The sequence below is a fragment of the Chthonobacter albigriseus genome, assembly GCF_013839445.1.
Classification (GTDB): Bacteria; Pseudomonadota; Alphaproteobacteria; order Rhizobiales; family Pleomorphomonadaceae; genus Chthonobacter; species Chthonobacter albigriseus.
Map to the genome: position 1 here is coordinate 110,237 of NZ_JACDIT010000004.1, position 227,941 is coordinate 338,177.

Here is a 227,941-nt window from a genome sequence, read left to right on the forward strand (position 1 = left end):
ACCGCCCGCCCGTGCGCCGCGACCTTCGCCGGATCGCCGGCGTAGGCGCGATCTCCGACGACTTCACTCTGGCCGGGAAACCCGAGGTCGAGGTTGGGCATGCAGTCGACTGTGATGCCCGCCGCGCGCAGGTCCTCCGCCATCAGCCGGGCGGTGTCGCGCATCAGGGCGAGGTCGCCGGATGCGGCTTCGGCCAGGCGGCGGGCGGACGGATACTTGCGCCAGTTGGGAGCAGTCAGCCGCTGGACGCGGCCGCCTTCCTGATCGACGAGAACTGGCGCCTCCCAACCAACGATCGAGCGGAATTCGGCGGTGAGCGCGCGCAGCTGGTCGGGCGATTCCACGTTCCGGCGGAACAGGATCATCCCCCACGGCCGCGCATCGGCGAGGAAACGGCGTTCGTCGTCCGTGAGGACCGTGCCGGCGACGCCGGTGACGAAGGCGAGAGTCATGTCACGTCACCCCGGATCGTGGCCGATGGGGAACGGCGCTCGCGGGAGCGCCGTCCGAGGGGACCAGATCGGCGGCCGCCGGTCAGTTCTTGACGACGATGCAATCGCCACCGGCGGCGCGAAGCTGCTCGCAGAGCCCAACGGCCTCCGCGCGGGTGCCCTTGCCGACGCGGGCGCGGTAGTAGATGCCCTTGGCGCCGAGATCGGCACGCTGGACGTCCGCCGCGTAGCCGCCGAGGATGCCGGGGAACTTCTTCTGCAGCGCCTGGAAGGCCGATACGGCCGCCCCTTCTGACCGCTGCGAGGACAGCTGCACGAAGGCGGCGGAGCCCGCGGTCGGCGTTGCGGCAGGAGCGGACTCCTGCGCGGGGACGGCGACCGGGTCGACGGAAGCCACCTGCACGGGTTCGGCGGGCGCCACGGGAGCGGGTGCGACGGCCTGGGCCGGCTGAGCGGGACGCTGCTTGGGAAGCGGAGCGTTCACGGCCGGGGCCGACACGGTTTCGGCTGGAGCCTGCACCGGCGCCGCCTCAGGCGCTTCGCCGGAGGGCGGAAGCCGCAGGCCAACAGCCGGCGGCTCGAGGGGCGCGACCGTTTCTGTCGATCCGGGCAGCGCGACAGGCTCGACCGCCGACGTCGTGGAGGTCTCGACCGGAAGGTCGGGCGCCGCGGCAAGCTGGCCGATCGGGTCGGCGATATCCTCGGTGGCGCCCGGAAGCGCGGCCGTGGCGGCCGGAGCCGGATTGGCGACCGGTTCGAGCGGCGGAAGGGCATCCGCTGTCGACGGCAGGTTCGGCTCGGCGCCGGATTCGATCATGGTGCCGTCCGGGCGGACGTTGACCGTGCGGACGCGCCGGGGGCCGAGGTCGAGCGGCTGCTCGCCCGACGGCGTGATCTCCTGGCCGTTCGGCAAGATGACGCGGGAGACCTGCGGCTGCACGCCGGGAAGATCGGGAACCGTCTCCTCGCGGGTGACCAGACGCTCGTCGCCCTTGGCCGCGGCGCCGTTGAAGACGACGTTGTTCTCGGCAGGCTCCTCGATGGTGTCGCCCTTGTCCGGTACGATCTTGTAGGGGCCGGTGGGCGCCTGGACGATCTCCGGCTCGCCGAAGACACCGCCGCTCGACCCGTAGTACCACCACGCGCCACCGGCGATGATCGCCACCACGAGCAGGCTGGAGACGGCCATAAGCGTGCCGCGGCGGCTGCCCGAGGTCGGCTCCGGCGCCATGTCGCCCGCCGCATGGGACGGCAGGACACCCGCCGGGAAGCCGTCCGGCTCCGATTCGTCGAGCGCCGCCAGCTCCTCTGCGAACTGCTCGATGGCGTCGTCGTCCCAGGGATCGGCGTAGCCGGGCTGGTAGTCCGCCTGCGGGGCGCGGGCCCTGCCCTGCGCCTGGCCCTGACCGCCGGTGAGATCGACGGGATCGAGCGACCCGAGGTTGGACTGAAACTCCGCTGCGAGCGCATCCGTCATGTCGCCGGGCGATCCGCCGCGCCGGCCGACGCTCTGGATGTCGTCATCCAGCAGGCGAGCCAGTTCCTCCATCGGGTCGCGGCTGTCGCCGCCAAAATAGGCGTCGTCGGCTACGGCCTGGCGTTGATCCCGGTAGGACGGGGCTCGGCGGATATTGATCATGGAACCACTTCTCTTCTGGCGCCTGTCCAAATCCCGCGATCATCTTACCGTCCGCGCCTGCTCAGGGCTACGGTGGAAGGATCAACGCATCTCGTCCGGCGCACTTACTCCAAGAATACTTAAACCAGAAGTGAGCGCAATTTTGACGGCCCGGACGAGGGCGAGACGGGCTCTCGTCGATCCTGGGTCATCAGGGTTAACAAAGCGCAAATGCGGAAATTCTTTACCTCTGTTCCAGTGAGTATGCAGTTCGCTCGCCAGATCATGCAAGTAGAATGCGACGCGATGGGGCTCGTGCGCATCCGCCGCGCTTTCGACGATCCGCGGAAACTCCGCCAGCCGCTTGATCAGCGCGAGTTCGCCCGGATCAGTGAGCGGTGACAGGTCCGTTTCCTCGATCGGCGCGCCGAAGACGCCGGGTGCCTGCTCCTCGGCCTGCCGGAACACGGACTGGCAGCGCGCATGGGCGTACTGCACGTAGAACACCGGGTTGTCCTTGGACTGCTCCTTGACCTTGACGAAGTCGAAGTCGAGCGGCGCGTCGTTCTTGCGCATCAGCATCATGAAGCGCACGGCGTCACGACCCACCTCCTCGACGACCTCGCGCAGGGTGACGAAGTCGCCCGACCGCTTGGACATCTTGAAGGGCTCGCCGGCCCTGAACAGCTTCACCAGCTGACAGAGCCGCACCACCACCTTGGCCTTGCCGCCGGAGATCGCATCGCCCACCGCCTGCAGCCGCTTGACGTAGCCGCCGTGGTCGGCGCCGAGGATGAAGATCATCTCGTCGAACCCGCGCTGCCACTTGGAGAGCATGTAGGCGACGTCGGCCGCAAAATAGGTGTAGCTGCCATCGGACTTCTGCAAGGGCCGGTCGACGTCGTCGCCATAGTTCGACGCGCGGAACAGCGTCTGCTCCCGGTCCTCCCAATCCTCGGGAAGCTGCCCCTTCGGCGGCGGCAGGCTGCCCTGGTAGACGAGGCCGCGCGCGCGAAGCTCGTCGAGCATCGCGTCGATCTCGCTGCGGTTCGATGCCCCCCGGTCGTGCAGGGTGCGTTCGGAGAAGAACACCTCGTGCCGGACGCCCAGCACCTCCAGGTCGCCGCGGATCATGTCCATCATCATTGCGATGGCCAGATCCTTGACGATCGGCATCCACTCCGACTCGGGCATCGAGAGCAGCGTATCGCCGTGGTTGGCCTTCAACACCTCGCCGACCGGGACTAGGTAGTCGCCGGGATAGAGCCCTTCGGGGATCTCAATGGTCTCGCCGAGCGCCTCGCGGTAGCGCAGGAACGCGGACCGAGCGAGCACCTCGATCTGTCCGCCGGCGTCGTTGATGTAGTACTCCTTGGTGACATCGAAGCCGGCGAAGGCGAGCAGCCCGGCCAGCGCGTCGCCGACAACGGCGCCGCGGCAGTGACCGACGTGCATCGGACCGGTCGGATTGGCCGAGACGTACTCCACGTTGACCTTGTGCCCAGCGCCCATGGTGGAGCGCCCAAACGCCTCCGGCTGTTTCAGCACGCTGCTGGCAAAGGCCGTCCAGAAGGCCGGCGCGATCCGCAGGTTGATGAAGCCGGGACCGGCAACCTCCACCGCGTCCACATCCGCGTCGTCCCGCAGGGCTTCCGCGATCCGCTCGGCGAGGTCGCGCGGCTTCAGGCCGAGCGGCTTGGCAAGCACCATCGCCGCGTTGGTGGCGATGTCGCCGTGGGCCGGATCGCGCGGCGGCTCGACAGTGACGCGGGCGAGATCGGCATCTGTCAGCGGGAGCGATAGCTTGCCGATCGCCGTCCGGACCCGATCGCCGAACACCTGGAACACGTTCATCTCGAACCTCTTGAGCGCGTCGCGGCCACGCGGGGAAAAGCCGCCCGCCAAACCGTCGAAACCGGGCGGGGCCTAGCGCAAATCCGGTGTGTCGTCAAACCAGCGCCGGTGCTCCTGGATGGCGAAGCGGTCGGTCATGCCGGCAATGTAGTCGCCGACCCGGCGGGCCAGCACGAACGGGGTGCAGTCGCCCGCCCCTTCCGACCACTCCTCCGGCATCGTCTCGGGCCGTTCCGTGTAGTGGGCGTAGAGGTCGCGCACCACCCGGTCCGCATTGCGGCGGACGCGTACGACATCCGGGTGACGGTAGAGATGGGGAAACAGGAAGGCCTTGATCGACCGGTCCACCGCAGCCATCCGCGGCGAGAAGCAGACGACCGCCCGACCGGCGTGCCGGATGTCGTCGGCCGACTCCGGAGCGATCTCGGCGACGGTGCCGAGCGCGACGCCGATCACATCCTCCACCATCGCCGTGATCAAGCGGCGGGTCAGCTCGTGGATGGTGCGGTGACGGTCGAGGCCGGGATAGCGCGCCGCGATGGCGGCGAGGAAGTCGCCGATCAGCGGCAGGTCCGCCATGTCGGCGAGGTCGAACATCGCCGCGCGCAAACCGTCGTCGATGTCGTGCGCGTCATAGGCGATGTCGTCGGCGATCGCGGCGCACTGTGCCTCGGCGCTCGGCCAGGTGTGAAGGTCGAGCGTCCGCCAAGCCGGATAGGAGGTGAGTGCCAGCGGCAGGCCGGTGTCGGCATAGCGTCCGATCGGCACGCCGACAGCGTCCGTCATCGGCCCATTGTGCTTGACGAGACCCTCCAGCGTCTCCCAGGAGAGGTTGAGGCCGTCGAAGTCGGCGTAGCGCCGCTCCAGCAGGGTGACGATCCGCAGCGACTGGGCGTTATGGTCGAAGCCGCCATGCTCCCGGAGGCAGGCGTCGAGCGCGTCCTCCCCGGTGTGGCCGAACGGCGTGTGGCCGAGGTCGTGGGCGAGCGCCAGCGCCTCGGCCAGATCCTCGTCCAGTCGGAGTGCCCGGGCGAGCGCGCGGGCGATCTGCGCCACCTCGATGGTGTGGGTGAGCCTCGTCCTGTAGTGGTCGCCCTCGTGGTAGACGAACACCTGCGTCTTGTGCTTCAGCCGGCGGAAGGCCGCGGAGTGGATGATGCGGTCGCGATCGCGCTGGTAGGGCGTGCGCGTCGGGCTTTCCGGCTCGGCCACGAGGCGGCCGCGCGTGGCGGACGGATTCACAGCGTAGGCAGCCCTCGGTTCGACCCCGAAACCCAGCCTCTGCGACACGGCAAGCCCCTTTCTCGCAGCCCCGGTCGCCGAAGCGTGATGCCGCTCCGATTGACCATACTCCACAACGTACTTACCTATTGGGACGGAATGCTGACAAGGCGCGCCCTGCGGGCGCCCGGCAAGCGGGCTGATGCTCTCATGACCACTGACGTCATCGATACCGTGACACTGACCGAACGTGCCGCCCGGCGGATCGCCAGGATCGTCGCCAAGGAGCCAGCGGCGAAAGCCCTGCGCGTTTCGGTGGAAGGCGGTGGCTGCTCGGGCTTCTCCTACAAGTTCGACCTGACCGACGCCGCGGGCGACGACGACGTTGTGATCGAGCGCGACGGTGCGACCGTCTACGTCGACGCGGTCTCACTGCCGTTCATGGCCGGTTCGGAGATCGACTTCGTGGACGACCTGATGGGCCAGTCCTTCCAGATCCGCAACCCGAACGCCACCGCCAGCTGCGGCTGCGGCACCAGCTTCGCGGTTTGACGTTACCGGTCCGAGCGGGTTCAGGCCGCGTCGGCGACAACGCGGTTGCGGCCTTCGCGCTTGGCCTGGTAGAGCGCCAGGTCGGCGCGCTTCAGCATGCTGTCCGGTGTATCGTCCGGCGCCGAGAGCGAGGCGATGCCGATCGATATGGTGACGCTGAGCGTGGTCGTGCCGTTGCTGGCGACGAACGGCTCGCCGGCCACGCGCTGGCGCAGCCGCTCGGCCACCAGGCAAGCCATCTCGCGATCCGTCTCCGGCATCACGATGACAAACTCCTCCCCGCCCATCCGGCAGGCGATGTCGATGCCGCGCACGTTGCGGCGGATGCGGCGCGCGAACTCGCGCAGCACGTCATCGCCCACATCGTGACCGTAGGTGTCGTTGACCGATTTGAAGAAGTCGATGTCGACCACGAGCACGGCGAGCTCCCGGTCGCGCGCGATCGACTGGTCGACCAGTGTGGCGAGGTGGCTGTCGAGGTAGCGGCGGTTGTGCAGCCCGGTCAGCGAGTCCATCAGCGCCATTTCCATGGTCAGCTGGACGTTGTCGCGGAGCTTGTCGGTGTAGCGCTTGCGGCGGACCTGGGTGCGAACGCGCGCCATCAGTTCCTGCTTGTCGATCGGTCGGACGAGATAGTCGTTGACGCCGAGTTCGATGCCGCGCAGCAGCCGCGCGTTGTCCTCAGGCTCGGCGACCAGCAGGATCGGCAGCGTGCGCGTGCGCTCCAGGGACCGGAGCTGCGAGCATAGGCGCAGCGCGTCGTATTGGCCGAGCGAGATGTTGACCAGGATCAGGTCGTAGTTGCCCTCCGCCGCCTTGAACAGCGCTTCCTGCGGCACCGTCTCGATGTCGACCGCGTTTTCCGCGACCAGCGTCTGCGAGATCCGTTCGAAGGACGAGCGGCGGTCGTCGACGATCAGCACGCGCCCTGGCGCGCCCTTGGTCAGGTCCGCGAGCGTGATGCGCTCCTCCCCGCCGGCATGCCCCTGCGTGGCGCGCAGGTGCAGTTCGTCGGTGAGCATCTTCAGCCGGACGAGGCTTTTGACCCGGGTGATCAGCGCCATATCGCTGACCGGCTTGGTGAGGAAGTCGTCGGCGCCGGATTCCAGCCCGCGCACACGGTCGGCAGCCTGGTCGAGCGCGGTGACCATGATGACCGGGATGTGCGTCGTCTTCGGGTTCGCCTTGATGCGCCGGCAGGTCTCGAAACCGTCCATTCCCGGCATCATGACGTCGAGCAGAACGATGTCGCACGAGGACCGCTCGAGGATGTCGAGAGCCTCCTGCCCGGTCGTCGCGGTCTGAACGTCGAAATACTCGGCCATGAGCCGAGCTTCCATCAGTTTGACGTTCGCCGATATGTCATCGACGACAAGGATCCTGGCGGTCATGCGCGATCGGCCCTCAACCCTCGCCGAGATATGCCCGGACCGTTTCCAGAAATTTGGAAACGGAGATGGGCTTGGAGATGTAGGCCTCGCAGCCGCCCTGCCGGATCCGCTCCTCGTCGCCCTTCATGGCGAAGGCGGTGACCGCAATGACCGGGATGGCCCGTAGATCGTCATCCTCTTTGATCCACTTGGTCACTTCAAGGCCCGAAACTTCAGGCAGCTGAATGTCCATCAGGATCAGATCCGGTTTGTGCGCGCGCGCCAAGTCCAGCGCTTCGATTCCATTCCGGGTCTGGATGGTATTGTACCCATGCGCTTCCAGAAGATCATGGAAGAGCTTCATGTTCAGTTCGTTGTCTTCGACGATGAGTACCGTTTTCGCCATGCGTATGTCTTCCCGGCCTGACGACCCGGCCCGCAAGGAGGAAACGAATGTTTCCGCCGCTCGTGGGCCGAAGCTGCGGCTGGCGACTTGCCAACGCCGGCAACCCCGGTTCCATTGGGAACCGCAACCGTATCCCGTCGTGTTCACATCCGGATTGATGGTCAATCCATCGTCGACACCAACGTGCTATGTCTCGGATAATAGTCTGGATTTCTTACGTAAACGCAAACGGTGGTGGTCCTTGGCCGGCAGCAATAGACTTACACGCGAAAAAGCGGAAGAGATCGCAATTCTGGGGTTGCAGTTCCTGGTGGGAGATCCTGAACAGCTCGGACGTTTTCTCGCGCTGACCGGAATCGGCCCCCTGGAAATCCGCTCGGCCGCAGCCGAACCGGGATTCCTTGCCGGGGTTCTGGAATTCTTCATGGCGGACGAGTCGCTGCTGCTTTCCTTCGCGGCCTCCCGCAACCTGAGGCCGATGATGATCGCCGCTGCCCGCCACGTGCTGGCCGGCGAAGCGGGTTTCTGAGCGTTTCTTGACGAATGGAATCTGGCGAGCGGTTCCGGATCGCCCTAAAATGGGTGAAAACGAGGAACGCCCCATGATTCAGGCTGCGCTCAACGGCGGCCGGCCGCGTCGGTTCCACCCGCGGCTGCCCTGCACGCCGACCGAACTGGCCCGCGAAGCGTTCGGCGCGGTAGGCGCCGGCGCCGCCTGCCTGCACATCCACCCGCGCGCCGCGGACGATACGGAGTCGCTCGCGGCCCCGGTGATCGCCCAGGCGCTGGAGGCGGTCCGCGCGGCGGTGCCCGGCACCCCGGTGGGCGTTTCCACCGGCCGTTGGATCGCCCCGGGGGGCGCGGCGCGACACGACTGCATCCGCGCCTGGACCGTGCTGCCCGACTACGTGTCGGTGAACATCATCGAGGAGGACTCCGCCGACGTGATCTCGCTGGCCCTCGCCCGCGGCATCGGCGTGGAAGCCGGCGTGTGGTCGCCGGCCGATGTGGAGCGCTTCTCCGAGCACCCGGACGCCGGTCGCTGCCTGCGGATCCTGGTCGAGATCAACGAACAGTCAGTGTCGGAGGCGCTCCGGGTACTGGACCTGACGCTGATGCGGATCGACACGCTCGGCCTTAAGCTGCCGCTGCTGGTGCACGGCCTCGACAAGGCGTTCTGGCCGGTGCACCGGGCGGCGACGTCGGCGGGTTTCGACACCCGCGCCGGACTGGAGGACGGAGCGCTGCTCCCGACCGGCGCGGTCGCACCGGACAACGCGGCGCTCATTGCGGCCGCGCGGACCTTCGTGCAGGATCGGGCTGCCTGACCTCCACCCTAGGCTTGTCCCGTGACGTCCGCCGCCGGCTTCTGCCGAGACTGCCTCACGCCTGCCGCCGACGGGACGCGCCGCTGCGTGTCCTGCGGCTCGCCGCGGCTCGTCCGTCATCCCGCCCTCGCCGCCCTCACCATCGCCCACGTCGACTGCGACGCCTTCTACGCCTCGATCGAGAAGCGCGACGATCCGAGCCTGCGCGACAAGCCGGTGATCGTGGGCGGCGGCAAGCGCGGCGTCGTCTCCACCTGCTGCTACATCGCGCGGATCCGCGGCGTCCGCTCGGCGATGCCGATGTTCAAGGCGTTGTCGGCCTGCCCCGACGCGGTGGTGATCAAGCCGAACATGGAGAAGTACGCCAAGGTCGGCCGCGAGGTTCGCCAGATGATGCTGGACCTGACCCCGCTGGTGGAACCGCTGTCGATCGACGAGGCCTTCCTGGACCTTTCCGGCACAGAACGGCTGCACCATGCGATCCCCGCGGTGACCCTCGCCCGCTTCGCCCGGAAAGTGGAGAGCGAAATCGGCATCACTGTTTCAGTCGGGCTCGCCGCCAACAAGTTCCTGGCCAAGATCGCCTCCGACCTGGACAAGCCCCGCGGCTTCTCCGTCATCGGCGGAGCGGAGGCGGAAGACTTTCTGGCGCCGCGGCCCGTGACGACGATCTGGGGCGTGGGAAAAGCCTTCGCCGAAAAACTGGCCAACGATGGCATCCGCACGGTCGGTGACATCCAGGCAATGGACCAGGTGACGCTCGCCCGCCGCTACGGCGCCATGGGGCTGCGGCTCGCCAAGCTGTCGCACGGCATCGATGACCGCGTCGTCGATCCGACGTCCAAGCGCAAGAGCGTCGGCGCCGAGACCACCTTCGACGACGACCTGTCGGACCTCGCAACGCTCCGGCCGATCCTGCGCAAGCTGTCCGAGAAGGTCGCCAGGCGGCTGAAGGCGCTCGACATCGCCGGCCGCAACGTGACGCTGAAGCTGAAATCGGCCGACTTCAAGACCGCCACGCGCTCGCGCACGCTCGCTGATCCGACGCAGCTCGCCGACCGCATCTTCGCCGCTGCCGACGACCTGCTCGCCCGTGAGCCCCGCGGCGGGAGGTACCGGCTCATCGGCGTGGCGGTGGCCGACCTGGACGAGGCGCGGCTCGCCGACCCGAACGACCTCGTCGACGTGACCGCCACCCGCAAGGCGGCGGCCGAGCGAGCGATGGACAAGGTGCGGGCGAAGTTCGGCTTGAAGGCGATGGAGGTCGGCCTCGTCTACGACGACCGGATCCGCAGGGGTCGCTAGCCTACTTGCAGGCCGGCGCCGCGAGCGGCTCGTAGCGCGACAGCGTGCCGGCGAGCGCGAAGTCGCCGAAGTTCATCACCATGTCGGAGGAGACGCCGTTCTCCCAGATTTGCGCGGAGAAGGTGTATTCCGGCGTGCGATCGCCGGTGGCGTTAGCGTCGAAATAGGACGTAGTCACCGGCCAGCGGCGGGAGTCGCCGATCTTGGCCGCAGTGCCGACCGCGGGGCCCTTGATCTCCGGCCCGATGACCGAGGTGGTCTCGTAGACCTTGTTGCCATCCTCCGACCCGTCGAACAGATCGGCCGTCATCACCGGCTTGCCGCCGCGCGCGGCCTCGATCAGGCGGTTCAGGTAGGCGGTCGGGAACAGCACCGTGCGGTCGATCTTCAGCTTGGCCACCTGCGGCGAAACCAGCTTGATCTCCAGGGAGCCGTTGGTGGTGGCCGAGCCCTTCACGTCGTTGACGAGCACCTGGTTGGTGTAGCTCTGCGCCAGGAAGTCCATGCTGTCGCCGGAAGCGCTTTCGAAACTGGACGTGCGCAGGTCGATCAGCGTGGTGCGCCCCTCCGCGTCGGTCTGCTCGACAACGAAGCGGGAGTTGACCGTGTAGCCTTCGCAAGCCCCGCCGGTGATCTCGAACACCATGCGCCCGTTGACGTCGGAGATGTCGCTGACGCCCCCGGCGGACATCGGGGCGAGCTTCAGGTCGTAGACGGCGCGATGGGCGACGAGGTCGATCGGGGCGCCGAAGGCGGCGCTGGCGGACACCCCGGCCAGTGCGAACGCGACGGCGATCTGCAGCGACGACCTCATGAACGATCCCTTGGCTCGCGGGCCGGCAAAGCACCGGTCCGCGTGGAAGATCCCTGGACGCGCAATGCGGCATCGGTGGGACGGCGCGGACACTAGCGGAAACATGACAAAGGCGCGAGCCCCGCGGAAACGGTTTGTTGACGCTTTGCGAGGGGGAACGAACCGGCCGGCGACGCCTTTCCACGCCGTGACGTCGCGCCAGACCGTTGCGCCTCGCGCCGGGCGACGCCATAAAGCTCGCCTCTCTTCGTGAACAAGGAAATCGCCATGGCCGGTGTCGTCGAATCCCTCCTCGCCGAACTCGGGTTCTCGCTGCCCGCGGCGCCGCTGCCCGCGGCCAACTACGTTCCGGTGGTGCGCACCGGCAACCTGCTCTTCGTCTCCGGACAGATCTCCAAGAGCCCGCTCGGCGACGAGGTCATGGGCAAGCTCGGTGTCGACCTGTCCATCGAGGACGGCCAGAAGGCGGCGCGGATCTGCGCGATCAACATCCTGTCGCAGGTGAAGGCGGCCGTGGGCGACCTCGACAACGTGGTCCGCGTGGTCCGCATCAACGGCTTCGTCAACTCCGCGCCGGACTTCGTCGACCATCCCAAGGTGATCAACGGCGCCTCCGACCTGCTCGGGCAGGTCCTGGGCGAGAAGGGCAAGCACTCCCGCTGCGCCCTTGGCGTCGCCGCCCTGCCCTTCGGCGTGGCGGTTGAGATCGACGCGGTGATCGAAGTCGCCTGATCGGACGGTGGATGGTCGGAGCCGGTTCGCGCCGGCCCCGATGTCCGTTTCAAGGATATTCGACTGATGCCCGCCCTCGACTGGCTAACCGCCCGCCCAATCGCCCATCGCGGCTACCACGATGCGGCCGCCGGCCGCGTGGAGAACACGCTGGGCGCGGTCCGCGCAGCCGTGGCGCGCGGCTTCGCGGTGGAGATCGACGTCCACCTCTCCGCCGACGGCATCGTCTACGTGTTCCACGACGACACACTTGACCGGCTGACCGAGCGCACCGGCTCGGTCACGGGCATGACCTTCGCCGAGCTCCAGGCCGTACCGTTCAAGGCCACGGCCGACCGCATCCCCTCGCTTGCCGAGGTGCTGGAGGTGATGGCGGGGCGGACCACACTGGTCGTGGAGGTGAAGAGCCACTTCGACGGCGACCACAAGGCCCTCGTCCGCGGCGTCGCGGACGTCCTGAAGGACTACGCCGGCCCGGTGGCGGTGATGTCCTTCGACCCGCGCATCGTGGCGGACTTCAGGGCCGAAGCGCCCGACCTCGTCCGAGGAATCGTCGCCGACAATGCAGCCGGTCCGAAGGACTATCCCGGCCTGTCCGAGGAGGATCGGCGGATGCTCGCTGACCTCGGCCATGTCGAGTGGACCGCGCCGCACTTCGTCTCCTACTGGGTCAAGCTGCTGCCCAACGAAGTGGCCCGCCGGGTGCGCGAGGACTGGAAGCTGCCGATGATCACCTGGACGGTCCGCACGCCGGAGGACCGGGCGCTGACCGAGCGCTACGCCGACCAGATGACCTTCGAGGGCTTCGACCCCGAAGCCTGAGGCCGCTTCCGCTGGAAATCGCCGGCCGGCTCGCTAAGTTAGATCGGGCGATGACAGCCGACTTCACCCTCCGCACGATCAGGTCCCTCGCCGACGTCGACCGCGAGGCCTGGGACGCCGTGGCCAATCCCGGCTGGACGATCGAGGGCGGCCGACTGCGCCAGATCGCGGAGGGCGCCGCGCCCTACAATCCGTTCGTGGCGCACGACTTCCTCTACACGCTGGAGGAATCGGGCTGCGCGACGGATCGTTCGGGTTGGCTCGGCTCGCATCTTCTCGTCGAGGATGACGACGATCGGATCGTCGGCATCGTGCCGGCCTATCTGAAGTCGCATTCGATGGGCGAATACGTCTTCGACCACGGCTGGGCCGACGCCTACGAGCGGGCCGGTGGGCGCTACTATCCCAAGCTCCAGGTCAGCGTGCCCTTCACGCCGGCAACCGGGCCACGGCTGCTCGTGCCGCCCGACCAGGCCGCGACCGTCCGCCCGCTGCTCGCCGGGGCATTGGCGGAGGTGACGCGGCAGCTGAAGGTGTCGTCCACCCACGTGACCTTTGCGACGGAAGCCGACTTCGACGCGTTGACCGGCACCGGTTTCCTGCCGCGCTATGACCAGCAGTTCCACTTCGAGAACCGCGGCTACGGCAGCTACGACGATTTCCTGGAGGAGCTCGCCTCCCGCAAGCGTAAGGCGCTGAAGAAGGAGCGCCGTGAAGCGCTCGGCGACGGCATCACCGTGGAATGGGTGTCCGGCAAGGACCTGACGGAGGCGCACTGGGATGCGTTCTATGCGTTCTACGTGGACACCGGCGAGCGCAAGTGGGGCACGCCGTACCTCAACCGCCGCTTCTTCTCGCTGATCTCGGAGCGCATGGCAGACCGGATCCTGCTGGTGATGGCCCGGCGGGCCGGCCGCTACATCGCGGGCGCGCTGAACTTCATCGGCTCCGACGCGCTCTATGGCCGGAACTGGGGCTGCATCGAGGATCACCCCTACCTGCATTTCGAGGTCTGCTACCACCAGGCCATCGACTATGCGATTGCCCACGGCCTGCCGCGCGTCGAGGCCGGCGCCCAGGGCGCCCACAAGCTGGCCCGCGGCTACATGCCGGTGACCACGCGCTCGGCGCATTACATCAGCGACCCGGGCTTCCGCCGCGCCGTGGAGGACTACCTGCGGCGCGAGCGCGCGGCGGTGCTGCGCGAGGGCAAGGCGCTGGCCGAGCATGGACCGTTCCGCAGGGTCGAGGTGGTGGAGCAGGACTGATGACGCCTTGACCGCCACCGGCGGCATGGCGACAACTGCGCCGAACGCGTTCCCGGGAGGCCACGATGACCGCTGCCTATGATCCCAACAACATTTTCGCCAAGATCCTGCGCGGCGAGATCCCCTGCCACAAGGTCTACGAGGACGAGGACACCCTCGCCTTCATGGACGTGATGCCCCAGGGCGACGGCCATACGCTGGTGATCCCGAAGACACCTGCGCGCAACATCCTCGACGCGAATCCGGCTCAGCTGAACGCGGTGATGGCGACGGTCCAGCGAATCGCCAAGGCGGTGAAGGTCGCCTTCCAATCCGACGGCGTGTTCGTGATGCAGTTCAACGAAGCCGGCGCCGGGCAGACCGTGTTCCACCTCCACGTCCACGTGGTCCCGCGCTGGGAGGGCATCGCACTGAAGCCGCATACGGGCGCGATGGCCGACGGGGCGCTGCTCGCGGATCACGCCGCGAAGATCCGGTCCGCACTCGGCCAGTAGACGCTCAGCCCGCCTGCTTCCAGCCCCAGATCCAGTCCATCCGCTTCAGGAGGCGGTCCGGACCGAGCATCTGCATGACGAGGTTGCGCGCCTTCGCCGGCAGACCGGAGAGGTGGTATGTGGAGGCGTTGTCGCGCGCGCTGGAGGCGACCCGCATCGCCCGCGGCCGGCGCTCCGCCTCCCAACCCTTGAGGCGTTGCTCCACGCTGCGATCGGTGCGCGCCAGAGCCGTGGCGAGCACCGCGGCATCCTCGATCGCCATCGCCCCGCCCTGCGCCACGAACGGCAGCATGGCATGCGCCGCATCCCCGATCAGCGCGACGCGTCCCTTCGTCCAGCGCGGCTCCGACACGGCGCAGAGCGCCCACTTGCGCCAGGCCTGCGGAAGCGCGAGTAGGTCGCGGACAGCGGCGGGCCATGCCGTGAAGGCGCGGACGAGATCAGCGGGATCGCCCAGGACGTCCCAGCGCTGGTCGATCCAGTCGTCGTCGACGGCGGCGATGATGTTGAGGTCCCGTCCGGCCCGTACGGGATAATGAACGAGATGGGCCGATGGTCCGAGCCAGAGGCCGGTTGTGCTGGTGAGCCGATCGATCGCCACCGAGCCCGCTTGCGCAGCCGGGATCGTGGCGCGCCACGCGGTGCGCCCGGAATAGCGGGCTGGCTTGCCACCGAGCAGCTTGACGCGGGTCTGCGACCAAACCCCGTCCGCCCCGATTAGCGCGTCGCCGACGATATGCCGGCGTTGTGACCCGATCCAGGCGTCCACCGTCACGCCGTCGTCCGTCGGCACCATGCCCTCGATGCAGCAGCCGAGAGCAAGGTCGATACGGCCGTCGCGCCGGACGGCGTCGAGCAGGGCGCCCTGGAGGTCGCCGCGATGCACCACCCAGTAGGGTGCGCCATACGCAGTTTCGATACCCTGGCCGAGCGGAAGTTCCGCGAGGATCCGGTCGGCGGCCGCATCGCGGATGACGAGTTCCCGCGGCGCGACGGCCAGTGGCTCGAGCGCGGGCCTGAGGCCGAGGTCGATCAGGATCCGGGTCGCGTTGGGAGACAACTGGATCCCAGCGCCGACCTCGCTGAGGTGATCGGCGCGCTCCAGGACGACCGAGCGCCGCCCGCCGCGTGCGAGCGCCAGGGCGGCGGTGAGACCGGCGATACCGGCCCCCACGATGACGACGGGAGGCGTCTCGGCCATCACCGCACCTTGGCAATTCGAGGGATCAGGCGGCCTTGGGGATATAGGCGCACTCGGCCGGGACCGACTCGGTCGCCTTCAGGCTCGGATCGTAGCGGTACAGGGTGGAGCAATACGGACAGATCTTCTCCTCCTCGTCGCCCATGTCGAGAAACGAGTGGGGATGATCGAACGGCGGCCGCGCGCCGATGCACATGAACTCGTGGGCCCCGACGCGGACGACGTCGGCGCCGACGTCGTTGGTGAAATGCGGAACGACGGCGTCAGCCATGAGAAACCTCGGGAAGCACGAAACGGTGTGTTCGGGCCGGACCATAGCGTCTCGCGCCTGCGAAGAACAGAGGGCGGAAAGGCCCGGAAACCGCGTATGCAATACGAGATCCATCCGGACGCGCGGTGGGCCGGACAGAGCCAGGATGGCCTCCACCCTTCCCTTCACCCTCGTCCCTGCCGTATGGTCCGGCGCCTGTCGCGTTGCTGAAGGCGGTTTCTGATGCCCCACTTTTTCTCCGAAGGCCACGAGATCGCCTACCACGACGAAGGGTCCGGCGAGCCTATCCTCCTGATCCACGGCTTCGCCTCCAACCGGATGATCAACTGGGTCTATCCCGGCTGGGTGGACACCCTGGTGAACGCCGGGCGTCGCGTGATCACCATGGACCTGCGCGGCCACGGCGAGAGCGCCAAGCCCTACGACCCGGAATGCTACCGCCTGTCGCTGATGGCCGAGGACGCGCGGCGGCTGCTCGACCACCTCGCCGTCGAACGCACCGACGTGATGGGCTACTCGCTGGGCGCGCGAATCGGCACCCTGTTGGCCCTCGCTCACCCTGAGCGCGTCCGCTCGCTGGTGCTCGGCGGCATGGGCTACGGCCTTGTCACCGGCATCGCCTCGCCGGAACCGATCATCGCTGCGCTGGAGGCCGACACCATCGCGGAGGTCTCCGACCCCAACGGCCGCGCCTTCCGCCAGTTCGCCGAGCAGACCAAGAGCGACCGCAAGGCGCTCGCCGCCTGCATGCGCGTGTCGCGCCGCCCGATCCCGGCGGAGGATGTCTCCCGGCTTGTCCAGCCCGTGCTGATCGCGGTCGGCACGCGCGACAAGATCGCCGGATCGCCGCAGGAGCTCGCGGCGCTGATCCCGTCGGCGGAGGTGCTGGAGATCCCAAACCGCGATCACATGCTGGCAGTCGGCGACCCCGTGTTCAAGCAGGGCGTCGTCGCCTTCCTGACCCGCAAGGACTGATCACTCCGGCTCGCCCTCGGGCGTCGATTTCAGGCGCACCACCGTGACGCTGCAGGGCGCTTCGGCCACGACGGCGGACGAAACGCTGCCGAGGTGTCGGCGCAGGGCCGACGAGGCGCGCGCGCCCATCACGATGTGATCGACGCGGTTGTGGTTGGCATAGTCGAGGATCGCCGCGCCGGGATCGAGCGCCTCCAGCACGTGGTAGCTGACCCGCTCCTCCGGCACCTGCAGCGCGCGGGCCCAGTCCTTCAGCACCACCAGCCGCCCCACATAGGCTGAGCGGCCTTCCGAATCGGGCCCGTCGTCCGAGCCTACCAGCCGTGTCTTCAGCACGGTGACACAGGCGAGCCGCGCGCCCTCCTCCGCCTCCAGGACGCGTGCCACGTGCAGGCGTACCTCGTCGGCGAGCGGGTCGACGCCCGCGGTGAGATCCACCGCCGCGACCACGATCGGAGCGTCCGAGATCCGCCGGGCGATCGAGACCTTGCGCTGTGGCGGCATCTTCTCGGCCTTGCGCCCGCCGAACCAGCTGCGCACCCGGTCGAGTGCCGAGGCAGGTCCCGCCCGGTCCGCCCGGTCGGTGAGGCGCACCTGGTCCGGATGGCGAAGGTCGAACAGCACCTGGCCGGCGCTGCCGTAGCGCTTGGCGAGATCCACCTCCAGGCAGCGCAGGATCACCTCCTGCAGCCAGCGCGGCGTCTTGGCATTGTACTGGCGCGGCGGCTTCGGTGCATGGAACAGCCGGCGCTTCTGCCCGGCCAGCGACACCGGCTCGCCGAACGGCGGCTCGCCGCAGACCATCTCGTAGAGGATGCAGCCGAGGGCGAAGATGTCGCTCGCCGGCTGGGTGCGGTCGCCGAGGATCTGCTCGGGCGAGATCGTCGCCGGCGAGCCCATCGGAAGGTCGCTCTCCTCGGCGAAGAGGTCCGGCAGTTCGTCATGCCGGGCGAGGCCGAAGTCGATGATCACCGCGCCGCGCTCGGAGAGGATGATGTTGCCGGTCTTCAGGTCGAGGTGCACCACCTTCTGGCGGTGCAGGTCCTCGATCGCCGCCGCGATCCGCGCGCCGACGCGGGCCGCCTCCTCCGGCGCCATCGGCTCGCGCTCCAACCGCTTGTCCAGCGGCTGGCCCTCGACGAACTCCATGACGATGTAGGGCAGCTTGCGCAGGTCGCCGGCCGCGATGAAGGCCGGCACGTGCCGGCCCGACAGGCGGCGTAGCACCATCTCCTCCACCTCGTAGCCGATGATGGTGGAGACGTCCGCTCCCGCGCCCAGGAACGGCGTCTTCATGACGAGGGGACGCGAATGATCGGGATGCGAGACGCGCCAGATCGCGCCCATGCCGCCCACGGCGATCCGCTCCTGGAGGACGAAGCCGTCCACCACGGCACCCGGCTGCAATTCCCCTGCCCGCATACGTCCCCCTTGCCTTGTCATCGCCCCGTGAAAAGGCGGGCCGCCAGCCGTTCAGGCAGGCCCGAATGCTCGATCTTCCGCGCCGCCGCCTCCACGTCATAGGGCACGCGGCGCCATGTGATCTCGTTGCCGTCGAGGTCGTAGAGGCCCCAGCAGGCCCGCGAATCGCCATCCCGCGGCTGACCGACCGCACCGATCACCGCGTGGTAGCGTCGGATCGGCGACAGCGGCACGGCCTTGTCGGCCACCGGCCGGAAACTCAGCATCTTGCCCGTGGAGAGCGCCCCGGCGATCGTGTGGAACAGCGCCGGCACGTGGGTGTGGCCGCTGACGATCACCCGCGCGTCGGTGGAGGCGAAGCTCGCCGCCGCGTCGGAGGCCTCCATCACATAAGGCCAGCTCTCCGGATGATGGGCGCTGGCGTGGACGAACAGCGCGTCGCCCTCGTGGTGGGCGAGCGGCAGCGATTTCAGGAAGCGGATGTGATCGTCGCCGAGCTTGGGGATGGTCCAGCGGATCGCCGTGGCGGCCGTCTCCGACATGCCCTTGGGGCCGAGGAACGCCGCCTGGTCGTGGTTGCCGAGCAGCGCGACGGCGCCCTTGTCGACGAGGTCGGCGACCGCCTCGACGCAAGGCCCCGGGTCGGCGCCATAGCCGACGATATCTCCGAGCACGACGATGCGGTCGACGCCCTCCGCCTCGACGTCGTCGAGCACTGCGGAAAGCGCCTCCAGGTTGGCATGGATGTCCGTGACGAGCGCAAGGCGCATCGTCTCCTCCCGATTGTCTTGTTATCTTCCAAGTATCGGGATTGCGCGCGGCCCGGGATAGTTGGACGTAATGCTGATAAGGGTTGCCGCCGCGGCGCAATACGAAGCCGTCGTCCGGCGCGGTCTTGCTTTTCCCGCCCCCCTCCTGTATGCACCCGCGATCGTTTCCGAACGATGCCCGGCTGGGGGCTGAACGGAAGGTCGTGACATCTATCCCGAAAGGGGCGCGTCGCGGCAGGACAGGTAAAATCGTCCGTCTTCCGGTGTCTCCGCTCTCGATCTCGTATCTGTCGAGCCTTTCCAGTGGGTTCGCAGAGGCTTGGCGCCGGGTCTGAATGTGAAACATGAGAAAGGCTGATCAGCACATGGCGCTCTACGAGCACGTGTTCCTGGCCCGGCAGGACGTGTCGAGCCAGCAGGTCGACGCTCTCGTCGACCAGTACAAGACCGTCATCGAGGGACTCGGTGGCCAGGTCAAGAAGGTGGAGAACTGGGGTCTCAAGGCCCTGGCTTACCGCGTCAAGAAGAACCGCAAGGCGCACTACGTGCTCCTCAACCTGGATGCCCCGCACGCGGCCGTCGCCGAGCTGGAGCGCCAGGAAGGGATCTCCGAGGACATCCTGCGCTTCACGACCATCCGCGTCGACGAGCTGGAGGAAGGCCCCTCGGCCATGCTCCAGAAGCGTGACCGCGACGACCGCGAAGGCGGCCGCGAGGGTCGTGACGGCCGTGGCGACCGTGGTCCCCGTGGCGACCGCGGCCCCCGCCGTGGCGGCTTCGAGCGTGGTCCCCGTCGTGACGCCGAGTTCGGAGGTTCCGAGGAATGATCGACATCAACCAGCTCCCGACGCGCCGGCCCTTCTTCCGTCGCCGCAAGACCTGCCCGTTCTCCGGCGCCAACGCCCCGAAGATCGACTACAAGGACGTCCGTCTCCTGCAGCGCTACATCTCCGAGCGCGGCAAGATCGTCCCCAGCCGCATCACCGCGGTTTCGGCCAAGAAGCAGCGCGAGCTCGCCACGGCGATCAAGCGCGCCCGCATCCTCGGCCTGCTGCCCTTCGTCATCAAGTGATGACCGGGCCCGCTCGCCGGGCCTCACGTTCTCCGGCGTCGCGCCGTTCTGGTGCGACGCCGTTTCCCTTGCAAGCTGGGACGCGGCCGCCAAGCGGCTCGGCTTCCCTAACCGCCGCGGCGCGGGACAGCGAACGATGACCATGACGACCAGACAGGCACTGATGGGCTTTGCCGGCGGCTTCGCATCCGCCCTGCTGCTCCTTGCCGTCACGTCCGGCGGCCCGCTGGCCTTCCCGCTCGCCACGCTCTTTCCGCTTCCGATCGCCATCGCCGGTCTCGGCTGGGGTTCGCTCTCCGGCCTGCTCGCCGCCGCGTCCGCCGCCGGCTTCATCGCCCTGCTGACCGCCTGGCCGATGGGTCTCGCCTTCTTCCTCATCTCCGGCGCACCGGTCGCCTGGTACGCCCACCAGATCGGCCTCGCCCGTCCGAAGGACGACGCCGATCCCGCCGCAGGGCTGGAGTGGTTCCCGATCGCTCGGGTGTTCGTGACCATCGTGGCGCTGACCACGATCACGCTCGCCGGGTCCATGTGGTACGGCGGCATCCTGCGCGAGGAGACGGCCGGCGTCTTCGCCGACCTGTTCGTCTCCATGGCCGAGGAGGGTGGCCCGTTGACCGCCGAGCAGAAGGCCGACGTGCCCGGCCTTGCAGCGGCCTACCTCCGTATCCTGCCGGTTTTCGCCGGCATCTCGTGGGTCTGCATCATGGTGCTGAATCTCTGGCTCGCCGCCCGCATCGTCAAGGCGTCCGGGCAGCTCCAGCGTCCGTGGGATTCGCTCCCCGATGTGACAGTCCTGCCTCAGCTGTCGGTGCCGGTGTTCCTAGGCGCGATGCTGCTCGCCTTCTCCGGCGGGATCGCCGCGCTCATCGGTGGGATCGCCACCGGCGCGCTCGGCATGGCCTTCGCGCTGATCGGCTTGGCCGTTGTCCATGTCCGCACCCGCGGCAATCCCGCCCGCGGACTGCTTCTCGGCCTGCTCTACTCCCTCGCCATTCTCTTCGTGCCCGTCCTGGCGCTGCTGGTCCTAGTCGGCCTGACCGACACCGTTCACAGCCTTAGAAACAAACGGGCCACGCCACCGGGGCCGATCGTCTGACGGCCCCCTGTCCTTGACCACCAAAAACCCGAAAACGGAGCCTACCGAAATGCAAGTCATCCTTCTGGAACGCGTCGCCAAGCTCGGCGCCATGGGTGAGACCGTCCGCGTCCGCGACGGTTTCGCCCGCAACTTCCTGCTCCCGCAGGGCAAGGCCCTCCGCGCCACCAAGGAGAACCAGGCCAAGTTCGAGAAGGAGCGCGCGAACCTCGAGGTCCGCAACGCCGAGCGCCGCAAGGACGCCGATACGGTCAAGGTCAGCCTCGACCAGCGCTCCTTCGTCGTCGTCCGTCAGGCTGCCGAGACCGGCCAGCTCTACGGTTCGGTGTCGAGCCGCGACATCGCCGATCTCCTGACCGAAGCCGGCTACACCGTCGGCCGCAGCCAGGTCGCGTTGAACACCCCGATCAAGGAAATCGGCCTGCACAGCGTCGAGATCGTTCTCCACCCCGAAGTTTCGGCGACCATCACGATGAACATCGCCCGCTCCGAGGATGAGGCGAAGCGCCAGGCGACCGGCGAGGACCTCACCGCGAGCGCCCGCGAGGAGACCTTCGTCCGCGAAGTCGGCTCGGTCATGGACGAGGAAGGCAACGATCGCGAGGAGCTCTGAGCTTCTTCCGCAGAGTGCCGGATATCGGAGAGGCGCCCTTTCGGGGGCGCCTTTTTCGTTGCCGGAGAGAACAACTTCAACCTTCAGCGGGCAAACCGTGTCAATTCGATACGGTCGCGGACGCCGAACTTTTCACGCCTGTTGCCCCGCTGCTGACACCTCCCTGTGGATATGACTCGTAGACTGCATCCGTCGCGATCAGCGTCGAGAATCACGCGACGCAGCGGTATAGAACGAGGTTCCCTTCCGCACGCCCCACGAGGATGACGTCAGGACCATGGTCGCTCCGGCCCGCAAGATTGAAGAAGCCACTGCGCTCGCCCGCCTCGCACCCCACAACGTGGAGGCCGAACGGCAGCTGCTGGGCGCGATGCTGATGAACAACGAGACGTTCTTTCGCGTCTCCGACTTCCTGGAAGCCGCGCACTTCTTCATCGAGCAGCACCGCGGGATCTACGAGAAGATCGGCCAGCTGATCCGGGCCGGCAAGGTCGCCTCCCCGATCACGCTGAAGACCTTCTATCCCGCCGACTACCAGATCGCCGAGATGCCGATCACGCAGTACCTGCTGCGGCTGGCCTCCGAAGCGACCACGATCATCAACGCCGAGGACTACGGCCGCATCATCCACGACCTCGCCGTCCGCCGGAACCTGATCCGGATCGGCGAGGACATGGTCAACATCGCCTTCGACGCGCCGATCGACATGCCGCCGCGCGCGCAGATCGAGGACGCCGAGCGCCGGCTGTTCGAGCTGGCCGAGACCGGCCGCTACGAGGGCGGCTTCCACACCTTCTCCGACGCCCTGCGCGACGCCATCGACATGGCCGCCGCCGCCTACCAGCGTGACGGCAACCTGTCGGGCATCTCGACCGGCCTCTCCGACCTAGACCGCCAGATGGGCGGCCTGCAACGCTCGGACCTGGTGATCCTCGCCGCCCGCCCCGCAATGGGCAAGACGTCGCTCGTTACCAACATCGCCTACAACGTGGCCGCCGCCTACGAGGCGGTGGAGCAGCCGGACGGCACGATGAAGACCGTCAACGGCGGCATCGTCGGCTTCTTCAGCCTGGAAATGTCGTCCGAGCAGCTGGCGACGCGTATTCTCGCCGAGCAGGCGGAGATCTCCTCGTCCGACATCCGCCGCGGCTCGATCGACGAGAACCAGTTCGCCAAGCTCGCCGCCGTCGCCCAGCAGATGCAGACGCTGCCGCTCTACATCGACCACACCGGCGGCATCTCGATCGCCCAACTCGCCGCCCGCGCCCGCCGGCTGAAGCGCCAGCGCGGCCTGGACGTGCTGATCGTCGACTACCTCCAGCTTCTCTCCGGCTCGTCGAAATCGGCCTCCAACGGCCGCGTCCAGGAGATCACCGAGATCACCACCGGCCTGAAGGCCTTGGCCAAGGAGCTGAACGTTCCGATCGTGGCGCTCTCCCAGCTTTCACGCCAGGTGGAGAACCGCGACGACAAGCGCCCGCAACTCGCCGACCTTCGTGAATCCGGCTCCATCGAGCAGGACGCCGACGTGGTGATGTTCATCTACCGCGACGAGTACTACATGCAGGCCAAGAAGCCGAAGGAAGGCACCGAGGAGTTCTTCAAGTGGCAGGCCGAGATGGAGGCCGTCGCCGGCGTTGCCGAGGTGATCATCGGCAAGCAGCGCCACGGCCCGACGGGCACGGTCCAGCTGGCCTTCGAGGCCCAGTTCACGCGGTTCGGCAACCTCGCGCGCGAAGACTATCTGCCGGCCCGGATGGAATAGGCCGGACGGCGGCCGGAACACCGCTCGTCCCGGCCCACCTTCGCTGCGCGATCTCACACCCTTTCAACAGGTTATCCACAGACCTTCCACAGCTTCCCCCTACTCGGCGGGAAGCTGGTTGGCTGCGTCGCCCTGCATGACGGCGGCGGTCGGGACCACGAAGACAGGACGCGGCGTCGGTTCGGTCGTGATCACCGGCACCGGCTCACCGAGCGCCTTGCAGAGCTCGACTTCCAGTTCGTCCGTGTACCACTGCACGAGATCCTTCACGCCCATCTCGATCTGCGCCGAATAGGGCCCGGGCTCGTATTTGGACGTGTTGATGCCGAGCTGGTTCCACTCGGACAGCTCCTTGTCTTCCTGGTTGGTCGCCTTCCAGACGGCGGTGAGGTGCTCCACGTCGTAGTCGACACCTTCCACCGCGTCCTTGTGGACCAGCCACTTGGTAACGAGCTCGGTCTCCTGCGGGCCCTTGGGCAGCACCCGGAAGGCCATGGAGTGGTCGGCGAGGAGATGGTTCCAGTTGTTCGGCAGCGACAGCATGCGGACCGAGCCGAGGTCGGAGTCCGGCAGGTTGCCCATCAGCCGCGTGGTGACCAGCTTGCCGTCCATGGTCATCGACTTGTGCCCGTCGATGAACGGCAGCCGCACGGCGCGGTAGCGGATGTGCGGATCCGTCGGGCCGACGGGAATGCCCTGGCTCTCCCACTCGGCGTTCTTCTGGCGCATCAGCGCGACATACTTCGGATCGACGCGCGGATCGTCGGGGTTGTCGAACTCGGCCAGCGTGCGCAGGAGCTCCGGATGATTGGCCGCGCAGTGATAGCACTCGCGGTTGTTCTCCATGACGAGCTTCCAGTTGGCCTTGTCGTTCAGCACCTGGGTGTAGGCGACCTTGGAGTTCTCCACGTCCTGCGGCGCGATGAAGGGCTCCAGCGCCGCACGCATGTCGGCGAAGGGCGGCGCCTCCTCGGCGAGCGAGATGAAGATCCAGCCCGCGACGTTCTCCACATGGACCGGCTTCAGGCCGAACTCGCGCCGGTCGAAGTCACCCTCCATGTAGCGGGTGCGGATCAGCTCGCCGTTGAGGGCGTAGGACCACTGGTGATAGGGGCAGACCAGCCGCTTCGACGAGCCGTGGCTTTCCAGGCAGATGCGTGCGCCGCGGTGGCGGCAGGAGTTGGCGAAGGCGCGGATCTGGCGGTCGTTGTCGCGAAGGATGATGACGCTGTCGGCGCCGATCTCGACGGTGGTCCAGTCGCCTGGGTTCGGGATCTCGCAGGACAGCGAGACGAAGATCCAGTTGCGCTGCCAGATATGCTTCAGGTCGAGCTCGTGGAACGCCTGCTCGGTGTAGAAGGGCTGCGGCAGCGACCAGTGCTTGCGGCGGCTGCGCAGGAGATCCAGGGCGTAGGCCTCGACGGCTTTCATCTCGACAGGAAGCATGGCGTCCTCGGCAGGGCGACAGCCGGGCGCGGCCCGGCGGGGTTGAAACCGGAATGTGGGGAATCGATGCCGGCCAGCAAAAGGGGCCCGGCGGTGCGAATGTCGTCACGCGGCGAGAACATGGGTGCCCTCCCCTGCCACGATCCGCGAAACCTCCTCCGCGGGCCGCTCCCCGAGCACGCCGGCCGCGACGATGTCGGCGATCAGCGGTGCGAACTTGAAGCCGTGGCCGGAGCAGGCCGAGAGCACCCAGCCCCGGGTCCCGATCGGACGGGCGAGGAAGGCCTCTTCGGGGCGGACGGTGTAGTAGCAGATCTTCCGTTCCAGGACGGTATAGCCATCGAAACCGACGAAGGATGCGTCGATCGCATCCAGGAGGCGGGCGACGTCGTCGGCTCGGGCGGTCCGGTCATCGTCGGCGTCGCCGGTCATCGTGAACACGTGGTCGCCGACCTTCAGGCGCGTGCCCTCCCGCGGCGGGATCGTGTAGATGCCCTGGTCGCCGGCGAAATCGACCACCACGGGCGCCTTCGACCAGCGCTCCGCAAAGCCCACCGGCGGCGCAAGGTAGACGACCGCCTGGCGCGACGGCACGGCTGTCTCGGCGAGCGACGGCAGCAGCTTCGGCATCCAGGCACCGGCCGCCACCACGACCGCATCGGCGCCGATCTCGCCGCGGCTGGTGGAAACGACGCCGCGCTCCGCATCCACCGCCGTGACCGCGGTGAACGGGTGGAACGTCACGCCCATCCGGGAAAGGTGGACGGTGAGGTCGCCAAGGATGCGCGTGTTGAACAGCATGCCGTCGGCCGGCGTCTCGAAGGCGGACTTCACCCCGGCTGGGTTGATCATCGGCAGGCGATCGGCGAGTGCGTCGAGCGGGATCTCGCGCATGGTCGCGCCAGTCTCGCGCATCACGGCCGCGGACCGGGCGGCATAGTCCTCGTTGCCGCGCAGGACGAAGATCGACCCGGTCTGCGCGAAATGGCGGGTGCCGAGGTCGGCGAACAGCCGGTCCCAGGCCGCGAAGGCGGACGGCATCATGCGGCCGTAGCCCTCGAAGGCACCATAGGCGTGCCGGATGACGCGGTGCTCGTCGTGCGAGGAGGAGACGGGGTTGGGCACCGGCCCCTGCTCCACGACATCGACCTTCGCGCCACGCCCGGCGAGCGCCCGGGCGAGGGTCAGCCCGCCGATCCCGGCCCCGACGACGCAGATCCTCGTCATTCCGCCGCCCCCTCGACCGTCGGGGCATGCTGCCCGGGAGCCGCGGCCACCAGCTCGCGCGTATAGGGATGCTCCGGCGCTTTCAGCACCTTGCGCGCCGGCCCGTACTCCACCACCTCCCCCCGCCGCATGACGGCGATGAAGTCGGCGATCTGGGCGGCGACGCGCAGGTCGTGGGTGATGAAGAGCATGGTCATGCCCGTCTTCTTCTGGAGGTCGTCCAGAAGGTCCAAGACCTGCGCCTGCACCGACACGTCGAGCGCCGAGACGCTCTCGTCGGCGATGACGATCTCCGGGTTCATCGCGAGCGCGCGGGCGATCGATATGCGCTGGCGCTGGCCGCCGGAGAAGTTCTCCGGCCGCCGGTCGAAGGCCTCCCGCGGCAGGCGGACCAGATCGAGCAGTTCGAGCGCGCGCGCCTTCGCGCCCTGCAGGCTCGACCCGCCGAGAACGCCGGCGCGGGTCAGCACGTCGCCGACGGTTCGGCGCGGATTGAGCGAGCCGAACGGGTTCTGGAAGATCATCTGGATCAGCCGGCGGCGTTTCTGCAGCTCGCCGCCCGAGAGCTGCGTATAGTCCACGCCGCCGACTCGGATGGAGCCGCCGCCCGGCTCGTGAAGCCGGATCAGCGTGCGGGCAAGCGTCGACTTGCCCGACCCGGACTCACCCACGACCGCCAGCGTGGACCCCTGCGGGATCGCCAGCGACACCTCCTTCAGCGCCTTCACCGGGCCATAGAAGGCGACCAGATCGGTGCAGGTGACCGCCGGCGGCTTCGACAGGTCGGTGGTCCGCGGCGGCGGGTTCAGCGACGGCACGGCTGCGATCAGCGAGCGCGTGTAATCAGCCTTCGGCCGGTCGAGCACGTCGGCGGCAGGCCCGATCTCCACCAGCTTGCCGTGCCGCATCACCGCCACCCGGTCCGCCACCTCGCGCACCACGCCGAAGTCGTGGGTGATGAACAGGATGCCGTGGTGGTGGCCGGATCGGAGTTCGTTGAACAGCTTGAGGATCTGGGCCTGGGTGGTGACGTCGAGCGCCGTGGTCGGCTCGTCGGCGATCAGAAGCTTGGGCTCCAGCGCCAGCGCCATCGCGATCACCACGCGCTGGCACTGCCCGCCGGAGATCTCGTGCGGATAGGACTTGTAGATCCGGGCGGGTTCCGGCAGGTGCGTCGCCTCCATCAGCGCCATGGCACGGGCGCGGCGCTCCTCGGCCGGGATCTTGGTGTGGATCTCGAACACCTCCTCGACCTGCTTGCCGACGTGGATCGCAGGATTGAGGGCCGCCATCGGGTCCTGGAACACCATCGCGATCTCGTTGCCACGGATGGCGCGGAGCTCGGCGCCTTTCAGCTTGGCAAGGTCACGCCCGCCGAAGCGGACCGACCCGCCCGCAAGTTTCAGCCCGCGCGGCAGGGCGCCCATGACCGCCGCCGAAAGGATCGACTTGCCCGAGCCGGACTCGCCGACGACGCAGAGGATCTCGCCCTTGCGCACCTCCAGCGAGACGTCCTCGACGGCGTAGGGCCGATCCGCCCCGCGCGGCAGCGCAACGGTGAGCCGGTCGACAGTGACGACGGAGGCTTCGCTCATCGGGCCGCTCCTTGGTTGGTGGTGGGGATCGTGGAGCGGTTCATGGTCACGCTTCCTTTCCGCCGCTGCGGACCGGCGACAGGCCGACCTCGCGGATGCCGTCGGCCAGCAGGCTGAGTCCGAGCGTCATCATGGAGATGGCGATGCAGGGGAAGATCACCATGTGCGGGAAAGCGATCGCCATCGGCCGCCCGTCGTTGACCATGCCGCCCCAGTCCGGCGTCGGCGGCGGCAGTCCGAGCCCCAGGAACCCGAGCACGCCGATGGTGATGGTGGTGTAGCCGAGCCTGAGGCAGGCATCGACGATCAGCGGGCCGGCGGCGTTCGGCAGGATTTCCGCGGCCATGATCCGGAGCGGGCTCTCTCCCTGCACGATCGCTGCCGCGACGTAGTCCTGTGCTGCGATGTCGATGGTGAGGGCCCGCACGATGCGGAAGATGCCCGGCGCCGAGGCGAAGGTGACCGCCAGCACGATGTTGATGCCGGACGCGCCGAAGGTCACGATCACCAGGATGTAGAGGACGAGCACCGGGAAGGAGAGGATCACGTTGGCGACGAACGACAGCACCCGATCCACCCAGCCGCGGTAGAAGCCAGCGGCCAGCCCCATCGCCAGGCCCACGACGAAGGCCGTGGCGGTGGCGAGCCCCGCCCAGAGCACCACGGTCCGCGCGCCGTAAACGAGGCGGGAGAAGATGTCGCGACCGAGCAGGTCGGTGCCGAGGAAGTAGAACGATCCGTCCGGCCCGGTGGAAAGCGGCAGTTGCAGCGGCGCCTTGTTCTGCAGGGGGTCGTAGGGCGCGATCCAGGGCGCGAACAGCGCGCAGACCACCCAGATGCCGACCATCAGGCCACCGACGACGACGGTGGGGCTCTTCAGCCCGGCGACGAGACGTGCCGTGTTCATGTGGTGGCTCCCGCCGGTTCGTCGCCGAAGCGGATGCGTGGGTTGAGCAGGCGGTAGAGCACGTCGGAGATCAGTTGGGTGGCGACCACGACCACGACGCTGACCATGGCGCAGGCCTCGATCAGATAGACGTCGGTGTTCAGCGCCGCCTCGTAGAGCAGCGTGCCGAAGCCCTTGTAGGCGAAGAACACCTCCACGACGATCACCCCGGAAAGAAGCCACGGGATCTGCAGCATCACCACCGTCACCGGCGCGATCAGCGCGTTGCGCAGCGCGTGGCGAAGCACGATCCGCGAGGTCGAGGCGCCCTTCATCAGCGCCGTGCGAACATAGGGACTGCGCATCGCCTCGACCATCGAGGCGCGGGTGATGCGGGCGAGATAGCCGGCCGAGTAGAGGGTCAGCACCGAGACCGGGAGGATCATTTCCGTCACGGAGAAGCCCGAGAGCATGGTGGACGCGCCCGGCAGCAGGCGCAGCCAGAACACGAAGATGGCGGAGAGGAACACTGCCGTCGCGAATTCCGGGATAGAGGTGGTGAGCACCGAGAAGAACGACACGCCCCGGTCCACCGCCGAGCCCTCGCGCATGCCAGCGAGCACGCCGAGGATCAACGCGACCGGCACCATGATGGCGAGCGTGATCCCGGCAAGGATCCCCGTCGCCGCCAGACGCTGCGGCAGGATCTCCAGGATCGGCACCCGGTAGTGGGTGGACGAGCCCCAGTCGAGCGTCACGAAGTTCCACAGCCAGCGCAGGTAGCGCAGCACGAAGGGGTCGAAGTAGCCGTTCTCCTGCAGCCACGCCTGCCGCTGGTCCGGCGCCGAATAGGCGCCGAGCACCTTCACCGCCACATCCTCCACGTTCGCCTCCAGCACCAGGAAGACGATGAAGGACACCGTGAGCATGGCGCCGAGCACTTCGGCGAGTTTGACGAGGAGATAGCGGGACATCGGACCTCGTAGGGTATGCGGATTTCAAAGGTACTTCGGATGGGGCGGGCGACGTGAGATGCCGATGAGTAAAATGCGTGGGTGGTCCGCCTTCGCGGACCATGACGGCGGATAGGGGGAGGCAGCCCTGCACCGTCGAACAGACCCGGATACCCGCTGCCCCAACTCGTCTTGGTCCGCGAAGGCGGACCACCCACGCATCTATCCGTTCTCGGGCTTGTGCAGACCTGCCCTCCGGGCACGGGCCGACTGCCCACTCGGGGCGGTCGGCCGCACTCGTTCGCGTCAGGCCGAGAGCCAGACCTTGTCCATCTTGAAGTAGTCCGACGGATGCAGCTTGAAGTTCTGCACCTTGTCGGAGTGGGCGGTGAACTTGCCGGCCCAGTAGGGCTGCACCATCACGGCGGCGTCCTGGAGGATCTGCTCGACCTCCACCATCGCCTTGGCGCGTTCCTTGGGATCGACGATGCCCATCGCCTTGTCGAGGGCGGCGTCGAACTTCGGATCGGAGTACTTCGCCTCGTTCCAGACGGCGCCGGTGCGGTAGGCCAAATTCAGCGTCATCACGCCGAGCGGCCGGTGCGACCAGAAGGTCAGCGAGAACGGAGCCTTGTCCCAGATGTTCCAGTACTCGGTCGCCGGCAGCACGTTGAGCTTGATGCGGATACCCGCTTCGGCCACCTGCTGCTGCAGCACCTGGGCGGTGTCCTGCTCCCACTTGCCCTGGGTGTTGCCGACCGTCATCTCCACGTCGACGCCGTCCGGATAGCCGGCTTCGGCCAGGAGTTTCTTGGCGCCCTCGACGTCGCGCTTCAGCGGCGGCAGCGGCGCGTACTCCGGATGGAAGGGGGCCACGTGATGGTTCTCGCCGACGGTGCCCTTGCCGCGGTAGGCCAGTTCCATGATCTGCGCGTTGTCGGCGGCCATCACCATCGCCTTGCGGACGCGAATGTCGTCGAACGGCTTCTGCGGCTGCATGCGGATGCAGAGCGTCTGCGCCGCGTCGCCGGTGAGGAGCTTCACGCCCGGCAGCTTGTCGACGATGTCGAGCTCGGCGATCGTGATGCGGTAGAGGAGGTCCACCTGCCCCGCGGCGAGCGCGGCGACATGCGTCGCGACGTCGGCGCCGAGGTCGAGGTACTGGATCTCGTCGAGCAGCGCCTTGTCGCCCCAGTAGGCGTCGTTGCGCTTGAACACGGCCTTCTGGCCGACCGCGTACTCGGTCATCAGGAACGGGCCGGTGCCGACCGGGTCCTTCGACCAGTCGCCCTTGAAGTTGCGGTTCACGATCGCGCAGGTGAAGGCGTAGAGCATCTCCGGCAGCGCGAGGTTCGGCTGGCTGAGCGTCAGCACGATCTCGTGGTCGCTCTTCTTCTCGATGTTCGAGATGATCTCGAAGGAGGTGCGGTTCGGCGACTGGCTGTCCTTGTCGGTCCAGCGCTTCAGGTTGAAGATCACGTCGTCGGCGTTGAAGTCGTCACCGTTGGTCCACTTGACGCCCTGGCGCAGCTTGAACGTCCAGGTCTTCAGGTCTTCCGAGGGATCCCAGCTTTCCGCCAAGTAGGGATGGGTGATGTTGTTCTCGTCGACTTCGGTGAGGAACTCGCATGAGTTGCGGATCAAATCGGACGCCTCGACCCAGTTCACCATCATCGGATCGGTGACTTCCTGGATCTGGCAGGCGAAGCGCAGCGTGCCGCCCGCCTTGGGTGCATCCTGCGCAGCCGCGCTGCCGACGAGCGGAAGCCCGATCTCGCCGAGGAAGGCGTTCGCCGAAACCGCCGAAACGCCGAGCAGGCACACCGTCCGCAGGAAGGCGCGGCGGTCGATGTCGCCGCTGGCGACCTGTTCGCAGAGATCGGTGACCTTGGAATGCGTCGGTCGTCCGCTGTTTGTCCAGAGCTTGAAAGCCATTGATGTTCTCCCTTGTTGTCATCGGCGGAGGAAGGGGTCGGGCAGTCCCCTGTTTGTTGATGATCCCCGAATCCGGCCAGACCGCCGACCGTCCCCTGTTTGCGTGTAAGGCTTATGAAATCAGTGTGCTTTTCAGCCTCTCCTCATCGAGTTCGTAGCCCATGCCGGGCGTGTCGGAGAGGCGGATCCAGCCGTCGGCGTCGACGCTGAACGGCACCGTCATCATGAAGTCGCGACGCGCGAGGCTCCACTCCGGCGGATCGTACGGGAACTCCAGGAATTTGGCATCGGAAAGTGCAGCCGTAAGGTGCGCGTTCGCGACCACGCCCATTCCGTTCGTCCAGGTATGCGGGGTGAAGGCGACGTTCGCCTCCTGCGCCATCAGCGCCACGCGGCGCAGGCCCGTGATGCCGCCGACCAGCGCCGCGTCTGGCTGCAGCACATCCAGGCAGCCGTCGCGGACGAGGTCGCGGAAGACGGACAGCTCGCGGGTCATTTCCCCGCCGGCGATCCGCACGTCGACCATCTGGCGGAGCTGGCGCATGCCATCCCGGTCGGCCCGGTGCAGCGGCTCCTCCATCCAGTAGACGCCAAGTCGCTCCAGCTCGCGACCGACCTGCAGCGCGTCCTTGAGCGTCCAGGGCGCGACCGTGTCCCACGGCATCCGCCAACCCTGGTTGCAGTCGACCATCAGCGTCAGCCGATCTCCGACCCGCGCCCGGACCGCCTCGAGGGCTCTGATGTCGTCCTGCCACTTGCCGCGCTGGAAGCGGATCTTCATCGCCGGATAGCCCTCGGCGATGAAACGTTCTGCCGCGTCGGCCATCCCCGCGGGATCGCGCAGCGTGCCGGACGAGGCATAGGCGCGGACCTTGTCGTTGAGGCCGCCGAGCAGCTTCCACACGGGTTGGCCGGTGATCTTGCCGGCAAGGTCCCAGAGCGCCAGGTCGAGCGGCCAGGACCGACCGTAGTGGAAGTCGAGGTGCGAGAGCACCCGGTAGTGCCGCTCCAGCAGCATCGGATCCTGCCCGACGAACAGGTGCTCGTGGCCGGCAAAGCCGAGCATCAGGTCGCCTGAGGCCACGCCGACATGACCGTCGTCAGTCGCGACCCGCACGATGGTCGCGTCGAAATGGGTGCGCGGCCGGCTGTCCCACGACGCCACGAAGGGCGGCTCCAGCGGCAGCCGGTGATGGGTGATCGTGATCCGCTCGATCCTGCTCAAGGCCCTGCCCTCACCCGAAGTGCGTCCAGACCGTCTTGAAGTCCATGTACTTGTCGATCGCGTGCGGGCTCCGGTCGCGCCCGAAGCCGGACTGCTTGAAGCCGCCGAACGGCGTCGCCAAGCTCGACCGGTCATAGGTGTTGACCCAGACCGTCCCGGCGCGGATCGCCGACGACAAACGGTGGGCCTTGCCCATGTCGGCGGTCCATACGGCCGCGGCGAGACCGTAGATCGTGTCGTTGGCGAGCCTGACCGCATCGGCCTCGTCGTCGAACGGGATCACCGCGAGGACCGGCCCGAAGATCTCCTCGCGCTCGACCCGCATGCCGGGCTTGACCTCGTCGAGGACGGTGGCTTCAACATAGGCGCCGCCGGGGAGATGATCCGCCCGCCGTCCGCCGATGGCGACGACGGCGCCCTCCTTGCGGCCGATGTCCACATAGGAGAGCACGCGGTCGGCATGCCGCGCCTCCACCAGCGCCGCCATTTTCGAGGACGGATCAAGCGCGTGGCCGAGGCTGATGGTGGCCGCGTGGGCGGCGATCCGCTCCACCAGCCGATCCTTGATCCGCCGATCCACGATCACCCGCGATCCGGCATGGCAGGTCTCGCCCTGGTTGTAGAAGATCCCCCAGGCGATGGCGCTCGCGGCGGCGTCGAGGTCGCCGCAATCGGCCAGCACCACGTGCGGGCTCTTACCGCCGCATTCGAGCGCCACGCGCTTCATGTTCGACTGGCCCGAGGCGACGAGCATGAGCTTGCCGACCTCGGTCGAGCCGGTGAACGTGATCATGTCCACGTCGCCGTGGAGGGCGAGCGGGGCGCCAGCCGTCTCGCCGAAACCCGTCACGACGTTGAGCACGCCGTCCGGCAGCCCCGCGTCGGCCGCGAGTCTGGCGAGCAGCAGGGCCGACAGCGGCGACTGCTCCGCCGGCTTCAGCACGACCGAGTTGCCCGCGACCAGCGCCGGTCCGAGCTTCCAGGCGGTGATGATCAGCGGGTAGTTCCACGGCACGATCGCGCCGACGACGCCGAGCGGCTCGCGGCGGATCAGCGCGAGGTCGTTCGGACCGGTGGGCGCGACCTCGTCCACGAGCTTGTCGGCGAACTCGGCGTAGTACTGGATGCAGTCCGCCGCGAACGGCGCGTCGACCGCCAGCGAATCGGAGATCGGCTTGCCGACGTCCAGCGTCTCCAGAAGGCCGAGCTCCTGCGTGTGGCTGCGGATCAGGTCGGCAAACCGGTGCAGGACCGCCTTCTTTTGCTTGGGCTCTAGGGAGCGCCAGCGGCCGTCCTCGAACGCCGCGCGCGCGGCCGACACCGCTCGGTCGACGTCGGCGGCCGCCCCGCTCGCGACCTCTGCGATCACCCGCCCGTCCACCGGCGACACCTTGGCGAAGGTCTCGCCCGACGCGGCGTCGACGAAGCGCCCGTCGATGAAGAGGCGGCTTTCCGGACGCAGCACCCCGGCGGCGGTCTCCCAGTCGGCGCGGGTTGCGGGGAAGGTGGCGGGCTTGTTCATGACACGTCCAGTCGGGCTGCAGGCGTTTCGGTCATTCCTGTTCCAGCACGCGGCGGGCGAAGACGAGGAGATCGTCGTCCGTCACCGGCCGCGCGTTCGACCGACGCATCGGCGCGTTCTCCGGCGCGGCCATCTTGGCGGCGAGCGCCTCGGCGGTGAGGTCGTCGAAACCCTCGCCCCGCAGCGAAACCTTGACGCCCGAGGCGCGAAGGAGCCGCTCGTAGGCGCCGGCGAGAGCCGCTGCCCCGCCCTGCTCACCCATGGCGGAAGCGACGGCGGTGAACCGCCCGTCCGGGTCCTGCTCGGCGTTCCAGGCGAGCGTGGCGAGCACGGCCACACCGACGGCCCGGCCGTGGTGGATCGGCCGGAGCGAAGCGAGCGCGTGGCCGATGTTGTGCCCGATCGCTGTGCCCGCGTTGTCGATGGCGACGCCGGCGAGCGCGGCGGCGAGCTGCAGCCCGGCGCGGGCCTTCAGGTCGCCGGGCGACTGCACGGCGGTGAGCAGGTGGCGCGCGACGAGGCCGATGGCGGCATGGGCGTAGACGTCGTTGGCGGCGGTCGCGTTGACGTTGGTGGAGGCTTCCATGGCATGGACGAAGGCGTCGATGCCGGTGGCGGCGGTGAGGTGGGCCGGCAGGCCGACGGTGACGGTGGGGTCGAGCACGACCTCCTCCGCCTTCATCTCGTCGCCCCAGAGCCAGGTCTTGGAACCGTCGGGAAGGGTGAGGACGGAGACGCGCGTCGTCTCCGAACCGGTGCCGGATGTGGTCGGAATGCAGATCTTGGGCAGCGGCCGGACGGGCAGCGGGTTCGCGCAGAGCGCGTAGTCGGAGGCCGGACGGCTGCCCGGCGCGATGCAGGCGACCGCCTTGCCGAGGTCGAGCGCCGAGCCGCCGCCGAGCGCGACGACCAGCGCGGCCTTTTCGGCCCGGGCGATGTCGGCGGCCGCATCGGTGGAAGACGTCGTCGGGTCCGACTTGAAGGCGTCGAACACCAGCGGCGCGAAGCCGGCCGCGGCGAGGCTGGCGACCGCACGGTCGGTGATGCCGGACGCCTTGAGGCCGGGGTCGGCCACCAGGAGAACCGCTGCGCCCGCGGGCGCATGCCGAGCGGCGAGCGCCCCGATGCGGTCGAGGGCGCCGTCTTCCTGGATCATTCTGGGTACGCGGTCGAGCATCACGGCGGTTCAGCCCCCCTCGGCTGCAGGCAGTGGACTGCACGTCTTCGGACCGGCCCTCCCCCGTCCGGGAGGACGGCCCCCTTCAGGCCCTCAGCTTCTTCCCCTCCGGGTCGTAGAGCGGATCGTTGGCGACCGTCGCGGCGAAGCGCTGGCCGAGATACTCCACCTCCAGCGCCTCGCCCGTGGTGGCGAGTTCCACCGGCAGGTAGGCGTAGGCGATCATCTTGCGCACCGCGTAGCCGTAGTTGGCACTGGTGACGTAGGCGACCGGTTTGCCGTCCTTCAGCACCGGCTCCTTGCCGAGCAGCACGCCGGCCGGATCGTCGAGCGTGATGCAGCAGAGCTTGGAACCGACGCCCTTCGCCTTCTGCGTCTCGATCGCGCCGCGGCCGATGAAGTCGCCCTTCTTCAGGTTCACCGACCAGCCGAGCCCGGCCTCCAGCGCCGTATGGTCGCCGGTCAGATCCGCCCCGGCGAGGCGGTAGCCTTTCTCGATGCGCAGGCTGTCGAGCGCGCCGATGCCGCACTGGACGAGCCCGTGCTCGGCGCCGGCCGCGACCAGCAGGTCCCAGGCCGCGCGGCCGTGCGGCGCCGGCACGTAGAGCTCGAAGCCGAGTTCGCCGGCATAGGAGATGCGCAGCGCCCGGGCCGCGACGTAGCCGATCGTGATCTCGCGGGACTTGTAGTAGGGCAGCCCGGCGTCGGAGACGTCGCTGTCCGATACGGCCGCCAGGATCTCGCGCGCCTTCGGGCCCCAGAGGCCGATGCCGCAGAGCTCGTGCGTGACGTTGCGGATGCGCAGCTTGTCCGCGCCGAGCCCCTTGGCGCGGGCGACGCGCTGCATGTGGGCGAGGTCGGAGAGACCCGATCCGGTGCCGGTGAGGATCAGGAACTCCGCCTCGCCGGTCCGCGTCACCACCATGTCGGACATCACGCCGCCGCGCTGGTTGAGCATGCAGGTGTAGACCACCTGCCCGACCGCCTTGTTGACGTCGTTGGCGAGCACATAGTTGAGGAAGGTCGCCGCTTCGGGGCCCTCCACGACCAGCTTGGTGAAGGTGGAGATATCGTAGAGGCCGGCGGAATGGCGGGTGGCGAGCGCCTCGGCGCCCTGGATCGGCGACCATTCATAGGCCGCCCAGCCCTCGCGCTTCGGCAGGTCCAGGTTGGCGGTGAGGTGCGCGTTGGCCTCGTTCCAGGCCGGGCGCTCCCAGCCGGCGACTTCCCAGAAATGGGCGCCGTTGGCCAGATGCCGGTCGTGCATCGGCGAGGTTCTGAGGCCGCGCGCCACGGTCGGCACCGCCAGCGGATGGATGATGTCGTAGACCTCGCGGTACTGCTGCGAGCCGCGGTCGTTGACGTATCTGCGCGTGGTCTGGAACTTGGCGAAGCGGTTGACGTCGGACTCGCGGATGTCGACGCCCGGATCGCCCTCGATCATCCAATGCGCCATCGAGCGGCCGATGCCGGCCGAGTGGGTGATCCAGACGCCCTCGCAGACCCAGAAGCCCGGCAGCTCCGCGTGCTCGCCCATCAGCGGCATGCCGTCGGGCGGGAAGGAGAAGATGCCGTTGAAGGCATCGGCGTTGGCGACGTCCTTGACCAGCGGGAAGAGGTTCACCGTGGCGCGGTGGCACTCCTCGAAGTGCTCCGGCGTGAACTCCATGCAAGACGGCATGCGCGGCGCCAGCTTGAACGGCAGCAGCGTTTCCGCGTCCACCGGCAGCGGCGCGTGGCGGTAGTTGCCGATGCCGAACTGGCCGAAGTGCTGGCGGAAGTAGAGCGAGTTGTCCTGCGCGCGGATCAGCGGCATGACGCTTTCGATCGTGCCGCCCTGGCTGAGCTCGGTAAGCGCCGGCAGATCCTCGGTCTTGACGTACTGGTGCTGCATCGGCTGCAGCGAGATCGGCACGCCGGCGAGGCGGCCGACCTTGGGGCCCCAGATGCCGGCGCAGCAGAGCACCATCTCCGCCTCGATCCGGCCCTTGTCGGTGACGACGGCGGACACGCGGCCGTTGGTGCGCTCGAAACCGGTGACCTCCACTTCGCCGTGGAAGTCGATGCCGGCCGCCCGCGCCGCGATGCCCATCGCCTCGGCGGCGAGCAGCGGACGGCCGATGCAGTCGTCCGGCACATAGAGGCCGCCGTGGATTTTCGTCTCGTCGATGATCGGGATGTGCTTCTTGACCTCGGACGGGGTCAGGATCTCGCCCGGGATGCCCCAGCTCTGCTGCAGCCCGCGCCGGCGCTTGGCCTCCTGCAGGCGCTCCGCCGTTTCGGCGAGCTCGATGCCGCCGAGGAAGGCCGCGCCGGTCTTGCCGTCCACCTCGAGGCCGGCGAACAGGCCGATGGTGTAGCGCGCCCAGGTCGACATGGTGCGCGACGTGTTGGTCTGGAACATGCCGCCGGGCGCATGGCTGGTGGACCCGCCGGTGCGGAACAGCGGTCCCTGGTCGATGACCACCACATCGGTGACGCCGAGCTTGGCCAGGTGGTAGGCGGTCGACGTGCCGGCGATGCCTGCGCCGATGATGACGATGCGCGCCCGATCCCGCATGAACCCACTCCTCCGACCGCCCGAATGCAGCGGAACCTAGGCTCGCGAAAAGCGACGGCGGTGTAAAAGGACAGGCGCGACATGAGGGGCCGCGAATGCGACACGGATGACGGGAACGTTCAAGTGGAATGAAGACGAACCGAACCACATGACGGCGGAACGCGGAACATGGGCGAAGGCTCAGCAAAAAGGAAGCCTGCTGTGTTGACAGGCCGCCCGAATCTGATCGATAGTTTACACGCTTTACGCGAGTGGGCTGAAAAGCCTTGTCGGGCGATACGCCAGACATGTCTGCATTGAACGAGAATGGCGCCTCGGATTGGCCTTGGCTTTCCTTGCCCCTTCGGGCCGCTCTCTTCGTTCGCTTCAAGAAAAGCCAAGGCCAATCCGAGCCTTGCGAAGGTAAAGCGTGTTATTCAGCAACGAGACGAGCGAGTTTCTGAGGCTAATCGACTTCGAAAATTCGAAGATCGTGCTGCCTCGGAAACTCGTGTTTTTGTGCGGTGGCAAGGCTTCCCGCATCGCTGGATCACCATCCTCACTTCGCGAGTTGCTGCTTCAGAAATCATCAGAAACGGGTTCTGAAGGCAGAATTGGAGAAGCGGAGGTTTTGTTAGCAGAAGATGCAGTTTCGGCATTGGCAAAAAGCGCCTTTAAGAACCTATTGGATTTGGAAGAATTCATTGCCGCTATTGTACAGTCCGTGATACTTATTGTCGAAAGCCCTGGATCGATGTGTGAACTTGGAGCGTTCGTAAAAACTCGTGAAATACGCGAAAAGTTGATCGTTGTGCTGCAAGGTGAGTTCAAAAACGTCCAATCTTTCATAACTGTTGGAGCTGTTGCATATTTGGAGGAGCAGTATGCCCCGTCCCAAATACTGGCGTTTCACTGGAATACAAGTCGCGAACAGGTAGTTTCTGCCCCAGACTACATGCTAAGTGAGATGCTATTGGCAATACCGGATGCGATGGCGCAGGTCCAAGCGGATCACCAACTCGAGGCGTTTAGAAGCGATCGAATTGGGCACCTTATTTATTTAACGCTAAGCTTCTGCCATGTTCTGCGCGCTGCCAAATTAGCGGATCTAAAGCTATGCTTTTCTGATGCTGGCTTCGGAATCGAAGAGATAACAATTAGGCGGTGTTTAGACACATTGATAATCTGCAAACTTGTCAAAGCTGTTGAGCATGGAAGGCTCACTTACTACGTTTCCCTTGCAGACCGCATGCCATTAGAGATTGCATTCAAGAATGGGACACCAAATAGAGACCGCGATACTTTGCGTTGGGTTACACGAATAGCCGAATCAATCGAGAATAATGAGAAGCATCGAACCGAAATGTTTCGGGACCACCGTCGATGAGCCAATCATCCCAAACTTTGATTTCGATGTGCGCGAAACGTTTCAGCCTTACTGAGGCCGAAATACGATCGATCGCCGCCACCGCTCCAAGACGATACTTTGTTTGGACTGTTCCAAAAAAGAGTGGTGGTACAAGATTGTTATGTCACCCCGCAAGAGAGTTAAAACGGATACAGCGGTATTTCAATTCCGCCTTTCTCTGCTCATTACCTGTTCACTGCGCCGCAACAGCTTATCAGCCAGGTAGTTCGATTCGAATAAACGCCGAACTACATTCGGAATCAAGGGCGATAGTAAAACTAGATTTTTCCGATTTTTTTAGTAGCGTCAGCGCATCCGATTGGGTGAAATATGCCCGAACGCACTTTACTCATTGGAACGAAGACGACCTTCGCTTCAGCACTCGAATTCTATTCTGGGGAAAATCTTCCCAGACACCGACTTGCTTAGCAATCGGTGCGCCAACATCTCCAAAGATATCTAATGCGCTTCTCTACGACGTTGACGTGAGACTAAATGACTACGCTTGCGAAATGGGTTTTATATACTCGCGATACGCAGACGATATAACTTTTTCGTCGAAATCACTTATAAATCTTGATAAAGTGAAGAATTATGTCAAAACGACACTTGATGAAGCCAAATATACGCAGCTGCGTCTGAATGACGAGAAAACACGACTTCTGACAAAGAAGCATTGTAGGAGAGTCACCGGTCTTGTAATCACGCCAGAACACAAAGTCTCAATTGGGCGGGAGAGAAAGCGACTGATTAGCTCGATGTGCCACCGTTTTTCGCATTCGGAGTTACCTAGCGAAGACCGATCTAAGTTGCGCGGACTGATTGCCTTCGCATTAGATGCTGAGCCATCTTTTGTTACGACTCTACGCAGGAAGTACGGCTCACAGGTTGTAAGTCGTGCGCTCTGTGAATCGCAAGGTTAGCTGTGGTAGTTCTAGGACATTCTAGTCGGAGAGATGTCCTCACCTGCTCAGCCTTACCATCCCCCCCGCTCCGCTCGCCGCGCCCGCCAGGGGCGTCCCACTCCCCGACGTATACGCGCGGATGGTGATCGGGGCGTTCAGGTTCATGCGGCCGACGAAGAGGCCGCTGTAGGCGGCGGAGACGTTGATGTTGGTGTTGCCGTTGAGCCAGAGGTTGGTGCGCGGTAGGTAGACCACGCCTTCCAGCTTGGTGTTGGCGTCGCCGTTGAAGTGCATCTCCTTGTAGGTGCCGGCGGCGATCGTGTTGGACTGGAACATCACCATGCCGGCGTAGGGCCCGCTCTTCATGCCGGTGAGGCTGAGGTTCGCCTGCCCGTTCATGCGCAGTTCGGAACTTGAGGTGGGGAGGAACATCAGCACCGACTCGCCGGAGATCCTGGAGCCGCTGTTGAGCAGCACCTGCTTGCGGAAGGTGTAGATCCCCGGCTTCAGCGTGATGGTGGAGTTGCTGTTGAGGGTGACGTTGCCGCAGTAGACGCCGGGATTGAGTTCCAGCGATTGCCCGCTGTTCAGGAGGATGCTCGATGTCTGGTCGCAGGCGGCGCTGGCGTCCGTCGGGTCGGGCAAGCTGGCGAACGGATCGTTCTCCACCGGCGCGCCGGTCTTCGGCGTCGGTGTGATCGTGGCGTTCTGCCCCTGCTGGAACACCTTGCCGACGACGTTGACCTCCGACCCCTTCACGTAGCTGTTGGCGTTGAGGTAAATGGCCTTGGAGTGCGCCGAGTTCACCTGGACCGGACAATCCGCATCGATCCCGCCGCCGGAGTTGGCGTAGACGCTCTGGCCGTCCGGGCTGAGCACCACCACGCAGGGCCCCGGCGCCGAGCCCATCGCCTCGCTGGTGGCGGCAATCTCCATCGTCGGCACGCCGAGCAGCATCATGAGGCTCGTCGGCACCTCATCCGTGCCGGTGACGCGGACGGTGCCGCCCTCGATCGTCACCACGGGCGTCAGGGCCGCGTCGTAGTTGGCCTGGAAAGCGGCAACGGCGGCAGGCGTGCGCGCGTCGCCCTTCTGCGCCGCCCCGGCCAGCGCCGCAATGTCCACCGCGTCCTGCAGGCGGTTTCGCGCGCCCAGCGCAACACCGTAGTCCACGGCCAGGCCGACTGTTCCGGTGACGGCCAAAAGAAGGATGCCGAACAGGGCTGCGGTGTTCCCGCGCTCGTCGATGCGAAACAGCCGTAACATGGACTTCCTCACAGTGGCCGTTGGTTGCCCTGTGAAGAGTAGGTTATGTCAGTTTAGACCCTGTAAAATTTTGCGGTTAAACCGCCGGTTTTGACACTTTATCGGGCGCGCCGACCGTCAACCCACCCGGTACCGCCCCAGAAACTCCGTCTGGAACTTCTCCGGGATCCGCACGGTGAGATGCAGCCCATCCTCCGGGTCGTCGTCGCGGTCCAGCACCTCGCCGTGGCTGTAGAGCCAAGCGAGGCCTTCGCCGTCGGTCTTGTCGACCACCACCGCGAAGGTGGGGCGGTCGCCAACGAGGCGGGCTTCGATGGCTGCGACGAGGGCGTCGATGCCCTCCCCCGTGACGGCGGAGATGGCGAAGCGCGCCTGCCCGCCGGGATCGGCCGTGGCGGCCTGATCCAGGAGGTTCTGCCGGCGGACCTCGTCCACGGCGTCGATCTTGTTCCAGACCTCGATGACGCGCGTGGGGTCCTTCGGGTCCACCTCCAGGCGGCGCAGCACCTCCTCCACGTCCTCGGCCTGCGCCTCGGTATCGGGATGCGAGATGTCGCGCACGTGGAGGATGATGGCCGCCTCGATCACCTCTTCCAGCGTGGCGCGGAAGGCCGCGACGAGGTGCGTCGGCAGGTTGGAGATGAAGCCGACCGTGTCGGACAGGATCGCCTCGGTGCCGTGCGGCAGCTGGATGCGCCGCAGGGTCGGGTCCAGCGTGGCGAACAAGAGGTCCTTGGCGAAGACCTCGGACTCCGTCAGCCGGTTGAACAGCGTCGACTTGCCGGCGTTGGTGTAGCCGACCAGCGCGATCACCGGATGCGGCGCCTTCTGGCGCTGGCGGCGGTGCAGGTCGCGGGTGCGTCGCACCTGGTCCAGCTCCTCCTCCAGCTTGGCGATCTTGTCCTGCAACTGCCGCCGGTCCGCCTCGATCTGCGTCTCGCCCGGGCCGCCCATGAAGCCGAAGCCGCCGCGCTGGCGCTCCAGATGGGTCCATGAGCGCACGAGGCGCGACTTCTGATAGTTGAGATGCGCCAGATCCACCTGAAGCCGGCCTTCGCGCGTGCGGGCCCGCTCGCCGAAGATTTCCAGGATCAGCCCGGTGCGGTCGATCACCTTGGCGCCAAGCGCCTTTTCAAGGTTGCGCTGCTGGATGGGGGTGAGCGCGTGATCGACGATGACGAGCTCGGCCTCGTGGGTCGCCACGGCGAGCTTGATCTCCTCCACCTTGCCGGTGCCGATCAGCGTCGCCGGCCGCACGGTGGTGATCCGCACCGGCATCGCGGCCTTGACGTCCAGGTCGATGGCGAGCGCCAGCCCGATCGCTTCGGCGACCCGGGCGTCCATGCCGCGGCTGGCCGTGCGGCCCCGCTCCAGGTCCGCCTGGCGCTGGGCGCGGTTGTCGATCTCCGGAACGACGACGACCGCCCGGGTCCTCTCGCTCAGCCGTGACGTGGTGCGCGGTCGCGGACCGGTGAGCCCGCTGCCGTCCTTGGGATCCCGATGATCCAAACAACCTCCCTTGGGTTCCGGCTTGTTCTTGTCGTAACCGGCAACCTGTCGATTTGATCCCTCATGCGCTCCGGTGTGCGGCAGGGCCTGTCACGCCCGCCGCACGGGCCGAATCGTCCATCAGCCGCTTGCTTCCTCGCCCTGTTCGAAGAGCTGGACCGGCTGCGCCGGCATGATGGTCGAGATCGCATGCTTGTAGACGAGCTGGGAATGCCCGTCCCGCCGCAACAACACACAGAAGTTGTCGAACCAGGTCACCACGCCCTGAAGTTTGACGCCGTTCACCAGGAAAATCGTGAGTGACGTCTTGTTCTTGCGAACATGATTGAGGAATGTGTCCTGCAGGTTCTGAGCTCGGTCCGCCATTGTCCGTTTGCCTTTATGGATTGGCGTTGTCGTTTGATTATGCGTATGCGTCGCCATGCTGCGCTGCGATAGGCCGCGCAGCGGAAGCATCACACCTTGAAATGATGCGATTGTCACCCCCCGACGCGCCTATCTGCTGAAATCTCGTCTGATTTGCGCCGCGCCGCAAGATGGTCGTGGCGTCACTGCAACGCGGTGCGATGCACATAGGCGTGATAGGCCGTCCTGAGACGGGTGGCGATCGAGCCCGGCGCGCCGTTCGCAATTATCGCATCATCGATCCTGACGACCGGCATGACGGTATTGCCGGCGGAGGTGAGGAACACCTCCCGCGCCGATTTCGCCTCCTCCACCGTGAACGGGCGCTCCTCCACCGAGCACCCCTCCCTGGCCGCCACGCGGCGCAGCACAGCGCCGGTGATGCCCGGAAGGATCTCCGGCCCCGGCGGCCGCGTCACCAGCGTGCCGTCCTGCGTGATGATCCAGACGGACGTGGACGAGCCCTCCGAGACGGTGCCGTCCGGCCGCACCAGGATCGCCTCGTAGGCGCCCGCCGTCCGCGCGGCCTGCTTGGCGAGCACGTTGGGCAGCAGGCCCGTGGTCTTGATGTCGACCCGCGCCCAGCGCTCGTCCGGATGGGTGACGCAGGCGACGCCCGCCGCTGCGTTCGCCTCATATTTTGCGAGATTGCCGGGATATCCCGTCACGATCAGCGTGGATGCGGCGCCCTTCGGAAAGCCGTGGTCCCGCCGCGCCACCCCGCGCGAGATCTGCCAGTAGAGATGGCCGTAGTGGACCTTGTTGCGCAGCGCCACCTGCTTCAGCACCGCCACCAGCGAGCCCCGCGGCATCGGCATCGCCATGCCGAGAGCGCCGAGCGAATGCTCCAGCCGGTCGAGATGCAGCGGCAGGTCGATCAGCGCCCCATCCCGAACCTCGCAGACCTCATAGACCGCATCGCCGAACTGCAGCCCCCGGTCGTCGATGCTCACCCCCGCCTCCCGGTGGGGCACATAGCGACCGTTGACATAGGCGATGCGGGCCATCGGGGACTCCGTCGTTCAGGCTAGTTCGACGACCAGACCTTCTTCCAGCGTGATGCGCCGGTCCATGCGGGCGGCGAGGTCGTGGTTGTGGGTGGCGATCACGGCCGAAAGGCCGGTGGCGCGGACCAGCGCGGCGAGCGCGTCGAACACGTAGTTCGCCGTGTGCGGATCGAGGTTGCCGGTGGGCTCGTCGGCGAGAAGCACCCGCGGCGCGTTGGCCACGGCGCGGGCGATGGCGACGCGCTGGCGTTCGCCGCCCGAGAGCTCAGACGGCAAGTGCTCGGCCCGCGGCTCCAGCTTCATGTAGGAGAGCAGCTGCATGCCGCGCTCGATCGCGTCCTTGCGGTTGAGGCCGGCGATCATCTGGGGCACCACGAGGTTCTCGATGGCGGTGAACTCGGGCAGCAGGTGGTGGAACTGATAGACGAAGCCGATGTCGGTGCGCCGGATGGCGGTGCGGGCGCGGTCGTCTAGACCGCCGCAGGCCCGGCCGCCGAGGATGACATCGCCGCTGTCGGGCTTCTCCAGGAGGCCGGCGATGTGGAGCAGCGTCGACTTGCCGGCGCCGGACGGGGCGACGAGGGCGACAACTTCGCCCTGGTAGAGGTCGAACTCCGCGCCAGTGAGGATCGGCAGCTCGCCCTCGCCCTCCTTGTAGGACTTCATCACCTTGGAGAGCCTGAGGACCGGATCCTCGATGCCGGTGATGACCATGCCTTCGCGCGCCTCCGCCATCACTCGTACCTCAGCGCTTCGACCGGATCGAGCCGCGCGGCGCGCCAGGCCGGGTAGATCGTGGCGAGAAAGGAAAGCAGCAGCGCCATCAGGACGACCGTCACGGTCTCGCCCACCTCGATGTCCGCCGGCAGGCGGCTGAGATAGTAGAGCTCCGGCGAGAACAGCTCGGTGGTGGTGAGCCACGACACGAACTGGCGGATCTCCTCCACATTGAGGCACACGACCAGCCCGAGCAGAAAGCCGGCGATGGTGCCCGCGACGCCGATCGAGGCGCCGGTGATCAGGAACACGCGCAGGATGGAACCGCGCGACGCCCCCATGGTGCGCAGGATCGCGATGTCGCGCCCCTTGTCCTTCACCAGCATGGTCATTCCGGAGATGATGTTGAGCGCGGCAACGAGCACGATCAGCGTCAGGATCATGAACATCACGTTCCGTTCCACCTCCAGGGCGGAGAAGAAGGTGACGTTGCGCTGCCGCCAGTCGGTGACCAGCACCGGCCGCTCCGCGCCGATGGTGACGAGATCGCGCGCCTGCCCCACGCTGTCGGGATCGTCCAGGTAGACGTCGATGGCCGATACGATTCCCTCCATCGTGAAGAACAGCTGCGCGTCCTTCACCGGCATGAACACGAAGGTCGAGTCGTATTCCGACATGCCGATCTCGAAGATCGCCTTCACCGGATAGGCCTTCACCCGCGGCGTGGTGCCGAGCGCGGTCGCCTGCCCCTTCGGGCTGATCAGCGTGACCTTGTCGCCGACCGTCACGCCGAGGCTGTCGGCGAGCCGCGTGCCGATCGCGATGCCGTTGCCCGCGTCGAATTCGTCGAGCGAGCCCTGGCGGATGTTGTCGGAGATCAGCTTGATCTTGTTGAGGTCCTCCGCCCGTACGCCGCGCACCAACGTGCCGAAGGCGCCGGACGGTCCGGAGGAAAGAACCTGTCCTTCCACGAAGGGCAGCGCGAGCTTGACGCCCGCCACGTTGGAGAGCCGCGCCGAGACGGCTTCGTAGTCGGTCAGCGGCTGGTCCATCGCCTGCACGACGATGTGGCCGTTGATGCCCAGGATCTTCTCCAGGAGCTGGCCGCGGAAGCCGTTCATCACCGCCATCACGATGATCAGCGTCGCCACGCCCAGCATGATGCCGACGAAGGAAAACCCGGCAATCACCGAGATGAAGGCCTCCTTGCGCCGCGAGCGCAGATAGCGCCCTGCGAGCATCCACTCGAAGGGAGCGAACGGTCGCCCCGCCTTCGCCTGGCTCATCAAGACCTCCGGTTCATCCTGCCGATAAAGATTCGCGGGCGGCGCGCCGCCCAGGAGAGACGCGGATCAGATCAGCGCGATCCGGCCTTTTCTGTGACGCGCGCCAGCGCCGACTCCAGCGACAGCGTCTGCTTCTCGCCGCTGGCCCGGCGTTTCAGCTCGACCGTGCCCTCTGCGAGCCCCTTGGGACCGACCACCAGTTGCCAGGGGATGCCGATCAGGTCCGCCGCCGCGAACTTGGCGCCGGGGCGGTCGTTTGTGTCGTCGTAGAGCGGATCGAGACCCGCCGACGAGAGCGTCCGGTAGGCGCTCTCGCAGGCGGCATCCACGGCGGCGTCGCCGGCCTTCAGGTTGAGGATTGCCGCGCCGAACGGGGCGACCGAATCCGGCCAGATGATGCCGGCCTCGTCATGGCTCGCCTCGATGATCGCGCCAAGCAGCCGCGACACGCCGACGCCGTAGGAGCCCATGTGCACCGGACGCTCCACACCGTCCGGCCCGGCGACCTTGGCGCCCATCGGCTCGGAATACTTGGTGCCGAAGTAGAAGATGTGGCCCACCTCGATGCCGCGTGCCGAGACCTGGCGGTCGGCGGGCAGCGCTCCGAAAGCGGCCTCGTCGTGCATCTCCTCGGTGGCTGCGTACTTGCCGGTGAAGCTCTCCACGATGGGGGTCAGGTCCGCGTCGAAGTCGATGTCTTCGCCGGGCACAGGCGTGTCGAGCAGGGCCTTGTCGCAGAAGACCGCGCTCTCGCCGGTGGAGGCCAGAATGATGAACTCGTGGGAAAGATCGCCACCGATCGGGCCGGTGTCGGCGCGCATCGGAATCGCCTTGAGGCCGAGCCGCTCGAAAGTCCGCAGGTAGGCCACGAACATCTTGTTGTAGGCGGCGCGAGCCCGCTCCTGGTCGGTGTCGAAGGAGTAGGCGTCCTTCATCAGGAACTCGCGGCCGCGCATCACGCCGAACCGCGGCCGGACCTCGTCCCGGAACTTCCACTGGATGTGGTAGAGGTTGAGCGGCAGGTCCTTGTAGGAGCGCACCGCCGACCGAAAGATGTCGGTGATCATCTCCTCGTTGGTGGGCCCGAACAGCATCTCGCGCTCGTGCCGGTCGGTGATGCGCAGCATCTCCTTGCCATAGGCTTCGTAGCGACCGCTCTCCCGCCACAGGTCGGCCGACTGGATGGTCGGCATCAGGAGTTCGACGGCACCCGACCGATTCTGCTCTTCGCGCACGATCTGCTCGACGCGCTTGAGGACCTTGTAGCCGAGCGGCAGCCACGAATAGATGCCTGCCGATTGTTGTCGCACCATTCCGGCGCGCAGCATGAGGCGGTGCGAAACGATCTCCGCTTCCTTCGGCGTCTCCTTCATGATGGGCAGGAAGTAGCGGCTGAGACGCATGGAATCCTCGGGATCGTTCTTGGAAATCGGCGACAGTCAAAGCGCATCGCGGGCGAAAACTCAAGTGCGGCACCACCACCGCAAGCCGGCCAAGTCCCGGTGCCTTCCAGGTTTTCCAAAACTGATGATAGGGCGCAAAAATTTTTAATCTGAGCGCCGTCGGTGGATGACAACTGCAAGAACGGGGTGTATGGTGCCTGCCATAACAACAGGGAAGCGTCGTTGCCGGAATGTAATGCCTCAGTAAATGGGGACTTTGTGGCAGCAAACAGATAAGTTTCCCGAAATATCGCGGTCTGAGTCTTGGGAGGAAAACCCCACTGGCGCGGAAATCGCAGCCGCTTTCTTGTTCGTCCGGGAGGTCTAATCGGACAAGATCGATAGGGGATGACACGCGGAACTATCGTGACAGCGGGGCTTCGGCCCCGCTTTTCTTTTTTTATAAATCGATTGAACGTGATTCATCGATTTCAACTATCGTTCCATCGGGTGCGCCGCAGCAGAATTGCCGGCCGGCCCTGGTTCGAAACGGATCTCCCGACCTCGCCGTTTCTTGCGACCAACAGGTTCGCCACTCGCGGCAAACGGCGCGCCGCATAGGCTGCCTTATACCCGGAATTCAGGAACACCGACTCTGCGCCCGCCCCGCCGACCTCCCAGCCGCCGCTGGCGAGCGCGAAGTGATCGTAGCCTTCTGCGGCTGCCAGGCAGGTCGTCGAGGATCGATGGGGAGCTTGGACAGCGGGGCCCCCATGCAGCCTGGTCGAACCGGCTGAGGATGGACGGGCACAGGGAACCGAACAGGCCTGCTCAGTCGCGCTGTTTCATGAGCCGGGCCTTGTCGCGGTTCCACTCGCGTTCCTTGGTGGCCTGGCGCTTGTCGTGGGCTTTCTTGCCCTGCGCGACGGCGATCTCGCATTTGGCCCGGCCCTGCTCGTTGAAGTAGAGCCGGAGCGGCACGATGGTCATGCCCTCGCGGGTGACGGCCGCGATGAGACGGCTGATCTGCCGGCGATGCAGCAGCAGCTTCCGCGGCCGCCGGGTCTCGTGGTTGAACTGGTTGGCCTGCAGGTACTCGGGGATATAGGCGTTGTAGAGGAAGATCTCGTCTCCCCTCGCACCGGCATAGGCGTCCGACAGGTTGGTCCGCCCCTGCCGGAGCGACTTGACCTCGGTCCCCGTCAGTTGGATACCCGCCTCGATCTTGTCGCCGATGGCGAAGTTGTACCGAGCCTGCCGGTTGTCGGCGACGATCTTCTTCGGCGGCTCGGTGACCTTCTTGGCGTTCATGATGGGTGTGTATCCGGCCTCAGTTGATGAGGCCGGCATGCTCCAGGGCTGCCTTGAGCGTGGCCTCGGTGGACGAGGACACCGGAACGAGCGGAAGGCGCAGTTCGTTCCGCATCTTGCCGAGCAGCGACAGCGCATATTTCGCGCCCTGCGGATTCGGCTCGACGAAGAGCGCCTGATGCAGCGGGAACAGCCGATCCTGGAGCTTCAGCGCGGCGGCATAGTCGCCCCTGAGGCAAGCCTCCTGGAACTCCGCGCAAAGACGCGGCGCGACGTTGGAGGCCACCGAGATGCAGCCGTGGCCGCCGTGCGCCATGAAGGCGAGCGCCGTGCCATCCTCGCCGGAGAGCTGGACGAAGTCCGGTCCGCAAGCCTGGCGCTGGGCGCTGACGCGGTCGAGCTTGGCGGTCGCATCCTTGACGCCGACGATGTTCTTCAGCTCGAACAGGCGCGCCATCGTCTCCACCGACATGTCGATCACCGACCGCGGCGGGATGTTGTAGATGATGATCGGGATGCCGACGGCGTCGTTGATCGCCTTGTAGTGGCGATAAAGGCCTTCCTGGTTCGGCTTGTTGTAATAGGGCGTCACCACGAGCAGCGCGTCCGCTCCCGCCTTCTCGGCGTAGCGGGCGAGGTCGATCGCCTCCAGCGTGTTGTTGGAGCCGGCGCCGGCGATCACAGGCACGCGCTTGTTGGCCACCTTGATCGCGGTCTCGACCACGCGTTTGTGCTCGTCATGGCTGAGCGTCGGGCTTTCGCCCGTGGTTCCAACCGGAACCAAGCCATGGCTGCCCTCCTCGATCTGCCAGTCGACGAAGGCCTCGAATGCGGCCCAGTCGACGGCACCGTCCGAGAAAGGCGTGACGAGTGCGGTGATCGACCCCTTGAACATGATCCCTCTGGTCGGTTGAGCCGGAAATTGCCCCGTGCCGGCCCCACGGTCGGCGGACAATAGTGCCAGCCTCGGGCAAGAACAACTGCCGAGTTGGACCGCGCCGAGGCGACGCAGTGGCGGTCATCGCTTCGCCGTAAGCTTCCGTCAACCAAGAGCGCGCAAATTAAGGTATCATCAAGAAACGGTGGGTGGGGCCACCCGACCGAAGCGTGCGGAGTGTGTCATGGCCAGGACCTCGCGTCTTGCCCGTCGAACGATAGCCGTGTTCCTAGCCCAGGCGATCGCCCTGCCCGCGGTCGCGTCCCCTGCCGCGCGCCTGGACGGCCCTGATCTCCTGAAGCCGGCGCTGGCCACGGCGGCCGATCTTGCGCCGCCGGCCGTCGGGGTCTCCACTGCCGTCCTGCGCAAGGCGCTTCAGGCCATCGACGACAACGATCTGGCCGCCGCCAACGCGATCGCCGCCTCCCTGCCGGCCTTCGAGCGCGACATCGTCACCTGGATTGCGATCCGGCGGGACGTGTCAGGCCTGACGCCGCAGGCGATCACCGATTTCGCGGCCCGCAATCCCGACTGGCCCTCCGTCGCGATCATGCGCCGACGGGCCGAGGCCTCGCTTGCCCGCCAGCCGCTGCCGCCGGCCGACGTTGTCGCCGCCTTCGCCGGGTCCCGGCCGATCACCGAGCAGGGAACGCTCGCCCTCACCCGAGCCCTGACGGCGCTGGGACGCAAGAAGGAGGCGGCCGAGGTGCTCGGCCGCTACTGGACCACCGACACCCTTTCCCCGCAGGAGGATGCCGCGATCCTGCGCGAGTTCGGTGACGTGCTGACCCGGGCGCAGCATCGCACCCGCTTTGACCTCCTGATGTACAACGACCGGATCGTGCAGGCCGCGAGCCTCGCAGCACGCCTCGGACCGGGTTATGTGAAGCTGGCGACGGCGCGCGCCGCCGTGGTGCGCGGCGAGAAGACCGCTGGCAAGAAGCTGGACCAGGTGCCGCCGGAGGTTCGCAAGGACGCCGTTTATCTCTTCACGTTGGCCGAATGGCACCGCCGGAATGACCGCGCCAAGGACGCGGCGAAGGCCCTCCTGAAGGCGCCGACCGATCCGATCAAACTGGTCGATCCCGACCACTGGTGGATCGAGCGCCGCATCGTGTCCCGCGATCTCGCCGAGAACGGCAACGCCGCCCTCGCCTACAAGGTCGCCTCCGCTCACAAGGGCGGCGACAACGAGACCTTGGCCGAAGCGCATTTCCACGCCGGCTGGTACGCGCTCCGCTTCCTGAAGGACCACGCGACGGCGACGCGACATTTCCAGGCGCTCGCCGACATGGGATCGAAGCCGATCACCCGGTCGCGCGCGAATTACTGGCTTGGCCGGTGCGCCGAGGCGGCGGGTCGGCTGGAGGAGGCGCGCGGCTACTACCTGAAGGCGGCGGCGGATCCGATCGCCTTCTACGGCCAGCTCGCCAAGGTGAAGCTCGGCATCGCCAGCCTGGGGCTGCCCCCGGTGCCGGAACCGGCGACCGGCGACGCCGAGGCTTTCGCTCGTCACCCGCTGGTGCGGGTGCTCTCGAGACTGGTCGACGCCGGATACGAAAAGGACGCGCGCACGCTCTATCCGGAGCTCGCCCGCCTGCTGCCGACGCCCGGACAGATCACGTTGCTCACCCAGTACGCAGAGCGGCTGAGCGATCACCGCTCCGCCCTCCAGGTCGGCAAGATAGCGTCCGAACGCGACCTCGGCGTCGAGCGACTGGCCTATCCGCTTGAAGCGATCCCGACCTCCGCGCGCACCCAGACCAAGGTGGAGGCGGCAATGGTCTATGCCATCGCCCGGCAGGAGAGCGCCTTCGACCCGGCCGCGGTCAGCGGCGCCGGCGCCATGGGCCTGCTCCAGCTGCTGCCCTCGACCGCACAGGCGACCGCGCGCAATCTCGGCGTCGGCTTCTCGCGCGGGAAGCTGACGACCGACCCGAGCTACAACGCCAAGCTGGGCGCGGCTCACCTGCGCGAACTCGTCGACGAGTTCGACGGCTCCTATATCCTTACCTTCGCCGCCTACAACGCCGGCAAGCGGCGCGTTCACGAGTGGATCCAGCGCTTCGGCGACCCGCGAGACCCACGGGTGGACCCGGTGGACTGGATCGAATCGATCCCCTACGGCGAGACGCGCAACTACGTTCAGCGCGTGACCGAGAACCTCCAGGTCTACCGGGAACGGCTGACCGGCTCCAAGCTCGCCATCGCCGACGACCTGCGCCGCGGGGCCGGATCGTGAGCGGACGGGAGTTCAGCTGGACCGGCGAGGACGGAACCCGGCTCGCCGGCCGGATCTTCGGTCCGGACCCGGATCCTGCCGGCCCGCTCCCGGTGCTTTGCCTGCCGGGGCTGACGCGCAATGGCCGCGACTTCACCGTGCTTGCCGAAGCGCTTTCGACGGGCGATCGGCCGCGCACCGTGATCACGATGGATTTCCGTGGACGCGGGCGCTCCAGCTATGCCGATCCGGCAACCTACCGCCCTGATATGGAGGCCAAGGATACGCTGGCCGGGCTCGACGCGCTCGGGATACCGAAGGTCGCCATCGTCGGCACCTCGCGCGGCGGCATCGTCGCCATGGTGATCGCCGCCACCGCCGGCGACCGGCTCGGGCGGGTGGTGCTCAACGACATCGGCCCGGTGATCGAAATCGGCGGCCTCCTGGCGATTCGCGAGCGCATGGGCCAGATGCTCGGCCACCAGGTTGCCAGTTGGGACGATGCCATCGCGGACCTCAAGGCCACGATGGGTCGAAGCTTCACGAGGCTTGCCGACGCGGACTGGCTGACCTTCGCCCGTCAGATGTACCGCGAGGACGGCAACGGCGTGCCTGTGCTCGACTACGACCCCGCACTGCTGACGAGCTTCGCCACCTTCGATTCGGCGGTCGGCATCCCGCCTTTCTGGCCGATCTTTCTGGCGCTGGGCGCCCGGCCGGTGCTGGTGGTGCGAGGCGTCAACTCCGACCTCCTCTCCGAGGAGACCGTCGCCGATATGGTCGCCAAGCTGCCGCAGACCGAGGTCCACCGCGTTCCCGACCAGGGCCACGCCCCGCTGCTCACCGACGTGCCGACCATCGAGCGGATCCGGACATTCCTCGCCACATGAACCGGGTCCGGGCAGGGCTGGCCGACGCTACCTCGCCAGCACCCGCGCCGCCTCCCGCGTGCTCGATACCGCGGAGGTAACCTGGGTCACCGCGCTGACGATCGACCCGATGCTGCCGGAGATGGAGGAGACGGCGGACGCGGTCTGCTGCATGTTGGCGGACATCTCGCGCGTGACGACGCTCTGTTCCTCCACGGCGCCGGCCGTCGCCAGGACGTTGGCCCGCATCGTCTCCACCGAAGCCTTGATGAGTTCCAGGGCGCCGACGACCTCGCCGGAGATGGCCTGGACCCCGTTGATCTCGGCGCTGATCTGGTCGGTGGCCTTGGCCGCCTGGTTGGCGAGGTTCTTCACCTCCTGCGCCACCACCGCGAAACCGCGGCCGGCCTCCCCGGCGCGCGCCGATTCGATCGTCGCGTTGAGGGCTAGGAGATTGATCTGTCCGGCGATGTTCGCGATCATGCTGAGGATGTCGGTCATCGACGCCGTGGCCGTCGTCAGTTTCCGGGTCAGCGCCTCCGCGGTGTGGACCTGATCTCCAGCCGTATCCGTGGCCCCGCGCGACGTCGCCATGCTGGACGCGATCTCGGCGACCGAATTGGCGAGTTCCTCCGACGCAGCGGCCATGGTCTGGACGTTACCGGCGGTCTGGTCGGCTGAACTCGACACCGACAGCGCCTCCCGGCTGGTCTTGTCCACCGCCGTGTCGATTTCACCGAAGTTCCGGTCGATGAGATGGCGCAGGTCGCCGAGAAGTTTCACCTGCTCCGTGATGTCGGTGGCGAACTTGACGACCTTATAGGGCCGCCCGGCGGGATCGACGATCGGGTTGTAGGACGCCTGGATCCAGATCTCCCGGCCTCCTTTTGCAATACGCTTGTACTGGGCAACCTGAAACTCGCCGCGGTTCAAGGCGGACCAAAACGCCTGGTACGCGCGTCCGTGGCGCTCTTCGGCATCGACGAACATCGAGTGGTGCCGGCCCTTGATCTCGTCGAGCGTATAGCCGACGGCGGCCAGGAAATTGCCGTTTGCGTCCAGGATCGTGCCATTCAGGTCGAACTCGATGACAGCCTGGCTCTTCTGGATTGCCGCGACCCAACCGGCGCGTTCCGCATCCTCAACCTTGCGGCGCGTCACGTCGGTTGCGAACTTCACGATCTTGGTGGGTTTGCCGTCGCGGCCGAGAAGCGGATTGTAGGTCGCCTCGATCCAGACCTCCTTGCCGCCCTTCCCGATCCGCCGGAATTCGCCAGCCTGGAACTCGCCGCGCCGCAAGCGGTCCCAGAACGCGCGATAGTCCGCGGATGCCGCGTCTTGCGGCTCGAGGAACATCGAATGGTGCCGGCCGATCACCTCCCCGTCGGTGTAGCCCATTGCCGACAGGAAGTTAGCGTTCGCCGAAAGGATCCGCCCCGTCAGGTCGAACTCGATGACGGCCTGCGAGCGGCCGAGCGCGGCAAGCGTCGCAGCGCTGTCGTCGTTCTTAAACATGGTCAAGCGCATCTTGCCCCCTTGCCCGGCTCACCGAGCAACCCAGACGCAACTATTTACAGCAGAAACTTATTTTCTGCCTCTTTGGATTGTGTTTGATAATACTTAAGGACGTGTAACCACGTATGTTCGTCCGGCGACCTGAAGGGGGCGTCGTTCAGACCAGCTCGACCCACGCCCGCGCGATTTCCAGGCCGACGCGATCGGCGACAACGCCGAGGGTGGCGGCAAGGTCGTGGTGCTTGTCTTCCCAGCCCGGCGCGTCGCGGCGGAGCATGTCCCGATAGGCCGCGCACCACTCGGCCACGAGGACGGTGTCCGCCTCGAAGTGGAACTGGATGCCATAAACGGCGCGTCCGATGCGGAAGGCCTGGTTGACGGTCTGGTCGGACGACGCGAGACGGACGGCGCCCGGCGGCAGGTCGAAGGTGTCGTTGTGCCAGTGGAAGAGCGGCGATCCGGAGCCCAATCGGGACACCAGCGGATCGTCCCGGCCCGCGTCGGTGGGCCGGACCTCCTTCCAGCCGAACTCGGCTGGCCGGCCGAGGATGTTTCGTCCGCCGTAGCCGCGAGCGACGATCTGAGAGCCCAGGCAGATGCCGAGCACCGCCTTGTCCTCTTCACCGAACAGAGTTGTCAGCCGCGCAAGGTGCGGTAGGTAGGGATGCGCCTCGTCGGCCAGCGCATTCTGGCCGCCGCCGAGGACGACGAGGCCATCGTAGCCGTCCGGCGTCTCCGGCAGGCCGTGGCCGCCGTGCATCAAGCACACGTCCACGTCCGCTCCCGCTTCCCGCAGGGCCTGTCCGACAAGTCCGAGGTGGGTGCCGGGGAAGTTCTCGACCGCAAGGATCCGCTTGGTCAAGGCTGGCTCCGTCCATGAATGCGCGGGATGGCGGGAAAGTCAGGTGGTGCAACTGCTTAGCACGAGCCGGAGCCGCGAGAAACGGGTGGTGCAGGCTGCACCTTTCGCGCCAGATCTGATAAGGAAGAAGACAAAAGCATTCGAGGAACGCCCATGGACCTGGTCACGCTCGCCGCCTTCGCGGTCGCCTTCGCCATTGCCGCCGCCTCGCCCGGCCCGGGCATGGCCGCCATTGTGGCGCGCGGCCTCGGCGGCGGGTTCCGCGGCGCCTTCCCGATGGTGCTGGGCCTTGTGGCGGGCGACCTCGTCTACCTCACCTTCGCGGTGTTCGGCCTGGCGGCCATCGCCATGAAGTTCGGTACCCTGTTCCTGGTCATCAAGTATGCCGGCGCGGCCTACCTGCTCTACCTCGCCGTGAAGCTCTGGACGGCCAAGCCCGATCCCGAACAGATCCGCGTCGCGGCGGAGGAGAAGCCCTGGCGAACCCTGCTCGCCGGCCTCTCACTGACGCTCGGCAATCCGAAGACCATGGTCTTCTACCTCGCCCTCCTGCCGACGATCGTGCCGCTCGATCGGATCGACGCCGTAGCCTTCGCCGAACTCGCCGGCACGGTGATGGTGCTCCTGACGCTGATCGGCTCGGCCTACGGGGCCGCCGCCGCCGGTGCGCGCGATCTGTTTCGCAGCCCGACCGCGCTCCGTCGGCTGAATCGCACGGCCGGCGCGGCCATGGCCGGCGCTGCTGCTGCAGTGGTCGCGCGGTGATCCATCGATTTGTGTGATGGAATCGATCACGAAACATCGGTGGACGTGTCGCCCGCGGAAGCGCAGAACAGGCAAGCCATTCGGTCAATGACACTGACCTTCCGACGATCGGGCCACCGGACCGACGCCTGACGACCGAGGCCGCCCCGCAATCGGATCGTATCCCATGTCTGCCGCCTCGCCCACCAACACCGCGTCCCGCGCCGCCCAGAAGGCGCACACCTTCACCGCGTTCGATTTCGCGCTCTACGCCATCACGGTGTTCGCCTGGTCGACCAGTTGGATCGCGTTGAAGATGCAGGTGGGAACGGTGGCGCCGGAGGTGTCCGTTGCCTGGCGCTTCCTGTTGGCGTCCGTCGTGATGTTCGGATGGATCGCGGTCGCCGGCCGCCCGTGGCGTTTCAGCCTCTCCGATCACGCGCGCTTTGCCATCCAGGGCGCGCTGATTTTCTCCACCAACTTCTACCTGTTCTATCTCGGCGGCCAGTATCTCGCCTCTGGCCTGTTGTCGGTGGTGTTCTCGCTGGCCTCGGTGTTCAACCTGCTTCTCTCGGCGGCCGTGTTCCGCCAGCGGATCGAGGCGCGGGTCGCGGTGGGCGCGGCAATCGGCTTCGCCGGCATCGGCCTCGTCTACTGGCCCGAGATCGCCGGCACCGAGATGGACCACGACGCCCTCGTCGGTTTGTTCCTGTGCATCGCCGGCACGCTGTTCTTCTGCTCCGGCAACATGATGTCGACCTTCAACCAGCGGCGCGGGCTGCCGGTGGTCTCCACCAATGCATGGGGCATGGTCTACGGCACGCTGATCATGCTGGCCCTGTCGCTGATCAACGGCCGCACTTTCGAGGTCGAGTGGACCCTGCCCTACCTCGGCGGCCTCGTCTGGCTGGCGGTCGTGTCGTCCGTCATCGCCTTCGCGAGCTACCTGACACTGCTCGGCCGGATCGGCGCCGCACGGGCCGGCTACGCCACCGTCATCTTCCCCGTCTTCGCGCTGGGGATCTCCACGGTGTTCGAAGGCTACGTCTGGACCCCGGTGGCGGTCGTCGGCCTCGTCGCGGTGATGATCGGCAACCTGATTGTGCTGAGCCGCGGCAAGCGCTGACGCGGCTCGACGGTCCGGCCCTACTCCGCCGCGATCGACAGCGGGTCGCTGTTGGCGACCGTCAGGTTGCCGAGCGACGTGGTGATGTGGTTGGCGAGCGCCTCGTGGATCGGATGCTTGGCGGTTTCCGCCCGGATCAGACCGATCTCCGTGTAGCCGAGCTCCGGGAACCCCTCGCGCGTGCCGAGGATCCGCATGTTGCCGCGAAGCGCGCTCTCCGGCAGCACCGACACCGCCAGACCGGCCAGGACCGCCCCCGACAGCGCGAGCGCAGCGCTGCTGGTGTAGGTGACGCGGAAGCGCCGGCCCATGCGATCGAGTGCCCGCACCGCTTCCGACCGCCAGCAGCAATCGTCCGGCCCGAGCGCCAGCGGCAGCGGGTCGAGCTCATGCGCGCAGTGGTCCCGCGCGCCGACCCAGTAGAGCTGTTCGCGGCGGATCACGTCGCTCGCCATGCCGTTGACGGTGCCGTGGCTGACGATGCCCAGGTCGAGCTCGCCGTTGCGGATCATCTCGTGGATGACGAAGGTGCGCTGGCAGTCCACGTAGATGTCGATGGCCGGGTTGATCCTGCTGAAACCGGCAAGCACGGTGGGCAGCAGCCGATCCGCATAGTCGTCGGGGATGCCGAGCCGGATCGTCCCGGCAAGACCGGGATCGATGAAGGCAGCCAGCGTCTCGTCGTTCAGGCGGATCATCCGACGGGCATACTCCAGCAGCCGGCGCCCGTCTTCGGTCAGCCGGCTCTGCCGGCCGTCGCGCGTGAAAATGGGCCGGCCGACGCGCTCCTCAAGCCGCCGCATCTGCATGGAGACTGCGGACTGCGTCTTGTGCACCACATCGGCGGCGGCGGTGAAGGAGCCCATCTCCGCGATCGCGACGAAGGTGCGCAGCTGGTCGAGGTCGAGCACATTCATGGTCATCATGCTCCCACGCGGGTTTTCGGGTCGCCTGGCGGTACCGTCTGCGCCACCCTGTCCTCAAGGCCGACGCATCAAGGTTTGTGATGACTTAGATTACGAACATTCGTTGGACTGATCAATAGTCCGGCGGCAAACTGACAGCATCGAAACAGAGCCAGACGCGAGCCGGCGGACCCCTTCCGCGGCAACGGGGAAGGCTTGCCTGAAGAGGAGTGATTGCCATGACCACCATCATCGACCATGGCCAGCGGTCGCGCCGCTCGTCATCCATCCAGTCCGTCGCACTGGACGCCCTGTTCGGAGCCGCGCGTTGGGTCGCCGCCCTCGTTGCGGCCGAGATCGACCGCCGCCGGACCATGGCTCTCCTGGAGCTCGACGACAGGATGCTGACGGATATGGGCGTCACCAGGGGCGATATTCATGGGGCGCTGACGAGTGCACCGGGCGAGAAGCCCAGCTCTCTGCTGGCGGAGGTCCGGCTCGGCCGCCGTACGGCGGAACGGGCCCAGGGTCGCGAGGCACGGGCCGGGAGGTTCGGCGCGAATTGACATGGATGCTTGCGACATATGAGCGTCGTCGATCGGTGCCATAAGAAACATTCGTTGGACTGATCGACGGCCTCTGTTCAAGCTTGGTGCATTCCGAACCAGCCCCGCAACCCCCAACCGTTCACGCGCCGAACGTCATCGGCGGTTTCGTTCTTTTTCGCATTCTGGAGGATACGCCATGATTACGACCCGTTCCACGACCAGCCGGCCGACCATCGGTTTTGCGACCTTCGCAACCGTGCTCCGCGGCGTGGCTCGCGCGCTTCTCACGCGCTGGGCGATCATGAGCAATCGCCGCCGGCTGAAAGGTCTCGAGGAACTCGACGACTACCTGCTCACCGACATCGGGCTGACTCGGGCGGACCTCAGGTCCGCGCTGACGTTGCCCGGCGATGTGGACCCGTCCCTGCGCCTCGCCGCGATCATCCATGACCGCGACGCGACCATCCCCGGCTGCCGCCCGCGCGGTCAGCGGGGCGACGGCGCCGGGCTCCAGACCCTCCGGAGGACTTCATGACCAAGCTCTCGCTGGACGATTGCGTCAACGACGTCTGCCCGTGGACCGGCAAGCCGGTCTCTGCGGACGCCCTCACCCGCTACAAGGGCAAGGTGATCGGATTTGCCGATCGCCGCTCCCGTGATGCCTTCCTGGCCGCCCTCGTGGCCTTCGAGACGGCGATCCTGGCGCCGCCGAAGATCGTCGGCTGCAAGCTGGCGGCCTGACCATCGATACCGGCCCCCTGCCGGTCGACTTGGGCGGCTCCGCGAGGAGCCGCCTTTCTTTTTTCACCAGCCGCTCAGCCTTTGCCGAAGCCGCCGAAGATCTGCTCGAAGGCCTTGCGGCTCGCCTCGTTGGCCTCCACGCCGGCCTCGAACATCTTGCCCCAGGCCTCCATGCCACCCGGCCAACGTGGATCGACGGCCTGCTCCGGCTTGCCGTTGCCTTCCGCGTAGCCTTTGAGGAACGAGCTCATAGCGTCCCGCGCGGGACCGGCGAAGGCGGCGAAGGGGTTGGCGGTGGCATCGAGCGGACCGGTCCAGGCCTTCAGCATGGGCGCGAAGGGGCTCTCCTCGATCTGCTTGACGATGCCGCCGAACAGGGTCGCCGTCATCGTCGGCAGGACCTTGGAGACCACGTCGGCCCCGACGCCTGACGCTGCGGCGGCCTGTTCGGCGATCACCTTGGCAGCAGCCCCGGACCCGAACAGCTTCTCCATGGCGATCCGCCCCGCCTCGGTCGCCGCCGGCGACACTGCCGCGCGGGCGTCGTCGAAGGCCGCGCGGAACTTGTCGGGCTCCAGAAGATCGGCGAAGGCGGACGGCGACTGCGCCTCCTTCATCGACTTCTGAAGCCCCCAGGAATAGAGCGGCAGCAGCGTACGGGTGAGCTTGTCCATATCTTCCCGCTTCAGCCCGTAGGCGGCCGCGATGTTGTCGAGCGCCTGTCCACCCTGGGCCTGGCGCATCAGATCGGCGAATGTGAACATGGAACCGCGACTCCGCTGGGACTGACCGCATGATCGGCTTCCGCCGATGGTCTCACAATCCCATCAATGCGGTGGCGTTGTCGCGGATTTCTCGCCGAAAACGACAGAACTAAATATTCACATCGAATAATTACCGGGTGTCCATACATGCAGGGCAAGCTGGAGGCCTCACAACCCGGTAGGCCGCGAGAGGCGTGACCATGGACAAATCGGCCCTTGTGCTCGCCGCCGCTGTCGCTGCCGCGGTGATCTACAACATGACCTACGTGCCGCCGCTCTCCGAGACCGGCGAGAAGGTGTTGGTCTATGTCGGCGCGCGCGACTGCGGACCCTGCCGCGAATTCGAATCGCGCGACCGCTCGCGCCTGATCGCCGCCGCACGATCCAAGGGCTGGCGCTATCAGGAGTACATCTCGCCATCGCTGTCGGTGCTGAACGATCCGAACCATTGGCCGGCGAGCATGCGCTGGGTCTACACCGGCGCCCACGGCGTCAGCGGCACGCCCACGTTCCTGCTGTTCGACGATCGCAAGCTGAAGCGCACCGTCACCGGGTGGCGAGGGCTGGAACAGCAGATGGACAAGCTCAGCTGATCAGTAGGCGTATTCGGCGAAGACCCGGTCGATGTCGCCGCCCCACGGGCCGTTGAACTTCTCCAGGAGAAGCTCCGCCGGCGTTCTCCCGAGTGCGACCGTCTCCTCCAGCGGCTGCAGGTACACGGTCTCGTCCGCGCCGTCGCGATTGAGACGACGGCGGCGCTTCAGGCCCTCGCGCGAGATGTCGATCACGTCCCTGGCGATGTCGAGCACCGTCCGGTTCCGGAACGGCGTTGCAAGCGCGGTGGTCGGGACGCCGTCGCGAAGCGCCTGGCGTTCGGCGTTGGTCCAGTCCTTGGAAAGCTCCGTGGCGGCGTCGAGCGAAGTCTGGTCGTAGAGCAGACCCACCCACAGCGCCGGCAGCGCCAGGATCCGGCGGGTCGGGCCCGAATCGGCGCCCCGCATTTCCAGGTAGCGTTTCATCCGCACTTCGGGGAACAGCGTGGAGAGGTGGTTGTCCCAGTCCCCGCGCGTCGGCACCACGCCCGGCAGCCGGTCCTTCAGCGCACCGGCCATGTACTGGCGGAACGTCACGTCGGTCGCGCGGTGGTAGACGTCGCGCTTCACGAAATACATCGGTACGTCGAGCGCCCAGTCGACATAGTGCTCGAACCCGAAGCCTTCGTCGAACACGAAGGGAATCATGCCCGAGCGGGCATTGTCCGTGTCGCGCCAGATCTCCGACCGCTCCGACAGGCGTCCAGTCGGCTTGCCGTCGAGGATCGGGGAATTGGCGAACAGCGCCGTCGCGATCGGCTGCAGCGCCACGGAGACGCGCATCTTCTGGCGCATGTCCGCCTCGTCGGCAAAGTCGAGGTTCACCTGGACGGTGGCGGTTCGGAACATCATGTCCAGACCGCGCGTGCCCACCTCGGGCATGTAGGAGGACATGATCGCATACCGCGACTTCGGCATCACGGGCGTTTCGGCGAGCGACCATTTCGGGCTGATTCCGAGCCCAAGAAACCCGATACCGAGCGGATCGGCGATCTCGCGGACCTGGGCCATGTGGGCCCAGGTTTCCGAGCAGGTCTGGTGCAGCGTCTCCACCGGCGCGCCGGAGAGTTCGAACTGCCCGCCGGGCTCCAGGCTGATGGCGCCGCCGCCGGTCGGGTCGACGAGGCCGATCGGCAGGCCGTTGTCGATGATCGGTTCCCAGCCGAGCAGGCCTTCCATGCCCTCCAGCAACTGCCGTACGCCGCCCTGGCCCTCGTAGGGCACTGGACGGAGATCGGATTTCCGGAACCCGACCTTTTCGTGCTCGGTGCCAATGCGCCACTGGTCCCGCGGCTTGCCGCCGCTCGACAGTCGCTCCACCAGCTGGTCGCGGGACGTGATGGGCGTGTCGTCTGACGTGTCGCGCGCCATGAAGTGCAAAGCTCCGAGGGCCTTCCGGGAGCCGGACACTATCCGCCCGCCCGGGGCCGATCAACGGGATGAGCGAAATGTGACGCGTTCACCTCCAGGCAAGGTTACCGGCGCACAGCGGGAACGAACCTCGATTTTCGCCTTGGTGGAAACAATGCTTCTCTTTCTCTCCATCTCGACACAAGAGCTCATCGTCTGCTCCTATACCCTCATCGAGAACCCCTGCGGACGAGGCGAACATGACCGAACGGATCGACATCGACGGACTGAAGGTCGACCGCGCCTTCCGCGATTTCATCGCCTCTGACGCCCTCCCGGGCACCGGACTCTCGACGGAAAGCTTCTTCGCGCTCCTTGCCGACCTCGTGCATCGGTTCGCGCCGGAAAACCGTCGGCTCCTAGCTGTCCGTGACGAACTGCAGGCCAAGATCGATGCGTGGCACCGCAGCCACCGCAGCCTTCCCGTCGATCTCGCGGCCTACAAAGCGTTTCTCGCCGAGATCGGTTACATCGTCCCGGATCCGGGCGACGTCGCCGTGACGACCGCCAACGTCGATCCGGAAATCGGCACCCTGGCCGGCCCGCAGCTCGTCGTTCCCGTGATGAACGCCCGCTATGCGCTGAACGCCGCCAACGCGCGCTGGGGGAGCCTCTACGATGCCCTTTACGGCACAGACGCGATCGCACCTCTGCCTGCCGCGGCCGGTTTCGACGCCGCCCGGGCCGAGAAGGTGGTCGCCTTCGCCCGGACCGTGCTCGACCAGGCCGCCGGCCTGACGATCGGCAGCCACGCCGACGCGGCATCCTATCGGATCGCCGACGGTATGCTGGCCGTCACCCTTCGCGACGGGACCGAGACTGGGCTGGCCGATCCCGCGGGCTTCCGCGGCTACACCGGCGCTCCGGACGCGCCCTCAGCCATCCTCCTGGCACGGCACGGTCTGCACCTGGAGATCCGAATCGACCGCGGTCACCCGATCGGGGCGAAGGACCCGGCCGGCGTCGCCGACGTCATCATGGAGAGCGCGCTTTCCACCATCATGGACTGTGAGGACAGCGTCGCCGCCGTCGACGCCGAGGACAAGATAGCGGTCTACCGGAACTGGCTCGGGTTGATGCGCGGCGACCTCTCCGAGAGCTTTGTTAAGGGCGGCCGCACCGTCACGCGCCGGCTTGCCGACGATCGCCGCTACACTACGCCTGACGGAGAGGCGCTGACGCTGAAAGGCCGGAGCCTGATGCTGGTGCGCAACGTCGGTCACCTCATGACCACGGACGCGGTGCTGGATGCGGACGGGCGCGAGATCCCCGAGGGCATCCTCGACGGCCTCGTCACCGCCGCGATCGCCCTGCACGACATCGGTCCGAACGGCCGGCGTGCCAACAGCCCGGCGGGATCGGTCTACATCGTCAAGCCGAAGATGCACGGCCCCGAGGAGATCGCCTTCGCCGACCGGCTGTTCGCCGCCGTCGAGGACGGCCTCGACCTCGGTCGCGGAACCCTGAAGATGGGTATCATGGACGAGGAGCGCCGCACCTCGGTGAACCTGCGCGCCTGCATCGCCGCCGCCCGCGGCCGGGTGATGTTCATCAACACCGGGTTCCTCGATCGCACCGGCGACGAGATCCACACCTCGATGGAAGCCGGCCCGATGGTCCGCAAGGGCGAGATGAAGAACGCGGCGTGGATCAAGGCCTACGAGGACGGCAACGTCGACGCCGGGCTCGCCTGCGGGCTGCCGGGACACGCCCAGATCGGCAAGGGCATGTGGGCCGCGCCAGACCGGATGCACGCGATGCTGACCGAGAAGATCGCTCATCCGCGCTCCGGAGCGACCACCGCCTGGGTGCCCTCCCCGACGGCCGCCACCCTCCACGCCCTGCACTACCTTCAGGTCGACGTGCCGTCACGACAGCACGAGATCGCAGGACGCGAACCGGCCAACCGCGACCAGCTGCTGACGATCCCGCTCGCTCGCGACACCAACTGGAGCCCGGAGGACGTCCAGGCCGAACTCGACAACAACGTCCAGGGGATCCTCGGCTACGTCGTCCGCTGGATCGACCAGGGCGTCGGCTGCTCCAAGGTTCCCGACATCAACGACGTCGGGCTGATGGAGGACCGCGCGACGCTGCGGATCTCCAGCCAGCATATCGCCAATTGGCTCTACCACGGCATCGTCACGCCGGCGCAGGTGATGGAGACAATGCGGCGGATGGCCAAGGTGGTGGACGCCCAAAACGCGGCCGACCCGCAGTACACGCCCATGGCCGACGACTTCGACGGGTCGATCGCCTTTCGCGCGGCGCTGGACCTTGTGTTGAAGGGGCGGGAACAGCCCAACGGCTACACCGAACCGGTGCTCCACGCCCGGCGGCGGGAACGCAAGCGGCTGGCGGCTGGCTGAAGCGGAACGGCGATCGACGGCAGCCTCAGGCCGCCTGAGCAAGCGCGACCGACCTGAACCGCGCGACGAGCGACCGGTCGAGCCGGTCGCCGAGGCGCTGCAGGTGCTGGTAGGCTTTGTCGGCCGAGTGGGCCGGTTTGCCGGGTCGGTTTTCGACCAGCGCCGCGTAGATGTCGGCGACCGTCACCAGGCGGGTGAGCGGCGGGATGGCATCCTCCTCCAGCCCGTGCGGATAGCCCGAACCGTCCAGCATCTCGTGATGGTGCTGGACGATGTTGAGCACGTCGTCATCGGGCTCGCCGGCTCCCTGAAGCATCCGCACTCCGATCGCCGGATGCGACTGAATGATCTGGTACTCCGTCGCGGTGAGCGGGCCGAGCTTGTCGACGAGCGCCGTCGGGATCTCCCGCTTCCCGATGTCGTGAAGCAGCCCGCCCGCGCCGATCTTGTGTAGCTTCTCCGGCGTCAGACCGCAGGAGAGGCCGAGACCGATGGCATAGGCGGTCACCAGCATCGTATGTGTAAGGGTCTTGTCGGGAAAGTCGCCGATCGCGTCCACCCACGGAATGAGCCCGACAGTCTGGATGGCGCGCACGGTCGTATCGACCGCCCTCGCCGTGGCATCCGTGGCCGAATGGGCAGGCCGACCGGCGAAGCAGGCGCGCAAATGCAGCACCTGCCGGGTGAACGCTTCGCGCTTCACCGGATGCCGCTTCGCCTTCTCCGGCAGCTTGACCAGCGCGTCCGCGACCTGAGGGTCGGCGAGCAGTTGGGCGATCGCCGTGTCGCTGATCATCTGCGTCGCGCCGAGCGTGGACGCCTGCACCCGCTCCTGCCAGGAATGGCCGGGCACGATGGCGATCAGCTTCTCGTTGAGGCGGCGCGCGCCGAGCGTCCGGATCACGTCCTTGACCGCGGCCTTCCGGCTGAGATCGATGGCCAGGAGCCAGATGGCGCGACCTTCATGCAGGGGCTGAAAACGGCTGCCGACCGGGACGATCTGCACGGTTTCCGCTTCCCCGAGGAGGGAGCGTACATCCGATGCGAGTCGCGAGTCGTCGACGACGGTGATCAGCATGCAAATACGAACCCGATCCAGTGCCGGCGCAAACGCGCTCGGCCTTTCACCCTGCGGATGTTCCACAAGTGCACGATCCCGCTTAAGTATTCGTAAAATCGCTGATCAACCAACGACGGGGTGCGCCGTCGACTTCGTCTTCATGGGCGCGGCCCGCCGACGCTTTCGTCAGCGCGGCAAATGGGATAGCTAACGCTCGACAGGTTGAGAGGACCCGATGGCCGACACACCCAAGCAGCGCCCCGACACGATCCTCACCCATGCCGGCCTCAAGCCGCGGGATTTCCAGGGTTTCGTCAATCCGCCGGTGTTCCACGGCTCGACCGTCACCTTCCCCGACGTTGACACGATGCTCTCGGGAAAGCAGACCTACACCTACGGCCGGCACGGCTCGCCGACCACCACGGCGCTGATCGAGGCGATCGTCGCGATCGAAGGCGCGGCCGGCGCGGTGCTCTGTCCTTCCGGGCTCTCGGCCTGCACCACCGCCATCCTCGCGGTCGCCGGCATGGGCGACCACGTGCTGGTGACCGACAGCGTCTATGGCCCGACCCGCAACTTCCTCAACACGATGGGCAAGCGTTTCGGCATCGAGGCCACCTACTACGACCCGCTGATCGGCGCCGGCATCCGAGACCTGATCCGTCCGAACACCAAGGCGGTCTACGTCGAAACGCCGGGCTCGCACACCTTCGAGATGCAGGACCTGCCCGCGATCGCCGCCGCCGCCCACGAGGCCGGCGCCTTCGTGATCGTCGACAACACCTGGGCGACCCCCGTCTTCTTCAGCCCGCTTCAGCACGGCGCCGACATCTCGCTGATGGCCGCGACCAAATACGTGGTCGGTCATTCCGACGCCATGCTCGGCACGGTGGCCGCCAACGAACGAGCGCTGAAGCCCCTGAAGGACGCCTTCGTGCAGCTTGGACTTTCGGTGGGGCCCGACGACGTCTATCTCGGTCTGCGCGGCCTGCGCACCATGGGCACCCGCCTGCGCCAGCACGAGGCGAGTGCGCTGCAGATCGCCCGCTGGCTGGAGACTCGGCCCGAGGTGGCCCGCGTGCTCCACCCGGCGCTTCCGTCGCATCCCGGCAACGACCTGTTCCGGCGGGACTTCTGCGGTTCGAGCGGCCTCTTTTCGATCGTCACCCGCGAGGCGCCGATCGGCGCCGTGAAGGCGATGCTCGACGGCCTCAAGTATTTCGGGCTCGGCTATTCCTGGGGCGGCTTCGAAAGTCTCGCGGTCGTGTCCGATCCGCGCCGGATCCGGACCGCGACCACCTGGACCGACCCGGGACACGTCGTGCGCCTGCACATCGGTCTGGAGGATCCCGCCGACCTCGTCGCCGACCTGGAGGCCGGCCTGGAGCGGTTCAACGCGGCCGCAGGCTGACAGCGTCTCAGCTCTTGTCCGCCTCGCCGCCCGGCAGCATGGACGCGCGCTTTTCCGTGCGGATCAGCGACAGGTTCCGCAGATAGATGATCAGCCCGAGCGCCTGCCCGGCGATGAACACCGGATCCTGCCGCTGGATCGCATAGATCAGCAGCAGCAGCCCGCCGCCGAGCGAGAAGAACCAGAAGGCGACCGGCACCACCGACCGCTTGGCCTTCTCGCTGGCCAACCACTGGACGATGAACCGCATCATGAAGAAGAACTGGGCGACGAAGCCCAGGATCACCCAGAAATCGAGCTGCTTGACGAACACGTCGTGCAGCCAGGTTCCGAATGACGCGAAGAGATCAGCCATGAGGCCCCCCGACTTCAGAGATCATCGGGATCTTCCGGCGGCGTTTGCGCAGCCACCACACTCCGAACAGGTCGAGGGCGCCGCGCAGCCCGCGGTCGAAGATGCCGTAGTTTGACTTGCCGTGCATCCGCGAGCGGTCGACCACGTCGACGTGGGTGACGCCATAGCCCTCGCGGATCACCAGAGCAGGCAGGAAGCGGTGCCAGCCGTCGAAGTAGGGAAGCATCAGGAACACCTCCCGCCGGACGGCCTTCAGCCCGCAGCCGGAATCGCGCGTCCCGTCCTGCAGGATCGCCCCGCGCAGGCTGTTGGCGAACCGCGAGGCGTACTTCTTCCAGAACCCGTCCGTCCGCTTCAGGCGCTGGCCGGCGGCGATGGCGACGGTCGGTCCCGCCTTCAGCAGCGCATCGACGAGCGCGGGGATGTAGGCAGGGTTGTTCTGCCCGTCGCCGTCGATGGTGCAAACCACCGCACCGCGCGCCTTCAGCACGCCCGACCGCACGGCCGCGCTCTGGCCGCAGGGCCGCTCGTGGCGCACATGCCGCACCGGCTTGCCGTCCGCCATCATCGCCGCGAGCAGTTCGCCTGTGCCGTCGGTGGACCCGTCGTCGACCACGACCACCTCGTGCCGGCGGTCGGCAAGCGCCGCGTGGATCTCCCGGATCAGAATGGCGAGGTTGTCCTTCTCGTCCTTGGCCGGGATCACGACCGAGACGAGATCGTCTTCGAAGGCTGTGGAAAGAATGGCGGGCATGGCGGGGTCCGGGTGGCGCGGGCCGGCGGCGTCAGCCGCGGGTTCGCAGGCGAGCGGTATCGTCCAGCGTTGCCGCCGATGCAAGCGGCAAAGCCCGGATCAGCGCCGATTTCGCGCAGCGATGCAGACCGGCGACACCGCTGAAGCTCACGGTGCGGCCGCGTCGTGGATATAGAAACGGAGCGTCCGCTCGCGCATGCCGTTCAAGTTGCGGCCGGTGACGTCGGCCGCCGGAACGGGGCGGACGGCGTTGGCGGCGGCTGCGACAAGGAAGGCGCCCTCCACGCGGCTGTCGACGATCGCGACCGCGCAGGGCGACGCGGCGAACACCGCCGCACCCTCCTCCGGTGACAGGAGGCGCAGGTCCGTACCGATGCGGAACACGAGGCTGGGCTCGCCGTAGCCGATCGAGATCCGTACCGGATCGGCGCAGGTGGGAAGCCGTGCGAGCGCCTCCGCCGCCCGGTCGGAAAGCCAGATGCTGCCCGCCGCCGGCAGCACGATCACGTGCGCCAGCGCCGCCATCAGTCCGCCGGCGATCACGGTCGCCGGGATCGCGAGCTTGATCCGGCCGCTCGCCGCCAGCCGCCACGCGACGATCGAGGCGGCACCGGCGATCACCGCACCGGCGAGGCCGACCGGATCGGCGCGCCCCTCGTAGAACACGAAGGCGCCCGGCAGCGCGACGGCCAGCAGCACGCCGGCGACCGCCAGCCAAGCGAAGGACGCGCGCCGCCACCAGCCCCTGGCCGCCACAGCCCCGACCGACACGGCGAACCCTGCGGCGATAGCGAGCGCCGGCAGCAGCGGCAGCACGTAGTGTGGAAGCTTGGTGGGCGCGAGTTCGAACAGCACCCAGCTCGGCAGCGCCCAGGCGATCAGGAAGCGACCGGCCGGGGTGGCGCGCGCACCGATCAACCAGGCAATACCGGCGGGGATGAAGGCGACCGCGGGCCAGAAGGTGACGATGGATACCAGGAGATACATGCCCGGCGGCGCCCCGTGGCTCTCCTGCCCGGCGGCGATCTTGCCAAGGAAGTCGGTGCCGATCGCCTCGCGGAAGAAGGCCCCCTCCGAAACGATCCCGATCGCGACGAACCACGGCAGCACCAGCGCGAGCATCACCGGCAGGCCGACAAGCGGCCGCAGCGCCAGCAGCACGGATACGGACCGTTCCAGGATCATCAGCAGCGCCAGCGTCGTTCCGCAGACGAGCAGGATCACCGGCCCCTTCACCAGCACGCCGAGGCCTACCGCCCCGAAGAACACCAGCGACCGCCAGAGCTTTCGCGCCCGCGCCCCATCCATCCACGCCGACGCGAGCGCCAACTGGGCCGCGAGGACGGTTGCCAGCAGCACGGCGTCGGTCTTTGCCAACCGGGCTTCCACGCCGAGGAGGATCGTCGCGGAGAAGAGGAGCGCACCCACCAGTCCGACGGTCGGGCCGCCGAGGACCACGCCGATGCCGTAGGCTAGGAGCACGGCGACGACAGCCGCGACCAGCGACGGGATTCGGTAGACCGTGAGCGGCGCGTCCGCGCCCTGCCCGCTCGCCGTGACGGCCAGCCCCTGGAGCCAGTAGATGCCGATCGGCTTCTTGTAGCGCGGCTCCTCCTGCAGGCGGATGTCGAGCCAGTCGCCGGTCTCCACCATCTGCCGGGTCGCCTGGACGAAGCGGGCCTCGTCCCGGTCCGTCAGCGGCAGCCGGTCAAGTCCCGGCGCGAGAACCAGAAGCGCGACAACGGCAAGCACGGCGAGATCGATTACGATTCGCGCGATCCGCGTCGCGGACGGACGCCTTGGGGCGGTCGGTGCCGACGCCGGAGCCGGTGCCGCACTCGCCTCGGGTGCCGTTTCGCTTTGGAGAGTGCTCATCGTGTCCCGGATCCGCCACCGGCCTAAAAAAGATCCCGAAAAGCGATTTTCCGCCATCTCGGGCCTTGCCGGCCACCTTCCTTACAGAATCGGGTTCTATTGGAGAAGCTCTGGCATCGGCAGAGCCGAAACAGTTCCCCCAAATCGTGTTTTCTGGATGGAGAGGGCCCAACCGGATGGAAGAGATTGCGAGTGCGAACTTCGGCCTGGCCTTCGGCGCCATGCTCGTGCTCGGCGGCATTCTCTCCTCGCTGGTCGCTTCCCGCTTCGGAACCCCGTTGCTGCTCGTCTTCTTGATCATCGGCATGCTGGCCGGCGAGGACGGGCCGGGCGGGATCGTCTTCGACAATTACCAGGCGACCTATCTGATCGGCTCCTGCGCGCTCGCCATCATCCTGTTCGACGGCGGCCTGCGGACGCGTCTGTCCGTGGTGCGTGACGCCCTCGCGCCGGCGCTGACGCTGGCGACAGTCGGCGTGGCGCTGACGGCAACCATCGTCGGCGCCTTCACCGTGCTCGCCTTTTCCCGCAGTTGGACCGAAGGCCTGCTTCTGGGCGCGATCGTCGCCTCCACCGACGCCGCCGCGGTGTTTTTCCTGATGAAGACCGGCGGCCTGCAATTGCGTCACCCCATCGGTCCGATGCTGGAGATCGAATCTGGCTCCAACGACCCGATCGCCGTGTTCCTGACGCTGGTGATCACCCAATTCGCCGTCGCCGCCGGCGACCACTCCGCCCTGGAGATCGCCGCAACGCTGCTGCGGCAGGCCGTGTTGGGCGCCGCGCTGGGACTTGCCGCCGGCTTCCTGTCGGTGACGCTCCTCAACCGGCTGAACCTGCTCAACGGCCTTCATCCGCTGATGGTCATCGCCGTCGCCATTGCGGTGTTCGGCATCACCGCACTGCTCGACGGATCCGGCTTCCTGGCGGTCTACATCGCCGGGCTGGTGGTCGGAAACCGGCCTGTCCGGGCTTTTCCTTCGATCGTGGCCTTCCACGACACCGCGACCTGGCTCTGCCAGATCGTCATGTTCCTGGTCCTCGGCCTGCTCGTGACCCCGACGACGCTGGTCGACTACGTCGTCCCGGGCCTGATCATCGCCACCTTCCTGATCGTGGTGGGGCGTCCGGCGGCGGTCTACCTCTGCCTGCGCCCCTTCGGCTTCTCCGCCCGCGAGATTACCTTCGTCTCCTGGGTGGGTCTGCGCGGCGCGGTGTCGATCTTCCTGGCCGCGATCCCCACGCTTGCGGGCGTGGACGGCGCGGAGGTCTACTTCAACGTCGCCTTCTTCGTGGTGATGGTGTCGCTCGTCGTCCAGGGCTGGACCATCGCGCCCGTCGCCCGCGGCCTCGGCATGGCGCTGCGCCGACCCGCGGCGGCAACCAACCGCATCGAGATCGACCTGCCCGGCCAGAGCGAGAAGGAACTCGTCGGCTATCCCATCGTAGCCGACAGCTTCATCACCCTTCGACCCTCGGCCGTGCCCGGTTGGCTCAGGCCTGTGCTTGTCGTGCGCGAGGGAGAGGTGCGCAATGCCACCGAAGTCGGCGCGCTGAGAACCGGCGACTACGCCTATTTTCTCGTTTCCAACGACCGGGTCACCCGCCTGGACCGCCTGTTCGCCCCGCTGCCGCCCGATGCGGTCAACGCGGCGCGACAGCTCGTCTTCGGTGAATTCCCGATTGCAGCGGATGCCCCGATCGGCGAAGTCGCCGCCTTCTACGGCCTGGAGGTTCCTGATCCGCTGAAGGACACCACCGTCGCGCAGGCTTTCCGCCTTCGCCACGGCGGCAAGTTGCGCGCCGGCAGCCGCATCGATCTCGGTCCCTGGGCGGCCATCGTCGCACGCACCGTCGAGGAGGGCGAGGTGGTGCGGGCCGGCCTTCGCATCGACGAGGTGATCGATCTCGGCCCGAACCGCCCACCCGTCACGGTCGGGCGGCTCGGCACCTACATCGACGCGCTTGCCGCGCGCTTCGGCGGCGCGCCGACCTCGAAACGCGACGCGGAATAAATCCCGCCCGCGATCCGTTCTACCTACAGGCCTTCGCGGGCTCGTCGATCGGTCGCCGATCGGCTTCATTGACAGGACCAGACTTAGGGCAGCGATCTTCTTGCAGTTGCAAGCAAGAACCCGCTGCCCTTTCTTTTTTTAAATCGATAACGCGAAACGTAAGCGTGAACGACGAATAACCCTGAATATCATTCTAGTGGAACCGACAGCAACATAGCGCCGTTTCATGCTCACCGGAAGGCAAGACGGGTTTCGCATCAATCGAGATCGGAAATACGTCTATCCGGATACTCCAGAGGTAAACACCGGAGGAAAGCATGAACATGATGCGGATGAAATCGATGGCCCTTGCAGCGGCTCTTCTGGCCGGAACGGCCGGCATCTCCCACGCCCAGTCCAGCACGACCGTCGGCACCGGCGGATCCACGGCGGGAACGACCGACTGCCCTGCGGGCAGCACCGACTGCGCGGGCACCGGCTCCTCCTCCACCATCGGCACGGGCGGCTCCTCGGCCGGCTCTGCGGATGGCGGCAGCGCCACCACGCTCGGCACAGGCGGCTCCTCGGCCGGCGGCGGCTCCACGAGTTCTACGATCGGCGTGGGCGGGTCGGCCGCAGGTAGCGGCGACGGCGGATCGGCCACGACGCTCGGCACCGGCGGCTCGTCCGCAGGTGGCGGCGCGACCGGCTCGACGATCGGCACCGGCGGGTCGGCCGCGGGCACCGGCGACGGCGGTTCGGCCACGACGCTCGGCACCGGTGGCTCGTCGGCCGGCAGCGGCGCGACCGGCTCGACCGTCGGGACCGGCGCTTCGTCGGCCGCCCAGGACGATACGTCGAACCGCGACTGTCCTCCTGGCCAGGCCAAGAAAAACGGCGGCAAGTGCAGCAACTAAACCGGCTGTCTGAGGAGCCGGCGCCGGCCGCAAAGGTCGGCGCCGGGCTCCCGAAGGAGACGTCATGCGCCCCCTCTACACGCTCTTCCTGACGGGAAGCTATTTCGCCGTGTCCGTCCTGTCCTACTCGCAGGTCGCCGCCACGGAGGAGCCGCTCCCCAAGCGCAAGCCCTGCGTCGTCATCGAGCGAGGCGACAGGGCCGCGACCACCACCGGCCCGGCCGGGACCACCGGCAGCGTGACCAGCAGCGTCACCATGGGCGGCGGGTCCGGTTCGGCCAGTACCACGATCGGCGGCGGCAGCAGTTCGTCGGTCACCAGGTCAGGCAGCGGCGTCACGGTCCGTTCGCACGGCGGCAGCGGAACCAGCGCCTCGGTCGCCGCGTCCAGCGACGGGACGAGCGCTGCGGCCGGTTCGGGCGACGATTGCGTGATCACCCACCAGGAGTGAGAAGACGGATATGAAGACCCTTCTGTTTGCAACCGCGCTGGCCACGGGTCTGCTCCTGACGGACGCCGCTTGGGCTGAGGACCAGCCCGCCTGCGACGGCGCCGCCTCGATCGGCTCCGGCGGCAGCGCATCGGCCGGCGGCACGTCCGCCACCACGCTCGGAACCGGCGCGGCCTGCGATACCGGCGAAGGCACCAACGCCACCGTCGGAACCGGCGGATCGGCAGCGGCAGCGGACGGATCGGCGAACAGCCGTTCGAAGGTGAACGCCAACGACAACTCCCTGAACGCCAAGTCGCAGGCCATGGCCAAGGACGGCGGGACCTGGAGCAAGTCGAAGACCCAGACCAAGATCCGCCAGGGCGAGGACCTGGCAAGCCGCACCAAGTCGATGTCGCACGTCCCCGGCGAGAAACCGGTGAAGAGCACGACAGGCGTCGACTCGGAGGTGCCGACATCCGGCGAGGCGACCGGCGCGACCTGCGATCCCGCGACGACGGCATGCTGAAGAGACGGTTGGGGTGCTCCAAGGGGCGGGCCGGCAGGCCTTCCCCTGGAGTATAGGTGATCGACCGGATGCCTGAAGCCTGATTTCTGCAGGTTTTCGGACTGTCGGTGGCCCGTCGCGGTCGGCTACGGTGGGACCAGCATCGCCGCATCAAGACGGCAGCCACCGCCACCTCAAGGTCCCCCGATGACCGCGCCACTGCGCCCGACCACGCCGCCGCCCTCTGCCGGGCCGGACTTCGCTCAACTCTTCACCCCGAAGCTCGTGACGACTCTGCGCGAGGGCTACTCGCTTGAGACCCTCCGTGCCGACGCAGTCGCCGGCCTGACGGTGGCAATCGTGGCACTGCCGCTCGCCATGGCCATCGCCATCGCCTCCGGTACGACACCGGACCGCGGCCTGTTCACGGCGATCGTCGGCGGCTTCCTGATCTCCGCGCTCGGCGGAAGCCGATACCAGATCGGCGGGCCGACCGCGGCCTTCATCGTGGTCGTCTTCGGGGTGATCGAGCGCCATGGCCTCGAAGGGCTGGTCGTAGCCACCCTGATGGCTGGAGCAATCCTGGTCGTCGTGGGTTTCCTGCGGCTCGGCACCTACATCAAGTACATCCCGTACCCTGTGGTGACGGGCTTCACGGCTGGCATCGCCGTTTCGATCGCCGCAAGCCAGGTCAAGGAAGCGCTGGGGCTGGACGCCGCCATGCCCGGCGACTTTCTGGAGAAGATGCGGACCATCGCTGACCACATCGGCGAGACGCGACCCTCGACGGTGGCGGTCACCATTGTGGCCTTGGTCGTCATCCTCGGGCTTCGCCGTTGGCGCCCGTCCTGGCCGGGATTCCTGATTGCCGTCGCCGGCGCGTCGGTAGCGGTCTGGGCGCTCGGTCTCGACGCGGCTACCATCGGCTCCCGCTTCGGCGGTGTTCCGTCCACCCTCCCCGCCCCGTCGCTTCCGCCGCTCGACTGGGACCTGATCCGGGCCGTGACGCCGGATGCGCTTACCATCGCGCTTCTCGCCGGCATCGAAAGCCTGCTGTCTGCGGTGGTGGCCGACGTCATGACTGGACGGCGCCACCGGTCCAACTGCGAACTGGTCGCGCAAGGCATCGCCAACATCGCCTCAGCGCTGTTCGGCGGCATTTCGGCGACCGGCGCCATCGCCCGCACGGCCACCAACATCCGCTCCGGCGGGCGCACGCCGGTCGCCGGCATGCTGCACGCCGTGTTCCTCTTGCTGTTCATGGCGGTGGCCGCCCCGCTGCTTGGCTACGTGCCGCTGGCCGCGCTCTCGGCGATCCTGCTGATCGTGGCCTGGAACATTTCCGAGCTGCACCACATCCGCCACATCCTGACCACCGCCTCGATCGGCGACCGCTTCGTGCTCGTCGGCACATTCGTGCTGACCGTCGCCGTGGATCTGACGGTGGGCATCGAGTTCGGCGTGGTGACGGCCGCGATCCTCTTCATGCATCGCATGGCGGAGGCGGTGGAGATCGAAACCCACGACAAGCTGATCGAGGACGACCAGGCGGACGAGCACAGGGCGAAGGATCCGAATGCGGGCATCCCCTCCGACGTCGTGGTCTATCGGATCAGCGGTCCGTTCTTCTTCGGTGCCACGCAGCGGGTGACGTCCATCCTGGAGCGGATCGGCAAGCCGCCGCGTGTACTTATTCTCGACCTCGCGGCCGTTCCGTTCATCGATTCGACCGCTGGTGCCTCGTTGCACAGCTTCGTCGGCAAGGCCCGCGGTCAAGGCACGCAGCTGGTGCTGGCGGGCGCACGTCCGCACGTGCGCGCCGACTTGATCCGCATCGGCATCGCCGAACCGACGATCAGCCTCGTGGACAAGCTGGAGACGGCGCTGGCCGCCGAACGCGGTCGCGCCTGATCAATCGAGAGCGTCGAGCGCTTGCTGGACGGCGCCGACCGTGGAGAGGTAGAGGCTCGTCAGGAGCAGCCCGATCTCGAAGCCCGGCGGAGGGTTGAGGCCGGAGGCAAGAGCCACGCCGGCGCAGACGAACCAGCCCGCCGTGACGGCGAGCGTAAGCGGACGCCACTTCTCGACCCGGACCGGGTGCACGAAGGCCACCGGCATGAACGTGAGGACGGAGAGCGCCAGGGTGATGCCGATCACCATCCAGTCGTCGGGCCGGAATACGAACAGCACGAAGGCCACCGCGTTCCAGACCACCGGAAAACCGCGAAAGGCGTTGTTCTTCATCTTCATGCGGGTGTCCGCGTAGTACATCGCGGAGGTGAACACGATGGCCCCGGCGATCGCGAGCGCGACGGGCGTCGATGTCACGAAGCCGCCGAAGGCGATCGCGAAGGCCGGCAGGAAGACGTAGGTGACGTAGTCGACCACCGTGTCGAGCGCGGCGCCCGAGAAGGTCGGCAATCGCCGCTCCACCTCGAACTTGCGCGCGATCGGACCGTCGACCCCGTCGACGATCAGCGCGATGCCGAGCCACGCGAAGAATTCGGTCCAGTCGAGCCGGTAGGCTGCGAAGGCCGCGAGCATCGCCAGCACGATGCCGGACGCCGTGAAGGCATGCACGGCAAGGGCGATCAGGGCGTTCTGGTGTTTTGACACGAGCGTCAGGTTCGCCACGAACACACTCCGATCGACATGCTGGCCGGGGGCCGAAACGAACCTCCCCACGGCAATTCAGGAACGGGCGCGACCGAAGGGTTGAGAAGACTGACCTGTTCCAACCGCCGTCTCCCGTCTGCGCCGTGTTTATCAGTAGCTCTATAGATTAGCCGATAAAGGGTCCTGTCGCCAAGGCGAGGCCTGCAACAAGCAGCAATACGCCGATGATCCGTGTCAGGAAAAAGCCGCTCGCCAGCTTCTCCCACCCCATCAAAGCGCCGAAAAACGCCATCGCCACCAGATTCATCAGCCCCGCCGCGAACATCACCGCCATCAACGCCCAGCAGCATCCGAGGCAGGCGAGCCCCTCCTCGACCCCGATTCTGAGCGCCGTGAACGGACCCTCGTCAACGGTGTCGGCCGCATGCGGGTTCCGGCAGCGGACGAGGCATGCGGCTTTCAGCGGCGTGAACTGGTAGATGCCGGCCGCCACCAGGATGGAAGCCGAAAGGGCAATTCCCGCCGGCGCCATGTGTGGGCTGAGAGCGCCGGCCGCGGTCATCCCCGCCTGCACCGCGGTGGCGAGCACCGCAATCCCGAGCCAGACCGCTGTATAGCCCGCCATCACCCAGACCGCCCCGCCCCGGACCGCCCGCGAATAGGCGAGAAATGTCGGTGCAGCGGTCGGCAGCATCATGGCGAAGACCATCGCAGCCCACATGGCGAAGACCAAGGCGACGTCCCAGACGCCCCAGGCAACGGGAGCGGGCATCAGCGCGCCGTGCTCGCCGATCGCCAGCGCCGGGAACCGCATCGCGATCGCATCGATGAGCGGCGCGAGCGCCCGCATGCCGAAGCCGGCGTCGATCGCCCGGCCACCGCCAGCAACCGCGAGGATCAGGTAGCCCCAGCCGATCGCCGCCAGCACCGCGACCGCGAGGATGGTTGCGGACCGCCAGTTCCGGCCGAGCGCTTCGACCAGCGCGTTGCGAGTTCCGACCCGGCTGCCGGCCGGATCCGGGAAGGACACAGAAGGATCCGTCATGACCGGTTGAGATGCACCCACCGGCCGCGCGAGGCAATCCGTTTCAACGCTGACGCCGCAGCCCCTTGCCGGCGGGGCACCGCCGCGCCAGAACGTTGGCAACGCAATGGCAGCCGAGGAGCCGACGATGTCCGAAACGACGCATGACGCGGAAATCGTGGTGGTCGGCGCCGGTCCCGCCGGCCTCATCGCGGCCCTCGCCCTGGCCGACGCGGGAGCATCCGTGGCGCTGGTGGCCCCGCCGGCCCCACCGGTCGATTACCGCACGACGGCACTTTTCTCGAACTCGGTGGAGGCCATGGACGCCTTCGGCGCCTGGGCGACAGCTGCGCCCAAGGCGGCGCCCCTCAAGACGATGCGCCTCGTGGACGCCACGCGGCGCCTGATCCGCGCACCGGAGATCGCCTTCCACGCCTCCGAACTCGGCCTGGAGGCCTTCGGCTGGAACATCGCCAACCATGACCTGACCGCCGCCCTGGGCGATGTCGTCGCGGCGCGATCGGACCGGATCCTGCGCATCACCGAGGCCGCAGCCTCCACCTCCATTTCCGAAGGCCGCGTCACTGTCACCACCGTCTCCGGACGGCGTGTGACGGCTCGGCTCGCGGTGGCCGCCGACGGGCGCGGATCCAAGGTCCGCGAGGCCGCCGGCATCCCGGTCCGGACCTGGTCCTACCCGCAGACCGCGCTCGTCCTCAACCTCGACCACACCGCGCCGCACTACGACGCCTCTACCGAGTTCCACACCGAGACGGGCCCCTTCACGCTGGTGCCGCTCAAGGAGCGCCAGTCGAGCCTCGTCTGCATCGAGAAGCCCGCCGTGGCCGAGCGCCTCGCCGCCATGGAGGACGACGCGCTCGCCCTCGAGCTGGAACGGCGCGCCCGGTCGCTGCTCGGCCGGTTCAAGGTCGCCAGCCCGCGCCAGACCTGGCCGATGTCCAGCCTCAAGGCTGAGACGCTCGGCCGCAACCGGACGGTTCTCGTCGGCGAGACCGGCCACGCCTTCCCGCCGATCACCGCCCAGGGCCTCAACCTAGGCGTCCGCGACGTCGTCGCGCTGGCCGCGATCGTCCGCCGCGCCCGCGGCCTGAACGAGGATCTCGGCGGGGTGGCTGTTGTGGACCGCTACGCCTCGGCCCGCCGCGCCGACGTCACCACCCGGACGATCGGCGTAGATCTTCTCAATCGCTCGCTTCTCACCGACTTTCTGCCGGTCCAGTTGGGACGCGCGCTGGTCCTGCAGCTTGCCCGCGACATCAACCCGATCCGCCGCTTCCTGATGAAGGAGGGCCTCCGCCCGCAGCTTTTCGAGAGCGCGTGACGGCTACATCGGCACCATGTCGTGTGTGACGAGGTAGAGCACGCCGGTGACTGTGAAGACGGACACGGCGGTGCCGATCAGGATCGCCGTGGCGGCGCGGTTCACGTAGGTGTCGTATTGCTGCGCGGCGACGAAGATCGTCGTCGCTGGCGGCAGTGCGGCCATGATGATGGCGGCCTGTACCCAGACCGGCTCGAACCCGCCGATGGTGGTGACGAAGAGCCACGCGATCAGCGGATGGACCACCAGCTTCACCGCCAGCAGCCAGGGGATCTCCGGCGCGCCGCGGCCCACGGGCTGCAGCGCCACCGTCACGCCGATCGCGAACAGCGCCGCCGGGGCGGCGGAGTTCTTCAGGAACTGCAGGGTCGCGGCGATCGGCGCCGGCGTCTCAAGTTGGACCGCGGCCGCGGCGGCCCCGATCAGGGTGGCCAGGATGAACGGGTGGAGGAACACGCGGCGCACCACCAGCAGCAGCGTGCCGCCGATCCCGCGCTTGTCCTTTCCGGAGAGCGTCATTATGACCGGCACAACGGTGAAGACGAGTGCCACGTCGAAGCAGAACACCAGCGCCACCGGCGCCGAGGCCGTCGGACCGAGCGCCGCGAGCGTCAGTCCGATTCCCATGTAGCCGACGTTCGCATAGGAGCCCACCAGCGCCCGGATGGTTCCGATGCGGGTATCCTTCTCCCCGAAGAACTGCCCGACCGCATAGGAGATCACGAAGGCGGTGAAGGTGGCCGCCGTGGTCGCCAGGATGAAGCTGCCGCGCGCCAGTTCCTCGATTGGCGTCTTGGAGATCAGGTCGAAGAACAGCGCCGGCAGCGCCACGTAGAGAAGATAGAAATCGAGCCAGGCCAGTCCTGACCGCGGGATCTGGGCGATCTTGCCGGAGACGTAGCCGATGAGGATCACGCCGAAGAACGGCAACGCGAGCGTGACGACCTGGAGCATGGGGCTGTGAAGTCCGACGGGCTGTGGGCAGGCAAACGGAAGCGGCCCGAACCGGAATCCGGAAGGTCCGCATCGAGTTATGACAGGCTTGCGACCCCGGCGACAGACGGCAGGCCGCGCAGATCCGCCTTGCGGGGCGCACATGGCTCCGGAACCCCACGGCGATCGGCCGCTTCGCCGATTTCCCTTGAGCCCGGCTCGAACGGCGATATGAGTCGCGCAACCACGCGCTCCAGGAATCCGATGCGACATGACGGTTGAGCAACCCGGCGACGACGAACGGCTATCCGGCCCGATCAAGGCGTCCTTCCGGTTCGAGTACTGGGCGTTGCGGTCCGTCGATTGGCTGCTCGGCCGGATGTCTGTGGACCGGGCGTCCGCGCTGATGGGTTGGATCTGGCGGACGGTGGCGCCTCACCTTCATCGTCACCCGCGGGCCGAGGCCAACCTGACGCTGGCCATGCCGCACCTCTCGGCCAAAGAGCGGCGTTCGATCCTGCTCGACAGCTGGGAGAACCTCGGTCGCACGGCGGCCGAAGCGCTCCGCATCGAGGAGATCGCCGCCGACCGCAGCCGCTTTACCCTGAGCCTGGAACCGATCCGGCACCTCATGGCGAAATCTCACGAAGGAGCGGTCTTTGCATCGCTCCATCAGGGCAACTGGGAATTGGCTGGATTTGGTATCCGGGCGGCGGGCTGGAACGTCGCGGGTGTCTACCGCCCGCTGAAGAACCCGCTAACGGAAGCCTTCGTGCTGTCGCGCCGGCGCGGCGTCTACAACGCCGGCTTGTTCGGCCGAGAGCGCAGTTCGGCACTGCGCCTGCGCACCATCGCCCGGCAGGGCGCCGCGATCGGCATGCTCGCCGACCTGCGCGATCCCGGCGGGATCCACGTCGACTTCTTCGGCGCGCCCGCCCCGGTCACCACCTACCCCGCCGTGCTCGCCCGTCGCCTGAAGCTTCCCCTCATCGCCGGTCGCGTGATCCGGGCCGAGGGCGTGCGTTTCCGGGTCGAGGCCGTGGAGATCGAGGTGCCGTTCACCGACGACGTGGACGCCGACATCGTCGCGGCCACCCACGCGCTGCATCGGCAATACGAGGCCTGGATCCGCTCCGAGCCGCGCCAGTGGATGTGGGCCCACCGCAAGGGCATCTGAGAGGCGGCAGGCCTGCGACCTTTGCGCCGTGCGCCAGATGGCGAATTGATGCGCCTTCCAAGGATCGGCTACGGCTCGCGCTACCACCTGGAGGATCGTCATGACCGTCAAGACCCCCCGCGCGTTCTGGAAGCCGCTCGCCATCGGAGCCCCGGAACCCTTTCGGGAGATTCCGGTCAAGGTGGAACGCATGATCCATTTCGTTCCGCCCCACATCGAGAAGGTCCGCGCCAAGGTCCCCGAGCTTGTCCGGCAGGTGGACGTGGTGCTCGGAAACCTGGAGGACGCCATCCCGGCCGACGCCAAGGAGGCGGCCCGCGCCGGCTTCGTGGAGATGGCCAAAGCCACCGATTTCGGCGACACCGGGCTCTGGACCCGCATCAATTGCCTGAACAGCCCCTGGGTGCTGGACGATCTCTTCACCCTGGTGGGCGAGATCGGCGACAAGCTCGACGTGGTTATGCTTCCGAAGGTCGAGGGTCCATGGGACATCCACTACCTCGACCAGCTGCTCGCCCAGCTGGAAGCCCGGCACGGCGTCCGCAAGCCGATCCTCATCCACGCCATCCTGGAGACCGCCGAAGGCGTGAAGAACGTGGAGGCGATCGCGACCGCCTCCCCGCGCATGCACGGCATGAGCCTCGGCCCGGCCGATCTGGCCGCCTCCCGCGGCATGAAGACCACCCGCGTCGGCGGCGGCCACCCGGACTATGCCGTGCTGGCCGACGCCGCAGGCGACGCCCCGCGCACCGCCTTCCAGCAGGATCTCTGGCACTACACCGTGGCCAAGATGGTCGACGCCTGCCTGGCCGCCGGCATCAAGCCCTTCTACGGACCCTTCGGGGATTTCTCCGACGGGGCCGCCTGTGAGGCCCAGTTCCGCAACGCCTTCCTGATGGGTTGCGTCGGGGCCTGGTCGCTGCATCCGACCCAGATCGACATCGCCAAGCGCGTCTTCTCGCCGGACGCACGCGAAGTGGCTTTCGCCAAGCGGATCCTGGACGCCATGCCGGACGGCACCGGTGCGGTGATGATCGACGGCAAGATGCAGGACGACGCCACCTGGAAGCAGGCCAAGGTCATCTGGGACCTCGCCTGCCAGGTCGCGGCGCGCGACCCTGAGAAAGCCGCGGAATACGGCATCTCCGGCTGATTGGCGATCTCTGCAGGCATATCGGGGAATCGACTGGTTTTTCGGGTATCCCGACAAAACTTTATTCAAGGGTGATCGGTAGAGTTACGGCATTAAGGGTCGCGCCGCATTCTTGCTGCGCGGCGTATCGGGTGCCGTGATGTCCGGTCGCATGAACACCTTCAGCAAGGACCGCCGTGGTTCCACCGCGGTCGTGCTTGCCGTTGCCCTGCCCGTGCTGATCATGGCTACCGGAAGCCTCCTGGACTACTCCAGCGCCTATTCCGTGCGCGACAAGGCCCAGAAGACCACCGATGCCGCCGTTCTGACCATCGCCAAGATGCGCTTCGACGCGAATAGCAAGACGAAGGGCGACAAGGGCAAGGGCGCCGTCAAGAAAATGCTCAAGGAGGCGGTGTCGGACGACCTGGAGTTCGACGTCGAAGTCGGTGAGAACCTTGAAAGCGGCGAGCGGACCATCACCGTGCACGCCAAGACGGTGGTGCGGACCGACTTCATGCGCCTTTTCGGCCAGCCGGAGATTGCGATAAACGTATCCTCCACGGCCCAGTATCGCGACGACAACTACGCCGCGGAGATCGCCTTCGTGATCAACACCGGCGCGACGATGATGACCGCCCGGAAATCGACGGCTCTCCACGATGCGCTGAACGCCACGCTCGATCAGTTCTCCAGCATCAATGCGGCGGATGAAGACCGGGTGCGCGTTGCCGTCGTCCCGTTCCAGAGCGGTGTCACCGTGCCCTACGTGGACATGGACAGCTTCTACTACGGCAACGACTTTCCCGACCCGCCGTCGCTGGCGGCGCATCAGGCCAACCTGTTCAACGCCTCGATAAACATGTTCCCGACCCGGTGCGTCGTCGAGAGAGCCTATCCCTTCGAAACATCCATCGCACCTGTCTCCGCTTCCATCGCGTCGCGCTACCGTGTCGTCTTCGATGTCGTCGATCCCGCGGTACCTTGCCCCAACGCGACCATCGTTCCTGTAACAACAGACTTCGAAGCCGTTCGGTCGACTGTTGCAACCTTCAACTTCGACAGCGGAACCAACGGCGCCGTCGGCCTTGTCTGGGGCTGGAACATGCTGACGCCGGATGCCCTGTTCTCCGAGTCCGGCAACATTCCGCTGGGCCCGGATCACAAGTCCCTCAAGCGGATCCTGCTCTACATCACCGACGGCGAGAACACCGCCACTCTCAGCAACCAGACGCCGTCCGTCGTCGACGACCACGCGCTGACCCTGTGCACCAAGATCAAGGCGGACGACATCACTATCGTCACGATCAACATCGACGGTGCCGGCAGCGAGGCCCTGCTGAAGGCCTGTGCCTCATCGCCGGATCGCTACAAGAAGGTACCGGCTCCGGAGCTTCCGAAGGTTCTGGAGGGCCTTGCCGGAGACCTCAGCGGCTACACGCCCGTCCGCCTGATGAACTGACCGGCGGTCGGGGTCAGGACGCCAGGACGATCTCGTCGCGGCGCTCCGAAGGGTTCGGTCGCTCGCCGCCGACGAAGAGCATGATTTCCTCCGCCGGCATCGGCTGCCCGAGCAGCCAGCCCTGCATGACGTCGCAACCGATCGCTGTGAGCGCGGCGAGTTCCGACATCGATTCCACGCCCGAGGCAAGGACACGGACGTCCATCGCCCGACCGATCTCCACCAGGCCGCGGATCACGGCTGCCGATCTTGGGTCCGTCGCCGCCGTGCTGCTCAGCGACCGGTCGAGCTTGATCTCGCCTACCGGAAGCAGGCGCAGGTGACTGACAGGTGCGAGATCACCGCCGAAACTGTCGACCGCGATGGTCACGCCTTTCGCGGCGAGGTCCATGATCGTCTCTCGGATCCGGTCGCCGCCCCGGTCCATCAGGGCGTTCTCCGGAATCGCAGCGGTCAGCGCCCCATAGGGCAGTCCGCGCGGTTCGAACTGCTCGGCGACGAGGTCGACCAGGAAGCTGCCGAGCAGAACCTGCCGAGGCGCCTTGATCGTCACCCGCCCGACATCGAGGCCCGCCGCCCACCAGGCTTCCAGATCGATCGCCACCTGCTCCACCACATGCCGGGTGAGCGCCGCGAGTTGTGCACCCCGGCCGACCTTCGGCAGGAAATCGTTCGGCAGCAGCAGGCCGAGATCGGGGTGGTGCCAACGGACGAAGGCCTCCAGGCCGACCACGGCCCGATCCGTCGTGCGGTGCTGCGGCTGGTAGTAGACGTCGATCTCGCCGCTGATCAGGGCATCCGGCAGTTCGTGTTCGAGTTGGCGGGTCAGCCGGTCGGACTGGAGCATCGCGTCGTCGTAGACGTGCACGTGGTCGGCTTTGCCCTTGGCGACGTAGAGCGCGGCATCGGCGTGGATCAGCAGCGCCGAGCCGTCCCTCCCGTGGTCGGGGTAGAGCGCGCAGCCGATGCTGGTCGACGGATGAAGGATCTCGCTGCCCCAGGTCAGCGGTTCCGCGACGCGCGCCCGAATACGGTCGGTGATGCCGGTCACCACCGTCATGTCGGCGATGTCCGGACAGATCACGGCGAACTCGTCGCCGCCGAGTCGTGCCACGAGGTCGTTCTCGCGCACACATGCCGCCAGCCGGTGACCGACGGCGGCGATCACCGCGTCGCCAGCCGCGTGACCCAGCGTATCGTTGATCGACTTGAAGCGGTTAAGATCGAGCTGCAGGACCGCAAGCCGCTGTCCGGTCTGGTTCGACCTGGAGATCGCGTCAGCCAGCGCCGTCCCGAACCGCGCCCGGTTGGCGAGTCCGGTGAGGGAATCCTGGTAAGCCATCCGGTCCAGCACGACCTGTGACTCGCTGACGAGCTTCTTGCTCTCCATCAGCCGCTTCACCAGGGGCCTGAAGATGAGCAGGCCGTCGAACACGAGCAGCAGGATCATCATGCCCGACAGCACGCCCTGCACGCGCCCGAGCTTGACGTTGAGGTCCACCGCCTCCTGTTGGAACGCCGCGAGCGCCGCCTCCAGGCCCACCATCACCGGGGTCTTCCGGACGAGCGGCCCGCCGTCCGAGTTGAACGACTCGTACTGGTCGATCAGCCCCTCTCGGTCGAACTGGGTGAGGGTCGTATGGGACGACACGAACTCCTCCACCCGGCTCTTCAACTGGTACGGCTCGTCGAGGAAGAAACCGTTGGCCGAGCCTCCGATTGGGATGCCGAACCACGTATCGGCGTCGAGCGCGAGCACCTCGCCGTTGATCGCCAGGGCGCGTGATCCGGCTTCGTGGATCTCGCCGCGGATCACGTCGAGCATGTCGAGCCCGGCGCTCGCCTCCGTCGCCTTTCGCTTCAGGGCATAGCCAAGATCGTTCAGGCGGCTGAGAAGATTGGACTGCTCCGCTCCCAGTGCGCCCAAGCGGGTCGCCAACTGCTGGACGGAGAGCGAATATTGGATGATGGCGAGAGTGCCGATGGTGAGCACGGCCAATACCGAGACGATCGCGCGGTAATGGCGGCGCAGTGAACGGACTTCGCCGTCCAGCTCGTCCAGGACATCACGGTGCATCGGCACGGAACCCCACCACACACTGTCATTCCGTGTACGCGCACCTCGTAAACACTCCGTTCGCAACGATCCTGAAATACTCGACGATCGACAACGTCACGCCGCGCGCGCCGCCCTGGGAAGGCGGGTAAGCGGATCGGACAGATGGACGATCGACTAGCGGGACGAGCGGATCACCTGGACGTCCAGGTCGCGGATCTTCTTGCGCAGCGTGTTGCGGTTCACCCCGAGCAGTTCGGCCGCCTTGATCTGGTTGCCGCGCGTCGCCGCCAGGGCAGCCCCGATCAGCGGGTACTCCACCTCCTTCAGGATGCGGTGGTAGAGCCCGGGCGGCGGCAGGCCATCGCCGTAGCCGGAGAAGTACTTGGACAGGAACCGCTCCACCGAGTTCGACAGGTTATCGTCGGCCGGCACCTCCTCGTCGACCTGGGCCAGCGAGGGCGTCGTCAGCTCCTGGTCGATCAGGTTGGCGGTGATGGTGTCCTGCGGATAGAGCGCGGTGAGCCGTCGGACCAGGTTCTCCAGCTCGCGCACGTTTCCCGGCCAGCGATAGCGCTTCAGCCGGTCGATCGCCGCCGCCTCGATCTGCTTGGAGGGCAGCCCTTCCTTCTCCGCGATCGTGAAGAAGTGCCGGACGAGATCGGGAATGTCCTCCGACCGTTCCCGCAGCGGCGGTAGGCGGATCGGCACGACGTTGAGGCGGAAGAACAGGTCCTCCCGGAACAAGCCCTGATTGATCAGCTGGCGTAGATCCTTGTTGGTCGCCGCCACGATCCGCACGTCGGTCTTGATCGGCGTCCTGCCGCCGACGGTGGTGTACTCGCCCTGCTGCAGCACGCGCAGCAGCCGCGTCTGCGCGTCCATCGGCATGTCGCCGATCTCATCCAGGAACAGCGTGCCACCTTCCGCCTGCTCGAACCGGCCCGCCGACCGCGACTGTGCGCCCGTGAAGGCGCCCTTCTCGTGGCCGAACAGCTCGCTTTCGATCAGGTCGCGCGGGATCGCCGCCATGTTGATCGCCACGAACGGCCCGGCCCGGCGCTTGCCGTAGTCGTGCAGCGCGCGGGCGACCAGCTCCTTGCCAGTGCCGCTCTCGCCCGAGATCATCACGGTTAGGTCGGTCTGCATCAGCCGCGCCAGCACGCGGTAGATCTCCTGCATCGCCGACGACCGGCCGACCAGCGGGATGTTCTCGCCGGCGTCGTCGACGGCTTCCAGCCGCTGCCGGTTCTTCGGCTCGCTGAGCGCGCGACCGACGATGGCGATCAGCTCCTTCAGGTCGAACGGCTTGGGCAGGTATTCGTAGGCGCCCTTCTCCGATGCCCGGATCGCCGTCATGAAGGTATTCTGAGCGCTCATCACCACCACGGGCAGATCCGGCCGCACCTTCTTGATGCGCGGCAGGAGATCGAAGGCGTTCTCGTCCGGCATCACCACGTCGGTGATCACCAGGTCTCCATCGCCCTGCGCCACCCAACGCCAGAGCGTCGCGGCGTTGGACGTGAGCCGGACCTCGTACCCCGCGCGGGAGAGCGCCTGGTTGAGAACGGTCCGGATCGCAGAGTCGTCATCGGCGACAAGGATGCTGCCCGTCGGCATGAAGGATCCCCTGGAAAGGTTCAGTCGGAAGTCTTTTCATTGAAGGCAGGCAGGAGGATGCGGAACACCGTCCGCCGCGGCTGGCTATCGCACTCGATGACGCCGCCGTGGTCGCCGATGATCTTGGCGACAAGCGCCAGCCCCAGCCCCGTGCCGTTGGTCTTGGTGGTAACGAATGGATCGAACATGTGCGCCTGGATCTCGTCAGGCACCCCGGGACCGTTGTCCCGGACGGAAAACTCCAGCGGTAGGCTGACCCGCTCGCGCGTGCCCGGTACCGACAGCCGCACGCCCGGCCGGAACGCCGTGGAGAGCGTGATCTCGGCGTCCGGAGTGTCGGACAGCGCTTCCGCGGCATTCTTCACAAGGTTGAGGAACACCTGGACCAGCTGGTCGCGGTTGGCGAACACCGGCGGCAGCGAAGGGTCGTACTCCTCGACGATCCGGATGTCGCGCGCGAAGCCCGACTGGGCCAGCCGCTTCACGTGTTCCAGCACCGCATGGATGTTGACCGGGTCGCGCTCGATCGGCCGCTCGTCGGAGAACACCTCCATCCGGTCGACCAGCTTGACGATCCGGTCCGCCTCGTCGGTGATCAGCCGCGTCAGCGCGCGGTCGTCGTCGTCGACCGACTGCTCTAGAAGCTGTGCCGCGCCCCTGATGCCGGAGAGCGGGTTCTTGATCTCATGCGCAAGCATGGCCGCCAGGCCCGTGACGGAACGGGCCGCGCCGCGGTGCGTGAGCTGCCGGTCCATCTTGTCGGCCATGGTGCGCTCCTGGAGCATCACCACGACCTCCGAGCTGCCCTCGGACGTCGGCGCGGCGTAGATGTCGACGATCCGCTCGCCGCCGATCCGCGGCGTGCCGATGTCCACCCGGTACTCGTTGACGCTCGATCCCCACTCCCTCACCTGGTCGATCAGGGTCAGGAGCGGGCTGCCGAAGGGAATGAAGTTGCTGAGCGGGTGCCGGGACAGCACGGCCGCGCTGACCTGGAAGAAGCCCTGCGCCGCGTCGTTGGCCGAGCGCACGTGGCCGCTCTCGTCGACCAGGATGACCGGGTGCGGCAGCGCATTGAGGATGAAGGCCTCGATCGAGGTCGAGCCACTGGGGTTGCCGCCGGAGAACCGGATGGGACGGGACCGGTCGGTCATGCGGCTCTCCTCTGGCGGTCGCCCGGTTCGCCGTCGAACCAGTTCTTGATCAATCCGACGACCACGGCGGGATCCTCGGCCGCAAACAGCCGCGCCTTCAGCTCCGCCGCGTCGGCATCGGCCCGCGGTGCGGCGTCCAGCGTCCAGCCGATGTGCTTGCGGGCGATCCGGATGCCGAGTCGCTCGCCGTAGAGCGTGAGGATGGCGTCGTAGTGCTCGATCATGAGATCGCGGATCTCAGCGGCCGGCGGATCCACCGCTTCGCCACCGTTCGCCAGCGCGTCGGCGATCCGTCCCGGCGCCCACGGCCGGCCGTAGGCCCCGCGCCCCACCATCACCGCGTCGGCACCGCTTTCCGCCAGCGCGACCCGGGCCGTTTCGGCGGAGACGATGTCGCCGTTGACGACCACGGGAATCCCGACGGCGTCCTTGACCGGCCGCACCTTCCCCCAGTCGGCCGTGCCCTTGTAGAACTGGCAGCGGGTTCGCCCATGCACCGTGACCATCCGCACGCCGCAGGCTTCCGCCCGGCGCGCGAGTTCGGCCGCATTGAGCGAACGGTCGTCCCAGCCGAGACGCATCTTCAGCGTGACCGGAACCGAGACCGCCGAGACCACCGCCTCGATCAGCCGCTGGGCGTGATCCAGGTCGCGCATCAGCGCCGACCCGGAGTAGCCGGTGGTCACCCGCTTGGCCGGGCAGCCCATGTTGATGTCGATGATGTCGGCGCCCGCCGCCTCGGCGGCCTTGGCGCCTTCGCGCATCCACTGCGCTTCACGGCCGGCGAGCTGGACCACGTGGGTGCCGATCCCCTCCCCCTCGGCGCGGGTGACGGTTTCCGGATCGCCCTCCAGCAGGGTTTCGCAGGCGACCATCTCCGAAACCACCAGCCCGGCGCCATAGCGTTGCGCCAGCCGGCGGAACGGCAGATCGCTGACGCCGGACATCGGCGCCAGAAAAACCTGATTCGCAACCGGCACCGCGCCGATCGACAAGACCGGCGACGCCGCGCTGGGGGGGATGTCTGGGGAAAGCGACTTCAAGTCCGTGCTCATCTCATGGGCAGCGTTTGCCCTTGCTCACATTTTACGCATGGATTACGACGGCACAAGCGGAGACGCAAGGCTTCTTGCGCGTATCTCCCGGGATGGCTAATCACCACTAGCCCGAACTGCCGACCTTGCACGCCCTCGGACCGGATGGCCGATCAGACGACCCCTTTCCCGACCGCCTCCCCGGTCCACGTCGCCGTCGTACTCGTTGCGGCCGGCAGGGGTGCGCGCGCGATGGGGATCGACGATCGCGGCCCGCCCAAGCAGTACCGGCGGATCGGCGGCCGGCCCGTGATCACCCGCACCATCGAGGCCTTCCTCGCCCATCCGGCCGTCGGCAGCATCGTCGCGGTGATCCACGGCGACGACCGCCGCCTCGCCGAGGAGGCTTTCGCCGAAGTCCAGGGCGACCACGGCCGCCTGCTGGCGCCGGTGGTCGGTGGTCCCACCCGCCAGGTCAGCGTTCGGCACGGCTTGGAGGCCCTCTTCCAGCAGAAGCCGGGCCTCGTCCTGATACACGACGCGGTTCGCCCCTTTGTGACGCTCGAAACCGTCGACACCGCCATTCACGCGCTGGACAGTTGCGACGCCATTGTGGTCGGCGTGCCGGTTGTCGACACGGTGAAGCGCGTCAATGCAGTGGGCGCGATCGTCGACACGGTCCCGCGCGACGGTCTGTGGCGCGCCGCCACGCCGCAGGGCTTTCGCTACGACACCATCCTGACCGCGCACCGCCGCGCCGCCAGCGAAGGCCGCATCGATCTCACCGACGACGGGGCCGTGGCCGAATGGGCCGGCTATTCCGTCCACATGGTCCCCTGCGACGAGGGCAACGTGAAACTCACCACGCCGGACGATTTCGCCAACGCCGAAGCCCGGCTGACGGCCGAGACCTTTCTCCGCCTGCCGGACGTCCGGGTCGGCATCGGCTACGACATCCATTCCTTCGAACCCGGCAACGCCGTGGTGCTCGGCGGCGTGACGATCCCGCACACCCACAAGCTGAACGGCCACTCGGATTCCGACGCCGCCCTTCACGCCCTGACCGACGCGATTCTCGGCGCCATCGGCGACGGCGACATCGGCGCGCATTTCTCGCCCACCGATCCGCGGTGGAAGGGTGCGAAGTCGGAGATCTTCCTCGCCGACGCGGTCCGTCGCGTGAAGGAACGCGGCGGCATCGTCGCCCACTGCGACGTGACGATCGTGGCGGAAGCGCCCAAGATCGGCCCGCACCGCGACGCCATGCGCGCCGAGATCGCCCGGATCTGCGGCGTCACGATCGACCGGGTCGGCGTCAAGGCGACCACGAACGAGAAGATCGGATCGGTCGGCCGAAAAGAGGGCATCGCCGCCGTAGCGAGTGCCACGGTTCGGCTTCCGATATAGACTGCCGCCGGCCGCGCTGGTGGGCGCCGAGCCGTGAGGCAGCGATGACAGACCTTTCCCCCCTCGTTCCCCGTGCGACCGCGCTGCTCGACGCCGCCCGGCGCGCCGGCCTGAAGATCGCCACGGCGGAAAGCTGCACGGGTGGCCTGATCGCAGCCTTGCTCACCGAAATCCCCGGCTCGTCGGATGTGCTCGACCGCGGCTTCGTCACTTACTCCAACGAGGCCAAGGCCGAGATGATCGGCGTTCCGCCCGACCTGATCGCCCAGCACGGCGCGGTCAGCGAACCCGTGGCGCGCGCAATGGCGATCGGCGCTCTATCCCGGTCGCATGCCGATCTCGTCGTGTCCGTAACAGGCATCGCCGGCCCCGGGGGCGGCACCGACCGCAAGCCGGTCGGCCTCGTCCACTTCGCGCTGGCCGTCCGCCGGGGCGACCTCAGCCACCTGGAGCGGCGGTTCGGGGACCTCGGCCGCGCCGGGATCCGTTTGGCGAGTGTGGAGCAGGCGCTGGCGCTGCTGGAGAACGGCATGGCCCGCCGAGGCTAGGGAAATCAGCCGTAGACCGCGTCGGCGCGGGCCTCGAACGCTTCGGAGAATTTCCGGAACGCCTTGTCGAACATAGCGCCCATCAGCGCGCCGAGCGTCCGGCTCTTGAACTCGTAGGTGATGGAGAAACCGACGTCGCAGTGCGTGTCGTCGATCGGCCGGAACGACCAGACGTTCTCCAGGTGTCGGAACGGCCCGTCGAGATACTCCACCAGGATTTTCAGATTGGCTCGGTCGAGCGTGACCTTGGAGGTGAAGGTTTCGCGGAACATCGCGTAGGCGACCGTCATGTCGGCGACCAGCACTTCGCGACCGTCGTCCAGCGGCCGCCGCGCCCGCACGACCAGGCTGTCGCAAAGCGGTACGAAGCGCGGATACTTGTCCACGTCGGCAACGAGATCGAACATCTCGGCGGCGGAGTGTCGGACGCGTCGGGTGGTCTCGAAGTGCGGCATGATCCTAACCAGTGAACCGGGTCGACCGTCAGCCCCGGCCGGCCAGCTTGGCCTCGCGCGCGGCTCTGAGCTTGGCGAAATCCTCGCCCGCGTGATGCGACGACCGTGTGAGGGGGCTCGACGACACCATCAGAAAACCCTTCACGTAGGCGATCGTTTCAAACGACTTGAACTCGTCGGGCGTCAGGAAGCGCACGATCGGATGGTGCTTCCGGGTCGGCTGCAGGTACTGGCCGACGGTCAGAAAATCCACATCAGCCGAGCGCAGATCGTCCATCAGCTGCAGGATCTCGTTCCGCTCCTCGCCGAGGCCGACCATGATGCCGGACTTGGTGAACATCGTAGGGTCGAGTTCCTTCACCCGCTGCAGCAGGCGGATGGAATGGAAGTAGCGGGCGCCCGGCCGTACCGTGAGGTATTTCGACGGCACCGTTTCCAGGTTGTGGTTGAACACATCGGGCTTGGCCGCGACGACGATCTCCAGTGCGCCTTCCTTGCGCAGGAAGTCCGGCGTCAGCACCTCGATGGTCGTGGCCGGCGAGCGCCGGCGGATGGCGTGGATGACGTCGGCGAAGTGCTGGGCCCCGCCGTCGGCGAGATCGTCCCGGTCGACAGACGTGATGACCACGTGGGAGAGGCCGAGCTTCTCGACCGCGATTGCCACGTTCTCCGGCTCGTTCGGATCGAGCGCGCCGGGCATCCCGGTCTTCACGTTGCAGAAGGCGCAGGCGCGCGTGCAGGTGTCGCCCATGATCATCATGGTGGCGTGCTTCTTCGACCAGCACTCGCCGATGTTCGGGCAGCCCGCCTCCTCGCACACCGTGACGAGGCCGTTCTCCTTCACGATGCCCTGGGTCTCGCGATAGACCGGCGACCCCGGCGCCTTGACGCGGATCCATTCCGGCTTGCGCAGGACCGGGCTGTCCGGGCGGTTCGCCTTTTCCGGATGACGCGCCTTCGGAGGGTTCTTCACCGTGTCGATGAGCGTGACCATGCCAACCTGTCGTCCTCTGTCAGGCGCCGGATCGGGCGATCGGCGACCGCATCATCCTCAATTGCCCCACCGCCGCCCGTTTCTCAAGGGGGCGCAGAGCATTACGGGGTTGCACGGAACGATCAGCTGCGCTTGAGCGCCCGGTAGAGCACGATCAGGATCACCGCGCCGACCGTGCCGCCGATGATGTTGCCGACCCACCCCACGGCCACCAGGCCGAGGTGACCGCCCAGCCATCCGAAGAAGATCGCCCCGACGACGCCGAGGACAAGGTTGGTCAGGAGACCGTTTCGCGATCCGGTGATGCGGCTTGCAAGCCACCCGGCGATCAATCCGACGATAATGGTTCCGATGAAGCCTACGCCGGCCATGCTGCGCTCCGCCTTGCCGTTGCCGACAGCGTCTGGCGCTGCCATCGCGCTAATTCTGACAGATCACGCCGTACCAGCCCAGACCCCGATAGGTTTCGTATCCTGGTGTCGCGTGGAAAGCCGTGGTTCTGTTGCCCGATGTGACGACGCCGCTGGCGCGCCCCTTCGTGTCGAAGCTGATCCGCTCCTCGAGCACCCCCTGGCCGTCCGAAGAGGCGATGACACGCCGATTGGCATCGACGAGGAGGACGCGGCTGCGCGCCCGCTCTTCCGGCGTGAGCCGCACGCCCTCCACGACCGCGCGTGCCTGCGGCTCCCAGTCGAAATGGATAGCCAGCACGCCGATCGACTTGCCGCGCGCCTCGCCGCGCATCCGGACCGGCGTGGCGTAGGTGGCCACCAGCGCATTGTCGAGCAGCGGTTCGCGCCGCACATCCTCGGCATGGAAGTCGTCGCCGGTCGCCAGCTTGGCGGCCGAGCGGAACCAGCCCGCATCCGCCACATTTCGGCCCTCCACAGCGTATCGGTCGCGCCGGCCGGAGGCGAGGACGGTTCCGTTCATGTCGCAGAGCCAGAGGTCGATGTAGACGGTGTAGGCCCGCAGGATCACAGCGAGCCGCGAGGCGGCGTAGTCGCAGGCGGATGCTTCCGCGCCGCCGGCGCAGTCAACGATCGCCGAGTCTGTTGCCCACCAGCGCACGTCGCAGGTCCGCTCGTAAAGGTTCCGGTCGATGATCTCGATGGCGTTGAGCGACAGGTCGACCAGCCGTTGCCCTTGTGCCGACTGAGCGATTTCGCCGGCCATGGTGGCAAGGGCGTCGATCTCGGCCGCGACCTCCTCCTCCAGCGCCAGGGACAGGCCTTCGACCTCGTCGGAGATGGCGCGCACCTCCTGCGAGACCACGGCGAACCCTCGCCCCAGCTCCCCGGCGCGCGCTGCCTCGATGAGTGCGTTCAGGGCCAGGATACGCATGCGGCGGTTGATCGCGCGGATCTGTCCAACCTTGTTGATGGTCAGATCTCGAGCCGACTGGGACTTATGGGTGATGTTTGAAATGGAAACATCGGTCATCGTTCGGTCCCGCCGCTGAGTCATGCACGCTTCGTACGCGTCTAATTGAGACAAGATTCATTAAACAGAAGTAAATCGACAGCAGTTCAAGCAAATGAGCAAAACTAAAGTCGTGCATCCGAAACACGAAAGAATGCAATCTGCCTGTTTGTTATGCAGAAGCCAACTGATCTAGAACGCTGACTACAACGAGCTGAGTCACTCACAAGATTGGATTATGTTGATATTTATAGTGAGGTGATTTCACCCTAAGTCGCATTGGGTCCGCTGCATGCATCATAGGATGTCAACAACCAGACAGTTGGACGAAGGGGATCCAGGGGCAACGGGCCTGCCTGCCCACGGCCTTCTGGAAAACGAAAGCGGCCGCCGGCAGGTCACCGGCAGCCGCTTTTGCGTGAACCCGAGCCTCAGATGTGGATGGCGCGGCCGTAGGCCGAGAGCACACTCTCGTGCATCATCTCGCTGAGCGTCGGATGCGGGAAGACCGTGTGCATCAAGTCTTCCTCGGTGGTCTCCAGCTGCATGGCGACGACGAAGCCCTGGATGAGTTCGGTGACCTCGGCCCCGACCATGTGCGCACCGAGAAGCTGGCCGGTCTTGGCGTCGAAGATGGTCTTGACCAGACCTTCCGGCTCGCCGAGCGCGATCGCCTTGCCGTTGCCGATGAACGGGAACCGCCCGACCTTGATGTCGAGGCCGGCTTCCTTCGCCTTCTTCTCGGTGAGCCCCACCGAGGCGACCTGCGGGTGGCAGTAGGTGCAGCCCGGGATCTTGGCCTTGTCCATCGGGTGGACGTGCTTGCCGGCGATCCCCTCGACGCAGATGACGCCCTCGTGCTCCGCCTTGTGCGCCAGCATCGGCGGTCCGGCGACGTCGCCGATCGCGTAGATGCCAGGCACGTTGGTCTTGCCGGTGCCATCCGTCACCACGCAGCCGCGGTCCGTCTTCACGCCCAGCGCCTCCAGGCCGAGGCTCTCGATGTTGCCGACCACGCCGACGGCGGAGATGACCCGGTCGACCTTGATCTGCTGCTTGGAGCCGTCCTTCAGCTCCACCGTGGCTGTGACGTCATTCGCGCCCTTGGCGAGCGCCGTCACTTTGGCTTCGAGCATGATCTTGATGCCCTGCTTCTCGAAGCGCTTTTTGGCATGCTCGGCGATCTCGTGATCCTCGACCGGCATCACCTGAGGCATCACCTCGACGACGGTCACCTCGGCGCCCATGGTGCGGTAGAAGCTGGCGAACTCGATGCCGATCGCGCCCGAACCGACCACCAACAGGGACTTCGGCATGAAATCCGGCACCATCGCCTCGAAGTAGGTCCAGACCAGCTTCCCGTCCGGCTCGAGCCCCGGCAGCACGCGCGGGCGCGCGCCGGTGGCGACGATGATGTGCTTGGCCTGGTACTCGCCCGCGCCCAGCGCGCCGCGCGGCGCGGGGTTCGGCTTGCCGTACTCTGTCTCCTTGGGCGGCTCCACCTTCACGGTGCCGACTTTGGGCACAGACGCCCTGCCCCAGATCACGTCCACCTTGTTCTTCTTCAGGAGCCCGCCGACGCCCCCGTTGAGCTGCGCCGACACCCCGCGCGACCGCTTGACGATCGCGGAGGGATCGAAGCTGACGCCCTCGATCTTCAAGCCATAGGCCTCAGCATGGGTGGCGTAGTGGTAGACCTCGGCCGACCGCAGCAACGCCTTCGTCGGGATGCAGCCCCAGTTCAGGCAGATGCCGCCCAGGTGCTTGTTCTCCACGACCGCGGTCTTCAGCCCGAGCTGCGCGGCCCGGATCGCCGCGACATAGCCGCCGGGGCCACCGCCGATGATGATGACGTCGTATTGCGACATGGGGGACGATTTCCTTCCTGACTATGCTTGGTTCGCTTCAGTCGGTGGCCTGCCGGGCCGAGCCGACGCAGTCCTCGTTCATTCCCTTGAACAATTGGTCCGCTTCCTGGAACAGATTGCCCGGTTGGCTTCCGCCAGTGCGCACTGCCTGGAAGGTGGCCTCCAGGGTCTGCGTCAGCTTCGTATACCGGGCACGCGCTTCATCGCCCTGGACGTTGGCAAGAAAGGTCCCGATCGCCCCGAAGCGGCTGATCGCCACCGCAGCCTGCTCGTCTGCCGATGGCAACCCGGAAGGCGCATCAGCCACCCTGTCGCGGAGGATTCCGATCCGCAGCTTGGCCTCGAAGTAGGCTTCGATGACGTCCTTGCAGCCACGGATGTGCTCGCGACGGGCGATGTCCCGCTGCACTGCCTCCAGGTTCCGCGTCTGCACATAGCCCTGGTACATCGCCGTCGCCAGCGAGAAACAGGCGATGCCGATCGAGAGGAGAGCAACGGGCGAAGGGCGGGACGACGGGCCGGACATGGCGGATCACCGCCGACCGGATCGAGATGCCGCACCGAGATACCCGTGCCTCCCCATCCCAGAACCCTCTTCCGAGAACGCCCGCCGGACCGCCCTGTTTGGCGAAAGGCCCGATCCGGCAGCCGGAGCGGACCTTCCGTGTTTCACACGAGCATCGAGAACGGCTTTTCGATCAGCCCTTTGAACGCCTGCGCCACCTGAGCGCCGAGCGCGCCGTCGACCGCGCGGTGATCGGTGGAGAGCGTGACGCTCATCACCGTCGCAACCGCCAGCTGACCGTTCTTGACGACGGCCCGCTGCTCGCCCGCGCCGACCGCCAGGATCGTCGCGTGCGGCGGGTTGATGACGGCCGCGAAGTCCTTCACCCCGAACATGCCGAGGTTGGACACCGCCGTGGTGCCGCCCTGGTATTCCTCGGGCTTCAGCTTGCGGTCCTTGGCGCGCTTGGCCAGATCCTTGATCTCGTTGGAGATCACCGAGATCGGCTTGGTCTCCGCCTTGCGGATGATCGGCGTGATCAGCCCGCCCGGGATGGACACCGCGACGCCCACGTCCGCGAACTTGTGGCGGAGCATGCCGCCGTCCGTCCAGGACACGTTGGCGTCCGGCACGGCCTTCAACGCCATCGCCCAGGCCTTCACCACCAGGTCGTTGACCGAGAGCTTGTAGGTCGGCTTGCCGTCCACCGTCGGCGCGGCATCGTTGAGCTGGCTGCGGAGCGCGAGCAGCGCGTCGAGCTCGATGTCGAGCGTCAGGTAGAAGTGCGGCACCGTCTGCTTGGACTCGGTGAGCCGCCGCGCGATGGTCTTGCGCATGCCGTCGTGCGGGACGACGTCGTAAGTGCCAGACTCGAACAGCTTCAACACCTGTTCGTCGGACGGACCCGCCGGCGCGGCGGTCGGCTTCGGAGCCTCAGCGGCCTTGGCAGCGGGAGCCGAACCCGTCGCTGCGGCCGGCCTGGCCGCGCCCGGTTGCGCCTTCTCCACATCGCGGAGGATGATGCGGCCGTGCGGTCCGGAACCCAGGATATCGGCGAGATTGACGCCCTTGTCCTTGGCGATGCGCCGGGCGAGCGGCGAGGCGAACACGCGCCCACCGTCAGCGGACGAAGCGGCCGGAGCCGGGGCGGCCGGGGCCTGCGAGGCTGCGACCGGCGCGGGCGCCGCCGCGCCGTAGCCGCCACCCTCGGGAGCCTTCGGCGCGGGGTTCTCGACCTTGGTCGCGCCGTTGCCGGCCGATGCGGCGGGAGCCGCCGGCTTGCCGCCTCCGGCGGCCGCAGCCGCGACGTCCTCGCCCTCGGCGGCGAGCAGCGCGATCACGTCGTTCACCGCCACGTCCTGCGTGCCTTCCGGCACCAGGATCTTGGCGACGGTACCCTCGTCGACCGCCTCGACCTCCATGGTGGCCTTGTCGGTCTCGATCTCGGCGATCACGTCGCCGGACTTCACCTTGTCGCCTTCCTTGACGGCCCACTTGGCCAGATTGCCCTTCTCCATCGTGGGAGAGAGCGCCGGCATCAGGATCTGAATCGGCATGGTTCCCTCCCCCTCAAGCGGTGTAGGTGACGGCCTTCACGGCCTCGATGACCTCGGCGACGCTGGGCAGCGCCAGCTTTTCCAGGTTTGCCGCATAGGGCATCGGCACGTCCTTGCCGGTGACCCGGATGACCGGGGCGTCGAGGTAGTCGAACGCATTGGCCATCAGCTGGGCGACGATTTCTGCGCCCACGCCGGACTGCGGGAAGCCTTCCTCGACGGTGACGCAGCGCCCTGTCTTCTTGACCGATGCCACGATCGCCGGGACGTCCATCGGCCGGATGGTCCTGAGGTCGATGATCTCCGCGTCGATGCCCATGCCGGCGAGTTCGTCAGCCGCCTTGGTGGCGTAAGTCATGCCGATGCCGAAGGAGACGATCGTCACGTCCTTGCCCTTGCGGTGGATGCGCGCCTTTCCGATCGGCAGCACGAGGTCGTCGACCTTGGGCACCTGGAACGACTGTCCGTAAAGGATCTCGTTCTCCAGGAACACCACCGGGTTCGGATCGCGAATTGCAGCCTTGAGCAGGCCCTTGGCATCCGCCGCCGAGTAGGGCTGGACGACCTTCAGGCCGGGGATCTGGCTGTACCAGGCGGCATAGTCCTGGCTGTGCTGGGCACCGACGCGGGCCGCCGCGCCGTTCGGACCACGGAACACGATCGGGCACCCCATCTGCCCGCCGGACATGTAGAGCGTCTTGGCGGCGGAGTTGATGATGTGGTCGATCGCCTGCATGGCGAAGTTGAAGGTCATGAACTCCACGATCGGCCGCAGGCCCGAGAAGGCCGCGCCGACGCCGAGGCCCGCAAAGCCATGCTCGGTGATCGGAGTATCGATCACCCGGTCCGCGCTGAACTCCTGCAAGAGGCCCTGGGTGATCTTGTAGGCGCCCTGGTACTCGGCAACCTCCTCGCCCATGACGAAGACTGTCGGATCGCGCCGCATCTCCTCCGCCATGGCGTCCCGGAGCGCCTCGCGCACCGTCATGGAGACGTATTCCACGTCGGCCGGCAGGTCCGGATCGGACAGCGGCTCGCTCACCGGCTGCGCCGGCACGCCCGAGACGGTCTTGGCGGTGTTGTCGGGAACCGCGGGCTTCTCGCCCTGCTCCGGCGCGGCCGCGGACTTCGGCGTCGACGCGGTGGCGGCGCTGCCCTCCTTCGGCCCGCCGACAGCGGCTTCGCCGTCTCCGGAGATCTTGGCGATCGGCGTGTTCACCTTCACGCCTTCGGTGCCCTCGGCGACCAGGATCTCGCTCAGCGTCCCCTCGTCGACCGCCTCCACTTCCATGGTGGCCTTGTCGGTCTCGATCTCGGCGATCACGTCGCCGGACTTGACCGTGTCGCCTACCTTCTTGACCCACTTGGCCAGCTTGCCCTCTTCCATCGTCGGCGAAAGGGCCGGCATCAGAATGTCGATCGGCATTGGTGCGTTTCCTGAAAGGGACGGGATCAGAGCAGGATGTCGGTATAGAGCTCGGACACGTCCGGCTCCGGATCGTAGGTCGCGAACTCCGCAGCCTCCGCCACGACGGCACGCACGTCCTTGTCGATGTCCTTCAGCTCGTCCTCGCTCGACCAGCCGCGCTCCAGGAGCCGCGCCCGAACCTGCTCGATCGGGTCGTGCTCGGTGCGCATCCGCGTCACCTCGTCCTTGGACCGGTACTTGGCCGGATCGGACATGGAGTGACCGCGGTAGCGGTAGGTCTGCATTTCCAGGATATAGGGCCCCTTGCCCTCGCGGCACCACTGCACCGCCCGCTCGCCGGCCGCCTTGACGGCGCGGACGTCCATGCCGTCCACCTGCTCGCCGGGGATGTTGAACGAAACGCCGCGCTTGGAGAAGTCGGTCTGCGCGGAAGCGCGGGAGACCGCCGTGCCCATGGCGTAGCGGTTGTTCTCGATGATGTAGACCACCGGCAGCTTCCAGAGCTCCGCCATGTTGAAGCTCTCGTAGACCTGCCCTTGGTTGGCGGCGCCGTCACCGAAGTAGGTGAGCGAGACCCGGTCGTTCTTGCGGTATTTGTTGGCGAAGGCGAGCCCCGTGCCGAGCGACACCTGCGCGCCGACGATGCCGTGCCCGCCGAAGAACTGCTTCTCCCGGCTGAACATGTGCATCGAGCCGCCCTTGCCCTTGGAGTAGCCTCCGCGGCGGCCAGTCAACTCGGCCATCACGCCCTTGGCATCCATCCCGCAGGCCAGCATGTGGCCGTGGTCGCGGTAGCCTGTGATCACCTGATCCTCGCCTTCGCGGATGCACATCTGCATGCCGACGACGACAGCTTCCTGGCCGATGTAGAGATGGCAGAAGCCGCCGATCAGGCCCATGCCGTACATCTGGCCGGCCTTCTCCTCGAAGCGGCGGATGAGGAGCATGTCGCGATAGGCCTGGATCTCCTCGTCTTTCGAGAGATCCGCGATCTGGGGATTGTCGGTCGTTCTGGGGGTCTTGGTGCGGGCCTTGTCGGCGGATTGGGCCGAGGCGCTGCTGCGCTTCTCGGTCGTGGGTCGCACGGCCATGTGGATCCTCCCATTGGTTCGTCACCGAGGAGGACGGAAAGCCATCGGCCCTTCGAAGTCAATGACGGATTGCCGCATGTCCTATGCGGTTCCTGCATTTCTGACATGCAAATGAACTTGAAGTCAGTTCATTGGGTCGGGTTAACTGGATTATTGTTATTCTGCAGTGCAACATCGTGGCTGCGCATGATCACCAGGTCATTGGGGTGAACCATCGACAGCGTTTCACGTGCACGCTCGTCCACCATGTCCTGGTCCAGACTGCCCGGACGCAGGAGCGAGACCCGCGTCTCCACCTCCTGCCGCTTGGTCTTCAGGTGGGCCAGTTCACTCTCCAGCTGTACCGTCTGGTTCTCCAGACGTTGCCGGCCGACGATCCCGTACTCGCCATGGAAGGCGTGATAGGCGAAATAGCCCAGGAACATGGCCGTCAGGGTCGGCAGCACCAGCCGGCGGACCTTGGAGGGGCGATACTGTCGGGTGATCATGAAGACGCAACGACTTCCGGCAAGGAACGCAACACGAGACTGCGATGCGGCAAGTGTGCGGGCGTCATGGTAAAGGCGAGGTGAACGACGGAGGCGCGGCGCGCCGCTCGGGCCGACCATGCCCGCTTTCCCATCGGAACGAGGCACACGAAAACGGCCGGGTCTCCCCGGCCGCTTCAAGTTCGCTCCAGTCCGCGAGACGGATCAGCCCCCGCCGCCCTCGCCCTCGATCGGATCGATCTCCTCGTCCGCGCCGAGGTCGGCGATGTGCTCGACGCTGACCACCTTCTCGCCGTCCGCGGTGTTGAAGATGCGAACGCCCTTGGAGGCACGCGACACCATGCGGACCTGGTCCACCGGTACGCGGATCACCTGGCCGCCGTCGGAGACCAGCATGATTTGGTCGGTGGACTCAACCGGGAATGCGGCGACCAGGCGGCCGATCTCCTTCAACTTGGTCTGGTCGGTGGCCTTGATGCCCTTGCCGCCGCGGCCGGAGGTGCGGAACTCGAACGACGACGAGCGCTTGCCGTAGCCCCGTTCGGTGGCCGTCAGCAGGAACTGTTCGGCCGCACTCATTTCCGCGTAGCGTTCGGTGGAGAACTCGGTCATATCCGCGCTCTCCTCCGCCTCGTCGGCCTCGACGGCGACTTCCTCGACCTCGCCCTCCGCGTCCTCGCCGGTCGCCCGACGGAATGCTGCCGCCTGCTTCAGGTAGGCCGTGCGCTCGGCGGGACTGGCCTCGAAGTGCCGCAGGATTGTCATCGAGATGAGCTCGTCGCCATCGCCCAGCGCAATGCCGCGGACGCCGGTGGAGTCGCGGCCCTTGAACACGCGCACGTCCGGGACCGGGAAGCGGATGCACTGGCCGAGCGCGGTCACCAGCAGGAAGTCGTCGTTCTCCGTGCAGGTCTCGACGCCGACGATCCCGTCGCCCTCGTCGTCGAGCTTCATCGCAATCTTGCCGTTGCGATTCACGTTCGTGAAGTCGCTCAGCTTGTTGCGCCGCACGGTTCCATGCCGTGTGGCGAACACCACGTCGAGATCGCCCCAGGTACCCTCGTCCTCCGGCAGCGCCAGGATGGAGGTGATGCGCTCGCCGTCCTGCAGCGGCAGGAGGTTCTTGATGAACTTGCCTCGGCTCTGCGGATTACCGATCGGCAGCCGCCAGACCTTCAGCTTGTAGGCGATGCCACGCGACGAGAAGAACAACACCGGCGTGTGCGTGTTGGCAATGAAGAGGCGGGTGACGAAATCCTCCTCCTTCGTCGCCATGCCGGAACGGCCTTTGCCGCCGCGGTTCTGCGCCCGGTAGAGCGACAGCGGCACGCGCTTGATGTAGCCCTCGTGCGACACGGTCACGACCATGTCCTCGCGGGCGATCAGGTCCTCGTCCTCCATGTCAGCGTCGCTGTCGAGGATCTCGGTGCGGCGCGGCGTGGAGAAGGCTGTCTTGATGTCGTTCAGCTCGCCCCGGATGATATCCAGGATACGACCGCGGGAGCCCAGGATATCGAGGTAGTCCTTGATCTCCTCGGCTAGCTTGTTCAGCTCGTCGGCGATCTCGTCCCGTCCGAGCGCGGTCAGGCGCTGCAGGCGCAGGTCCAAGATGGCGCGAGCCTGCTCCTCGGACAGGTTGTAGGTGCCATCCTCGTTGACCGTATGGCGCGGGTCGTCGATCAGGCGGATCAGCGCCTCGACGTCCTTCGCCGGCCAGCGCCGCGTCATCAGCTGCTCGCGCGCGGTCGCCGGATCCGGCGCGTTGCGGATCAGGGCGATCACCTCGTCGATGTTGGCGACGGCGATCGCCAGACCCACCAACACGTGCGCACGATCACGCGCCTTGTTGAGCAGGAAGCGGGTGCGCCGCATCACCACCGACTCGCGGAACGAGACGAAGGCGACGAGCACGTCCTTAAGCGTCATCAGTTCCGGCCGGCCGCCGTTCAGCGCCACCATGTTGACGCCGAACGAGGTCTGCAGCGGCGAGAACCGGTAGAGCTGGTTCAGGATGACGTCGGCCACCGCATCGCGCTTCAGCTCGATCACCACGCGCATGCCGTCGCGGTCGGATTCATCGCGCAGGTCCGAGATGCCTTCGATCCGCTTGTCGCGGACGAGTTCCGCGATCTTCTCCACCATGGTGGACTTGTTCACCTGGTAGGGAATCTCGTGGATGATGATCGCTTCGCGATCCTTGCGGATCTGCTCGACGGTCACCCGCCCCCGCATGACGACGGAGCCGCGCCCGGTGAGATAGGCCTGGCGGATGCCCGAGCGGCCGAGGATGTGCGCGCCGGTCGGAAAATCCGGCCCCGGCACGATCTCCATCAGGTCCTCGATCTCGACATCAGGCTGATCGATGACCCGGATCGTGGCGTCGATGATCTCGCCGAGATTGTGCGGCGGGATGTTGGTCGCCATGCCGACGGCGATGCCGCCAGCCCCGTTGACGAGCAGGTTCGGAAAGCGCGCCGGCAGCACCGACGGTTCGCGCTCCGAGTTGTCGTAGTTCGGCGTGAAGTCGACCGTGTCCTTGTCGAGGTCATCGGTCAGCGAGTTCGTCACCCGCTCCAGCCTCACCTCGGTGTAGCGCATCGCCGCCGGGGGATCGCCGTCGACCGAACCGAAGTTGCCCTGCCCGTCCACCAGCGGAAGCCGCATCGAGAAGGGCTGCGCCATACGCACCAAGGCGTCGTAGATCGATTGGTCGCCGTGCGGATGGTACTTACCGATCACGTCGCCGACGACGCGGGCGGACTTGCGGTAGGGCCGGTTCCACTCGTAGCCGTTCTCGTGCATCGAATAGAGGATGCGCCGGTGAACGGGCTTCAGGCCGTCCCGCACGTCGGGAAGGGCGCGGCTCACGATCACGCTCATCGCGTAGTCGAGATAGCTGCGCTTCATCTCTTCGATGATCGAGATCGGCTTGATGTCGGGCGGCGTGGCGCCGCCCCCGGTGGGTCGCTTGGTCTCGTCGGCCAATTCCAGGCTCTTTCGCTGGTTCCGTGAAGACCTTCTCTAGCCGATTCCGCGGGCGCGGACCAATCTGCCGGCGAGAAGTCTGTGGACGGTCGAAACAGCAGGAAAATCGGGCATTTCAGGGGCGGCGGGTGCGATGGACGGCAATCCGCCCGCCAGTCCGCGAACCGGCTCGGTCCGGTCGGATCTGCGCCACCTGGAGCAGTGGTTCCGCTCCATGCACGCCGCCAAGGATCACTTCAGCGCCGCGATCCATGCGCCAAGCATTTCGCGCTCCTTGGCCGTCATGCCGGTCTCGTTGCCGAGCGGCATGGCGTCGGACTTGACCGCCTGCTGTTCGATCAGTGCCGAGAACTGCCGCAGCTTGGCCGCGTCGGTCAGAACGACGCCCTTAGGTGCCTCCGCGAAGCCCTCGTGCGACGGTTTAGCTGCATGGCAGGCGACGCAGTGCTTGGCTGCGATCCCGACCACGACCTCGTCGGTGACAGCGACGCCGTCCACCGTTGTGGCGCGCGGAGCCGGTGCCGTCATCACCAGCGCGACCGCCAGGCCGGCGGCCGCGATCGGCAGCGTCCACCAGATCTTGGCGAAGGGATCTCCGGCCTCGTGGCGGTTGAGGAAATGGCGCGCCATCGCCCCGACCACCAGGATCAGCGCGACGAGGATCCAGCTCTGCGGATGGTTCGTCAGGATCGGATAGTGGTTCGACACCATCATCAGCAGCACGGGCAGCGTCAGATAGTTGTTGTGCACGCTGCGCTGCTTGCCCATAGCCCCCAGCGCCGGATCCGGTGCCTCGCCCCTGAGCAGCGCCTGGGTGATCTTCCGCTGGTTCGGCACGATCACCATGAACACGTTCGCCGCCATGATAGTCCCGACCAGCGCACCCACGTGGATGAACGCGCCTCGGCCGGAGTAGATGTGCGTGAAGGTGTAGGAGAACAGCATGATCAGCGCGAACACCGCCACTGCGAGCAGTGGCGTGTTCCGCCCGATCGGCGAGCGGCAGAGCAACCGGTCGTAGGCAAGCCATCCGCCGAGCAACGACAGGATCGAGATCACGATCGCTTCGGACGGCCGCATCGGCAAGAGGTCCGGGTCGATCAGGTAGGCCGACGCGTTGAAGTAGTACTGGACGGTAAGCAGCGCGAAGCCGGTCAGGAAGGTGAGATAGGCTTCCCACTTGTACCAGATCAGGTCTTCCGGCAGCTGCGCCGGGGCCACCATGTACTTCTCGACATGGTAGAAGCCGCCGCCGTGCACCTCCCAGGCGGTGCCGTAGACGCCCGGGTTCATCCGCTCCCGCTTCTTCAGCGAGAGGTCCAGCGCGATGAAGTAGAAGCTGGTTCCGATCCAGCCGATGCCGGCCACGAGATGCGCCCAACGAAGCAGGATGTTGGCCCATTCGGCAAGGAAAGCGGTCATGACGGCCTTGGCGTGAGATCGGAGAACGATGCCTTGAGCAAAGCAAGGCGCATGCCGGCCGGCTGACCGCCGGCCGATGCATCCCGGTTCGTCGCCCGCCTGGAACGGACGGGCGACGAATGGTTACGAGTTCGGCTTACTGCGGAAGCTTGTCGTCGACGCCCTTCACGTACCAGAGCATGCCCAGCAGATCCCCGTCCGGCACCACAGCGCCCGCCGGGTACTTCTCGGCTCCGGCCTGGTCGAAGATCGGGCCGGTGAACGGATGGAACTCGCCGGACTTGATCTTGGCGTAGGTTTCCTCGGCAAGCTTCTTCGTCTCGTCGGACATGTTGGCGAACGGCGGCAGCACCACCGCGCCTTCCTTCATGCCTTCCCACGTGTCGGTCGAGGACCAGGTGCCGTCCAACATCGCCTGCACGCGCTTGACGTAGTAGGGGCCCCAATCGTCGACGATGGACGTCATCTGCGCCTTGGGCGCGAACTTGATCATGTCGGACGACTGGCCGAAGCCCTTCAGCCCGCGCTCCTCGGCGATCTGCAGCGGAGCCGTGGAATCCGTGTGCTGGACGATGATGTCGGCGCCCTGGTCGAACAGCGCCTTGGCCGCGTCCGCTTCCTTGCCCGGATCGAACCACGTGTTCACCCAGACGATCTTCACCTTGAAGTCCGGATTGACCGACTGCGCGCCCAGCATGAAGGCGTTGATGCCCATCACCACTTCCGGGATCGGGAAGGACACGATGTAGCCGGCAAGCCCGGCCTTCGATTCCTTGGCCGCGATCTGGCCGATGACGTAGCGGCCCTCATAGAAACGGGCATTGTAGATCGCCACGTTGTCGGCCTTCTTGAAGCCGGTCGCATGCTCGAACTTCACGTCCGGGTACTTCTTGGCGACCTTGATGGTCGGGTCCATGAAGCCGAACGAGGTGGTGAAGACGATCTTGCAGCCTTCGCGGGCGAAGCGCTCGATGGCGCGCTCGGCGTCGGGGCCTTCCGACACGTTCTCCAGGTAGGCGGTCTCGACCTTGTCGCCGAGTTCCTTCTCCACCTGCAGGCGGCCCTGGTCGTGCTGGTAGGAGTAGCCGAAGTCGCCGATCGGACCGACGTAGACCCAGCAGGCCTTCAGCTTCTCTTGCGCGGACGCGGTCATGGTGCCGGCGGCAAGCGCGAGCGCGGTGCCGGCCAGGAGCAGTATCTTCTTCATTGTCGCTCTCCCTCTGGAAAGGTGGGTGTCCATGCGATCGCTGGAAAAGCGGGCGGAGCCGGATCGCGTCGACCCCGCCGGTTCAGGCCCCGACCTCAACGGTCGGGGACGAAGGGCGCGCCCAGGCAGGCGGGCGTGTTGAAACGCGTCGCGCGCCGGTTGCCGGAGATGGCGACCAGCACCACCACAGTCGCAAGATACGGAAGCATCGAAAGGAACTGGGACGGCACGCCGAGGCCGAGCGGCTGGGCGTGCAGCTGCAGGATCGTCACTGCGCCGAAGAGGTAGGCGCCGATCACCAGCCGCGACGGCAGCCAGGACGAGAACACCACCAGCGCCAGCGCGATCCATCCGCGGCCCGCCGTCATGTTCTCCACCCAGAGCGGCGTATAGGCGATCGAGAGATACGCCCCGCCGAGACCGGCGCAGGCCCCCCCGAACATCACCGCGAGATAGCGGACCCGGATCACCTTGTAGCCGAGCGCATGGGCCGACACGTGGTTGTCGCCGACTGCGCGCAACACCAATCCGCCGCGTGTGCGGAACAGGAACCACGACACGGCGAGCACCAGCGCGAAGGAGACATAGACCAGGATGTCCTGGCCGAACAGGATCCGGCCGACATAAGGGATGTCGGTGAGGCCGGGGATGCTGAGGCTCGGCAGCTTGATGCCGGGCGTGCCGACGAAGCCTTCGCCGAGCAGGCCCGACAGACCGAGGCCGAACAGCGTCAGCGCCAGCCCGGAAGCGACCTGGTTGGCCACCAGGGTCAGCGTCACGAAGCCGAAGATCAGGCTGACCGCCAGCCCCGCGACCAGACCGGCGACGATGCCGAGCAGCGGACTGCCGGTGGATACGGTGATCGCGAAGCCGGCGACGGCCCCCATCACCATCATCCCCTCGACACCGAGGTTGAGGACGCCGGATCGCTCCACCACGAGTTCGCCGATCGCCGCCAGCAGCAGCGGCGTCGCGGCCGTGATCACCGTCAGGATGATCGCTTCAAGCACGAGCCTGCTCCTGGGTGCTGCGGGTGGACACGAGGCGGATGCGGTAGAGGATCAGCGTATCGCAGGCGAGCACGAAGAACAGCAGCATCCCTTGCAGCACCGTCGCCACCTTGGACGACATCTGCATGGACGTCTGGATCGCCTCGCCGCCGAGATAGGAGAGCGCGATCACCAACCCGGCGATTAGGATGCCGATCGGATTGAGCCGGCCGAGGAAGGCGACGATGATCGCCGTAAAGCCGTAGCCGGGCGAGATCACCGGCTGCAGCTTCTGGATCTCCGTCATCACCACCATCAGCCCGGCAACGCCGGCGAGCGCGCCGGAGAAGGCGAAGGCGAAGGACGTCATCCGCCGCGCCGAAAAGCCGGCGAAGGCGCCCGCGCGCGGGCTCTGGCCAAGCACCCTGATCTCGAAGCCCTTCAGCGTGGAGCGCATCACCACCGCCAGCACAACCACCAGCGCCAGCGCGATGAAGGCCGAGGCGTTGAGGTAGAGCGGGCCGACAGGGAAGCTGCCGAGCACGGCGCTCTCGTTGAAATCGACCGTGATCGGAAAACCGAAGGCCTGCGGGCTCTTCCAGGGGCCGCGCACGACCCAGTCCAGGAACAGCGTGGAGACGTAGACCAGCATCAGGCTGGTCAGGATCTCGTTGGTGCCGAACCGCGTCTTCAGCACGGCCGGAACCAGCCCGTAGGCTGCCCCGCCCGCAGCCGCCATCAGGATCATCAGCGGCGCGACGATCGGGCTGACGAACTCCGGATAGAGGATCGGCAGGATCGACCCGGTGATCGCCCCGATGGTGAGTTGCCCCTCCGCGCCGATATTCCAGTTGTTGGAGAGGTAGCAGACCGACAGCCCGAGCCCGATGATGATCAGCGGCGTCGCCTTGATCACCAGCTGCTCCAGCGACCACGACGACATCAGCGGCTCGATGAAGAAGTAGAAGATGCCCGTCAGCGGATCATGGCCCTGGAGGGCGAAAACAATGGCGGCGAACAGCACCGTCAGGCCCACCGCGATCAGCGGCGAAACGAGCATCATGGTCCGGCTCATCTCCGGCCGGCGGACCAGTTCAATGCGCATGGGCACCTCCGGCCGTCTTCTCCGCGCCGCCGGCCATCAGCAGGCCGATCTCCTCTCGCGACATCGCCTCGGCAGGCTTCGGCGCCGAAAGATGCCCGCGCGAGATCACCGCGATCCGGTCGGCCACCTCGAAGATCTCGTCGAGGTCCTGGCTGATGACCAGCACCGCCGAACCGGCCCGCGCTAGGTCCACCAGTGCCTGCCGGATCACCGCCGCCGCCCCGGCATCCACGCCCCACGTGGGCTGCGCCACGACGAGCACGCCGGGCGTGCGGTCGACTTCGCGGCCGACCACGAACTTCTGCAGGTTGCCGCCCGACAGCGACCGCGCTTCCGGGTCCGGCGGCCCCTTGCGCACGTCGAACCGGTGCGTCACCGCCTCGACGATCTTGCCGGCGAGCCCGAACCGGGTGAAACCGCCCGAGGCGATGCCCTCGCCCGTGCCGTGCCGCGTCAGCACCACGTTCTCGGACAGCTTCAGCCCCGGCACCGCGCCGTGGCCCAACCGCTCTTCCGGCACGAAGGCCGCTCCAAGCCGCCGGCGGACATTGACGCCGTGGGCGCCGACCGGCTGACCGTCGATGGTCACCATGCCGTCCTGCGGCGCTTCCCGCTCGCCGGAGATGGCGTCGAAGAGCTCGCTCTGACCGTTGCCGGCGACGCCCGCGATCGCCACGATCTCGCCGCCCGCCACGCTGAGGTCGATCGCATGAAGCGGCACGCCGAAAGCCGACGTCGCCGGCAATGACAGTGCCTTCAGGATCAGCCGCGGCGCGCCGGGCGTTCCCTTCGACCGGGTCACCTCGCCGATCTCGCTGCCGACCATCAGCCGGGCGAGCGTGCCGACGGTCTCCGTGGTCGGATCGGTTTCCGCGACCACCTTCGCCCGCCGCATGATCGTGGCGTGGTGGCAGATCGCCCGGACTTCCTCCAGCCGGTGCGAGATGTAGAGGATGGCGCAACCCTCGTCTGCCAGGCGCTTCAGAGTCACGAACAGCTGGTCAGCCTCCTGCGGCGTCAACACCGAAGTCGGCTCGTCCATGATGATGAGTTCGGGGTTCTGCAGCAGGCAGCGAACGATCTCCACCCGCTGCCGCTCGCCAACGGAGAGGTCGGCAACCCGCGACGTCGCCTTCAGCGGCAGCCCGTAGTCTGCGGATACGGTCTCGATGCGCGCCGAGAGGCTCTTCATGTCGCTGCCCTTCGGCAGCGCCAGGGCGATGTTTTCCGCCACCGTCAGCGCCTCGAACAGCGAGAAATGTTGGAACACCATGCCGATGCCGAGCGCGCGGGCGGCCGCCGGCGAGGCGATCGTCACCGGCTGCCCCTTCCAAAGGACCTCGCCCGCGTTGGGCTGCAGCGCGCCGTAGAGGATCTTCACCAGGGTCGACTTGCCGGCCCCGTTCTCGCCCAGCAGCGCGTGGATCTCGCCCGGCATGACCCGGAGCGACACGTCATCGTTCGCCACGTTGTCGCCGAAGCGCTTGACGATGTGCCGTGCCTCCAGGAGCGGAACGCCGCCGCCTGTGCGGATTCGCTGGACCGATCCGTGCGTCCTCTCAGCGGCTCCTGCGCCCATGGCTCCCCGTTCGCCCCCGCCTCAGCTGATGGCCGCGATCAGCGGCTTGGACGGAACACCGTCCGCCGCCCGGATCCGCTCGTCTTCGATCAGCAGTTCCGCCGCTACCGCCGCAGCGATCATCGCCGGTTCCTTGGATTGTATGCCCGGCACTCCGATCGGGCATCTGAATTCACATGACGCTTGAGGACCAAGCCCCAGTGTCCTCAAACGGCTTTCGAATCTGGCGCGCTTAGTGGCGCTTCCGATCAGCCCGACATAGCCAAGGGCACCCGATTTCAAGGCCGCATGCAAGATGTCGAGGTCGACCCCGTGATCGTGCGTCATGATCAGTGCGAAAGCTCCCGGCGGTGCATCCGCAATGATGGTCGCTGGCCCGTCCGTCACGACCAGATCAACCGATTGCGGCACCATCGCGGGGAACATGTCGCGCCGCTCGTCCACCCAGATCACATCGAACGGCAGCGGCGCGAGCGCGAACACCAGCGCCCGGCCGACATGGCCCGCGCCGAACAGGTAGAGCCTGCGCCGCCGCGGTCCGAAGGCCTCCACCAGACTGCCGTCGCCCGCAAAGAACGCCGTGGCCGCCGCCGCTGTCTCGTCGAGCGGCACGCGGACGAGTCCGGCACCCGGCCGGACAGTCGCTGAGGTCATCAGCCCGCCCCCCGCCTCGCGCTCCGCCAGTGCCTCGATATCGCCGCGTCGCGCCGCGGTGATCGTCTCGATGCCGAGCGTCACATGTCCTCCGCAGCACTGGCCGAGGCTCGGGCCGAGCGCGAAGTCGCGCGTCGCGAACGTATCGGTTCCAGTAGCCAGCAGCGCCTTCGCCGTCTCGATCGCCTCCAGCTCCAGCCGGCCGCCGCCCACCGTTCCGGCAATGTCGCCGGACGCCGTCACCACCATGCGCGCCCCTGCCTCGCGCGGCGTCGAGCCGCGCGCACCGACCACCGTCACCAGGGCGACGACGGGATTGGACGCGAGGCAGCGCGCCAACGTGGCGAAGACGGATCTCATCGCGCCCGTCCCTCCCGCGACAATCGGTTGGTCCGCATCGGCATCACGCGTCGCCCCTCCGCATGGCGGTCACCGCCCGCATGATCGCTTCCGGCGTAGCGGGCAGGTCCAGCGGCGGAACGGTGCCCGGCTTCAGGCTGGCGATGGCATCGAAGATCGCCGAGAACACGGAAAGGCCCAGCATCAGCGGCGGCTCACCCACCGCTTTGGACCGGAAGATGGTCGTCTCCCGCGTGCCCTCGCTCTCGAACAGGGCACACCGGAAATCGTCCGGCACGTCCGAACAGGCCGGGATCTTGTAGGTCGACGGCGCGTGCGTGCGCAGCCGCCCGCGGTCGTCCCACACCAGTTCCTCCGTCGTGCACCAGCCCATGCCCTGGACGAAGGCGCCTTCGATCTGGCCGATGTCGATCGCCGGATTCAGCGACTTGCCGACGTCGTGCAGGATGTCGACGCGGTCCACCTTCATCTCGCCGGTCATCGTGTCGATCGTAACCTCGGAGGCCGCGGCGCCGTAGGCGAAGTAGAGGAACGGCCTCCCCTCCGCCGTATCGCGGTTCCAGGTGATCTTCGGCGTCTTGTAGTAGCCCGCCGCCGACAGTTGGATACGCGCCAGATAGGCCTTCTTCACGATCTCCGGGAATGGCACCGATCCGTTGCCGATGATCACCTGCCCGTCGCGGAAGGCGATCTGATCCGCCGGCGTGCCGTAACCCTCCGAGACGAAGGCGACCAGCCGGGCCTTGATCTCCCGGCAGGCCGTCTGCGCGGCCATGCCGTTGAGGTCCGACCCGGACGATGCGGCCGTGGGCGAGGTGTTTGGCACCTTTCCGGTCGACGTGGCGGTGATCCGGACCTTGTCGAGCGGTAAGCCGAACTCTTCGGCCACCACCTGCGCGACCTTGGTGTTGAGCCCCTGGCCCATCTCCGTGCCGCCGTGGTTCAGGTGCACCGAACCGTCGGTATAGACGTGGACCAGTGATCCCGCCTGGTTGAGATGGATTAGCGTAAACGAGATGCCGAACTTGATCGGCGTCAGCGCCAGCCCCTTTTTCAGGATCCGGTTCCGGCCGTTGAACGCCTTTACCTCGTTGCGCCGCCGCCAGTAGTCGGAGCTGCGCTCCAACTCTGCGATCAGTTCAGGAAGGAGATTGTCCTCAACCTTTTGGCTGAACGGCGTGAGGTCCCGGCCGGGGCCGTAGAAGTTCCGTTTGCGCACTTCCAGCGGGTCGAGCCCGGTCAGCACGGCGAGGCTGTCCATGATCCGCTCCGCCGCGGCCACGCCCTGCGGGCCGCCGAAACCGCGGAAGGCGGTGTTAGAACAGGTGTTCGTCTTCAGCCGCTCCGAGCGGATCGACACCGCCGGATAGTAGTAGGCGTTGTCGGCGTGGAACATGGTCCGGTCGTTGACGCCCAGCGACAGGTCGGCGGAGTAGCCGCAGCGCGCCGCGAACTCCAGCTGCGTCGCCAATATGCGCCCTTCGGGATCGTAGCCGACGGAAAAGCTCGCGACGTCGTCGTGCCGCTTGCCGGTCATCACCATGTCGTCGTCGCGGTCCAGCCGCATCTTGCACGGCCGCCCGGTGACGCGGGCGCAGATCGCAGCGATCACCGCCCACTGGCTCGCCTGGCTTTCCTTGCCGCCGAAGCCGCCGCCCATCCGCCGGACCTCGGCCGTCACGGCGGCGTCCGGGATGGCGAGCGCTTTGGCGACGAGATGCTGGACTTCCGTCGGGTGCTGCGTCGACGAGAAGACGTGCATGTCGCCGTCCTCGCCGGGGACGGCCATCGCCACCTGGCCTTCCAGGTAGAAATGCTCCTGTCCGCCGATCACGAGCCGACCGTCGAGCCGCCGTTGCGCGTTCGCCAGCGAAGTCGCCACGTCGCCGCGGCCGAAGCGGTACTCCGGGAGCACGTGGCTGTTGGCGGCCTGCGCGTCCTCGATGGTGATGATCGGCTTTTCCGGCGCGCCTTCGAAGGTGGCGAGCCGCGCCGCGCGCCGGGCCGCCTCCCGGCTGGTCGCGACCACCGCGAACACCACCTGCCCCCAGAACTCGATCGTTCCGTCGGCAAAGATCGGATCGCCCCCGATGGAGGGCGAGCAGTCGTTAACCCCCGGCACGTCAGCGGCCGTGACGATCGCCACCACGCCCGGCACGGCCCGTACCTTGTCGTAGTTCACCGCGGTGAGGGTCCCGCGCGTGATGTTCGGGCACCAGCCCGGCGCCACGTGCAGCAGGCCCTCAGGCTCGCGCATGTCGTCGATATAGGCCGCCGAGCCCGTGACGTGCTTGGCCGCGCTGTCGTGGTGCAGCGGCTGCCGGACGACGGAGAAGGTGCCGTCCTGCGTCGGGTCGCGATCACTCTCCAGCGCCGACATGGGCAACCTCCGTCTCAGCCGCGGTCCGCCGGCCGATCAACCGCGTCCGCTCGCTCGAAGCGCCCGCGGCCTCCACCAGCGCCTTGGCGAGCAGCGCCCGCGCGGTCTCCAGCCGGTAGTGGGCGCTCGCGCGCATGTCGGTCAGCGGCGTGAAATCCTCGGCCATCGCCTCGAACGCATCGTGCCACGACGATGCCTGGGCCGGAACCGCGCCGATCAGTTTGGCCTCCACCGTCGTCGCGCGCTTCGGTACGCCGGCCATCCCGCCGAAGGCGACGCGCGCATCGCGGATCACGCCGTTCTCGATGGTGAACAGGAAGGCCCCGAGCACGGCGGAGATATCCTGGTCGAACCGCTTGGAGATCTTGTAGGCCCGGAACACCTGCCCTAGCGCCAGCTTCGGCACCAGCAGCCCGGCCACGAACTCGCCCGGCCGGCGGTCCTGCTTGCCGTAGTCGATGAAGAAGTCCTCGATCGGGATCGCCCGGCCCGTCTCGCCGCGCACCAGCTCCAATGTCGCACCGAGCGCGATCAGCACCGGCGGTGTGTCTCCGATCGGCGACCCGTTCGCAACGTTGCCGCCCACCGTGCCCGAGGCGCGCACCTGCCGCGAGCCGATCCGCTTGATCAGGCTGGCGATGTCCTGGTCGATCGCGTCGAGGGCGTCCAGCGCCTTCTCGTAGGTCGCAGTCGCGCCGATGATCACCGCGTTGCCGACGTCCTCGATCCGGTCGAGATCCTCCACCCGGCCGAGGTGGATGAGCTTGGCGACCGGACGGAACTGCTTGGTGATCCACAGACCGACGTCGGTCGCGCCAGCCACAAGCGTCGCGTCGGGATGCCGCTCGTAGAGAGCCGCCAGCGAGGCGATGCTCCGCGGCGCGGCGAAAAAGGCGTCCTGGTTGCCGACGAAGAGATCGGACCTGTCGTTGAGATACTGGAGCAGACCCGCCGTTTCGGCCTCCGCGCGCGTGAACTGGTCATCCGGCGGACCGGCGAGCACGGCCCGCGCCGCGTCCACGATCGGACGGTAACCCGTGCAGCGGCAGAGATTGCCCGCCAGCCACTCGTCGATCGTGGTGCGGGTCGGCGCGGTGCCCCGCGCTTCGTCGTGGTAGAGCGCGAACAGGCTCATCACGATCCCAGGCGTGCAGAAGCCGCATTGCGACCCGTGATGATCCACCATCGCCTGCTGTACCGGATGGAGCGTCCCGCCTTCAGCCAGATCCTCCACCGTGACGACTTCCTTGCCGTCCACCTGCCCGACGAACTGGATGCAGCTGTTCACCGGCCGATAGGTGATCCGGCCATCCGGCCCCACCTCGCCGACCGCCACCGTGCAGGCGCCGCAGTCACCCTCGTTGCAGCCCTCTTTGGTGCCGCAAGCTCGTTCCCGCAGGCGAAGGTAGTCCAGAAGGGTTTCCGTCGGGCCGGCATCCGCCACCTCGACGATCCGGCCCTTGCGGACCATGCGGACCTTGTCCCTCATGGGTCAGCTCCCCCGATAGGTGGAATAGCCATAGGGCGAGAGCAGCAGCGGCACATGGTAGTGGCGGCTTGCATCGGCGATCCCGAACCGGATCGGAATGACATCCAGAAATGCGGGATCCGGCAGCGCGTGCCCTTCGATCCGCAGATAGTCGCCCGCGTGGAATTGCAGTTCGTAGAGTCCGATGGCGAACTCGCTCTCGTCCAGCACACCGCCGTCGACCCGGCCGTCATCGTTGGTGACCACCGATTTCACGAGCGCGAAGGTGCCGTCCGGCCCCACTCTGAAGAGCTCGGCGACCAGACCCACGGCTGGCAGCCCTGACGCCGTGTCGAGTACGTGCGTAGTCAGTCGGCCCAATGTCTGTCCCCCTTGGCCCGCCAGTCGCTGTTGAAGCAGCGCCGCTTTTTTACGCGTGCCGAGAAAACGATCGCATGACTCTTGCCGTCCGCGAAAGTGCTATTTCAAGATCTTGCCGTTGCCGTTTCGGCATCATCCACCGGCATCCGCCGCGCAAGTTCCTGCATGGCGAACGAATGGAAAGTCGCCGCGGCAAGTTTCAGCGTCCGGTCCGACCTAACGACCAGCGCGAACTTGTCCAGCAGGAGATCCGCGTCCACCAGCGGCTTGAAGACGAGCTTGCCGCTTTCGAGATCCGGCCCCAGGTCCATCAGCGTCTGGAACGCCACATGCCGGCCGCCCCGCGCCACCGCGCGCATGAAGCTCAGCGTCGAACTCTCCACCGCCACTCGCGGCCCGCTCGATCGGAAAGCGGACGTCGCCTCCAGCGCCGCGCGTATCGAGAGCCCCCGCGCCGGCAGGGCGAGCGGGAAGCGCAGGCAGTCCGTCAGTCGTACGGTCGCGAAAGACGCGAGGGGATGGTCCGGCGTCACCACGGCGCCGATCATCAAGACCCGCCGAAGCACCACGTCCAGCCGCCGGCCCTCTTCAGGATTGAATGTGAACGCCAGGTCGGCATCACCCTCCGCCACCAGACGCGTGGCCTCGTCCGACCCCGCGACGGTCACGATCACGTCGATGCCGGGATGGGATTGGAGGAAGAGACGTACGATCTCCGGCAACACGTCCTGTGCCACGCTCTCCACGGTCGCAATGGCGACGCGGCCGCGCTTCAGCCCCTTGAGAGCATCGATCTCCGCCGCCGCATCCTCGAAATCCCGGATCGCGTCGGTGACGTGGCGCAGCAGCACCTCCCCGGACGGACTAAGCCGGATGCTCCGGCCGATCCGCTCGAACAGCGCCACGCCGAGATCCGCTTCCAGCCCGAGGATCTGCCGGTTGACTGCCGACGACGCGACATTGAGCTCCCGCGCCGCGGCCCGGAACGAACCAAACCGCGCGACCGCTGCAAAGTATCGCAGCGCCGGAGACACCAGATGGCGCGATCGGTCGGACATCGCGCCCGTCAGGGAATCAGGATCGTCGACCCGCGGGTGCTCCGCGAAGCCAGAGCCTGATGGCACCCGACCACGTCGTCGAGGGCGAACTCCTGCCCGATCTCTACCGTGACGATGCCTTTGGCCACCTTGTCGAAAAGGTCCGCTGCCCCGGCGAGCAGGTCCTCCCGCTTGGCGAAATAGTGGAACAGCGTCGGCCGGGTGGCGAAGAGCGAGCCCTTCTGGGACAGCAGGATCATCTCGAACGGCGGCACCGCGCCCGACGAGTTTCCGAACGAGACGAACAGTCCGCGCATCCGCAGGCAGTCGAGCGAGGCCGGAAAGGTGTCTTTGCCCACCGAGTCGTAGACAACGTCGCACTTCTCGCCGCCGGTGATCTCGGCAACGCGCGACACGAAATCCTCCGCGCGGTAGTCGACGATGTGCGTGTAACCGGCCTGTCGCGCGAGTTCGACCTTGTCCGGCGATCCGACCGTCCCGATCGTCGTCGCGCCGATCGACTTCAGCCACTGTCCGGCGATCAGCCCGACGCCGCCGGCCGCCGCATGGAAGAGCACCCTGTGGTGCGGCTCCACCTTGAAGGTTTGCGTCACCAGAAACTGCGCGGTCAGTCCCTTGAGAAGAACCGCCGCCGCCGTCCTGTCGTCCACGTTGTCCGGTATCGGCACCAGCCGGTCGGCCGGCATTGTGCGATACTCCGCGTAGGCGCCGACGCTGCCGGCGTAGACGACCCGGTCGCCGACCGCCACCTCGCTTACGCCGGGGCCGATGGCCTCCACCACGCCGGCGCCTTCGCTGCCCGGCGTGAACGGAAGCGGTGTCGGCGCCTTGTAGAGGCCAGAGCGGAAATAGGTGTCGATGAAGTTCACGCCGATCACGGTGTGGCGGATCAGGGCCTCCCCCGCACCAGGCACCGGCACCTCCACGTCCTCGACCTTGAGGACTTCCGGACCGCCGACTTCATGGACGCGCACAGCCTTCATGCCAACTCTCCCGCTCGGAACGACCTTTGAACGGAAGAGCCTAGGCCCTCTCCGCCGTCGATGAAAGACCCGGGGCGTCCGGCTCGGCCCTTGCCTGCCCAGCAAGCAACCCGGTCAGGATCACGAACGGCAGCGTCGACAGAAGCGCCGCCGCAAGTCCGAAGCTGTGGCCCAGGAAGCCGATCGCCGGCGGCGCGATCAAAAGCGACGTCATCACCGCCAGCGTCAGCCCGGCGAGGTTCGCCGCGGCGCTGGACCCGCTTCGCGCGGCCACGGCGGTGACGGCGATCGGGAACACCAGGCTGACGCCGCCGCCCATCAGCGCCAGGGCGAGGCAGGCGACCGCGACGGACGGAGCATTCACCAGAAGCACCAGGCCGACTCCCGTGGCGAAGGCGCAGCCGCGGACGATGGCGGGCGCCGTGAACCGGGCTCGGACGATGTCGCCGCCGAACCGCCCCGCGGCCATCGACAGCGCGAAGATGGCATAGCCTGCGCCGGCCATGAACGGCGACGCAGCCATCACTTCACGCATGTAGAGGGTGCCCCAGTCGTAAATGGCGCCTTCGGCGAGGGTGATGCCGACGGCCATCGCGCAGGCGCCTGCGACGCTGCGGTCGGGCAGCGCGAACAGCGGCGCGCGTCCCTGGCCGGTAGGCCGTTCCACCGTCCGGTAGGTTTCCGGCGGCAACCAGGGGCGGATCAGCAGGCCCGCCAGGACCCCCCTGCACAGGCCAGCGGCAGATGCACCCGGAAGGAGACGCCCTCTTGCGCCAGCGCGCCGGCAACCAGCGCGCCGGCCATGATCCCGAGGCTCCAGAAACCGTGGCAGCGCGACATGATCTTGTGCCCCCGCGCCTTTTCCGACGCATCGGCGGCCGAGTTGATCGAAACCTCCATGCCCGCGTTGGCAGCGCCGGACAGGAAGATCGCGATCGCCAGCATCGGCCAGCTTGGCGCCACGGCGATCGGGAGCAGCGACAGCGACAGCAGGATCACCGAGGTGAACGCCACGCGCGCCGGCGAACTCCGCTCGATCCACCGCCCCACGAACGGGATCGTGCAGACCGTGCCGATCGGAGCGGCGAACAGCGCCAGCCCCATCGTCGCCTTGTCGATCGACAGGTCGGCCAGGAAGTCGGGGACACGGGTCAGCCAACTGCCGATCAGAAAGGCGTTCAGGAAGAAGAACGCACCGATCCGGATGAAATGCGGCACGGGAAACTCCGGTCGGCGGACTGGCCTGTCCCCGGAGGGACGGCGAATGGAAACGCACCGCGCCGCCGAGCACGAGGGCCCGCGGAGGACGATCGGCGCGGCAGGATTGAATCGTTCCATAGCATTGTGCCTGCCGCTTGTCGCCGCATTCCTCGTCTGGCGGCTTCACGGCTGGAGCGCTTCGGGCTAGGTAGAAACCACGGATGGTCGAAGCACGGGAGCGGCGCCTTGCACAGAATGGAGAACCTGATCGAGCGGACGCTCCTGGCCAGTCGCTGGATCCTGGTGGTCTTCAACATGGGGCTCGCCATCGCCCTCGGGATCTACGCGATTTCGTTCGGCTACAAACTGTTCAAGGTGATGGTCAACACCTTCACCTACGACGAATCGGACATGATCCTCGCCATGCTCGGCCTGATCGACGCGACGCTCGTCGCCAGCCTGATCGTCATGGTGATGCTGTCGTCCTACGAGAATTTCGTCAGCCGCCTGGACGGGGCCGACGGCGAAATCTCGTTCCTGGGCAAGCTCGACAGCGGCAGCCTCAAGATCAAGGTCGCCTCGTCGATCGTGGCGATCTCCTCGATCCACCTGCTCCAGGTCTTCCTCAACGCCGACAGCTATACCGACTCCAAGATCATGTGGCTCACGATCGTCCACATGGCCTTCGTCTTCTCCGCCCTGATCCTGGGCTTCCTGGAGAAGATCATGTCCAAGCTCAAGGTCTGACGGCCGGCAAAGCCGGCCCTCCCTCGTTCATCGGACAATCCGGTGGGCAGCCGCCAGCCTAGGAGATGGCCTGACGCTCGCAGCCGCTCTTACGCTGCTGGATCGGCAGGATCGGCTTGCGCACGGTCTGCGGCAGCGGCGGCGTTTGCGCATCCTGCGGCGTCACCGTGGTGGTCGGCGGGGCTTCCGGCAGCGGTGCCGGCGCGGGCTGCGCCGCGGCAAGCGAGATCACCGCACATTGGGCCAGCACCGCCACCGCGGCACCGGTCAGGAGAGGAGCAACGCGCATCGTTCGGCCTCCGGCTTGTCTGAGCCAGAGGAGATGGTCGCCCTCGACGCCCCATCTGGCGACAAAACTTTTCGTGAAGTCAGCCACGGCTGGGACTGGAACCGCCGTTTGTTAGCGCGGCGGTTCCAGCCATGGGCGTCGAGGGGCCGCGGGATGACGCCCGTGGCTCCATAATTCTCGTTGAACAGAATCGTTCCAGGCAACGCTCAAACGAGCGCCACGGGACGGGGCACCGACGGGGCGAAGCTGAGCTGGTCAGCCGGCACCGGCCGGGCGAACAGGAACCCCTGCGCCTGCTGGCAACCGATCGCCTTCAAGAGCACCAGTTGCTCCTCCGTTTCCACGCCCTCGGCCGTCGTCGTCATCGCCAGCGTCGTCCCGAGGCCCACGATCGCGGCCACGATGGCCTGCGCTTCAGAGCTGCGGGTCAGGTCAGCGATGAAGGACTGGTCGATCTTGATCTTGTCGAACGGGAACCGCCGGAGGTAACCGAGGCTGGAATAGCCGGTGCCGAAGTCGTCCATGGCGATTGTCACCCCCATCGCGTTCAGTTCCTGGAGCACCTGGAGCACGGATTCGCTGTTCTGGATCAGGACGCTTTCGGTGATCTCCAGCTCCAGTCGGCGGGTTTCCAGGCCCGTCTCGGCGATCGCCTCGCGCACGAGGTCGGGGATGTGGCAGCCGCAGAACTGCGCGGCCGAGAAGTTGACCGCCACCTTGACGTCGCTCGGCCAGTTCCGGGCATCGTGGCAGGCACGCAGCAACACCCACCGGCCGAGTTGCCCGATCAGTCCCGCCTCTTCCGCGATGGGCACGAACAAGGCCGGCGAAACCAGCCCGCGCACCGGATGGCGCCAGCGCATCAGCGCCTCGCAGGATACGATCCGGCCGCCGTTGACGGTGACGATCGGCTGATAGTGGACCGAGAGTTCGTTGTTGAGGATCGCCAGCCGCAGATCCATCTCCAGGGCGCGACGCTCGCGGATCGCCGCGTCCATGCTGGGCTCGAAGAAGCGATAGGTCATTCGCCCGTCCGCCTTGGCGCGGTAGAGCGCGAGATCGGCCTCCTTCAGCAGTTCCCCGGCGTCGGTTCCCGGATCGGAGACCGTGATGCCGATGCTGACGCCGACGTTGACCTGATGACCCTCGATCTCGAATGGCATCCCGACCTGATTAAGGATGCGGGATGCCAGTTCCGCCGCTTCCCCGGGAGTGCAGCCGGTCCGCAGAACGCCGAACTCGTCGCCGCCGAAACGCGCGACGATATCGTCCGGCATCACCGCGTCGCGGACCCGGCCGGCCACCGCCTTCAGGAGTTCGTCACCGATGTGGTGGCCGAGCGTGTCGTTCACGGGCTTGAAGCGGTCGAGGTCCATGTAGAGCACGCCCACCTGGCGGCTCTCGGACAGATCCTCGGCAAGACGTTCGTGGAAGAGCGTGCGGTTCGGCAGGTCGGTCAGCGGATCGTGGCGGGCGAGGTGGGCGATCCGCTCCTCCGCCTTCCGGCGCTCCGTGACGTCCTCGTAGGTGTTGACCCAGCCGCCGCCGTCCATCGGCTCGTAGCTCACCTCGATGATACGGCCATCGTCCAGTTTCTGGTGGATCAACGACGCCCGCCCGCTCATCAACCGCGCGTAGCTGGACGCGATCTGCTGCTCCAGCACGTCCGGAGTCTGGCCGGTGATCTCGCCGTAGTGCTCCAGGACGTCGCGCATCGAGATGCCAGGCTTCACCACATCGGCCGACAAACCGTAGAGCGACAGGAAATTGCTGTTGAACACGGTGACCCGGTAGTCCGGATCCAGCATGCACAGGCCTTGGCTCATGTTGGTCAGAGCCGCGTCAAACCGCGCGTTCTGCCGCCGCAGTTCGCCGTTGAGGATCTCCACCGCGCGGTTGTGGCTCTTCAGGTCCACCATGGTGGATTCCAGTTCGGCCCGCTCCAGGGCCGCGTCGCGGAACTTCGCCAGGGCCCGCGTCATGTCGCCGATCTCGTCGGACGATTTGGCTACGGGCACCGGCAGGTCCAGTTGCCCGTCGGCGATCGCCCGCATGATCCGCGTCAGCGTCTGGATAGGACGCGCCACGCTGCTGCCGGCCCAGGCCCCCGCCGCGCCCGCGAGCACCAGAAGCGCCAGCCCGAGGATCGTCAGGCCGCGCCAGAGCGTCCTGCTGCTTTCCTCGATCGTAGCGATCGGGATCCGGAACACGTAAGACCAGGCCTGTCCGGGCAGCGAGAAGTCCACGGGTTCCGCCACATGGAGTTCGGGTCCGGATGGGCCTTCGACGACCTCCTGCTCCCGCTGCCCCAGCGCCGCGGCCATCACAACATCGGAGGAGTAGCCTGAAAGCAGCGCATCCTTCCCCAGCAGGGCGGCCCGCGGGTGCGCCACGATGATCCCCCGCGACGACAGCAGCGCCGCCTCCCCATCGCCGGCCACCTTCTCCGGCGCCACGAGGGACTGCAGGCCGGCGAGCGTCAGGTCGACGCCCGCGACGCCGATCGGATTGCCTTGCGGATCGAACACCGGCCGGGTGACCGACGTCATCATGACGCTCGTATCGCCCTGCGCCCCGTCGAAGGTCTCCAGATAGGGTTCGATGATCGCTTCCTGGCCGGAGCGGAACGACACGGCGAACCAGTCGCGCTCCAGCTGCTCGGTCTGGTCGGTGGTGACGTCGTAGACGTTGAGGACCGCCTCCTCGCCCTGCCGGATGTAGTAGTAGTTGATCATCCCATTGCGGTCATGGCCCGGCGTGCCGGCGAACGCCGCGTCGTTCCCGTCGAAGGCATCGGGGCGGAAGACCAGCCAGGTTCCGAACAACGTGGGTTCGGCGGCCAGGTTGAGGCGCAGGTATTCCTTCAGCTGCGCCCGGTCCGTGCGCCGGGACTGCAACTGCGATTCCGCCGCCGCCGCGATCGCCCGCGCGGTCGCTTGCGCACGGGCCAGGTCGGCGCGGACCAGGCGCGCCTGGCGCTCGACCGCCGATTGGATCTGCCGGTCGAACAGGGCGCGGGTGCTCGTTTGCGTATAGTAGGCGGCCCCCGCCACCACGAGGGCGAGGCTGGATGCAAGAACCAGAGTAATGAAGATCGATGTCTTTGTTCTGATCGAGTGCATCGGCCGGCCAAACTGGAACCGATGCAGCCTAGTCGTTCAAGGTTCCTTATCGGTGAACGACGGCCAGATTTCACCCTCTTCCACGTCTCCTACCTGCAGGAAAAGTAGTTATCATTGCTACGCATTACTATGTTCCAGATAGGAATTTATTGCAAATCTGATGCAGAATTGAGGCATGATCGTCGATCAGCCCTACCAACGCAGACTTGAATGCGGCATTCAGACCAGGCCGGTTGTCACCCGTCGCTCTGGAACGAACTGCCACCGTTTCGCGGGTACGGAGAAGGGAGAAATGGTGAGCGCGGTGGGACTCGAACCCACGACCCCATGATTAAAAGTCACGTGCTCTACCGGCTGAGCTACGCGCTCGTACGCGGACCTGGAACGCCTATATCCAAAGCCTGCGGTGTCCGGGAAGCGAAACGCTCGATGGCGGCGGGTCGGGCCACCCTCGGACGGGACTGACATAGCCGACGAGGGCTGCTTTCGCAACTGCTCACGAGCCAGGATAGCCGAGCGCCGGCTCCAGGCGCTCGAAGGCTCGCGTCATGGGATAGGCGGGGGTGTAGGGCACCGAGACATGGCCGTAGCGGAACGACAACTGCCATTCCGCCGTCTCCTCGTTCGCGCCCTTCACCGCGGCGAGATAAAGCGCCGAGGCGAGCCCGGTCCGGTCGGCTCCCGCCTTGCAATGCACCAGGATGGGCTTCGGGCTTTCCCGGACAGCCTTCAGATAGGCGTCCACCTGTTCGGCGGAGGGCTCGCGTCGATCGGACCATGGAAACGAGATGAAGGTCACGTGCGCCGCGTCCAGCACCTGCTTCTGCTGATCGTACCAGGGTGTGCCCCGGCTTTCGCCACGCAGGTTGATTACCGTGCGGATACCGCGGTCGGCGATCTCCTCCATCAGGCGGTCGGGACTGAGCTGGCCGGAGCGGTAGAGTTCGCCGGCGACAACCTCATGGAAGTTGCCGCTGACCTGCAGGAACCCCGCCCAACTGCCGGCAAGCACGCCGGAGGCGAGCAAGCCCGCGCCGATGATCGCGATCAGGCGCCGGCGAAAGCGGCCGGCTGCCTGGGATATCGTTGGGATCTGCGACGTCGAGCCGGCAACAGTCATGTGACACTCTGAATCGCCGAGGCGCGTTTGCTCATGTCGCGGATTACCACCGCATTTTCACGGCAGGAAGATGACACTTCTGCCGTACGCATCTCCGCGAATGGCAGGCCTGTGGGCAAGCGGGCACTCTCCTCTCCCGGGAGTGCGCCGCGCCAGGTTGCCAGCCGTGCGAACCCTTGCCGGCCGGCTGCGTTGTCTCACCGCAACCTTCAGCGCCACGGAGCCCGCCTTGCCCAAGCTGACGACCGATCCGGATGCCCCTGAAGCCTCCGGCGCCCTCCGCCTCCACGTCTATCGCGGCGACGATGGCGGCGCCCGCGCCTACCTGGATTTTCGGCCGCCCACGGGGCCGGCGCACCGGATCCCCTTCGGCACCCCGCTGAGGGACGCCCGCACCCAGGCCGCAGCGCTCGCCGAGTCGCTCGGCATCGAGGCGGTACTCGTCTTCGATCCGCTCGATCTGCTGGGTGCCGGCACCGGCGCGGCCATCCATCCGCAAGATCTCAACGCCTCCAACGACGGATGACCGGCCGATTGCGACTTTTTTCGCGCCATGCCCCTTTCCGTGGCGGCTTCGAATGCTAGGCTTCTGACAAGAGGATGCTTTGGCCGTCCTTTTGTCGGCCGATCCCGAACCGGGCTCCTGAGGAGGATGCGATGAAGCGTCTTGCGGGGTGGTTGATTGGGTTCACGCTTCTTGTCACACCGGCATCGGCCGAGGATGCGGGAGCGGCCATCCGCTCCGTCATCGACGGCCAGTTGAAGGCGCTCAGCGCTGGCGACGGTCAGACGGCCTACGGGTTCGCCTCGCCGGGCATCCAGCGCATCTTCCCCAGCCCCGACATCTTCATGTCGATGGTCAAGTCCGGCTACGCGCCGGTCTATGGAGCGAAGTCCGTGGCCTTCGGCCGCCTCAAGGAGAACGGCGCCGGCTACCTTCAGGAGGTGTTCCTCGTCGACCAAGACGGCGAGGAATGGACCGCGCTCTATGCCCTGGAGCAGCAGCCGGACGGCAGCTGGAGGATCTCCGGCTGCCAGCTGCTGAAGCAGGCGCGCGTGTCGGCCTGACCGGACGTCAGCGCGCCGGCAGGTCCCCGATCTCCCACCCCCGCTTCGTCTCGGCTACGAAGGCCGCGTAGCGCTGTGCCTCGATGGCGTCCCGGATGCCCTGCATCAGCGTCTGGTAGTAGGCGACGTTCGCCCAGGTCAGCAGCATTGCGCCCAGCGTTTCGCCGGTCCGCACGAGGTGGTGGAGGTAGGCCCGACTGTAGTCCCGCGCCGCCGGACACGCGCTTTCCTCGTCGAGCGGCCGCGGATCCTCGGCGTGCCTGGCGTTCTTCAGGTTGATCTTGCCGAAGCGCGTGTAGGCCAGTCCGTGCCGCCCGGCCCGCGTCGGCATCACGCAGTCGAACTGGTCGATGCCGCGCGCGACGCTCTCCACGATGTCGTCGGGTGTGCCGACGCCCATGAGGTAGCGGGGCTTGTCTTCCGGCAGCACCGGCGTGGTGATCCGCAGCATCTCCAGCATCACCGCCTGTGGCTCTCCGACGGCCAGCCCGCCGACGGAGTATCCTTCGAACGGGATCTCCTGGAGCCCTGTCGCGCTCGCGACCCGGAGCGCAGGCACATCGCCGCCCTGGACGATGCCATAGAGCCCCTGCCCTTTCTGCGGCCCGCGCATCAGCTCGAACTGTTGCCGGCTCCGCTCTGCCCAGCGCAGGCTGAGGCGCATGCCGCGCTCCACCTCGCCGGGATCGGCCGGCAGGCGCACGCACTCGTCGAGCTGCATCTGGATGTCCGAACCGAGGAGGCCCTGGATCTCGATCGAGCGCTCCGGCGTCAGTTCGTAACGCCGCCCGTCGATGTGGCTCTGGAAGGTGACTCCCTTCTCGTCCAGCTTGCGCAGCTGCGCCAGCGACATCACCTGGAAGCCGCCGGAATCGGTGAGGATCGTGTGCGGCCACGTGGAGAAGCGGTGCAGCCCGCCCAGCGCCGCGACACGCTCCGCACCGGGCCTCAGCATCAGGTGGTAGGTGTTGCCGAGAACCACGTCCGCGCCCGTCGCGCGGACATCGTCCATGAACATAGCCTTCACGGTGCCCTGCGTGCCCACCGGCATGAAGGCCGGGGTGCGCACCACGCCGTGCGGCGTCGTGATCTCGCCGCGCCGCGCCATGCCGTCGGTGGCGATCAGGCGGAAGGAAAAGGGCGGCTTGTCTTCGGTCGAGGGGCTGTTCAAGGCGAGGTCACGCGGCTGTCGGAGGGATGTCGCCGGTCATAGTGCGGCCGGCCCCGCCTCGCAATGCCGGTCAGCGTCCGGCCTCGATAACGACGGCGCCGCTCGCGTCTCGCAGCAACAGCCGCCCGTTCTCGATTGCCCAGGTCTTCACCTGCCGCGTCAGGGCCTGGAGGAACACCCGCTCCGCCTCGTTGGCGGCCGCATCCAGGCAGGCCATCTTGGTGGCGGCCATCGGTCCGAAGTCCAGCCGGTCCGCCTGCACCCGCATCGGCCCCGAAAAGCGATTGCAGCCCGAGAATCCGGAAACCTTTCCCTCGGCGAAGTTCAGCGTAGGCGCCCGGTCTCCTGCCGCCACGAGAGCGCCGGCGACCGCCGACACCGTCCACGGACCGCCGGCAAGGCCACCGTCTGGCCCGGCATGAACGCATCCCGTCATCAGGGTCACCGCGAGAAGTCCGAGGAAGATCAGCCGCATCGTCGTTGCCCCATTCGTGCCGGCTCGCCCGTTCTAACCTGCCGCGCCTTCGCATGGAAACAGCAGCGAAGCATCGCCATAGGAGTAGAATCGGTATCCCGAGGCGATCGCATGCGCATAGGCGGCACGCATCGTCTCCAGGCCGGAAAAGGCGGACACCAGCATGAACAGGGTCGACTTCGGCAGGTGGAAGTTGGTCATCAAGACGTCCACCGCCCGGAACCGATAGCCAGGCGTGATGAAGATCTCGGTCGGCCCGGCGAACGGACGGATGATCCCGTCCTCGCCCGTGGCGCTCTCCAGCAATCGCAGCGACGTGGTGCCGACGGCGACGATCCGCCCGCCGCGCGCCCGGACCGCATTCAGCGCAGCCGCGGTTTCCGTCGAAACGGACCCGATCTCGGCGTGCATCCTGTGCTCCGCCGTATCCTCGGCCTTGACCGGAAGGAACGTGCCGGCGCCGACATGCAATGTCACGAAGTGGCGCTCCACGCCTCGCGCGTCGAGGGCGTCGAACAAGCGTGGCGTGAAGTGCAGGCCCGCAGTCGGGGCAGCAACCGCCCCCTCCTCCCGCGCATAGATGGTCTGGTAGTCCGCCCGGTCGCGCTCGTCCTCCGGCCGCTTGGCCGCAATGTAAGGCGGCAGCGGAATATGCCCGACCGCCGCGATGGCCTCGTCGAGAGCCGGACCGGTCAGGTCGAAGGCGAACGTCACGTCGCCCTCCTCGCCCTTCTCGGCCACCGAACCCTCCAGCCTGCCGAGCAGGCAGACCATCCCGCCGGACTCCGCGCCATCCCCGAAACGGATGCGATCGCCCGGCTTCAGCTTCCTGGCGCCCTTGACGAACGCCTTCCAGCGATCGGCTGCAACGCGCATGTGCAGGGTGGCGGAGAACCGGACGGGCTCGACGCCGTCACGAAGGCGAACGCCCTCCAACTGCGCAGGGATCACCCGGGTGTCGTTGAACACCAGCGCATCGCCGGGCCGCAGCAGGTCGGCAAGGTCGCCGACGCCGCGATCTTCGAGCGTCCTTCCGGGGCGAACGACGAGCATGCGTGCTGCATCGCGCGGATCCGCCGGGCGAAGGGCAATCCGTTCCGACGGAAGCTCGAAGTCAAAACAGGACACGCGCATAGACGTTACCCCGGTCCAAGGGCCAGTTCAGGTCGGCTCTGCGATGGACTGCTCAATCAATCCGCGGAGCGCCGCAACGTGCTCCTGACGCCCCGCCTCCGAACGGTGTCCCATGCTTCCGATGTGGCAGAAAGTCCGGTCGACGAAGGCGCCGGCATTATTCACGAGGCCGGCGGGATGCTCGTCGTCCGCTGGTTCGCTTGGAAACAAAAGCGTTGCGCGATCGAGACCCTTGTAGATCGAGTGCCAGTTGCACCCGCCTGTGTCTAGCCAGAGCGACTGGTCATGATTGAAGTCGAACGTCACATCGCCAAGGGACGCGAGATTGAAGAACGCATATCCGGGCCACAGATACCATGCGCCCGGCGCGAACCGGGACGTTCTTTCCAGTCCGTAAACGGGTTGATTTTCAATGACGTGCGAGACTGGATCCGGACCGAACGGGAAGCAATCGTGGTCGAGCACGCCGAAGCTCACAGGGCGAGCCTTCAGGATCACGTTGCGGACAATCCAGTTGATGGCGATTCCATGACTCCGGTTGATGCTCCACTCCGGGTTCGGCGGCAGCCCGACGTAGAGCACACCGGCGCTGTCGCATATCCGGCGGATCTCGTCGCGAGCCTGTGCTTGGTTTGAGTTGTCGGCGACGATGAGCCGCCATTGCGGCATGTGCCGGGCGACAGCGCGGACCATCAGGTCGATAAGCCAGGGTTTGTTGAAAGCGATCGTCGCGAGGAGCTTCGGGTGCCCCCGCTCGGCAAGGGCGCGCAACACGGCCTCGGTATCCGGGCTTTGACGAGAACAGTAGATCCGGCTAACCAGAGAGTTGCGCCGATACTTGAGGCGATCTGTGATGGGCAGTAGCTTCCGCCAGTCTCGGACAGTATACTTCCGCTTCACAATCTTGGACATGGTCGCCCCCAGCAAAAGAGGTGCCGTCGGTAAACCGACGACACCCTATTTCTCATGCCGCGATGTCGGCTGCGACCTTGACGCTGACCATCTTGTCCGGATCACGGACCGGCTCGCCGCGCTTGATCTGGTCCACGTTCTCCATGCCTTCGATCACCTTGCCCCAGACGGTGTACTGCTTGTCCAGGAAGCGGGCGTCGTCGAAGCAGATGAAGAACTGGCTGTTGGCGCTGTTCGGGTTCTGCGCCCTCGCCATCGAGGCGGTGCCGCGGACGTGCGGCTCGTTGTTGAACTCCGCCTTCAGGTCCGGGTACTGCGAGCCGCCGGTGCCGGTGCCCCGCGGGCAGCCGGTCTGGGCCATGAAGCCCTCGATCACCCGGTGGAACACGATCCCGTCGTAGAAGCCTTCACGGACGAGTTTCTTGATGTGCGCCACATGGTTCGGCGCCACGTCGGGGCGCATCTCGATCACCACGCGACCCTTGGTGGTCTCGATCACCAGGGTGTTTTCCGGATCTTTGTACTCGGCCATTGCGAGGGCCTCCTTCTCTTTCGCTTGGGAAACTTCAGGGCTGCGACGCCAGCCGCGCCGTCACGATCTTGTCCGGATCGGCCGGGGGTTCGCCCTTGTTGATCTTGTCCACGTTCTCCATGCCCTCGGTCACCTCGCCCCAGACGGTGTACTGGCCGTTGAGGAAGCCGCCATCGGCGAACATGATGAAGAACTGGGAGTTGGCGCTGTCGGGGTCCTGCGACCGCGCCGCCCCCACCACGCCGCGGCCGAAGTGGGTGTCTGTGAACTCGGCCGGCACGTCGGGCAGATCGGATCCGCCCATGCCCGTGCCCGTCGGATCGCCTGTCTGGGCCATGAAGCCGTCGATCACGCGGTGAAAGACGATGCCGTCGTAGAACTTCTGACCGACCAGCGCCTTGACGTGCGCCACGTGCTTGGGCGCGAGGTCCGGCCGGAGCGCGATCACCACGCGGCCCTTGGTGGTTTCGAGCACCAGCGTGTTCTCCGGGTCGGCCGCGGAGGCGGCGATCGGCGCGACGGCGAGGAGGACGAAGGCGGCGGCGGCCGCGATGAGGGATCGGATCATGGCGTCTCCTGAAGGTGTCGTTTTGGGTCAGCGGGGTGTGCGGGCCTTCAGCATGTCCGCCACGTCGGGCGGAACGAAGGCCGAAAGATCGCCGCCGAGCGCGGCCACCTGGCGCACCAGGCTGGAAGCGATATGGCGCACATCCGCCGAGGCGGCGAGGTAGATCACGTCGATCTCCGGTGCGAGGGCGGCGTTCATGCCGGCCATCTGCGCCTCGTAGTCGAAATCGGTCGTGTTCCGGATGCCTCGAACGATCACGCCCGCCCCGTGCGCCCGCGCCGCATCCACCACGAGCCCGTCGAAGGTGACGATCTCGATCTGCGCGCCGGTCTCCGCCCGGATGGACTCCACGGCCCGACCGATCATCGAAATCCGCTCTTCTGCGCTGAAAAGCGCCTTCTTGGCGTGGTGCACGCCGATCGCGATCACCAGCGTCTCGAACAGCCGCGCGGCCCGGCGCACCACGTCGATGTGGCCGAAGGTGATCGGGTCGAAGGATCCGGAATAGAGCGCCGTTCTCATGGGAGGAAACGCTTAGCTGAACCGCTGGAGGATCACAACGGGGGCAGCCGCCGGCCCGCTCCCCCGCGTTGCGTCCCGCCCTGTCCGCCCACCCCTTCTGGGCCAGGCGGGCCGGAGGAGAAACACACCGGTAAGCAAGTATTAAGCTTGTCGAACGGTCAACGGGATCAATCGCCTTTGAGTAAGACTTGAATAAGCATTGCGACCGAAACTTGGTCTCACGGGGCACTTCAGTGGAGGAGGGGACAATGATCCATATCGCGTTTCCCGCGCAACTGAAGCGTGTCGGCCTGGCGGCCGCCGCGTCCGTGGTGGCCTTCGGGCTCATCGGCGCCTCGACATACGAATTCTCTCTCATCGGCAAGGCCGACCGACCGCCGTCACCGGCCGACTGCCGGTCTGACAGGATGAGCGGCGTCGGAGACTGCGCCGGCATAGATCTGCCGATGACCACGACCGAGGCCTACGAAGTGGCTCCGGGCTTGACAATCGTGGAACGGGTCGACGGCTGAGACCTCCCTCCGGAGGAACCAATCTCACCGACCTGTGTTGATGTGAGTACAAGATCTACACGGATCTTTGAGTGGGTTGTTCATCAGGTATCTCGTAACATGACAGCCATGGAAACATCTGTACCGTCCCACTCAGCGTATCGCGCCCAAGTCGTCGCGAACGATGCTTTCGAGTTGGCCGGCCAAAGAGGTAGGGACATCATCATGAAGTCCTCGACGACACTCGTGACGTTCGGCTGCGCCGCGGCGGTCGCCCTGGCGCTCGTCGGAGCCGCCTACGCCGTCGACGTTCCCGCCGGCGAAAAGTCCGACCTGATCCAGAAGGGCGACCTGATCGCCCCCACAGTCTCGGTCAGCCCCGATACCCTCACCGTCGAGGAGGTGAACCTCGACGCCGGTATCTCCAACCTGATCCGGATCGACACGCAGCCTTCCGCGGCTCTCTGAACGGCGACCACCGGCAAGTGAGGTTGTCGTTTACCGTCCATCGCAGCGAAACATTCATTTGTTCACGATGTTTGTAGCGCCCGGCACCCACAGGGATTGCCGGGTGCATTTTTTTACGACCGTTCTGTTACCGACAAAAAAGATTGGATCTTAACCGTGCTCCGGGGCGTTCCGGTCGGGCAAAGAGGACAGGTGGCAGAAGCCGCCGTCGGACCCGGAACCCAGAAGTCCCACCAGAGTCGAGTACATGTTCAACAATTATCTCGTCGAAGTCGGAAACCACCCCGTCGGCATTCTGGTCAAGGAGGGTGAATCCTACGCCTTCCATGCTCTCGACAGTGAAGTCACCGGCCTGGAGGGCCTCCGATTCCCGGACGCGGTCGCAGCCGAGCGCGCCGCCCGCAAGGCGATCGGCCGCCACCCGCGCAAGCAGGCCTGACAACCAGCCGCGACGATCACGGCCCGCGTTGCTTCGCGTAACGCGGGCCCTAGTCGCCAACTCGGTCTCCGTCAGAAGCCGCGCGGCCCGAATCGGTTGGTCTTCGGGAATCCGGTTGGCGGCAGCCGTCCTGCCGTCGCGCGGTCGCCCAGCCAGTCAGCCAGATCCTGCATCGTGCGCAGGAATACGCGGCCGCCCGCATCCGTCCAGGTCAGCCCCTTCTCAGCCGTGAACACCCGCACGTCCGCCACACCGCCGTCCTTGTAGCGTTGCAGGCGCACGCCCTTGCCGCGCGTCATCTCCGGCACCTGGGACAGCGGAAACACCAGGAACTTCCGGTTCTCGCCGATCATCGCCACCTGATCGCCGTCGGCCTCCGCAACGCGGATCGCTTTGGCGCCCGAACCGAGGTTCAGCGCCTGCTTGCCCTTGCGCGTGTTGGCGACGAGGTCCGCCTCCGCCGTCACGAAGCCATAGCCGTCGCTGGACATCAGGAGCAGCTTGCGGTCGGGCTTGTGGACGAACACATCGACCACGTCGGCCCCTTCGTCCAGGTCCACCATCAGGCGAACCGGCTCGCCCGTCGACCGTCCGCCCGGCAGCTTGTCTGCGCCTACCGTGTACATCTTGCCCGCATCGGAGAACACCATCAGCTTGTCCGTAGTCTCCGCCTTGAAGGAGATCGCGAGCTTGTCGCCGGCCTTGAACTGCAGGCCGGAGAGGTCCGCGATATGGCCCTTGAGCGCCCGGATCCAGCCCTTCTCCGACAGCACCACGGTGATTGGCTCACGCTCGATCAGCGCCTGACTGACGTCCTCGGCCTGGTGCACCGAGGCGGACCCGAAGCCGGTGCGGCGCTTGCCGAGCGGCGTGTTCGGGCCGAAAGCTTTCTTCACTTCGCCGATCTGCCACTTCACCGTCTTCCACTGCTTGGCCTCTGAAGCGAGCAGCGCCTCGATCCCGGCCTTCTCCTCGCTGAGCTCGGCGTGCTCCTTGCGGATCTCCATCTCCTCCAGCTTGCGCAGATTGCGCAGCCGCATGTTGAGGATGGCGTCCGCCTGGACCTCGTTGAGTTCGAAGGCGGCGATCAGTTCCTTCTTCGGCTCGTCCTCCTCGCGGATGATCCGGATCACCTCGTCGAGGTTGAGGTAGGCGATGATGTAGCCGTCCAGCAGTTCCAGCCGGCGGACGATCTCATCCAGCCGGTGTCTGGACCTGCGGATCAGCACCTCGCGCCGGTGGTCCAGCCACTCCACCAGCACCTGCTTCAACCCGATGACATTCGGCACCTGACCGCGCGACAGCACGTTCATGTTGAGCGGAATGCGCGATTCCAGCTCGCTCAGGCGGAACAGCGCCTCCATCATCAGAGCCGGATCGACGTTGCGGCTCTTCGGCACGATGACGATCCGGATATCCTCCGCGCTCTCGTCGCGGATGTCCTCGATCAGCGGCAGCTTCCGCTCCTGGACCAGTTCGGCGATCTTTTCGATCAGCCGCGACTTCTGGACCTGATAGGGGATCTCCGTGATAACGACCTGCCAGGTGCCGCGGTCGAGGTCCTGCTTCTCCCACTTGGCCCGCACCCGGAACCCGCCGCGGCCGGTCCGGTACGCCTCACGGATCGTCGCGGCGTCCTCCATGATCACGCCGCCCGTCGGGAAGTCGGGCCCCAGGATCGGACGTCCCGTCGGCGCCATCGGATCGTCGACCAGATCCTCGATAGTGGCGTCAGGCCGATCGATCAGGAGCATCGCCGCATCGCAGAGTTCGGCGGCGTTGTGCGGCGGGATCGATGTCGCCATGCCGACCGCGATGCCGGACGAGCCGTTCGCCAGGAGGTTCGGGAACGCCCCCGGCAGGACGATCGGCTCCTTGTCGGTGCCGTCGTAGGTTTCGCGGAAGTCGACAGCGTCCTCGTCCAGACCGTCGAGCAGCAGCCGCGCCACCTCCGTCAGCCGCGCCTCGGTGTAGCGCATTGCCGCGGCGTTATCGCCGTCCACGTTGCCGAAGTTGCCCTGCCCGTCCACCAGCGGATAACGCTGGGAGAAGTCCTGCGCCAGCCGAACCAGCGCGTCGTAGACCGACTGGTCCCCGTGCGGGTGGTATTTGCCGATGACGTCGCCGACCACGCGCGCGCACTTCTTGAACGCCGCGCCCGGGTCAAGCCGCAGCAGTCGCATCGCATAGAGCACGCGCCGATGCACCGGTTTCAGCCCGTCACGCACGTCGGGCAGCGCCCGGTGCATGATCGTGGAGAGCGCGTAGGCGAGATAGCGCTCCTCGAGCGCCTCCCGCAGATTGACGGGCTCGATGCCGCCGGAGGGAATCAGATCCTTGCCCATGCCCCATTGGGTAGAATCAGGAACGGATCGGGGCAACCGCAAGCGCGGCCGGAACGGCAGAATTCCGGGGATTGCGCCCTTTTTGACGTCAGATCCGCGCCAACAGCTGCGCCCGCGCTTCCGACAGAGGGATCGCGCGCGGATCCGCCACGTGGCGGTCCAGGAAGTAGCCCGTCAGCTGGAACGCCGCACGTAGGTCGTCGGCCTCCGGGATGATCGACGCATCGCGCAGAAAGGCCGGCAGCGGCAGCATGCGGTCGCGGTAGGGCTCGCCCGCCGCCCGGCTTACCGCCCGCGCGCTCTTCGGGCTGACGTAGACGAGATCGGTCGTCGCCCCTGTCGCCGCGCAGGCGGAAAGGTCCAGGCCGAAGCCGAGCTCGTCGAGCAGCGCCAGCTCGAACCGGACGATCAGCCGTCCGACGTCGAGCGCGTTGTCCATGTGGTCCAGGATGATTTCCGTCGCTTCGTAGAGCGCCGGATGAGGGTCGCGTTCGGCAAGATACCGGAGGTGGGCGGCGATGATCTGCACGCCGTAGACGCCGACCGCGCTCTCCATCAGCCGTGCGGCGCGCGCGGTCACGAGTTCGGCGGTGAACATGCCCAGATGCGCGTCGAGCCGCGCCCGCCACGTCAGCTGCACCGTGTTGCCGGCCTGGAGCACAGCCGCCACCCGCCTCCCCCGCCCGCCTTTCACCAGCCCCATGTGCCGCCCCCGCTCGGCGGTCATCACTTCCAGGATGACACTGCCTTCCCCGTGGGGCCGGCTGCCGAGAACGATGGCGTCGGAGGTCCATTCCATGCGGCGGCTTCAACGTAGAATGTGGATCGGCTCCGTCCTATTTCCGTGGATACTCCAGGCCCATCTCGCGGTAACGCTCCGGATCGTCCGACCAGTTCTCGCGCACCTTAACGAACAGGAACAGGTGCACCGGCCGCTCCAGGATCTCCTGAAGTTCCTGCCGTGCGGTCATCGAGATGGCGCGGATCGTCTGCCCGCCCTTGCCGAGCACGATCTTGCGCTGGCTTTCGCGTTCCACGAACAGCACCTGCTCGATCCGCACCGATCCGTCCTTCTGCTCCTTCCAGCCTTCGGTCTCGACCGTCGAGGCGTAGGGCAGCTCGTCGTGCAGGCGCAGGAACACCTTCTCGCGGGTGATCTCGGCCGCCAGCATGCGCATCGGCAGGTCGGAGATCTGGTCCTCCGGATAGAGCCAGGGGCCCTCTGGCACATGGTGCGCGAAGTACTTCAGCAGGTCCTTCACGCCCGAGCCGTTCAGCGCCGAGACCATGAAGGTCGCATCGAACTGGCCGCGCGCGTTGAGGTCCTGGGCGAGCGCCAGCAGGCTTTCCCGCTTCACGGTGTCGATCTTGTTGAGGATGAGCACCTTCGGCCGCTTCAGGTCGCGCATCCGGTCGACGATCGGCGACGTGTCCTCGTCCACGCCCTTCTTCACGTCGATGAGCAGCGCCACCACGTCCGCGTCCGCAGCGCCGCCCCAGGCCGTGTCGACCATGGCGCGGTCCAGCCTGCGCTTGGGCTGGAAGATGCCAGGGGTGTCCACGAAGATCACCTGCGCCCGGCCGGCCATGGCGATCCCGCGCATGATCGCGCGCGTCGTCTGCACCTTGTGGCTGACGATCGAGACCTTGGCACCGACGAGCTTGTTGAGCAGCGTCGACTTGCCAGCGTTCGGCGCGCCGATCAGCGCGACGAAGCCGGCGCGCGTCGGCCCGTCCGTCGGAAAGCCGGCGTCGGCAGCCTCGTCGTCGGCGCCGTCATTCGGCTCACCTTCCAACTCGCCCTCGAAGTCGTCGTCGATCTCGTCGTCGCGATCGGTCATGCTGTGCTCCACAGGCCCTCGCGGGTCAGAACGTCCTGCGCGGCCGCCTGTTCAGCCTCGCGTTTCGATTTGCCTTTGCCCTCGCCGGCGTAGCGATCGGCGATCGTGACGCGCACCGTGAACTCGGGCGCATGGTCCGGACCGGACCGATCGATCGCCTCGTAGGCCGGCGTCGGCAGCGCGCGGCCTTGCGCCCACTCCTGCAGCGTCGTCTTCGGGTCGCGCAGCGTACCCGAAAGCTGCTCCATCCGCGGCCGCCAGTTGCGTTCCACGAAGGCCTTCGCCGGCTCGAAGCCGCCATCCAGGTAGATCGCCGCGATCACCGCCTCCGCGACGTCGCCGAGGATGGCCTCCTTGCGCCGTCCGCCCGATTGCCGCTCGCCCGCTCCGAGCCGGATAGCCGCGCCGATGTCGAGCGCGACGGCGACGTCGGCGCAGGTTTCTCGGCGGACGAGCTGGTTGAGGCGCCGCGCCAGATCGCCCTCCTCGGCCTTGGGATAGGCCTTGAACAGCATCTCGGCGACCACCAGCGCCAACACCCTATCGCCCAGGAACTCGTGCCTCTGGTAGCTCTCGTGAGCCACCCTGTCACCTGGTACGGCACTGCGGTGGGTCAACGCCCGTACCAGGGCCTCGCGGCTCTTGAAGGTGTATTCCAGCCGCGCCTGGAGCGCTTCAAGCGATTTGGCGAACGCCGGATTCATCACCCCAGCGTCGAGAACATGCGGTCCCATCGGACCGTCCAGGGCCACGTCCAGACCATCCACGGCTTGGCGTCCTGGTCCATCGAGAAGAAGATGACCTGGGCTTTGCCGACGAGGTTTTCCATCGGCACAAAACCCACCCCGGACGAATCCACCCGGCTGTCTGCCGAGTTGTCGCGGTTGTCGCCCATCATGAAGAGATGGCCGGGCGGCACCTCGAACACATCCGTGTTGTCCGCTGCGCCGTTCGGGATCGCGTCGAGCGTCAGGTAGCTGACCCCGTTGGGGAGCGTCTCGCGATACCGGGTGACGCGGATCTCCTCGCCGAGTGCGCTCTTTTCAACGAAATCGTCCACTTTCTCCCGCGCAACAGGCTTGTCGTTCAGGAACAGCGCGCCGTCCTTCATCTGGATCTTGTCGCCGGGCAGGCCGATCACGCGCTTGATATAGTCGGTGGAATTGTCCAGCGGCAGCTTGAACACCGCGATGTCGCCGTGCCGCGGTGCCGCCGACCAGATCCGCCCCTCGATCGGCACGGCGCCGAACGGGAAGGAGTAGCGGCTGTAGCCGTAGGAGTACTTGGAGACGAAGAGGTAGTCGCCGACCAGCAAGGTCGACATCATCGATCCCGAGGGGATCGAGAACGGCTGGAACAGGAAGGTGCGGACCACCAGGGCGAGAAGAAGCGCCTGGATCACGACCTTGATGGTCTCGCCCAACCCGCCGCCCTTGCTGGCTTCCTTGTTGCTCGTCACGCTCATGACCGTTCTCTTCTGGGTCACCCGCCGGACCCGTCGGCGCCTTGATACCGGCTCGCTGGATGCCGCGCAACGCGTGACGATGAAAACGAGCGGAATTGCGGCAGATGACGGCCCTCCGGCCGGGCGAACTGTTGGAAAACTGCCGCTACAAGGCTAGCCCGTCGTCTGTGCCGCCCCCGGCCAGTTCTCCGGCCACGCCGAGATCACTACGAAAGCTTGCGCCCAGGGGTGGTCGTCAGTGATCGTGAGGTCGATGCGGGCGATCAGGCCGGCGGGCGTCAGCTGCTCCAGCTGCCGGAGCGCGCCGCCGGTCAGCACCACCGTCGGCTTGCCGCTCGGCAGGTTCACCACCCCCATTTCACGCCAGTTGACGCCCATCCGGATCCCGCTTCCGAGCGCCTTGGAGCAGGCCTCCTTGGCCGCGAACCGCTTGGCGTAGGACGCCGCCCGTTCTTTCCTGCGATCCGATCGCGCCCGTTCGACCTCCGTGAAGACCCTGTTGGTGAAGCGGTCGCCGAACCGCTCCAGGGTCTGCTCGATCCGCCGGATGTCGATCAGGTCGCTGCCTATCCCGATGATCATGACGAAACTCCCGGCCGCGGCGCCATGCTGCGGATCTCCGCCATCCGCGCCCGCCGGCGGCGCTGGAACCCGGCCACCGCCGGGTAGACGACCGCATAGGTGCAGAGCGCCAGACCGCTTCCCAGGATGATGCCGCCGATCAGCAGCGGCTTGAACAGCGGCCAGATGTCGGCAAGGCCCGCGGAGGCGAACGGCACGGTCTTCTCCGCCCCCTCCCCGGCAAACGCGGTCCCGATCTCGTAGTCCATGGCCAGGATCAGCGGAATCGTCAGCGGGTTGGCGAGCAGTGTGCCGATCGCCGCGGCGAAAATGTTGCCGCGGATCAGGAACGCCAGCGCGATGCCGAGCAGGATGTGCAGGCCGATCAGCGGCGTGGAGGCTGCGAAGATTCCGGCGGAGGCACCGGCCGCCACGCCGTGCGGCGACGCCGAAAGACGCAGGATCCGCTTCCACAGATAGCGAAGGGCGCGCCGCCAGCCGGACCGCGGCCAGACCGCGTGCCGCACGTTCTCCCGAAAGGACCGGCGCGCGCGGCGCTTGAACATGTCGCCCTCCGGCTCAGCCGTTCACCCGCTCGACCCGGCTGACGTTATGCACCGTCCGCAATTGGTTGATGATGCGGTTGAGGTGCTTCAGGTCCCAGACTTCCAGGTCGATTACCACATCATGGAAATCTGTCGTTCTGCGGGCCATGCGGATGTTGTCGATGTTGCCGTCGTTATCTGAGATCGTCTGAGCGATTCGGGCCAGCGAGCCCGGTTCGTTGAACGAGTGGATGGAGATCTGCGCCGGGAACCGGACCTGATCGCCCGCGTCGATGTCCCACCGCACGTCCAGCCAGACGTCGGGGTGATCGTCATAGGGCTTCAGCGCTGGCGACTGGATCGGATAGATCGTGATCCCCTCGCCGGGGGTGAGGATCCCGACGATCCGGTCGCCGGGCACCGCGCCGCCGTTCGGGGCGAAGCGCACCGGGAGGTCTGCCGCGATGGATCGCACCGGCAGGCCGCCGGTGCCGCTCTCCGACGAGGCCATGTAGCGGAACTTCACGCCGGTCTGCCCTGCGAAGGAGAACCATCCCTCCTCCGCCCGCTTCATGTCGCCGCGCTGTACCGTCGCCCGCTCGTCCTTGAAGTCCGGATAGGCCGCCTTCAGCACGTCGGACGACGGGATCTCCGCCCGTCCGACGGCCGCCAGCAGGTCGTTCACCGTCGGCTGTCCCAGCCGCGGCAGGGCGAGCTCCAGCACTCCGTCGGAAAAGTCGCGCTTGGCGCGCTGGAAGGCGGCGGCAAGCACCTGGCGCCCGAGGCTGGAGAACTGCTTGCGCGTCGCCTCGCGGGTCGCCCGGCGGATCGCCGCCCGCGCCTTGCCGGTGATCGCGATCGTCTCCCACGTCGCCGGCGGGATCTGCGCCTTCGACCGGATGATCTCCACCTCGTCGCCGTTCTGGAGCTGCGTGACGAGCGGCATGATCCGTCCGTTCACCTTGCACCCGACGCAGGTGTTGCCGACGTCCGTGTGCACCGAATAGGCGAAGTCTATCGGTGTCGCGCCCCGCGGCAACGCGATCAATCGCCCCTTCGGGGTGAAGCAGAACACCTGGTCCTGGAACAGCTCCAGCTTGGTGTTCTCCAGGAACTCCTCCGGGCTGGATCCGTCGGACAGCGATTCCACCGTCCGCCGCAGCCAGGCGTAGGCCCGGCTCTCCTCCGACAAGCGCGGCAGCGGCCGTGCGACGGTGCCGGTTTCCGCCCCATTCCCGCCGGAAGCATCCTTGTAGAGAGCGTGTGCCGCGATGCCGTATTCGGCCACGCGGTTCATCTCCTGCGTCCGGATCTGCAGTTCGACGCGTTGCCGATGCGGGCCGACCACCGTGGTGTGCAGCGATCGGTAGTCGTTCTGCTTCGGCGTCGAGATGTAGTCCTTGAATCGCCCAGGCACCGATGGCCACACCGTGTGCACCACGCCGAGCGCGCGGTAGCACTCGTCCATCGTCCCGACCATCACCCGGAAGCCGTAGATGTCCGACAGCTGTTCGAAACCAAGCTGCTTGGTCGTCATCTTGCGGAACACCGAATAGGGCCGCTTCTGCCGCCCTTTCACGGTCGCCGCGATCCCATGGCTCGCCAGATGCTCGGACAGTTCGGTTTCGATGTCCTTGATCAAGTCCATGTTGCGCGAACGGATATCCTCCAGTCGCGTGGTGATGGTGGAGAACGCGTCTGGGTTCAGCGTCTTGAAGGCGAGATGCTCCAGTTCCTCGCGCATGTCCTGCATGCCCATGCGGCCGGCCAGCGGCGCATAGATCTCCATCGTCTCTTCGGCGATCCGGGCCCGCTTGGCCTCCGGCACGTAGTGGAGGGTGCGCATGTTGTGCAGCCGGTCGGCGAGCTTGACGAGCAGCACGCGCACGTCCTCGGAGATCGCCAGCAGCAGCTTACGCAGATTCTCCGCCTGCTCCGTCCGCTTGGACACGAGGTCCAGCTTCTTCAGCTTGGTCAGGCCCTCCACCAGCCGGCCAATGCCTTCGCCGAACAGCTGGTCGATCTCCGCGCGGGTGGCGTCGGTATCCTCGATCGTGTCGTGCAGCAGCGCGATCACGATCGTGGCCTCGTCCACGTGCAATCCGGTCAGGATCGCCGCCACCTCGAGCGGATGGGAGAAGTAGGGATCTCCCGACGCACGCGTCTGCAGCCCGTGCTTCTGCATCGCGTAGACGTAGGCGCGGTTGAGCAGCGCCTCGTCGCAGTTCGGGTTGTAGCGTTGAACCCGCTCGACGAGTTCATACTGCCGCATCATCGGTCGAACGACCCACCAGGTATCCCGGCGGCAGCGATGCGCCGGTGAAGGTTCCAGGGAAGCAGAAGGCCCCGCACCGGCGCCCGGGGCGCGCGATACGAGGCCGGATCAGTATCAGGCAACCGCAGGCTAGAGCACGCGGTCTGAAGGATGACTTACCGGGCGTCCGGTCAGATCTCTTCCACCTTCTCCGGCGGAACCAGCCCTTCCAGGCCTTTCAGAAGCTCTTCCTCCGACATCTGGTCGAAGGCGATCTCGTCGCTGTCCGGCTCGTCCGAACCGGAGCCGATCAGACCGGCCACGGTGTCCTGCTCGGGTTCGTCGACCTCGACATACTTCTGCAGCGAGTGGATCAGGTCTTCCTTCAGGTCGCCCGTCGAAACAGTGACATCGGCGATCTCGCGCAGCGCGACGACAGGATTCTTGTCGTTGTCGCGGTCGATCGTCAGCGGCGAGCCGGACGAGATCATCCGGGCGCGATGGCTGGCGAGAAGCACCAGTTCGAACCGGTTCTCGACTTTGTCGATGCAGTCTTCGACGGTTACGCGTGCCATGGGCTCGTTGCTCCTCGATGTTCGAAACGCACGCGCCGCCGTGCGGACCCGATCCAAGGCCCGCCACGACGGTGATCCGCAGCACGTCCCGAGGGATTGCGCGAAGCGGGATACTGATGCACGATGCACAGTATCAGAAACGCTCCGCATGCCTCTTCGTCTGCGGGTCAGATAAAACGCGCTCGACAGGAATGCAAGCGTCGCCTATCTTTTCAATTGTTTCCGACATCAATCTTGAGCTCATAAATCACCATCGTCACTGATTCGATCCGCCGGCTCCCGTTCTCGCCGGCCTTATTCGTCTGGAAAATTGCGGAATCCGGTGCAAACCCCGTCGGAACAGAACTGCCAGCGCAGACCGTTGATCTCGGAGCGTTTCCGAATCGGCGGAATGGCGTAGCATATCGAACCGGGGGGTTCGCGGAGGGTCTGGAAGGCACGAGAGAGGTCGCGGGCCGTCCAGAAACGATGCACATGCAAAGAACCGGAACGTGTATGGGAACATGTCGACCGAAAAGAGGTAAAAAGTTTCCCTGATGTTCGACGAACGCGAAAAGATAGCCCTCTTCATTGACGGCGCGAACCTGTACGCGACCGCGAAGGCGCTGGGCTTCGACATCGACTACCGTCGACTCCTGAAGGAGTTCAGCGCCAAGGGCTATCTGCTGCGCGCGCTGTACTACACGGCCTTGGCGGAGGACCAGGAGTACTCGTCGATCCGTCCCCTGATCGACTGGCTCGACTACAACGGGTACAAGGTTGTCACCAAGCCCACCAAGGAGTTCTTCGACTCTACCGGCCGGCGCAAGGTCAAGGGTTCCATGGACATCGAACTGGCGGTCGATGCGATGGAACTGGCCGAGCACATCGATCATATCGTGCTCTTCTCCGGCGACGGCGATTTCCGGTCCCTCGTCGAGGCCATTCAGCGCAAGGGCCGCAAGGTCAGCGTCGTCTCCACGCTGCAGACCCAACCGGCGATGGTCGCCGATGAGCTCCGCCGGCAGGCGGACCACTTCATCGATCTTGCCACCCTCGCACCCCGCATCGGCCGCGATCCTGCCGAACGGGCCGCCCGCATGGCCGAACGCGCCCAGCAGAACCAGGTCGAGGAAGACTGACCCCATCCCGGAGGCGGCCGCGCCCCGGCGCGCCGCCACCGCACCGGTCAGATGCCGGACAGGCATCGATATCGGCCGGACCGTCGATGGGGTGCGGCAGGCCGTGCCCATCCATCGCCGTTTGTGATTCGCCACTCCGTGCGCATCGATCGTCGGCTATGATTCGCCAGGCCGAGCCCCGCAGATCACGCTGTGCTCTTCTCCGGCGACGGCGATTTCCCGGTCCTCGTCGAGGCCATCCAGCGCAAGGACCGCACGGTCAGCGTCGTCTCCACGCTGCAGACCCAACCGGCGATGGTCGCCCATCAGCTCCGTCGACAGACGGTTCGCTTTACCGAGCTCACCACCCTCGCCCCTCGCATCGGCCGCGATCCCGCTGAACGGGCCGCCGGCATGGCCGAACGGGCGCAGCAGAACCGGGTCAAGGAAGACTGTCTCTAATCCAGGCGGCCGCCGTACCCCGGCGCGCCGCCACCGCGCTTCTTTAGTGCGGAACGCACCTGATACGACCCCAGGCATTCACATCTTGGCTCACTGCGCGATATCATCTTGGCCCATCGCGCGTTTCGACCCCTCCGCCCGGTTTCGCACACCGGGCCCGCTCTGCAGCGCACGCCGGGCGTTGTGCTCATATCCGCGACCTGTACGGATCTCACCACGGTCCCATCCGTCTGCGTTCGGCAAGTTGGCTGATCCCGGCGCAAGCTGGTCGCAGCTCAACCGACCGAGGGAACAACAGTCGCGACGAACCCGGACGGATGCGCCAGCCGAAAACCCAAATTGGAGCCGATCTGGACGCCTTCGATCGCCGAAGCACGCAACCGCCGATTTCCGCAGGCCGCCACTTTTCTCGCCGACCAAGCGTCGAAAACGCGACGTGGACGGACGTCTACATCCCACCCGTTTCTGGCATTCGGCCAAACCGAAGGCCGCAGACAGGCCAGACCTTGGCGAGGCCGGTTTTTAGTCTTTGGCCCAAGCAGTTCCGACGCGCGGCGGTACTCTGCTTGAGGCCGTGCGGGTGCTCCCGCGGTCACAACCCGCAGCGCAGGCATTGATCTCCCCGGTGGATGCCGGTCCGCTCACCCTCGCCGGGGCCGTAGGCAACAGCTATCGTCGCCGGATGACACGCCTCCTTTCGAAGCTCCCCACAACCTGTCCTCCCGAACCCCCGAGGGATTGTCCGCAATGCCCGCGTCTGGTCGCTTTCCGCGAGAAGCACAGAACTCTCGAACCGGGCTGGCACAACGCCCCGGTTCCGAGCTTTCTTCCCACGTCCGGCCCCGGGGACGTCCGGCTTCTCATCGTCGGCCTCGCGCCAGGCCTTCGCGGCGCCAACCGGACCGGTCGGCCGTTCACCGGAGACTACGCCGGCGATCTTCTCTACGAGACCTTGATCGACTTCGGCTTCGCCCGCGGCACGTTCCGCGCCGATCCGCAGGACGGGCTCACGCTCACCGGGGCGGCGATCACCAACGCCGTCCGCTGCGTCCCCCCCGAGAACAAGCCGACCGGAGACGAGATCAAACAGTGCCGTCCGTTCTTTTCCGCGACTCTTGCCCGATTCCCTACCCTCGAAGCCGTGGTCGCGCTTGGCCGGATCGCACATGAGCAGGTCTTGCGCACCCTTGGCACTCCACTGGCCAGGGCGCCGTTCGCCCACGGCGCGGTCCATCCCATCAGCGGATCGCGCGGCACGCTCCGCCTCTACGACAGCTACCACTGCTCCCGCTACAACACGAACACCGGCCGCCTGACACGCGACATGTTCCGCAGCGTCTTCCAACAGGTATCAGACGACCTCGCCCGCTGACCGCGTCACGCGCTGGCCTGCCCGGCCGCGCCACCGGTCGGTGTCCCCAAACGCCATCGGCCGCCGACGCCTGCCCCTACCCGGCGCAGAATCGGCCCGACCTTCGCCACCGCGGTCCACCGAACCCGTCGCGTGCCTCCCCCTCAGGCAACGAGTTCGACCTCCACCACTCCCGGTACGGCGCGAAGAGCACCCGCCAGCTGCGGCGACACACGGTATCGCCCGGGTAGCTTGACCTCAACCTCCCCGCGCGCGGCGCCGCCGAGCACGATCAGAGAGACGTCCCCCTCGCCGGAGGGGTCCAGGTGGCGCGCGATACTGTCGATCGGCTCGTCGCCCCGCAGAAACACGCGCAAAGCGTGCTTCAGCCGGCTCGCCGCCTGGTCGAGCGGCTCCACCGTGTCGATCCGAACCGAGATGCCCTCCGGCTTGTCCTCCGCCGAAACCAGCAGGATCACCGAATGGCCGGGATCCAAAAGGTCCCGGTAGTGGTTCAGCCCCTCGGAGAAGATCACCGCCTCGTACTGGCCAGTCGGGTCGGAAATGCCGAGGATACCCATCTTGTTGCCGGTCTTGGTCTTGCGCTCCTGCCGCGAGACCACTGTTCCGGCGAGCCGCCCGGCGGCCGCGCCCCGCTTCACGGCGGCCGAGAACTCTGCCCAGGTCTGCACTCTCAGCCGGCCGAGCAACGCCTGGTAGGCGTCCAGCGGGTGCGCCGAGAGATAGAAGCCGATCGCCGCGTGCTCGCGCTGCAGCCGCTCCTCCGGCAGCCATTCGCGCGCCGTCGGCAGCCGGACCGGCTCCGCCTGCCCGCCCCCGCCGAAGAGCTCGTTCTGCCCGGACACCTCCTGCTCCACCCGGCGCGCCGCGACGGCCAGAACCACGTCCAGTCCCTCGATCAGCCGCGCCCGGCTCCGCTCGAGCGCGTCGAAGGCGCCCGCCGCGGTCAGGCTTTCCAGCACGCGCTTGTTGAGCGCCTTCGGGTTGATGCGGCCTGCGAAATCGGAGAGGTCGCGGAAGGGCCTGGCCCCGCGGACTTCCACGATGTGCTCCACCGCCTGCCGTCCCACGCCCTTCACCGCCGCGAGCGCGTAGAGGATCCGCCCGTCCTTCACCTCGAACTCCGCGTCCGACTCATTGATGGACGGCGGCGCGACCTGGATCCCCAGCCGGATGGCATCGCGGCGGAAATCGTTGATCTTGTCCGTGTTGGCCATGTCGAGCGTCATCGACGCAGCCAGGAACTCCACGGGATGGTTGGCCTTCAGGTAGGCCGTCTGGTAGGCGACCAGCGCGTAGGCGGCCGCGTGGCTCTTGTTGAAGCCGTAGTCGGCGAACTTGGCGAGCAGGTCGAAGATCATGTCGGCCTGCGCCTTGTCGATCCCCCGCTCGACCGCGCCGGACACGAAGCGCACCCGTTGCGCATCCATCTCCGCCTTGATCTTCTTGCCCATGGCGCGCCGCAGGAGATCGGCCTCGCCCAGCGAATAGCCCGACAGGATCTGCGCGATCTGCATCACCTGTTCCTGGTAGACAATGATGCCGTAGGTCTCCTTCAGCACCGGCTCCAGGCTGGGATGGAGGTAGTCGGGCTGCTCCAGACCGTATTTGCGCGCACCGTAGACCGGGATGTTCGCCATCGGGCCGGGCCGATAGAGCGCCACCAGCGCGATGATGTCCTCGAAGCGGTCCGGTTTGATCTCGGAGATCGCCTTGCGCATTCCCATGCTTTCCAGCTGGAACACGCCCACTGTCTCGCCGCGCGCGAGCATGGCGTAGGTCGGCGGATCGTCGAACGGCAGCGCGGCGAGGTCGATGGAGACCCCACGCCGGGCGATCAGCGCCACCGCCTTCTGCAGCACCGTCAACGTCTTCAGGCCGAGGAAGTCGAACTTCACCAGCCCGGCGCTCTCCACCCACTTCATGTTGTACTGGGTGACCGGCATGTCCGACCGCGGATCGCGATAGAGCGGCACCAGCCGGTCGAGCGGCCGATCGCCGATCACGATGCCCGCGGCGTGGGTGGACGCATGCCTGTAGAGACCCTCCAGCTTCTGCGCCATGGCGAGCAGCCGCTCCACGATCGGCTCCTCGCGCTGCGCCTCCCTCAGCCGTGGCTCGTCGGTGATCGCCTGCGCGAGCGTCACAGGATTGGCCGGGTTCTGCGGCACCAGCTTGCAGAGCCGGTCGACCTGGCCATAGGGCATCTGCAGCACGCGCCCAACGTCGCGCAAGACGGCGCGCGCCTGCAGCGTACCGAAGGTGATGATCTGCGCCACCTGCTCACGGCCGTACTTGGCCTGCACGTAGCGGATCACCTCGTCTCGCCGGTCCTGGCAGAAGTCGATGTCGAAGTCGGGCATCGACACGCGTTCCGGGTTGAGGAACCGCTCGAACAGCAGCGCGAACCGCATCGGGTCGAGATCGGTGATCGTCAGCGCGAAAGCCACCAGCGAGCCTGCGCCGGAGCCGCGTCCGGGGCCCACTGGAATGCCGTGCGCCTTCGCCCACTTGATGAAGTCCGCAACAATCAGGAAGTAGCCCGGGAACTTCATCTTCGTGATGATCTCGAGCTCGAACGCGAGGCGCGACCGGTAGTCCGCCTCGCTCATGCCCGGCGCCGTCCCGTGCAGCCTGAGACGCTCGTCCAGCCCCTCCCAGGCCTGCCGCGCCAGTTCGCCCGCCTCCAGTTCTTCAGCCAGCTTCACATCCGCCACGTCGCCGCCGGCGAAGCGCGGCAGGATCGGCTTGCGCTTCTTCGGTCGGAAGGCACAGCGAAGTGCGATCTCCACCGTGTTGTCCACCGCCTCCGGAAGGTCGGCGAACAGCTGGATCATTTCCGCCCGCGACTTGAAGGCGTGCTCCGGCGTCAGCCGGCGCCGATCGTCCTCGGCGATCACCCGCCCTTCGGAAATCGCGATCAGCGCGTCATGCGCCTCGAAATCGTCGCGGCCGGGAAAATAGCACTCGTTGGTCGCCACCAGCGGAATCGCACGATCGTAGGCAAAGTCCACCAGGTCCGGTTCCACCATGCGCTCGCTGTCGAGCCCGTGCCGCTGCAGCTCCATGTAGAGGCGGTCGCCGAACAGCTCCTCCAGCCGCGACAGCCGCTCCCCTGCCAGCGCCTTGTTGCCGGCCCGCAAGGCCCGGTCGAGCGGTCCGTTGGGCCCTCCGGTGAGCGCGATAATCCCGCTCGTCAGCCCGCCGAGAGCCCCGATCGGGACGTGGGGCCGGGCGCCTGGCTCGGTCTCCATGAAGGACTTGGAGACGAGGATCACCAGGTTGTCGAAACCCTCCGCGCTGCCGGCCAGCAGCACCACGGACGGAAGTTCGTGCGCCGAGCCGGGCTTGCGCCGATCCGCCGGTTCGTCGGCGAAGTCGATGGCCAGTTCGCACCCGACGATCGGTTGCAGGCCCTTCTCGGCCGCCTTCTCGGAAAACTCCAGCGCACCGAACAGGTTGCCCGTGTCCGTGATGGCGATCGCCGGCTGCCCGTCGGCCTCGGCGAGTTCGAGGATCTTGGAAAGCGGCAGCGCGCCTTCCAGCAGCGAATAGGCAGAATGGACGCGCAGATGCACGAAGCCTACCGCCGTTGCCATCTCCACCCGCTCCAGGTTTCAGGAAACATCCCGCCCCCGCATCTCGCGTCCGCCGGTCCGGGCACCTTGGCCCGCCCGGCCCTCCTGCTCAACCGGCTGCGCGCGGTTCTCAACAGGCAACCTTCACAGCATCGGGTCGCCGCCGAGCACAAGCGCCAGCATTGTGCCGAACAGGATCACGGCCCCGAACGCAGCCACATCGCGGACGATCGCCGCCTGCGCGAGCGTCTCTGCGAGCCGCAGGTGCACAGGCACGATGAAATCCCGAACGGTGAATGCCTCGCCGACCGGTGCCGAACGCGGCTCGGCGCCCCGCAGGGACATGGGCGCCCGACCCGGTACGGGCGCCGGGCGCAAACTGGCCAATCGACGCCGAGCATCGGCATGGGGCCTTGGCAATGCCGCCGCGCCCCACGAGTGCCGCCATCCTTCAACCGGGACCAGGTGCTCCGCCGTCGTGCTCATGACTGCCTCCAATCTCGTTATGGTTCTACTTTGTTCTTCTTTTATTCCGATGTCAACGCTAACGGCGCCTCACCAGGAACGCATGGTTGACGAGAAGTGAACGGATCCAAGTCTCTGACAGAAAATACTTTTTGCAGAATGCACGATCGGTCGATGGTGAACGGCGACGCGAAAAAGGCGCCCGGATCGCTCCAGACGCCTTCTGTTCTCAACGGCCCTACGGCGCAGGCGTTTACTGAACCGGCCCGACGACCTCCACCCGGCCCGATCCCGTCCTCCCGCGCAGCTCCGGCCGGTACATGTCCGTCACCGTCGCCGCCGGATGGGCGAACCGCCCCGGCGCCACGGCGCGGACCATGTAGGCCAGCTGGAACTCCGTCGCGTTGGTGGCGTACTGGTCCACCGCAGCCACGAAGCGGTCCGCCCGGAACTCCGTGCGTGCCGGCTTGGTGTCGAGTTGCAGCCAGTCGAGCAGCGCCACGTCGCCTGCCGAGACCAGATTCGGGTTGTCAATGGCCAGCCCCGCCGGCAGTGGGTCGTCGATCATCAGCCGGGCGGCTGCCGGCGCGGTCGAGGTCACGGTCAGCACGGCCACCAGTCGCTCACCCAGCGGCACGGCTTCCAGGTTTACCTCGTTGCCCTCCAGGTCGTAGTAGACCCGCGTGATCGCGTAGCCGTTCCCGCCCGCCGCTTCCGGCGTCGCCGGAACGCCCGTCACCGTCACTCGGGCGTCCACCGGCTGGCTGCCCCGGTTCTGCAGCGCCACGCCGGCGCCGAGCGCGGCAACGTCGTAGCGTTCGGTGAACAGCCCCTTGCGCACCGTTCCGTTCACCGCCACCTCGCTTTCCCGCCCATCGGCGAGCAGGGCGTTGGCCGCGAGCAGCATCCACGCCTGCTCCTGCGTGCTGGCGTAGGGATCCGCCTTCTCCAGCCGCCGGACGGCGGTGGTCAGCGCGTCGAGGTCCACGTCCCTCACCTTCGCCTCGGATGCGAGCGTCAGGATCGCCGCCCCGTCGCGCAGGTCGGATCCGTAGTCGGCCCGGTACACCACCGCTTCCGGCGACGTCGCCAGCAGGTCTGTCGCCGAGCGGAAAACCGAGCCCGCCCGATCGACATCGCCGTAGAGCGCCAGCGCCGCCCCCAGCTGGGCCCGCCCCAGCGGGGTCGTGAAGGCGTCCAGCTTGGTCTCCGCGTAGTAGCGCAGGTCGCCAATGGCCGCCTCGCCATTGCGCGCCAGCACGTAGAGGGCGTAGGCGATCGCCTCGCCGCCGCTCGTGAAGTCGGACGCGTAGGCCACCTTGTTCTTCAGGTTGGTCACCGCCAGCTCGAAGCTCACCGGCGACACAGTGTAGCCCTTCTCCTTGGCGCGCGTCATGAAGTCGGTGATGTAGGCGTCGAGCCAGAGGTCCTCCGAGCCCGGTCCCCAGAGGCCGAAACTGCCGTTGGAGGCCTGGTTCACCAGCACCTGCTCGATCGCCTTCTGCACCCGTTCGCGCACCGGCGTCTCGCCGGTGAGGCCCGCGGCGAGCACCACCTCGTCGAGATAGACCAGCGGCAACGCGCGGCTGGTGATCTGCTCCGAGCAGCCGTAGGGGTACTTGTCGAGAGCCGCCACGATGCCCGGCAGGTCGAGGCCGGCGACGCCGCCCACGGTGACCGTCGCCCGCGCCGTTCCCGGCACGAAGTCGGCGAAGAGATCAGGCGTCAGATCCAGCGAACCGACCGACGGTGCCAGCGACACCTCCGTCTGCCGGAACACCTCCGGCTCGTTCGCCCGCACCGGAACGGTCAGCGTCTTCGTCAGCACCGTTCCATCCGGGGTCTTCAGCGTCACGGTCAGCGTCTCGTCGCCCACCGCCGAAGCCTCGATCGGGACCAGCACTTCCGCCGAGCCTTTTTCGGTCAGCGTCAGCGACTGCTTCGCCTTGGCACCGTCGACGGACACCAGCGTGCCGGCCGCGCTCACCTCCAGCTCCATCGCACCCGCCGGACCTTCCACGTGGGTCAGGTCCAGCTTCAGGCGCGAGCGGTCGCCCGGCGCCAGGAAGTTCGGCAGCGCCGCCGCCATCACCACGGGGTCGCGCACCAGCACGTCGGCCGAAGCATGCCCGACGGCCGTCTTCGACCAGGCGATCGCCATCACCCGAACGGTGCCGTTGAAGTCGGGAATGTTGAACGAGGCCCGCACCTTGCCGTCCGCGTCCACCTTGGTCACGCCCTGGAAGAAGGCCACCAGCTGCTCGGTCGGCGGCGTGCCTTCTAGCCGCGAAAGCCCGGAGCCGTCGCCGCCTGTCCGCACCGTTCCGCGGGTGCCGAGCATCCGGTCGATCAGCTGGCCGTAGATGTCGCGCATCTCCATGCCGAGCTCGCGCTGGCCGAAGTACCACGCCTCCGGCGCCGGCGGTTCGAACTGGGTGAGGTTGAGGATGCCGAGGTCGACGGCCGCGATCGTCACGAAGGCCTCGTCGCCCGGTGCGACGTTGGCGAGCGCCACCTCGATCGGAAGCGTCGTCCGCGGCCGCTGCTGCGCCGGCGCCGCGATCGACACGTCGAGCTGCCGGTCGCCCGGGTCCACGGTCGCCCATTGCAGGCCGAGCGCCCGCGCCGGCATCCGCTTCGCCTCGATGTCCATCGGCCGGAGCAGCGTCGCGGTCACGTAGGCGCCGGGGCCCCACTCCGCCGTCACCGGCAGCTCCACCGTGGCGCCGCCTTCAGGCACCTCGACGGTCTTCATCGTGATCAGCCGGTCGTCCACCACGCGGATCAGCGCCACACCGGGATAGCGCGGCTCCAGCCGCGCCTTCAGCGTATCGCCGATCGCATAGCGCGGCTTGTCGAGCGACACCTTCAGGAGGTCAGGCGTCTCCTCAGCGCTGGGCGGCAGGTACCAGCCTGCTTCGAAGCCGTAGCTCACCGGGATCGCCTGCGCGTCCGGGTCCTCGACGGCGAGTTCGTACTCGCCCCACTCCACCGCGGCCTCGATCCGCGCCTTGCCGTCGGCGGCAATGTCGATCTCGCCGTTGGCGACCCGCTGGCGCGACTTGACGACCTGGTAGTTCCAGGAGCCGTCGAGCGAATACCACTGCCAGTTCGAGTTGACCTTGGAGAGCACCCACTTGAGCCCCTTGGCTTCCTGCCGGCTGCCGTCCGCGCCAAGCGCGATCACGTCGAAGCTGGCGTTGCCGCCCTCGTCGACGCTGCCGTCGAAAAGCGGGTCGACGCCGATCCGGGTACGCCCGTCGCCGACCGGCAGCGACAGCTTGCGCTCCACCGGCCGCCCGTTGCTGTCGAGCACGCGCACGTGCACCGCCGCCTTCAGCGGCAGCGTCGTGTCGGCCAGCTCCGGCGGCGCCAGCGTCACGACCGCGTTGCCCTCCTCGTCGGTCGGGTCGGCCGAAACCGGCTCGGCCACCGGCTCGAAGCTGTCGTCGCGCAGGCCGAAGCTGAACCCCGGCGCGCTTGGGATACCGTCCGCCTTGGTGACGTAGACCTCGCCCTCGATGGAGAGGTTCGCAGCCGGTGCGCCGTAGAGCCAGTTCGCCGTGAGGTTCGCCTCGGCGTTGGTGCCGGGCTCCAGCTCGGTCGCTTCGGTCTGCAGCTTGAAGGCGATCCGTTCGGGCTGGAAGTCCTCCACCAGGAAGGTCGTCTCGGCGATCGCCGCGCCTTCCGGGTCGGTGTAGGCGGCCAGCCGCCAGGTGCCGCGCATCGCGCCGTCCGGCAGCGGGAACAGGCTGTCGCGCCCGCCGGCGCCCTCGTCGTCCACAAGGGTCCGCGAGAACTCCACGCCGTCGGGCCGCGAGACCGTCAGCGTCAGTGCGATGTCCGCCGTCGCCACTGCTTTGGCGTCGCGTGCGAGCGTCGTCACGTGGACGGTTTCGCCCGGCCGGTAGACCCCGCGCTCGGTCGTCATGAACACGTCCACCGGCGGCGGCGAGGTCCGCCCCTCCACGCCGCGGTCGGTCAGATCGAAGGCCGCCTTCTTCAGGTCCAGGAACGAGAAGTCGCCCTCCCCGCCCGCCGCCGTGATCAGCGCCGGCGCGTTGCCGCCGTCGCCCTTGATCAGCCCGGCGTCGAAGCGGGCGTAGCCGTCCGCGTCCGTCGTCGCCGTGCCCAGCACCTCATTATTGGTCGCGATCAGCTTCAGCGTCGCGCCCGCCACCGGGCCGGCGCTCGACAGCGACCGCACTACCGCGTGCAGCCCGTCGTTGCCGGACAGCGACGAGAGCCCGAGATCGGTCACCACGAACCACTGTGTCGCCTGCTCGCCCCAGTCGTTCTGACGGGTCTTGGAGGCCGCCGTCATCGCATAGACGCCCGGCTTCAGGTCCTTGACCACCTCGCCCACCGGAATGGCGGTCGTCACGTCGCGGTTGAGGTCGCCCTTCACCTCCACGATGCCATTCCAGACGAGCTCGCCTCGCCGGTCCGCGATGTCGCTCGCCTCCCAGCTGCCCATCTGCCGCAGGAACGGTCCTTCGCCGATCGCCTGCACGAGGCTGCGGTCGCCGATCCGGACCACCTGCGCTTCGATCTCGGCCACGTTGACCGTCACCACCGGAATGGTCGCGTCGCCGCCCTTCGGGAGGACGTAGGCCTTGCCCACGAAGCGCACCTGCTGGTCGCGGTCGCGGATATAGCTTTCCACCTCCACCGTCTTGACCAGCGTCTCCTCGCCGTCCTTGGCCGGCAGGCCCTGCCGCACGGTGACCGTGTAGCGCTGGCCGTAGTCGACCCCCGACGCACAGATCTGCGTGTCCTCGGCCTCGATGGAGAGCTTCTCGCCGCCGGCGACCGTCACGAAGTCGGTGATGTTCGGATCGTCCTTGGCGATCTCGTCGGAGAAGGTCACGCAGATCCGCGGCTCCGCCGACTGGGTATCCACCGTGTTCTCAATGATCCGGAACCCGTGCTCGGCAATCGTCTGATCGAGCACCGCTTGCACCTGCGGATCCTCCACCAGTGCCAAGCTTGCCCGCCCGGTCTTGATCGCGAGCTTCCAGAGTTCGCGCTTGGCGAAGGCGTCGCGCATCAGGTTCAGCGCGCGGGCCTGCGAAGCCTCGTCCGTAGCGCGGAGATAGGCGTTCACTGCCGCCTCCGTCGCCTCGTTCTGCGCGCGGTCGCGCACCGACCAGTCGTCGCTCTGCACCTGCAGGTTCGCCGAGGCCAGCGCCTCCCAAAGGTCGAACCGCTCCGGCGCCATCCGCAGCGCGGCCTTGTAACCTGTCGCGGCCGAGACCCAATCGCCCGTGCCTGCCGCCGTCGCCGCGGCGCCGACGTTGTCGTCCAGCGTGCCCGACACGGCGATCTGCTCGAGGTCGCCGACCAGCCGCCGCGCCGCGTCGATGATGTCCTGCGGCACGAAGTCGAGCTCGGCCAGGCGCTCGTCGGCGAGGTTCGGGTCGTAGGCGACGCCTTCCACGATCCGCCCCGACGTCGCGCCGACGAAGGAGCGGAGATCGCCGAACTCCGCCTTCATGAAGCACCAGCGGGCCTTGTTGTTGTAGGTGAACGCCTTGCACTGGCGATCCGCCACGCAGGCCGCCTCGCAATCGGAGACGTCGACGTCCTTCAGCGTCTGGTAGTCGCGCCCGAAGTAGTCGGAGTTCTCCGACACGATCGCGCTGCGCTCCTGTGCGACGGCCGGTCCGGCCAGCACGGCTGCGAGCAGCGACGCCCCGATGAAGCGGGTGAAGGCATTCCTGATCATGGCCAAAAGCCTCCCAGCGGCGGCACCTTGAAACCCCGACGGTCCCGCCTTGTCGGCGAGGATCGTATGCGCGCCTTTTGCGTGGGTAAAGGTGCCGAGTGGCCATGGCGGAAGCGTGACGGCCCGGCAATTGGTTGATGGTCAACCGTTTGCTGCGCCGTTTCAGGCGCGCGCCTTGCCCGGATCCGCGGCGTCGAGCACCCGCAACTGCACCTTCGGCTCGCCCTGCCAATGGTCGAGCCCCAGCACGCCGGCCACATGCACCGGCCGTTCGCGCGCGGCCGGCGACGTCAGGAAGTCGCCGAGCGGCTGCCCCGCCGCCCGGAACGCCATGCCCTTGATCTTCGTCCCGTCTGTGCCGGCGAGGCTAACCCGCACGTGCCCGTTGCCGACCACCTCCGCATAGGCGACCCGGTGCGCCGGCAGCACGAACACGGGATCCGGCTGCCCGGCCCCGAACGGACCGGCCCGGTCAATCGTCTCCACCAGCGACACCGTGGCCCCGCCGGCGGTCACCGCGCCGTCCACGAACAGCTGGTCGTTCTCCCGCGCCGCCGCCACGCCGGACCGCACGCGCTCGTCCACAAACGCGCGGAAAGCTTCGATTCGTGTCTCCGCGATGGTCAGCCCCGCGGCCATCGCGTGCCCGCCGCCCTTGATCAGCAGTCCGTCCGCCACCGCAGCTCGCACCACCAGCCCGAGGTCCACCCCCGGGATCGAGCGGCCGGACCCGGTACCGGTGCCGTCTCCGTTGAGCGCGATCGCGAACGCCGGCCGGTTGTGCCGTTCCTTCAGCCGCGCCGCGACAAGCCCCACGATGCCCGGATGCCAATCCACCGAAGCGGCCGTAATGACGGCGGGATCCGCGGTCGCCAGCAGTCCGGCTACCATCGCCTCCGCGGCGTCGAGCGCCTCGCTTTCCAGCGTTTGTCGCTCGCGGTTGAGCCGGTCGAGCTCCATCGCGATCCGCCCGGCTTCCACCGCATCGGTCGACATGAGCAGTCGCGCGCCGAGCGCCGCGTCGCCGATCCGCCCGCCAGCATTGATGCGCGGTCCGAGCAGGTAGCCCAGGTGATGACAGGTCGGTGGCCCGGACAGCCGCACCACGTCGCCAAGCGCTGCAAGCCCACGGTTCTGCCGCGCACGCATCGCGGTCAGCCCTTTCACCACCAAAGCCCGATTGAGGCCGATCAGCGGAACCACGTCGCACACCGTGCCGAGCGCGACCAGATCGAGCAGCGCCAGCAGATCCGGCTCGGCCACGCCGCGGCGGCGGTACCAGCCCCGGCGCCGGAGTTCCCGGTTGATCGCCACCACGCCGAGGAACGTCACCCCGACGGCGGCGAGGTGCCCGAGCCCGGAAAGGTCGTCCTGCCGGTTCGGATTGACCAGCGCCACCGTCGGCGGCAGCTCCACACCCGTCTGGTGATGGTCGAACGTCACCACCTGCAGGCCCGCGCGCGCCGCCGCCTCGAACGCCTCGAAGCTCTGCGTCCCGCAGTCGAGCGTCACCAGGAGCGTCGCCCCGCCGGCGGCAAGTTCGCCGATGACGCGCGGATTCGGCCCGTATCCGTCGATCAGCCGGTCGGGGATGTAGACGGTAGGCTCCAGTCCCTGGTCGCGCAGGAACCGGCCGAGAAGCGCCGACGAGGTCGCCCCGTCCACGTCGTAGTCGCCGAAGATCGCGACGCGCTCGCCGCGCTCCACCGCATCGGCGACCCGCGCCGCCGCCATGTCCATCGCCGTCAGCACGGAGGGATCCGGCATCAGCGTCTTCAGGCTCGGCTCCAAATAGGCCGGCGCGTCGTCGCACCCGACATCCCGCCCCGCCAGCACCCGCGCCACCACCTCCGGCAGCCCGTGCCGCTGCGCGATCGCCTGCACCACCGCCGCGCGCCCCTCCCCAACCCGATCCTGCCACCGCCGCGCCGTGACGGAGGCGTGCACCCCGAGCACGGGACGGGGAGACGTATCGGCCGGAACGGGACTGTCGAATCGAGTGGTGGCGAGCATGGCGGTAGTGTGGTCGCTGAACGGGGCGGAAGCGAGTCCGTCCCGCTCCTATCCCGTCCAACCGTGGCGCGCCAGTCGGATCAGGTCGTTTACTTTTTCTCCAGCGACAAGGACTCCTCCCCCAGCGTCGTTGCGATGTCGCGCCAGATCACGCGGAGCCGTCGGACGTGGAGATCGTCGCTGATCAGGCGGACCAGATGCTCGATCGGCTTGGCCGTCGTTGCGGGTTGCACCGTCGTCTGTTGAGGATCCGCCACGGGGTCTTTCGGCTGACCGGTCGGCGCTCTTTCGCTGGCGAACAGCCCTGTTCGCACCCATTCCATGAATTCCGACGCGGGCGCGTCGCCCGACACGGTTCCGCCCGATGCGGACGGCCGGACCATCGGCAGGCGGCTCTTGGAGATCTCCTCCCACCGCCGCAGCTGCTGCGGGGTGGACAGGAGGATCGAGCCGAGCACGTCGTCGAAGATGCTGGGTCCCTCCGTCCAGATCACCGCCCGCTCCAGGTCGAAAATGGTGCGGATGTTGATCTGGCGCAGCACCAGGAACCGTTCGATGCCCACCACCGAGCAGAGCTGCGCTTGGGCCACCCAGTCGATCACCTGGTAGATGCCGTAGGGCGTCTCGATGTGCAGCATGATCGGGTTGTAGGTCGCCAGGTTCTGCACGTCCGTGATGCCCGCCTCCTCCAGCCGGAACCGGGTGAAGTAGTCGATGCCGTCGATCACATCGAGCGGCGCGACCGGCGTGATCTCCTGAAAACGGTCGTCGTCGAGCTTGAAGAGCTTCAGTCGCGGGTGAAGCTTCACCAGCAGGAAGCGACCCGCGGAGTCCGGCAGCAGGCCGAACCCGAAGGCCAACAGATACCACAACCAGTGAAGCGCCCCGGCCAGTGCCTGTTCGGCGTCCGCCGCATTCCCCGCGAGCCCGTCGAGGACGTTGGCCGGAATTGCCAACGGGTTTGGAAACGCGGCGAAGAGCACCAGCGTCGTCACCACCGACGCCACCGTCTCGATCGCCATGCGCAGGAAGGTGCCAGGGTTCAGGTCGAAGACCAGCATTGCGCGCACGAAGAGCCGGAGCGAAGCCACCAGCCCACCCAGGAAGGCGAGGCTGGCGACGGTCAGCACATTGGCCTCGAACTGGGTGACCGCCGTGGCGTCCGTGCTCGTTTTCGCCAGCGCTGCAACCCGGAGCGCGAGCGTGCAGGAGACCCCGCAGGTCGTCATCCCCGCCTGACCGAGACAGGCTGCCAGCAGCGAGAACCCGAAGTAGAGGACCACCATGAACCCCACCGCTGACGCCAGAAGCGAATAGGTCTGCGGAACGGCCCAGACGCTGAGCTCCTGCACCGCCCCCACCAGATCCATCCGTTTCGCCCGGTTCACGGACGTCGGCGGCTCCTGGTCGATGACTGTCCAGGCCGAGTACGGATAGACCCGGTCGTTGCTGTTCGGCCCATGCGCAACCTTCGGCAGGTCAGCCAGATACTTGGACCGGACGAACTCGAGCGAGGGATTGCGCGGTGGCTTCGGCTGGGCGTTTGCGCCGCCGTTCGCTTTATCAGCACCGGCCTGACCCTGACCGTTCAGGCTTCGGAAAATATCCTCGTAGTCGCTGATCATCAGCAGCCGCCGAAGCCGGATGACATGCAGCGCCACAATGAAGGTAAGCGGAATGAGGAACGCGGCGAGCGCCTTCAGCACCGGCGCGGAGGAAGCCACCGCCAGAACCGAACAGGTTCCCCGCGGAAGCGCATTGATCCAGCCGTAGGGCGTCGCAAGCTCCGGGACTGTCTTCGGGCTCGTCAGACACTCACCACTATGGGCCAGCAGCAGCACCAGAACAGCCGCCAGCCCGAACACCAACAGAAAAACGATGCGTTTCGATAGAGTCGACATTGCCCGCCCCCGCGCCGTTGCCGCGGTAGCAGGATACGACGAGCTCAACCGAGAGGCGAGTACTTTCTACGTCAGATGAGTACAGCCCAGAACTTCACCGCTGGATTGCGCCCCTCAGTTCGCTTCGAACTTCGTCATGTCCGTATGCGAGGCCTTGATCCAGCGCACCGTGCCTGTGGACGAGCGCATCACCACCGTGTGCGTCGTCACCCGGTCCCCACGCGAGAACTTCACGCCGTGGAGGAGGTTGCCGTCCGTCACGCCGGTGGCGGCGAAGAGCACGTCGCCCTGCGCCATGTCCTCCATGGTGTACTTCTTGCGTACGTCGGCGATGCCCATGCGGTTGGCCCGCTGGATCTGCTCGTCGCGGTTGATGACCAGCCGCCCTTGCATCTGGCCGCCGATGCAGCGCAGCGCTGCCGCCGCCAGCACGCCTTCCGGCGCCCCGCCGATGCCGAGATAGATGTCGATGCCGGTCTCGTCGGGTTCGGTCGTGTGGATCACGCCGGCCACGTCGCCGTCGCCGATCAGGCGGATGGCGGCGCCGGTCGCACGCACCTCCTCGATCAGGCGCGCGTGGCGCGGCCGGTCGAGGATGCACGCCGTCACCTCGTTGATCGGCACGCCTTTGGCCGCCGCCATAGCGCGGATGTTCTCCTGCGGTGTCGCGTCGAGGTCGACGATCCCCTGCGGATAGCCGGGGCCGATCGCGATCTTCTCCATGTAGACGTCGGGCGCGTTGAGCAGCCCGCCCTGCTCGGCGATGGCGATCACCGCAAGCGAGTTCGGCAGGTTCTTGGCGCAGATCGTGGTGCCTTCAAGCGGGTCGAGCGCGATGTCGACCTTGGGGCCCTTACCCTGCCCCACCTCCTCGCCGATGTAGAGCATCGGCGCCTCGTCGCGCTCGCCCTCGCCGATCACCACCGTTCCGTGGATCGGCAACTGGTTGAGCTCGCGCCGCATCGCGTCGACGGCGGCCTGGTCGGCGGCCTTCTCGTCCCCGCGGCCGCGCAGGCGTGCGGCGGCCACTGCGGCCCGCTCGGTGACGCGGACGAGTTCCAGCGTCAGAATGCGATCGAGCGAATTGCCGGTCTTGACCAACATCAGATTCCCCCTGGGAATGCCCCCATCCGTCACCAAACGGAAACCGCTTGGCGGGTCGGATGTCCATCCGACTTTCGGGTCTATCCGACCGAAACACGGTTAAACGACGGCAGTTCGATGCAGTAAGCTTAATGTCGAGGCGTCCGAAGCCGGTCTGCGGGGAGACCAGCCGCGATCGGCGGCGTCGGTGCGAGGCCCAACGGTCACCGTTTGCCCTATCCGCCCGGCTTACAGCTGCTCGATCCGGATCACCCGCGGCGCGGACGCGATATGCCCGTCCGCCTTGATCGCCTCCAGCGCCTGCCGCATCGCCGCCTCGCTGGTAGCATAGGTGATCATCACCACCGGCTGCGGATCCACCGGCTGCGGCGTACCCTCTACCTCGCTGCGCGGCGCGCGCCGACGCTGCACGATGCTTTCCAGCGAGATGCCCTGCTCGGCCATCCGCCCCGCGATCGCGGCGAAGGCCCCCGGCCGGTCGTAGACGGCGAGCCGCACGTAGTAGCCGCCTTCGTGCGCCTGGATCTCCGCCTTGCGATAGGGCTCCAGCTCGCGCATCGGCTTGCCGAACACCGGCACCACCCCGCCGCGCGCCACGTCCACCACGTCGGCCATCACGGATGACGCCGTCGGCCCGCCGCCGGCGCCCGGGCCGACCAGCACGATCTCGCCCACCGTGTCGCCGTCGAGCGCCACCGCGTTGAGCACGCCGTCGATCCGCGCCACGGCCGATGCCTTCGGCACCATCGTCGGATGCACGCGCGCCTCGATCCCGCTCGCCGTCCGCCGCGCGATTCCGAGCAGCTTGATCCGGTAGCCCAGTTCGTCCGCCGCCTCGATGTCGGCGGGCGTGATGGCGGAGATACCCTCCACGTAGATCGCGTCCGCGTCGATCTCCACGCCGAACGACAGGCTGACCAGGATCGCCAGCTTGTGGGCGGTGTCGAAGCCCTCCACGTCGAAGGTCGGGTCGGCCTCCGCGTAGCCGAGCCGCTGCGCTTCCGCCAGGCAGACGTCGTAGGAGAGGTTCTCCTTTTCCATTCGCGTCAGCATGTAGTTGCAGGTGCCGTTGAGGATTCCGTAGACGCGCGTCACCGTGTTCGCAGAGAGGCTCTCGCGCAGCGTCTTGATGACCGGGATGCCGCCGGCCACCGCCGCCTCGAAGGCGAGCGGCACGCCCGCCTCCTCCGCCAGCAGGCCGAGTTCCACGCCGTGCCGGGCGAGCAGCGCCTTGTTGGCGGTCACCACCGGCTTCCCCAGGCTGAGCGCCTTGCGCACCACCGCCTCGGCCGGCCCGGACGCGCCGCCGATCAGCTCCACCACCACGTCCACTGACGGGTCCGCCGCCAGCGCCACCGGATCGTCGTGCCAGGCGATCCCTGTCATGTCCACGCCGCGATCCCGCGTCCGGTCGCGGGCCGAAACCGCCGTCACTACCACCGGCCGGCCGGCTCTTGCGGCCAGCATCTCCGGCTTGCTCTTGACGATCCGGAGAACGGACGCACCCACGGTGCCGAGGCCGGCAATACCCAGCCGAAGCGGTTTCGACATGTCTGGTCTCGCTTGGAAGACGCAAGGAAAAGGCTCGCGCCGTGCCTTATCAGGCGGACGGCGCGAGGCAAAGAGGGAAACGCTTCAACGCAGGCTTGGCAGTCGAACCGCCGCCCTCAGGCCCTGAGCGGGATCACGTTGTGCAGCGTCTCGTCGGCGCCGTCCATGAACTTGCGCAGGTTGCGCGCCGCCTGGCGGATGCGCTGCTCGTTCTCCACCAGCGCGATGCGCACGAAATCGTCGCCGTGCTCGCCGAAGCCGATGCCCGGCGCCACCGCCACGTCCGCCTTCTCGATCAGGAGCTTGGAGAATTCCAGGCTGCCCAGCGGCTTGAACTTCTCCGGCAGCGGCGCCCAGGCGAACATCGAGGCCGCCGGCGCCGGGATCGTCCAGCCGGCGCGCCCGAAGCTCTCCACCAGCACGTCGCGGCGGCGCTTGTAGGTCTGGCGCACGTCGTCAATGTGCTTGTCGGCATCTGGCGCGTTCAGCGCAGCCGCGGCCGCCACCTGGATCGGCGTGAACGCCCCATAGTCCAGGTAGCTCTTCACCCGCGAAAGCGCTGCGATCAGCCGCTCGTTGCCGACCGCGAACCCCATGCGCCAGCCGGCCATCGAGAACGTCTTGGACATGGAGGTGAACTCCACGGCCACGTCCATCGCGTTCGGCACCTGCAGAATGGAGGGCGGCGGCACGCCGTCGAAGTAGATCTCCGAGTAGGCGAGGTCCGACAGCACGAACACCCCGTGCTTGCGCGCGAAGGCGATCACGTCCTTGTAGAAATCGAGCTCCACCACCTCGGCCGTCGGGTTGGAGGGGTAGCAGAGCACCATCGCGATCGGCTTCGGGATCGAGTGGATCACCGCCCGCTCCAGCGCGTGGAAGAACTCCGGACCCGGCGTCGTCGGGATCGAGCGGATCACCCCGCCCACCATCAGGAAGCCGAAGGCGTGGATCGGATAGCTCGGGTTCGGGCAGAGCACCACGTCGCCCGGCGCGGTGATCGCCTGCGCCATGTTGGCGAAGCCTTCCTTGGAGCCGAGCGTCGCCACCACTTGCGTGTTCGGGTCGAGCTTCACGCCGAACCGGCGGCCGTAGTAGGCCGCCTGCGCCCGCCGGAGCCCCGCGATACCACGGGAAGCAGAATAGCCGTGCGTATCGGGCCGCTGCACGGTCTCGATCAGCTTGTCGACGATGTGCTTGGGGGTCGGCAGGTCCGGGTTGCCCATGCCGAGGTCGACGATGTCCGCACCCGCTGCTCGCGCGCTCGCCTTCAGCCGGTTGACCTGCTCGAAGACGTAAGGCGGAAGCCGCTTGATCTTGTGGAACTCGTCGTTGCTCATGGTTCTCGTCCTGGGATCTGGCCCTGAGGATGGCCGGATGAAATCGCCCCGCTCCGACCAAGCGGGGGGTTATGCTTGTAGCACCGAACCGGCGCGACCTTAAATCGGCAATCGGGCCGGACCTGCGCGACATTGTCCTAGCCGGAGCACGATCGGGCTGAGCTCGGCCTCGCGCCGTCAAACAAGACCTGGTGTGGATTGGCTGCCGCTACTGCGCCGGGGCGGTTGCCACTGGCGGACAGGCCGGATCCACGGTCGGATCGCACTCCGGCGCAGCGGCCACAGGCGGCTCCGGGAAGCTGCTGACGCCGTCGAGCAGCTTGCGGGCCTCTTCCATCTGCTGCTGACGGATCACCGCCAGCGCCATCGCCGACGAAAGCCCGTTGTCGCCGGCTTTGCCGGCCGATGCCTGGCGCGTCCCCGCCGCGGCGAGTTCCTCCGCCAGCGCGGCCTGCTGCGGCTCGCTCTTCACGATCTCCGCGGCCGGATCGGCCGCAGGCCGGCTGAGGTCCGCAAAATCGGCCGGCCCGCTCGCGCAGGCGGAAAGCCCGACAGTCGCAGCGACCAAACCCGACAACGGCCAAAGGACCGCCCTTCTGACGCGCGCACTCATGGAAGACGCCCTTCGCGAAAACATGTGGCCCGATCCTCGGCCGGCGACCGTAACCGCATCGTTAATGCTGGATGGATCCGATGGAGATTGGCAGAAGCCGCGTGCGAATCAAGCCGGCTGAGCGGATCGAAGCAGCCCTGATGACGCGCCGGTCGCGATGGCGGATAGACAAGGGGGTGTTGCCGCGGTGTGTGCCCTGCAAACGCGATTCCCCATCGTCTCTCGCGATCCGAAAAATAACTCCCGGCGCATCCGGTCCCTGCCTGATGGTGATCGAACGCCGCTTCCGCCGGCCTCGCGATCAGAAATCCAGTTTAGAAGCAGAGACTTGTACGAAATCTGTGCAGCCGCACCCCCAGTTTGCGGTATGCGCAGCTATCGGTACCCCTGTCAGGATTACGCCTGATTGGAAGAATTCATCTAACTGGGGGTTTCGAATGAAAAAGATTGGATTGGCGTTGGCCGTTCTCTTGGCGGCTTCGAGCGCCGCGGAGGCGACGGATCTGGAATTCAAGATTACCGGAAACGTTAAGGAAATAAGAGGCGGGTTCCCTACTCAAGCACTTCAAGAAGCTGGCGGTTACAAACTTGGCGAAAGCTTTACAGAAACCTGGATTTGGGAGGACGTGAGCAACACACCGTTCACTTTCGATCCAAATATCAGAAGGTACACCTACGAGAACGCTAGTTCAGGAATATTTATATTTGCAGATGTTTTTGATACAAGCACATTTATCGGTATAATTCTCGGTTTAGGAAACCGATATCCGAAATTTTCCTTTCAATCATATAATTCTATTAATAATTCTGTCAGCAGTGGCAGCGAAATCACTTCATTACTTACGGGAAAGGTATTCGACGCCCAACAGGTAGATTATCTTCTAAAACAATTCTCTTTGACATCGATCATCCTGGAAGGTGGCAACCTCAGCATCAGCGCGGTAACGCCCGTCCCCGGCCCCGAACTCGGCCTCGGCCTGCCGGCTCTCGCCATCGTCGCCGGCTTTGCCTTCTGGTCGCGCCGCCGATCCGCCGCGGCAGCTTGACCGGGCCTTAGCCCTCACAAGGCCTGGTGGCCGGCGGCCTCGGTCCCCGGCCGCGCCCCCGCGCGGCGTCGCGCGCACCACCCCCGACTAAAATACCCCTGTCCAACCGACGAAGTGGATTCCCCGCATTGTCCTTTCCGGCCTATCATGCCATCTGACGGTAGAGCCCGGGGAACGAGCCGATGACCGATACCGAGAAGACCTCGGGGGAAACGCCACTTCTGCGCTACATCATCAACAATCCCGAAGCCTTCGCCCACAATCTCGCTGCGATCGTGGAGAACTTCGGGAAGGCTGCCGCGGCCTATGTGGAGCCGCGCGAAAAGGGCGAGGCCAAGACCCTCCTCGCCGACGAGATGGCCGAGGTCGTCAAGACGCTGGCCAAGGTCGGCGATTGGTGGACCCGCGATCCCCAGCGCTATGTGGAGGCCCAGTCTCGCCTCGTCAGCGGCTACATGGATCTCTGGTCGCAGTCGATGCGCCGGGCGATGGGCGAGCCCTCGCACGCCGTCGCGGAGCCGGACACCGGCGACAAGCGCTTCCAGGATCCGGAGTGGCGCGAGAACCAGTTCTACGACGTCCTGAAGCAGTTCTACCTGATTTCCACGCGCTGGGCGCAGGACCTGGTCGAGGAAGCCGGGGGCCTCGACGATCACACCCGCCACAAGGCGGACTTCTACATGAAGCAGATCGCCGCCGCGCTTTCCCCGTCCAACTTCGTGCTGACCAACCCCGAGCTGCTGCGCGAGACGGCCGCCTCGAACGGCGAGAACCTCGTCCGCGGCATGCGCATGCTGGCCGAGGACATCAAGGCCGGCGGCGGCGAGCTGCGCATCCGCCAGTCGGACCTGTCGAAGTTCCGCGTCGGCGTCAACCTTGCCCTGACCCCCGGCAAGGTGGTTTTCGAGAACGACGTCTGCCAGCTGATCCAGTACGAGGCGACAACCGGCGAGGTGCTGAAGCGCCCGCTGCTCATCGTCCCGCCCTGGATCAACAAGTTCTATATCCTCGACCTTACCCCCGAAAAATCCTTCATCAAGTGGGCGGTCGACCAGGGCCACACCGTCTTCGTCATCTCCTGGGTCAACCCGGACGAGCGGCTCGCGGCGAAGAGCTTCGAGCACTACATGCGCGAAGGCATCTTCGAGAGCCTCGACGTCATCGAGAAGATCACCAAGGTCCGCGAGGTCAACACCATCGGCTATTGCGTCGGCGGCACGCTGCTGGCTGTCACGCTGGCCTATGCCGCCGCGACCGGGGACGACCGGATCAAGAGCGCGACCCTTTTCACCACCCAGGTCGATTTCCAGAATGCAGGGGACCTCAAGGTCTTCGTCGACGAGGAACAGATCAGTCTTCTGGAAGAGCAGATGAGCGAGCGCGGCTATCTGGAGGGCCGCAAGATGGCCGCCGCGTTCAACTCGCTGCGCGCCAACGACCTGATCTGGCCCTACTTCGTCAACAACTACATGCGCGGCAAGGAGCCGTTCCCCTTCGACCTCCTGTTCTGGAACTCCGATTCCACCCGGATGCCGGCGGCGAACCACTCCTTCTACCTGCGCAACTGCTACCTGGAAAACAACTTGGCCAAAGGCGAGATGGTGGTGGCCGGCGTCAAGCTCGACCTGAAGAAGGTGACGACGCCCATCTACAACCTCGCCACCCGCGAGGATCACATCGCCCCGCCGCAGTCCGTGTTCCTGGGCTCCAGCCTGTTCGGAGGGCCGGTCCAGTTCGTGCTCGCCGGCTCCGGCCACATCGCGGGCGTCATCAACCATCCCACGCGTAAGAAGTACCAGTTCTGGACCGGCGGTCCTGCGGAAGGATCGCTCAAGGATTGGATCGCCAAGGCCGAGGAGCACGCCGGCTCCTGGTGGCCCCATTGGCACGCCTGGGTCGAATCCCTCGATCCCGCCAAGGTGAAGCCGCGCAAGATCGGCGGCGGCCGCTTCAACCCGATCGAGGACGCGCCCGGCCGCTACGTCGCCATGAGGGATTGAGCGGGCGGCCCGGAAACGCAAATGGCCCGCCAAGGCGGGCCAGCACGGATGTTCGAGGCGTCAAGAGCCGAATATCAGTCGTCGTCGTCGTCGTGAACTTCGCTCATGTCGCGCTTGGACACGCCCTTGACGGCCTTCTTCTTGGTCTCGGTCTTTGCGACCTTCGGCTTGGCGACCTTCTTGACCGGCCCGAGTTCGGCGCGGCGCGCCTGCTCGGCTTCGATCAGGGGCAACGCCGTCAGTGCCTGCTCCTGTTGTTTCTTGCTGCCGCCGCTCACCAGCCGCGTCGCGTTGATGTGGACGGTCGCCAGCGCATCGGCATCCAGGTGCGGCAGCATGTCTAGAATCTTCATGGGTCTCGTCCTCATGCTCGGCGTTGCGAAGGGCCCGCCACACGGCGACGAGCGATCCGATCAGCGCGATTCGGCGGGGGCGTCCGTCACGGCGGACAACCTGGAATGCGGCTCGCGGCGAAGCTTGTGATCCGCCACGCTCTCCAGGAGGTAGTTGGGCTCGCTGCTGTCGATCTCGTTCCGGCGCAGCACGACAAAGTCGCCGCTCACGGTCGCCGGATAGGAACCGCTGATCCGAACGCACTGTCCGATGTCAAAGGGTGTCGGCATCGTGGGACTCCTCTGTCTGGCCGCGTCCGGTCGCAGTCGGCGACCGCTTCGGACCGGCTGGTCCGGCCGTCAGGTCGTCCGCGAACGCCGGACGGACTGGATCCGGAGCGGCGGCAGGCCGGACTGGTCTGCGATGCCCTTGTCCTGGTCTTCCAGGAACGCGCGGGCGGGCGTGTCGCCATCAAGGCCGGCGAGAAGATCGCCGGGCACGCGACGGTTCGAACGCTGAGTGCCATCCTGGTAGATCACGTCGAACAGGACGAAATCCTTCCTGGCGGTCGGCTTGCGGGCCATTCGTCACCTCGCGGAAGAAATCGGCCGCCGGAGCGGCCTCAGCGGGGCCGGACGGATCCGGCCCCGAAGGATGCGTCGGCTGGAAGCCTTACGCGTCCTGAAGGTTCGTCGCGGCCGAACGGCCGGTGCGGCGGTCCGCCTCGACGTCGTAGGAAACCTTCTGGCCCTCGACGAGGCCGCGCATGCCGGAGCGCTCGACTGCGGAGACGTGAACGAACACGTCCGGCCCGCCGGCGTCCTGCGTGATGAAGCCGAAGCCCTTTTGACCGTTGAAGAACTTGACAATGCCAGTAGCCATTTTGGCCTCCATATAGACGCACGAATGCGTATTGCGCGGGGCCGGAAAGCCCCGCTTCATCCGAATTCAGCGATGTCAGGAAAGAAGCCGTGAAGGCCGATCGACGACGAGCTAATGTTCGAACAGGACTTAACTTAGTGTTCGCAGGCCGAAAAAGCAATCACAATTGAAAAATATCTCGCGGATCGAGTCGTTTTTCAGGCACGGATCAGCGGAAACTGGCGGTTTTTTCTTAACCGGGCGGGAAGCCCAGGCCGACACCGCGGCACGGAATCAGTCCCGAATGCAAAGCATCGCCTACCCCTGCCCCCGCCCGGCCATTGCGCCCACCGCGGCGATCAGCCAACTGGCGATCAGCAGCAGTCCGCCGAACGGCGCCGCCATCGGAAACAGCACGGTCGCGTGGATCGATCGCAGCAGCAGGTCGCCGGCGAACAGGGTGATCCCCACCGCCATCACCAGCGCCGCGATCTGCCGCATCCGCGTCGAGGCTCGCGACGGGATCGACAGCGCCAGCAGGGCCGCCGCGTGCACCAGCAGCATCTTCCCCGCCGTATCCACGTTCGTTCCCGAGTAGGCGTGGGCCCCGGCCGCGGAGGCCGCCACCCCGGCCGCGCCGGCCAGTCCCGCCGCCACGCCGATCACTCTGTCCCACACCGGCATCCAAGCCTCCCGATCTCATCGCCTAGAATGCGATCGAAGATTGGGGCCAAATTCCGGCAGCCGCCAGTGGCGTCTTCGCCCCCGCCGTGGCATAGCCCGCCGCAGCACCGTCGCCCGCTTGCCGCCCCGCAATCCAGGTCCAAGCCGATGCCCCGTTTCGAACCCGTCGACGACCCCGCCGATCCGCGCGTCGCCGACTATCTAGCCATCCGCGACCGCGACCTGATGAACGGCCACCAGGGCCGGTTCGCCGCCGAGGGTGAAACGGTGGTCACGGTCCTGCTCGGCAACGCCCGCTTCCGCGCATCCTCCATCCTGGTCGCGGAGAACCGCGTCGCCGCCCTCGCTCCGCTGCTCGGCAGGGCCGGCGACATCCCGATCTACGTCGCCGGCCAGAGCCTGATGAACGCGATCGTCGGCTTTCCCATCCATCGCGGGCTGATCGCGCTCGGCGAACGCGGCCCGCCGCTGGATGCGGACAGGCTCCTCGCTGCCCTGCCCCCGCTCGTTGTCGGTCTCGTCGGCATCGCCAACCACGACAATATGGGCGGCATCTTCCGCAACGCCGCCGCCTTCGGAGCCGGCGCGGTCTTGCTCGACGACACCTGCTGCGACCCGCTCTACCGCAAGGCCATCCGCGTTTCCGTGGGCGGTGCGCTGAAGGTCCCTTTCGCCCGTGCGGGCTCCGGCCTGGATCTCGTCGGCCGCCTGCGCGGCGCCGGCTATCTCCCGCTCGGCCTTACTCCGCGCGGCATGCTCCGCCTGGACGAGGTCGATCGCACGCGCCCGCTCGCCGTCGTCCTCGGCACCGAGGGCCCCGGCCTCCCCGACGCCGTGCTCGACGGCACGCAAACCGTGCGGATCGACATGAGCGGCGGATTCGACAGCCTGAACGTTGCCACCACGTCGGGCATCGCGCTCTACCAGCTCACCCGCTGAGCGGCCACAGCGCCTCCGCAGGCAGCGCGATTCGGACCCGGTCGCCCACCGCGACGCTTCGATGCGAGGCCGCCGGCGCGGCCACCGTCAGCATCACGCCCCCGCCGATCTCCACCTCCACCAGCGTGTGCGTACCGCGATAGCCGACGCTCCGCACCAGCCCATCCAGCCCGTTCTCCGCGCCCGGCCGCGCGCCGAGGATCAGTGCTTCCGGTCGCGCCGCGACCGCTGTGGCGCTCCCCTCGCCGATGGCAGCGAGCCGCAGCGTACCGGCCGCCGTCACGAACCGGTCGCCCTCGAAGCGCCCCTCCAGGATGTTGCTCGCGCCGAAGAACGCGGCCGCCGCCCGCGTCGCCGGTCGTTCGAACACGGCGTCGGGCGCGCCATGTTGCACCAGCCGCCCGCCGAGCATCAGCGCCACTCCGTCAGCGACGGACACCGCCTCCTCCCGGTCGTGCGTCACGAACAGCGTCGTTGTCGCGGTGGCCCGCTGCACGGTCCGGATCAGCCCGCGCATCTCTTCGCGAAGTTCCGGGTCGAGGCTCGTCAGCGGCTCGTCCAGAAGCAGCACGCGCGGCTTCACGATCAGCGCCCGCGCCAACGCCACCCGCTGCGCCTGCCCGCCGGACAGCGCGTGCGGCCGTCGCGGCCCGAACCCTTCTAGCCGCACCAGGGCCAGCATCTCCTCCACGCGGCGGGCGATGTTCCCGGCCGGCTCCCCGCGCATCCGCAGCCCGAAGCCGACGTTGCCGGCCACGTCCAGGTGCGGGAACAGCAGGTGATCCTGTCCCATCAGCACCACGCCGCGCCGCTCCGGCTGCAGCCCGAGAACCGACGATCCGTCGATCAGCACGTCGCCCCCGTCGGCGTCGACCAGCCCGGCGAGGCATTTCAGCACCGTTGACTTCCCGCACCCCGACGGACCCACCAGCGCCGTCAACGATCCCGGCGCGAGGTCGAGCGAGAACCCGTCGACCGCCGGTGCACCGCCCGGGCCGTACCGCTTCGTCAGCGACCGGATCGCCACCGTGCTCATCGCCGCCCGCCCCGCCCGAGCAGCGTGGATGTCAGCACCAGCACCGCCAGCCCGGGCAGGATCGTCAGCACCGCCGCCACGCCGGCGAGGTCGTTGCGTCCCGCCGCGATCGATTGGCCGAGCAGCAGCGGCATCGTGATCACGCGCCCGCCGCCGACCAGCAGCGTCAGTCCATACTGGCTCCAGGCCACCAGGAACGCGAAGGCGGCCGCCACCGACAGCCCCGGCGCCACCATCGGCAACGTCACGTGGCGCAGCGTCTGCCAGGACGACGCTCCAAGCCCGCGCGCCTGCGCCTCGAAGGCCCGGTCGTGGGTGGCGAACACGCTGGCCGAGATCAGCACCACATAGGGAAGCACCGGAACCAGGAACACCAGGACGACGCCGCCCGCCGTGCCCGTCAGGCCCAGCCGGATCATCACCGCATGAAGCCCCATCGCCACGCCGAGGCCCGGCACCAGGATCGGCGCGAGCACCAGCATCTCCACCCAGCGCTTGCCCGGAAAGGCGTGCATCCCCAGCGCCCGCCCCGCCGGCACGCCGATCAGCATGCCCAGCGCCGCCGCCGCGGCCGAGACACCCACGGACGTCCCGAGCGCGCGCCAGACGTCGCTGCCGTTCGCGAACGCGCGCGCCCAGGCCGCAAGGCTGATCTCGGCCGGAAGCAGCGCCGGGAAGAACCAGCCCCGCGCCACCGACCAGAGCACCACCGGCACCAGCGGCACGACGAGCCACGCCACCAGCAGCAGCAGCGGCAGGCCGGCCCGCCGCTTCGTCGGCGCCGCGGACGGAACCGTCGCCGGCTTGTCGCCCACCGGTGTGGCGATGCTCCAGATCGCCGTCATCGCCGCGCTCCCGTCAGCAGCGAGCGCCAAGCGAGGATCATCCCCAGCCCCGCCGCCGCCGTCGTCAGCGACAGCGCGACCGCGGCCGGCCGGTCGGCCAGCGTGTGCGAGGTGAACATCTCGTAGGCAAGCACCGGCAGCAGCTTCGGCTGGCTGGCGCCGGTCAGGGCCGGCACTTCGTAGGTGCCCAGCGCGAAGGCGAAGATGATGGTGCCGCAGGCGATCAGCCCCGGCCGGATCTGCGGCAGCGTCACATGCCGGAACGCCTGCCACCGCGTCGCGCCCAGCGAGCGTGCCGTCTGGCCCGGCCGGTCGCCCACGGAGGCGAGCAGCGACAGCGTCACCACGCCCACGAACGGCACCTCCTTCCAGACATAGGCGAGAATCGTCCCGATCGCCGCGCGGTCGTAGACCAGCGCCGGAAAATCCTGCGGCCCCGAGATCAGCCCCAGGCCGAACGCGGCCCGTGCCAGCAGGCCGGACTGCGACAGCAGCCACACCGCCCCCACCGCCGCCACCACGTGCGGCACCGTCAGGTTCGCCTGGAACAGGAACAGCGTCGCCCGGCCGAGAACGGTGTCCGCCGCCAGCCGCCGAAGCGCCACCGCAGCGGACACCCCGATCCCCAGCGACAGCACCGTCGACGCTGTCGCGACCCAGACCGTCAGCACGATGGAGGCCCACAGCCCCGGCAAGCCCGCCACCTGCCGGTAGGCGGCCAACGACACGTCGAACCGGCCCACGAACGGCGACACCCCGATCGTCTGCAGCACCGCCAGCAGCAGGCCCCCGCCGAACAGCAGGCCGAGCACCGCCACGGTCGGCGCGACCATCCGCCGAACCGAAGCGGCGCGGACCGGCATGGCGTCGGGTCCGATCGAACTCACCGGCCGATCGTCTCCTTCCAGCGCGCCTCGATCGCCGTCACCCAGGCCGCGGACGGCTCGGGCATGGCGACGTCAGCCAGTTGCTCGGGGGCGACCACCGCGGGGTGCCGGGGGATGGCCCGGAACCGGTCGGCGTCTGCCGGCGTCAGCCTGTCCAGGTCGAGCACCGTCGCCATGCCCCAGACGTCCGGGCGCGCCTTCTCGTACTGCAGGTCCACCGAGAGCAGCGCGTTGGCGAGCACCATCGCCGCCGACCGGTTCCGGGCGTTGGCGGGGATGGCGATGTAGCTGGTGTTGGCAAGCGTTCCGTCGTCCAGCGTGAACGACCGGGTTGTCGGCGGGAAGGTGCCGTTCTCCACATTCGCGCCGAACACGGTCGGCTCGTAGTTGAAGGTGAAGTCCACCTCTCCGTTGGCGAAAAGCTGGTTGAGCTGCGCGATCGACGTCGGATAGGTCTCGCCGCCGCGCCACAGCGACGGTTCCAACGCCTCGAGCAGCCCAAAAGCTTTTTCGGCGATCGCGTCGAACCGGCCCTGATCGAACGGCCCGGCAACCGCGTCCGGCCCGCCGGCCGCATGGATGAACAACTGCCGGATGAAGGCGCTGCCGTTGAAGTCGGGCGGCGCCGGATAAGCGAACCGGCCCGGGTTCGCCCGGATCCAGTCGATGAGAGCGCCCATGGTCTTCGGCGGTGTCGCGACCCGCGCGCTGTCTGTCCCGAACGCGAAGTTGGCCCGGCTCCACGGCACCTCGCAGTCGTCGACCGGTGTCCCGAAGTCCGTGCTGATCGAAGGATCCTCCCAGTCGACCAGCCCCGCATTGGGCAGCCCCCGCGCATAACCGCAGAGCACCAGGCCGCCTACCTTCAGCGTCCGGAAGTTCTCGCCGTTGATCCAGACCAGATCCACCGAGCCCGCGTCCGTGACGCCAGCTTCCGTTTCCGACAGCACCTGGTTGACCACTTCGGCTGTGTCGGCCACGCCCACCCGGTTGACTGTGATCCCGTGGTCCCGTTCCAGCGCCTCGGCCACGGGTCCGGAGATGAAGGCATTGATCCGCTCGTCGCCGCCCCACAGGAAGAAGTTCACCGACCCGCCCCGCGCCTCGGCTTCGATCTGCGCAAAGGGCTTGGGTTCCGCCGCATGGCCGGGTGTGCTCGCGAGCAACCCGATCGCGGTCAGCGCGACTGCGGCCAGCACCGGTCTCAAGGCCATCATCAACGTCTCCCTCCGGAACGAACACCCTGGACTTCGATAGCCGAGGCCTCTGTCTATTTCATCTGGACGAACGGCCTCATTACGCAGCCGGCTCATCACATTCTGCTGAGGGGTGGTTTTTCGGCAGAAACGAAAAAGGCGGAGCCGATTGGCCCCGCCTTTCCGATTTGCTTGAAGATCCGGCTGTAAGCCCGGATCAGCGCTTGGAGAACTGGAAGCTCCGGCGCGCCTTCGCGCGGCCGTACTTCTTGCGCTCCACGACGCGGCTGTCGCGGGTGAGGAAGCCGAGCTTCTTCAGCACGCCGCGCAGGCCCGGCTCGTAGTAGGTCAGCGCCTTGGACAGGCCGTGGCGCAGCGCACCCGCCTGGCCCGACAGACCGCCGCCGGCGACCGTGGCGAACACGTCGAACTGGCCATCGCGGTTGGAGGCCAGGATCGGCTGCTGCACGATCATCTGCAGGACCGGGCGGCCGAAGTAGGCCGTGAAGTCCTTGTCGTTGACGACGATCTTGCCGCTGCCCGGCTTGATCCAGACGCGGGCGACCGCGTCCTTGCGCTTGCCGGTCGCATAGGCGCGGCCGAACTTGTCCAGCTTCTGGACATGCACCGGGGCTTCCGGCTGAACCGCGGCGGCAGTGGTGCCGGCGAGTTCGGAGAGGGACGACAGCTCTGCCACGTTCAGGCCCTCGCGTTCTTCTTGTTGAGTGACTTGACGTCGAGCGTTTCCGGCTGCTGGGCAGCGTGCGGATGCTCGGCACCGGCGTAGACGCGCAGGTTCTTGAGCTGCTGGCGGCCGAGCGGACCTTCCGGGATCATGCGCTCGACGGCCTTCTCAAGGACCCGCTCCGGGAAACGGCCTTCCAGGATGGCACGCGCGGTGCGCTCCTTGATGCCGCCGATGTAGCCGGTGTGCCAGTAGTACTTCTTGTCCTGGTACTTGCGGCCGGTGAGCACCACCTTGTCCGCGTTGATCACGACGACGTTGTCGCCATCATCCACGTGCGGCGTGTAGCTCGCCTTGTGCTTGCCCCGCAGGTGCATCGCGATGATCGTCGCGAGCCGCCCGACAACGAGGCCTTCGGCGTCGATGAGGATCCACTTCTTCTGGATCTCCGACGCCTTTGCCGAATAGGTCGTCATGGTTGAACCATCCGTTGAACTTGTTTGCTCCGGCGCCCGCCGACGAAGCTGGCGCGGGAAAACGGCCCCGGAGTCCCCAGGAACCATCGTCGGCGCGGTGTATACGCGAGAGGCTGCGCGCAGTCAACATTGCGCGGCAAAACGAAAACGATATAAAACAATGACTTAGGTGATAGGGTATTATATTACCGCCGATTTTTCTGCTGCCGCCGTCGCCATTACCGCGGCGGAATCGAATAGGTCGCGCTTGCAAAGGCGAACGGTTGGTCCTCGTCCTCCCCGTCGATGTCGACGGACGCCACCGCCAGCCGCTTGCCCAGCTTCAGGAGCCGGCCCTTCCCGTGCAGGTGCCCAGGCTCGGGTTTCCTGAGGAAGTCGATGGAGAGATGCGTCGTCACCGTCAGTGCCGCCGGCCCGATATGCGCCAGGATCGTCACCCAGGCGGTGATGTCGGCCAGCGTCATGATTGTCGGTCCCGACACCGTCCCGCCCGGCCGCAGGTGCTCGGGTCCCGCCTCGCAGCGCACGGATGACCAGCCCGGACCCACCGCCGTCACCACGTAGACCCGCCGCGTCGCGTTCAGTTCGGGAAAGTCGCGGTCGAGGAAGCGGTTCAGCTCTTCGGGCGTCATCACCGGCGACAGCAGCATCGGCTTCTCCTTCATGACATCATCTGGCACCCCGCCCTGCTACCATGAACGCCTGCAGCAACCCCGACCGACTTTCGTCGGCGCGAGAATTCCGGAGCGCATCCATGCCCGCGACACCCTTCGCCAAGGCCATCTCCCTCGTCACCCTCGGTGTCGCCGATGTCCCGCGCTCCACCGCCTTCTATGAAGCCCTCGGCTTCGTCCGCTCACCCCAGTCCGTCGATACCACCACCTTCTTCCAGCTGTCCGGTGTGGTTCTCTCTCTCTATGGCCGCGTTCCCCTCGCCGAGGACGCTAAGGTGCCCGCGGAGGGTTCCGGTTTCCGCGCCGTCACCCTCGCCCAGAACTTTCCCACCGTGGAGGCGGTGGACGCTGCCTACGCTCACGCCCTCTCCATCGGCGCTACCCCGGTGAAGCCGCCCGAGGCTGTGTTCTGGGGCGGCTATTCCGGCTACTTCGCCGACCCCGACGGCCACCTCTGGGAGATCGCCCACAACCCGTTCTTCCCGCTCGACGCGGAAGGCCGCCTCCACATCGATTGAATTCCCTTCGGTTTCGCGGGAAAATTCACGAGGCCCGCCCCTTGGACAGGCGGCCGCTAACCCCTTATATCCTCCAAGCGCTCGTCCACGCCCGAAGGAACCGTCATGCCCGCCTACCGCTCACGCACCACCACCCACGGCCGCAACATGGCGGGCGCACGGGGACTCTGGCGCGCCACGGGCATGAAGGACGAGGATTTCGGCAAGCCGATCATTGCCGTGGTGAACTCGTTCACGCAGTTCGTGCCCGGCCACGTCCACCTCAAGGACCTCGGCCAGCTGGTCGCCCGCGAGATCGAGAAGGCCGGCGGCGTCGCCAAGGAGTTCAACACGATCGCCGTCGACGACGGCATCGCGATGGGCCACGACGGCATGCTCTATTCCCTGCCCTCGCGCGATCTCATCGCCGATAGCGTTGAGTACATGGTCAACGCGCATTGCGCCGACGCCATGGTCTGCATCTCCAATTGCGACAAGATCACCCCGGGCATGCTGATGGCCGCCATGCGCCTCAACATCCCCGCCGTGTTCGTCTCCGGCGGGCCGATGGAGGCCGGCAAGGTCGTCCTCGGCGAGAAGCTGAAGAAGCTCGACCTCGTCGATGCCATGGTCGCCGCCGCCGACGAGGCGGTGTCGGACGAGGACGTCAAGGTTATCGAGCGCTCCGCCTGCCCCACCTGCGGCTCCTGCTCGGGCATGTTCACGGCCAACTCCATGAACTGCCTCACCGAGGCGCTCGGCCTGTCGCTGCCCGGCAACGGCTCCACCCTCGCCACCCACGCCGACCGCAAGCGCCTCTTTGTGGAAGCCGGCCACCTCGCCGTCGACCTCGCCAAGCGCTACTACGAGCAGGACGACGCGTCCGTGCTGCCGCGCTCGATCGCCACCTTCGAGGCCTTCGAAAACGCGATGACGCTCGACATCGCCATGGGCGGCTCCACCAACACCGTCCTCCATCTGCTCGCCGCCGCCTTCGAGGCGGGCGTCGACTTCACGATGAAGGACATCGACCGCCTGTCCCGCCGCGTTCCGGTGCTCTGCAAGGTCGCCCCCTCCGTCGCAAACGTCCACATGGAGGACGTCCACCGCGCCGGCGGCATCATGTCGATCCTCGGCGAGCTCCAGAAGGGCGGCCTCGTCCACGCCGAATGCGGCACCGTCCACAGCGCCACGCTGGGCGACGCCATCGAGCGCTGGGACGTCACCCGCACCCGCTCCGAAAGCGTCAAGGACTTCTTCCGCGCCGCGCCCGGCGGCGTGCCCACCCAGGTCGCCTTCAGCCAGGCAAACCGCTGGGAGGACCTCGACACCGATCGCACGGCCGGCACCATCCGCTCCGTCGAGCACGCCTTCTCCAAGGACGGTGGCCTCGCGGTCCTCTACGGCAATCTCGCCGTGGATGGCTGCATCGTGAAGACGGCCGGCGTCGACGCCTCGATCCTCAAGTTCAACGGCCCGGCCCGCATCTTCGAGAGCCAGGACGACGCCGTGAAGGGTATCCTCGGCGGCAAGGTCGCGGCGGGCGACGTCGTGCTGATCCGCTACGAGGGCCCCAAGGGCGGCCCCGGCATGCAGGAGATGCTCTACCCGACCAGCTACATCAAGTCGAAGGGCCTCGGAAAGGCCTGCGCCCTGGTCACCGACGGCCGCTTCTCCGGCGGCACCTCTGGCCTTTCCATCGGCCACGTCTCGCCCGAGGCGGCCGAGGGCGGCCTGATCGGCCTCGTCGAGGAGAACGACCCGATCGTCATCGACATCCCGAACCGCGTCATCCGCGTCGACGTGCCGGATGAGGTCTTCGCCGCTCGCCGTGCCGCCATGGACGCCAAGGGCCGCGACGGTTGGAAGCCGGCTGCACCGCGTCCGCGCAAAGTGACGCCGGCGCTCCGCGCCTACGCGGCGATGACGACCTCCGCGGCCCGCGGCGCCATCCGCGACGTCGGCCAGATCGAGAAGTAAGCCAACCCGCAGGAACCGCGCGATGACCCTCACCATCTACGGCGTCGCGCGGTCCCGCACCTCGCGCGTGCTCTGGACCGCCGGCGAGCTCGGCCTTTCCTACGAGCATATCCCCGTCATCCAGGCCCGCCGGCTGGCCGATCCGGATGCTCCGGACGCGCCCGTCAACACGCGGTCGCCGGCCTTCCTCAAGGTCAATCCCGCCGGCCAGATTCCGACCATCGACGACGACGGGCTGATCCTCACCGAGTCGCTCGCCATCCCGCTCTACCTCGCCCGCAAGCACGGCGGCCCCTTCGCTCCGAACGGCCTGGCGGAGGAGGCACGGGCGACCAACTGGGCGCTCTTCGCCGCCACCCAGCTCGAACCGCACACCATCGTCATCGTCTTCCACCGGCTCGATCTGCCGGAGGATCAGCGCAACGAAGCCGCCGTCGCAGCGGCCATGCGCGCGCTGAAACCGCGCCTGCGCGAGCTCGAGCAGGTTCTGGCCGCTGGCGGCGGCTACCTCCTCGGCGACCGCTTCACCGTCGCCGACCTCCTCGTCGCCGAAGTCCTGCGATACGCCCAGCCCGCCCCGGAACTCTTCGAAGCCACCCCCGCCGTCACCGATTGGCTCACACGTTGCCAATCCCGCCCGGCCTACAAGGCCATGCAGGCCCTCCGCGCCGCCGAGCCGGCGTGACAGGGTCGGTCAGTCAGTCAGGTCGAGATCTGCGAGGCGAAAGGCGAGGTCCGGCGCGAGCTCGGGGCTGAGCATGTCCGAGTCGCCGAACGCCTGGACCTCGCCATAGCCCTCCGGCGACGGGCGACGGTGAACGTGAACGACGCGGGCGATCGGATCGATCACCCAGAGCTCACGGATGCCGAAGCGGGCATAGACCCCCGCCTTCTTGCCAAGATCGTAGCCGAGCGACGAGACGCCGATCTCCACGGCAAGCAGCGCCGTGGCGCCGTTCAGTTTCCGGATGCCGACGGTGCGCGGCATAACCACGAAATCCGGCTCCAGGAAGGTGTCGACCGAAAGGCGGAACGTCGTCTCGGGCACAAAGACAAGGTCGGGCGGGCAGCGCCGCGCCCAGTACATCATCAACGCCGTCTTGTAGATCTCGTGTTCGTTGCCCTTGGGCGACATCGGGATGAGTTCCCCGTCGATGAGTTCGACGCGCTCGTCCTCCCCGATCAGCCCGACCTCGACCATGCGCTCGACGTCCGCCACCGTGAACAGGCGGCGGGGCAGACCATCGGCGGCGATGTGGCTTCGGAAGTTCATGGGCAGAGGATATCACGGTCCTGGTCGGGTTAGGAGGTGCTGGGCGATGCCCCGGCGTACCGCCTCGCGATCATCTTCGGCATCCATGGTTCCCTGTCAAATTCTGCAATACGCAACCGTGAAAAGGGATGCGGTCCGGAGCGACTCCATCCGGCGGAGCCGGTGACAGCCACAGCGGCACAGCCTATATCAGGGCAAACCGACCCTCGGAGATCCACCCATGAACGTCCCTGCCCGTCTGCCCAACGACACCCGTCTCGACAAGCTGGCCGAGGTGGCCGTCAAGGTGGGTCTCGGCGGCGTCGCAGGTCAGCAGCTCGTGATGACCGCACCACTGGAGGCCGCGCCGCTCGTTCGCCGCATCACCGAGCACGCCTACAAGGCCGGCGCGACGCTCGTCACCACCCTCTACGCCGACGACGAGGCCACCCTCGCCCGCTATGCCTACGGCCCCGACGCGTCCTTCGACACGGCCCCGGCCTGGCTCTATGCGGGCATGGCCGAGGCCTACAAGGCCGGTGCCGCCCGCCTCGCCATCTCCGGCGCCGACCCCAGCCTCCTTGCCGGCCAGGATCCGGACAAGGTCGGCCGCGCCAACCGCGCCAACTCCGCCGCCTATATGCCGGCTATGCAGCCGATCGTGAACTTCGAGATCAACTGGACCATCGTCTCCTACGCCACGCCGGCCTGGGCCAAGGCGATGTTCCCGGGCGAAACCGAGGAGAAGGCCGTCGAGAAACTGTGGGACGCCATCTTCGCCGCCTCCCGCATCGACGCCGCCGACCCGGTGGCCGCCTGGCAGCAGCACAACGCGAATCTCCACGCCCGCAAGGACTGGCTGAACGCCAAGCGCTTCTCCGCCGTCCGCTTCGCCGGCCCCGGTACGGACCTCACCGTTGGACTTGCCGACGATCACGAGTGGTGCGGCGGCTCCACCAGCACCCGCAACGCCATGACCTGCAACGCCAACATCCCGACGGAGGAGGTCTTCACCACCCCGCACAAGGATCGCGTCGAGGGCCATGTCCGCTCCACGAAGCCGCTCTCCTACATGGGCACCCTGATCGAGGACATCGCCGTCCGCTTCGAGGGCGGCCGCATCGTCGAGGCCACCGCCTCGCGCGGAGAGGACGTCCTGCGCAAGGTGCTGGAGACCGACGAGGGTGCCGCCCGCCTGGGCGAGGTCGCGCTGGTGCCGCACTCCTCCCCGATCTCCGCCAGCGGCCTCCTCTTCTACAACACCCTCTACGACGAGAACGCCTCCAGCCACATCGCCCTCGGCCAGGCCTACTCCAAGTGCTTCGTCGGCGGCGGCGTAGGCCTTTCGCCGGAGGACCTCGCGGCCCGCGGTGCCAACAAGAGCCTGATCCACATTGACTGGATGATCGGTTCCGACGCCATCGACGCCGACGGCGTCAACGCCGACGGCACAAGCGAGCCCATCATGCGCAAGGGCGAGTGGGTCTGACCGACCCGAGCCGCGGCGCATCCGAACCCTGAGACCGAGGACCTGATCCATGAAGATCGATGGCAAGACGGACGCCGATATCCGCGACATCCTATCGTCCACGAAGACGATAGCGCTCGTCGGAGCCAGCCAGAACCCGGACCGCGCCTCCCACGGCGTCCTCGGCTTCCTGCTGCGTCGGGGCTACCGCGTCTTCCCGATCAACCCCGGTCTTGCCGGCAAGACGATCCACGGCGCCACCGTCTACGCCTCCCTCGCCGACCTTCCCGAGCCGGTCGACATGGTCGATGTATTCCGCAACTCCGAAGCAGCCGGCGCCGTCATCGACGAGGCCCTCGCGCTCGATCCGAAACCGAAGACGGTCTGGCTCCAGCTCGGCGTGATCAACGCGGAGGGCGCCCGGCGCGGTGAGGCGGCCGGCGTTTCGGTCGTCATGGACCGCTGCCCGGCCATCGAGATCCCCCGCCTCGGCCTTTGACCCGAACACCGGCGGACGAGAACGCAGGAGGCAGGACGGCGTTGATCAGGGACGCCGTTCTGGAAAACTATTCCCCGTCAGGGCACTGCCGGAGCATCATCTCGATTGCGCCCACATCGTCTTCCCGCTTGAATGCCGCCCGACATCCGGCCGAACCGGACGCTGCCACCAACGGGAGGACATCATGACCGATCACGTACCCGGCTTTTCCACGCTCGCGATTCACGCCGGCGCCAAGCCCGATCCGACCACCGGCGCGCGGGTGACGCCGATCTACCAGACCACGTCCTACGTCTTCGAGGACGTTGACCACGCGGCCTCCCTGTTCGGCCTGCAGGCCTTCGGCAACATCTACACCCGCATCAACAACCCGACCCAGAGCGTCCTGGAGGAACGGGTCGCGGCCCTGGAGGGCGGCACCGCGGCGCTCGCCGTTGCCTCCGGCCATGCCGCTCAGTTGCTCGTCTTCCACACGCTTCTGAAGCCGGGCGACGAGTTCATCGCCTCCACCAAGCTCTATGGCGGCTCGATCAATCAGTTCAACAACTCGTTCAAGAACTTCGGCTGGAACGTCGTGTGGGCCGACCCGTCCGACATCGGTGCTTTCGAGCGTGCCGTGACGCCCCGCACCAAGGCGATCTTCATTGAATCGATCGCCAACCCGGGCGGCCTCGTCACCGACATCGCCGGTATCGCCCAGGTCGCTCGCCGCGCCGGGGTACCGCTGATCGTCGACAACACCCTCGCCTCGCCCTACCTCTGCCGGCCGATCGAGCATGGCGCCGACATCGTCGTCCACTCCGCCACCAAGTTCCTCGGCGGCCACGGCAATTCGGTGGGCGGCGTCATCGTCGACGGCGGCACCTTCGACTGGTCCCGCGAGGGGCGCTACCCCATGCTCTCCGCGCCGCGGCCGGAGTACAACGGCGTGGTCCTCGCCGACACCTTCGGCAACTTCGCCTTTGCCATCGCCTGCCGGGTCCTCGGCCTGCGCGACCTCGGTCCCGCGATCTCGCCCTTCAACGCCTTCCTGATCCTCACCGGTATCGAGACCCTGCCGCTGCGCATGCAGCGCCATTCCGAAAACGCCCTCGCGGTGGCCCGCTACCTTGCCGGCCACGACAAGGTGTCGTGGGTCTCCTACGCCGGCCTGGAGACAGACGCGAACCACCAGCTCCAGCAGCGCTATGCCCCGAAGGGCGCCGGCGCCGTGTTCACCTTCGGCCTGAAGGGCGGCTACGACGCCGGCATCGGCCTGGTCAAGCACGTGGAGCTCTTCTCCCACCTCGCCAACGTCGGCGACACCCGCTCGCTGATCATCCACCCGGCCTCCACCACCCACCGCCAGCTGACCGACGACCAGAAGACGACGGCCGGCGCCGGACCCGACGTGGTGCGCCTGTCCGTCGGCATCGAGGATGTCGCCGACATCATCGCCGACCTGGAGCAGGCGTTGGCGAAGATCTGACCGCCAACGCCGATGCGGGACGCTCCGGCGTCCCGCATCGCCCCTGCAACAGGTCCGGACGAAAAAACGCTCACCGGGCGCTGCAGGGATGGAACTTTCGATCTTAGACTTTCGTTTAAATCCGTTGTGATACTATCATCAGTAGAACAACGGAGACGGACGGAAATGGCGCCTGGCGATGTGTTCTTCGGTTTCGAGGGCCGGATATCCCGTCGGCTCTTCCTGGCCTGTGCCGGCCTTGTGGTCGCCACCGCTGCTGCCATCCGGGGCGCTCTGTCCGAAGTGGCACCGTCGGTTCTATCCCCCGGTGCGGTGATCATGGCTACAGTGATCGGGTCGATCCTGATCTTCGGCGGCACGCTCACCAGCATGTCCGCTCTCATCGTGAAGCGTCTCCACGACCTCCAGCGTCCTGGCGAAGGGGCTGTATTCACCTTCGTTCTTCCCAGCCTGGTCGCCACGCTCGTCCACACCCTTCAGGGCTTCGGCCTCGACGCCGTCCCCCTGTTCACGCTGAAGGTCGCCAGTCTCCTCGTCCTCGCCTGGAGCCTGTCCGACCTGCTCTTCGCGGAGGGCACCGAGGGTCCCAACGCCTTCGGCCCGGACCCCGTACTGCGAACCTGAAGAGCCTCAGGCCGGCGCGCCGACCGCGCTCCCGCCTCCCGCTGCGATCCACCCGCGCCGCCCGTCGGCGATCCGCCGCGCGTGGATCACCGCCGCGATCAGCAGCACTGCCGCCATTCCCTGGTGCAGCAGCGCCAGGCTGATCGGCACCACATGGATCAGCGTCAGAATCCCGATCGCCGCCTGCAGCACCGTCAGACCGAACACGACGGCGGCCCGGCGCACGGTTGCCGGATCCAGCGCTCCGCGATAACAAGCCAACAGCTGCACCAGGGCCAGGGCGAACAGCGCGTATGCGCCCACCCGGTGCACGAACTGCACCGTCAGGTGGTTCTCGAAAAAGTTGATCCACCAGGGGCTCTGGAACAACAGTCCGGACGGCACAATCTCCCCGTCCATTAGCGGCCACGTGTTGTAGACGAAGCCCGCGTTGAGCCCGGCGACCAGCCCGCCGAGGAAGATCTGCACCAGCACCAGCGCCACCGTCGCCTTCGCCAGCCCCGTGATCGTTCCGCTCTCCGCCAGCGTCGGCTTGCGCCAGCGGAACCCCTCGGCGATCCACACCGTGGCCGCCAGGATGATGCAGGCGAAGGTGAGGTGCACCGCCAGCCTGTATTGGCTGACGTCGGTCCGCTCGGTCAGGCCGCTCGCCACCATCCACCATCCGATCGCCCCCTGGATGCCGCCGAGCACGAAGAGGAGGCCGATCCGACCTGCCATCTCCCGCCGGATCACGCCACGCGCCAGAAACCAGACGAACGGCACCAGGAACACGAAGCCGATCAGCCGCCCGAGCAGCCGGTGGCCATACTCCCAGAAGTAGATCGTCTTGAACTCCGAAAGACTCATCCCCTTGTTGATCTGCTGGTACTCCGGGATTTGCCGGTACTTCTCGAACTCCACCAGCCAGTCCGCTTCGCTGAGCGGCGGGATCGTCCCCATCACCGGCTTCCACTCCGTGATCGACAGCCCGGATTCCGTCAGGCGCGTCGCGCCGCCCACGATCACCATGGCGACCACGAACAGCGCGATCGTCCAGAGCCAGATGCGAACCGATCGATCGGCCCGCGCGAGGCGGCTGGCGGGGTAGACGGATGCACGGACGGCGGTCATGGAAGGGACCCTCGGACCTCTGGATGCAGTGCTTGCCTTGCGGCGGCGCGTTCCTACCATAAGTGTCGCGGCCGTCGCGGCGGAAAAGCGGCGCGGCGACCCGTCGCGCCCTTTGACCCGCTGCCGCGCCGTGCTATCCGCCTCGATCTCGTCCCGTCAACCACAAGGAATGCCGCCGTGCCGGCCAGCCTCCGCAAGCTCATCGGCGCCATCCTGCTGGTCATCCTGGTGATGGCCTATCCGCTGCTGGCCATCACGGCGGCCGCCGCGATCCTGCCAGGGTCCTCCGGCCTGGGCCAACTCGTCTTCTATTTGGTCGCCGGTCTGGTCTGGGTGCCTCCGGCCGGTCTGATCATCTGGTGGATGTCCGACCGAACCGCGCGTACCGTCGCTCGTTAACCTTGTGTGGCAACCTATTCTTGATCGAGCCTGATTATCCTCCAGGGCTTGTGGGGCTCAGGGGTAGGTTTGATGAAGGGTGCGGACATCGCCTGGACGGGCGTCCAGCGCAGCGAGGCGGAGGCATCCGCCGTCGTGCCGCGGGTCGTCCGCTCCTTCGAAAGCCTGGAGGCTCCCTGGCGCGAGATCGAGCAGCAGGGCCACGGCGGGCCATTCCAGCGCTACGACTTCTACGCTGCCTGGATGAATCACGTCGGGCGTCGCAAAGGCGCTGAGCCGGCCATCGTGGTTGGGGAACGCAACGGACGCATCGTCTACATCCTGCCGCTGGTCGTCGTGCGTTCGGGCCTGTTCCGGATCGCGCGCTTCGCCGGCGACACCCACGCCAACTACAACACCGGCCTCATCCGCCCCTGCACGGTGGGTTCACTTACGGCGGACGACGCTGCAGCCGCCTTCGCGGCCGTCGGCGCGGCTATACCCGGATTGGATCTTCTCCACCTTGCCGGCCAACCCGCCACGATCGACGGCCGCAAGAACCCGTTCGTGACCGCAGCCTCCGCCCGTTGGGCCTACACGGCCTACGACATCGATCTGTCCGAGGGCTTCGAGGCATTGCTCGGCAGGCACCGCGGCAGCAAGAAGCGCAAGCGGGAACGTCAGCAGGCCCGTGCATTCCAGGCCGCCGGCGACTTCCGCTTCTACCGGGCCGGATCGGCCGAAGAGGCTCATCGTATTCTCGACTGCTTCGCCGAGCAGAAGGCCGTCCGGTTCGCCGAACAGGGCATCCCCAACATCTTCACCGAGCCGGGCACGATGGATTTCTTCCACGACGTGCTCGATCGCTCCTTCGCCGGTGGTCCGGCCACGCTGGAGGCCTTCGCCCTTGATGTCGCCGGCAAAACCCGCGCCACCTTCATCGTCGCGCCGTTCGGCTCGGACCTCTTCGGCCTGATGAACTCGATCGCGGTCGATGAACTGACCTCGATGAGCCCCGGCGACTACGTCAACTTCAACCTGCTGCGCGATGCCTGCGACCGCGGATTCCGCCGATTCGACTTCGGGATCGGCGACGCGCGCTACAAGCGGTCTTGGGTGGACGCCGAAGTCCTGCTCATGGAAACCCTTATTCCGGTCTCCCTGTGGGGTCGCCTGCCCCAACTGGCCGTGCGCGCCCGCAGCGTCGCACGCAACGCCATCGTCGCCCGTCCGGCGCTCTATAGGGCCGCGCAGCGGCTTCGCCGGATGGTCCGGCGGACCAATGCCGAACCGGCACGATCCGACGACGGCGAATAAATGACGCCCGCCTTCCGTTGCCGGAAAGCGGGCGCCTACGCTTTAAAAACAGTGCTGCGTTGGCGGTCGTTTCCGAAGCCCTCAGGCCGCGACACCGACCACATCAGTCCAAGGCGGGGCAATGGTCACCCTCGTCCCACCTTCGCTTGTGAGCAGTCCGTAGATACGGACCACCTCCGGATCGGCGGTGTCGCCAACCAGGATCGTGTGATCGGCCGATGCGATCAGCCGGAAACGGTCAAGGTCCGGATCGAGCGCGCCGAGGTCGAGGAGCACCAGGTCGTAGGTGTGCTCCAGGGCGCTCAGCAGCGTCTCCACGGTCGATCCGGACAGCATCTCGGGGTCGAGCGGCCGGCGCCCCACTCCGATCTCGTGGGCGCGTGTCGCCGGGTTGCGGCGGATGACGTCGGAGAACGGCGCGTCCCCGGCGATCAGGTCCGAGAGACCGGTGCCGCCGATGCCCGCATGCCCGGGCACCGTGTCCACCACCACCACCTTCGCGCCGTCGCTGACGGCGAAATCGGAGAGCAGCGCGATCGACCGCTCCACAGCGAACGCCTCGCCCACGCCCATGATCGCCACGCGGCGCGCATCCTCGGACACCAGCATCGCATGGATCACATCCAGACCCGCAGTCGGCAGATCCACCTCTGCCCGCTGCGCTGACCCGGCATGGGCGCGCCTAAGTTCGTCCGTCGCCCTCACCAGATCCGCTTCCACCGCATCGGCGACCGTCGGCCGGCGCACGGGCATTTCGACCACCGCCGGTTCGGTGGCGACCACGTCGCTCTCCAGCGCCAGCGGCTTCTCCGGCACCACCGAGACCCGGCGCAAGGCGCGTCCGGACAGGAACTCCGCCGTGATCACCCAGCCCAGGGAGAGCAGGAATCCAGCCACGGTCGCCACGATCGTCAGCGGCACCACCTTAGGGAAGGTCGGCTCGCTCGGCACCGAAGCCCGCGAGATCACCCGCGCATCCGCCGGCATCACTTCGGCGTTCTGCCGGGCGATCGCCTCGCGGTACCGCACCAGCATGCCCTCGAGCAGGTTGCGCTGCGAGGTCGCCTCCCGCTCCAGAGCCCGCAGTTCCACCTCGCTGTCGGAGTTCTGCGCCGAGGTGCTCTTCAGTTGCTCCAGGCTGGCGGTCAGCGACGCGATACGCGCATCGGCGACCGTGACGTCGTTCTCCAGACCCGCCAGCATCCGCCGCGCTTCGGCGACTTCCTGCGCCAGGATGTCGGAGATCTGCGCCTTGATCGCCCGGATGGTCGGATGCCCAGGCAGCAGCGCCACCGACAGTTCGGACAGCCGGGTCCGCAGCGCCACCTCGCGGTTGCGCAACGTTTTGAAGGTTTCGCTGTCGAGGACCTCCGTCGCCGACTGCAGGTCCGACGGCCGGTCGAGCAAAGCCCGCAAGGCATCCGCCCGCGACTGCGCGGCCGCCTTGTCGGACCGCGCCGCAGCCAGGCTGTTGTTGAGGTCGGTGATCTGCTGGCGAGCCAGCGTAGCGTTGTTCTCGCCGACGAACAGATCGTTGCCGGAGCGGTACGTCTCCACCGCCCGCTCGGCTTCGGTCACCTTGGCCCTGAGGCTCTCGATCTCATCGCCCAGCCAGCGGGTCTGGTCCTCGCTCATCCGCCGCTTGGCTTCCGCCTGCAACGCCATGTAGGCCGCAACCACTGAGTTGGCGACGCTGCTGGCAAGCTCCGGATCCTCGGACGTGAATTGCGCCACGACGACGCGCGAACCCTCGACCCGGTAGACCTGCAGCCGCTCGGAGAAGGCATCGAGCACCCGCTCCTCCGGCGCAACCCGCATCGGATCGCTGCCGATGCCGGCCGCGACGAGAAGCGTGTGGAGCAGCGATCCGCGCGACCCGTCGAACTCGCTCTTGTCGGCCAGCGCCTCGGACTGTGCGACCCGCCGCGCCAGATCGCGCGAGGTCAGCAACTGCACCTGGCTCGCCACCGACTCCTGGTCGATCACGGCCTTGTCGCCGGCAGCCTTTTCCGTGCCTAGACTGATGCCCCGATCCTCGATCAGGATCTTCGTCTCTGCCTGATACCGCGGGGGGATCATCGACAGCAGGCCGTAGGCTCCCGCACCGAGCAGGACGGTGGTCGCCAGGACGGCGAACTTGCGGCGCCAGATCGCCCCCAGGATCCCGGAGAGATCCAGGGCGACATCGTCTTCCACGTGTTGCCTTGCTTCGACGGAACCCGACATGAATCGCACGCCTCGTACTCTTGTGGATTCGAGAGTCGCGCCAACGTGGTAACCAACGGGTTAAAGCGGACCGAATGCAGCCCCCCTTTTCATTAACTTCTCGATCAAGCGGCCTCGCTGCTTCGGAGGGCAGCAAATTTCCACTTCGTTAACCACGTTTTCCCTAGTGTCCCGGGGCAGACATTGGGACACCGCGATTCATGCTCCGACGCACTTTCCTTGCAATGCTCGCCGCCGGCCTCGCCGGTTGCGACACGGCCGTTCCGATGCGGCCGGCGCTGCTGCGCAAGGAGCTGACCGGCCCCTACCAGCTCGACAGCGGCGACCGGCTGCGCATCACCGTCTTCGAGCAGGCCTCGCTCACCAACAGTTACGCCGTCGACCAGTCCGGCTACGTCACGCTGCCGCTGGTCGGGCCGATCCCCGCCCGCGGCTCCACCACCCAGCAGCTGGCCGGCCGCATCGCCGCTGCGCTGCGCAAGGGCTTCCTGCGTGATCCCGACGTCTCCGTCGAGGTCGAGACCTACCGGCCGTTCTTCATCATGGGCGAGGTCCGTACCCCCGGTCAGTACACCTACGTCGACGGACTGACCGTCCAGACCGCCATCGCCATCGCCGGCGGCTACACGCCGCGCGCCTACGAGCGGCACGTCGAGATCAGCCGCAAGATCAACGACCAGCTGATCACCGGCACCGTCCCGCCCTCCGAGGCCGTTCGCCCCGGCGACGTGATCCGCGTCCGCCAGCGCCTCTTCTGACCTCTCCAGAATGCATAAAATTGTGCTGAACTCGGCAAGGCGCGAGTAACACTCACGCCAGTTTACCTATTTTTCTTAACGGGTTAGCTCACTTCCTGACGTCATGGTCGCAGCGCGAACAACGGGATCGATCGCAAGATCCCTCGCGGGTTGCGTCCACACATGACAACAAGCAAGACACTCCGGATCGTACACTGCGTCCGCGCCCCAAGCGGCGGCACCTTCCGGCACATCCAGGACCTCGCCCTCGCCCAGCAGGCGGGCGGCCACGACGTCGGCCTGATCTGCGACGCGACGCCCTACGGGGCCCTCGAGGAGGCCGCGATCAACGATCTGGGCGGCCGCCTGTCACTCGGGCTCCGCCGCGTGCCGATGGAGCGCAAGATCTCCTTCTCCGACCTCGGCGCCACGCTCGACGTGCTGGCGCACCTGCGGTCGGTTGCCGTCGACGTCCTGCACGGGCACGGCGCCAAGGGCGGCGCCTATGCTCGTACGATTGGAACGCTGCTGCGCCTGTCCGGCAGGTCGACCATCCGCATCTACTGCCCGCACGGCGGCAGCCTGCACTACGATCCGGCAAGCCGGGAAGGCAGGGTCTACTTCCGGCTGGAGCGCTTCCTGCAGCGCATGACCGACGGTTTCGTCTTCGTGTCCGGCTACGAGGAGGATACCTTCCGCGCCAAGGTCGGCGATCCAACCCGGCCTTATCGTCGCGTCTACAACGGGCTGCGGCCGGCCGAGTTCGAGCCTATCGAGCCCACGCCCGACATGGCCGATGTTTTCTACATGGGCATGATGCGCGACCTGAAGGGTCCCGGCGTGCTGATCGAGGCACTCGACATCCTCGCAAGCCGCCACGGACTGGCGCCCTCGGTCCGGATGGTCGGCGAGGGCCCCGACCGCCCGGCCTATGAGGCCCGCGTGAAGGACCTCGGCCTAGACGCGCGCGTCTCGTTCCATGACGCGATGCCGACCCGCCGCGCCCTTTCCCAAGGCCGCATCCTCATCGTGCCCAGCTACGCCGAATCCATGCCCTACGTGGTGCTCGAGGCGATCGCCGCACGCGTTCCGATGATTGCGACCCGCGTCGGTGGTATCCCCGAGATCTTCCGCGAGCGGTCCGGCCGGCTCGTCACCCCGGGTGATCCCGACGGTCTGGCCGACGCCATCGCCTGGACGATCCGCAACGAGGCGGAGGCACGCGCCGATGCACTCGTCTTCGGCCGCGAGCTTGCGGGCACCTTCTCGGTCGAGCGCATGGCCACCGAGATCGAAGCGTTCTACGGCGACATCGCCGATCCCCCGAAGAAGACCGCGCCGGAGAAGTCCGTGCTCGACCCCAGCGGTCGACTGGCGCCCACCCGACGCATCTGACCCGCCGCGCGTCCGACCGAGAGCACTGACATGACAACTGTCCAGACCACGCCGCCCGCGGCCACGGCTCCCCACCACGCGGCCACCGTCGCCCGCCTCGAAACCCGCAGCGACAAGGCCGGGCGGATCGCGGCATCCAACACCGCGGCCGCAGTGCAGCCGTCGCTGGTCTCAGGCGTCATCTTCGGCGTCGAACTGGCGCTTCTCGTGCTGACCGGATGGGCGCTGACCCGGTTCTGGATCGGCGGCGCCGATACGGGCGCCTACTTCCTGCCGATGATCCTCGGCACCATGCTGATGGCGATCGGCCTCCAGTCTGTCGGCGCCTACCGGCTCGACACGCTGCGGCGCCACACCGTTCGCATCGGACGGGTGATGGCGGTCTGGTCCGTCGTCTGCGGCGGCATCGCCCTCGTCATGTTCGTGCTCGGCATCGCGGAGGGCATGGACCGCACCTGGTTCCCCGCCTGGTACGCCGCCGGCGCGGTTGCGCTCGTCGGTGCCAGCATCGGCAGCTCGCAGTGGGTGAAGCGCCTGACGCTGGCTGGCCGGCTGCAGCGCCGCGCCGTGATCGTCGGCGGCGGCCCGGCCGCCGAAACGCTGATCCGCGCCATCGAGAAGACCGGCGGCAACGAAGTCCGCATCCTCGGCATCTTCGACGACCGCGACGAGGAGCGCAGCCCGGAGAACCAGGCCGGCTATCCCAAGCTCGGCAGGGTCGACGAACTCCTGGAGTTCGCCCGCGTGGCCTCCGTCGATCTCCTGATCGTCTCGATCCCGATGAGCGCCGAGACCCGTCTCCTGCAGATGCTGAAGAAGCTCTGGGTGCTGCCGGTAGACATTCGCCTCGCCGCCAATGCCAGCAAGCTGCGCCTGCGGCCGAGGTCCTACTCCTACATCGGCTCGGTGCCGTTCCTCGACCTGTTTGACAGGCCGATCGCCGGCTGGGACTCGGTCGTCAAGCGCATCTTCGACGTCATCTTCGCCAGCCTGGCCATCGTGGCGCTGTCGCCGGTGATGATCGGCGCGGCGATTGCCATCCGCATGGACAGCAAGGGCCCGATCCTGTTCCGCCAGAAGCGCTACGGCTTCAACAACGAAGTGGTCTCGGTCCTGAAATTCCGGTCGATGTACCACGAGATGTCCGATCCGGACGCCAAGCGGGTCGTCACCAAGGGTGATCCGCGCGTGACGCCCGTGGGCCGGATCATCCGCAAGACCTCGATCGACGAACTGCCGCAGCTCTTCAACGTCCTGTTGGGCAACCTGTCGCTGGTCGGCCCCCGCCCGCATGCCGTCAATGCCCATACCCACGACCGGCTGTGGGAGGAGGTGGTCGACGGCTATTTCGCCCGGCACAAGGTGAAGCCCGGTGTCACCGGCTGGGCTCAGATCAACGGCCTGCGTGGCGAGGTGGACAGCCCCGAGAAGATCCAGGCCCGTGTCCAGCACGACCTGCACTACATCGAGAACTGGTCCGTCCTGTTCGATCTCTACATCCTGTTCCTGACGCCGTTCCGCATCCTGAACCAGGAAAACGCATACTGAACGGACGGACATGACCGCGTTCACCGCAACCACCACGCTTCAGCCGCGCCGGCTGACCCTCCCGGTCTGCCGGCTGAAGGATGGCTCGCTGTGGTTGGCGGTCTTCATCGGCGGGTTCGTGATGTTCGAACCGGCACCCTACGAAGTGTTCCTGGCGCTCGCCATACCGCTCTTCCTCGTCGGCGGTCTGCAGATCAGGGGCGCCTTCGGACCGCTGGCGGTCTGCATGCTGGTCTATGCGGCCGGCGGCGCACTGTCCCTGACCCAGATCCCGTCGAGCCGCCTTGCCGACGGCGCGATCTACATGGCGGTCAGCCTTTTCCTCGGGCTCTCGTCGATCTGGTACGCCGCCCTCCTGGCGGAAGATTGGCGCCGCATCCGCGTCATCGAAAGCGCCTACATAGCCATCGCCGTTCTGGTCTCCGGCGTGGCCGTGCTCGCTTACTTCCGGCTCGTGCCGGGGGCGGACCTCTTTCTGCGCTACGGCCGCGCCCAGGGCACGTTCCAGGATCCGAACGTCTTCGGCCCCTTCCTGATCCTGCCGGCGCTCCTGATCGCGCGGCGGGTGATGACCGGCCATTTTCGCGACAACAAGCTCGGCCTGATCTTCTTCCTGGTGCTCGCGCTCGGAATCCTTCTCAGCTTCTCACGAGCCGCCTGGGGCATGCTGGCGTTCGGGCTTCCGCTCGTCGCCGCTCTCGTCTCCGCCACGGCCAGGACCAATCGAGCTCGTCTGCGCCTGCTGGCGATCGCCGTGCTCGGCATCTTCGGTCTCGTCGTTCTGGTCGCGCTTGCCCTGGCGCTGCCGGGCGTCGGCGATCTCCTGGCCGAGCGCGCCAAGCTCGTCCAGGACTACGACGGCGCGACCGGTGAAAAGCTGGGCCGCTTCGCCCGCCACGCGGTCGGCTTCCTGATGGCCACCGAGCGCCCGCTCGGGATCGGCCCCTTCGTCTTCCCGAAACTCTTCATCGAGGAAACCCACAACACCTATCTGAAGAGTGTCCTGGAGTACGGCTGGCTGGGTCTTTCCGCTTACCTCGTCCTCACGGCGATGACGCTTTTCAAGGGCTGGTCGCTCGCCATCCGCCCGCGCCCCTGGCAGGGTTTCGCCCAATGCGTCATGGTCTGCTTCACGCTGCACGTGCTGCTGAACTGGATCATCGACACCGACCACTGGCGCCACATGTATTTGATGTTCGGTCTCGCCTGGGGACTCATCGCCGCCGAGCGGCTCCACGGGTCGGCCGCTCGCACACGCCTCGCGGCGAGTTGATCGAGGCGGCTGTCACGTTTTTCCGCCTTTCGACGTATTCCGTTCGAGAGCCCTGACGGAGAGACGCCTTGATACCGCTGCCCTGGAACGATCGCGCTGGCCGCTTGTCGCCGCTCAAACTCATCGTCTTCGCCGGCATCCTGGCTCCCGGCCTTTGGGTCGCGTGGAAACTGGGCACCGGCACCATCGGCGCCAAGCCGCTCACCATCGCCAACCACGAGACTGGCGACTGGGCGATCCGCTTCCTGCTGCTGTCCCTGCTCGTCAGTCCGCTCCGCCGCATCGCCGACTGGCCGCGCCTGATCAACGTCCGCCGCATGTTGGGCCTCGCCGCCCTCGGCTACGCGCTGATCCACCTCACGCTCTATGTGGCGGACCAGAACTGGAAGCTCGGCACCGTCGCCCTGGAGATCATCCTCCGCGTCTACCTTCTCATAGGCTTCGTCGCCCTGGTCGGCCTTGCCGTCCTCGGGGTCACGTCCACGGACGCGGCGATCAAGCGGCTCGGTCGGACCTGGAACACGTTGCACCGTATCGTCTACGGGATCGCCCTCCTCGGCATCATCCACTTCTTCCTGCAGTCCAAGATCGACGTATCGCAGGCGACCCTGATGGCGGGCTTCTTCCTCGTCCTGATGGCCTACCGGCTGGCGCAGGCGCGCGGCTGGCCGATCGCCTCTCCGCTGGTGCTCGTTGCCATTGCCGTAGGCGGTGGCCTTGCCACGGCGGCCGTGGAGTATGCCTGGTACGCCCTGGCGACCGGCGTCCCCGCCGATCGGGTGCTTGCCGCGAACCTGCAGTTCGCCTTCCGCATCAGCCCCGCCTGGTGGGTGTTCGCCGCCGGGGTCGCGATGGCTCTGATCCCCGTCCTGCACCGTCTGACGCGCCGGCCGGGTGCTGCGCCCAGCCGCGGACGCCAGGCACAATCCCGGCCTGCCCGCCAGTCCACCTGAACTCCGCCTGCTCGTCGGATCCGTCACGGACTGAAAAAAAGCGCCCTCAGGGGAACGCGACTCGCCCCTCGGCGTTTTTCAGGCAGACCAGAGAATGACGGTAGCGAGCGGTGCCCCGAGCGCGCCGCAGAGGCCACCCCCCGGACCCCGTTTCCGAGATCCAACCGGCGGGGTGGCCTCCTGACCTCCACCCCTCCCCCCGAGAAGCCGCCTCCCCCCGAGGCGGCCTTCTTGTATCCGCCATCTGCCGCCGTCAGGATGGAACCCGACCCGGCTGCCAGCGCGAGGATGGGAACAAACGGCATGTACACGATGTCGCACGACGCCAAGACCGAGCTGAAGGAAATCCACCGCCAGCTCGTCTTCGCAATGCACTCGGCCCTTCGCCAGCGCGACATGCTGGAGACCGAGCGGAACCTCAGGATGCTGGAGAACCGGCTGGCGAAGCTGCTGAAGGCCGTCGAGGTCCGAACCGACGCCGTTCCACCCGCCTGACCCCCGGTCGTGTCCCCAGAATGAAAAAGGCGGATCCACACTCCTGCGGACCCGCCTATCTCATTGACGCTTCAGCGTAATTTGGTCGGGCAGAGAGGATTTGAACCTCCGACCCCTAGTCCCCCAGACTAGTGCGCTAACCAGGCTGCGCTACTGCCCGTCATCGTCCGAAGCGTCGGCCCGGGATGGGACCCCGGTGGCGGGGGATTTAGCCGGTTCGGCCGGTCAGGACAAGAGGGAATGTCGTGACCCTCCGGCCGGAACTGTTCTGCAGCGCCCCGGCCTCACCGCGTCTGGTCGAGCAGACGCTTGCATTCGAGCAGTTCGAACAGCGTCGCCTGCAGCCGACGGATGTCCTCCCGCGAGAGACCGCCCATCGGTGCGGCCGGGTCGTGCGACCGGAACCGTTCCATGAACCGGAAGCCGCCGCGGCTGTGGCTTTCCTCCGACAGGATGCCGGCCGGCAACGGTTCCTCGTCGGCCGCTCCGCCCGGCTCGTCCGGCTCGCTTGCTTGCGCTTCGGCGGCCGCGATCTCGTCCGGATCCGGCTTCGGCGGGGTCCGCACGGCTGCAAGCGTCCGCAGCACCGCATGCGCCGGCGTGTTGCGGGTCGGCGCGGCCGCCGGACCGGCAGGGCGTTCGTTAGGGATCGGCATGCCCGGGTGCCGCCAGATCTCCATCACGAAGCGGACGCCCTGCTCCTTCAGGATGCGCTGCACGCCCTTGATCGTGTAGCCCTCGCCGTAGAGGAGGTGGCGGATCCCGCGCAGCAGCTCCACGTCGTCGGGCCGGTAGTAGCGCCGGCCGCCGCCGCGCTTCATCGGGCGGATCTGATTGAACCGCGTCTCCCAGAAACGCAGCACATGCTGCGGCAGATCGAGATCATCCGCCACTTCGCTGATCGTACGGAAGGCGTCCGGTGACTTGTCCACGCGCTGCACACCGATTCTGAACGAGGGCATCCCGGCGATCGACAGGCTGCTCGCCGATTTGGATCCCAGGGATTCGCCGGCCGATTATAACGCCTTCGACGGGCGCGCTGGCCAATTTCCTCGACATTCAGTCGGCGTCCGCGTCCACGTCCTCGCCGTTGATGCGGCCCTTCAGGACGTTGCTGGGTTTAAACACCAGCACCCGTCGCGGCAGGATGGGAACCTCCTCGCCGGTCTTCGGATTGCGCCCGACCCGTTCGGTCTTGGACCGGACCATGAAGGTCCCGAACGATGACAATTTTACCGATTCGCCGGAAACCAGCACGTCGGCGATCTCGTGAAGCACCGCCTCGACGAGTTCGGCCGATTCCGCCCGCGACAGCCCTACCTTCTGGTAGACGGCCTCGCAGAGATCGGCTCGCGTAACGGTTTTGCCCCCCATGGCACGTCGTCTCCCCCGCCTTCAGCGGCTTCTGGTTGGGTACTTAACCGAGCAACGCATACTGGAGCCCTGCACGGTAAGCCGCCGCCACCCCCCGGTCAATCGAGGCGCACGGCAACCCGTTAGCGCAAAAGGATAATTCCTGAGAAACCGCGCGGCGGCAAGTGGCGATTTGACCGTCGAGCACGCCAAACTGCCGTAACCTTCGCCGCAGCCCCCGACGACCCCGGCGATTTCACCGCGTGCTCATGTCGTCCGGGCAATAAACAATACAAATTATCGTTGGAGCGAATATACGCAGGGCGACGTCGGCGGTTCCGTCACCACCGGACCAGAACGGCGCCCCAGGTGAAGCCCCCGCCCATCGCCTCCAGCAGCACGACGTCGCCCTTCTTGATCCGCCCGTCCTTCACCGCCGCGTCCACGGCCAACGGGATGGACGCCGCCGACGTGTTTCCGTGCCGGTCGACGGTGATCACCACTTTGGAAAGGTCGATGTCCAGCTTCTTGGCCGATCCCTCGATGATGCGGCGGTTTGCTTGGTGCGGCACGAACCAGTCGATGGTGTCGCCGTTGAAACCGGTGGCCTTGAACGCTTCCTCGATCACGTCCGTCACCGCCCCCACCGCGAACTTGAACACCTCGCGGCCCTCCATGCGCAGGTGCCCCACCGTCCCGGTGGAGGAGGGACCGCCGTCCACGTAGAGCTTCTCCTTGTGCCGCCCGTCGGAGCGAAGGTGCGACGTCAGGACACCGCGGTCGTCCGTCGTTCCCTGCCCCTCCTGCGCCTCCAGCACGATCGCCCCCGCGCCGTCGCCGAACAGGACGCAGGTGGTGCGGTCGGTCCAATCCAGGATGCGCGAGAAGGTCTCCGCCCCGATCACCAGCGCACGCTTGGCGAGCCCCGTGCGCAGCATGCTGTCGGCGGTCGTCACGCCGTAGACGAACCCCGAGCACACCGCCTGCATGTCGAAGGCCGCCCCCCGCAACACGCCCAGCCGCGCCTGGACTTCCACTGCCGTCGCCGGAAAGGTGTTGTCCGGCGTCGCCGTCGCCAGGATGATCAGGTCGATGTCGTCCGCGGTCACGCCGGCTGCCGCCATCGCCCGCCGGGCGGCTTCGGTGGCCAGCGTCGCCGTCGTCTCGCCCTCCGCCGCGATATGCCGCTGACGGATGCCCGTCCGCTGGGCGATCCACTCGTCCGACGTATCGACCATGCGGGCCAGTTCGTCGTTGGTGAGAACGCGTTCCGGCAGGTAGCTGCCGGTGCCGGTGACGACGGAACGGATGACGGTCAAGGGTGCTGCACCTTTTTCACGGCAGGGCGGCAGTGGCTTCGCCGAACCGGCCGCGATGATAATGAGAGAGGTCGTGGTTGATCTTCGCCAAGAGATCGTTACGAACCATGTCGTATCCAAGGTCCAGCGCGCTCGCGAACCCTTCCGAATCGGTTCCGCCGTGGCTCTTGATGACGATTCCGTTCAGCCCGAGGAACACGCCGCCGTTCAGCTTGCGCGGATCCATCTTCTCGCGCAGCCGCTCGAAGGCCGAGCGGGCGAAGAAATAGCCGATCTTGGCCATCAGCGTCCGGCTCATTGCCGCCTTCAGGTAGGACCCGACCTGCCGGGCCGTCCCCTCCGCCGTCTTCAGCGCGATATTGCCGGCGAACCCCTCGGTGACGATGACGTCGACCTTGCCCTGGCCGATGTCGTCGCCCTCCACGAAGCCCGAATAGGCCAGGTTCGGCAGGTTGGAATCGCGCAGGATCTGGCCCGCCGTCCGGATCTCCTCGTTGCCCTTCATCTCCTCGACGCCGATGTTGAGGAGGCCGACGGTCGGCCGGTCGATCTGGAACAACGCGCGCGCCATCGCCCCGCCCATCACTGCGAAGTCGATCAGCTGCTGCGCGTCAGCGTCCACCGTGGCGCCGACATCGAGCACGATCGATTCGGAGCGGAGCGTCGGCCAGATCGCTGCGATCGCCGGCCGCTCGATGTTCGACAGCGTGCGCAGGCAGAACTTCGACATCGCCATCAGCGCGCCGGTGTTGCCCGCCGAAACGGCCACCTGCGCCTCGCCGCGCTTCACCGCCTCGACGGCCTTCCACATCGACGACTTCCAACGCCCGTGCCGCAGCGCCTGGCTGGGCTTTTCGTCCATCCCCACCGTCACCTCGCAGTGAGTGAAGGTGGACGCGGCCTCCAGCCGGGGATGCAGCGCCAACACCGGCCGCACGGCCGCTTCGTCGCCGAACAGGGCGAAGCGAACCTCCGGACGGCGGCTGAGCAGGAGGTCGGCGCCGGGGATCACCACGGAAGGTCCGTGGTCGCCACCCATGACGTCGACAGCAATGATCATCGGCTGGACCATGGAGACCTGTGGTGAGGCGCCGCCGTTCGAATGCGGGCGACGTCCTGAATGCGGCCGGAAGATAGCGGGTTGGTCGCGTGAGACAACAGGAAAGTGAGCGGCCCCGCGGCGTGGCCGTCCGAGGCTCAATCCGCCTCGCCCTGCCCTTTCAGCCGCTGCAGTGCCGCGAACGGGGACGGCGCCACGTCGTCGCGTCCGTCGTCCTCGATCAGCGCGTCGAAGGCGACACCCGGCGCACGGGGATAGGGGTCGAGTCCGAGCGCCAGGTGCTCGGCCGCCACCGCGCCGAGGTCGATGGTGTTGCCTTCCAGCGGCTCCGGTGGGTCGTCCGCGTCCGGGTCGATCTCGATCTCGTCGCCCACCGGGCCGATCTCGCCGGCCGGAAGGAACGTGAGTTCCACATCCTCCTCCACCGTCTCCGGAACCGGCTCCAGCGTGACCACGCAAGCCTGCCGGACCCGCCCGGACACGGTCCCCTTCAGTTTCAGCCCGGTCTTGCGCCAGGGCGTGATCTTGAAGGTCGCGCGGAGCTCGTCGATTCCCAGGATGTCGAGATCCCGGGCAAGCGCTTCCCGTTCCGCAGCCGTCGCCTCGATCGTCGCTTCGGTGCCCTTGGGAGCCAGCGCGGCGATGGATTTCGGCCGTGAGAATGGCCGGTGGTGGACGTCGTCGGTCATGGGGTGGTGTCCGATGGAGATGGCGGGTCGGGAAAGCGGAAATCGCCGGCGACGATGCTGTCGGGCGTCGCCTCGGCCAGCCGGCGGGCAACCGCGCCCAGGTGGACGGCCAGCCGCGCCGCCGACGCGGGATCGCCGCCGTCGTAGACGTTGCGGTCGAGCGCGGCGGCAAGCGCGTTGGCGTCTGCTCCGGCGATCGCCGTTTCGTAAGCCCCGACGCGGCCGAAAAAGGCCTGCGCGATCTTCTTCATGCGCTTGGGCACGCCGACGTCGCTGATTCCCATCTCGCGCAGGCTGTTGTCCATGTCGGCGAAGAAGGTTTCCGACAGCACGCGCGCCGCGTCCCGATGCTTGCCGCCGGCGGCCGTCAACCGTCCGACCACGAGACCGCACACCGCCACGATCAGCTCGAAACGACCCTCCACGGTGTCGGGAACGCCGTAGTCCATATAGAAGATCGGGTTCCGGGCGTGGCCGACGACGGAGGCGTAGACCGCGTCCACCCCTTCGTCGCGGCGTCGGAACAGGCCGAAGACCATGGAAATGCCGTCCTTCTCGGTTGACGTCGCTTTCGATAGGCGTTGCTTCGTGACCTAACGCAGGATAACCGTGTTGCCAAGCGCAGCGGGGCATTCTCGAGGGATGGCTGAGCCGCGCGGGCGCAGGAGTCGGGTCGGGAGGCAATCGTGGCCATGGCGCGAGGGGTTAAGGTTCTGATGATGACCAAGTCCGGCACCGTCGGTTTGATGCTTGGCCTGTTGGCGGCCGGAACGTTGGCATCCTGTGGCCCACCCCCGGTGACACACGGCTACGTCCTCTCCGAAAGCGCTCTCGAGCAGGTGCCGGTGGGGTCGTCGCGCGAGCAGGTGATGCTGGTTCTCGGCACGCCGTCGACCACGTCCACGCTGGCCGGCGACACCTTCTACTACATCTCCCAGACCATCCAGGAGAACGCCTTCCTGGGCCGCTCGATCACCGACCAGCGCGTGGTGGCCGTCTACTTCGACGAGAACGGCATGGTCCGCCAGATCGCCAACTACGGACTGCAGGATGGTCGCGTGTTCGACTTTGTCCAGCGCAAGACCCGCACCAGCGGTTCCGACCTCAGCCTGATCTCTCAGATCCTCCAGGGCGTGGGACGGACCAACCCCTTCGGCGGCAGCGGCGGCCGACCCTGAGCGTTCCAGGAGACGCATTTTCAAAGGCCGGGCTTCAGCCCGGCCTTTTTGTTTCGGACGCTTGAACAACAAGGCCCGCGGGATGTCTCCCGCGGGCCATTTCGTTTCAGCGGTCTGCCTGTCGGGCAGTCTACCCGTGCGCCAGCACCGCCAGCAGCAGCAGGGCGACGATGTTGGTGATCTTGATCGCGGGGTTCACCGCGGGGCCGGCGGTATCCTTGTAGGGGTCGCCGACGGTGTCGCCGGTCACCGAGGCCTTGTGGGCATCGGATCCCTTGTAGTGCTTCTTGCCGTTGGCATCCACGAAACCGTCCTCGAAGGACTTCTTCGCGTTGTCCCACGCGCCGCCGCCCGAGGTCATCGAGATGGCCACGAAGATGCCCGTCACGATCACGCCGAGCAGACTCGCGCCCACCGCCGAAACCGCCTGGCTCTTCCCCGCGATGGCGTTGACCACCACGAAGATCACGATCGGCGCGAGAACCGGCAGCAGCGACGGAATGATCATCTCCTTGATCGCCGCCTTGGTGAGGATATCCACCGCGCGGCCGTAGTCCGGCTTCTCGGTTCCGGCCATGATGCCCGGCTTCTCCCGGAACTGCCGACGGACCTCCTCCACGATCGACCCGGCCGCGCGCCCGACGGCGGTCATCGCGATACCGCCGAAGAGGAACGGGATCAGGCCGCCGAGCAGCAGGCCGACCACTACGTAGGGGTTGGCGAGCGAGAAGTCCGGCTGGATGTCCTTGAAGTACTGGAACTCCGTCGCACCGGGCTTGTTGGCTTCCGTGATGAAGTAGTTGAGGTCGTAGTTGTAGGCCGCGAACAGCACCAGGGCGCCGAGACCGGCCGAGCCGATCGCATAACCCTTGGTGACCGCCTTGGTCGTGTTGCCGACAGCGTCGAGGGCGTCCGTCGTGGCGCGCACTTCCTTCGGAAGACCCGCCATCTCCGCGATGCCGCCGGCGTTGTCGGTCACCGGGCCGAACGCGTCGAGCGCCACGATCATGCCGGCGAGGCCGAGCATGGTGGTCACCGCGATCGCCGTGCCGAACAGGCCGGCGAGCTGGAACGTGCCGATGATGCCGACCACGATGACGATCGTCGGCAGCGCGGTGGATTCCAGCGAAACGGCCAGCCCCTGGATGACGTTGGTGCCGTGGCCGGTCACCGAAGCCTGGCTGATCGAGCGGACCGGCCGGAAGCCGATGCCCGTATAGTACTCGGTGATCCAGACGATCGCGCCCGTCACGCCGAGGCCGATCAGGCCGCAGAAGAACAGGTTCCAGCCGGTGATGACGATGCCGTCGACGGGCGCTCCGATCGGGCCCCAGCCCACGGTGAGCGAGGTCGCGGCGCCGACGCCGACCGCGGACAGGATCGTCGTCGCCCACAGGCCCTTGTAGAGGGCGCCCATGATCGAGTTGTTCGCGCCGAGGCGCACGAAGAACGTGCCGATGATCGAGGTGAGGATGCAGAGGCCGCAGATGGTCAGCGGGTAGACCATCACCGAGCCGAGCACGTCCTGCCCGCCGAAGAAGATCGCGCCGAGCACCATGGTGGCGACGGTCGTCACCGCATAGGTCTCGAACAGGTCGGCCGCCATGCCGGCGCAGTCGCCGACGTTGTCGCCCACGTTGTCCGCGATCGTCGCCGGATTGCGCGGATCGTCCTCCGGAATGCCGGCTTCCACCTTGCCGACGAGGTCGCCGCCGACGTCCGCACCCTTGGTGAAGATGCCGCCGCCGAGGCGGGCGAAGATGGAGATCAGCGAGGCGCCGAAGCCGAGCGCGACGAGGCTGTCGATGACCTGGCGGCTGTTCTCCGCGAAGCCGAGACCCTGGGTCAGGATCGCGTAGTAGACGGCGACGCCGAGCAGGGCGAGACCGGCAACCAGCATGCCGGTGACCGCGCCCGACTTGAAGGCGATGTCGAGGCCGCCGGCCAGCGACTGGATCGAGGCCTGGGCGGTGCGGACGTTGGCGCGGACGGACACGTTCATGCCGATGAAGCCCGCGATCGCCGACAGGATCGCGCCGATGGCGAAGCCTGCTGCAACCAGCCAGCCGAGCAGCAGCCCGACCCCGACGAAGATGATGACACCGACGATGCCGATGGTGATGTACTGGCGCCTCAAGTAGGCCTGCGCGCCTTCGGCGATGTAGCCGGCAATTTCCTGCATTCGGGCGGAGCCCGCGTCGGCCGCCAGGACCGAACGGATGGCCCAGACGCCGTAGGCGATCGAAAGCAGCCCAAGCACGATAGTCAAGTATAGAGCGTTCATGATCCCTCCCGAATGCCCGGGCGGAGAAGACCGCCCGACGCGCATCGTGCCCCTTGTCGTCGCCGGCTTCTTGTTGGTTTGGGTGGACCCGTGAGGTCCGGCCGTCGCGAGGAGTCGCCCCTTGGGATCCGCCCATGGGGGAGTGCGTACGGTATCGGACGAGGTTCCCCCGTCAAGGGCAATCAGGCTGGAAAAACGTCCATATACCGGGAACTTCGGATCCGATTGGAGGCATGGTGAAGACCTCAGCCGGCGGCGCCCTTTTCGACCCGCGACCGGCTTAGGCTCTCGATCGCCAGCAGCCCGACCGCGCCGAGAACGACGGGTAGCACGATCCAGTTCACCACCTCCCAGCCACCCCCGGCGAGCACCTTGCCGGAGGAGAAGGAGGCGAGCGCCACGGTGCCGAACAGGGCGAACTCGTTGAACGCCTGGACCCGGAACGCCTCCTCCGGCCGATAGAACTCCGCCACCATGGCGGTTGCCCCCACGAACCCGAAGTTCCAGCCGATTCCCAGCAGAATCAACGACGTAAAGAAGTGGAACAGCCCCGTTCCCATCAACGCCACGACAGCCGCGGCGGCGATCAGCAGGAGGCCGGCCACCACCATCGGCGTCTTTCCGAACCGGGCGATCAGCGCGCCGGAGAAGAAGCTCGGCCCGAACATCGCCAAAACATGCCACTGGATGGCGTGCTGGGCATCCGAATGGGAATGGTTGTGCCCGATCATGGCGAGCGGCGAGGCGGTCATCACGAAGCTCATCAGGGCGTAGGAGGCGATTGCGGCCGAGAGAGCGGCCAGGAACCGCGGCTTGAGCACGATCTCCGTGAGCGGGCGCCCACCCCCGCCGACCGCCGGCCGGACCGGGGCCGGAACGGAAAGGCGCAGCAGGATTAGAGCTGTAAGAACGAACAGCCCGGCCTGGATCAGGAACGGGCCCGCATAGGGCGACCCGGGAATCAGCCCCAGACCGTGGATAGAGGCCTGCGGACCGAGGATGGCGTTGGCTATACCGCCGACCAGCACCCAGGAGATCGCCTTCGGCTTGAAGGCCGGTTCACTCGCGTCGGCGGCGGCAAACCGATACTGCTGGTTGAACGCGTTGGCGAGCCCCATCAGCACCATCGCGACGGAAAATCCGTAGAAGCTGCCGAGACTTACCATGACAGTCGCGGCCAGCGCGCCGATGCAACCGACGCTCGCCCCGACCACGAATCCGACCCGCCGGCCGACCTGCCGCATCAGCAGCGCGGCGGGGATTGAGGCGAGCGCCGCGCCGATCACGAAGGCGGTGACGGGCACCGTGGCGAGGGCCTGGTCCTCGGGCGCCAGCATCGACGCACCGACCAGGCCACCCGTGCCGATCGCGATCGGACCGACCGTACCGCCGAGCGCGGTGGCGAGCGCGAGCAGCCGAGCGGCCCGCTTGGCCTCGGCCAGGGGGAGGTAAGTATCTGACATTGCCTACAAAATCCCTCTCTACCCGCCCGCCGCCGTCGCGTCAGAAGTGGCTGAAGCTGCCCGCCCCGAGGTCGACCGCTTCCCCCGCCCGGTCGTTGAACCGGACACCCTCCCCCGCCGTCACCCGGCCGATGATGGTGGCAGGAACGCCCTCCAGTTCGCAATCGGCGATGAAACTCTCCACCTGCCCCTCGGGGATAGCGGCCGCGATCTCATAGTCGTCGCCGCCCGTCAGGACCGTTTTTTCCGCAGATGGTGTAGTCGTGTTTTTCGAGCGATCGGACGGCAACGTAGCCTCCGAAAGGGCTACAAAGGCGCGCGCCGCATCCGACAGCGGAACCGACGCGATGTCCACCTGGATATGGACGCCGGATGCCCGTGCCATCTTGGCGAGATCCCCCGCCAGCCCGTCCGAGATATCCATAGCACCAGATGCATGTCTCAGCACCGCGTCAGCGACCACCGACCGCGGGCGCGGGAGGAGATATCGATCGAGAAGGTGAGATGCATGGATGTCGTTGAGGTGAAGCGTCCCGGCGAGGGTCGGATCGAGCCTCAGCTGCAATCCGAGCGCGGCGTCGCCGATCGTGCCGGTGACGACCACCACATCGCCCGGGCAGGCGCCGCCGCGGCGGACCATTCGCCCCTTCGGAACGGCGCCGATGGCGGTGACGGAGAGGACGAGGCGTTCGCCGCTGCGCACGGTATCCCCGCCCAGGAGATCGATGCCATACTCCGCCTGGTCTTCGGCAAGCCCCCGGCCGAAGGCGTCGAGCTGATCCACGGTCCAGGCGTCCGGAAGCCCGAGACCGAGGAGGTAGCCGACCGGCCGCGCGCCCTTGGCGGCGAGGTCCGACAGGTTGACGCGGAGCGCCTTCCTGGCGATCGCGTCCCACGGATCGTCGGGGAAGAAGTGGACGCCGGCGACCAGGGCGTCCTTGGTGAGGACGAGGTCGGCGCCTTCGGGAGGCGTGAGGGAGGCGGCGTCGTCGACGAGGCCGTAGCCGCCCGGGCCGGATAGGGGCGCGAAGACGCGCGCGATCAGCTCGAACTCGGAGAGCCGATCGCCGCCGCTCACCGCGCCGCCTCGGCGGGGAACTCGTCGGGCCTGATCTCGTGCGCGAGACGGTCCAGGACGCCGTTGACGAGCTTGGGCTCGTCGTCGGTGAAGAAGGCGCGCGCGACGTCGATGTACTCGGTGATGATCACCTTGCCGGGCACGTCGGGCCGGCGGAGCAGTTCGTAGGTGCCGCAGCGCAGGATGGCGCGAAGCGTGGCGTCGACGCGCTTCAGCGGCCAGTCCTCCACCAGGGCGGTGTGGACCAGCGGATCGATCGTGCGCTGCTCGCCCACCACCCCGGCGACGATGTCGCGGAACCAAGCCGCGTCGGCCTGGCGATACTCCACCCCGTCCAGTTCCTTGCCGAGCCGGAACGCCTCGAACTCGGAGACCACGGAGACGATGTCGCCGCCGCCGAGCTCCAGCTGGTAGAGCGCCTGGACGGCCGCCAGCCGGGCGGCCCCGCGCTGGTTGGCGGGGCGCACCTCGGTGCGACGGTCTCCGGGAGTGGGGTCGTTCGTCTTGGTCACGATGAGAACTTGGTCCTGACTTCGATCATGGCCAGCGCCGCCTCGGCCGCTGCGCCGCCCTTGTTCTTGTCGCTGCGCTTGGCCCGGGCCCAGGCCTGGTCGTCGTTCTCGACGGTCAGGATGCCGTTGCCGAGCGCCAGGCTTTCCGAGACGACGAGTTCCATGACGACGCGCGCGGACTCGTTCGCCACGATGTCATAGTGCGTGGTCTCGCCGCGGATCACGCAGCCGAGCAGCACGTAGCCGTCATACTCCACCGCGCCGTCTTCAACCGCATCGAGGGCCATGGCGAGCGCCGCCGGAATTTCCAGAACGCCGGGAACGGAGATCCGGTCCCAGGTCGCGCCACGCGCCGAAAGAGCCTCGGTCGCCCCCGCCACGAGTTCATCGGAGAGATCATCGTAGAACCGCGCGTCTATGACGAGCAGGTGCGGAGCCTTGTCGGCCATGGGGCATTCCCTTTCATGCTGTGGCGGGGGAAAGACCACGGGACGGGGGTGGGGTCAAGAGGAATGGCCTCCGCGCCACGGCCTTGTGACTCCAGCCGCCGGGCGGTGGTCCGGGGAGCGCCGACCGTCAGCCCATCACCCGAATTTCTGCTCAGCTCCGGTCCACCACTTGGAAACCCTGCCAGAGGGGATCGCGGTCGTCGACGAAGATGGTGTTGAAGCCGGTGACGCGGGCCCAGCCTTCGATGGAGGGGACGATGGCAGGGAGGCCGGCGACGGTGGTTTCGTCCTCGACGCGGCCGACGAAGGTGGTGCCGATGATGCTCTCGTGGACAAAGCGGTCGCCGCGCTTCAGGCGGCCGGTCGCGTGGAGCTGCGCCATGCGGGCCGAGGTGCCGGTGCCGCAGGGCGACCGGTCGATCGCCTTGTCGCCGTAGAAGACGGCGTTGCGGGCGGTATTGGCCGGATCGGTCGGAGCCCCGGTCCAGAGGACGTGTGTCAGCTTGTCGAGCGCCGGGTTGGTCGGGTGGACGATGCGATGGCGTTCGTTGAAGGCGGCGCGGAGCTTTGGGCTGAGGCTGAGGATTTCCGAGGGCTGCAGATCCGCCACGTCGCGGTAGCGCTCCTGCGGTTCCACGATGGCGTAGAAGTTGCCGCCGAAGGCGACGTCGACGGTGATCTCGCCGAGGCCCGGCACCTCCACCGGATAGCCCCGGCCGAGCAGGAAGGAGGGCACGTTGGTGAGCCGCACCGAGGTGACGAAGGGGCCGTCCGTTTCGTAGCGCGCGACGACCAGCCCGGCCGGCGTGTCGAGCCGCAGCACGCCGGGCTCTCGCGGGGTGACCAGCCCGTGCTCGATGATGGTCGTGACCGTTCCGATGGTGCCATGCCCGCACATCGGCAGGCAGCCGGAGGTCTCGATGAACAGGATCGCGACGTCGCAGTCCGGACGAGTCGGCGGGTAGAGGATGGAGCCGGACATCATGTCGTGGCCGCGCGGCTCGAACATGAGCGACAGGCGGATCCAGTCGAACTCGGCCAGAAAATGCTGGCGCCGGTCGAACATGGTCTCGCCCTTCAGCATTGGGATGCTGCCGCCGGACACGACGCGCACCGGGTTGCCGCAGGTGTGGCCGTCGATGCAGTGGAAGGTGTGGCGGGCCATCAGAACCTCCTCGGGGAATAAGGGGCCGGGTCGACGGGCGGCGTGCGGCCGGCGACCAACGCGGCAACGATATCGGCGGTGACGGCGGCCTGGGTGAGGCCGTAGTGCCCGTGCCCGAAGGCGTGGACCACATGCGGGCTCGCGCGCGACGGGCCGATGACGGGCAGCGAGTCCGGAATCGACGGGCGGAAACCCATCCAGCGGGTGCCGCCGTTCGTGTCGACCTCCGGCAGCACGCGCTTCAGGCGGCCGAGCATGGCATCGACGCGGGCGTAGTTGGGGGCGGCCTCCAAGCCGGCGAACTCGACCGCACCGCCGACCCGGTCGCCGCTGTCGAGCGGCGTGGTGACGAAGCCCTCGCCCTCGTAGGCGACGGGTCGGGAAAGGCCGAGGGTGCCGGGCGCGAGCGTGACGTTGTAGCCGCGCTCGGTATCGAGCGGCACCCGGTCGCCGACGGTGGCAGCGAGAGCGCGCGACCAGGCGCCGGCCGCGACGACGATCCGGTCGGCAGACAGGCGGCGGCCGTCGGTAAGGACGAGGGTTGCGCCGTTCGAGGTGGGTTCGATGGCGCGGGCTGCGCCCACGGTCAGGCGGGCGCCACGGCCGAGCGCGGCGACGCCGAGATCCTGCGTCAGCCGGGCGGGGTCTGAGACATGGCAGCCGTCGCCGTAGAGCACGCCGCCGGCGATGCCGTTGGCGAGCGCCGGCTCGACTTCGCGGACGCCGGCGGCGTCCAGCCGGTCGAGGCGAATGCCGAAGCCGCTCTGGCGGTCGAATACCTTGCCGGCCGCGGCGAACAGACCGGCATCACGCCAGATGTGGAGGATGCCGCGACGACGCAGGTGGTGTGACAGGACGAGGCCGTCGAGACGCCGCTCCCAGGCCGGCAAGGCGCGGGTGTTCAGGGCGGCGATACCGGCGATGCCCGTCTCGATCTCCGCCGGCCGGCTGGCGAGCGCAAACCGGATCAGCCAGGGCATCAGCTTGGGGAGGTAGGACGGGCGGATGGTGAGCGGCCCAAGCGGATCGGCGAGCCAGCGCGGCAGGTTCGCCCAGGCCTTCGGCGAGGCCAGGGGCAGGATGTCGGCGTGGGCGATCCAGCCGGCGTTGCCGAAGGAGGCGCCGGCCGCGAATCCCTCGCGGTCGACGATCTCCACCTCATGGCCTTCATCGAGCAGCGCATGGGCGGCCGCAACACCAACCAGTCCGGCCCCGACGATCAGCGTCCGCATCCATGCACCCGTTCGTGTCTCGGCCTCAGGCGGCCTTCGGCAGGCCCACGTCGGGCAGCGCCGGGCGGTTCGCCATGGCCTTCTCCATCAGCGTGGCGACTTCGGCACGCTCGTCCGGCGTCAGCGGGAGACGCGGCGGGCGGGTGCGGTCGGTGCCGCGGCCGGCGATGAACTCGCAGAGCTTGATGCATTGCACGAGGTCGGAGCGGGCGTCCAGGTGCAGAAGCGGCATGAACCAGTCGTAGATCGGCAGCGCTTCCGGGATACGGCCTTCGCGGGCCAGGCGGAACAGCGTCTCGCCTTCGCGCGGGAACACGTTAGAGAGGCCCGACACCCAGCCGACCGCACCGAGTGCGATGCTTTCCACCACCACGTCGTCGAGGCCGCAGAAGGGAATGAAGCGGTCGCCGGTCATGTTGCGCAGGTCGACGAAGCGGCGCGTGTCGCCGGACGATTCCTTGAAGGCGACGATGGTCTCGACGTCGGAAAGCGACGCGAGCATCGTGGGGGTGACGTCCGTGCGGTAGGACGGCGGGTTGTTGTAGATCATCACCGGCAGGTCGGTGGCCGACGCGACGCCGCGGAAGTGGGCGATCGTCTCGTGCGGCTTGGCCGGGTAGACCATGGCCGGCATCACCATCAGGCCGTCGACGCCGATGCGGGCGGCCTCGCGGGCGGTCGCGGCGGCAAACGGCGTGGTGTACTCGGCGACGCCGACGATGACGGGTACCCTGCCCTTCACGGTGGCGACGGTGGCTTCGAGGAGCTCGGTCTTCTCCGCCGGCGTCAGGGCGGTGTTCTCGCCCACCGTGCCGCAGAGGACGAGGCCGGAGACGCCGTCGCGCAGGAGCGCCTCGATGACCTTCATCGTGGCCGGGGTGTCGAGGGAGAAGTCCTCCCGGAACTGGGTGGTGACGGCCGGGAAGACGCCGGTCCAGGTGGTCCGCGGATCGCTCATGGGAAGGCCCTCGCTTTCTGTGTACAATTTGTATACGGTGATTGGTGACGGCGGTCAACCGGGTTGATGCAGTCGAAAGCGGGACGGGAGACGGCAATGAGCGAGGCGGGCGAGATCAGGCCAGCGCGGGGCGACGGGGCGACCCACGTCTACGAGGCCCTGAAGCGCGAGATCCTGGAACTGACCCTTCCGCCGGGATCCCCGCTGGACGAGACGGGCCTGTCGCAGCGCTTCGGCCTGTCGCGCACGCCAGTGCGCGAGGCGCTGGTGAAGCTGGCGGCCGACGGTTTCGCGACGACGCTGCCGAACCGGAACACGATCGTCACGCCGATCGACTTCGCCGCCCTGCCCGCCTTCGTGGACGCGCTGACGCTGGTCTACCGCCTGACCTGCCGGCTGGCGGCGCTGAACCGCACGGAGGCGGACCTCCAGTTAATGCGGGGCATCCAGGCGGACTACGCCAAGGCCGTCGCGGCGGCCGACGCGATCGGCATGATCACGATCAACAAGGCCTTCCACCTGGCGGTGGCGCGCGCGGGCCGCAACCACTACTACGCCGACCTCGCCACCCGCGTGCTGGACGACGGGTCGCGGCTGCTGCGGCTCTACTACCGTTCGTTCGAGGACCATCTGCCGCGCGAATTCGTGGACGAGCACGGCGAGATCATCGCGGCGATCAAGGCGCGGGACGCCGACCGCGCCGACGCGCTGGGGCTGAAGCACGCCGGCCAGATCGTGGATCGGCTGAGGGGGTTCCTGGCCCCGCAGGCCGGAGACCGGATCGCGCTCTGAGGCTGCCTCAGCCGGCTTCGATCAGGCGTGCGGCGTAGCGGGCCATGGTGTCGACCTCGAGGTTGACCCGGTCGCCGGCGCGGCTCGCGCCCCAGGTGGTCATCGCCAGCGTGTGCGGGATCAGCATCACGGAGAAGCGGTCGCCCTCCACGTCGTTGACGGTGAGCGACGTGCCGTCGAGCGTGACGGAGCCCTTCTGGGCGATGAACCGCGCCAGCGCGTGCGGCGCCTCGAAGGTGAGGCGGGCCATGTCGCCGACGTCGTCGCGCGCGGCCAGCGTGGCGACGCCGTCGACATGGCCGGTGACGATGTGGCCGCCGAGTTCGTCGCCGATCTTCAGCGCCCGCTCCAGGTTGATGCGGGTGCCGACCCGCCAGTCGCCGAGCGTGGTCTTGTCGAGCGTCTCCACCGACGCCTCGACGTCGAAGAAGCGGCGGTTGCCGTCGATCCCGCGCTCGATCACGGTGAGGCAGGCGCCGGCGCAGGCGATCGAGGCGCCGAGGGCGATGGTCTCGGGATCGTAGGCCGTGGCGATCCGGAGCTTGACGCCGGTCTCGCGCGGCACCAGCGCCGCGACCTCGCCCACATCCGTGACGATGCCGGTGAACATCAGCCGATCTCCCTTGCGAACAGATGGACGAGCGTGTCGTCGCCGAGCCGGCGCTTCTCCACGACCTCGAAACGCGGGTTGCGCTCGATCGCCGCGACGTTGAGGCCGGCGAGCGCGGGGACACCGCCGTCGCCGACCACCTTCGGGCTGTGCACGAAATGAAGCTCGTCGGCGAGCCCCGCCTCCAGGAGCGAGCGCGCGATCGTCGCCCCGCCCTCGCTGACGACGCGGGTGATGCCCTCGCGGCCGAGCTGGAAGAGGAGGTCGGAGAGGTCAAGCCGCCCGAGCGCGGTGCGCTCCGCGACGAAGATCCGGCAACCGGCGTCCATCAACGGCCCGACGCGGCTCTCCGGCGCGTCCGGTGCGACGACGATCCAGGTCGGGATGGCGCGGGCGGAAGTGACGATCTTGGCGGCCGGCGGCGTCCGCGCGTCGGCATCCGCGATCACCCGGATCGGCGAGCGCTCGAGCAGCCCCGGCAGCCGGCAGGTGAGTTCCGGATCGTCGGCGAGCACCGTGCCGATGCCCACCATGATCGCCTCGTTCTCCACCCGGAGCGTGTGCGCGTAGGCCTTGGAGAGCGGGCAGGAGATCGCCACCTGCCCGTCGCCGGCGCGGCCGATGAAGCCGTCCGCCGACAGCGCGAGCTTCAGGGAAACGTGGGGGCGTCCGCTGAGGACCCGGCGGATGTGACCCGCGTGAAGCCGCTCCGCCTCGCGGGCGAGCACGCCGGAAACGACGGTGATGCCGTGCCGGGCGAGCAGGTCGAGCCCCTTGCCGCGCACGCGGGGGTCCGGATCCTCGATGCCGACCACCACCCGCGAAACGCCCTCCCGCACCAGCGCCTCCGAACAGGGCGGCGTCTTACCGTGGTGGGCGCAGGGCTCCAGCGTGACGTAGGCCGTGGCGCCCCGGGCGGCCGCGCCGGCTTCGCCGAGCGCGATCACCTCCGCGTGGGGGCGTCCGCCGGGTGCCGTGGTGCCGCGGCCGACGACGACGGGTCCCGCCGGTCCCTTGCGCACCAGGATCGCTCCGACGGACGGGTTGGGCCACGCCCGCCCGTTGTTCCGCCGGCCGAGCGCGATCGCGGCCGCCATGAACCGGCGGTCGGTTTCCGTCACGAGCCCGGGCTGCGTACGCGGGGAAACAGGGATCATCGCATCATCCGGATTGGCTCTGCTGCGGCCAGACCTGTGCCATGGCGCGCCGCCGCCTGCAACCGGCATCCGGCCCTGGATCGGTGCCGATCGCGTGAGCGGTCAGTCGTCGCCGTCCGAGGACAGTTCGCCGAGAACGGAGGAGAAGTCGGCGGCGTCGCGGAAGTTGCGGTAGACGGAGGCGAACCGCACGTAGGCGACATCGTCGAGACCCTTCAGCCCCTCCATCACCAACTTGCCGACCTGCTCGGCCGGCACCTCCGTCTCGCCGGAGCTTTCCAGCTGGCGGACGATGCCGTTGACCATCCGCTCCACCTTCTCCGGATCGACAGGCCGCTTGCGCAGCGCCACCTCGACCGACCGGGCGAGCTTGTCGCGGTCGAACGGCACGCGGCGTCCCGATCTCTTGACGACGGTGAGTTCGCGCAGCTGGACGCGTTCGAAGGTGGTGAAGCGCCCCCCGCAGGTAGAGCAGACCCGCCGGCGCCGGATCGCGGTGCCGTCCTCCGTGGGCCGGCTGTCCTTCACCTGGGTGTCTTCACCGCCGCAATAGGGGCAACGCATCGGGTTCTTCGTCTTTCCGGGGGGAATCGCTTGGTCGGCCGGATGATAGCCGCAAAGGCGGCGCTCGTGCGACCGTGCTCGCCCGCTCAGGATGCGCTGGGAGCGCCGATCCGCGAGCGGTGCGGGCCGAAGAGGCAGGCGAGCGCCAGGATGACGCCGGAGACGGTGGCGATCATGCCGGCGCCGCTGACCGCCGCCCGTATGCCGAACCAGGTGAGGCCGTAGCCGGCGATCACGTAGCCAAGGAAGGCGGACAGCGCGGCGAAGACGATGCTCCAGCCGACCTGTCGTTCCAGGCTGTCGGTCATCATCCGAGCCGCCGCCGGCGGGCAGACGAACATGGCGATGACGATGATCGAACCGACCGCGTCGAAGGCCGCGACGGCCGCCAGCGCCGAGACGATGACGAGCGCGAAGCCGAGGCCGCGGGTGGGGATGCCGACCGCGGTCGCGAACCCCTCGTCGAAGGTGGAGATCTTCAGCGGCCGCCAGAACACGGCGGCGAGCGCGCCGACGAGGAGGGTCACGGCCGCCATGCGGATCAGCTCCGGCGGCATGAGCGTCAGCGCGGTCGGGTCGATCAGGGATTCCCAGCCGGTCGCGTCGAGCCAGATCAGGCTTTCCAGGTTGCCGTAGAGGGCGTGCTCCACGTCGAGGTGGACGGTGCTGGTGTCGCTCTGTTCAAGGATCAGCACGCCGAGGGCGAACAGCGAGGTGAAGGTGACGCCCATCGCCGCCCCGGGCTCGATCCGGCCGAGCCGCTTGATCGCCTCGATCATCAACGCCGCAACAACAGCCGCCCCAGCCGCGCCGGCGAGCACCGGCCAGGTGCCGAGCGAGCCGGTGACCAGGAAGGCGAGCACGATGCCCGGCAGCACCACATGGCTGATCGCGTCGCCGATCAGCGCCTGCCGGCGCAGGATCAGGAAGTTGCCGGGAATGGCACAGGCGACGGCGGCAAGGACGCCGATCAGGATCGGTGTCAGGCTGAGCTGGACGAAATCGGCGCCCATGGGTCAGGTCCTCCCCGCCGGGGACACCGGACCGAGCTGCCGGTCGATCGCCGCAATCTCGTCGGCGGTGAACACGGCTTCCATCGGCGTCAGGCCGTCGTATCGGCCGGCGAGCGCCTCGGCCTGGTGGATGCGGCGGGCGACCTCCCAGCGACGTTCGTCCCAGTAGGCATGCGCGGCCTGGTCGCGGCCAAGGTCGGTGGGTACGCCGTCCGGCCGGAGATAGCCGCCGCGCTTCAGCACCGACAGCGTCAGCCGGTCGTAGATCGGTTCGCCGTGCGCGAGCGCCAGCAGCCCTTGCCGGCGGTGGACCTTGAGCTGGAAGCGGCGGTGCCGGACCAGCGAGGCGACGACGCCGCGGTCGGGCGCAAAGAGAAGCGAGACGGCGAAGAGCGCGAAACAGGAAAGGACGATGATCGGGCCAGTCGGCAGATCGGGGGCGGAGGCGGAAATGGACGAGCCGACATAGCCGGAGACCGCTCCGAAGGCGGCGGAAAGAAGCACCGCGACGTCGCTGCGGTTGGTCCAGAACCGCGCGGTGACGGGCGGGATGATGAGCAGCGCAACAATTAGGACGAGGCCGACCAGTTTCAGCCCGACCACCGTGACGGCCATCACGAGGCCGAGCATCGCAAGATCGATGCGGCGCACGTCATAGCCGGCGGCGGCGGCGAACTCCGGGTCGAAGGACACCAGGGTCATCGGTCGGCGCAGCAGCACGACGACGGCGGCGGCAAGCAGGCCGCCGACCGCGATCACCACCGCGTCCTGCAGCAGCATACCGGCGGTGGAGCCGAGCAGGTAGCCCTGCAGGCCCGCCTGCTTGCCGGCGGACATGCCCTGGATGACGGTGAGGAGCACGATGCCGAAACCGAAGAAGACCGAGAGCACCGCGCCGATGGCTGCATCCTCCGCAAGGCGGGTGCGCCGGGACGCCCATTCCACCAGGGTGAGGCCGAGCCAGGCGGTGACCGCCGAGCCGGCCATCAGGCCGAGGAGGTTCCGCCCGTCGCCGCCGAGGGCGACCATCAGGATGAAGGCGAGTCCGATCCCAGGCAGCGTGGCGTGCGAAATGGCGTCGCTGACCAGGGAGCGCTTGCGCAGGAACAGGAAGGTACCGACCGCACCGGCCGCCGCACCGAGGAGGCCGGCCCCGATCGCCACCAGGGCGGAGTTGTAGCCGGCCGAAAGCAGCAGCGCCTCGAGGATCGGGTGCATGCCTCAGGCTCCCGCGTGGGCGAGGCCCAGGTCGTTGATCTGCGTGGCCGCGAGACGGCCGCCGTAGGTCGCCTGGAGGTTGGCCGCGGTAAAGGTGGTCGCGGTAGGCCCTTCCGCGATCTTGCGGATGTTGAGGAGAAGAACCCGGTCGAAATAGTCGGTCACGGTGGAAAGGTCGTGGTGGACGCTGACGATGGTCCGCCGCTCCGCCTTCAAACCCTTCAGAACGTCGATGATCGCCCGTTCGGTGGCCGCGTCGACGCCGGCGAACGGCTCGTCGAGGAGATAGAGATCCGCGTTCTGGGCGAGCGCCCGCGCCAGGAAAACGCGCTGCTGCTGGCCGCCGGAGAGCTGGCCGATCTGCCGGCCCGCGAAGTCGGCCATGTTGACCCGCTCGAGGCAGTGCATCAGCGTCGCGCGCTGCTTGCGCGAGACCATGCCGAGAAGCCCGAGTTCGCGGTAGAGGCCCATCGCCACCACGTCGACGACACGGGCGGGGAAATCCCAATCGACCGAGGCCCGCTGCGGCACGTAGGCGATGCGGTGGCGGGCCTTGGCGATCGGCTGGCCGTAGACGGACACCGAGCCGGACAGCGACGGGACGACCCCGAGCGTCGCCTTCAGGAGCGTCGACTTGCCGGCACCGTTCGGCCCGATGATCGCGGTCATCGACTGCGCCGGGAAGCGGGCGTCAACGGAGAACACGACCGGCTTTTCGCCGTAGGCGACGGTCATGCCGCGGACGGCGAGCGGCAGGCCCGGATCCTCCTCGACGACCTTGGCGGCGGAACCGTCCGGCGTCATGACCGCGTTCCCTGGCCAAGCTGGCCGCGCATGCCACGCGCGGGCGGGGAGCCGCCGAGGGCACGGGCGATGGTGGTGGCGTTGTGATCGATCATGCCGACGTAGGACCCTTCATAGGTGCCATCCGCGCCCATCGCGTCGGAGAACAGCTCGCCGCCCACCACGACCTTGTGGCCGCGGGCGGCCGCGCCTTCGATGAGGGCGCGGATGTTGCGGTCGGAGACCGAGGACTCCACGAAGATGGCGCCGACGTCGCGCTCGACGATCAGGTCGACGAGATCTTCGATCCGGTTGAGGCCCGCCTCGCTTTCGGTGGAGATGCCCTGGATGCCGAGCACCTCGTATCCGTAGGCACGTCCGAAATAGTTGAACGCGTCATGGGCGGTGAGGAGGATGCGCTTCTCCGCCGGCACCGAGCCGAGCACGCCCTTGGCGTAGGCGGAGACCTCCGCGAAGTCGCGGAGAACGGAGGCGGCGTTCGCCTCGAACACCGCGCGGTTCTCCGGACGGGCCTCGGCGAGGGCGTCGCGCACGACCGGGACGACGCCGGACCAGAGGTCCGGGTCCATCCAGACGTGCGGGTCGAAGCGGTCCTGGTAGTCCTCGTGGGCGAGCAGGCGGTCGCGCGGCAGCGCATCGGCGACCGGCACGACCAGCTGGCGCTTGCGCAGCTTCAGGAGGAATTCCTCCATCTGGGCTTCCAGATAGAGCCCGTGCCAAAGCACGACATCCGCCCGCGTCATCGCGACAATGTCGGTGCGGGTCTGCCGGTAGCTGTGCGGATCGACGCCGGAACCCATCAGGGCGGTCACCTCGACCGCATCCCCGCCGATCCGGCGGGCCGCGTCGGCGATCATGCCGGTGGTGGCAACGACCTGGAGCTTGCCGGACTGGGCGTTCGACGTGTGCTGCGGCAGCGCGAGCATCAGCCCGGCCGCAGCCGCCGCCCCCGTCACCACGATCCATCGCCGCGTCACCCTCATCCAGGTCTCCTCTGCACCTTCTCCTGCACATAGTTATGCGAGCGATTTGCAAAGTCAACGCAAATGAGAATTATTCGCAAAAACAGGGTTGACGCCGCCGGGTGGAAACGGCGCTCCGCGAAGGCGGTCGTCTCAGCTAGTGGCTTGTCGCGGCAACGAAAAAGGCCGCGGGATCGCGCCCGCGGCCTTGAAGGAAGATGGGACGAGCGGCGCGGCCGCCCTGCCCTCAGCTGTAGATCGGGAACCGGTCGGTGAGGGCGCGGACCTTCGCCTTGACCGCGGCTTCCACCGCGTCGTTGCCCTCTTCGCCGTTCGCCTTCAAGCCGTCGATCACCGCCAGGATCAGCTCGCCGACTTCCTGGAACTCGGCGACGCCGAAGCCGCGCGAGGTGGCAGCCGGGGTACCGAGACGGATGCCGGAGGTGATGGTCGGCTTTTCCGGGTCGAACGGCACGCCGTTCTTGTTGCAGGTGATGTCGGCGCGGCCGAGCGCGGCTTCCACCGCCTTGCCGGTCAGGCCCTTGGGGCGCAGATCGACCAGCATCAGGTGGTTGTCGGTGCCGCCCGAGACGATCTCGACGCCGCCACGACGCAGCGATTCCGCAAGCGCCTTGGCGTTTTCCACGACGTTCTTGATATAGAGCTTGAACTCGGGCTTCAGCGCCTCGCCGAACGCGACCGCCTTGCCGGCGATGACGTGCATCAGCGGGCCGCCCTGCAGGCCAGGGAACACCGCCGAGTTGATCTTCTTGGCGATATCCTCGTCGTTGGTCAGCACCAGGCCGCCGCGCGGGCCGCGCAGGGTCTTGTGGGTGGTGGACGTCGCGACATGGGCGTGCGGGAACGGCGAGGGATGCTGGCCGGCGGCGACGAGGCCGGCGAAGTGGGCCATGTCGACCAGCAGGTAGGCGCCGACCTCGTCAGCGACGGCGCGGAAGCCGGCGAAGTCCCAGATCCGGCTGTAGCCGGAGCCGCCGGCGATGATGATCTTCGGCTTGTGCTCGTGGGCGAGCGCGCGCAGCTGGTCCATGTCGATGCGGTGGTCCTGCGGCCGCACGCCATAGGCGACGGCGTTGAACCACTTGCCCGACATGTTCGGCTTGGCGCCGTGGGTGAGATGGCCGCCGGAGGCCAGATCCAGACCGAGGATGGTGTCGCCCGGCTTGGCGAGCGCGAGGAACACAGCCTGGTTGGCCTGGCTGCCGGAGTTCGGCTGGACGTTGGCGAACTTGCAGTCGAACAGCTTGGTGACGCGGTCGATCGCCAGGTTCTCGGCGATGTCGACGTACTGGCAGCCGCCGTAGTAGCGCTTGCCGGGATAGCCTTCGGCGTACTTGTTGGTGAGCACCGAGCCCTGCGCCTCGAGCACTGCCTTGGAGACGATGTTCTCCGAGGCGATCAGCTCGATCTCGTGCTGCTGGCGGCCGAGTTCCTTGGCGACGGCCGATGCGAGCTCCGGATCGGAGTCGGCGAGCGACCGGTTGAAGAAGTCGGAGGTGGCGCTGGTCAATTCGGCCTTGGTGGTGCTCGACATGTTCGCTTTCCCGTCCCTCAGGAGACCCGGCTGGTGCCCGTGCCCGTCGCTTCGCTGGAGGAAGGCGGCGGCCCGGCATGCATGCCCCGGTCGATATCATGGTCGCTCGATGCGCGACAATCCTCGTTCGCGACGTGCGTTGCCGCGCAAAACGTCACGCGATGGAGGTAGCATCGAACGGGCCGTCCTGTCGTTTCAGCTTTCCTTGGCCCGGACGAAACCTTGCCTGATGCCGGCCGCGGAGACCGCGGAATCCGGCGGCAACTCCGGCCGATCCGACTAAGGACGTGCGTCCTTCAGCCGCTTCTCCAGCTTGCGCAGCGCCAGCCGCTCCAGGTCCGCCCGTGCCGCGCCGGCCGGTCCGATGACGCAGACCTCGACACCCGTGGCCGCGTCGATCGCCGTGACCTTGGCCGAGGCGCCGATCACGCGGATCTCGATGTAGACGCCGTCCTCGGCCATGGCCGTCACCAGCGCAGCGCCAGACGTCCGGCGAGCGCGCCGACGCCGGTCATCAGCGCCAGCGCAAGACTGTACCAGGTGACCACGAACAGCGGAGAGTCGTCCGGGCAGTGGACGGCGTAGAACACAGCCCCGACCGCGCCGGAAAGCAACCCGACGGCCGCGCCTGCAAGCGCCGGACGCGTCGGTGCGCCCTGCCGCAGCGCGAGGAGGCTGGCGGCGAGAGCGCCGGCGCCGAGGAGCGGGATCGACATCAGGCAGAGCAGCGAGTTGGTGCCGACCAGAGCGGGCATCCAGGCCTCCCGCGGCAGGAGGAAAAGCTCCAACGCGACCGACGCGGCGAGCAGGCCGACGGCGCCGGCCGCCAGGCCGACGGGCAAGGAAGCGCCCGGCTGCGCGAGCCGGCCCGCCACCCGCGCCATGCCGAGGGCGAACAGGAGCACGGTCAGAACCTTCAGCGGAAACCGCACCGTCTCGATGGCAGCCGCCACGTCGGGACGCGGGCCGTAGCCGATCGCGAAGACGAGGCCGGCGTAGGCGACCGCCACGGCCCCGGCGATCGCAAAGGCCCGCGCGAGCGAGACCGGACGGACGGCTCCGTCGGCGGCAAGGGCGTGGATGAGGTCTTCCGTCTTCATGTCTCAAGTCCGTCCGAACCGGGCCGCGATCGCCGCGAGCCCGCGATGGAGCGCCACGCGCACCGCGTTTTCCGTAAGGCCCAGCGCGGCCGCCGTTTCGCGCACGCTGCGCCCTTCCACCGTCAGCGCGGCGACGACCCGGCGCTGGCCTGGTGCCAGCGAGTCCAGGGCGCGGCCGATGTCGCGCTCGTGGCCGGTGTCGGCAGACGGCGCCTCCAGATTCTCCTCGAAGTCCTCGATGTCGACCTCGCCGCGCCGTCCGCGCCGACGGAACGCGTCGATCACCTTGTAGCGGGTGATCGCCGCCAGCCACGGCGTGATCGGCTCGTCGGTGCGCCATGTATGGCGCTTCAGGTGGATCGCAAGCAGCGCTTCCTGCACAACATCCTCTCCGTCGGACGACGACCCGACCTTCCGGCGCACCACGATGCGGACGAAGACGGCCGCCCGCTTCAGGAACTCGGCGTAGGCCGCCTCGTCCCCGGCGAGCGCGGCCCGCATCAAGCCGGCGAGCCTCGTCTCCTCTTCGCCCGTGAACGCCATTCCTCCTCCATCTTCGCTGCAAACCGCCGAACATTACCTGCAGGACGGATCATTTCCTGGCAATGGCTCACGTCATTATCACGTGTGCGTGTGACGGCAGCTTGGCCGTAACGAATGGCGCGATGGCTTCGAAAGGCTGGATGTGGGGCATGACCGCCCCGCCCTGAACCCAACATAAGCCTGGAGAGACCGACCCATGTCCCGTACCACCACCGCCCTCGCCCTCGCCGGTTCGCTCGCCGCCGCCCTCGGCGCCCTCACGGTTCCGGCTTCTGCCGCGGACGGCCAGGAGAAGTGCTACGGCGTCGCCCTGAAGGGCCAGAACGACTGCAAGGCGGGCGCCGGAACCACCTGCGCCGGCACCTCCACGATCGACTTCCAGGGCAACGCCTGGAAGGCCGTGCCCGCCGGCACCTGCGCCACGATGACCGCGCCGGACGGCCGCATGGGCTCGCTGGAGCCGCTCGAGCGCGACCTGCCGAAGGGCTGACGCGCCGCTGCGGACGGGAGGCCGGGGAGGCCTCCCGCTCCGTTACACGCCATCGATCGGGAGTGCCTGCCTATGACACCCACCGCCACTCTGCCCCCGCGCGCCGGCCTCGGCCTGAAGCCCGAGCACTACGCCGAGATCCTGTCGACCGCCCCGGACGTGGGCTTCTTCGAGGTTCACGCGGAGAACTACATGGGCGACGGCGGCCCTCCCCATCGCTATCTCTCGGCGATCGCCGAACGCTATCCGCTGTCGCTGCACGGCGTCGGTCTGTCGATCGGCGGGGCCCGGCCGCTCGACCGCGAGCACCTGAAGCGCCTGCGCCGACTGATCGACCGCTACCGGCCGCAGTCCTTTTCCGAACACCTGGCCTGGTCCACCCACGAGACCGCCTACATCCCCGACCTTTTGCCGCTGCCCTACACGGAAGAGACGCTGGCGACCGTCGCCGCGCATGTCTGCGAGGTGCAGGATACGCTCGGCACCCGGATGCTGCTGGAGAACCCCTCCACCTACCTTCTCTTCGAGGAAAGCCGGATCGACGAGATCGACTTCCTCGCCGCCATCGCTGACCGCACGGGCTGCGGCCTGCTCCTCGACGTCAACAACGTGATGGTGTCGTCCGTGAACCACGGCTGGGATCCGGTCGCCTACATCGACCGATTCCCGCTCGACCACGTCGGGGAGATCCACCTTGCCGGCTACGACGAGACGGTCGACGGCGAAGGCGCCCGGCTGCTGATCGACGCGCACGGGAGCGCCGTGCGGCCCGACGTCTTCGCCCTCTACCGGCACCTGCTCGGCCGCATCGGCGCAATGCCCACCCTGGTGGAGTGGGACAACGATGTACCGGCCTTCCCCGACCTCCTGGCCGAGGCGACGCGCGTGGACCGCGCCATTGCCGACGTGGCCAGGCATGCGCTGAAGGTGGCGTGATGTCCGCCGCCATCACCGTCAACGACTTCGCGGCGGCGCTGCTGGGGCCTGTTGCGACGACGCCGAAGGGCGTCACCACCGCACGCGGACGGTCGGACGCCGCGCGCTTCGCCGTCTACCGGAACAACGTCTTCGTCGCGCTGGTGGATGCGCTCGCCGCCCGCTTTCCGGTGACGCTCCGGCTGACCGGAGAGGCATTCTTCCGGGCCATGGCACGCGCCTTTGCGGCCGACCACCGCCCGGAGAGCCCGATCCTGGCGCGCTATGGCGACCGCTTCCCCGACTTCGTGGAGGGCTTCCCGCCCGCCGCCGGCGTGCCCTACCTCGCCGACGTCGCCCGGCTGGAAGCAGCCTGGACCGACGCCTACCACGCGGCCGACGCGCCGGCCCTGCCGGCCGAGCGGCTCGGCGACTGGCTCCCGGCCACACTGACCCGGCCGGTGGACCTGCACCCTTCGGCGCACCTGATCCGATCCTCCCACCCGGTCGGTTCGATCTGGGCGGCGCATGCGGAGGCGGAAGTCGGGCCAATTCCATCCTGGACCGCCGAAACCGTGCTGATCGTCCGGCCCGATGCGGACGTGCAGGTCCATCGCCTGCCGGTCGCCGACAGCGTTTTCGCCGCCGCCCTCTTCGCCGGGCGCACCCTGGCCGACGCCGCCGAGGATGCCTCCGCCGATCCCGCCTTCGACTTCGGACGCGCGCTGGTCGGGATCGCCCGGCTCGGCGCCTTCATCGACCCCTTCTCGGAGTGACCGTCATGACGCCCACCGACACAGTCCCCACCAGCCGCGCCGGCACGGTCCTGAGCACGCTCGCCCGCATCGAGGGCTGGCTCGCGGCAGTCCCCGCCTCGCTGCCGCTCCTCGCGCTGCGCGTCGCCCTCGCCGTCCCGTTCTTCCGCTCGGGCCTGACCAAGTGGGACGGGTTCCTGAACCTGTCCGATGGCGCGGCGTTCCTGTTCACCGAGGAATTCCGGCTGCACCTGTTCGGGGCGATGGTGCCCTACCCCGCTCCGATCCTGATGGCGCACCTCGCGGGGATCGGCGAGATCCTGCTGCCGATCCTTCTGGTACTCGGCCTCGGAACCCGCTTCGCCGCGCTCGGGATTCTGGCGATGACGGCAGTGATCCAGCTGACGGTTCCGGACGGCTGGGCGAACTTCCATCTGCCGTGGGCCGCGATGGCCCTGGCGCTGGTGGTCTATGGCGGCGGCAAGCTCGGGCTCGACGGTCTGCTCCGCCGCGGCTGACTCGGCGGGTCAGCCCTCCTCGGGCAGTCCGGCGCGCATCACGTCCCGCACCGCTTCGGCGATGTCGTCGGCGATCGAACCGGCCCCGGCGACGGTGCCGGCTTCGCCGTGGATCCAGGCGCCGATCGCCGCCGCCTCGAAGCCGGAGAGCCCTTGCGCGAGAAGACCGCCGATGATGCCGGCGAGGACATCGCCCGAGCCTGCCGTCGCCAGGTGCGGCGGCGCATTTTCGTTGATGGCGGCGAACCCGTCCGGGCCGGCGATGACGCTGTCCGGGCCCTTGAGGACCACGATCGCGCCGGACTCCGCCGCGGCCTGCCGCGCCCGGTCGGGTTTCGATCCCACGGCATCCGGGAACAGCCGCCGGAACTCTCCTTCGTGCGGGGTGAGCACCACCGGCTGCCGGCGCGACCGGATAGGGCCGAAGACGTCGTCCCGCACGCCTGCCGCCACCGTGATCGCGTCGGCGTCGAGCACCACGGCCGCCGGGCCGGCGAGCGCGCTGGAGATGAAACGGACGGTGTCCGCGTCCGTGCCGAGTCCGGGGCCGACGATCACGGCCCGAAGCCGCTCCTCAACGGCGAGCGCATGAAAGGCGACGGTGGAGTCGCAGCGTTTCACCACGAAGGCGGCCTTGGTGCCGGCGACCACCGGCACCGCATCGGCGGGCGCGGCGACCGTGACGATGCCCGCCCCCGCCCGTAGAGCCGCATGTGCCGCCAGCCGCGCCGCCCCGGAAGACTGCGCCGGACCGGACGCGACGAGCGCGGCGCCGCGGCTGTACTTGTGCGCGTCGAGCGACGGCCGCGGCCAGGCAGCGGCCCAGAGGCCCGGCCCGTTGGCCGCCGTGGTCGGTGCGATCTCGGAAAGGACGCGGTCGGGAATCCCGATGTCGGCGACGATGACCCGTCCGGCGTTTGCACGGCCGGGCATCAGGAGGTGTCCGGGTTTGCGGCGGAAGAAGGTCACCGACCGACGCGCCTCGACCGCTGTCCCGAGCACCGCGCCCGTTCGCCCGTCGATGCCGCTCGGCAGGTCCACCGCGACGACGATCGCTCCGCCGCGTCCGGCGGCGTTGATCGCCTCGACCATGGTGGCGGCGTCGCCATCGAGGGGCCGGGCCAGTCCCGCGCCGAACAGCGCGTCGATGATCACCGTCGCGCCATCGAGCACGTCGGGAGCGGCCGGCTCCACCGCACCCCTCCAGCGGCCGGCGGCCCAGGCCGCATCCCCCTTCAGGGCGGAGCGGTCGCCGAGGAGGGCGAGGCGCACGATGAAGCCGCGTTCGGCCAGCACCCGCGCCACCACGAAGCCGTCGCCGCCGTTGTTGCCTGGCCCGCAGACGACCGCGACCCGTGTTCCCTGCAGATGGCGGGCGGAGATGTCGTCGGCCACGGCATAGCCGGCGTTCTCCATCAGGACGGAGCCCGGCGTGCCCGCGGCGATGGTCGCCGCGTCCGCGCGGGCCATCTCAGCGGGCGTCAGGAGCGCCATGCTGGCGGGGAACGTGGGTTGGCTCATGTCCGCTCGCCTCGTCGTCTTGCTGGACCGTCTCGACCTTAGCCGCAAACCGTCCGACGTGGCCACGCCGGAACGGTCCGCCGGATTCCGCGCCACCCGTTCCGGCGGCCGTTGCCGATGCCGCAGGCATGCCGGCCCGGCCGCCGCGGCGCGGTGGACGAGTCCCCGCCAACGATGTCAGCCGGGCTACGCTGCTGCGAACCAGAATTGTGCACAAGCAATATGCAATTGCACAAGTTTTGAGCCCAACATTCGGCCTTGCTTGCCCAAGGTGCGAACGGCATTGTCGGCCTCGCCTCATTTTGCGCCAGTCCGAGGCGGCGGGTTCGAATGGCACAGCCCGTGCTAGGAGTGGTGCGTCTTGGCCGTATGAGGCGGTCGATTCCAGCGGCAAGGACAGGGAGGCGATGAAGAAAATCGAGGCAATCATCAAGCCCTTCAAACTCGACGAGGTGAAGGAGGCGCTGCAGGAAGTTGGCCTGCAGGGCATCACCGTGACCGAGGCGAAGGGTTTCGGACGCCAGAAGGGCCACACCGAGCTCTACCGGGGCGCCGAATATGTCGTCGACTTCCTGCCGAAGGTGAAGGTGGAAGTGGTGCTGTCGGACGAGATGGTCGAAAAGGCCGTCGACGCGATCCGCAACGCCGCCCAGACCGGCCGCATCGGCGACGGAAAGATCTTCGTCTCCCCGATCGAGGAAGCGGTCCGCATCCGTACCGGCGAGACCGGCAACGACGCCATCTGACGAGGCGCGCTGCGGTCCCGACGCGGACGGCCGATACCAATGCGCCCGGGCGAAAAGGGACCGGGCCGACTGTCAAGAGAACACCCGAAAGGAAGGGCCTATGACCACTGCTGCCGACATCTTGAAGAGGATCAAGGACAACGACGTCAAGTTCGTGGACCTGCGTTTCACCGACCCACGCGGTAAGATGCAGCACGTGACGTTCGATGTCGGTCTCATCGACGAGGACATCTTCGCCGAAGGCACCGCGTTCGACGGTTCCTCGATCGCCGGCTGGAAGGCGATCAACGAGTCCGACATGACGCTGATCCTCGACCCCGAGACGGCGCACATGGATCCGTTCTTCGCGCAGTCGACGATGGTGATCTTCTGCGACGTCGTCGACCCGATCTCCGGCGAGCCCTACAACCGCGACCCGCGCTCGATCGCCAAGAAGGCCGAGGCTTACGTCGCCTCGCTCGGCATCGGCGACAAGGTGTTCTTCGGCCCCGAGGCCGAGTTCTTCGTGTTCGACGACGTCAAGTTCGCTTCCGAGCCCTACAACACGGGCTTCAAGATCGACAGCGCCGAACTGCCGACCAACTCGGACACCGATTACGAGTCCGGCAACCTCGGCCACCGCGTCCGCAAGAAGGGCGGCTATTTCCCGGTTCCCCCGGTGGACAGCCTCCAGGACATGCGCTCCGAGATGCTCTCGGTCATGGCCGAGATGGGCGTCACCGTCGAGAAGCACCACCACGAGGTGGCCTCGGCTCAGCATGAACTCGGCATGAAGTTCAACACGCTGACCCTCATGGCCGACCAGATGCAGATCTACAAGTACGTGATCCATCAGGTCGCCAACGCCTACGGCAAGACCGCGACGTTCATGCCGAAGCCCGTCTTCGGCGACAACGGCTCGGGCATGCACGTGCACCAGTCGATCTGGAAGGAAGGCAAGCCGGTCTTCGCCGGCAACCAGTACGCCGACCTCTCCGAGACCTGCCTCTACTACATCGGCGGCATCCTGAAGCACGCCAAGGCCATCAACGCCTTCTCCAACCCGTCGACCAACTCCTACAAGCGTCTGGTCCCGGGCTACGAGGCGCCGGTGCTGCTCGCCTACTCCGCGCGCAACCGCTCGGCCTCCTGCCGCATTCCCTACACCACCAACCCGAAGGCGAAGCGCGTCGAGACCCGCTTCCCGGATCCGGCGGCGAACCCCTACCTCTGCTTCACCGCGCTCTTGATGGCCGGCCTCGACGGCATCAAGAACAAGATCCACCCCGGCGCGGCCATGGACAAGAACCTCTACGACCTGCCGCCGGAAGAGCTGAAGGCGATCCCGACGGTGGCCGGTTCACTGCGCGAGGCGTTGGCTTCGCTCGACGCCGACCGCGACTTCCTGAAGGCCGGCGGCGTGTTCGACGACGACTTCATCGACAGCTGGATCGAGCTGAAGATGGAAGAGAACATGCGCTACGAGATGACCCCGCATCCCGTCGAGTTCGACATGTACTATTCCGTCTGATCCGGAAGGATCGGACCGCTGATCCCAAGGGGATCGGACGAGGCAGACCAGGCGGCCCGGGAGCGATCCCGGGCCGCTTTTCGTTTGCGTGAAGAATGGCTGAACGGACCCGCCACAAACCGGATGCTGGAGGACACGCCGACTTAACGGCGACCGGCTATACCGACAGGCTGCTGGCCCAGCACGACGGTCGTGCGGGGCCCGGTTTCACGGCGATGCCTGCGTGCGAAGGTCGTCCTGTTCTCGGTTACGCATCTGTCTGATGTCTTGATTATGGTGTAGACTGAGGGTTGACTGAATTTTATTTGTCATTGTCAACGACCACGACAGCCAAGCCTTTCCGGGATCCAGTGAGCGCCGTTTCATTCATTGGGGGGCGCGGACGCCTTTCGGTTGACCGGAAGGTCCGCGAGTGGTGACGCGATGGACGATCTGAAGCGTGGCGGACTGCCGCTCGTGTCGGTGGTCGTGCCGGCCTACCAGGCGGAAGCGACGATCCGCGCGACGCTCGCGTCCGTGGTCGCCCAGACCTATCCGAACCTCCAGATCGTCGTGGTGGACGACGGCTCGCGCGACCGCACCGCCGACATCGCCGCCGAATTCGCCGCCGCCGACCCGCGCGTCACCGTGATCCGCCGCGCCAACGGCGGCGCATCGGCCGCGCGCAACACCGGCATCGCCGCGTCGAGCGGCGAGTTCATCGCCCCGATCGACGCCGACGACATCTGGCATCCCCGCCGGGTGGAGGCACACGTGCGGGCGCTGCGGAACGCCGGCCCGGAGGTCGCGCTCGCCTACTCGCCCTACCGCCTGATCGACCGCGACGACCGGATCATACGCTCCTACCGGCGCTACGACCTTTCCGGCCAGGTGGTTCACCGGCTGCCCTGGTTCAACATGATCGCCAACGGCAGCGGCTTCACGGTGCGCAGGTCCGCGGCCGAGGAGGTCGGCGGCTTCCAGGACTGGCTCCGAGACGAGAGCCTGGAGGGCAACGAGGATCTCTACTTCCAGATCGAGGTCGCGACGCGACACCACTTCGTGGCCGTTCCCGAATATCTCGTCGGCTACCGGATGGTCGAAGGCAGCATCTCCGACAACCATCGCCGGATGTGGACTTCGCGCGCCCGGACGCATCAGGTCGCCCTCCGCCGTTATCCTGCGCTGCGCAATCTGCCCTACCAGATCTCCAGCATGCCCTTCGTCCGCAACCTGTTCTCGCTCGACATCAGGCGCAAAGGCGTCGGCGCGGCGCTGCGCCAGGCCCTGCTCTGGACCGGTCGCTTTCCGCTGACGCCAATCGCGCTGCCCCTACTCACGCTCGCCTCCACCTGGCGGAAGCTGGCCCGGATCGCACCGGAAGCCGATCCGGCACCCGAACTCGTCGGAAAGGCGTTCCTGGACGTCGATCCCGCGGTCGGTCGGTGGTTCGAGCCGACCGGCCTGGAACGGCTGTTCGGCGGCTATTTGGAGCGCTTGGACGCGAGCTACGAGCCGCGTTCGGAGGCCGCCGGGCCGCGTCTTGCGATCGAGCCGATGATCGGCCGGAAACATCCCGCGCCGCAGTGACCGTCAGAGCAGGGTCAGGAACACGCTGGCGACGGCGGCGACGGTGAGCATCCGCATCCCGCCGTCGAAGGGACGGCGGCTGGCATGAACGGTCGGCTGAGCGCCGACCTCGACCAGTCCGGCGCGCGCCGCGATCAACCGCCGGCCGACAGCGTCGGCCTTTTCAGCCAGCGCGGCAAGCTCTGCAACACCGGTCTCAAGCTTCGGCGCGGACATCGCGGTATCCAGGTCCATGGCCGGACGGAAGAGGCGATCCGGCTCTGACAATGTAGGGCGCCGTCGTTAATGCACCGTCACCGCCGCCGGTTCCGCGGCACCGGCATCGCCGCGAACATTCAGAGAACACACCTCGCTCCCGCCGCCGAAGCGTGCCAAAATCAAACAGGCCGAATCAGTGGGTAACCTGCGCGCAATCGGCGCCGATCCCGTCTCGTCCTTGACAGGGGTGCCGATCGGCGTGTTTCCGTGCCTACGGGGCATGGTCGTCGGAGGAGTGTGGCCGCGTTTGCCGCAGCACGGGACAAGAGCAGGATCACCGGACACACGATGACCGATCGCGACGACCTCTTCAGCGACATCGCGGGCGCTGTGCCCGTCACCGGCGATCCGGCGCCGGCCGCCCGCCCCGCCAAGGCGCCCGCCCGCGCCAAGCCCACAGCAGCGGCGGCTGCCGCTCCGGTTGCGCCGCGCATGACAACGGCGAGCGAGGGCGAATACACCGCTTCCGCCATCGAGGTTCTGGAAGGGCTGGAGCCGGTGCGCCGCCGGCCGGGCATGTACATCGGCGGCACCGACGACAAGGCGCTGCACCACCTCTTCGCAGAGGTGATCGACAACTCCATGGACGAGGCCGTGGCCGGCCACGCCTCCTGGATCGAGGTGCATCTGGGCGCCGACGGCTTCCTGACCGTCACCGACAACGGTCGCGGCATCCCGGTCGATCCGCATCCCAAGTTCCCGGACAAGTCGGCCCTGGAGGTGATCAT

At 67.1% G+C, this 227,941-nt stretch carries 213 protein-coding genes, 2 tRNA genes and 1 pseudogene (2 of these 216 cut by a window edge); 74 read left to right on the forward strand and 142 right to left on the reverse strand.

Annotation, left to right across the window (positions count from 1 at the left end; all coding sequences use genetic code 11):
* The 4 genes from nagZ to HZ321_RS12815 form a co-directional block, all read right to left on the reverse strand.
* On the reverse strand, positions 1-452 hold the 5' portion of the coding sequence (nagZ, locus tag HZ321_RS12800) for a beta-N-acetylhexosaminidase (RefSeq protein ID WP_181702750.1). 562 nt of this gene lie to the left of the window's left edge; 452 of the gene's 1,014 nt are visible here — the first part of the coding sequence; the start codon lies at positions 450-452; the stop codon falls past the left edge of the window.
* Between the two features lie 82 nt (positions 453-534).
* Positions 535-2,091 carry an SPOR domain-containing protein gene (locus tag HZ321_RS12805; protein ID WP_181702751.1) on the reverse strand — a complete coding sequence of 519 codons (1,557 nt, stop codon included), beginning with the start codon at positions 2,089-2,091 and terminating at the stop codon, positions 535-537.
* An 81-nt stretch (positions 2,092-2,172) separates the two neighbouring features.
* Positions 2,173-3,924: an arginine--tRNA ligase gene (gene argS / locus HZ321_RS12810; RefSeq protein ID WP_181702752.1), complete on the reverse strand. Its 1,752-nt coding sequence runs from the start codon at positions 3,922-3,924 to the stop codon at positions 2,173-2,175.
* A 72-nt stretch (positions 3,925-3,996) separates the two neighbouring features.
* The gene (locus HZ321_RS12815; RefSeq protein ID WP_181702753.1) at positions 3,997-5,214 is read right to left on the reverse strand and encodes a deoxyguanosinetriphosphate triphosphohydrolase; all 1,218 of its coding nucleotides are present in this window, start codon (positions 5,212-5,214) and stop codon (positions 3,997-3,999) included.
* Between the two features lie 156 nt (positions 5,215-5,370).
* Here HZ321_RS12815 and erpA point away from each other — a divergent pair, with 156 nt between their 5' ends.
* Positions 5,371-5,697, forward strand: coding sequence for an iron-sulfur cluster insertion protein ErpA (gene erpA, locus HZ321_RS12820; RefSeq protein ID WP_181702978.1), 327 nt, complete (start codon positions 5,371-5,373; stop codon positions 5,695-5,697).
* A gap of 20 nt (positions 5,698-5,717) precedes the next feature.
* On the opposite strand, the gene HZ321_RS12825 is transcribed toward erpA, so the two are convergent.
* Together HZ321_RS12825 and HZ321_RS12830 are read right to left on the reverse strand one after the other, a co-directional pair.
* The gene (locus HZ321_RS12825; RefSeq protein ID WP_181702754.1) at positions 5,718-7,088 is read right to left on the reverse strand and encodes a PleD family two-component system response regulator; all 1,371 of its coding nucleotides are present in this window, start codon (positions 7,086-7,088) and stop codon (positions 5,718-5,720) included.
* Positions 7,089-7,101: 13 nt separating this feature from the next.
* Complete coding sequence (locus HZ321_RS12830) at positions 7,102-7,473, reverse strand: response regulator (RefSeq protein WP_181702755.1); 372 nt, start codon at positions 7,471-7,473, stop codon at positions 7,102-7,104.
* Positions 7,474-7,714: 241 nt separating this feature from the next.
* Here HZ321_RS12830 and HZ321_RS12835 point away from each other — a divergent pair, with 241 nt between their 5' ends.
* The 3 genes from HZ321_RS12835 (at position 7,715) to HZ321_RS12845 (ending at position 10,106) form a co-directional block, all read left to right on the forward strand.
* Positions 7,715-8,002, forward strand: coding sequence for a DUF3572 domain-containing protein (locus HZ321_RS12835; RefSeq protein ID WP_244635844.1), 288 nt, complete (start codon positions 7,715-7,717; stop codon positions 8,000-8,002).
* A 73-nt stretch (positions 8,003-8,075) separates the two neighbouring features.
* Positions 8,076-8,801 (forward strand): 3-keto-5-aminohexanoate cleavage protein, encoded by a 726-nt coding sequence (locus HZ321_RS12840; protein ID WP_181702756.1) that lies wholly within the window; start codon positions 8,076-8,078, stop codon positions 8,799-8,801.
* A gap of 21 nt (positions 8,802-8,822) precedes the next feature.
* Positions 8,823-10,106, forward strand: a complete 1,284-nt coding sequence (locus HZ321_RS12845; protein ID WP_181702757.1) for a DNA polymerase IV — start codon at positions 8,823-8,825, stop codon at positions 10,104-10,106.
* 1 nt (position 10,107) lies between these two features.
* Here the strand turns inward: HZ321_RS12845 and HZ321_RS12850 are convergent, their stop codons facing one another.
* Positions 10,108-10,920 (reverse strand): cell envelope integrity EipB family protein, encoded by an 813-nt coding sequence (locus HZ321_RS12850; RefSeq protein ID WP_181702758.1) that lies wholly within the window; start codon positions 10,918-10,920, stop codon positions 10,108-10,110.
* Between the two features lie 267 nt (positions 10,921-11,187).
* Between HZ321_RS12850 and HZ321_RS12855 the strand changes: the two genes are divergently transcribed.
* From HZ321_RS12855 to HZ321_RS12870, 4 genes are all read left to right on the forward strand, one after another.
* Entirely contained in the window at positions 11,188-11,652 is a 465-nt protein-coding gene (locus HZ321_RS12855) for a RidA family protein (protein WP_181702759.1), read from the forward strand.
* 66 nt (positions 11,653-11,718) lie between these two features.
* Positions 11,719-12,474, forward strand: a complete 756-nt coding sequence (locus HZ321_RS12860; RefSeq protein WP_181702760.1) for a glycerophosphodiester phosphodiesterase family protein — start codon at positions 11,719-11,721, stop codon at positions 12,472-12,474.
* 50 nt (positions 12,475-12,524) lie between these two features.
* The gene (locus HZ321_RS12865; protein ID WP_181702761.1) at positions 12,525-13,742 is read left to right on the forward strand and encodes a GNAT family N-acetyltransferase; all 1,218 of its coding nucleotides are present in this window, start codon (positions 12,525-12,527) and stop codon (positions 13,740-13,742) included.
* Positions 13,743-13,807: 65 nt separating this feature from the next.
* Positions 13,808-14,236 carry an HIT family protein gene (locus tag HZ321_RS12870; protein ID WP_181702762.1) on the forward strand — a complete coding sequence of 143 codons (429 nt, stop codon included), beginning with the start codon at positions 13,808-13,810 and terminating at the stop codon, positions 14,234-14,236.
* A 4-nt stretch (positions 14,237-14,240) separates the two neighbouring features.
* Here the strand turns inward: HZ321_RS12870 and HZ321_RS12875 are convergent, their stop codons facing one another.
* Both HZ321_RS12875 and HZ321_RS12880 read right to left on the reverse strand, forming a co-directional pair.
* Entirely contained in the window at positions 14,241-15,437 is a 1,197-nt protein-coding gene (locus tag HZ321_RS12875) for an FAD-dependent monooxygenase (RefSeq protein ID WP_181702763.1), read from the reverse strand.
* Between the two features lie 25 nt (positions 15,438-15,462).
* A complete protein-coding gene (locus HZ321_RS12880) occupies positions 15,463-15,708 on the reverse strand; it encodes a zinc-finger domain-containing protein (RefSeq protein ID WP_181702764.1) in 246 nt (81 codons plus the stop codon).
* Between the two features lie 222 nt (positions 15,709-15,930).
* On the opposite strand from HZ321_RS12880, the gene HZ321_RS12885 reads away from it, so the two are divergent.
* On the forward strand, positions 15,931-16,683 hold the full coding sequence (locus tag HZ321_RS12885) for an alpha/beta fold hydrolase (protein ID WP_181702765.1): 753 nt from the start codon (positions 15,931-15,933) through the stop codon (positions 16,681-16,683).
* Here the strand turns inward: HZ321_RS12885 and HZ321_RS12890 are convergent, their stop codons facing one another.
* Together HZ321_RS12890 and HZ321_RS12895 are read right to left on the reverse strand one after the other, a co-directional pair.
* Complete coding sequence (locus tag HZ321_RS12890; RefSeq protein WP_181702766.1) at positions 16,684-18,105, reverse strand: bifunctional serine/threonine-protein kinase/universal stress protein; 1,422 nt, start codon at positions 18,103-18,105, stop codon at positions 16,684-16,686.
* A gap of 17 nt (positions 18,106-18,122) precedes the next feature.
* Positions 18,123-18,875 carry a metallophosphoesterase family protein gene (locus tag HZ321_RS12895; RefSeq protein ID WP_181702767.1) on the reverse strand — a complete coding sequence of 251 codons (753 nt, stop codon included), beginning with the start codon at positions 18,873-18,875 and terminating at the stop codon, positions 18,123-18,125.
* 365 nt (positions 18,876-19,240) lie between these two features.
* Between HZ321_RS12895 and rpsF the strand changes: the two genes are divergently transcribed.
* The 5 genes from rpsF to HZ321_RS12920 all read left to right on the forward strand — a co-directional run bounded on the left by rpsF (position 19,241) and on the right by HZ321_RS12920 (position 23,424).
* Positions 19,241-19,702, forward strand: a complete 462-nt coding sequence (rpsF, locus tag HZ321_RS12900; protein WP_181702980.1) for a 30S ribosomal protein S6 — start codon at positions 19,241-19,243, stop codon at positions 19,700-19,702.
* Positions 19,699-19,947, forward strand: a complete 249-nt coding sequence (rpsR, locus tag HZ321_RS12905; RefSeq protein ID WP_181702768.1) for a 30S ribosomal protein S18 — start codon at positions 19,699-19,701, stop codon at positions 19,945-19,947. Before rpsF ends, rpsR begins: the two co-directional genes overlap by 4 nt.
* 136 nt (positions 19,948-20,083) lie before the next feature.
* Positions 20,084-21,046: a DUF2232 domain-containing protein gene (locus HZ321_RS12910; RefSeq protein ID WP_181702769.1), complete on the forward strand. Its 963-nt coding sequence runs from the start codon at positions 20,084-20,086 to the stop codon at positions 21,044-21,046.
* 49 nt (positions 21,047-21,095) lie between these two features.
* Positions 21,096-21,659, forward strand: coding sequence for a 50S ribosomal protein L9 (gene rplI / locus HZ321_RS12915; protein ID WP_181702770.1), 564 nt, complete (start codon positions 21,096-21,098; stop codon positions 21,657-21,659).
* 277 nt (positions 21,660-21,936) lie between these two features.
* On the forward strand, positions 21,937-23,424 hold the full coding sequence (locus tag HZ321_RS12920; RefSeq protein WP_181702771.1) for a replicative DNA helicase: 1,488 nt from the start codon (positions 21,937-21,939) through the stop codon (positions 23,422-23,424).
* A 99-nt stretch (positions 23,425-23,523) separates the two neighbouring features.
* On the opposite strand, the gene HZ321_RS12925 is transcribed toward HZ321_RS12920, so the two are convergent.
* The 10 genes from HZ321_RS12925 to HZ321_RS12970 form a co-directional block, all read right to left on the reverse strand.
* On the reverse strand, positions 23,524-24,870 hold the full coding sequence (locus HZ321_RS12925) for an aromatic ring-hydroxylating oxygenase subunit alpha (protein ID WP_181702772.1): 1,347 nt from the start codon (positions 24,868-24,870) through the stop codon (positions 23,524-23,526).
* A gap of 105 nt (positions 24,871-24,975) precedes the next feature.
* A complete protein-coding gene (locus tag HZ321_RS12930; RefSeq protein WP_181702773.1) occupies positions 24,976-26,097 on the reverse strand; it encodes an NAD(P)/FAD-dependent oxidoreductase in 1,122 nt (373 codons plus the stop codon).
* On the reverse strand, positions 26,094-27,692 hold the full coding sequence (locus HZ321_RS12935; protein WP_181702774.1) for a dipeptide ABC transporter ATP-binding protein: 1,599 nt from the start codon (positions 27,690-27,692) through the stop codon (positions 26,094-26,096). Before HZ321_RS12935 ends, HZ321_RS12930 begins: the two co-directional genes overlap by 4 nt.
* Before the next feature lie 46 nt (positions 27,693-27,738).
* Entirely contained in the window at positions 27,739-28,599 is an 861-nt protein-coding gene (locus HZ321_RS12940) for an ABC transporter permease (RefSeq protein WP_181702775.1), read from the reverse strand.
* The gene (locus tag HZ321_RS12945) at positions 28,596-29,552 is read right to left on the reverse strand and encodes an ABC transporter permease (protein ID WP_181702776.1); all 957 of its coding nucleotides are present in this window, start codon (positions 29,550-29,552) and stop codon (positions 28,596-28,598) included. The genes HZ321_RS12940 and HZ321_RS12945 overlap by 4 nt, the downstream gene beginning before the upstream one ends.
* Before the next feature lie 285 nt (positions 29,553-29,837).
* Positions 29,838-31,466: an ABC transporter substrate-binding protein gene (locus HZ321_RS12950; protein ID WP_181702777.1), complete on the reverse strand. Its 1,629-nt coding sequence runs from the start codon at positions 31,464-31,466 to the stop codon at positions 29,838-29,840.
* Positions 31,467-31,578: 112 nt separating this feature from the next.
* On the reverse strand, positions 31,579-32,691 hold the full coding sequence (locus tag HZ321_RS12955) for a mandelate racemase/muconate lactonizing enzyme family protein (RefSeq protein ID WP_181702778.1): 1,113 nt from the start codon (positions 32,689-32,691) through the stop codon (positions 31,579-31,581).
* Between the two features lie 10 nt (positions 32,692-32,701).
* Positions 32,702-34,213, reverse strand: a complete 1,512-nt coding sequence (locus HZ321_RS12960; protein ID WP_181702779.1) for an aldehyde dehydrogenase — start codon at positions 34,211-34,213, stop codon at positions 32,702-32,704.
* A gap of 31 nt (positions 34,214-34,244) precedes the next feature.
* On the reverse strand, positions 34,245-35,369 hold the full coding sequence (locus tag HZ321_RS12965) for an iron-containing alcohol dehydrogenase (protein ID WP_181702780.1): 1,125 nt from the start codon (positions 35,367-35,369) through the stop codon (positions 34,245-34,247).
* 106 nt (positions 35,370-35,475) lie between these two features.
* A complete protein-coding gene (locus HZ321_RS12970) occupies positions 35,476-37,950 on the reverse strand; it encodes a GcvT family protein (RefSeq protein WP_181702781.1) in 2,475 nt (824 codons plus the stop codon).
* A 409-nt stretch (positions 37,951-38,359) separates the two neighbouring features.
* On the opposite strand from HZ321_RS12970, the gene HZ321_RS12975 reads away from it, so the two are divergent.
* Together HZ321_RS12975 and HZ321_RS22035 are read left to right on the forward strand one after the other, a co-directional pair.
* Positions 38,360-39,316: a retron St85 family effector protein gene (locus tag HZ321_RS12975; protein WP_181702782.1), complete on the forward strand. Its 957-nt coding sequence runs from the start codon at positions 38,360-38,362 to the stop codon at positions 39,314-39,316.
* Positions 39,317-39,342: 26 nt separating this feature from the next.
* The gene (locus HZ321_RS22035; protein ID WP_425305402.1) at positions 39,343-40,260 is read left to right on the forward strand and encodes a retron St85 family RNA-directed DNA polymerase; all 918 of its coding nucleotides are present in this window, start codon (positions 39,343-39,345) and stop codon (positions 40,258-40,260) included.
* Between the two features lie 39 nt (positions 40,261-40,299).
* Here the strand turns inward: HZ321_RS22035 and HZ321_RS12985 are convergent, their stop codons facing one another.
* From HZ321_RS12985 to dapA, 9 genes are all read right to left on the reverse strand, one after another.
* Positions 40,300-41,508: a pilus assembly protein TadG-related protein gene (locus HZ321_RS12985; protein ID WP_181702784.1), complete on the reverse strand. Its 1,209-nt coding sequence runs from the start codon at positions 41,506-41,508 to the stop codon at positions 40,300-40,302.
* 117 nt (positions 41,509-41,625) lie between these two features.
* Positions 41,626-43,017: a GTPase HflX gene (hflX, locus tag HZ321_RS12990; RefSeq protein ID WP_425305400.1), complete on the reverse strand. Its 1,392-nt coding sequence runs from the start codon at positions 43,015-43,017 to the stop codon at positions 41,626-41,628.
* 120 nt (positions 43,018-43,137) lie between these two features.
* A complete protein-coding gene (hfq, locus tag HZ321_RS12995) occupies positions 43,138-43,383 on the reverse strand; it encodes an RNA chaperone Hfq (RefSeq protein WP_181702982.1) in 246 nt (81 codons plus the stop codon).
* A gap of 182 nt (positions 43,384-43,565) precedes the next feature.
* Positions 43,566-44,429: a D-amino-acid transaminase gene (locus tag HZ321_RS13000; RefSeq protein ID WP_181702785.1), complete on the reverse strand. Its 864-nt coding sequence runs from the start codon at positions 44,427-44,429 to the stop codon at positions 43,566-43,568.
* A 15-nt stretch (positions 44,430-44,444) separates the two neighbouring features.
* Positions 44,445-45,164, reverse strand: coding sequence for an ABC transporter ATP-binding protein (locus HZ321_RS13005; RefSeq protein ID WP_181702786.1), 720 nt, complete (start codon positions 45,162-45,164; stop codon positions 44,445-44,447).
* Positions 45,164-46,432, reverse strand: a complete 1,269-nt coding sequence (locus HZ321_RS13010) for a lipoprotein-releasing ABC transporter permease subunit (protein ID WP_181702787.1) — start codon at positions 46,430-46,432, stop codon at positions 45,164-45,166. Before HZ321_RS13010 ends, HZ321_RS13005 begins: the two co-directional genes overlap by 1 nt.
* Positions 46,433-46,503: 71 nt before the next feature.
* Positions 46,504-47,835 carry a proline--tRNA ligase gene (proS, locus tag HZ321_RS13015; RefSeq protein ID WP_181702788.1) on the reverse strand — a complete coding sequence of 444 codons (1,332 nt, stop codon included), beginning with the start codon at positions 47,833-47,835 and terminating at the stop codon, positions 46,504-46,506.
* Positions 47,836-48,645: 810 nt separating this feature from the next.
* Positions 48,646-49,125, reverse strand: a complete 480-nt coding sequence (gene smpB / locus HZ321_RS13020; protein WP_181702789.1) for an SsrA-binding protein SmpB — start codon at positions 49,123-49,125, stop codon at positions 48,646-48,648.
* A gap of 19 nt (positions 49,126-49,144) precedes the next feature.
* Positions 49,145-50,020, reverse strand: coding sequence for a 4-hydroxy-tetrahydrodipicolinate synthase (dapA, locus tag HZ321_RS13025; protein WP_181702790.1), 876 nt, complete (start codon positions 50,018-50,020; stop codon positions 49,145-49,147).
* Positions 50,021-50,246: 226 nt separating this feature from the next.
* On the opposite strand from dapA, the gene HZ321_RS13030 reads away from it, so the two are divergent.
* Positions 50,247-52,304 (forward strand): lytic transglycosylase domain-containing protein, encoded by a 2,058-nt coding sequence (locus tag HZ321_RS13030; protein ID WP_181702791.1) that lies wholly within the window; start codon positions 50,247-50,249, stop codon positions 52,302-52,304.
* A complete protein-coding gene (locus HZ321_RS13035; RefSeq protein WP_181702792.1) occupies positions 52,301-53,173 on the forward strand; it encodes an alpha/beta fold hydrolase in 873 nt (290 codons plus the stop codon). Before HZ321_RS13030 ends, HZ321_RS13035 begins: the two co-directional genes overlap by 4 nt.
* Before the next feature lie 27 nt (positions 53,174-53,200).
* Here the strand turns inward: HZ321_RS13035 and HZ321_RS13040 are convergent, their stop codons facing one another.
* A complete protein-coding gene (locus HZ321_RS13040) occupies positions 53,201-54,667 on the reverse strand; it encodes a methyl-accepting chemotaxis protein (RefSeq protein ID WP_181702793.1) in 1,467 nt (488 codons plus the stop codon).
* A gap of 157 nt (positions 54,668-54,824) precedes the next feature.
* Positions 54,825-55,529, reverse strand: a complete 705-nt coding sequence (locus HZ321_RS13045) for a type 1 glutamine amidotransferase (protein WP_181702794.1) — start codon at positions 55,527-55,529, stop codon at positions 54,825-54,827.
* Between the two features lie 153 nt (positions 55,530-55,682).
* Between HZ321_RS13045 and HZ321_RS13050 the strand changes: the two genes are divergently transcribed.
* Both HZ321_RS13050 and HZ321_RS13055 read left to right on the forward strand, forming a co-directional pair.
* Positions 55,683-56,294 (forward strand): LysE family translocator, encoded by a 612-nt coding sequence (locus HZ321_RS13050; protein WP_181702795.1) that lies wholly within the window; start codon positions 55,683-55,685, stop codon positions 56,292-56,294.
* A gap of 166 nt (positions 56,295-56,460) precedes the next feature.
* On the forward strand, positions 56,461-57,399 hold the full coding sequence (locus HZ321_RS13055; RefSeq protein WP_181702796.1) for a DMT family transporter: 939 nt from the start codon (positions 56,461-56,463) through the stop codon (positions 57,397-57,399).
* 20 nt (positions 57,400-57,419) lie between these two features.
* On the opposite strand, the gene HZ321_RS13060 is transcribed toward HZ321_RS13055, so the two are convergent.
* On the reverse strand, positions 57,420-58,325 hold the full coding sequence (locus HZ321_RS13060) for a LysR substrate-binding domain-containing protein (protein WP_342343848.1): 906 nt from the start codon (positions 58,323-58,325) through the stop codon (positions 57,420-57,422).
* A 218-nt stretch (positions 58,326-58,543) separates the two neighbouring features.
* On the opposite strand from HZ321_RS13060, the gene HZ321_RS13065 reads away from it, so the two are divergent.
* The 3 genes from HZ321_RS13065 (at position 58,544) to HZ321_RS13075 (ending at position 59,593) form a co-directional block, all read left to right on the forward strand.
* Positions 58,544-58,870, forward strand: a complete 327-nt coding sequence (locus HZ321_RS13065; protein WP_181702797.1) for a YjiS-like domain-containing protein — start codon at positions 58,544-58,546, stop codon at positions 58,868-58,870.
* A 178-nt stretch (positions 58,871-59,048) separates the two neighbouring features.
* The gene (locus HZ321_RS13070) at positions 59,049-59,387 is read left to right on the forward strand and encodes a DUF1127 domain-containing protein (protein WP_181702798.1); all 339 of its coding nucleotides are present in this window, start codon (positions 59,049-59,051) and stop codon (positions 59,385-59,387) included.
* Entirely contained in the window at positions 59,384-59,593 is a 210-nt protein-coding gene (locus HZ321_RS13075) for a glutathione S-transferase (RefSeq protein WP_181702799.1), read from the forward strand. Before HZ321_RS13070 ends, HZ321_RS13075 begins: the two co-directional genes overlap by 4 nt.
* A gap of 74 nt (positions 59,594-59,667) precedes the next feature.
* Here HZ321_RS13075 and HZ321_RS13080 read toward each other — a convergent pair whose 3' ends face one another.
* On the reverse strand, positions 59,668-60,357 hold the full coding sequence (locus tag HZ321_RS13080; protein ID WP_181702800.1) for a DUF937 domain-containing protein: 690 nt from the start codon (positions 60,355-60,357) through the stop codon (positions 59,668-59,670).
* A gap of 200 nt (positions 60,358-60,557) precedes the next feature.
* Here HZ321_RS13080 and HZ321_RS13085 point away from each other — a divergent pair, with 200 nt between their 5' ends.
* Positions 60,558-60,950: a thioredoxin domain-containing protein gene (locus HZ321_RS13085; protein ID WP_181702801.1), complete on the forward strand. Its 393-nt coding sequence runs from the start codon at positions 60,558-60,560 to the stop codon at positions 60,948-60,950.
* Here HZ321_RS13085 and HZ321_RS13090 read toward each other — a convergent pair whose 3' ends face one another.
* Complete coding sequence (locus HZ321_RS13090) at positions 60,951-62,321, reverse strand: glutamate--cysteine ligase (protein WP_181702802.1); 1,371 nt, start codon at positions 62,319-62,321, stop codon at positions 60,951-60,953.
* 239 nt (positions 62,322-62,560) lie between these two features.
* Here HZ321_RS13090 and HZ321_RS13095 point away from each other — a divergent pair, with 239 nt between their 5' ends.
* Positions 62,561-64,729, forward strand: coding sequence for a malate synthase G (locus HZ321_RS13095; RefSeq protein ID WP_181702803.1), 2,169 nt, complete (start codon positions 62,561-62,563; stop codon positions 64,727-64,729).
* Between the two features lie 25 nt (positions 64,730-64,754).
* On the opposite strand, the gene HZ321_RS13100 is transcribed toward HZ321_RS13095, so the two are convergent.
* Entirely contained in the window at positions 64,755-65,807 is a 1,053-nt protein-coding gene (locus HZ321_RS13100) for an HD-GYP domain-containing protein (protein ID WP_181702804.1), read from the reverse strand.
* A gap of 217 nt (positions 65,808-66,024) precedes the next feature.
* Here HZ321_RS13100 and metC point away from each other — a divergent pair, with 217 nt between their 5' ends.
* Positions 66,025-67,200, forward strand: a complete 1,176-nt coding sequence (gene metC, locus HZ321_RS13105) for a cystathionine beta-lyase (RefSeq protein ID WP_181702805.1) — start codon at positions 66,025-66,027, stop codon at positions 67,198-67,200.
* Positions 67,201-67,207: 7 nt separating this feature from the next.
* On the opposite strand, the gene HZ321_RS13110 is transcribed toward metC, so the two are convergent.
* The 3 genes from HZ321_RS13110 to HZ321_RS13120 form a co-directional block, all read right to left on the reverse strand.
* Positions 67,208-67,555 (reverse strand): lipid-A-disaccharide synthase N-terminal domain-containing protein, encoded by a 348-nt coding sequence (locus HZ321_RS13110; protein WP_181702806.1) that lies wholly within the window; start codon positions 67,553-67,555, stop codon positions 67,208-67,210.
* Complete coding sequence (locus HZ321_RS13115; RefSeq protein ID WP_181702807.1) at positions 67,548-68,309, reverse strand: glycosyltransferase family 2 protein; 762 nt, start codon at positions 68,307-68,309, stop codon at positions 67,548-67,550. Before HZ321_RS13115 ends, HZ321_RS13110 begins: the two co-directional genes overlap by 8 nt.
* Before the next feature lie 147 nt (positions 68,310-68,456).
* Entirely contained in the window at positions 68,457-70,184 is a 1,728-nt protein-coding gene (locus tag HZ321_RS13120; protein ID WP_181702808.1) for an ArnT family glycosyltransferase, read from the reverse strand.
* Positions 70,185-70,360: 176 nt separating this feature from the next.
* On the opposite strand from HZ321_RS13120, the gene HZ321_RS13125 reads away from it, so the two are divergent.
* The 5 genes from HZ321_RS13125 to HZ321_RS13145 all read left to right on the forward strand — a co-directional run bounded on the left by HZ321_RS13125 (position 70,361) and on the right by HZ321_RS13145 (position 75,944).
* Complete coding sequence (locus HZ321_RS13125; RefSeq protein ID WP_181702809.1) at positions 70,361-72,199, forward strand: potassium/proton antiporter; 1,839 nt, start codon at positions 70,361-70,363, stop codon at positions 72,197-72,199.
* A gap of 323 nt (positions 72,200-72,522) precedes the next feature.
* Positions 72,523-73,095, forward strand: coding sequence for a hypothetical protein (locus HZ321_RS13130; protein ID WP_244635868.1), 573 nt, complete (start codon positions 72,523-72,525; stop codon positions 73,093-73,095).
* 64 nt (positions 73,096-73,159) lie between these two features.
* Positions 73,160-73,546 (forward strand): hypothetical protein, encoded by a 387-nt coding sequence (locus tag HZ321_RS13135; RefSeq protein ID WP_181702811.1) that lies wholly within the window; start codon positions 73,160-73,162, stop codon positions 73,544-73,546.
* 10 nt (positions 73,547-73,556) lie between these two features.
* Complete coding sequence (locus tag HZ321_RS13140; protein WP_244635845.1) at positions 73,557-74,054, forward strand: hypothetical protein; 498 nt, start codon at positions 73,557-73,559, stop codon at positions 74,052-74,054.
* Between the two features lie 186 nt (positions 74,055-74,240).
* Positions 74,241-75,944 carry a SulP family inorganic anion transporter gene (locus HZ321_RS13145; RefSeq protein ID WP_181702812.1) on the forward strand — a complete coding sequence of 568 codons (1,704 nt, stop codon included), beginning with the start codon at positions 74,241-74,243 and terminating at the stop codon, positions 75,942-75,944.
* On the opposite strand, the gene HZ321_RS13150 is transcribed toward HZ321_RS13145, so the two are convergent.
* Both HZ321_RS13150 and HZ321_RS13155 read right to left on the reverse strand, forming a co-directional pair.
* Positions 75,945-76,667, reverse strand: coding sequence for a CDP-alcohol phosphatidyltransferase family protein (locus tag HZ321_RS13150; protein WP_206682781.1), 723 nt, complete (start codon positions 76,665-76,667; stop codon positions 75,945-75,947). It lies immediately after the preceding gene.
* 148 nt (positions 76,668-76,815) lie between these two features.
* The gene (locus tag HZ321_RS13155) at positions 76,816-77,694 is read right to left on the reverse strand and encodes a DUF2182 domain-containing protein (RefSeq protein ID WP_181702813.1); all 879 of its coding nucleotides are present in this window, start codon (positions 77,692-77,694) and stop codon (positions 76,816-76,818) included.
* A gap of 127 nt (positions 77,695-77,821) precedes the next feature.
* Here HZ321_RS13155 and HZ321_RS13160 point away from each other — a divergent pair, with 127 nt between their 5' ends.
* Positions 77,822-79,015, forward strand: a complete 1,194-nt coding sequence (locus HZ321_RS13160) for a UbiH/UbiF family hydroxylase (protein ID WP_181702814.1) — start codon at positions 77,822-77,824, stop codon at positions 79,013-79,015.
* A gap of 3 nt (positions 79,016-79,018) precedes the next feature.
* Here HZ321_RS13160 and HZ321_RS13165 read toward each other — a convergent pair whose 3' ends face one another.
* Positions 79,019-79,969 (reverse strand): AEC family transporter, encoded by a 951-nt coding sequence (locus HZ321_RS13165; protein WP_181702815.1) that lies wholly within the window; start codon positions 79,967-79,969, stop codon positions 79,019-79,021.
* A 250-nt stretch (positions 79,970-80,219) separates the two neighbouring features.
* Here HZ321_RS13165 and HZ321_RS13170 point away from each other — a divergent pair, with 250 nt between their 5' ends.
* The 3 genes from HZ321_RS13170 to HZ321_RS13180 all read left to right on the forward strand — a co-directional run bounded on the left by HZ321_RS13170 (position 80,220) and on the right by HZ321_RS13180 (position 83,719).
* Positions 80,220-81,125 (forward strand): lysophospholipid acyltransferase family protein, encoded by a 906-nt coding sequence (locus HZ321_RS13170; protein ID WP_181702816.1) that lies wholly within the window; start codon positions 80,220-80,222, stop codon positions 81,123-81,125.
* A 100-nt stretch (positions 81,126-81,225) separates the two neighbouring features.
* Entirely contained in the window at positions 81,226-82,278 is a 1,053-nt protein-coding gene (locus tag HZ321_RS13175; RefSeq protein ID WP_181702817.1) for an HpcH/HpaI aldolase/citrate lyase family protein, read from the forward strand.
* 151 nt (positions 82,279-82,429) lie between these two features.
* Entirely contained in the window at positions 82,430-83,719 is a 1,290-nt protein-coding gene (locus HZ321_RS13180; protein WP_181702818.1) for a TadE/TadG family type IV pilus assembly protein, read from the forward strand.
* Positions 83,720-83,732: 13 nt separating this feature from the next.
* Here HZ321_RS13180 and HZ321_RS13185 read toward each other — a convergent pair whose 3' ends face one another.
* From HZ321_RS13185 to dusB, 4 genes are all read right to left on the reverse strand, one after another.
* The gene (locus HZ321_RS13185) at positions 83,733-85,796 is read right to left on the reverse strand and encodes a putative bifunctional diguanylate cyclase/phosphodiesterase (protein WP_181702819.1); all 2,064 of its coding nucleotides are present in this window, start codon (positions 85,794-85,796) and stop codon (positions 83,733-83,735) included.
* A 156-nt stretch (positions 85,797-85,952) separates the two neighbouring features.
* Positions 85,953-87,395, reverse strand: coding sequence for a nitrogen regulation protein NR(I) (ntrC, locus tag HZ321_RS13190; protein ID WP_181702820.1), 1,443 nt, complete (start codon positions 87,393-87,395; stop codon positions 85,953-85,955).
* A gap of 20 nt (positions 87,396-87,415) precedes the next feature.
* Entirely contained in the window at positions 87,416-88,549 is a 1,134-nt protein-coding gene (locus HZ321_RS13195; RefSeq protein ID WP_181702821.1) for a two-component system sensor histidine kinase NtrB, read from the reverse strand.
* Positions 88,546-89,604, reverse strand: coding sequence for a tRNA dihydrouridine synthase DusB (gene dusB, locus HZ321_RS13200; protein WP_181702822.1), 1,059 nt, complete (start codon positions 89,602-89,604; stop codon positions 88,546-88,548). The genes HZ321_RS13195 and dusB overlap by 4 nt, the downstream gene beginning before the upstream one ends.
* A gap of 144 nt (positions 89,605-89,748) precedes the next feature.
* On the opposite strand from dusB, the gene HZ321_RS13205 reads away from it, so the two are divergent.
* Both HZ321_RS13205 and HZ321_RS13210 read left to right on the forward strand, forming a co-directional pair.
* A complete protein-coding gene (locus HZ321_RS13205) occupies positions 89,749-90,990 on the forward strand; it encodes a bifunctional 2-C-methyl-D-erythritol 4-phosphate cytidylyltransferase/2-C-methyl-D-erythritol 2,4-cyclodiphosphate synthase (RefSeq protein WP_181702823.1) in 1,242 nt (413 codons plus the stop codon).
* 44 nt (positions 90,991-91,034) lie between these two features.
* Positions 91,035-91,538, forward strand: coding sequence for a CinA family protein (locus tag HZ321_RS13210; protein WP_181702824.1), 504 nt, complete (start codon positions 91,035-91,037; stop codon positions 91,536-91,538).
* A gap of 5 nt (positions 91,539-91,543) precedes the next feature.
* Here the strand turns inward: HZ321_RS13210 and HZ321_RS13215 are convergent, their stop codons facing one another.
* From HZ321_RS13215 to HZ321_RS13330, 24 genes are all read right to left on the reverse strand, one after another.
* Complete coding sequence (locus tag HZ321_RS13215) at positions 91,544-91,993, reverse strand: type II toxin-antitoxin system RatA family toxin (RefSeq protein ID WP_181702825.1); 450 nt, start codon at positions 91,991-91,993, stop codon at positions 91,544-91,546.
* Between the two features lie 28 nt (positions 91,994-92,021).
* Positions 92,022-92,987: a lipoyl synthase gene (lipA, locus tag HZ321_RS13220; protein ID WP_181702826.1), complete on the reverse strand. Its 966-nt coding sequence runs from the start codon at positions 92,985-92,987 to the stop codon at positions 92,022-92,024.
* A gap of 122 nt (positions 92,988-93,109) precedes the next feature.
* A complete protein-coding gene (locus tag HZ321_RS13225) occupies positions 93,110-93,403 on the reverse strand; it encodes a GlsB/YeaQ/YmgE family stress response membrane protein (RefSeq protein ID WP_244635847.1) in 294 nt (97 codons plus the stop codon).
* A 4-nt stretch (positions 93,404-93,407) separates the two neighbouring features.
* The gene (locus HZ321_RS13230) at positions 93,408-94,430 is read right to left on the reverse strand and encodes a methyl-accepting chemotaxis protein (protein ID WP_280514490.1); all 1,023 of its coding nucleotides are present in this window, start codon (positions 94,428-94,430) and stop codon (positions 93,408-93,410) included.
* A gap of 410 nt (positions 94,431-94,840) precedes the next feature.
* Positions 94,841-96,277 carry a dihydrolipoyl dehydrogenase gene (gene lpdA, locus HZ321_RS13235; RefSeq protein WP_181702828.1) on the reverse strand — a complete coding sequence of 479 codons (1,437 nt, stop codon included), beginning with the start codon at positions 96,275-96,277 and terminating at the stop codon, positions 94,841-94,843.
* Positions 96,278-96,314: 37 nt separating this feature from the next.
* Positions 96,315-96,803: a hypothetical protein gene (locus HZ321_RS13240; protein WP_181702829.1), complete on the reverse strand. Its 489-nt coding sequence runs from the start codon at positions 96,801-96,803 to the stop codon at positions 96,315-96,317.
* A 143-nt stretch (positions 96,804-96,946) separates the two neighbouring features.
* Complete coding sequence (locus tag HZ321_RS13245) at positions 96,947-98,338, reverse strand: pyruvate dehydrogenase complex dihydrolipoamide acetyltransferase (protein ID WP_181702830.1); 1,392 nt, start codon at positions 98,336-98,338, stop codon at positions 96,947-96,949.
* Positions 98,339-98,351: 13 nt separating this feature from the next.
* Positions 98,352-99,764, reverse strand: coding sequence for a pyruvate dehydrogenase complex E1 component subunit beta (locus tag HZ321_RS13250; protein ID WP_181702831.1), 1,413 nt, complete (start codon positions 99,762-99,764; stop codon positions 98,352-98,354).
* Between the two features lie 26 nt (positions 99,765-99,790).
* Positions 99,791-100,858 (reverse strand): pyruvate dehydrogenase (acetyl-transferring) E1 component subunit alpha, encoded by a 1,068-nt coding sequence (pdhA, locus tag HZ321_RS13255; protein ID WP_181702832.1) that lies wholly within the window; start codon positions 100,856-100,858, stop codon positions 99,791-99,793.
* Between the two features lie 128 nt (positions 100,859-100,986).
* A complete protein-coding gene (locus HZ321_RS21525; protein WP_206682782.1) occupies positions 100,987-101,466 on the reverse strand; it encodes an FtsB family cell division protein in 480 nt (159 codons plus the stop codon).
* A gap of 84 nt (positions 101,467-101,550) precedes the next feature.
* On the reverse strand, positions 101,551-104,331 hold the full coding sequence (gene gyrA / locus HZ321_RS13265; RefSeq protein WP_181702833.1) for a DNA gyrase subunit A: 2,781 nt from the start codon (positions 104,329-104,331) through the stop codon (positions 101,551-101,553).
* Between the two features lie 231 nt (positions 104,332-104,562).
* Positions 104,563-105,753, reverse strand: a complete 1,191-nt coding sequence (locus tag HZ321_RS13270; RefSeq protein ID WP_181702834.1) for a urate hydroxylase PuuD — start codon at positions 105,751-105,753, stop codon at positions 104,563-104,565.
* 136 nt (positions 105,754-105,889) lie between these two features.
* On the reverse strand, positions 105,890-106,960 hold the full coding sequence (locus HZ321_RS13275; RefSeq protein WP_181702835.1) for a BMP family ABC transporter substrate-binding protein: 1,071 nt from the start codon (positions 106,958-106,960) through the stop codon (positions 105,890-105,892).
* Positions 106,961-107,055: 95 nt separating this feature from the next.
* A complete protein-coding gene (locus tag HZ321_RS13280; protein ID WP_181702836.1) occupies positions 107,056-107,970 on the reverse strand; it encodes an ABC transporter permease in 915 nt (304 codons plus the stop codon).
* Positions 107,963-109,054 (reverse strand): ABC transporter permease, encoded by a 1,092-nt coding sequence (locus tag HZ321_RS13285; protein WP_181702837.1) that lies wholly within the window; start codon positions 109,052-109,054, stop codon positions 107,963-107,965. Before HZ321_RS13285 ends, HZ321_RS13280 begins: the two co-directional genes overlap by 8 nt.
* Positions 109,044-110,633 carry an ABC transporter ATP-binding protein gene (locus tag HZ321_RS13290; RefSeq protein ID WP_181702838.1) on the reverse strand — a complete coding sequence of 530 codons (1,590 nt, stop codon included), beginning with the start codon at positions 110,631-110,633 and terminating at the stop codon, positions 109,044-109,046. Before HZ321_RS13290 ends, HZ321_RS13285 begins: the two co-directional genes overlap by 11 nt.
* Positions 110,634-110,654: 21 nt before the next feature.
* On the reverse strand, positions 110,655-111,626 hold the full coding sequence (gene xdhC, locus HZ321_RS13295) for a xanthine dehydrogenase accessory protein XdhC (RefSeq protein ID WP_244635849.1): 972 nt from the start codon (positions 111,624-111,626) through the stop codon (positions 110,655-110,657).
* A gap of 64 nt (positions 111,627-111,690) precedes the next feature.
* The gene (gene xdhB, locus HZ321_RS13300) at positions 111,691-114,027 is read right to left on the reverse strand and encodes a xanthine dehydrogenase molybdopterin binding subunit (RefSeq protein WP_181702840.1); all 2,337 of its coding nucleotides are present in this window, start codon (positions 114,025-114,027) and stop codon (positions 111,691-111,693) included.
* Positions 114,008-115,516 carry a xanthine dehydrogenase small subunit gene (gene xdhA / locus HZ321_RS13305; RefSeq protein ID WP_181702841.1) on the reverse strand — a complete coding sequence of 503 codons (1,509 nt, stop codon included), beginning with the start codon at positions 115,514-115,516 and terminating at the stop codon, positions 114,008-114,010. Before xdhA ends, xdhB begins: the two co-directional genes overlap by 20 nt.
* Positions 115,517-115,519: 3 nt before the next feature.
* Entirely contained in the window at positions 115,520-115,876 is a 357-nt protein-coding gene (gene uraH, locus HZ321_RS13310) for a hydroxyisourate hydrolase (RefSeq protein WP_181702842.1), read from the reverse strand.
* Between the two features lie 104 nt (positions 115,877-115,980).
* Positions 115,981-116,934, reverse strand: a complete 954-nt coding sequence (locus HZ321_RS13315) for a LysR family transcriptional regulator (protein ID WP_181702843.1) — start codon at positions 116,932-116,934, stop codon at positions 115,981-115,983.
* Between the two features lie 8 nt (positions 116,935-116,942).
* Positions 116,943-117,917: a quinone oxidoreductase family protein gene (locus HZ321_RS13320; RefSeq protein ID WP_181702844.1), complete on the reverse strand. Its 975-nt coding sequence runs from the start codon at positions 117,915-117,917 to the stop codon at positions 116,943-116,945.
* Between the two features lie 40 nt (positions 117,918-117,957).
* Positions 117,958-118,608, reverse strand: a complete 651-nt coding sequence (locus HZ321_RS13325; RefSeq protein WP_181702845.1) for an MFS transporter — start codon at positions 118,606-118,608, stop codon at positions 117,958-117,960.
* 11 nt (positions 118,609-118,619) lie between these two features.
* On the reverse strand, positions 118,620-119,135 hold the full coding sequence (locus tag HZ321_RS13330) for an MFS transporter (protein WP_181702846.1): 516 nt from the start codon (positions 119,133-119,135) through the stop codon (positions 118,620-118,622).
* A 237-nt stretch (positions 119,136-119,372) separates the two neighbouring features.
* Here HZ321_RS13330 and HZ321_RS13335 point away from each other — a divergent pair, with 237 nt between their 5' ends.
* A complete protein-coding gene (locus HZ321_RS13335) occupies positions 119,373-119,864 on the forward strand; it encodes a TIGR00645 family protein (RefSeq protein WP_425305403.1) in 492 nt (163 codons plus the stop codon).
* A 58-nt stretch (positions 119,865-119,922) separates the two neighbouring features.
* On the opposite strand, the gene HZ321_RS13340 is transcribed toward HZ321_RS13335, so the two are convergent.
* The 4 genes from HZ321_RS13340 to HZ321_RS13355 form a co-directional block, all read right to left on the reverse strand.
* Positions 119,923-120,153, reverse strand: a complete 231-nt coding sequence (locus HZ321_RS13340; RefSeq protein ID WP_181702848.1) for a hypothetical protein — start codon at positions 120,151-120,153, stop codon at positions 119,923-119,925.
* Positions 120,154-120,359: 206 nt separating this feature from the next.
* Complete coding sequence (locus tag HZ321_RS13345) at positions 120,360-123,275, reverse strand: bifunctional diguanylate cyclase/phosphodiesterase (protein WP_181702849.1); 2,916 nt, start codon at positions 123,273-123,275, stop codon at positions 120,360-120,362.
* Between the two features lie 293 nt (positions 123,276-123,568).
* Positions 123,569-123,644, reverse strand: a tRNA-Lys gene (locus HZ321_RS13350).
* Between the two features lie 127 nt (positions 123,645-123,771).
* The gene (locus tag HZ321_RS13355; protein WP_181702850.1) at positions 123,772-124,395 is read right to left on the reverse strand and encodes a fused DSP-PTPase phosphatase/NAD kinase-like protein; all 624 of its coding nucleotides are present in this window, start codon (positions 124,393-124,395) and stop codon (positions 123,772-123,774) included.
* 229 nt (positions 124,396-124,624) lie between these two features.
* On the opposite strand from HZ321_RS13355, the gene HZ321_RS13360 reads away from it, so the two are divergent.
* Positions 124,625-124,921 carry a hypothetical protein gene (locus tag HZ321_RS13360; RefSeq protein WP_181702851.1) on the forward strand — a complete coding sequence of 99 codons (297 nt, stop codon included), beginning with the start codon at positions 124,625-124,627 and terminating at the stop codon, positions 124,919-124,921.
* 131 nt (positions 124,922-125,052) lie between these two features.
* A complete protein-coding gene (locus HZ321_RS13365) occupies positions 125,053-125,463 on the forward strand; it encodes a DUF4864 domain-containing protein (RefSeq protein ID WP_181702852.1) in 411 nt (136 codons plus the stop codon).
* A gap of 7 nt (positions 125,464-125,470) precedes the next feature.
* On the opposite strand, the gene tgt is transcribed toward HZ321_RS13365, so the two are convergent.
* From tgt to coaD, 7 genes are all read right to left on the reverse strand, one after another.
* Positions 125,471-126,634: a tRNA guanosine(34) transglycosylase Tgt gene (gene tgt / locus HZ321_RS13370; protein ID WP_280514491.1), complete on the reverse strand. Its 1,164-nt coding sequence runs from the start codon at positions 126,632-126,634 to the stop codon at positions 125,471-125,473.
* 70 nt (positions 126,635-126,704) lie between these two features.
* Positions 126,705-127,109: an META domain-containing protein gene (locus tag HZ321_RS13375; RefSeq protein WP_181702853.1), complete on the reverse strand. Its 405-nt coding sequence runs from the start codon at positions 127,107-127,109 to the stop codon at positions 126,705-126,707.
* A gap of 33 nt (positions 127,110-127,142) precedes the next feature.
* Positions 127,143-128,243, reverse strand: a complete 1,101-nt coding sequence (gene queA, locus HZ321_RS13380; protein WP_181702854.1) for a tRNA preQ1(34) S-adenosylmethionine ribosyltransferase-isomerase QueA — start codon at positions 128,241-128,243, stop codon at positions 127,143-127,145.
* A 27-nt stretch (positions 128,244-128,270) separates the two neighbouring features.
* Complete coding sequence (locus HZ321_RS13385; RefSeq protein WP_181702855.1) at positions 128,271-129,155, reverse strand: hypothetical protein; 885 nt, start codon at positions 129,153-129,155, stop codon at positions 128,271-128,273.
* Positions 129,156-129,207: 52 nt separating this feature from the next.
* Positions 129,208-129,687 (reverse strand): peptidylprolyl isomerase, encoded by a 480-nt coding sequence (locus tag HZ321_RS13390; RefSeq protein ID WP_181702856.1) that lies wholly within the window; start codon positions 129,685-129,687, stop codon positions 129,208-129,210.
* A 34-nt stretch (positions 129,688-129,721) separates the two neighbouring features.
* Positions 129,722-130,255, reverse strand: coding sequence for a peptidylprolyl isomerase (locus HZ321_RS13395; RefSeq protein ID WP_181702857.1), 534 nt, complete (start codon positions 130,253-130,255; stop codon positions 129,722-129,724).
* Positions 130,256-130,282: 27 nt separating this feature from the next.
* Positions 130,283-130,777 carry a pantetheine-phosphate adenylyltransferase gene (gene coaD, locus HZ321_RS13400; RefSeq protein ID WP_181702858.1) on the reverse strand — a complete coding sequence of 165 codons (495 nt, stop codon included), beginning with the start codon at positions 130,775-130,777 and terminating at the stop codon, positions 130,283-130,285.
* 248 nt (positions 130,778-131,025) lie between these two features.
* Between coaD and HZ321_RS13405 the strand changes: the two genes are divergently transcribed.
* The 3 genes from HZ321_RS13405 (at position 131,026) to HZ321_RS13415 (ending at position 132,175) form a co-directional block, all read left to right on the forward strand.
* Positions 131,026-131,289 (forward strand): hypothetical protein, encoded by a 264-nt coding sequence (locus HZ321_RS13405; RefSeq protein WP_181702859.1) that lies wholly within the window; start codon positions 131,026-131,028, stop codon positions 131,287-131,289.
* 204 nt (positions 131,290-131,493) lie between these two features.
* Entirely contained in the window at positions 131,494-131,736 is a 243-nt protein-coding gene (locus HZ321_RS13410) for a hypothetical protein (protein WP_181702860.1), read from the forward strand.
* A gap of 247 nt (positions 131,737-131,983) precedes the next feature.
* The gene (locus tag HZ321_RS13415; RefSeq protein ID WP_181702861.1) at positions 131,984-132,175 is read left to right on the forward strand and encodes a hypothetical protein; all 192 of its coding nucleotides are present in this window, start codon (positions 131,984-131,986) and stop codon (positions 132,173-132,175) included.
* 71 nt (positions 132,176-132,246) lie between these two features.
* Here the strand turns inward: HZ321_RS13415 and parC are convergent, their stop codons facing one another.
* The 9 genes from parC to rpoZ form a co-directional block, all read right to left on the reverse strand.
* On the reverse strand, positions 132,247-134,520 hold the full coding sequence (gene parC, locus HZ321_RS13420) for a DNA topoisomerase IV subunit A (protein ID WP_181702862.1): 2,274 nt from the start codon (positions 134,518-134,520) through the stop codon (positions 132,247-132,249).
* Between the two features lie 88 nt (positions 134,521-134,608).
* Positions 134,609-135,319, reverse strand: coding sequence for a DNA repair protein RecO (gene recO, locus HZ321_RS13425; RefSeq protein WP_181702863.1), 711 nt, complete (start codon positions 135,317-135,319; stop codon positions 134,609-134,611).
* Between the two features lie 37 nt (positions 135,320-135,356).
* Positions 135,357-136,361: a GTPase Era gene (era, locus tag HZ321_RS13430; RefSeq protein ID WP_181702864.1), complete on the reverse strand. Its 1,005-nt coding sequence runs from the start codon at positions 136,359-136,361 to the stop codon at positions 135,357-135,359.
* The gene (gene rnc, locus HZ321_RS13435; protein ID WP_244635852.1) at positions 136,358-137,095 is read right to left on the reverse strand and encodes a ribonuclease III; all 738 of its coding nucleotides are present in this window, start codon (positions 137,093-137,095) and stop codon (positions 136,358-136,360) included. The genes era and rnc overlap by 4 nt, the downstream gene beginning before the upstream one ends.
* A complete protein-coding gene (lepB, locus tag HZ321_RS13440) occupies positions 137,065-137,826 on the reverse strand; it encodes a signal peptidase I (RefSeq protein ID WP_181702865.1) in 762 nt (253 codons plus the stop codon). Before lepB ends, rnc begins: the two co-directional genes overlap by 31 nt.
* A 153-nt stretch (positions 137,827-137,979) precedes the next feature.
* Positions 137,980-138,408 (reverse strand): holo-ACP synthase, encoded by a 429-nt coding sequence (gene acpS, locus HZ321_RS13445; protein WP_181702866.1) that lies wholly within the window; start codon positions 138,406-138,408, stop codon positions 137,980-137,982.
* Positions 138,405-138,953 (reverse strand): DUF2062 domain-containing protein, encoded by a 549-nt coding sequence (locus HZ321_RS13450; RefSeq protein ID WP_194304026.1) that lies wholly within the window; start codon positions 138,951-138,953, stop codon positions 138,405-138,407. The genes acpS and HZ321_RS13450 overlap by 4 nt, the downstream gene beginning before the upstream one ends.
* 13 nt (positions 138,954-138,966) lie before the next feature.
* A complete protein-coding gene (locus tag HZ321_RS13455) occupies positions 138,967-141,207 on the reverse strand; it encodes a RelA/SpoT family protein (protein ID WP_181702867.1) in 2,241 nt (746 codons plus the stop codon).
* Between the two features lie 170 nt (positions 141,208-141,377).
* On the reverse strand, positions 141,378-141,761 hold the full coding sequence (gene rpoZ / locus HZ321_RS13460) for a DNA-directed RNA polymerase subunit omega (RefSeq protein ID WP_181702868.1): 384 nt from the start codon (positions 141,759-141,761) through the stop codon (positions 141,378-141,380).
* Between the two features lie 536 nt (positions 141,762-142,297).
* Between rpoZ and HZ321_RS13465 the strand changes: the two genes are divergently transcribed.
* From HZ321_RS13465 to HZ321_RS13475, 3 genes and pseudogenes are all read left to right on the forward strand, one after another.
* A complete protein-coding gene (locus tag HZ321_RS13465) occupies positions 142,298-142,882 on the forward strand; it encodes a LabA-like NYN domain-containing protein (RefSeq protein ID WP_181702869.1) in 585 nt (194 codons plus the stop codon).
* 183 nt (positions 142,883-143,065) lie between these two features.
* Positions 143,066-143,323 (forward strand): annotated as a pseudogene (locus HZ321_RS13470) (NYN domain-containing protein); the annotation flags it as partial.
* A 682-nt stretch (positions 143,324-144,005) separates the two neighbouring features.
* Positions 144,006-144,695, forward strand: coding sequence for a uracil-DNA glycosylase (locus tag HZ321_RS13475; protein WP_181702871.1), 690 nt, complete (start codon positions 144,006-144,008; stop codon positions 144,693-144,695).
* Between the two features lie 143 nt (positions 144,696-144,838).
* Here HZ321_RS13475 and dnaE read toward each other — a convergent pair whose 3' ends face one another.
* The 9 genes from dnaE to HZ321_RS13520 all read right to left on the reverse strand — a co-directional run bounded on the left by dnaE (position 144,839) and on the right by HZ321_RS13520 (position 162,952).
* Positions 144,839-148,294: a DNA polymerase III subunit alpha gene (gene dnaE, locus HZ321_RS13480; RefSeq protein WP_181702872.1), complete on the reverse strand. Its 3,456-nt coding sequence runs from the start codon at positions 148,292-148,294 to the stop codon at positions 144,839-144,841.
* Positions 148,295-148,417: 123 nt separating this feature from the next.
* Complete coding sequence (locus tag HZ321_RS13485; RefSeq protein ID WP_181702873.1) at positions 148,418-148,618, reverse strand: hypothetical protein; 201 nt, start codon at positions 148,616-148,618, stop codon at positions 148,418-148,420.
* Between the two features lie 373 nt (positions 148,619-148,991).
* Entirely contained in the window at positions 148,992-154,466 is a 5,475-nt protein-coding gene (locus HZ321_RS13490) for an alpha-2-macroglobulin family protein (RefSeq protein WP_181702874.1), read from the reverse strand.
* Positions 154,467-154,628: 162 nt separating this feature from the next.
* Complete coding sequence (gene recJ / locus HZ321_RS13495) at positions 154,629-156,479, reverse strand: single-stranded-DNA-specific exonuclease RecJ (protein WP_181702875.1); 1,851 nt, start codon at positions 156,477-156,479, stop codon at positions 154,629-154,631.
* An 89-nt stretch (positions 156,480-156,568) separates the two neighbouring features.
* Positions 156,569-158,380 (reverse strand): hypothetical protein, encoded by a 1,812-nt coding sequence (locus HZ321_RS13500; protein ID WP_181702876.1) that lies wholly within the window; start codon positions 158,378-158,380, stop codon positions 156,569-156,571.
* 114 nt (positions 158,381-158,494) lie between these two features.
* Entirely contained in the window at positions 158,495-159,484 is a 990-nt protein-coding gene (gene glpX, locus HZ321_RS13505) for a class II fructose-bisphosphatase (protein WP_181702877.1), read from the reverse strand.
* A gap of 228 nt (positions 159,485-159,712) precedes the next feature.
* Entirely contained in the window at positions 159,713-161,035 is a 1,323-nt protein-coding gene (locus HZ321_RS13510) for a homoserine dehydrogenase (protein WP_181702878.1), read from the reverse strand.
* 116 nt (positions 161,036-161,151) lie between these two features.
* A complete protein-coding gene (locus HZ321_RS13515; protein ID WP_181702879.1) occupies positions 161,152-162,375 on the reverse strand; it encodes an LL-diaminopimelate aminotransferase in 1,224 nt (407 codons plus the stop codon).
* Between the two features lie 208 nt (positions 162,376-162,583).
* Positions 162,584-162,952, reverse strand: a complete 369-nt coding sequence (locus HZ321_RS13520) for a hypothetical protein (protein WP_181702880.1) — start codon at positions 162,950-162,952, stop codon at positions 162,584-162,586.
* Positions 162,953-163,254: 302 nt separating this feature from the next.
* Between HZ321_RS13520 and HZ321_RS13525 the strand changes: the two genes are divergently transcribed.
* A complete protein-coding gene (locus tag HZ321_RS13525) occupies positions 163,255-164,034 on the forward strand; it encodes a hypothetical protein (RefSeq protein WP_181702881.1) in 780 nt (259 codons plus the stop codon).
* A 182-nt stretch (positions 164,035-164,216) separates the two neighbouring features.
* Positions 164,217-166,034 (forward strand): class I poly(R)-hydroxyalkanoic acid synthase, encoded by a 1,818-nt coding sequence (gene phaC / locus HZ321_RS13530; protein ID WP_181702882.1) that lies wholly within the window; start codon positions 164,217-164,219, stop codon positions 166,032-166,034.
* A gap of 74 nt (positions 166,035-166,108) precedes the next feature.
* Here the strand turns inward: phaC and HZ321_RS13535 are convergent, their stop codons facing one another.
* The 5 genes from HZ321_RS13535 to HZ321_RS13555 all read right to left on the reverse strand — a co-directional run bounded on the left by HZ321_RS13535 (position 166,109) and on the right by HZ321_RS13555 (position 167,912).
* The gene (locus HZ321_RS13535; RefSeq protein WP_181702883.1) at positions 166,109-166,387 is read right to left on the reverse strand and encodes a hypothetical protein; all 279 of its coding nucleotides are present in this window, start codon (positions 166,385-166,387) and stop codon (positions 166,109-166,111) included.
* Between the two features lie 60 nt (positions 166,388-166,447).
* A complete protein-coding gene (locus tag HZ321_RS13540; protein ID WP_181702884.1) occupies positions 166,448-166,657 on the reverse strand; it encodes a hypothetical protein in 210 nt (69 codons plus the stop codon).
* A 69-nt stretch (positions 166,658-166,726) separates the two neighbouring features.
* Complete coding sequence (locus HZ321_RS13545) at positions 166,727-166,951, reverse strand: hypothetical protein (protein WP_181702885.1); 225 nt, start codon at positions 166,949-166,951, stop codon at positions 166,727-166,729.
* An 88-nt stretch (positions 166,952-167,039) separates the two neighbouring features.
* The gene (locus HZ321_RS13550) at positions 167,040-167,249 is read right to left on the reverse strand and encodes a cold-shock protein (protein WP_181702886.1); all 210 of its coding nucleotides are present in this window, start codon (positions 167,247-167,249) and stop codon (positions 167,040-167,042) included.
* Positions 167,250-167,546: 297 nt separating this feature from the next.
* Positions 167,547-167,912, reverse strand: coding sequence for a DUF423 domain-containing protein (locus tag HZ321_RS13555; protein WP_181702887.1), 366 nt, complete (start codon positions 167,910-167,912; stop codon positions 167,547-167,549).
* 147 nt (positions 167,913-168,059) lie between these two features.
* On the opposite strand from HZ321_RS13555, the gene HZ321_RS13560 reads away from it, so the two are divergent.
* Complete coding sequence (locus tag HZ321_RS13560; RefSeq protein WP_181702888.1) at positions 168,060-168,851, forward strand: TrmH family RNA methyltransferase; 792 nt, start codon at positions 168,060-168,062, stop codon at positions 168,849-168,851.
* Here HZ321_RS13560 and HZ321_RS13565 read toward each other — a convergent pair.
* The 7 genes from HZ321_RS13565 to HZ321_RS13595 form a co-directional block, all read right to left on the reverse strand.
* Positions 168,841-169,887 carry an ABC transporter ATP-binding protein gene (locus tag HZ321_RS13565; protein ID WP_181702889.1) on the reverse strand — a complete coding sequence of 349 codons (1,047 nt, stop codon included), beginning with the start codon at positions 169,885-169,887 and terminating at the stop codon, positions 168,841-168,843. The genes HZ321_RS13560 and HZ321_RS13565 overlap by 11 nt on opposite strands.
* Positions 169,884-170,732 carry an ABC transporter permease gene (locus tag HZ321_RS13570; protein WP_181702890.1) on the reverse strand — a complete coding sequence of 283 codons (849 nt, stop codon included), beginning with the start codon at positions 170,730-170,732 and terminating at the stop codon, positions 169,884-169,886. Before HZ321_RS13570 ends, HZ321_RS13565 begins: the two co-directional genes overlap by 4 nt.
* Positions 170,729-171,619, reverse strand: a complete 891-nt coding sequence (locus tag HZ321_RS13575) for an ABC transporter permease subunit (RefSeq protein ID WP_181702891.1) — start codon at positions 171,617-171,619, stop codon at positions 170,729-170,731. The genes HZ321_RS13570 and HZ321_RS13575 overlap by 4 nt, the downstream gene beginning before the upstream one ends.
* Positions 171,616-172,836, reverse strand: coding sequence for an ABC transporter substrate-binding protein (locus tag HZ321_RS13580; protein WP_206682783.1), 1,221 nt, complete (start codon positions 172,834-172,836; stop codon positions 171,616-171,618). The genes HZ321_RS13575 and HZ321_RS13580 overlap by 4 nt, the downstream gene beginning before the upstream one ends.
* 196 nt (positions 172,837-173,032) lie before the next feature.
* A complete protein-coding gene (gene rpsI, locus HZ321_RS13585; protein ID WP_181702892.1) occupies positions 173,033-173,512 on the reverse strand; it encodes a 30S ribosomal protein S9 in 480 nt (159 codons plus the stop codon).
* Between the two features lie 2 nt (positions 173,513-173,514).
* Positions 173,515-173,976, reverse strand: coding sequence for a 50S ribosomal protein L13 (gene rplM / locus HZ321_RS13590; protein WP_181702893.1), 462 nt, complete (start codon positions 173,974-173,976; stop codon positions 173,515-173,517).
* A gap of 218 nt (positions 173,977-174,194) precedes the next feature.
* The gene (locus tag HZ321_RS13595; RefSeq protein ID WP_181702991.1) at positions 174,195-174,626 is read right to left on the reverse strand and encodes a PaaI family thioesterase; all 432 of its coding nucleotides are present in this window, start codon (positions 174,624-174,626) and stop codon (positions 174,195-174,197) included.
* A gap of 104 nt (positions 174,627-174,730) precedes the next feature.
* Between HZ321_RS13595 and HZ321_RS13600 the strand changes: the two genes are divergently transcribed.
* The 3 genes from HZ321_RS13600 to HZ321_RS13610 all read left to right on the forward strand — a co-directional run bounded on the left by HZ321_RS13600 (position 174,731) and on the right by HZ321_RS13610 (position 177,812).
* A complete protein-coding gene (locus HZ321_RS13600) occupies positions 174,731-175,168 on the forward strand; it encodes a VOC family protein (RefSeq protein WP_181702894.1) in 438 nt (145 codons plus the stop codon).
* A 105-nt stretch (positions 175,169-175,273) separates the two neighbouring features.
* Positions 175,274-177,127, forward strand: a complete 1,854-nt coding sequence (gene ilvD, locus HZ321_RS13605) for a dihydroxy-acid dehydratase (RefSeq protein WP_181702895.1) — start codon at positions 175,274-175,276, stop codon at positions 177,125-177,127.
* Between the two features lie 22 nt (positions 177,128-177,149).
* A complete protein-coding gene (locus HZ321_RS13610) occupies positions 177,150-177,812 on the forward strand; it encodes a glutathione S-transferase family protein (protein ID WP_181702896.1) in 663 nt (220 codons plus the stop codon).
* A gap of 9 nt (positions 177,813-177,821) precedes the next feature.
* Here HZ321_RS13610 and HZ321_RS13615 read toward each other — a convergent pair whose 3' ends face one another.
* Positions 177,822-178,400, reverse strand: coding sequence for a Uma2 family endonuclease (locus tag HZ321_RS13615; RefSeq protein WP_181702897.1), 579 nt, complete (start codon positions 178,398-178,400; stop codon positions 177,822-177,824).
* 220 nt (positions 178,401-178,620) lie between these two features.
* Between HZ321_RS13615 and HZ321_RS13620 the strand changes: the two genes are divergently transcribed.
* The 4 genes from HZ321_RS13620 to HZ321_RS13635 all read left to right on the forward strand — a co-directional run bounded on the left by HZ321_RS13620 (position 178,621) and on the right by HZ321_RS13635 (position 182,438).
* Positions 178,621-179,868: an aminopeptidase gene (locus HZ321_RS13620; RefSeq protein WP_181702898.1), complete on the forward strand. Its 1,248-nt coding sequence runs from the start codon at positions 178,621-178,623 to the stop codon at positions 179,866-179,868.
* A gap of 49 nt (positions 179,869-179,917) precedes the next feature.
* The gene (locus HZ321_RS13625) at positions 179,918-180,346 is read left to right on the forward strand and encodes a CoA-binding protein (RefSeq protein WP_181702899.1); all 429 of its coding nucleotides are present in this window, start codon (positions 179,918-179,920) and stop codon (positions 180,344-180,346) included.
* A 184-nt stretch (positions 180,347-180,530) separates the two neighbouring features.
* Entirely contained in the window at positions 180,531-181,814 is a 1,284-nt protein-coding gene (locus HZ321_RS13630; RefSeq protein ID WP_181702900.1) for an O-acetylhomoserine aminocarboxypropyltransferase, read from the forward strand.
* Between the two features lie 165 nt (positions 181,815-181,979).
* Positions 181,980-182,438, forward strand: coding sequence for a DUF805 domain-containing protein (locus tag HZ321_RS13635; protein ID WP_181702901.1), 459 nt, complete (start codon positions 181,980-181,982; stop codon positions 182,436-182,438).
* A gap of 6 nt (positions 182,439-182,444) precedes the next feature.
* Here HZ321_RS13635 and HZ321_RS13640 read toward each other — a convergent pair whose 3' ends face one another.
* A complete protein-coding gene (locus HZ321_RS13640; protein WP_181702902.1) occupies positions 182,445-183,551 on the reverse strand; it encodes a COX15/CtaA family protein in 1,107 nt (368 codons plus the stop codon).
* A gap of 177 nt (positions 183,552-183,728) precedes the next feature.
* On the opposite strand from HZ321_RS13640, the gene HZ321_RS21845 reads away from it, so the two are divergent.
* Both HZ321_RS21845 and HZ321_RS13650 read left to right on the forward strand, forming a co-directional pair.
* Entirely contained in the window at positions 183,729-183,950 is a 222-nt protein-coding gene (locus HZ321_RS21845; protein WP_181702903.1) for a DUF2842 domain-containing protein, read from the forward strand.
* Positions 183,951-184,022: 72 nt separating this feature from the next.
* On the forward strand, positions 184,023-185,246 hold the full coding sequence (locus HZ321_RS13650) for a GNAT family N-acetyltransferase (RefSeq protein WP_181702904.1): 1,224 nt from the start codon (positions 184,023-184,025) through the stop codon (positions 185,244-185,246).
* 81 nt (positions 185,247-185,327) lie between these two features.
* Here HZ321_RS13650 and HZ321_RS13655 read toward each other — a convergent pair whose 3' ends face one another.
* A complete protein-coding gene (locus HZ321_RS13655; RefSeq protein WP_181702905.1) occupies positions 185,328-187,472 on the reverse strand; it encodes a GumC family protein in 2,145 nt (714 codons plus the stop codon).
* A 200-nt stretch (positions 187,473-187,672) separates the two neighbouring features.
* Between HZ321_RS13655 and HZ321_RS13660 the strand changes: the two genes are divergently transcribed.
* The 6 genes from HZ321_RS13660 to HZ321_RS13685 all read left to right on the forward strand — a co-directional run bounded on the left by HZ321_RS13660 (position 187,673) and on the right by HZ321_RS13685 (position 193,873).
* Complete coding sequence (locus HZ321_RS13660) at positions 187,673-188,230, forward strand: polysaccharide biosynthesis/export family protein (protein WP_181702906.1); 558 nt, start codon at positions 187,673-187,675, stop codon at positions 188,228-188,230.
* Between the two features lie 162 nt (positions 188,231-188,392).
* Entirely contained in the window at positions 188,393-189,604 is a 1,212-nt protein-coding gene (locus HZ321_RS13665; protein ID WP_181702907.1) for a glycosyltransferase family 4 protein, read from the forward strand.
* A gap of 30 nt (positions 189,605-189,634) precedes the next feature.
* Positions 189,635-191,152: an undecaprenyl-phosphate glucose phosphotransferase gene (locus tag HZ321_RS13670; protein ID WP_181702908.1), complete on the forward strand. Its 1,518-nt coding sequence runs from the start codon at positions 189,635-189,637 to the stop codon at positions 191,150-191,152.
* 10 nt (positions 191,153-191,162) lie between these two features.
* Positions 191,163-192,425 (forward strand): O-antigen ligase family protein, encoded by a 1,263-nt coding sequence (locus HZ321_RS13675; protein ID WP_181702909.1) that lies wholly within the window; start codon positions 191,163-191,165, stop codon positions 192,423-192,425.
* A 104-nt stretch (positions 192,426-192,529) separates the two neighbouring features.
* Entirely contained in the window at positions 192,530-193,378 is an 849-nt protein-coding gene (locus HZ321_RS13680; RefSeq protein WP_244635853.1) for a protein-methionine-sulfoxide reductase heme-binding subunit MsrQ, read from the forward strand.
* Positions 193,379-193,681: 303 nt separating this feature from the next.
* The gene (locus HZ321_RS13685; protein WP_181702911.1) at positions 193,682-193,873 is read left to right on the forward strand and encodes a hypothetical protein; all 192 of its coding nucleotides are present in this window, start codon (positions 193,682-193,684) and stop codon (positions 193,871-193,873) included.
* 82 nt (positions 193,874-193,955) lie between these two features.
* On the opposite strand, the gene HZ321_RS13690 is transcribed toward HZ321_RS13685, so the two are convergent.
* From HZ321_RS13690 to HZ321_RS13720, 7 genes are all read right to left on the reverse strand, one after another.
* A tRNA-Pro gene (locus tag HZ321_RS13690) sits at positions 193,956-194,033 on the reverse strand.
* Positions 194,034-194,157: 124 nt separating this feature from the next.
* A complete protein-coding gene (locus tag HZ321_RS13695; RefSeq protein WP_181702912.1) occupies positions 194,158-194,835 on the reverse strand; it encodes a MerR family transcriptional regulator in 678 nt (225 codons plus the stop codon).
* 97 nt (positions 194,836-194,932) lie between these two features.
* Entirely contained in the window at positions 194,933-195,247 is a 315-nt protein-coding gene (locus tag HZ321_RS13700) for an integration host factor subunit alpha (protein ID WP_181702913.1), read from the reverse strand.
* Positions 195,248-195,567: 320 nt separating this feature from the next.
* The gene (locus HZ321_RS13705; protein WP_194304027.1) at positions 195,568-196,545 is read right to left on the reverse strand and encodes a beta-ketoacyl-ACP synthase III; all 978 of its coding nucleotides are present in this window, start codon (positions 196,543-196,545) and stop codon (positions 195,568-195,570) included.
* A gap of 16 nt (positions 196,546-196,561) precedes the next feature.
* Positions 196,562-197,605: a phosphate acyltransferase PlsX gene (gene plsX / locus HZ321_RS13710; protein ID WP_181702914.1), complete on the reverse strand. Its 1,044-nt coding sequence runs from the start codon at positions 197,603-197,605 to the stop codon at positions 196,562-196,564.
* A gap of 137 nt (positions 197,606-197,742) precedes the next feature.
* On the reverse strand, positions 197,743-198,294 hold the full coding sequence (locus tag HZ321_RS13715; RefSeq protein WP_181702915.1) for a YceD family protein: 552 nt from the start codon (positions 198,292-198,294) through the stop codon (positions 197,743-197,745).
* Positions 198,291-198,833 (reverse strand): ubiquinol-cytochrome C chaperone family protein, encoded by a 543-nt coding sequence (locus HZ321_RS13720; RefSeq protein ID WP_181702916.1) that lies wholly within the window; start codon positions 198,831-198,833, stop codon positions 198,291-198,293. The genes HZ321_RS13715 and HZ321_RS13720 overlap by 4 nt, the downstream gene beginning before the upstream one ends.
* 153 nt (positions 198,834-198,986) lie before the next feature.
* Here HZ321_RS13720 and HZ321_RS13725 point away from each other — a divergent pair, with 153 nt between their 5' ends.
* Complete coding sequence (locus HZ321_RS13725) at positions 198,987-199,472, forward strand: outer membrane protein assembly factor BamE (protein WP_206682784.1); 486 nt, start codon at positions 198,987-198,989, stop codon at positions 199,470-199,472.
* 130 nt (positions 199,473-199,602) lie between these two features.
* Here HZ321_RS13725 and HZ321_RS13730 read toward each other — a convergent pair whose 3' ends face one another.
* From HZ321_RS13730 to HZ321_RS13765, 8 genes are all read right to left on the reverse strand, one after another.
* Positions 199,603-201,756, reverse strand: a complete 2,154-nt coding sequence (locus tag HZ321_RS13730) for a sodium-translocating pyrophosphatase (protein WP_181702917.1) — start codon at positions 201,754-201,756, stop codon at positions 199,603-199,605.
* A 245-nt stretch (positions 201,757-202,001) separates the two neighbouring features.
* Positions 202,002-203,219 (reverse strand): MFS transporter, encoded by a 1,218-nt coding sequence (locus HZ321_RS13735; RefSeq protein WP_181702918.1) that lies wholly within the window; start codon positions 203,217-203,219, stop codon positions 202,002-202,004.
* A gap of 40 nt (positions 203,220-203,259) precedes the next feature.
* Positions 203,260-204,297 (reverse strand): thiamine-phosphate kinase, encoded by a 1,038-nt coding sequence (gene thiL, locus HZ321_RS13740; RefSeq protein ID WP_342343849.1) that lies wholly within the window; start codon positions 204,295-204,297, stop codon positions 203,260-203,262.
* Complete coding sequence (gene nusB / locus HZ321_RS13745; RefSeq protein WP_181702919.1) at positions 204,294-204,809, reverse strand: transcription antitermination factor NusB; 516 nt, start codon at positions 204,807-204,809, stop codon at positions 204,294-204,296. Before nusB ends, thiL begins: the two co-directional genes overlap by 4 nt.
* Positions 204,806-205,258 (reverse strand): 6,7-dimethyl-8-ribityllumazine synthase, encoded by a 453-nt coding sequence (gene ribH, locus HZ321_RS13750; RefSeq protein WP_181702920.1) that lies wholly within the window; start codon positions 205,256-205,258, stop codon positions 204,806-204,808. Before ribH ends, nusB begins: the two co-directional genes overlap by 4 nt.
* A 151-nt stretch (positions 205,259-205,409) precedes the next feature.
* Complete coding sequence (locus tag HZ321_RS13755; protein WP_181702921.1) at positions 205,410-206,423, reverse strand: 4-hydroxyproline epimerase; 1,014 nt, start codon at positions 206,421-206,423, stop codon at positions 205,410-205,412.
* Positions 206,423-207,655, reverse strand: a complete 1,233-nt coding sequence (locus HZ321_RS13760; protein ID WP_181702922.1) for an NAD(P)/FAD-dependent oxidoreductase — start codon at positions 207,653-207,655, stop codon at positions 206,423-206,425. Before HZ321_RS13760 ends, HZ321_RS13755 begins: the two co-directional genes overlap by 1 nt.
* A gap of 25 nt (positions 207,656-207,680) precedes the next feature.
* Entirely contained in the window at positions 207,681-208,613 is a 933-nt protein-coding gene (locus tag HZ321_RS13765; RefSeq protein WP_181702923.1) for a dihydrodipicolinate synthase family protein, read from the reverse strand.
* A 96-nt stretch (positions 208,614-208,709) separates the two neighbouring features.
* On the opposite strand from HZ321_RS13765, the gene HZ321_RS13770 reads away from it, so the two are divergent.
* On the forward strand, positions 208,710-209,405 hold the full coding sequence (locus HZ321_RS13770; protein WP_181702924.1) for a GntR family transcriptional regulator: 696 nt from the start codon (positions 208,710-208,712) through the stop codon (positions 209,403-209,405).
* A 7-nt stretch (positions 209,406-209,412) separates the two neighbouring features.
* Here HZ321_RS13770 and HZ321_RS13775 read toward each other — a convergent pair whose 3' ends face one another.
* The 11 genes from HZ321_RS13775 to HZ321_RS13825 form a co-directional block, all read right to left on the reverse strand.
* Complete coding sequence (locus HZ321_RS13775; RefSeq protein WP_181702925.1) at positions 209,413-210,015, reverse strand: riboflavin synthase; 603 nt, start codon at positions 210,013-210,015, stop codon at positions 209,413-209,415.
* Entirely contained in the window at positions 210,015-211,172 is a 1,158-nt protein-coding gene (gene ribD / locus HZ321_RS13780) for a bifunctional diaminohydroxyphosphoribosylaminopyrimidine deaminase/5-amino-6-(5-phosphoribosylamino)uracil reductase RibD (RefSeq protein ID WP_181702926.1), read from the reverse strand. Before ribD ends, HZ321_RS13775 begins: the two co-directional genes overlap by 1 nt.
* 102 nt (positions 211,173-211,274) lie before the next feature.
* Complete coding sequence (gene nrdR, locus HZ321_RS13785) at positions 211,275-211,736, reverse strand: transcriptional regulator NrdR (protein ID WP_181702927.1); 462 nt, start codon at positions 211,734-211,736, stop codon at positions 211,275-211,277.
* An 86-nt stretch (positions 211,737-211,822) separates the two neighbouring features.
* Positions 211,823-212,749: a metal ABC transporter permease gene (locus HZ321_RS13790; RefSeq protein WP_181702928.1), complete on the reverse strand. Its 927-nt coding sequence runs from the start codon at positions 212,747-212,749 to the stop codon at positions 211,823-211,825.
* 3 nt (positions 212,750-212,752) lie between these two features.
* Positions 212,753-213,967: a metal ABC transporter permease gene (locus HZ321_RS13795; RefSeq protein WP_181702929.1), complete on the reverse strand. Its 1,215-nt coding sequence runs from the start codon at positions 213,965-213,967 to the stop codon at positions 212,753-212,755.
* Positions 213,968-213,970: 3 nt separating this feature from the next.
* Entirely contained in the window at positions 213,971-214,771 is an 801-nt protein-coding gene (locus tag HZ321_RS13800; RefSeq protein ID WP_181702930.1) for a metal ABC transporter ATP-binding protein, read from the reverse strand.
* On the reverse strand, positions 214,768-215,754 hold the full coding sequence (locus tag HZ321_RS13805; RefSeq protein ID WP_181702931.1) for a metal ABC transporter solute-binding protein, Zn/Mn family: 987 nt from the start codon (positions 215,752-215,754) through the stop codon (positions 214,768-214,770). The genes HZ321_RS13800 and HZ321_RS13805 overlap by 4 nt, the downstream gene beginning before the upstream one ends.
* 226 nt (positions 215,755-215,980) lie before the next feature.
* Positions 215,981-217,288 (reverse strand): serine hydroxymethyltransferase, encoded by a 1,308-nt coding sequence (gene glyA / locus HZ321_RS13810; protein ID WP_181702932.1) that lies wholly within the window; start codon positions 217,286-217,288, stop codon positions 215,981-215,983.
* A gap of 279 nt (positions 217,289-217,567) precedes the next feature.
* Entirely contained in the window at positions 217,568-217,750 is a 183-nt protein-coding gene (locus HZ321_RS13815) for a DUF6898 family protein (RefSeq protein WP_181702933.1), read from the reverse strand.
* Positions 217,751-217,755: 5 nt separating this feature from the next.
* Positions 217,756-218,388: an NrsF family protein gene (locus HZ321_RS13820; protein ID WP_181702935.1), complete on the reverse strand. Its 633-nt coding sequence runs from the start codon at positions 218,386-218,388 to the stop codon at positions 217,756-217,758.
* A gap of 3 nt (positions 218,389-218,391) precedes the next feature.
* Positions 218,392-218,931, reverse strand: a complete 540-nt coding sequence (locus HZ321_RS13825) for a sigma-70 family RNA polymerase sigma factor (protein WP_181702937.1) — start codon at positions 218,929-218,931, stop codon at positions 218,392-218,394.
* Between the two features lie 196 nt (positions 218,932-219,127).
* Between HZ321_RS13825 and HZ321_RS13830 the strand changes: the two genes are divergently transcribed.
* The 4 genes from HZ321_RS13830 (at position 219,128) to HZ321_RS13845 (ending at position 221,609) form a co-directional block, all read left to right on the forward strand.
* Positions 219,128-219,421, forward strand: a complete 294-nt coding sequence (locus HZ321_RS13830; RefSeq protein WP_181702939.1) for a BufA1 family periplasmic bufferin-type metallophore — start codon at positions 219,128-219,130, stop codon at positions 219,419-219,421.
* Positions 219,422-219,493: 72 nt separating this feature from the next.
* Positions 219,494-220,357: an MNIO family bufferin maturase gene (gene bufB / locus HZ321_RS13835; RefSeq protein WP_181702941.1), complete on the forward strand. Its 864-nt coding sequence runs from the start codon at positions 219,494-219,496 to the stop codon at positions 220,355-220,357.
* Entirely contained in the window at positions 220,357-221,112 is a 756-nt protein-coding gene (locus tag HZ321_RS13840; protein WP_181702942.1) for an HvfC/BufC N-terminal domain-containing protein, read from the forward strand. The genes bufB and HZ321_RS13840 overlap by 1 nt, the downstream gene beginning before the upstream one ends.
* Before the next feature lie 5 nt (positions 221,113-221,117).
* Complete coding sequence (locus HZ321_RS13845; RefSeq protein ID WP_181702944.1) at positions 221,118-221,609, forward strand: DoxX family protein; 492 nt, start codon at positions 221,118-221,120, stop codon at positions 221,607-221,609.
* Between the two features lie 9 nt (positions 221,610-221,618).
* On the opposite strand, the gene HZ321_RS13850 is transcribed toward HZ321_RS13845, so the two are convergent.
* Entirely contained in the window at positions 221,619-223,103 is a 1,485-nt protein-coding gene (locus HZ321_RS13850) for an NAD(P)H-hydrate dehydratase (RefSeq protein WP_181702995.1), read from the reverse strand.
* Positions 223,104-223,537: 434 nt separating this feature from the next.
* Here HZ321_RS13850 and HZ321_RS13855 point away from each other — a divergent pair, with 434 nt between their 5' ends.
* The 3 genes from HZ321_RS13855 (at position 223,538) to HZ321_RS13865 (ending at position 226,955) form a co-directional block, all read left to right on the forward strand.
* Positions 223,538-223,876 carry a P-II family nitrogen regulator gene (locus HZ321_RS13855; RefSeq protein WP_181702946.1) on the forward strand — a complete coding sequence of 113 codons (339 nt, stop codon included), beginning with the start codon at positions 223,538-223,540 and terminating at the stop codon, positions 223,874-223,876.
* A 100-nt stretch (positions 223,877-223,976) separates the two neighbouring features.
* Entirely contained in the window at positions 223,977-225,386 is a 1,410-nt protein-coding gene (glnA, locus tag HZ321_RS13860) for a type I glutamate--ammonia ligase (RefSeq protein ID WP_181702948.1), read from the forward strand.
* Positions 225,387-225,809: 423 nt separating this feature from the next.
* Positions 225,810-226,955: a glycosyltransferase family 2 protein gene (locus HZ321_RS13865; protein WP_181702950.1), complete on the forward strand. Its 1,146-nt coding sequence runs from the start codon at positions 225,810-225,812 to the stop codon at positions 226,953-226,955.
* 3 nt (positions 226,956-226,958) lie between these two features.
* Here HZ321_RS13865 and HZ321_RS13870 read toward each other — a convergent pair whose 3' ends face one another.
* Entirely contained in the window at positions 226,959-227,171 is a 213-nt protein-coding gene (locus HZ321_RS13870; RefSeq protein WP_181702952.1) for a hypothetical protein, read from the reverse strand.
* 330 nt (positions 227,172-227,501) lie between these two features.
* Here HZ321_RS13870 and parE point away from each other — a divergent pair, with 330 nt between their 5' ends.
* Positions 227,502-227,941, forward strand: partial view of a DNA topoisomerase IV subunit B gene (gene parE / locus HZ321_RS13875; RefSeq protein WP_181702954.1) — the 5' end (the start) only. Its footprint extends 1,642 nt past the window's final position; only the first 440 of its 2,082 coding nucleotides appear in the window; its start codon is at positions 227,502-227,504; the stop codon falls past the right edge of the window.

Coding starts and splice junctions, on each gene's coding strand:
- HZ321_RS13270 (WP_181702834.1), bottom strand. CDS start 105,753: ATGACCGCTTTCCTTGCCGAATGGGCCAACATCCTGCTTCGTTGGGCG.
- recJ (WP_181702875.1), bottom strand. CDS start 156,479: ATGCTCGCCACCACTCGATTCGACAGTCCCGTTCCGGCCGATACGTCT.
- HZ321_RS12940 (WP_181702775.1), bottom strand. CDS start 28,599: ATGAACACGGCACGTCTCGTCGCCGGGCTGAAGAGCCCCACCGTCGTC.
- HZ321_RS13215 (WP_181702825.1), bottom strand. CDS start 91,993: ATGCCGCACTTCGAGACCACCCGACGCGTCCGACACTCCGCCGCCGAG.
- HZ321_RS13005 (WP_181702786.1), bottom strand. CDS start 45,164: ATGGCGGAGGCGCGCGAAGGCATGGTCATCACCGGCATCGAGGATCCG.
- HZ321_RS13395 (WP_181702857.1), bottom strand. CDS start 130,255: ATGATCCGATCCCTCATCGCGGCCGCCGCCGCCTTCGTCCTCCTCGCC.
- HZ321_RS13335 (WP_425305403.1), top strand. CDS start 119,373: ATGGAGAACCTGATCGAGCGGACGCTCCTGGCCAGTCGCTGGATCCTG.
- rplI (WP_181702770.1), top strand. CDS start 21,096: ATGCAAGTCATCCTTCTGGAACGCGTCGCCAAGCTCGGCGCCATGGGT.
- HZ321_RS13535 (WP_181702883.1), bottom strand. CDS start 166,387: ATGAAGATTCTAGACATGCTGCCGCACCTGGATGCCGATGCGCTGGCG.
- nrdR (WP_181702927.1), bottom strand. CDS start 211,736: ATGCGTTGCCCCTATTGCGGCGGTGAAGACACCCAGGTGAAGGACAGC.
- bufB (WP_181702941.1), top strand. CDS start 219,494: ATGACACCCACCGCCACTCTGCCCCCGCGCGCCGGCCTCGGCCTGAAG.
- HZ321_RS12930 (WP_181702773.1), bottom strand. CDS start 26,097: ATGACGAGGATCTGCGTCGTCGGGGCCGGGATCGGCGGGCTGACCCTC.
- HZ321_RS13130 (WP_244635868.1), top strand. CDS start 72,523: ATGATGCGGATGAAATCGATGGCCCTTGCAGCGGCTCTTCTGGCCGGA.
- HZ321_RS12895 (WP_181702767.1), bottom strand. CDS start 18,875: ATGCGCCTTGCGCTCGTCACGGACATCCATGCCAACCTGGAGGCGCTT.
- HZ321_RS13865 (WP_181702950.1), top strand. CDS start 225,810: ATGGACGATCTGAAGCGTGGCGGACTGCCGCTCGTGTCGGTGGTCGTG.
- HZ321_RS13805 (WP_181702931.1), bottom strand. CDS start 215,754: ATGAGGGTGACGCGGCGATGGATCGTGGTGACGGGGGCGGCGGCTGCG.
- HZ321_RS13245 (WP_181702830.1), bottom strand. CDS start 98,338: ATGCCGATTCAGATCCTGATGCCGGCGCTCTCTCCCACGATGGAGAAG.
- HZ321_RS13145 (WP_181702812.1), top strand. CDS start 74,241: ATGACCGCGCCACTGCGCCCGACCACGCCGCCGCCCTCTGCCGGGCCG.
- HZ321_RS12825 (WP_181702754.1), bottom strand. CDS start 7,088: ATGACCGCCAGGATCCTTGTCGTCGATGACATATCGGCGAACGTCAAA.
- HZ321_RS12920 (WP_181702771.1), top strand. CDS start 21,937: ATGGTCGCTCCGGCCCGCAAGATTGAAGAAGCCACTGCGCTCGCCCGC.
- HZ321_RS13390 (WP_181702856.1), bottom strand. CDS start 129,687: ATGGCCGAGTACAAAGATCCGGAAAACACCCTGGTGATCGAGACCACC.
- HZ321_RS13615 (WP_181702897.1), bottom strand. CDS start 178,400: ATGAACTTCCGAAGCCACATCGCCGCCGATGGTCTGCCCCGCCGCCTG.
- HZ321_RS13285 (WP_181702837.1), bottom strand. CDS start 109,054: ATGCGCATTGAACTGGTCCGCCGGCCGGAGATGAGCCGGACCATGATG.
- HZ321_RS13560 (WP_181702888.1), top strand. CDS start 168,060: ATGCCCCGTTTCGAACCCGTCGACGACCCCGCCGATCCGCGCGTCGCC.
- HZ321_RS13355 (WP_181702850.1), bottom strand. CDS start 124,395: ATGACTGTTGCCGGCTCGACGTCGCAGATCCCAACGATATCCCAGGCA.
- HZ321_RS12805 (WP_181702751.1), bottom strand. CDS start 2,091: ATGATCAATATCCGCCGAGCCCCGTCCTACCGGGATCAACGCCAGGCC.
- glyA (WP_181702932.1), bottom strand. CDS start 217,288: ATGTCGAGCACCACCAAGGCCGAATTGACCAGCGCCACCTCCGACTTC.
- lipA (WP_181702826.1), bottom strand. CDS start 92,987: ATGGTCACGCTCATCGACACGGTGAAGAACCCTCCGAAGGCGCGTCAT.
- HZ321_RS13555 (WP_181702887.1), bottom strand. CDS start 167,912: ATGCCGGTGTGGGACAGAGTGATCGGCGTGGCGGCGGGACTGGCCGGC.
- ntrC (WP_181702820.1), bottom strand. CDS start 87,395: ATGCCGACGGGCAGCATCCTTGTCGCCGATGACGACTCTGCGATCCGG.
- HZ321_RS13685 (WP_181702911.1), top strand. CDS start 193,682: ATGTACACGATGTCGCACGACGCCAAGACCGAGCTGAAGGAAATCCAC.
- HZ321_RS13125 (WP_181702809.1), top strand. CDS start 70,361: ATGGAAGAGATTGCGAGTGCGAACTTCGGCCTGGCCTTCGGCGCCATG.
- HZ321_RS13830 (WP_181702939.1), top strand. CDS start 219,128: ATGTCCCGTACCACCACCGCCCTCGCCCTCGCCGGTTCGCTCGCCGCC.
- xdhA (WP_181702841.1), bottom strand. CDS start 115,516: ATGAGGGACAAGGTCCGCATGGTCCGCAAGGGCCGGATCGTCGAGGTG.
- HZ321_RS13065 (WP_181702797.1), top strand. CDS start 58,544: ATGACCACCATCATCGACCATGGCCAGCGGTCGCGCCGCTCGTCATCC.
- HZ321_RS13525 (WP_181702881.1), top strand. CDS start 163,255: ATGGTGATCGAACGCCGCTTCCGCCGGCCTCGCGATCAGAAATCCAGT.
- HZ321_RS13670 (WP_181702908.1), top strand. CDS start 189,635: ATGACAACTGTCCAGACCACGCCGCCCGCGGCCACGGCTCCCCACCAC.
- HZ321_RS13570 (WP_181702890.1), bottom strand. CDS start 170,732: ATGACGGCGATCTGGAGCATCGCCACACCGGTGGGCGACAAGCCGGCG.
- glnA (WP_181702948.1), top strand. CDS start 223,977: ATGACCACTGCTGCCGACATCTTGAAGAGGATCAAGGACAACGACGTC.
- HZ321_RS13385 (WP_181702855.1), bottom strand. CDS start 129,155: ATGTCCAAGATTGTGAAGCGGAAGTATACTGTCCGAGACTGGCGGAAG.
- HZ321_RS12885 (WP_181702765.1), top strand. CDS start 15,931: ATGCCCCACTTTTTCTCCGAAGGCCACGAGATCGCCTACCACGACGAA.
- lepB (WP_181702865.1), bottom strand. CDS start 137,826: ATGAGCGTGACGAGCAACAAGGAAGCCAGCAAGGGCGGCGGGTTGGGC.
- HZ321_RS13135 (WP_181702811.1), top strand. CDS start 73,160: ATGCGCCCCCTCTACACGCTCTTCCTGACGGGAAGCTATTTCGCCGTG.
- HZ321_RS13490 (WP_181702874.1), bottom strand. CDS start 154,466: ATGATCAGGAATGCCTTCACCCGCTTCATCGGGGCGTCGCTGCTCGCA.
- metC (WP_181702805.1), top strand. CDS start 66,025: ATGGCCGACACACCCAAGCAGCGCCCCGACACGATCCTCACCCATGCC.
- HZ321_RS13340 (WP_181702848.1), bottom strand. CDS start 120,153: ATGCGCGTTGCTCCTCTCCTGACCGGTGCCGCGGTGGCGGTGCTGGCC.
- HZ321_RS12875 (WP_181702763.1), bottom strand. CDS start 15,437: ATGGCCGAGACGCCTCCCGTCGTCATCGTGGGGGCCGGTATCGCCGGT.
- dapA (WP_181702790.1), bottom strand. CDS start 50,020: ATGTTCAAGGGGTCGATCACCGCACTCGTCACGCCTTTCTCGGACGGT.
- rnc (WP_244635852.1), bottom strand. CDS start 137,095: ATGGGACCGCATGTTCTCGACGCTGGGGTGATGAATCCGGCGTTCGCC.
- HZ321_RS13765 (WP_181702923.1), bottom strand. CDS start 208,613: ATGAGCGATCCGCGGACCACCTGGACCGGCGTCTTCCCGGCCGTCACC.
- HZ321_RS13030 (WP_181702791.1), top strand. CDS start 50,247: ATGGCCAGGACCTCGCGTCTTGCCCGTCGAACGATAGCCGTGTTCCTA.
- HZ321_RS12830 (WP_181702755.1), bottom strand. CDS start 7,473: ATGGCGAAAACGGTACTCATCGTCGAAGACAACGAACTGAACATGAAG.
- dusB (WP_181702822.1), bottom strand. CDS start 89,604: ATGAGCACGGACTTGAAGTCGCTTTCCCCAGACATCCCCCCCAGCGCG.
- HZ321_RS12970 (WP_181702781.1), bottom strand. CDS start 37,950: ATGCGGGATCGGGCGCGCATCGTCATCATCGGCGCAGGCATCGCCGGC.
- pdhA (WP_181702832.1), bottom strand. CDS start 100,858: ATGGCCGTGCGACCCACGACCGAGAAGCGCAGCAGCGCCTCGGCCCAA.
- ribD (WP_181702926.1), bottom strand. CDS start 211,172: ATGATCCCTGTTTCCCCGCGTACGCAGCCCGGGCTCGTGACGGAAACC.
- HZ321_RS13610 (WP_181702896.1), top strand. CDS start 177,150: ATGACCCTCACCATCTACGGCGTCGCGCGGTCCCGCACCTCGCGCGTG.
- HZ321_RS13375 (WP_181702853.1), bottom strand. CDS start 127,109: ATGCGGCTGATCTTCCTCGGACTTCTCGCGGTGACCCTGATGACGGGA.
- HZ321_RS13720 (WP_181702916.1), bottom strand. CDS start 198,833: ATGGTCTTCGGCCTGTTCCGACGCCGCGACGAAGGGGTGGACGCGGTC.
- HZ321_RS12860 (WP_181702760.1), top strand. CDS start 11,719: ATGCCCGCCCTCGACTGGCTAACCGCCCGCCCAATCGCCCATCGCGGC.
- HZ321_RS13625 (WP_181702899.1), top strand. CDS start 179,918: ATGAAGATCGATGGCAAGACGGACGCCGATATCCGCGACATCCTATCG.
- HZ321_RS13405 (WP_181702859.1), top strand. CDS start 131,026: ATGATCCATATCGCGTTTCCCGCGCAACTGAAGCGTGTCGGCCTGGCG.
- HZ321_RS13820 (WP_181702935.1), bottom strand. CDS start 218,388: ATGAAGACGGAAGACCTCATCCACGCCCTTGCCGCCGACGGAGCCGTC.
- HZ321_RS13870 (WP_181702952.1), bottom strand. CDS start 227,171: ATGTCCGCGCCGAAGCTTGAGACCGGTGTTGCAGAGCTTGCCGCGCTG.
- HZ321_RS13060 (WP_342343848.1), bottom strand. CDS start 58,325: ATGATGACCATGAATGTGCTCGACCTCGACCAGCTGCGCACCTTCGTC.
- HZ321_RS13345 (WP_181702849.1), bottom strand. CDS start 123,275: ATGCACTCGATCAGAACAAAGACATCGATCTTCATTACTCTGGTTCTT.
- HZ321_RS13545 (WP_181702885.1), bottom strand. CDS start 166,951: ATGGCCCGCAAGCCGACCGCCAGGAAGGATTTCGTCCTGTTCGACGTG.
- acpS (WP_181702866.1), bottom strand. CDS start 138,408: ATGATCATCGGGATAGGCAGCGACCTGATCGACATCCGGCGGATCGAG.
- HZ321_RS13500 (WP_181702876.1), bottom strand. CDS start 158,380: ATGTCGACTCTATCGAAACGCATCGTTTTTCTGTTGGTGTTCGGGCTG.
- HZ321_RS12855 (WP_181702759.1), top strand. CDS start 11,188: ATGGCCGGTGTCGTCGAATCCCTCCTCGCCGAACTCGGGTTCTCGCTG.
- HZ321_RS13275 (WP_181702835.1), bottom strand. CDS start 106,960: ATGAAGAAGATACTGCTCCTGGCCGGCACCGCGCTCGCGCTTGCCGCC.
- HZ321_RS22035 (WP_425305402.1), top strand. CDS start 39,343: ATGTGCGCGAAACGTTTCAGCCTTACTGAGGCCGAAATACGATCGATC.
- HZ321_RS12965 (WP_181702780.1), bottom strand. CDS start 35,369: ATGATCCAGGAAGACGGCGCCCTCGACCGCATCGGGGCGCTCGCCGCT.
- HZ321_RS13845 (WP_181702944.1), top strand. CDS start 221,118: ATGACGCCCACCGACACAGTCCCCACCAGCCGCGCCGGCACGGTCCTG.
- HZ321_RS12960 (WP_181702779.1), bottom strand. CDS start 34,213: ATGAACAAGCCCGCCACCTTCCCCGCAACCCGCGCCGACTGGGAGACC.
- rpsF (WP_181702980.1), top strand. CDS start 19,241: ATGGCGCTCTACGAGCACGTGTTCCTGGCCCGGCAGGACGTGTCGAGC.
- era (WP_181702864.1), bottom strand. CDS start 136,361: ATGACCGATCGCGACGACGAGATCGACGACGACTTCGAGGGCGAGTTG.
- HZ321_RS13550 (WP_181702886.1), bottom strand. CDS start 167,249: ATGGCTACTGGCATTGTCAAGTTCTTCAACGGTCAAAAGGGCTTCGGC.
- HZ321_RS13485 (WP_181702873.1), bottom strand. CDS start 148,618: ATGTCCCTGCGGGGCGCCGAGCCGCGTTCGGCACCGGTCGGCGAGGCA.
- HZ321_RS12950 (WP_181702777.1), bottom strand. CDS start 31,466: ATGGCTTTCAAGCTCTGGACAAACAGCGGACGACCGACGCATTCCAAG.
- HZ321_RS13455 (WP_181702867.1), bottom strand. CDS start 141,207: ATGATGCGGCAGTATGAACTCGTCGAGCGGGTTCAACGCTACAACCCG.
- smpB (WP_181702789.1), bottom strand. CDS start 49,125: ATGAACGCCAAGAAGGTCACCGAGCCGCCGAAGAAGATCGTCGCCGAC.
- HZ321_RS12870 (WP_181702762.1), top strand. CDS start 13,808: ATGACCGCTGCCTATGATCCCAACAACATTTTCGCCAAGATCCTGCGC.
- HZ321_RS13715 (WP_181702915.1), bottom strand. CDS start 198,294: ATGACCGACGACGTCCACCACCGGCCATTCTCACGGCCGAAATCCATC.
- proS (WP_181702788.1), bottom strand. CDS start 47,835: ATGCGTCTCAGCCGCTACTTCCTGCCCATCATGAAGGAGACGCCGAAG.
- HZ321_RS21525 (WP_206682782.1), bottom strand. CDS start 101,466: ATGGTCGGCCCGAGCGGCGCGCCGCGCCTCCGTCGTTCACCTCGCCTT.
- rpsR (WP_181702768.1), top strand. CDS start 19,699: ATGATCGACATCAACCAGCTCCCGACGCGCCGGCCCTTCTTCCGTCGC.
- queA (WP_181702854.1), bottom strand. CDS start 128,243: ATGCGCGTGTCCTGTTTTGACTTCGAGCTTCCGTCGGAACGGATTGCC.
- dnaE (WP_181702872.1), bottom strand. CDS start 148,294: ATGGCAACGGCGGTAGGCTTCGTGCATCTGCGCGTCCATTCTGCCTAT.
- HZ321_RS13465 (WP_181702869.1), top strand. CDS start 142,298: ATGTTCGACGAACGCGAAAAGATAGCCCTCTTCATTGACGGCGCGAAC.
- argS (WP_181702752.1), bottom strand. CDS start 3,924: ATGAACGTGTTCCAGGTGTTCGGCGATCGGGTCCGGACGGCGATCGGC.
- HZ321_RS13000 (WP_181702785.1), bottom strand. CDS start 44,429: ATGGCCCGCATCGCCTATGTCAACGGTCGCTATGTGCCCCACCGGGAG.
- HZ321_RS12910 (WP_181702769.1), top strand. CDS start 20,084: ATGACCATGACGACCAGACAGGCACTGATGGGCTTTGCCGGCGGCTTC.
- HZ321_RS13815 (WP_181702933.1), bottom strand. CDS start 217,750: ATGGCCGAGGACGGCGTCTACATCGAGATCCGCGTGATCGGCGCCTCG.
- phaC (WP_181702882.1), top strand. CDS start 164,217: ATGACCGATACCGAGAAGACCTCGGGGGAAACGCCACTTCTGCGCTAC.
- HZ321_RS13730 (WP_181702917.1), bottom strand. CDS start 201,756: ATGAACGCTCTATACTTGACTATCGTGCTTGGGCTGCTTTCGATCGCC.
- HZ321_RS13775 (WP_181702925.1), bottom strand. CDS start 210,015: ATGTTCACCGGCATCGTCACGGATGTGGGCGAGGTCGCGGCGCTGGTG.
- HZ321_RS13040 (WP_181702793.1), bottom strand. CDS start 54,667: ATGTTTAAGAACGACGACAGCGCTGCGACGCTTGCCGCGCTCGGCCGC.
- HZ321_RS13320 (WP_181702844.1), bottom strand. CDS start 117,917: ATGAAGGCTGTGCGCGTCCATGAAGTCGGCGGTCCGGAAGTCCTCAAG.
- HZ321_RS13010 (WP_181702787.1), bottom strand. CDS start 46,432: ATGAGCCAGGCGAAGGCGGGGCGACCGTTCGCTCCCTTCGAGTGGATG.
- HZ321_RS13825 (WP_181702937.1), bottom strand. CDS start 218,931: ATGGCGTTCACGGGCGAAGAGGAGACGAGGCTCGCCGGCTTGATGCGG.
- HZ321_RS13050 (WP_181702795.1), top strand. CDS start 55,683: ATGGACCTGGTCACGCTCGCCGCCTTCGCGGTCGCCTTCGCCATTGCC.
- HZ321_RS13640 (WP_181702902.1), bottom strand. CDS start 183,551: ATGACCGCCGTCCGTGCATCCGTCTACCCCGCCAGCCGCCTCGCGCGG.
- HZ321_RS13185 (WP_181702819.1), bottom strand. CDS start 85,796: ATGCACCGTGATGTCCTGGACGAGCTGGACGGCGAAGTCCGTTCACTG.
- HZ321_RS12945 (WP_181702776.1), bottom strand. CDS start 29,552: ATGTCCCGCTATCTCCTCGTCAAACTCGCCGAAGTGCTCGGCGCCATG.
- HZ321_RS13790 (WP_181702928.1), bottom strand. CDS start 212,749: ATGGGCGCCGATTTCGTCCAGCTCAGCCTGACACCGATCCTGATCGGC.
- HZ321_RS13770 (WP_181702924.1), top strand. CDS start 208,710: ATGAGCGAGGCGGGCGAGATCAGGCCAGCGCGGGGCGACGGGGCGACC.
- HZ321_RS13085 (WP_181702801.1), top strand. CDS start 60,558: ATGGACAAATCGGCCCTTGTGCTCGCCGCCGCTGTCGCTGCCGCGGTG.
- HZ321_RS13635 (WP_181702901.1), top strand. CDS start 181,980: ATGGCGCCTGGCGATGTGTTCTTCGGTTTCGAGGGCCGGATATCCCGT.
- HZ321_RS13225 (WP_244635847.1), bottom strand. CDS start 93,403: ATGGCAGCGCCAGACGCTGTCGGCAACGGCAAGGCGGAGCGCAGCATG.
- HZ321_RS13725 (WP_206682784.1), top strand. CDS start 198,987: ATGGCGCGAGGGGTTAAGGTTCTGATGATGACCAAGTCCGGCACCGTC.
- HZ321_RS13655 (WP_181702905.1), bottom strand. CDS start 187,472: ATGTCGGGTTCCGTCGAAGCAAGGCAACACGTGGAAGACGATGTCGCC.
- HZ321_RS13660 (WP_181702906.1), top strand. CDS start 187,673: ATGCTCCGACGCACTTTCCTTGCAATGCTCGCCGCCGGCCTCGCCGGT.
- HZ321_RS13175 (WP_181702817.1), top strand. CDS start 81,226: ATGACCGTCAAGACCCCCCGCGCGTTCTGGAAGCCGCTCGCCATCGGA.
- HZ321_RS12890 (WP_181702766.1), bottom strand. CDS start 18,105: ATGCGGGCAGGGGAATTGCAGCCGGGTGCCGTGGTGGACGGCTTCGTC.
- coaD (WP_181702858.1), bottom strand. CDS start 130,777: ATGAGAACGGCGCTCTATTCCGGATCCTTCGACCCGATCACCTTCGGC.
- HZ321_RS13165 (WP_181702815.1), bottom strand. CDS start 79,969: ATGCTCCAGGTCGTCACGCTCGCGTTGCCGTTCTTCGGCGTGATCCTC.
- plsX (WP_181702914.1), bottom strand. CDS start 197,605: ATGATCATTGCTGTCGACGTCATGGGTGGCGACCACGGACCTTCCGTG.
- HZ321_RS13600 (WP_181702894.1), top strand. CDS start 174,731: ATGCCCGCGACACCCTTCGCCAAGGCCATCTCCCTCGTCACCCTCGGT.
- HZ321_RS13155 (WP_181702813.1), bottom strand. CDS start 77,694: ATGACGGATCCTTCTGTGTCCTTCCCGGATCCGGCCGGCAGCCGGGTC.
- HZ321_RS13115 (WP_181702807.1), bottom strand. CDS start 68,309: ATGCCCGCCATTCTTTCCACAGCCTTCGAAGACGATCTCGTCTCGGTC.
- HZ321_RS13565 (WP_181702889.1), bottom strand. CDS start 169,887: ATGAGCACGGTGGCGATCCGGTCGCTGACGAAGCGGTACGGCCCGGGC.
- HZ321_RS13510 (WP_181702878.1), bottom strand. CDS start 161,035: ATGTCGAAACCGCTTCGGCTGGGTATTGCCGGCCTCGGCACCGTGGGT.
- HZ321_RS12880 (WP_181702764.1), bottom strand. CDS start 15,708: ATGGCTGACGCCGTCGTTCCGCATTTCACCAACGACGTCGGCGCCGAC.
- HZ321_RS13240 (WP_181702829.1), bottom strand. CDS start 96,803: ATGTCCGGCCCGTCGTCCCGCCCTTCGCCCGTTGCTCTCCTCTCGATC.
- HZ321_RS13170 (WP_181702816.1), top strand. CDS start 80,220: ATGACGGTTGAGCAACCCGGCGACGACGAACGGCTATCCGGCCCGATC.
- HZ321_RS13160 (WP_181702814.1), top strand. CDS start 77,822: ATGTCCGAAACGACGCATGACGCGGAAATCGTGGTGGTCGGCGCCGGT.
- HZ321_RS13800 (WP_181702930.1), bottom strand. CDS start 214,771: ATGACGCCGGACGGTTCCGCCGCCAAGGTCGTCGAGGAGGATCCGGGC.
- HZ321_RS13695 (WP_181702912.1), bottom strand. CDS start 194,835: ATGCCCTCGTTCAGAATCGGTGTGCAGCGCGTGGACAAGTCACCGGAC.
- HZ321_RS13700 (WP_181702913.1), bottom strand. CDS start 195,247: ATGGGGGGCAAAACCGTTACGCGAGCCGATCTCTGCGAGGCCGTCTAC.
- HZ321_RS13250 (WP_181702831.1), bottom strand. CDS start 99,764: ATGCCGATCGACATTCTGATGCCGGCCCTTTCGCCGACGATGGAAGAG.
- ilvD (WP_181702895.1), top strand. CDS start 175,274: ATGCCCGCCTACCGCTCACGCACCACCACCCACGGCCGCAACATGGCG.
- HZ321_RS13840 (WP_181702942.1), top strand. CDS start 220,357: ATGTCCGCCGCCATCACCGTCAACGACTTCGCGGCGGCGCTGCTGGGG.
- HZ321_RS13230 (WP_280514490.1), bottom strand. CDS start 94,430: ATGACCGATGTTTCCATTTCAAACATCACCCATAAGTCCCAGTCGGCT.
- HZ321_RS13540 (WP_181702884.1), bottom strand. CDS start 166,657: ATGCCGACACCCTTTGACATCGGACAGTGCGTTCGGATCAGCGGTTCC.
- lpdA (WP_181702828.1), bottom strand. CDS start 96,277: ATGTCGCAATACGACGTCATCATCATCGGCGGTGGCCCCGGCGGCTAT.
- ribH (WP_181702920.1), bottom strand. CDS start 205,258: ATGGCCGACAAGGCTCCGCACCTGCTCGTCATAGACGCGCGGTTCTAC.
- HZ321_RS12850 (WP_181702758.1), bottom strand. CDS start 10,920: ATGAGGTCGTCGCTGCAGATCGCCGTCGCGTTCGCACTGGCCGGGGTG.
- HZ321_RS13450 (WP_194304026.1), bottom strand. CDS start 138,953: ATGTTCAAGCGCCGCGCGCGCCGGTCCTTTCGGGAGAACGTGCGGCAC.
- HZ321_RS13365 (WP_181702852.1), top strand. CDS start 125,053: ATGAAGCGTCTTGCGGGGTGGTTGATTGGGTTCACGCTTCTTGTCACA.
- HZ321_RS12840 (WP_181702756.1), top strand. CDS start 8,076: ATGATTCAGGCTGCGCTCAACGGCGGCCGGCCGCGTCGGTTCCACCCG.
- HZ321_RS13070 (WP_181702798.1), top strand. CDS start 59,049: ATGATTACGACCCGTTCCACGACCAGCCGGCCGACCATCGGTTTTGCG.
- HZ321_RS13120 (WP_181702808.1), bottom strand. CDS start 70,184: ATGAGCACTCTCCAAAGCGAAACGGCACCCGAGGCGAGTGCGGCACCG.
- HZ321_RS13410 (WP_181702860.1), top strand. CDS start 131,494: ATGAAGTCCTCGACGACACTCGTGACGTTCGGCTGCGCCGCGGCGGTC.
- HZ321_RS13075 (WP_181702799.1), top strand. CDS start 59,384: ATGACCAAGCTCTCGCTGGACGATTGCGTCAACGACGTCTGCCCGTGG.
- HZ321_RS13795 (WP_181702929.1), bottom strand. CDS start 213,967: ATGCACCCGATCCTCGAGGCGCTGCTGCTTTCGGCCGGCTACAACTCC.
- HZ321_RS12985 (WP_181702784.1), bottom strand. CDS start 41,508: ATGTTACGGCTGTTTCGCATCGACGAGCGCGGGAACACCGCAGCCCTG.
- HZ321_RS13205 (WP_181702823.1), top strand. CDS start 89,749: ATGGCCGATCAGACGACCCCTTTCCCGACCGCCTCCCCGGTCCACGTC.
- HZ321_RS13290 (WP_181702838.1), bottom strand. CDS start 110,633: ATGGGCGCAGGAGCCGCTGAGAGGACGCACGGATCGGTCCAGCGAATC.
- HZ321_RS13515 (WP_181702879.1), bottom strand. CDS start 162,375: ATGAGCAACGACGAGTTCCACAAGATCAAGCGGCTTCCGCCTTACGTC.
- HZ321_RS13850 (WP_181702995.1), bottom strand. CDS start 223,103: ATGGCGCTCCTGACGCCCGCTGAGATGGCCCGCGCGGACGCGGCGACC.
- HZ321_RS13090 (WP_181702802.1), bottom strand. CDS start 62,321: ATGGCGCGCGACACGTCAGACGACACGCCCATCACGTCCCGCGACCAG.
- HZ321_RS13665 (WP_181702907.1), top strand. CDS start 188,393: ATGACAACAAGCAAGACACTCCGGATCGTACACTGCGTCCGCGCCCCA.
- HZ321_RS13100 (WP_181702804.1), bottom strand. CDS start 65,807: ATGCTGATCACCGTCGTCGACGACTCGCGACTCGCATCGGATGTACGC.
- HZ321_RS13195 (WP_181702821.1), bottom strand. CDS start 88,549: ATGACCGACCGGTCCCGTCCCATCCGGTTCTCCGGCGGCAACCCCAGT.
- hfq (WP_181702982.1), bottom strand. CDS start 43,383: ATGGCGGACCGAGCTCAGAACCTGCAGGACACATTCCTCAATCATGTT.
- HZ321_RS13630 (WP_181702900.1), top strand. CDS start 180,531: ATGACCGATCACGTACCCGGCTTTTCCACGCTCGCGATTCACGCCGGC.
- HZ321_RS13210 (WP_181702824.1), top strand. CDS start 91,035: ATGACAGACCTTTCCCCCCTCGTTCCCCGTGCGACCGCGCTGCTCGAC.
- HZ321_RS12865 (WP_181702761.1), top strand. CDS start 12,525: ATGACAGCCGACTTCACCCTCCGCACGATCAGGTCCCTCGCCGACGTC.
- recO (WP_181702863.1), bottom strand. CDS start 135,319: ATGGAATGGACCTCCGACGCCATCGTTCTCGGCAGCCGGCCCCACGGG.
- parC (WP_181702862.1), bottom strand. CDS start 134,520: ATGGGCAAGGATCTGATTCCCTCCGGCGGCATCGAGCCCGTCAATCTG.
- HZ321_RS13760 (WP_181702922.1), bottom strand. CDS start 207,655: ATGCGGACGCTGATCGTCGGGGCCGGACTGGTTGGTGTTGCGGCCGCC.
- HZ321_RS13855 (WP_181702946.1), top strand. CDS start 223,538: ATGAAGAAAATCGAGGCAATCATCAAGCCCTTCAAACTCGACGAGGTG.
- HZ321_RS13140 (WP_244635845.1), top strand. CDS start 73,557: ATGAAGACCCTTCTGTTTGCAACCGCGCTGGCCACGGGTCTGCTCCTG.
- HZ321_RS13180 (WP_181702818.1), top strand. CDS start 82,430: ATGAACACCTTCAGCAAGGACCGCCGTGGTTCCACCGCGGTCGTGCTT.
- xdhB (WP_181702840.1), bottom strand. CDS start 114,027: ATGTCGGCGCTGGAGAGTGATCGCGACCCGACGCAGGACGGCACCTTC.
- HZ321_RS13095 (WP_181702803.1), top strand. CDS start 62,561: ATGACCGAACGGATCGACATCGACGGACTGAAGGTCGACCGCGCCTTC.
- HZ321_RS13415 (WP_181702861.1), top strand. CDS start 131,984: ATGTTCAACAATTATCTCGTCGAAGTCGGAAACCACCCCGTCGGCATT.
- HZ321_RS13055 (WP_181702796.1), top strand. CDS start 56,461: ATGTCTGCCGCCTCGCCCACCAACACCGCGTCCCGCGCCGCCCAGAAG.
- HZ321_RS12935 (WP_181702774.1), bottom strand. CDS start 27,692: ATGAGCGAAGCCTCCGTCGTCACTGTCGACCGGCTCACCGTTGCGCTG.
- HZ321_RS13735 (WP_181702918.1), bottom strand. CDS start 203,219: ATGTCAGATACTTACCTCCCCCTGGCCGAGGCCAAGCGGGCCGCTCGG.
- HZ321_RS13315 (WP_181702843.1), bottom strand. CDS start 116,934: ATGTCCGACCGATCGCGCCATCTGGTGTCTCCGGCGCTGCGATACTTT.
- HZ321_RS13580 (WP_206682783.1), bottom strand. CDS start 172,836: ATGATGGCCTTGAGACCGGTGCTGGCCGCAGTCGCGCTGACCGCGATC.
- HZ321_RS13675 (WP_181702909.1), top strand. CDS start 191,163: ATGACCGCGTTCACCGCAACCACCACGCTTCAGCCGCGCCGGCTGACC.
- HZ321_RS13650 (WP_181702904.1), top strand. CDS start 184,023: ATGAAGGGTGCGGACATCGCCTGGACGGGCGTCCAGCGCAGCGAGGCG.
- HZ321_RS12925 (WP_181702772.1), bottom strand. CDS start 24,870: ATGCTTCCTGTCGAGATGAAAGCCGTCGAGGCCTACGCCCTGGATCTC.
- rplM (WP_181702893.1), bottom strand. CDS start 173,976: ATGACGACCTATTCGGCAAAGGCGTCGGAGATCCAGAAGAAGTGGATC.
- HZ321_RS13595 (WP_181702991.1), bottom strand. CDS start 174,626: ATGCTGCTGTCGCCGGTGATGACGCCCGAAGAGCTGAACCGCTTCCTC.
- HZ321_RS13080 (WP_181702800.1), bottom strand. CDS start 60,357: ATGTTCACATTCGCCGATCTGATGCGCCAGGCCCAGGGTGGACAGGCG.
- HZ321_RS13755 (WP_181702921.1), bottom strand. CDS start 206,423: ATGGCCCGCCACACCTTCCACTGCATCGACGGCCACACCTGCGGCAAC.
- HZ321_RS13110 (WP_181702806.1), bottom strand. CDS start 67,555: ATGGCTGATCTCTTCGCGTCATTCGGAACCTGGCTGCACGACGTGTTC.
- glpX (WP_181702877.1), bottom strand. CDS start 159,484: ATGTTGGTCAAGACCGGCAATTCGCTCGATCGCATTCTGACGCTGGAA.
- HZ321_RS13475 (WP_181702871.1), top strand. CDS start 144,006: ATGACACGCCTCCTTTCGAAGCTCCCCACAACCTGTCCTCCCGAACCC.
- HZ321_RS13620 (WP_181702898.1), top strand. CDS start 178,621: ATGAACGTCCCTGCCCGTCTGCCCAACGACACCCGTCTCGACAAGCTG.
- rpoZ (WP_181702868.1), bottom strand. CDS start 141,761: ATGGCACGCGTAACCGTCGAAGACTGCATCGACAAAGTCGAGAACCGG.